Origin of the sequence: Enterococcus sp. AZ084, assembly GCF_051714905.1 — a bacterium.
Taxonomy (GTDB): Bacteria; Bacillota; Bacilli; order Lactobacillales; family Enterococcaceae; genus Enterococcus_B; species Enterococcus_B pernyi.
This window is the reverse complement of the sequence record NZ_JBIOSS010000001.1, coordinates 2,203,429-2,434,114: the sequence shown is the minus strand read 5'-3', so window position 1 is coordinate 2,434,114 and position 230,686 is coordinate 2,203,429. Positions and strand designations below refer to the sequence as shown.

192 protein-coding genes, 1 pseudogene, 1 riboswitch and 3 other annotated features (1 of these 197 cut by a window edge) are annotated in these 230,686 nt (G+C 38.8%); of the genes and pseudogenes, 155 read left to right on the top strand and 38 right to left on the bottom strand.

Translation table 11 applies throughout. The features are described 5' to 3' along the window. The 7 genes from IGI79_RS11015 to IGI79_RS10985 all read left to right on the top strand — a co-directional run. On the top strand, positions 1-539 hold the end of the coding sequence (locus tag IGI79_RS11015; protein ID WP_438845972.1) for a type I restriction-modification system subunit M. It extends 1,057 nt beyond the left edge of the window; only the last 539 of its 1,596 coding nucleotides appear in the window; the start codon falls outside the window, past its left edge; its stop codon occupies positions 537-539. Next, positions 529-1,692 (top strand): restriction endonuclease subunit S, encoded by a 1,164-nt coding sequence (locus tag IGI79_RS11010; RefSeq protein WP_438845971.1) that lies wholly within the window; start codon positions 529-531, stop codon positions 1,690-1,692. The genes IGI79_RS11015 and IGI79_RS11010 overlap by 11 nt, the downstream gene beginning before the upstream one ends. A gap of 13 nt (positions 1,693-1,705) precedes the next feature. Beyond that, positions 1,706-4,855: a type I restriction endonuclease subunit R gene (locus IGI79_RS11005; protein ID WP_438845970.1), complete on the top strand. Its 3,150-nt coding sequence runs from the start codon at positions 1,706-1,708 to the stop codon at positions 4,853-4,855. Positions 4,856-5,125: 270 nt separating this feature from the next. Continuing rightward, positions 5,126-6,850 carry a DUF262 domain-containing protein gene (locus IGI79_RS11000; RefSeq protein ID WP_438845969.1) on the top strand — a complete coding sequence of 575 codons (1,725 nt, stop codon included), beginning with the start codon at positions 5,126-5,128 and terminating at the stop codon, positions 6,848-6,850. A 249-nt stretch (positions 6,851-7,099) separates the two neighbouring features. Further along, positions 7,100-8,503, top strand: coding sequence for a UvrD-helicase domain-containing protein (locus IGI79_RS10995; RefSeq protein ID WP_438845968.1), 1,404 nt, complete (start codon positions 7,100-7,102; stop codon positions 8,501-8,503). Further along, positions 8,496-9,170: a DarT ssDNA thymidine ADP-ribosyltransferase family protein gene (locus IGI79_RS10990; RefSeq protein WP_438845967.1), complete on the top strand. Its 675-nt coding sequence runs from the start codon at positions 8,496-8,498 to the stop codon at positions 9,168-9,170. Before IGI79_RS10995 ends, IGI79_RS10990 begins: the two co-directional genes overlap by 8 nt. Positions 9,171-9,180: 10 nt before the next feature. Then, on the top strand, positions 9,181-10,752 hold the full coding sequence (locus IGI79_RS10985) for an ADP-ribosylglycohydrolase family protein (RefSeq protein ID WP_438845966.1): 1,572 nt from the start codon (positions 9,181-9,183) through the stop codon (positions 10,750-10,752). A gap of 89 nt (positions 10,753-10,841) precedes the next feature. Here IGI79_RS10985 and IGI79_RS10980 read toward each other — a convergent pair whose 3' ends face one another. Continuing rightward, complete coding sequence (locus IGI79_RS10980) at positions 10,842-11,834, bottom strand: LacI family DNA-binding transcriptional regulator (RefSeq protein WP_438845965.1); 993 nt, start codon at positions 11,832-11,834, stop codon at positions 10,842-10,844. A gap of 182 nt (positions 11,835-12,016) precedes the next feature. On the opposite strand from IGI79_RS10980, the gene IGI79_RS10975 reads away from it, so the two are divergent. The 9 genes from IGI79_RS10975 (at position 12,017) to IGI79_RS10935 (ending at position 31,139) form a co-directional block, all read left to right on the top strand. Next, positions 12,017-13,336, top strand: coding sequence for an ABC transporter substrate-binding protein (locus IGI79_RS10975; RefSeq protein WP_438845964.1), 1,320 nt, complete (start codon positions 12,017-12,019; stop codon positions 13,334-13,336). Then, positions 13,336-14,211 carry a carbohydrate ABC transporter permease gene (locus IGI79_RS10970; protein WP_065097084.1) on the top strand — a complete coding sequence of 292 codons (876 nt, stop codon included), beginning with the start codon at positions 13,336-13,338 and terminating at the stop codon, positions 14,209-14,211. The genes IGI79_RS10975 and IGI79_RS10970 overlap by 1 nt, the downstream gene beginning before the upstream one ends. Further along, positions 14,198-15,034, top strand: a complete 837-nt coding sequence (locus IGI79_RS10965) for a carbohydrate ABC transporter permease (RefSeq protein ID WP_438845963.1) — start codon at positions 14,198-14,200, stop codon at positions 15,032-15,034. Before IGI79_RS10970 ends, IGI79_RS10965 begins: the two co-directional genes overlap by 14 nt. A 9-nt stretch (positions 15,035-15,043) precedes the next feature. Continuing rightward, a complete protein-coding gene (locus tag IGI79_RS10960; RefSeq protein ID WP_438845962.1) occupies positions 15,044-16,552 on the top strand; it encodes an alpha-amylase family glycosyl hydrolase in 1,509 nt (502 codons plus the stop codon). Then, entirely contained in the window at positions 16,507-17,460 is a 954-nt protein-coding gene (locus tag IGI79_RS10955) for a DUF1861 family protein (protein ID WP_438845961.1), read from the top strand. The genes IGI79_RS10960 and IGI79_RS10955 overlap by 46 nt, the downstream gene beginning before the upstream one ends. A gap of 12 nt (positions 17,461-17,472) precedes the next feature. Continuing rightward, positions 17,473-18,540 carry a BtaManbiosPhlase gene (locus IGI79_RS10950; RefSeq protein ID WP_410300474.1) on the top strand — a complete coding sequence of 356 codons (1,068 nt, stop codon included), beginning with the start codon at positions 17,473-17,475 and terminating at the stop codon, positions 18,538-18,540. Continuing rightward, on the top strand, positions 18,537-20,255 hold the full coding sequence (locus IGI79_RS10945) for a phospho-sugar mutase (RefSeq protein WP_438845960.1): 1,719 nt from the start codon (positions 18,537-18,539) through the stop codon (positions 20,253-20,255). The genes IGI79_RS10950 and IGI79_RS10945 overlap by 4 nt, the downstream gene beginning before the upstream one ends. A gap of 876 nt (positions 20,256-21,131) precedes the next feature. Next, positions 21,132-29,174, top strand: a complete 8,043-nt coding sequence (locus IGI79_RS10940; protein WP_438845959.1) for an isopeptide-forming domain-containing fimbrial protein — start codon at positions 21,132-21,134, stop codon at positions 29,172-29,174. Positions 29,175-29,648: 474 nt separating this feature from the next. Beyond that, positions 29,649-31,139: a peptidoglycan DD-metalloendopeptidase family protein gene (locus tag IGI79_RS10935; RefSeq protein WP_065096403.1), complete on the top strand. Its 1,491-nt coding sequence runs from the start codon at positions 29,649-29,651 to the stop codon at positions 31,137-31,139. 182 nt (positions 31,140-31,321) lie between these two features. Here IGI79_RS10935 and IGI79_RS10930 read toward each other — a convergent pair whose 3' ends face one another. Beyond that, complete coding sequence (locus IGI79_RS10930; protein ID WP_438845958.1) at positions 31,322-32,515, bottom strand: ATP-binding protein; 1,194 nt, start codon at positions 32,513-32,515, stop codon at positions 31,322-31,324. A gap of 562 nt (positions 32,516-33,077) precedes the next feature. On the opposite strand from IGI79_RS10930, the gene IGI79_RS10925 reads away from it, so the two are divergent. The 6 genes from IGI79_RS10925 (at position 33,078) to IGI79_RS10900 (ending at position 38,685) form a co-directional block, all read left to right on the top strand. Then, a complete protein-coding gene (locus IGI79_RS10925; protein WP_438845957.1) occupies positions 33,078-33,962 on the top strand; it encodes a diacylglycerol/lipid kinase family protein in 885 nt (294 codons plus the stop codon). Between the two features lie 349 nt (positions 33,963-34,311). Beyond that, positions 34,312-35,340, top strand: a complete 1,029-nt coding sequence (locus IGI79_RS10920; protein ID WP_029593942.1) for a phosphate/phosphite/phosphonate ABC transporter substrate-binding protein — start codon at positions 34,312-34,314, stop codon at positions 35,338-35,340. A gap of 12 nt (positions 35,341-35,352) precedes the next feature. Further along, on the top strand, positions 35,353-36,105 hold the full coding sequence (gene phnC / locus IGI79_RS10915) for a phosphonate ABC transporter ATP-binding protein (RefSeq protein ID WP_438845956.1): 753 nt from the start codon (positions 35,353-35,355) through the stop codon (positions 36,103-36,105). Between the two features lie 11 nt (positions 36,106-36,116). Next, positions 36,117-36,914, top strand: coding sequence for an ABC transporter permease subunit (locus IGI79_RS10910; protein ID WP_065096399.1), 798 nt, complete (start codon positions 36,117-36,119; stop codon positions 36,912-36,914). A gap of 1 nt (position 36,915) precedes the next feature. Beyond that, positions 36,916-37,806 (top strand): PhnE/PtxC family ABC transporter permease, encoded by an 891-nt coding sequence (locus IGI79_RS10905; RefSeq protein ID WP_066025474.1) that lies wholly within the window; start codon positions 36,916-36,918, stop codon positions 37,804-37,806. Between the two features lie 42 nt (positions 37,807-37,848). Beyond that, entirely contained in the window at positions 37,849-38,685 is an 837-nt protein-coding gene (locus tag IGI79_RS10900) for a PHP domain-containing protein (RefSeq protein WP_195273270.1), read from the top strand. A gap of 303 nt (positions 38,686-38,988) precedes the next feature. Here IGI79_RS10900 and IGI79_RS10895 read toward each other — a convergent pair whose 3' ends face one another. Beyond that, positions 38,989-39,678, bottom strand: a complete 690-nt coding sequence (locus IGI79_RS10895; protein ID WP_019722477.1) for an N-acetylmannosamine-6-phosphate 2-epimerase — start codon at positions 39,676-39,678, stop codon at positions 38,989-38,991. A gap of 239 nt (positions 39,679-39,917) precedes the next feature. Here IGI79_RS10895 and IGI79_RS10890 point away from each other — a divergent pair, with 239 nt between their 5' ends. From IGI79_RS10890 to IGI79_RS10815, 16 genes are all read left to right on the top strand, one after another. Beyond that, positions 39,918-41,111 (top strand): MFS transporter, encoded by a 1,194-nt coding sequence (locus IGI79_RS10890; RefSeq protein WP_019722476.1) that lies wholly within the window; start codon positions 39,918-39,920, stop codon positions 41,109-41,111. Between the two features lie 301 nt (positions 41,112-41,412). Beyond that, positions 41,413-41,745, top strand: coding sequence for a nucleotide pyrophosphohydrolase (locus IGI79_RS10885; RefSeq protein WP_010734693.1), 333 nt, complete (start codon positions 41,413-41,415; stop codon positions 41,743-41,745). 28 nt (positions 41,746-41,773) lie between these two features. After that, complete coding sequence (locus IGI79_RS10880) at positions 41,774-42,487, top strand: class A sortase (protein ID WP_104775896.1); 714 nt, start codon at positions 41,774-41,776, stop codon at positions 42,485-42,487. A 357-nt stretch (positions 42,488-42,844) separates the two neighbouring features. Continuing rightward, positions 42,845-43,693: a BglG family transcription antiterminator LicT gene (gene licT, locus IGI79_RS10875; protein ID WP_438845955.1), complete on the top strand. Its 849-nt coding sequence runs from the start codon at positions 42,845-42,847 to the stop codon at positions 43,691-43,693. Between the two features lie 118 nt (positions 43,694-43,811). Further along, on the top strand, positions 43,812-45,683 hold the full coding sequence (locus tag IGI79_RS10870) for a beta-glucoside-specific PTS transporter subunit IIABC (RefSeq protein WP_062804803.1): 1,872 nt from the start codon (positions 43,812-43,814) through the stop codon (positions 45,681-45,683). Between the two features lie 16 nt (positions 45,684-45,699). Then, positions 45,700-47,145, top strand: a complete 1,446-nt coding sequence (locus IGI79_RS10865; protein ID WP_104775898.1) for a glycoside hydrolase family 1 protein — start codon at positions 45,700-45,702, stop codon at positions 47,143-47,145. A 289-nt stretch (positions 47,146-47,434) separates the two neighbouring features. Continuing rightward, positions 47,435-48,136, top strand: a complete 702-nt coding sequence (locus IGI79_RS10860) for a GntR family transcriptional regulator (protein WP_010734698.1) — start codon at positions 47,435-47,437, stop codon at positions 48,134-48,136. A 277-nt stretch (positions 48,137-48,413) separates the two neighbouring features. After that, positions 48,414-49,748, top strand: a complete 1,335-nt coding sequence (locus IGI79_RS10855; protein ID WP_438764679.1) for a PTS sugar transporter subunit IIC — start codon at positions 48,414-48,416, stop codon at positions 49,746-49,748. A gap of 24 nt (positions 49,749-49,772) precedes the next feature. Next, entirely contained in the window at positions 49,773-50,861 is a 1,089-nt protein-coding gene (locus tag IGI79_RS10850; protein WP_438845954.1) for a DUF871 domain-containing protein, read from the top strand. 9 nt (positions 50,862-50,870) lie between these two features. After that, positions 50,871-51,983, top strand: a complete 1,113-nt coding sequence (locus IGI79_RS10845; protein WP_438845953.1) for an amidohydrolase/deacetylase family metallohydrolase — start codon at positions 50,871-50,873, stop codon at positions 51,981-51,983. Next, positions 51,967-53,067 (top strand): DgaE family pyridoxal phosphate-dependent ammonia lyase, encoded by a 1,101-nt coding sequence (locus IGI79_RS10840; protein WP_438764673.1) that lies wholly within the window; start codon positions 51,967-51,969, stop codon positions 53,065-53,067. Before IGI79_RS10845 ends, IGI79_RS10840 begins: the two co-directional genes overlap by 17 nt. A gap of 5 nt (positions 53,068-53,072) precedes the next feature. Then, the gene (gene dagF, locus IGI79_RS10835; protein WP_034691486.1) at positions 53,073-53,822 is read left to right on the top strand and encodes a 2-dehydro-3-deoxy-phosphogluconate aldolase; all 750 of its coding nucleotides are present in this window, start codon (positions 53,073-53,075) and stop codon (positions 53,820-53,822) included. 2 nt (positions 53,823-53,824) lie between these two features. After that, entirely contained in the window at positions 53,825-54,832 is a 1,008-nt protein-coding gene (locus IGI79_RS10830) for a sugar kinase (protein WP_438845952.1), read from the top strand. A gap of 833 nt (positions 54,833-55,665) precedes the next feature. Then, entirely contained in the window at positions 55,666-56,241 is a 576-nt protein-coding gene (locus tag IGI79_RS10825; protein ID WP_438845951.1) for a TIGR00730 family Rossman fold protein, read from the top strand. Next, positions 56,241-56,681, top strand: coding sequence for a nucleoside 2-deoxyribosyltransferase (locus tag IGI79_RS10820; RefSeq protein ID WP_195475748.1), 441 nt, complete (start codon positions 56,241-56,243; stop codon positions 56,679-56,681). Before IGI79_RS10825 ends, IGI79_RS10820 begins: the two co-directional genes overlap by 1 nt. Positions 56,682-56,697: 16 nt before the next feature. Continuing rightward, positions 56,698-57,414: a deoxynucleoside kinase gene (locus tag IGI79_RS10815; RefSeq protein ID WP_195273262.1), complete on the top strand. Its 717-nt coding sequence runs from the start codon at positions 56,698-56,700 to the stop codon at positions 57,412-57,414. Positions 57,415-57,594: 180 nt separating this feature from the next. Here the strand turns inward: IGI79_RS10815 and IGI79_RS10810 are convergent, their stop codons facing one another. Both IGI79_RS10810 and IGI79_RS10805 read right to left on the bottom strand, forming a co-directional pair. Further along, positions 57,595-57,777, bottom strand: coding sequence for a hypothetical protein (locus IGI79_RS10810; protein ID WP_010734708.1), 183 nt, complete (start codon positions 57,775-57,777; stop codon positions 57,595-57,597). A 352-nt stretch (positions 57,778-58,129) separates the two neighbouring features. Next, on the bottom strand, positions 58,130-58,546 hold the full coding sequence (locus IGI79_RS10805) for a hypothetical protein (RefSeq protein ID WP_260697731.1): 417 nt from the start codon (positions 58,544-58,546) through the stop codon (positions 58,130-58,132). Between the two features lie 307 nt (positions 58,547-58,853). Between IGI79_RS10805 and IGI79_RS10800 the strand changes: the two genes are divergently transcribed. From IGI79_RS10800 to IGI79_RS10785, 4 genes are all read left to right on the top strand, one after another. After that, positions 58,854-60,248: a glycoside hydrolase family 1 protein gene (locus IGI79_RS10800; RefSeq protein ID WP_438845950.1), complete on the top strand. Its 1,395-nt coding sequence runs from the start codon at positions 58,854-58,856 to the stop codon at positions 60,246-60,248. A 192-nt stretch (positions 60,249-60,440) separates the two neighbouring features. After that, the gene (locus tag IGI79_RS10795) at positions 60,441-60,989 is read left to right on the top strand and encodes a hypothetical protein (RefSeq protein WP_260697729.1); all 549 of its coding nucleotides are present in this window, start codon (positions 60,441-60,443) and stop codon (positions 60,987-60,989) included. A 312-nt stretch (positions 60,990-61,301) separates the two neighbouring features. Further along, positions 61,302-63,380: an LTA synthase family protein gene (locus tag IGI79_RS10790; RefSeq protein ID WP_438845949.1), complete on the top strand. Its 2,079-nt coding sequence runs from the start codon at positions 61,302-61,304 to the stop codon at positions 63,378-63,380. Between the two features lie 601 nt (positions 63,381-63,981). Beyond that, the gene (locus IGI79_RS10785; protein ID WP_066025490.1) at positions 63,982-64,848 is read left to right on the top strand and encodes a helix-turn-helix domain-containing protein; all 867 of its coding nucleotides are present in this window, start codon (positions 63,982-63,984) and stop codon (positions 64,846-64,848) included. 180 nt (positions 64,849-65,028) lie between these two features. On the opposite strand, the gene ndk is transcribed toward IGI79_RS10785, so the two are convergent. Beyond that, positions 65,029-65,463 carry a nucleoside-diphosphate kinase gene (gene ndk / locus IGI79_RS10780; protein WP_438845948.1) on the bottom strand — a complete coding sequence of 145 codons (435 nt, stop codon included), beginning with the start codon at positions 65,461-65,463 and terminating at the stop codon, positions 65,029-65,031. A 143-nt stretch (positions 65,464-65,606) separates the two neighbouring features. Then, positions 65,607-65,779: riboswitch (M-box (ykoK) riboswitch) on the top strand. 343 nt (positions 65,780-66,122) lie between these two features. Here ndk and mgtA point away from each other — a divergent pair. From mgtA to nhaC, 15 genes are all read left to right on the top strand, one after another. Further along, on the top strand, positions 66,123-68,771 hold the full coding sequence (gene mgtA, locus IGI79_RS10775) for a magnesium-translocating P-type ATPase (protein ID WP_104776709.1): 2,649 nt from the start codon (positions 66,123-66,125) through the stop codon (positions 68,769-68,771). A gap of 1,384 nt (positions 68,772-70,155) precedes the next feature. Further along, positions 70,156-75,000, top strand: a complete 4,845-nt coding sequence (locus IGI79_RS10770; protein ID WP_438845947.1) for a hypothetical protein — start codon at positions 70,156-70,158, stop codon at positions 74,998-75,000. Positions 75,001-75,031: 31 nt separating this feature from the next. Next, the gene (locus IGI79_RS10765; protein WP_108145854.1) at positions 75,032-75,415 is read left to right on the top strand and encodes an LPXTG cell wall anchor domain-containing protein; all 384 of its coding nucleotides are present in this window, start codon (positions 75,032-75,034) and stop codon (positions 75,413-75,415) included. Beyond that, on the top strand, positions 75,412-76,137 hold the full coding sequence (locus IGI79_RS10760) for a WxL domain-containing protein (RefSeq protein WP_010734719.1): 726 nt from the start codon (positions 75,412-75,414) through the stop codon (positions 76,135-76,137). The genes IGI79_RS10765 and IGI79_RS10760 overlap by 4 nt, the downstream gene beginning before the upstream one ends. Before the next feature lie 38 nt (positions 76,138-76,175). Next, the gene (locus tag IGI79_RS10755) at positions 76,176-76,964 is read left to right on the top strand and encodes a WxL domain-containing protein (protein WP_438845946.1); all 789 of its coding nucleotides are present in this window, start codon (positions 76,176-76,178) and stop codon (positions 76,962-76,964) included. Between the two features lie 17 nt (positions 76,965-76,981). After that, a complete protein-coding gene (locus IGI79_RS10750) occupies positions 76,982-77,719 on the top strand; it encodes a WxL domain-containing protein (protein ID WP_438845945.1) in 738 nt (245 codons plus the stop codon). Positions 77,720-77,874: 155 nt separating this feature from the next. Then, a complete protein-coding gene (locus IGI79_RS10745) occupies positions 77,875-78,966 on the top strand; it encodes a DUF916 and DUF3324 domain-containing protein (RefSeq protein WP_066025492.1) in 1,092 nt (363 codons plus the stop codon). Between the two features lie 121 nt (positions 78,967-79,087). Then, positions 79,088-79,651, top strand: coding sequence for a hypothetical protein (locus IGI79_RS10740; protein ID WP_438845944.1), 564 nt, complete (start codon positions 79,088-79,090; stop codon positions 79,649-79,651). Continuing rightward, positions 79,629-81,101 carry a helix-turn-helix domain-containing protein gene (locus IGI79_RS10735; RefSeq protein ID WP_065096064.1) on the top strand — a complete coding sequence of 491 codons (1,473 nt, stop codon included), beginning with the start codon at positions 79,629-79,631 and terminating at the stop codon, positions 81,099-81,101. Before IGI79_RS10740 ends, IGI79_RS10735 begins: the two co-directional genes overlap by 23 nt. A gap of 114 nt (positions 81,102-81,215) precedes the next feature. Continuing rightward, positions 81,216-81,890 (top strand): HAD family hydrolase, encoded by a 675-nt coding sequence (locus tag IGI79_RS10730; RefSeq protein ID WP_438845943.1) that lies wholly within the window; start codon positions 81,216-81,218, stop codon positions 81,888-81,890. Positions 81,891-82,013: 123 nt separating this feature from the next. Then, positions 82,014-82,248: a binding site (T-box leader), on the top strand. A 37-nt stretch (positions 82,249-82,285) separates the two neighbouring features. Then, positions 82,286-82,525: a binding site (T-box leader), on the top strand. 63 nt (positions 82,526-82,588) lie between these two features. Continuing rightward, complete coding sequence (locus IGI79_RS10725; RefSeq protein WP_010734726.1) at positions 82,589-83,662, top strand: methionine ABC transporter ATP-binding protein; 1,074 nt, start codon at positions 82,589-82,591, stop codon at positions 83,660-83,662. Between the two features lies 1 nt (position 83,663). Further along, the gene (locus IGI79_RS10720; RefSeq protein WP_438845942.1) at positions 83,664-84,344 is read left to right on the top strand and encodes a methionine ABC transporter permease; all 681 of its coding nucleotides are present in this window, start codon (positions 83,664-83,666) and stop codon (positions 84,342-84,344) included. A gap of 15 nt (positions 84,345-84,359) precedes the next feature. Then, positions 84,360-85,199 carry a MetQ/NlpA family ABC transporter substrate-binding protein gene (locus IGI79_RS10715; protein WP_108145850.1) on the top strand — a complete coding sequence of 280 codons (840 nt, stop codon included), beginning with the start codon at positions 84,360-84,362 and terminating at the stop codon, positions 85,197-85,199. A gap of 23 nt (positions 85,200-85,222) precedes the next feature. Next, positions 85,223-86,428, top strand: a complete 1,206-nt coding sequence (locus tag IGI79_RS10710) for a M20 family metallopeptidase (RefSeq protein WP_108145849.1) — start codon at positions 85,223-85,225, stop codon at positions 86,426-86,428. 408 nt (positions 86,429-86,836) lie between these two features. Beyond that, positions 86,837-88,249 (top strand): Na+/H+ antiporter NhaC, encoded by a 1,413-nt coding sequence (gene nhaC, locus IGI79_RS10705; RefSeq protein ID WP_438845941.1) that lies wholly within the window; start codon positions 86,837-86,839, stop codon positions 88,247-88,249. 278 nt (positions 88,250-88,527) lie between these two features. Here nhaC and IGI79_RS10700 read toward each other — a convergent pair whose 3' ends face one another. Continuing rightward, positions 88,528-89,892, bottom strand: coding sequence for an amino acid permease (locus IGI79_RS10700; RefSeq protein WP_195273251.1), 1,365 nt, complete (start codon positions 89,890-89,892; stop codon positions 88,528-88,530). Between the two features lie 295 nt (positions 89,893-90,187). On the opposite strand from IGI79_RS10700, the gene IGI79_RS10695 reads away from it, so the two are divergent. From IGI79_RS10695 to IGI79_RS10620, 16 genes and pseudogenes are all read left to right on the top strand, one after another. Continuing rightward, positions 90,188-91,078, top strand: coding sequence for an oligosaccharide biosynthesis protein Alg14 (locus tag IGI79_RS10695; protein WP_066025499.1), 891 nt, complete (start codon positions 90,188-90,190; stop codon positions 91,076-91,078). Positions 91,079-91,137: 59 nt separating this feature from the next. Beyond that, positions 91,138-92,238 carry a glycerate kinase family protein gene (locus tag IGI79_RS10690; protein WP_438845940.1) on the top strand — a complete coding sequence of 367 codons (1,101 nt, stop codon included), beginning with the start codon at positions 91,138-91,140 and terminating at the stop codon, positions 92,236-92,238. A 251-nt stretch (positions 92,239-92,489) separates the two neighbouring features. After that, the gene (locus IGI79_RS10685) at positions 92,490-94,004 is read left to right on the top strand and encodes an Lsa family ABC-F type ribosomal protection protein (RefSeq protein WP_438845939.1); all 1,515 of its coding nucleotides are present in this window, start codon (positions 92,490-92,492) and stop codon (positions 94,002-94,004) included. 104 nt (positions 94,005-94,108) lie between these two features. Continuing rightward, entirely contained in the window at positions 94,109-94,636 is a 528-nt protein-coding gene (locus IGI79_RS10680; protein ID WP_438845938.1) for a histidine phosphatase family protein, read from the top strand. 155 nt (positions 94,637-94,791) lie between these two features. After that, on the top strand, positions 94,792-95,373 hold the full coding sequence (locus IGI79_RS10675; RefSeq protein ID WP_019723609.1) for a polymer-forming cytoskeletal protein: 582 nt from the start codon (positions 94,792-94,794) through the stop codon (positions 95,371-95,373). 223 nt (positions 95,374-95,596) lie between these two features. After that, positions 95,597-96,115 (top strand): hypothetical protein, encoded by a 519-nt coding sequence (locus tag IGI79_RS10670; RefSeq protein ID WP_438845937.1) that lies wholly within the window; start codon positions 95,597-95,599, stop codon positions 96,113-96,115. Then, positions 96,115-96,444, top strand: coding sequence for a hypothetical protein (locus IGI79_RS10665; RefSeq protein ID WP_229053915.1), 330 nt, complete (start codon positions 96,115-96,117; stop codon positions 96,442-96,444). The genes IGI79_RS10670 and IGI79_RS10665 overlap by 1 nt, the downstream gene beginning before the upstream one ends. Before the next feature lie 326 nt (positions 96,445-96,770). Continuing rightward, positions 96,771-97,289, top strand: coding sequence for a hypothetical protein (locus IGI79_RS10660; protein WP_019723606.1), 519 nt, complete (start codon positions 96,771-96,773; stop codon positions 97,287-97,289). Positions 97,290-97,291: 2 nt separating this feature from the next. Next, positions 97,292-97,765 (top strand): annotated as a pseudogene (locus IGI79_RS10655) (lipase family protein); the annotation flags it as partial. 167 nt (positions 97,766-97,932) lie between these two features. Continuing rightward, complete coding sequence (locus tag IGI79_RS10650; RefSeq protein ID WP_207463579.1) at positions 97,933-98,451, top strand: hypothetical protein; 519 nt, start codon at positions 97,933-97,935, stop codon at positions 98,449-98,451. Between the two features lie 4 nt (positions 98,452-98,455). After that, positions 98,456-99,814: a lipase family protein gene (locus IGI79_RS10645; RefSeq protein WP_438845936.1), complete on the top strand. Its 1,359-nt coding sequence runs from the start codon at positions 98,456-98,458 to the stop codon at positions 99,812-99,814. A gap of 16 nt (positions 99,815-99,830) precedes the next feature. After that, the gene (locus tag IGI79_RS10640) at positions 99,831-100,136 is read left to right on the top strand and encodes a hypothetical protein (RefSeq protein ID WP_104776695.1); all 306 of its coding nucleotides are present in this window, start codon (positions 99,831-99,833) and stop codon (positions 100,134-100,136) included. 19 nt (positions 100,137-100,155) lie between these two features. Further along, a complete protein-coding gene (locus tag IGI79_RS10635; protein WP_010734740.1) occupies positions 100,156-100,428 on the top strand; it encodes a hypothetical protein in 273 nt (90 codons plus the stop codon). A 269-nt stretch (positions 100,429-100,697) separates the two neighbouring features. Continuing rightward, on the top strand, positions 100,698-101,765 hold the full coding sequence (locus IGI79_RS10630) for a DUF871 domain-containing protein (protein ID WP_104776694.1): 1,068 nt from the start codon (positions 100,698-100,700) through the stop codon (positions 101,763-101,765). Beyond that, a complete protein-coding gene (gene murQ / locus IGI79_RS10625) occupies positions 101,762-102,655 on the top strand; it encodes an N-acetylmuramic acid 6-phosphate etherase (protein ID WP_104776693.1) in 894 nt (297 codons plus the stop codon). Before IGI79_RS10630 ends, murQ begins: the two co-directional genes overlap by 4 nt. A gap of 13 nt (positions 102,656-102,668) precedes the next feature. After that, complete coding sequence (locus IGI79_RS10620) at positions 102,669-104,642, top strand: glucose PTS transporter subunit IIA (RefSeq protein ID WP_023520117.1); 1,974 nt, start codon at positions 102,669-102,671, stop codon at positions 104,640-104,642. Between the two features lie 36 nt (positions 104,643-104,678). Here IGI79_RS10620 and nrdI read toward each other — a convergent pair whose 3' ends face one another. Further along, positions 104,679-105,128 (bottom strand): class Ib ribonucleoside-diphosphate reductase assembly flavoprotein NrdI, encoded by a 450-nt coding sequence (gene nrdI, locus IGI79_RS10615; RefSeq protein ID WP_104776692.1) that lies wholly within the window; start codon positions 105,126-105,128, stop codon positions 104,679-104,681. Positions 105,129-105,336: 208 nt separating this feature from the next. Here nrdI and IGI79_RS10610 point away from each other — a divergent pair, with 208 nt between their 5' ends. The 6 genes from IGI79_RS10610 to IGI79_RS10585 all read left to right on the top strand — a co-directional run bounded on the left by IGI79_RS10610 (position 105,337) and on the right by IGI79_RS10585 (position 112,275). Further along, on the top strand, positions 105,337-106,761 hold the full coding sequence (locus tag IGI79_RS10610; RefSeq protein ID WP_023520116.1) for a basic amino acid/polyamine antiporter: 1,425 nt from the start codon (positions 105,337-105,339) through the stop codon (positions 106,759-106,761). A 344-nt stretch (positions 106,762-107,105) separates the two neighbouring features. Next, positions 107,106-107,897, top strand: coding sequence for a TraX family protein (locus IGI79_RS10605; RefSeq protein WP_438845935.1), 792 nt, complete (start codon positions 107,106-107,108; stop codon positions 107,895-107,897). Between the two features lie 412 nt (positions 107,898-108,309). After that, positions 108,310-108,996 (top strand): DUF969 domain-containing protein, encoded by a 687-nt coding sequence (locus IGI79_RS10600; RefSeq protein WP_104776690.1) that lies wholly within the window; start codon positions 108,310-108,312, stop codon positions 108,994-108,996. A gap of 1 nt (position 108,997) precedes the next feature. Then, positions 108,998-109,951, top strand: a complete 954-nt coding sequence (locus IGI79_RS10595; protein WP_104776689.1) for a DUF979 domain-containing protein — start codon at positions 108,998-109,000, stop codon at positions 109,949-109,951. Between the two features lie 248 nt (positions 109,952-110,199). Next, entirely contained in the window at positions 110,200-110,844 is a 645-nt protein-coding gene (gene pcp, locus IGI79_RS10590; protein WP_065096414.1) for a pyroglutamyl-peptidase I, read from the top strand. A gap of 165 nt (positions 110,845-111,009) precedes the next feature. Then, positions 111,010-112,275 carry a hypothetical protein gene (locus tag IGI79_RS10585; RefSeq protein ID WP_104776688.1) on the top strand — a complete coding sequence of 422 codons (1,266 nt, stop codon included), beginning with the start codon at positions 111,010-111,012 and terminating at the stop codon, positions 112,273-112,275. Between the two features lie 148 nt (positions 112,276-112,423). On the opposite strand, the gene pnuC is transcribed toward IGI79_RS10585, so the two are convergent. Then, positions 112,424-113,170 (bottom strand): nicotinamide riboside transporter PnuC, encoded by a 747-nt coding sequence (pnuC, locus tag IGI79_RS10580; RefSeq protein ID WP_438845934.1) that lies wholly within the window; start codon positions 113,168-113,170, stop codon positions 112,424-112,426. Between the two features lie 277 nt (positions 113,171-113,447). Between pnuC and gloA2 the strand changes: the two genes are divergently transcribed. The 8 genes from gloA2 to IGI79_RS10540 all read left to right on the top strand — a co-directional run bounded on the left by gloA2 (position 113,448) and on the right by IGI79_RS10540 (position 121,466). After that, on the top strand, positions 113,448-113,828 hold the full coding sequence (gloA2, locus tag IGI79_RS10575) for an SMU1112c/YaeR family gloxylase I-like metalloprotein (protein WP_010734753.1): 381 nt from the start codon (positions 113,448-113,450) through the stop codon (positions 113,826-113,828). A gap of 91 nt (positions 113,829-113,919) precedes the next feature. Further along, entirely contained in the window at positions 113,920-114,429 is a 510-nt protein-coding gene (locus tag IGI79_RS10570; RefSeq protein WP_010734754.1) for a hypothetical protein, read from the top strand. An 80-nt stretch (positions 114,430-114,509) separates the two neighbouring features. Beyond that, on the top strand, positions 114,510-114,689 hold the full coding sequence (locus IGI79_RS10565) for a hypothetical protein (RefSeq protein WP_010734755.1): 180 nt from the start codon (positions 114,510-114,512) through the stop codon (positions 114,687-114,689). Positions 114,690-114,742: 53 nt separating this feature from the next. Further along, the gene (locus IGI79_RS10560) at positions 114,743-115,309 is read left to right on the top strand and encodes a GNAT family N-acetyltransferase (protein ID WP_023520112.1); all 567 of its coding nucleotides are present in this window, start codon (positions 114,743-114,745) and stop codon (positions 115,307-115,309) included. Positions 115,310-116,072: 763 nt separating this feature from the next. After that, a complete protein-coding gene (locus IGI79_RS10555; RefSeq protein WP_229048930.1) occupies positions 116,073-117,044 on the top strand; it encodes an ABC transporter permease in 972 nt (323 codons plus the stop codon). Then, positions 117,031-118,293: a hypothetical protein gene (locus IGI79_RS10550; protein ID WP_065096418.1), complete on the top strand. Its 1,263-nt coding sequence runs from the start codon at positions 117,031-117,033 to the stop codon at positions 118,291-118,293. Before IGI79_RS10555 ends, IGI79_RS10550 begins: the two co-directional genes overlap by 14 nt. Then, positions 118,286-118,951, top strand: a complete 666-nt coding sequence (locus IGI79_RS10545) for an ABC transporter ATP-binding protein (RefSeq protein WP_065096419.1) — start codon at positions 118,286-118,288, stop codon at positions 118,949-118,951. The genes IGI79_RS10550 and IGI79_RS10545 overlap by 8 nt, the downstream gene beginning before the upstream one ends. A 376-nt stretch (positions 118,952-119,327) precedes the next feature. Beyond that, positions 119,328-121,466 (top strand): hypothetical protein, encoded by a 2,139-nt coding sequence (locus tag IGI79_RS10540; RefSeq protein ID WP_438845933.1) that lies wholly within the window; start codon positions 119,328-119,330, stop codon positions 121,464-121,466. Positions 121,467-121,641: 175 nt separating this feature from the next. On the opposite strand, the gene IGI79_RS10535 is transcribed toward IGI79_RS10540, so the two are convergent. Both IGI79_RS10535 and IGI79_RS10530 read right to left on the bottom strand, forming a co-directional pair. Beyond that, the gene (locus IGI79_RS10535) at positions 121,642-122,157 is read right to left on the bottom strand and encodes an LURP-one-related/scramblase family protein (protein ID WP_010734759.1); all 516 of its coding nucleotides are present in this window, start codon (positions 122,155-122,157) and stop codon (positions 121,642-121,644) included. 26 nt (positions 122,158-122,183) lie between these two features. Next, positions 122,184-123,053 carry a Cof-type HAD-IIB family hydrolase gene (locus IGI79_RS10530; protein ID WP_023520110.1) on the bottom strand — a complete coding sequence of 290 codons (870 nt, stop codon included), beginning with the start codon at positions 123,051-123,053 and terminating at the stop codon, positions 122,184-122,186. A gap of 123 nt (positions 123,054-123,176) precedes the next feature. Here IGI79_RS10530 and IGI79_RS10525 point away from each other — a divergent pair, with 123 nt between their 5' ends. The 4 genes from IGI79_RS10525 to IGI79_RS10510 all read left to right on the top strand — a co-directional run bounded on the left by IGI79_RS10525 (position 123,177) and on the right by IGI79_RS10510 (position 126,100). Beyond that, entirely contained in the window at positions 123,177-123,857 is a 681-nt protein-coding gene (locus IGI79_RS10525; protein WP_065095567.1) for a uracil-DNA glycosylase, read from the top strand. Between the two features lie 155 nt (positions 123,858-124,012). Beyond that, a complete protein-coding gene (gene pta / locus IGI79_RS10520) occupies positions 124,013-124,993 on the top strand; it encodes a phosphate acetyltransferase (RefSeq protein WP_010734762.1) in 981 nt (326 codons plus the stop codon). Positions 124,994-125,106: 113 nt separating this feature from the next. Then, positions 125,107-125,580 (top strand): tRNA (adenosine(37)-N6)-threonylcarbamoyltransferase complex ATPase subunit type 1 TsaE, encoded by a 474-nt coding sequence (tsaE, locus tag IGI79_RS10515; RefSeq protein ID WP_195274295.1) that lies wholly within the window; start codon positions 125,107-125,109, stop codon positions 125,578-125,580. Next, positions 125,573-126,100 (top strand): GNAT family N-acetyltransferase, encoded by a 528-nt coding sequence (locus IGI79_RS10510; protein ID WP_195274296.1) that lies wholly within the window; start codon positions 125,573-125,575, stop codon positions 126,098-126,100. Before tsaE ends, IGI79_RS10510 begins: the two co-directional genes overlap by 8 nt. A 130-nt stretch (positions 126,101-126,230) precedes the next feature. Here the strand turns inward: IGI79_RS10510 and IGI79_RS10505 are convergent, their stop codons facing one another. Further along, on the bottom strand, positions 126,231-126,764 hold the full coding sequence (locus tag IGI79_RS10505; protein WP_010734765.1) for a 3'-5' exonuclease: 534 nt from the start codon (positions 126,762-126,764) through the stop codon (positions 126,231-126,233). Positions 126,765-126,917: 153 nt separating this feature from the next. Further along, positions 126,918-127,670: an exodeoxyribonuclease III gene (locus IGI79_RS10500; protein ID WP_438845932.1), complete on the bottom strand. Its 753-nt coding sequence runs from the start codon at positions 127,668-127,670 to the stop codon at positions 126,918-126,920. Between the two features lie 105 nt (positions 127,671-127,775). On the opposite strand from IGI79_RS10500, the gene IGI79_RS10495 reads away from it, so the two are divergent. The 4 genes from IGI79_RS10495 to IGI79_RS10480 all read left to right on the top strand — a co-directional run bounded on the left by IGI79_RS10495 (position 127,776) and on the right by IGI79_RS10480 (position 140,637). Further along, positions 127,776-128,696: a Gfo/Idh/MocA family protein gene (locus IGI79_RS10495; RefSeq protein WP_195274299.1), complete on the top strand. Its 921-nt coding sequence runs from the start codon at positions 127,776-127,778 to the stop codon at positions 128,694-128,696. Between the two features lie 70 nt (positions 128,697-128,766). Next, positions 128,767-129,672: a UDP-N-acetylmuramate dehydrogenase gene (murB, locus tag IGI79_RS10490; protein WP_195274301.1), complete on the top strand. Its 906-nt coding sequence runs from the start codon at positions 128,767-128,769 to the stop codon at positions 129,670-129,672. Between the two features lie 18 nt (positions 129,673-129,690). Then, the gene (locus IGI79_RS10485; RefSeq protein ID WP_195274303.1) at positions 129,691-130,266 is read left to right on the top strand and encodes a GNAT family N-acetyltransferase; all 576 of its coding nucleotides are present in this window, start codon (positions 129,691-129,693) and stop codon (positions 130,264-130,266) included. 831 nt (positions 130,267-131,097) lie between these two features. Continuing rightward, positions 131,098-140,637 carry a QWxxN domain gene (locus IGI79_RS10480; protein ID WP_438845931.1) on the top strand — a complete coding sequence of 3,180 codons (9,540 nt, stop codon included), beginning with the start codon at positions 131,098-131,100 and terminating at the stop codon, positions 140,635-140,637. Positions 140,638-140,824: 187 nt separating this feature from the next. Here the strand turns inward: IGI79_RS10480 and IGI79_RS10475 are convergent, their stop codons facing one another. Beyond that, a complete protein-coding gene (locus tag IGI79_RS10475; protein ID WP_335884511.1) occupies positions 140,825-141,667 on the bottom strand; it encodes a hypothetical protein in 843 nt (280 codons plus the stop codon). Positions 141,668-141,948: 281 nt separating this feature from the next. Between IGI79_RS10475 and IGI79_RS10470 the strand changes: the two genes are divergently transcribed. Then, complete coding sequence (locus tag IGI79_RS10470; RefSeq protein ID WP_335884510.1) at positions 141,949-143,460, top strand: flavocytochrome c; 1,512 nt, start codon at positions 141,949-141,951, stop codon at positions 143,458-143,460. A 53-nt stretch (positions 143,461-143,513) separates the two neighbouring features. Here IGI79_RS10470 and IGI79_RS10465 read toward each other — a convergent pair whose 3' ends face one another. From IGI79_RS10465 to IGI79_RS10440, 6 genes are all read right to left on the bottom strand, one after another. Next, complete coding sequence (locus IGI79_RS10465; RefSeq protein WP_335884509.1) at positions 143,514-144,500, bottom strand: NAD(P)H-quinone oxidoreductase; 987 nt, start codon at positions 144,498-144,500, stop codon at positions 143,514-143,516. Between the two features lie 2 nt (positions 144,501-144,502). Then, positions 144,503-145,153 (bottom strand): NAD(P)-binding oxidoreductase, encoded by a 651-nt coding sequence (locus IGI79_RS10460; protein WP_010734773.1) that lies wholly within the window; start codon positions 145,151-145,153, stop codon positions 144,503-144,505. 143 nt (positions 145,154-145,296) lie between these two features. Beyond that, entirely contained in the window at positions 145,297-145,911 is a 615-nt protein-coding gene (locus tag IGI79_RS10455) for an ECF transporter S component (protein WP_010734774.1), read from the bottom strand. Positions 145,912-145,927: 16 nt separating this feature from the next. Continuing rightward, on the bottom strand, positions 145,928-146,479 hold the full coding sequence (gene coaC / locus IGI79_RS10450) for a phosphopantothenoylcysteine decarboxylase (RefSeq protein WP_034690286.1): 552 nt from the start codon (positions 146,477-146,479) through the stop codon (positions 145,928-145,930). A gap of 13 nt (positions 146,480-146,492) precedes the next feature. Further along, the gene (coaB, locus tag IGI79_RS10445; protein WP_195274309.1) at positions 146,493-147,221 is read right to left on the bottom strand and encodes a phosphopantothenate--cysteine ligase; all 729 of its coding nucleotides are present in this window, start codon (positions 147,219-147,221) and stop codon (positions 146,493-146,495) included. Continuing rightward, on the bottom strand, positions 147,218-148,207 hold the full coding sequence (locus tag IGI79_RS10440; RefSeq protein WP_108146036.1) for an acrylyl-CoA reductase family protein: 990 nt from the start codon (positions 148,205-148,207) through the stop codon (positions 147,218-147,220). The genes coaB and IGI79_RS10440 overlap by 4 nt, the downstream gene beginning before the upstream one ends. 230 nt (positions 148,208-148,437) lie before the next feature. Between IGI79_RS10440 and IGI79_RS10435 the strand changes: the two genes are divergently transcribed. The 7 genes from IGI79_RS10435 (at position 148,438) to IGI79_RS10405 (ending at position 153,746) form a co-directional block, all read left to right on the top strand. Continuing rightward, positions 148,438-148,980 carry a helix-turn-helix domain-containing protein gene (locus tag IGI79_RS10435; RefSeq protein ID WP_065095581.1) on the top strand — a complete coding sequence of 181 codons (543 nt, stop codon included), beginning with the start codon at positions 148,438-148,440 and terminating at the stop codon, positions 148,978-148,980. Positions 148,981-148,997: 17 nt separating this feature from the next. Further along, positions 148,998-150,083 carry an ABC transporter ATP-binding protein gene (locus IGI79_RS10430; protein ID WP_065095582.1) on the top strand — a complete coding sequence of 362 codons (1,086 nt, stop codon included), beginning with the start codon at positions 148,998-149,000 and terminating at the stop codon, positions 150,081-150,083. Between the two features lie 11 nt (positions 150,084-150,094). Next, positions 150,095-150,901, top strand: coding sequence for an ABC transporter permease (locus tag IGI79_RS10425; protein ID WP_019723761.1), 807 nt, complete (start codon positions 150,095-150,097; stop codon positions 150,899-150,901). Continuing rightward, positions 150,898-151,728, top strand: a complete 831-nt coding sequence (locus IGI79_RS10420; RefSeq protein ID WP_195274311.1) for an ABC transporter permease — start codon at positions 150,898-150,900, stop codon at positions 151,726-151,728. The genes IGI79_RS10425 and IGI79_RS10420 overlap by 4 nt, the downstream gene beginning before the upstream one ends. Further along, positions 151,725-152,798 carry an ABC transporter substrate-binding protein gene (locus tag IGI79_RS10415; RefSeq protein ID WP_195274313.1) on the top strand — a complete coding sequence of 358 codons (1,074 nt, stop codon included), beginning with the start codon at positions 151,725-151,727 and terminating at the stop codon, positions 152,796-152,798. Before IGI79_RS10420 ends, IGI79_RS10415 begins: the two co-directional genes overlap by 4 nt. Positions 152,799-153,177: 379 nt before the next feature. After that, positions 153,178-153,471, top strand: a complete 294-nt coding sequence (locus IGI79_RS10410) for a type II toxin-antitoxin system RelE/ParE family toxin (protein WP_229054069.1) — start codon at positions 153,178-153,180, stop codon at positions 153,469-153,471. Next, on the top strand, positions 153,471-153,746 hold the full coding sequence (locus IGI79_RS10405; RefSeq protein WP_229048851.1) for a helix-turn-helix domain-containing protein: 276 nt from the start codon (positions 153,471-153,473) through the stop codon (positions 153,744-153,746). Before IGI79_RS10410 ends, IGI79_RS10405 begins: the two co-directional genes overlap by 1 nt. Positions 153,747-153,968: 222 nt before the next feature. Here IGI79_RS10405 and IGI79_RS10400 read toward each other — a convergent pair whose 3' ends face one another. Beyond that, positions 153,969-154,112 carry a putative holin-like toxin gene (locus tag IGI79_RS10400; RefSeq protein ID WP_019724701.1) on the bottom strand — a complete coding sequence of 48 codons (144 nt, stop codon included), beginning with the start codon at positions 154,110-154,112 and terminating at the stop codon, positions 153,969-153,971. 313 nt (positions 154,113-154,425) lie between these two features. Then, complete coding sequence (locus IGI79_RS10395; RefSeq protein WP_229048857.1) at positions 154,426-154,539, bottom strand: putative holin-like toxin; 114 nt, start codon at positions 154,537-154,539, stop codon at positions 154,426-154,428. Positions 154,540-155,320: 781 nt separating this feature from the next. Here IGI79_RS10395 and IGI79_RS10390 point away from each other — a divergent pair. From IGI79_RS10390 to rhaM, 8 genes are all read left to right on the top strand, one after another. Beyond that, positions 155,321-158,146, top strand: coding sequence for an LPXTG cell wall anchor domain-containing protein (locus tag IGI79_RS10390; RefSeq protein ID WP_195476047.1), 2,826 nt, complete (start codon positions 155,321-155,323; stop codon positions 158,144-158,146). 384 nt (positions 158,147-158,530) lie between these two features. Further along, positions 158,531-159,163 (top strand): response regulator transcription factor, encoded by a 633-nt coding sequence (locus IGI79_RS10385; protein ID WP_065096788.1) that lies wholly within the window; start codon positions 158,531-158,533, stop codon positions 159,161-159,163. Next, the gene (locus tag IGI79_RS10380) at positions 159,164-160,294 is read left to right on the top strand and encodes a sensor histidine kinase (RefSeq protein ID WP_195274318.1); all 1,131 of its coding nucleotides are present in this window, start codon (positions 159,164-159,166) and stop codon (positions 160,292-160,294) included. A 65-nt stretch (positions 160,295-160,359) separates the two neighbouring features. Beyond that, on the top strand, positions 160,360-161,295 hold the full coding sequence (locus tag IGI79_RS10375) for an ABC transporter ATP-binding protein (protein WP_108143591.1): 936 nt from the start codon (positions 160,360-160,362) through the stop codon (positions 161,293-161,295). A gap of 11 nt (positions 161,296-161,306) precedes the next feature. Next, positions 161,307-162,407, top strand: coding sequence for an ABC transporter permease (locus IGI79_RS10370; protein WP_195274320.1), 1,101 nt, complete (start codon positions 161,307-161,309; stop codon positions 162,405-162,407). Then, positions 162,407-163,537, top strand: a complete 1,131-nt coding sequence (locus tag IGI79_RS10365; protein ID WP_195274322.1) for an ABC transporter permease — start codon at positions 162,407-162,409, stop codon at positions 163,535-163,537. The genes IGI79_RS10370 and IGI79_RS10365 overlap by 1 nt, the downstream gene beginning before the upstream one ends. A gap of 264 nt (positions 163,538-163,801) precedes the next feature. Next, positions 163,802-164,872 (top strand): hypothetical protein, encoded by a 1,071-nt coding sequence (locus tag IGI79_RS10360; protein ID WP_195274324.1) that lies wholly within the window; start codon positions 163,802-163,804, stop codon positions 164,870-164,872. Between the two features lie 397 nt (positions 164,873-165,269). Beyond that, the gene (gene rhaM, locus IGI79_RS10355) at positions 165,270-165,593 is read left to right on the top strand and encodes an L-rhamnose mutarotase (protein WP_019723905.1); all 324 of its coding nucleotides are present in this window, start codon (positions 165,270-165,272) and stop codon (positions 165,591-165,593) included. Between the two features lie 73 nt (positions 165,594-165,666). Here the strand turns inward: rhaM and IGI79_RS10350 are convergent, their stop codons facing one another. After that, positions 165,667-167,607 carry an ABC-F family ATP-binding cassette domain-containing protein gene (locus IGI79_RS10350; RefSeq protein ID WP_195274326.1) on the bottom strand — a complete coding sequence of 647 codons (1,941 nt, stop codon included), beginning with the start codon at positions 167,605-167,607 and terminating at the stop codon, positions 165,667-165,669. Between the two features lie 215 nt (positions 167,608-167,822). Between IGI79_RS10350 and IGI79_RS10345 the strand changes: the two genes are divergently transcribed. Beyond that, on the top strand, positions 167,823-168,479 hold the full coding sequence (locus tag IGI79_RS10345) for a redox-sensing transcriptional repressor Rex (protein WP_010734798.1): 657 nt from the start codon (positions 167,823-167,825) through the stop codon (positions 168,477-168,479). A gap of 252 nt (positions 168,480-168,731) precedes the next feature. Beyond that, positions 168,732-170,975 (top strand): ATP-binding cassette domain-containing protein, encoded by a 2,244-nt coding sequence (locus IGI79_RS10340; RefSeq protein WP_195274328.1) that lies wholly within the window; start codon positions 168,732-168,734, stop codon positions 170,973-170,975. A 51-nt stretch (positions 170,976-171,026) separates the two neighbouring features. Here IGI79_RS10340 and IGI79_RS10335 read toward each other — a convergent pair whose 3' ends face one another. Then, complete coding sequence (locus IGI79_RS10335) at positions 171,027-171,377, bottom strand: thioredoxin family protein (protein ID WP_065096783.1); 351 nt, start codon at positions 171,375-171,377, stop codon at positions 171,027-171,029. Positions 171,378-171,655: 278 nt separating this feature from the next. Here IGI79_RS10335 and IGI79_RS10330 point away from each other — a divergent pair, with 278 nt between their 5' ends. Together IGI79_RS10330 and IGI79_RS10325 are read left to right on the top strand one after the other, a co-directional pair. Then, positions 171,656-172,579, top strand: coding sequence for a permease (locus IGI79_RS10330; protein ID WP_195274330.1), 924 nt, complete (start codon positions 171,656-171,658; stop codon positions 172,577-172,579). Between the two features lie 10 nt (positions 172,580-172,589). Beyond that, positions 172,590-173,429: a TIGR03943 family putative permease subunit gene (locus tag IGI79_RS10325; protein ID WP_065096781.1), complete on the top strand. Its 840-nt coding sequence runs from the start codon at positions 172,590-172,592 to the stop codon at positions 173,427-173,429. Between the two features lie 158 nt (positions 173,430-173,587). Here IGI79_RS10325 and IGI79_RS10320 read toward each other — a convergent pair whose 3' ends face one another. Together IGI79_RS10320 and IGI79_RS10315 are read right to left on the bottom strand one after the other, a co-directional pair. Next, the gene (locus tag IGI79_RS10320; RefSeq protein WP_010734803.1) at positions 173,588-174,061 is read right to left on the bottom strand and encodes a threonine/serine exporter family protein; all 474 of its coding nucleotides are present in this window, start codon (positions 174,059-174,061) and stop codon (positions 173,588-173,590) included. A gap of 15 nt (positions 174,062-174,076) precedes the next feature. Then, positions 174,077-174,829, bottom strand: a complete 753-nt coding sequence (locus IGI79_RS10315; RefSeq protein WP_023520080.1) for a threonine/serine exporter family protein — start codon at positions 174,827-174,829, stop codon at positions 174,077-174,079. Positions 174,830-175,053: 224 nt separating this feature from the next. Here IGI79_RS10315 and IGI79_RS10310 point away from each other — a divergent pair, with 224 nt between their 5' ends. The 8 genes from IGI79_RS10310 to tnpA all read left to right on the top strand — a co-directional run bounded on the left by IGI79_RS10310 (position 175,054) and on the right by tnpA (position 179,357). Further along, positions 175,054-175,443, top strand: coding sequence for a TetR/AcrR family transcriptional regulator (locus IGI79_RS10310; RefSeq protein ID WP_195274332.1), 390 nt, complete (start codon positions 175,054-175,056; stop codon positions 175,441-175,443). Between the two features lie 3 nt (positions 175,444-175,446). Next, positions 175,447-175,827, top strand: a complete 381-nt coding sequence (locus IGI79_RS10305) for a hypothetical protein (RefSeq protein WP_019723841.1) — start codon at positions 175,447-175,449, stop codon at positions 175,825-175,827. A 282-nt stretch (positions 175,828-176,109) separates the two neighbouring features. Continuing rightward, positions 176,110-176,829, top strand: coding sequence for a DNA/RNA non-specific endonuclease (locus IGI79_RS10300; RefSeq protein ID WP_195274334.1), 720 nt, complete (start codon positions 176,110-176,112; stop codon positions 176,827-176,829). A gap of 258 nt (positions 176,830-177,087) precedes the next feature. Continuing rightward, the gene (locus tag IGI79_RS10295) at positions 177,088-177,354 is read left to right on the top strand and encodes an IreB family regulatory phosphoprotein (RefSeq protein ID WP_002290885.1); all 267 of its coding nucleotides are present in this window, start codon (positions 177,088-177,090) and stop codon (positions 177,352-177,354) included. Continuing rightward, positions 177,351-177,782 carry a Holliday junction resolvase RuvX gene (ruvX, locus tag IGI79_RS10290; RefSeq protein ID WP_019723844.1) on the top strand — a complete coding sequence of 144 codons (432 nt, stop codon included), beginning with the start codon at positions 177,351-177,353 and terminating at the stop codon, positions 177,780-177,782. Before IGI79_RS10295 ends, ruvX begins: the two co-directional genes overlap by 4 nt. Before the next feature lie 21 nt (positions 177,783-177,803). Beyond that, a complete protein-coding gene (locus tag IGI79_RS10285; RefSeq protein ID WP_010734809.1) occupies positions 177,804-178,109 on the top strand; it encodes a DUF1292 domain-containing protein in 306 nt (101 codons plus the stop codon). 150 nt (positions 178,110-178,259) lie between these two features. Then, positions 178,260-178,694 (top strand): GNAT family N-acetyltransferase, encoded by a 435-nt coding sequence (locus tag IGI79_RS10280; RefSeq protein ID WP_195274336.1) that lies wholly within the window; start codon positions 178,260-178,262, stop codon positions 178,692-178,694. A gap of 207 nt (positions 178,695-178,901) precedes the next feature. After that, positions 178,902-179,357 carry an IS200/IS605 family transposase gene (gene tnpA / locus IGI79_RS10275; protein ID WP_100917284.1) on the top strand — a complete coding sequence of 152 codons (456 nt, stop codon included), beginning with the start codon at positions 178,902-178,904 and terminating at the stop codon, positions 179,355-179,357. Between the two features lie 162 nt (positions 179,358-179,519). Here tnpA and IGI79_RS10270 read toward each other — a convergent pair whose 3' ends face one another. The 3 genes from IGI79_RS10270 to IGI79_RS10260 all read right to left on the bottom strand — a co-directional run bounded on the left by IGI79_RS10270 (position 179,520) and on the right by IGI79_RS10260 (position 184,491). Further along, complete coding sequence (locus tag IGI79_RS10270; protein ID WP_104872777.1) at positions 179,520-180,842, bottom strand: 2-hydroxycarboxylate transporter family protein; 1,323 nt, start codon at positions 180,840-180,842, stop codon at positions 179,520-179,522. A gap of 272 nt (positions 180,843-181,114) precedes the next feature. Beyond that, positions 181,115-182,755, bottom strand: a complete 1,641-nt coding sequence (locus IGI79_RS10265; protein WP_438845930.1) for a malolactic enzyme — start codon at positions 182,753-182,755, stop codon at positions 181,115-181,117. Positions 182,756-183,096: 341 nt separating this feature from the next. Continuing rightward, the gene (locus IGI79_RS10260) at positions 183,097-184,491 is read right to left on the bottom strand and encodes a PLP-dependent aminotransferase family protein (protein ID WP_438845929.1); all 1,395 of its coding nucleotides are present in this window, start codon (positions 184,489-184,491) and stop codon (positions 183,097-183,099) included. Positions 184,492-184,583: 92 nt separating this feature from the next. Between IGI79_RS10260 and IGI79_RS10255 the strand changes: the two genes are divergently transcribed. Continuing rightward, the gene (locus tag IGI79_RS10255) at positions 184,584-185,543 is read left to right on the top strand and encodes an ornithine cyclodeaminase family protein (protein WP_438845928.1); all 960 of its coding nucleotides are present in this window, start codon (positions 184,584-184,586) and stop codon (positions 185,541-185,543) included. Positions 185,544-185,550: 7 nt separating this feature from the next. Then, the gene (locus tag IGI79_RS10250) at positions 185,551-186,333 is read left to right on the top strand and encodes a PhzF family phenazine biosynthesis protein (protein ID WP_438845927.1); all 783 of its coding nucleotides are present in this window, start codon (positions 185,551-185,553) and stop codon (positions 186,331-186,333) included. 312 nt (positions 186,334-186,645) lie between these two features. Here the strand turns inward: IGI79_RS10250 and IGI79_RS10245 are convergent, their stop codons facing one another. Together IGI79_RS10245 and IGI79_RS10240 are read right to left on the bottom strand one after the other, a co-directional pair. Continuing rightward, the gene (locus IGI79_RS10245) at positions 186,646-187,749 is read right to left on the bottom strand and encodes an alpha-hydroxy-acid oxidizing protein (protein WP_271553623.1); all 1,104 of its coding nucleotides are present in this window, start codon (positions 187,747-187,749) and stop codon (positions 186,646-186,648) included. Between the two features lie 241 nt (positions 187,750-187,990). After that, complete coding sequence (locus IGI79_RS10240; protein WP_438845926.1) at positions 187,991-188,758, bottom strand: DeoR/GlpR family DNA-binding transcription regulator; 768 nt, start codon at positions 188,756-188,758, stop codon at positions 187,991-187,993. A gap of 176 nt (positions 188,759-188,934) precedes the next feature. Here IGI79_RS10240 and ulaG point away from each other — a divergent pair, with 176 nt between their 5' ends. The 11 genes from ulaG to IGI79_RS10185 all read left to right on the top strand — a co-directional run bounded on the left by ulaG (position 188,935) and on the right by IGI79_RS10185 (position 202,384). Next, positions 188,935-189,996 carry an L-ascorbate 6-phosphate lactonase gene (ulaG, locus tag IGI79_RS10235; RefSeq protein WP_438845925.1) on the top strand — a complete coding sequence of 354 codons (1,062 nt, stop codon included), beginning with the start codon at positions 188,935-188,937 and terminating at the stop codon, positions 189,994-189,996. A gap of 168 nt (positions 189,997-190,164) precedes the next feature. Continuing rightward, on the top strand, positions 190,165-190,620 hold the full coding sequence (locus IGI79_RS10230; RefSeq protein WP_438846072.1) for a PTS sugar transporter subunit IIA: 456 nt from the start codon (positions 190,165-190,167) through the stop codon (positions 190,618-190,620). A gap of 183 nt (positions 190,621-190,803) precedes the next feature. Further along, positions 190,804-192,294 (top strand): PTS ascorbate transporter subunit IIC, encoded by a 1,491-nt coding sequence (locus IGI79_RS10225; RefSeq protein ID WP_438845924.1) that lies wholly within the window; start codon positions 190,804-190,806, stop codon positions 192,292-192,294. 15 nt (positions 192,295-192,309) lie between these two features. Beyond that, entirely contained in the window at positions 192,310-192,621 is a 312-nt protein-coding gene (locus IGI79_RS10220; protein ID WP_104871789.1) for a PTS sugar transporter subunit IIB, read from the top strand. Further along, a complete protein-coding gene (locus tag IGI79_RS10215; protein WP_438845923.1) occupies positions 192,622-193,263 on the top strand; it encodes a 3-keto-L-gulonate-6-phosphate decarboxylase UlaD in 642 nt (213 codons plus the stop codon). Position 193,264: 1 nt separating this feature from the next. Next, positions 193,265-194,116 carry an L-ribulose-5-phosphate 3-epimerase gene (locus tag IGI79_RS10210; protein ID WP_438845922.1) on the top strand — a complete coding sequence of 284 codons (852 nt, stop codon included), beginning with the start codon at positions 193,265-193,267 and terminating at the stop codon, positions 194,114-194,116. Positions 194,117-194,286: 170 nt separating this feature from the next. Then, complete coding sequence (locus IGI79_RS10205; RefSeq protein WP_271553633.1) at positions 194,287-195,357, top strand: ABC transporter permease; 1,071 nt, start codon at positions 194,287-194,289, stop codon at positions 195,355-195,357. A 15-nt stretch (positions 195,358-195,372) separates the two neighbouring features. After that, a complete protein-coding gene (locus IGI79_RS10200) occupies positions 195,373-196,041 on the top strand; it encodes an ABC transporter ATP-binding protein (RefSeq protein WP_438845921.1) in 669 nt (222 codons plus the stop codon). A 17-nt stretch (positions 196,042-196,058) separates the two neighbouring features. Further along, entirely contained in the window at positions 196,059-196,634 is a 576-nt protein-coding gene (locus IGI79_RS10195; RefSeq protein WP_104871784.1) for a TetR/AcrR family transcriptional regulator, read from the top strand. A gap of 532 nt (positions 196,635-197,166) precedes the next feature. Then, on the top strand, positions 197,167-199,755 hold the full coding sequence (locus IGI79_RS10190) for a glycosyl hydrolase family 18 protein (RefSeq protein WP_438845920.1): 2,589 nt from the start codon (positions 197,167-197,169) through the stop codon (positions 199,753-199,755). Between the two features lie 346 nt (positions 199,756-200,101). Next, positions 200,102-202,384 (top strand): glycosyl hydrolase family 18 protein, encoded by a 2,283-nt coding sequence (locus tag IGI79_RS10185; protein ID WP_438845919.1) that lies wholly within the window; start codon positions 200,102-200,104, stop codon positions 202,382-202,384. Positions 202,385-202,511: 127 nt separating this feature from the next. On the opposite strand, the gene IGI79_RS10180 is transcribed toward IGI79_RS10185, so the two are convergent. Both IGI79_RS10180 and rnhC read right to left on the bottom strand, forming a co-directional pair. Next, a complete protein-coding gene (locus IGI79_RS10180) occupies positions 202,512-203,414 on the bottom strand; it encodes an N-acetylmuramoyl-L-alanine amidase family protein (RefSeq protein ID WP_438845918.1) in 903 nt (300 codons plus the stop codon). A gap of 81 nt (positions 203,415-203,495) precedes the next feature. Continuing rightward, positions 203,496-204,410: a ribonuclease HIII gene (rnhC, locus tag IGI79_RS10175; RefSeq protein ID WP_438845917.1), complete on the bottom strand. Its 915-nt coding sequence runs from the start codon at positions 204,408-204,410 to the stop codon at positions 203,496-203,498. 205 nt (positions 204,411-204,615) lie between these two features. Here rnhC and zapA point away from each other — a divergent pair, with 205 nt between their 5' ends. From zapA to IGI79_RS10135, 8 genes are all read left to right on the top strand, one after another. Further along, positions 204,616-205,050, top strand: a complete 435-nt coding sequence (gene zapA / locus IGI79_RS10170; protein ID WP_104871779.1) for a cell division protein ZapA — start codon at positions 204,616-204,618, stop codon at positions 205,048-205,050. Positions 205,051-205,079: 29 nt separating this feature from the next. Beyond that, positions 205,080-205,628, top strand: a complete 549-nt coding sequence (locus IGI79_RS10165; RefSeq protein WP_104871778.1) for a CvpA family protein — start codon at positions 205,080-205,082, stop codon at positions 205,626-205,628. Between the two features lie 109 nt (positions 205,629-205,737). Next, positions 205,738-208,098: an endonuclease MutS2 gene (locus IGI79_RS10160; RefSeq protein WP_104871777.1), complete on the top strand. Its 2,361-nt coding sequence runs from the start codon at positions 205,738-205,740 to the stop codon at positions 208,096-208,098. Between the two features lie 85 nt (positions 208,099-208,183). Next, the gene (gene trxA / locus IGI79_RS10155) at positions 208,184-208,498 is read left to right on the top strand and encodes a thioredoxin (protein ID WP_010734835.1); all 315 of its coding nucleotides are present in this window, start codon (positions 208,184-208,186) and stop codon (positions 208,496-208,498) included. Between the two features lie 258 nt (positions 208,499-208,756). Further along, a complete protein-coding gene (gene uvrC, locus IGI79_RS10150; RefSeq protein ID WP_104871776.1) occupies positions 208,757-210,535 on the top strand; it encodes an excinuclease ABC subunit UvrC in 1,779 nt (592 codons plus the stop codon). A 143-nt stretch (positions 210,536-210,678) separates the two neighbouring features. Next, a complete protein-coding gene (locus tag IGI79_RS10145; protein ID WP_271553645.1) occupies positions 210,679-211,578 on the top strand; it encodes an ABC transporter ATP-binding protein in 900 nt (299 codons plus the stop codon). Further along, the gene (locus tag IGI79_RS10140; RefSeq protein ID WP_108143621.1) at positions 211,571-212,833 is read left to right on the top strand and encodes an ABC transporter permease; all 1,263 of its coding nucleotides are present in this window, start codon (positions 211,571-211,573) and stop codon (positions 212,831-212,833) included. Before IGI79_RS10145 ends, IGI79_RS10140 begins: the two co-directional genes overlap by 8 nt. 252 nt (positions 212,834-213,085) lie before the next feature. Next, positions 213,086-214,984 carry a fructose-1,6-bisphosphatase gene (locus IGI79_RS10135; protein WP_438845916.1) on the top strand — a complete coding sequence of 633 codons (1,899 nt, stop codon included), beginning with the start codon at positions 213,086-213,088 and terminating at the stop codon, positions 214,982-214,984. Between the two features lie 96 nt (positions 214,985-215,080). Here IGI79_RS10135 and IGI79_RS10130 read toward each other — a convergent pair whose 3' ends face one another. Next, positions 215,081-215,800 carry a gamma-glutamyl-gamma-aminobutyrate hydrolase family protein gene (locus IGI79_RS10130; protein ID WP_104871773.1) on the bottom strand — a complete coding sequence of 240 codons (720 nt, stop codon included), beginning with the start codon at positions 215,798-215,800 and terminating at the stop codon, positions 215,081-215,083. 218 nt (positions 215,801-216,018) lie between these two features. Continuing rightward, positions 216,019-216,066, top strand: a sequence feature (sodium ion sensor (DUF1646 type); this cis-regulatory element may regulate processes involved in with the transportation of sodium ions). A gap of 100 nt (positions 216,067-216,166) precedes the next feature. On the opposite strand from IGI79_RS10130, the gene IGI79_RS10125 reads away from it, so the two are divergent. The 10 genes from IGI79_RS10125 (at position 216,167) to IGI79_RS10080 (ending at position 226,414) form a co-directional block, all read left to right on the top strand. Then, on the top strand, positions 216,167-216,499 hold the full coding sequence (locus tag IGI79_RS10125; protein WP_438845915.1) for a hypothetical protein: 333 nt from the start codon (positions 216,167-216,169) through the stop codon (positions 216,497-216,499). After that, positions 216,486-218,480: a V-type ATP synthase subunit I gene (locus IGI79_RS10120; RefSeq protein ID WP_438845914.1), complete on the top strand. Its 1,995-nt coding sequence runs from the start codon at positions 216,486-216,488 to the stop codon at positions 218,478-218,480. Before IGI79_RS10125 ends, IGI79_RS10120 begins: the two co-directional genes overlap by 14 nt. 25 nt (positions 218,481-218,505) lie before the next feature. Further along, complete coding sequence (locus IGI79_RS10115; protein ID WP_010734843.1) at positions 218,506-218,976, top strand: V-type ATP synthase subunit K; 471 nt, start codon at positions 218,506-218,508, stop codon at positions 218,974-218,976. A 16-nt stretch (positions 218,977-218,992) separates the two neighbouring features. Then, on the top strand, positions 218,993-219,577 hold the full coding sequence (locus IGI79_RS10110) for a V-type ATP synthase subunit E (protein ID WP_438845913.1): 585 nt from the start codon (positions 218,993-218,995) through the stop codon (positions 219,575-219,577). A gap of 14 nt (positions 219,578-219,591) precedes the next feature. After that, positions 219,592-220,578: a V-type ATPase subunit gene (locus IGI79_RS10105; RefSeq protein WP_438845912.1), complete on the top strand. Its 987-nt coding sequence runs from the start codon at positions 219,592-219,594 to the stop codon at positions 220,576-220,578. Beyond that, complete coding sequence (locus tag IGI79_RS10100) at positions 220,568-220,879, top strand: V-type ATP synthase subunit F (RefSeq protein ID WP_019723168.1); 312 nt, start codon at positions 220,568-220,570, stop codon at positions 220,877-220,879. Before IGI79_RS10105 ends, IGI79_RS10100 begins: the two co-directional genes overlap by 11 nt. Positions 220,880-220,899: 20 nt before the next feature. Continuing rightward, entirely contained in the window at positions 220,900-222,681 is a 1,782-nt protein-coding gene (locus IGI79_RS10095) for a V-type ATP synthase subunit A (protein ID WP_019723167.1), read from the top strand. Beyond that, the gene (locus IGI79_RS10090; RefSeq protein ID WP_065095689.1) at positions 222,674-224,050 is read left to right on the top strand and encodes a V-type ATP synthase subunit B; all 1,377 of its coding nucleotides are present in this window, start codon (positions 222,674-222,676) and stop codon (positions 224,048-224,050) included. Before IGI79_RS10095 ends, IGI79_RS10090 begins: the two co-directional genes overlap by 8 nt. A 7-nt stretch (positions 224,051-224,057) precedes the next feature. Further along, on the top strand, positions 224,058-224,693 hold the full coding sequence (locus IGI79_RS10085; RefSeq protein ID WP_065095690.1) for a V-type ATP synthase subunit D: 636 nt from the start codon (positions 224,058-224,060) through the stop codon (positions 224,691-224,693). 374 nt (positions 224,694-225,067) lie between these two features. Continuing rightward, entirely contained in the window at positions 225,068-226,414 is a 1,347-nt protein-coding gene (locus IGI79_RS10080) for a TrkH family potassium uptake protein (protein WP_019723165.1), read from the top strand. Between the two features lie 83 nt (positions 226,415-226,497). Here IGI79_RS10080 and gloA read toward each other — a convergent pair whose 3' ends face one another. After that, entirely contained in the window at positions 226,498-226,872 is a 375-nt protein-coding gene (gene gloA, locus IGI79_RS10075; RefSeq protein ID WP_010734851.1) for a lactoylglutathione lyase, read from the bottom strand. Between the two features lie 133 nt (positions 226,873-227,005). On the opposite strand from gloA, the gene IGI79_RS10070 reads away from it, so the two are divergent. Beyond that, on the top strand, positions 227,006-227,449 hold the full coding sequence (locus tag IGI79_RS10070) for an NUDIX hydrolase (RefSeq protein WP_019723164.1): 444 nt from the start codon (positions 227,006-227,008) through the stop codon (positions 227,447-227,449). Between the two features lie 70 nt (positions 227,450-227,519). On the opposite strand, the gene yidA is transcribed toward IGI79_RS10070, so the two are convergent. The 3 genes from yidA to IGI79_RS10055 are packed head-to-tail and all read right to left on the bottom strand — an operon-like array spanning position 227,520 to position 230,531. Then, positions 227,520-228,329 (bottom strand): sugar-phosphatase, encoded by an 810-nt coding sequence (gene yidA, locus IGI79_RS10065; protein WP_010734853.1) that lies wholly within the window; start codon positions 228,327-228,329, stop codon positions 227,520-227,522. A 14-nt stretch (positions 228,330-228,343) separates the two neighbouring features. Then, complete coding sequence (locus tag IGI79_RS10060) at positions 228,344-229,714, bottom strand: HD domain-containing protein (protein WP_195274441.1); 1,371 nt, start codon at positions 229,712-229,714, stop codon at positions 228,344-228,346. After that, complete coding sequence (locus IGI79_RS10055) at positions 229,698-230,531, bottom strand: lipoate--protein ligase family protein (protein ID WP_195274442.1); 834 nt, start codon at positions 230,529-230,531, stop codon at positions 229,698-229,700. The genes IGI79_RS10060 and IGI79_RS10055 overlap by 17 nt, the downstream gene beginning before the upstream one ends. Between the last annotated feature and the right edge of the window lie 155 nt (positions 230,532-230,686).

Below are 230,686 nucleotides of genomic sequence, written 5' to 3'. Positions count from 1 at the left end.
TCTTACCACATGGAGTTTTATTCCGAGGAGCCGCAGAAGGGACTATTCGACAAAAATTATTGGAAGACGGCAGTATCTATGCCGTAATCGGTATGCCTGCGAACTTATTCTTTGGGACATCGATTCCAACGACGGTGATTGTATTGAAGAAGAATCGTCAAACTCGAGATGTATTATTCATTGACGCTAGTCGAGAATTTGTCAAAGGAAAAAATCAGAATAAATTATCGGAAGAAAACATTCAAAAAATCCTCGAAACCTACGCTGGAAGAAAAGATGTCGAGAAATACGCTCATTTGGCAACCTTTGATGAAATCAAAGAAAATGACTATAACTTAAATATCCCACGCTATGTAGATACTTTCGAAGAAGAAGAACCAATTGATATGGTTCATGTCGGAAATGACATCAAGAAGATACGACAAGAACAGCAAGTGCTAGAAAAAGAACTTTTAGAAGCTATCTCTTCCCTGCAAACAACACCTGAAAATGAAGCGTGGTTGCAAGGTGCGCTGGAGGTGTTCAAACATGAGCAATGATGCACGACCAGAAATCCGTTTTCCAGGATTTACGGATGATTGGGAACAGCGGAAGTTGGGGGATGAAACAAAAATTCTAGCTGGAGGAGACGTTGATAAAACTAAGCTGAAAGAAAATGGAAAATATCCAGTACTTGCCAATGCGCTTACGAATGATGGGATTGTTGGTTACTATGACGATGATTTTCGTATTAAAGCACCCGCAGTTACGGTAACTGGTCGGGGCGATGTTGGCTATGCCCAAGCTAGAAGGGTTAATTTTACGCCAGTTGTACGATTGCTTTCAGTAAAGTCAAAACATGATGTTGATTTTTTAGAGAATTCTATCAACAACCATAAGGTCCTTGTAGAATCAACAGGTATACCTCAATTGACAGCTCCGCAACTTGGAAACTATAAAATTTTCTTTCCAACAATTGAAGAAGAAACAAAAATCGGCTCATTGTTTAAAAAATTAGACACTGCTATCAACATTCATCAGCGCGAATTAGACCTACTAAAGCAAACGAAAAAAGGCTTTTTACAAAAAATGTTCCCTAAAAACGGAGCAAAAGTGCCAGAAATACGCTTTCCTGTGTTTAAGGAGGAATGGGAGGAATGTGAAGTCTTAAATCTATCGTCTGATATTTATGGTGGAGGTACTCCAAAAACAAATAGTTCTGAATATTGGAATGGAGAGATACCATGGATACAGAGTAGTGACTTATCTATGGATCGATTATTTAATGTAGCGCCAAAAAAATATATTACAGAAAACGCTGTTGAAAATTCTGCAACTAAAATTGTACCAGCTAATTCAATTGCTATAGTTACACGTGTTGGAGTTGGTAAATTAGCTTTTATGCCATATGAATTTACTACCAGTCAAGATTTTTTATCTTTAGCAAATTTAAAAATAGACTCCTATTTTGGAGTTTACTCATTTTATCAAATGCTCCAAAATGAATTAAATAAGACGCAAGGAACTTCTATAAAAGGAATTACAAAATCTGATTTACTGGGAAAAAGAGTGACTATTCCTATAGATTTTGAAGAACAACAAAAAATCGGCGCATTCTTCAAACAACTCGACGACACCATCACCCTTCACCAACGCGAATTAGATGTACTAAAAGAAACGAAAAAAGGATTCTTACAAAAGATGTTTGTCTAAGGAGGGAAGAAATATGAAAATTAGCCATCGAGAGGAAGCGGAAGTAGAAGAACAGTTGATCCGTGTCCTCGGGGAAGGGCATAATCAGTGGACGTATCGTCCTGAATTTAAATCAGAAGCGGATCTTTGGGGAAATCTTCGAGAAAAAATTATTTTTAATAATCGTTCAGAACTAGATGATGTTCCCTTGACTGATAAGGAATTTGAGACAATCAAAACGGAATTATTATTACGAACGCAAACACCTTTTGATGCTGCAAAATGGCTGAAGGGTGAGAATGGCATGGCGCGGATTACGATTGACCGAGAAGATCCGCATTTAGGTTCTGTTTCATTGATTCTCTATTCAAATCAAGATATTGGTGGAGGTATCTCTACTTATGAAGTGGTGCATCAGATTGCGAAACAAGGAAGTAGTGCCGATGCACGAGATCGGCGATTTGATGTCACATTACTGATCAATGGCTTACCGATTGTCCAAATCGAGTTGAAACAAGTAACTGCAAAAGATGGGTTTTATCAAGCGTTTAACCAAATCAAAAAGTATGCAGAAGAAGGAATGTTCAGAAACAATATCTTTTCGACTTTACAGTTGTTTGTTGTTTCAAACGAGCAAACAACTCGCTACTTTGCGAATGCATTACCAAAAGACTTGCATCGCAAGTTTTTATTTAGCTGGCGAACAAAAGATAATAAAAAAGTAGAGAATTTATATGAGTTTTGTAAGCAAGTACTAAATATTCCAGATGCTCATCGTTTGATTGCGGATTATACGATTGTCAGTGAAGATCAAGACAACAAAACACTGATGGTCCTCCATCCTTATCAAATCCATGCTATCCAGGCTTTGTTTGTTGCGGCGAACAAACATCAATCGGGTTATGTTTGGCACGCCACTGGTTCAGGAAAGACGTTAACTAGTTTTGTGTCTACTAAGCTACTGGCGCGAAAATCGGGCATTGATCGGACGATTATGTTAGTAGACCGAAAAGATTTAGATAATCAAACGACGACAGAGTTTACGAAATTTGCTTCGGAGTTTAATACGGGAATTTCTTCAGGTAATGCCAAAGCGAATAGTTTGATTGTCGGAACAGGAAGTGCAAAAGAATTAAGTGCAACTCTTTTAGCCGATGCTAATGCCAATGTCGTGATTATTACAACACGTCAAAAATTAGATGCCGCATTGAAATATGCGAAAAAACAGGAAGAAAAAAAAGGAACCAATCGCTTCCAAAAATTAATGGGCCAACACATTGTTTTTGTGGTAGATGAGTGTCATCGCGCATTAAGCGCTGAAAATATGGAAGAAATCAAAAAAATGTTCCCAAATTCCACTTGGTTTGGATTTACAGGTACACCGATTTTCCCTGAGAATCGTAAACAAGCAAAAGGCCAATTGGCACGTACAACCCATGACCAGTATGGAGAAGTGTTACACACCTATACCATCAAGAATGCCTTAGAAGATGGTTCGGTATTAGGATTTCAAGTAGAACATGAAAGTACCGTTGAAACGACATCGCTGGATAATAAAATTTATCATAATCTGAAACAAGTAGAAAAATATGCGGATTACTCAGCTGAAGAACTAAATCACATCATTGATCAAATGGACCCTGTGAAAAAAGAAAGCTATTTAGGGCCAGCTACTTTTGAAAACAATGAACATATTCAAAAAGTTATCCATAAGATATTCCGTCCAGATAATGCATATACTAAATTTGATTTTCGAAATGGTCGGCCGACGAAATCTGCAATTTTAACGACAAGCTCCATTGAGATGGCTAAAAAATATTATCGAGCAATTAAAGAAATGACTAAAGAACCTGACTGGTTAACAAAAGAATTTCCAAAACATCCAATCCGTGAAGGTCGAACAATGGAAGATACTGATTTCCCACGAATCGCTATTACCTACTCCTTAGAAGAGAACAATCAAGATTCTAGTATCCAACAAAAAGCAATGCAAGAAATCATCGAAGAATATAATCAGTATTACAATACTGCGTGGTCATTAGCAGATATTGAACGTTACAATGGAGATATCAATAACCGTTTAGCAAGAAAAAGAGCGGAATTCAAACAATTTGGGAAACAAATCGATTTAGTGATTGTAGTGGATCGTCTATTAACAGGTTTTGATGCCCCTACAATCCAAACCCTATTTGTAGATCGTAATCTGGAGTATGCTGGATTGATCCAAGCTTTTTCAAGAACGAACCGTACGTATCCCGAAAAAACCAAAGGATTGATTGTTACTTTCCGCAAGCCGGCGACAATGGAAAAGAATGTCGCTGATGCAACAAAACTATATTCAGAATCAAAAGAAGAATCTGGCTTGATTTACCCAAGTTATCAAGAATCAAAAAAAAGATTTAAACAAGCCTATAGTAAGATAAAAGATTTTTCTTCGATTGAATCGATGGATGAACATACCCCATTGGAAACTCGCGTGGAATATGTCAAAGTATTCCAAGAGTTGACTCGAGCATACGAAGCCCTTGTCACATACGACGATTATAATGATGACATGGAAAAATCGAATACCTTAAATGAGCAAATCAATATACTAGAAGAACAAGTTGGTGTGTACGAGACAATCAAGGGTTCTTTAGTTGAAGAAACTCCTTCTGGTGATAATAAAGATTTTTCGAAGATCGAATTTTACGGAGAAAATTCTGTGAAACTCTATGATATTGATTCTAAGTATATTGATCAATTATTAGGAACTTATTCAGCGAATAGTTCAGATGTACGTGATGAAATAGAAAAAGCGTTGAAAAAGCTGAATAAAACGGAGTGTGTAAAAGAAGTTTATCGACGAATATTGAATGCCTTCGATGAGGGGGAAATCGATAGCAACGAAGACATCTTTGTGATTAAACGGCAATTTTTCACCCAAGCGATAGATCAAATCATTTATCAATTTTCTAATGAATGGTTTGTATCAGTGCAGGAATTACATTCCTCAAATATGCAGTACCTCATAGGAGAGGACCCAATTCCGAATATGAAAGCAATCATCAACAGTAAAAATTTTGATAAGTATAAAGAACAACATCCAAACGCAAAACCTTTCAAGTATCCGCAGGAAATGAAACGCGCATGGCGTGAGGTGTTGGATGAACAGTTGATTCCGTTAGAGAATGAATTGAGGTAGAAGATTTAGTTTAGTTAATATTGGTTGTAATAAGCAATTAAATTAATTTCGTGATTTTAAAAATGAATTTCATTATTTAAAATATAACTATAATACATTTATATAGTTTATCGATTGACATGATTGTTATTTATATGTATCGCTATCTAGTATATTTTTGTCAATATATGAGAGGTTGTTTATCATATTGTTATGGTTTTTATATTTCAATATTATAACAAGTTTGTGTAAAATATAAATGATAATAATATTAATTAAGGAGATCGCTTAATGAAAATCACACCAGAAACAAAAACATTAGCTGCAATTTTTCAAATAGGCTCTAGTATATCCTACAATATACCTATTTATCAGCGAAATTATTCGTGGAGAGAAGAACAAATAGAAACGCTATTTAACGATATTAAGGAAGAAGATATTGGGTACTATGTAGGAAATTTGTTAATTACGGTAGAAAATGATGAAAAAAATATTATCGATGGTCAACAAAGGCTAACAACATTATCTTTAATCTTGTTAGCTATTTATGAAAAATTAATTGAGTTTACAAAAGATGACGATAGGAGTAATCAGGCCTATACGGATAGACTATATGAAGCAAAAAATGACATAAAACGGCAACTGTTATTAAAGGACTCGGGTTTGTGTCGGTTGACGTTACTTGATAGAGATAATGATATATGGATGGATTTAAGTCAATCTATTTTAAATAATAAAGAGCCGGGAAAATGGGGTAAATATTCTTTTTACAAACGTTATAATTATATAAAAGAGCGACTAATGAGTGATTTTAAAGATGGTGACGAAATTCTAAAATATTATGATAAGCTGATAAATATTGAACTATTACAAATTTCTGTAGCTGACCTTAGCGATGCATACCAAGTTTTTGCTAGTTTAAACTCTAAAGGATTACCATTAACTCCTCTTGATTTAATAAAAAACATTTTCTTGAGTAAGGATGGAAATGTTAATAAATGGAATGAACTAAGGAGTCTATTTACAGTTGATGATGAATTTGATGACTCTAAAATGACCCAATTTGTCTTAAATAACTATGATGCTTTTCATAATATGAAGACAACAGCTAGTATAACTAAAGGAAAGCTTGTAAAAAGTTATACCGATATATTTAAAAATCCTTCTTACATTGATGAATTAATTGATAATGCTAAAGTTTTTATTGAAATCACAAATTCTGACTATAAAAAATATGATTATTCTTTCTCAGGATTAAATCAGCTAGATACGACAACTGCTTATCCATTTTTGATGTATATTTTAAAAAATAAAGAGTTACATCAATTAGATCAGAATGATATCGATGAAATTATAAGATTATTAATTAATTTTTACGTACGCCGAAATGTAGCACTAGTTCCAAAGGCTTCAAATGTACGTCAACACTTATTTGAATTAAAAAATAAGATATATAATGAAAATTCAAAAGGAACGGATCTAGTTAAAATTGTACATCAGTATGTACAAGAACTAGCTCCTAGTGACTCACAAATTGAGAATGCTTTGTCTGAAGGAGTATATGACGTTAACAAAAAAACGACAAGATTTATTTTGATCAATCTCGAACGTGAGAAAACAACGTATTTTCATAAGGGTAATCCAGATAGTTTGGATAAATTTAACGAGAATTCCAATAAAAGAATTTGGGAAATTGAGCATATTCTCCCACAATCCTTAACAAATGAATGGAGAAAAATGATCTCGCCGGATGATATGGCTAAAGGAGATAGCCTAAAAGATGATGTTGTTCATTTATTAGGTAATTTAACACTTACTCCATATAATTCAGGTCTTGGAAATAGTACTTTTGAAGAGAAACTAAATTATGAAGATAAAGGCAATTTGGTTGGACTGAATCTAAACCTTCATCTTAATGATAGTATTGACAAACAAAGTAAAGAATGGACTAAGGAATCAATTTTAAAAAGAAATAGTATTTTAACACAAGAGTTTATTGAAAAATTTTGTATATAAATCGAATTGATGTTTAAAATATACAAATCCGAAAGCATATGATAATATTTCGACATATGCTTTCTTTTTATTTTAAAATAACAGTTATTTTAAAAATAGATTATAACTTTACGGTTTAACAATTCAGTGTATATAATGATAATATAAAATAATTGATAAAGGAGGTTCTGGGACAAATCAACAAATTTTTGTAAGCGCTTTTCTTCGTGGGGGAGATATCTGGATAAATAAAATAGTGGAGGTTATTTTATGGGATTACCAAAACCTGAAGGAAAACAAGTGGATGTACTATATCTTTCTGATGAAGATAATATTGTTGTTCTAGGTACGGCAGGAAGTGGGAAGACAACTATTGCTTTATTAAGGGCGGTAAATATGGTAAAAAATCACCCTGATGATAAAGTCCTTTTACTTACATATAATAGGACACTAATTAAATATATGGAGTTTATATTAGAAGATTTCCCAAAAAATTTATTGATTGAAAACTATCATAAGTTGGCACGAGGGTATCTGAATTCAAGAGGTAAAATGGAGATAAACGCCATCTTACAATCAAAAAATAAGCTTATTGCAGAGGCACTAGATAAAGTGAAAAATAAATATCCTGATGAGAATACGTTAGAACGACATCTGGATATTTTTATTGATGAAATTGAATGGATACAGAAAATGGGAATCATGGAGCAAGAGACGTATATTAAAATTGAACGAACTGGAAGACGGGATGCTCGGATTTTAAGGAAAAACAGAATCTATTTTTACGAAGTCTATCAACAATACGTAGATCTAAGGAATAAAAGAGGTTATTTATATGATTGGGATAGTATAGCCACAGCGGTGTTTGAAGAAGCTCAAAGAGATGATACGGAAAAGAGATATAAATATATACTTGTTGACGAAGGTCAAGACTTTTCGCCTATGATGTTAAAGTCTTTGAGTATGCTAGTATCGAAAGATGGTAGTATCAATTTCTTTGGTGATGAGAATCAACAAATTTATGGAAGTAGGATTTCATGGCGTTCTGCGGGACTAAATAATGTCAAGATTTGGAAATTGGAAAAAAACTATCGAAACAAATCAGGAGTCGGAAAGTTAGCGAAAGCAATTTCGGAATTACCCTTTTTTGAAATTGATGAGAATGATAAAATCGACTCCATTGTTCCAGAGGTGGTTGGCCCAAATCCTCTTGTAATAAAATGTAGAGACAAAAAAGAGGAAGTAGAATCTTTGATTGGTTTAGTAGACAACTCGGATGTATCAAGAACCAAAGCAGTGCTAGTTAAAACGAGAGAAGATGTCAATTTAATAGCGTCTATTTTTGCTGAAAAAGGAATTGAGTATACGATATTAAAAAAAGACATGGGTAAATGGAAGAATACTGACAACTTGCACATTGGAACTTATCATTCTGCTAAAGGATTAGAATTTGATTTAGTTTTCTTACCATTTATGAGTGATCGATATATGCCTACAGAAGAGGAAATAGCTAAATACGGTAGCAAGCAAGAAGCGCTAGTAAAATTTGTCAAGTTGATTTATGTAAGTGTGACACGGGCAAAATCTGGAGTAATAATCACGTATGTGGATAAATTAACTGAATTATTACCAGAGGATACAAGTTTATATGATTTGAGGAACGGTTATGAATGAGTATGAATCATATATTAGTGAGAGAAAAATTACTCGTTTGTGCCATTTCACTAAGTCCAAAAATTTGCCCAAGATATTGGATAGGGATGGTAAGATTCTTGCGAACAACTTTATCAAAGAAGATCTGGAAAAAAATGATCTAAATAGAGTTGATGGTAAAGAAGATTATATTTGTTGTTCAATTGAATATCCTAATGTCTATTATTTATATGAGTTAGAGCAGAGGAATAGACTTGATTTATTTAAAGAATTCTCTATTTTGTTGATTTCTCCTAGCATTATTAATGATCAAACCCTTTTTTGTCCATGCAATGCTGCTACAGATAGTGGGAAACTTATAAAGAGTGGTCTATCGAGTTTCAAGAGTCTGTATAAGTCTAGATCAGTAGGGAAGATGGAATTGAACAGAACAAAGAATATGTTGATCTGCTCACCTACTGATAATCAAGCGGAGGTGCTAATAAGACATTCGATCTCAAAGACAAATATTAAAGGAATTGTATTTAGAGACCAAGTACAAGCGAAGAAAGAATTGAATCGTCTTGAAATTGCTCAATGTGATCTATCCACAATTAAAATTTTTACCTGTGCAGATATGTATGACAAAAATTTGGCGAATAAATTAAGAGCCGGTGATATTCCTGAAGAAAGTCTTTATATGGAATAGGAGTGAGAGGATGAACTCAATAGAAGATAAATATCTGGGATCTTTATTAGGGGTTGCGATCGGTGATGCTATTGGATGGCCACAAGAAAGAAGTCAAACAAAAAATAAATTGGCTAGGAGTACAGATTTCCAAAAATGGGTAAGACGTTCGGGTTATGGTCACACCTATACAGAAGAAATCATACAAAAAGGAAGTTACAGTGATGATACCCAACTGACGCTAGCGACTGCGAGGGCGTTAAACTATCGTAATTTTCTATCTTATTTTGGAAGAAGCGAATTACCTTCGTGGTTGCTTTATGAACGTGGAGGAGGAGGAGCTACGAAGCGCGCTGCTCGTTCATGGTCGAATGGCAAACCACCGTGGAAGCAGAATAAGAGTGCCATCCAATCCTATTTTGAAGCGGGTGGAAATGGTGTAGTCATGAGGATCATTTCGCATGCTTATGAGAAAAATATAAGTAGTGAAGAAATGAATCAAAAAATATTTTTGAATGGAATATCTACCCATGGACATCCTAGAGCTATTTTGAGTGCGTTAGTGTATGGAAAAGCTGCGGAGTATTTGATTACCAACAACAAACAAATGAAATATGGGGAATTAGTTGACTATCTCATTAATAAAAAAGAAGAATGGTCTAAGTTTCCTGTACCTAATAATATCAATGAATGGTTGAATGCTTCATTTTCTATAGGTATAAATTATCAAAAACTGTGGGAACAGACGGGAGAAGAGTTATTTGATGGATTATCATTAATAAAAGAAGCGTTAGCAAATGGATTATTTGATCAAACATCTGAGACATTATCAAAATTAGATTGCAATAATCCGAAAGTTAAGGGTTCGGGAGTTGTTACTTGTTTGGCAGCAATCTATATCGTATCTAAATTCTCTGTAGATCCACAGAATGGATTGTTAGAAATCGCTTTTTTTGAAGGTAGTGATACGGATACAAATGCGGCAGCAACAGGTGGTTTATTAGGAGCAATCCATGGTACACGATGGATCAAATCAGAATGGTGGAGTGTTCAAGACGCTGAGTATATCACTCAGTTGGCTAAAACGATACCGGAAGCAACGATTCCCGAAAGAAGAGATATGTGGAATTTTTCTGAATCAAAAAATTTGATAAAAGAACTACATGGAAATGATAGAAAGAAAAAGTCTGTAAAGCTAGGGCCTTTTGACAGTCTAACAGTTGTAGATAAATACCCTCTCAGGTCGCAGAAAAATATAGAAGTCTTTGTATTAAGAAATGAAGAGAGTCAAACGTTTTACTGTAAGTTACAAAAACCTGTCTTTAAGAATGTGGAAAATCAATTAAGGAATAGTGAATCTACTGATTTGGAACTTTCACCAGAACAAATAATCGAACTACAAAAAACTTTACCTCAAAGAATTACTCTAGCAAAGTTTACCTCTTTACTAAGTGAAACTATACGTATGCTTCGAAATAAACCTTTAGATATTTTTGGAGAATTAGATATAGAGCAAGTAGAAAATGAAGTTAGAAAAAAATGCGTATATAAAAAAGAGATACATTCATTTGTAGAAAAAGTTTGCAGGTATTATCTTGAATAGACGATGAATTACTGTAACGGAATTTTCAGAAATATGAATACAAAAAACCGCTGAACAGCCCCCTTCACTCTAGCTGTCCAGCGGTTCCTTCATTTATCCACTATCCTCACCGACCCCCAAATATTCAACTCCGGTACGATCTGTTGATGGATGATTGGTTCGTCTGGATGATTGATGCGGTGTAACAAGGTTCGGATGGCGAGTTGGCCCATGAATTCCAAGTTGGTGGCAACGTTGGTCAATCGTGGGATCGCCATGCGTGTGAATTCTGTTTCGTCAAAACAAATGATACTGATGTCATCTGGTATTGTATAGCCAGCGGATTGGAGATAGCTGTTGAGCATAAAGGCTAATCCGGAATTGACACAAAACCAAGCATCGGGCATTTGCTCGATGCTTTTTAGGCGACTGAACAAAGCGCCTTGGGATTCTTCGATTTCGGTGATCTCGATTTCTGGTTCTTGCGAGATGCCGTGTTCTGCTAAGGCGCGATGATAGCCGCGTTGGCGTTCGAGGTAGCTTGGCGAAAAGGAGGTGTCGCCGATGAAGCCGATTCGTTTCATGCCGTTCGCAATGAGTAATGAAATGGCTTGGAAAGTGCCGTCGGTATTTTTGGACAAAATGGCATCCGCGAGTAATTCTGGATCGTGATGATCGATCAATGTTACGGGGATTCCTGTAGCAATCACTTGTTTTATGTAGTCATTGTTACTATGAGAAAGTACTAAAATACCGTCATATTCATTGATGTATTCTGGCAGGATCATTTGTTGTAGTGTTTCATCGGTTAAGGTATACGTGTCTAATTTGATATGTGCGCGTTGTGCGGCAGATTCTGCGCTTTTCACGATTTCGCCGAAGAAACTTGTTTGGGAAAAGGCAAATTCAGTTGCCATCAAAAGAAAGCTCATGGTGGTGTCTTCTGTGACGGTTTGGTAACGATAGCCTAATTCATCGGCTTTATTTTTTACTAATTGTTTGGTTTGTTGGCTGACGCCTGGTTTGTTTCGTAGTGCTTGCGAAACGGAATTTTTAGAGATTCCTAGTGCATCAGCGATGTCTTGCATCGAAGCTTTTTTCATAAGTTCACCTAATTTCTCGTAATGTTTATATTGATTATAACATAGTACATCTAAAATAATCACCTAAAAAGATTACAAATGTAACTTTGTAATGTTGATTACGTAATGTTGACAAACGTAATTACGGATGGTATGATTGTCGCAGTTATAAGAAACCGTTTACAAACCAAGGAGGAAGATTCATGAAGATGAAGAAAATATTTTTGGGACTTACGACTGTATTAGCAGGAACTGTTTTACTTGCGGGCTGTGGCAATCAATCAACGAGTGGGGATTCCGGCTCAGATGATGGAAAAACGAAAATCACTTTTTGGGCGGCACCTAATCCGACGCAATTGAGATATTGGCAAGAAATGGCGACAGAATTCGAAGCACAAAATGATGAGATCACAGTCGAAGTGACTCAAATGAAAGAAAGTCCATCTTCTGAAGCGACGATCCAAAGTGCGATTGCATCGAATACAGCACCGACGTTGTCTGAAAATGTGAACCGTAGTTTTGCGGCACAATTGGCGGCTAGTGAAGCGATTTTACCATTGAATCAACAAAATGGGTTTGATTCGATCGTGGAAGCAAGACACATGAATCAAACGATTGAAAGCTGGAAATTTTCTGACGATAGTCAATATGTATTACCAGTGTATTCAAACCCGATTTTATTTGGTTGGCGAATCGATTTATTAGAAGAACTTGGCTTTTCTGAGGTTCCAAAAACGTACTCTGAATTGTTAGAGGTTGTAGAAAAGGTTCAGGAAACAGATAAAGCTTTGTGGGCGAAAAGAGACTTGTCTGACCCAACAGCTTGGATGCGTTGGTTTGATTTCTTCCCGTTGTACAATGCGGCGAGTGAAGGTGGCAGTTTTGTAGAAGATGAGAAGTTTTCTGTGGATGAGGCTGCAATGACGGATGTATTTGATTTGATGAGTCAATTAGCAGATGCGAATGTTTTGCGAACAGGTGAAGCGACTGATCCGTTTGAAAATGGGGATAGTATCATGACTGATCTTGGTCCATGGACATTCCCGAATTGGGACGAAAAATATCCTGAGTTGACGTTTGGTGAAAACTACACAGTGACGACACCTGTTGTACCTGATGCTTTAGCAGATGTGGAAGAAGTTTCGACTTACGCAGATGCGAAAGGGATTGTGATGTACGCCCAAGCAACAGAAGAAGAACAGGCAGCAGCAATGGCGTTCTTGGAATTTGTTTATTCAGATGATGAGCATGACATGAAGTTATTAGAAATGACGTCATTGATCCCTGCGAGAGACGATGCGAAAGAAAATGAAATTTTTGCTGCATACTTTGAGGAGAATCCAGCGATGAAAGTATACGCAGAAAATGTACCATTTGCTGTACCGGCAATGGATAATGAAAAATTCAATGAGATTCAACAAGCGTTTGGTGAACAAGCGTGGGTGCCAGTGATTCGTGGAGAAAAGGATGCGAAAACTGCAACAGCAGATGCCAAATCAGCGGTTGAAGGGGCGCTTCAATAATGAACAAAAATACAAAGTTGGGCTGGTTATTTACCAGCCCATACCTGATTTTTACTGTCATCTTCTTTTTATTACCGCTTTTATGGTCGTTTTGGTTAGCGCTGACAAGTTGGAATATGATTTCACCAACGGTTGAATTTGTTGGTTTCAAAAATTTTATTGATGCGTTTCATAGTCCGGCGATTCGAGCAGCATTTGTGGTGACCTATAAATTTCTACTGGTCTTTGTTCCGATGGCTTTGATTTTATCGATGACGATTGCGTTGCTAGTGAATAGTTTGCCTAAGTTTAAAGGCTTGTATATGGTTGCCTTCTTTTTACCTTATCTTTCAAGTGGGGTCGTGACTTCGTTGATCGTGAAAGGTTTGCTTTCTTACAATGGTCCTTTCAATACGTTTTTACGTACGAGAATGGGCTGGGATATTGATTGGTTGGGTAATCCTCAGACGTCGATTTTTATCGTTTCACTGATGATTGCTTGGAAGATGTCCGGTTATTATGGGTTGATTTTGATTTCTGGTTTGGGAAATATCAATAAAGAGGTCTATGAGGCTGCGGCGATTGATGGAGCAAGTGCGTGGACGCGTTTTTGGAAGATCACATTCCCGATGCTTTATCCGGCGTTTTTCACGGTGACGGTGCTTGCTGTGGGGATTAGTTTTGGGATCTTTACGGAAGTGTATCAATTGACGGGTGGCGGGCCGAATTTTGCTACGAATACGTGGCAAATGGAGATCTATAATCAAGCGTTTGTCAATCTTCGCTCGGGGTATGCTTCAGCAGTCGCGTTAATGGCTTCTGTGGTGACGTTTGCTTCGATTGGTGTGATTCGTAAACTATTAGAAAAATGGGGGGAGAAAAATGGTTGGTCATAAACGGACAAAAGGCAAAAATACGATTCTTTATCTTGTAACGACCCTCGTAATGCTGATCATGACGTTTCCTTTTGTGTACTTAGTCATGCATTCTTTTGCAGTTTGGGATCAAGTGGATCGTCGCATTATCCCGACAAATTTTAGTTTACGTTCTTGGACGTGGCTTTTCGGAGGTTCACCGACTTCTGCGGATGTTCCGTGGTTGGGGGCTTTTGTCAATACGACGATCGTGGCGACGGTAGCCACTGTTTTAATGATGTTGTTTGCTTTGATGGTCGGTTATGCGTTGGCAAAGATCGAGTTTAAAGGGAAAAAATTAGTAAACAATTTTATTATTTTCCAAATGTTTTTCCCAGCAATCATTTTACTGATCCCTCAGTTTTTGATGGTGACGAGAGTGGGGTTACTGGATTCATATGCAGGAATGATCATTCCTACAGCGATCAGTTTATGGGCGATTTTTATGTATACGAACTTTTTCAAAGCGATTCCCAATACATTGATTGAAGCGGCGAAGCTAGATGGTGCCACGGAGATGCAAGTCTTGTTCAAAGTCGTTTTGCCGATGTCTAAATCGATTACGACGGTGATTTTCTTGTTCTTGTTTACGGATCGTTGGACGAATTTATTGTGGGATATGATCGTGTCGAAAAGTGATAGTACAGTGACGTTGAATGTCTTGATTTCACAAATGTTCGGCCCATATGGCACGTTTCCAGGACCGATGTATGCGGCGTCAGTATTGTTGACGTTACCATTGATCGTTTTGTTTTTGATTTTCTCCAAACGATTCCAAGATGGTATGCAATTTACATTGAAGTAAGAGGGCAAAATGATGTGGTGGAAAAATGCAGTTTTTTATGAAATCTATCTCGCTTCTTTTGCAGATAGTAATAGCGACGGGATTGGCGATATCGATGGCATTAGAGAAAAGTTGCCTTACCTCAAAGAATGTGGCATCGATGCCTTATGGCTCACGCCATTTTATCCTTCGCCAAGAGTCGATAATGGGTATGATGTTTCGGATTATTGTGCGGTTGATCCGCAATATGGGACTTTGGAAAACTTTCGATCGCTTTTGGAAGAGGCACATGCATTATCGATAAAAGTCATTATTGATGTAGTTTTGAATCACACGTCAACGGCACATCCGTGGTTTATTGAATCTAGTGCGAGCCAAGCGAGTGCAAAACGTGATTGGTATATTTGGCGAGATCAGTCGAATAATTGGGAAAGCTTTTTTGGTGGCAGTGCTTGGAAGCTGGATCACCGAACCAATCAGTATTATTATCACAGTTTTGCAGAAGAACAGGCAGATCTGAACTGGCAGAATCCTGAAGTGAAGCAGGCGATCTATGATGTCTTGTCTTTTTGGCTGGACATGGGTGTGGATGGGTTTCGTTTTGATGTGATCAATAATCTAACGGTGAGTGATACTTTTACAGATAATCCTAGGGATGAAGAGGGGAAACAGGTGCATCTTTATGATGTCAATCAGCCTGGAGTGATGCCAGTTCTTAAAGAAATGAATCAATGGCTCAAAACAGTTGATCCAAATATTTTTACAGTGGCTGAGATCAGTTCGGATCAGTTATCGGTGATTTCAAGTTATGTGGAAGAAGCAGGATTCGATACGGCGTTCAACTTTAATTTAGGAAGTATTGAAACGTTGGATCTAACGACATTGACCCACGAATTTCAAGAGATGAATGCACGTGAACATCTTCCAACCTTATTCTTTAATAGTCACGATATGAGTCGTTCGTGGAACCGGTTGGCACAAGAAGATCGTGGGACGTATGAATTGTTGTCTGTCTTTATGTTGATCAATCGTGGTGTGCCTTTCTTATTTCAAGGGGAAGAGCAAGGGGTAAGTGATTTTTATCCGACCCATCTTTCAGAGATTCGCGACATCCAAGCGAAGAATAAATACCATGAACAATGCCTCTTTGTGGAAACACGACAGGCACTTTCGGCCGCCAATGAAGTGAATCGCGACCGTTCCCGGGGGATGATTCCTTGGGGAGAAAGTCAACGACCTGGATGGATCGGGACGAGCCCGAAAAATCCAGAAGGGGAACTGATTTCTTCTGTCTATCAAGAATTGATTCGTTTGCGTGAAGCGGAGGGGCCTTTTCAAGAAGTCACGAATATTCAATTGGAAAAAGGATCTATACGCTATCAAGTAGAGCATTTATCTGTAGTGCTGAATTTTAGTGAGTCGTCTGTAGAACAGAATATCTCAGAAAACGTTCAAACGATTTATGGCAAAGGGATGCTTAGTGAGGATCGTAAATGGGTCAACGTGCCATCAAAAAGCTGTTGGATTGGAAAGGAATAGCAATGATCAAAATAAAAAATTTAATTGAAAACTATCGAAAAAATAAGCCTGAACAAATGAAAAAAGCGGAATTTTTGACATTTACAGGTGTGGGGACGAAGGATGTCTACAACATTACCGCTCCATTTGAGTTAGCAGGAGAAGTGGTGCTAGCTGGGCGTGTAGAAGCTAGAGAGAGCGAGGATTCAACTGTTCACTTGTTTAGAGAAACAGCTAAAAATACATGGGCAAAGATTTCTGATGGCATCGAATTGCCGCTACAAGACCCTTTTTATACGGTGATTGATGGGCAAGTGATTTTAGGTGGTGTGGAGGTTGTTTTCTTGCCAGAAGGTCAGGCGCAATGGCGGACCATTTTTTATCACTTAGAAGATACAGCAACTGCCCACCACTTATTTGAAGGACCATGGGGAATGAAAGACTTACGGTTGAAGCAATTGTCAACTGGTGAAATTTTAGTCATGACACGTCCACAAGGAGAAAAAGGCGGTCGTGGCAAGATTGGTGCTTGTCTGATCGATCAGTTGGCTGATCTATCGATCCAAAAAATCGAAGAAGCGCCATTGTTAGCAAATCAATTTTCTGAGGAAGAATGGGGCGGCGCCAATGAAATTTTTGAGATTGATGGAGTGATTTGGGTTTTAGGCCATATTGCGAATTTTGATGAGCAAGGTGATCGCCATTATTATGCGATGCGTTTTTCTTTTGATCGCAGAAACCATGCAATGAAGGATGTGCGCATCCTTGCGGAAAGAAAAGATTTTGCTAAAGGACCGACGAAACGCCCTGATCTTGTGGATGTGGTCTTTAGCGGAGGATTGGACCTATCTTCTGAGCATGGTGTTTTATATGCCGGGATCAGTGATGCAGGCGCGCAAAAATTAAAAATCGAAAATCCATTTAAGTAGAGGTAAATAAAGATGAAAATAGACCGTTTTAATGAAAATCCATTGATTACACCGGAAGATATCAAACCGTTACACGACGGATATGAAGTGATTGGTGCATTCAATGGGGGTGTTGCGTACTATCAAGGAGAAGTCTTACTATTATTGAGAATCGCAGAGCGACCGATCTCGGAAGATCCAAAGGTGATCAAAGCGCCAGTTTATGATCCAGCCACGCAAACGATGGAAATCTTATCTTTTGATCGTGAGGATGAAAGTTATGATTTTGAAGATCCACGAATGATCCGTAAAAAAGATCAGTTAGATCGTTTTGAATATTTAACTTCTTTGTCTTATATTCGGATTGCCCGGAGTAAAGATGGACATCATTTTACGATCGACGAAGATGCGTTCTTGTACCCGTTTAATGAATACCAAACGTACGGCATAGAAGATGCGCGTTGTACGCAAATTGGCGATACCTACTACGTCAATTTTAGTTCTGTCTCACCGATGGGGGTCTGTGATTCTTTAGTTTCAACGAAAGACTTCAAGTCTTATCAAGATCTTGGCAACATATTTGCGCCAGAAAATAAAGATGTGTTGATTTTTCCAGAACAAATCAATGGGAAGTACTACGCGTTGCATCGACCATCGCTAAAAAGTATCGGAAATTATGATATTTGGCTTGCTTCTTCGCCAGATTTAGTGAGTTGGGGAAATCACCATCATTTGTTAGGTGTTCGAGAAAATACATGGGATAGCGGTCGGATTGGTGGCGGGCTAGTGCCTATCAAAACGGATCAAGGTTGGTTGATCATCTATCATGGCGCGACCGCAGAACATCGCTATTGTATGGGTGCCGCACTTTTAGATTTAGAAGATCCAACCAAAGTGATCGCGCGCAGTCATCAGCCAATCATGGAGCCAGAAGCGGATTATGAAAAGAATGGTTTCTTTGGGGATGTTGTCTTTGGCTGTGGGGGATTACTTGATGGGGATCAGTTGACGATGTATTACGGTGTAGCGGATACATCAATGGCTGGCTGTACCCTTTCGATCAATGAAATTTTAGATCAAATGAAAGAAGAACGCCCATGAGCTGGCAACAAAAATATCAAGAATGGCTAAATGAAGGATCTTTAGAAGAAGCGATGAAAGAGCAATTAACAGCTCTTTCTGACTCGCAAGAAATCGAAGATCGCTTTTATCAGTATTTGTCCTTTGGCACAGGTGGGATGCGCGGGGAACTCGGAGTCGGTACGAATCGGTTGAACAGTTATACGATCAAACGAGTTGCTTTTGGTTTAGCTACTTATATTCGTGAAGAAAATGCAAGCCAACAAGGCGTAGTGATCGCATTTGATAACCGTCATGGCTCAAAGGAATTCGCTGAATGGACGGCGCGAGTATTAGCCAGTCAAGGGGTCAAGGTTTATTTATCTGATTGTTTACGTCCAACACCGCAATTATCGTTTCTTGTTCGCCATTATCAAGCGTATGCCGGAGTGATGATCACGGCTAGTCACAATCCAAAAGAATACAACGGATTTAAAGTTTATGGACCAGACGGTGGGCAGATTACTTTAGAAACAGCAGAGAGACTGACAGAACTTTTAGCGGATGGACCTAATGAGTTGGCGATTGAAGCAGACGCGTTGGCTATTTATAGAGAGGCTCAGCTGATTCATCTTTTTGGTGAAGAAGTCGACACTCTTTATTTAGAACAGTTGACGGCAGTCATTCAAAATAAAGAAAACATCCGACGATTTGGCTCGCAGCTTAACATGATCTACACGCCATTACATGGAGCTGGAAATATTCTTATGCAAAAAGCATTTGAGCAACTAGGATTTGCTAATTTCCACGTCATAAAAGAGCAAGCGTTGCCTGATCCAGATTTTTCAACAGTAGTTTCACCTAATCCAGAAGATAAAGAGGCGTTTGCGTTGGCACTCACTGAAGCAAAAAAACAGGATGCACAGTTGATATTAGCAACGGACCCAGATGCAGATCGTTTAGGTGTCGTGGTTTTGAAAAACGGAGAACCAGTATTTCTTACAGGGAATCAAATCGGCGCCCTATTGCTGGACTACTTGATTCGAAGCAAACAACAAACCCAACAAGCGCTGACAAATTACTTTATAGCGAAAACAATCGTCACATCGGAACTAGGTGCAAGAATTGCTCAAGCACATGGGATCGAAACAAGAAATACGTTGACTGGGTTCAAATTTATCGGGGAACAAATCCAACAAGCAGAAGAACAAAAAGGGAAAGAATTTTTGTTTGGGTACGAAGAAAGTTATGGCTATCTGATTGCCCCTTTTGTTAGAGATAAAGATGCGATCCAAGCGGCGGTATTATTAGCAGAAGCTACGTTAGATCGCCATTTATCAGGGCAGGATTTGATTGATCGCTTACATGAACTTTATGAAGAATACGGCTACTATGAAGAACATTTGGAAACGCAGATTTTTTCTGGGAAAGATGGAATCATCCAAATGAACCAACGACTGGATCGTCTGAGAGAACAATCATTTTCGCATTTAGGAGAGTTTGTCCTTTCCTGTACAGAAGATTACGCTACTTCACTAAGAACGACGCCAAATCAACAATCATCTACGATTGACCTACCCACTTCCAATGTCTTGAAGTATATATTCACAGATGGTTCATGGTTCTGTCTACGACCATCAGGTACAGAACCGAAGTTTAAGATTTATTATTCAGTGAAGGATAAATCTCAACCTTCTGCACAAGCGAAATTGCTTCGCTTGCAGAAGGGATTTCAGGAACTATTGGATCATTTATAAACAATACGAAAAGCCAAGCTAGACTTCTGAACGGAAGAGTTGCTTGGTTTTTTTGTAGAAAGAATTAAGTGACTTAAAATATTCAAACATAACGTTGTTAGTATAGAAACCTAACATATATAAAATTAATGGATAATTAGAGAAGGGAAAAGTTTTCTTATTGATTATAAAATGTTATCTAATGACTAGACATTTATTGCCTTTTCTTTTTTTGGTTTGTTATTATAAATCCGAAATGAATATGTATATATTTGTTTTTTTATCTTTTGTATTCAATGATATAAACAATTTTTTGAATAGTAATACAGATGGGTGCGGTTTGTGGATAATTATATTATTAATAACGTATATAATAACTTCAGCTAGACAGATGATTCGATTTGTCTAAAAGCAACGCGCATCTAATTCTTAGTTTTGATTGACATAACAATCTATCGTTTTATTCATAACGTTATGAGGTAGATGAATTGCAGATTCGGGTGGTTAAATAGGAAGGATTACAACATTCTACCTTTAAAATAGGCGTTTTTAATCATTTTATATTTTGAAATTTCTGACTTTTTCTTTCCTGACGTAAATCATTGCACACTTTCTTTTACTAAAAAAAATTGGTATCAACGGGAAATGATTCGCTTAATAGGCAGTTTGATTTGTAGTTTTTTTATACACATATATAGGAAGAAATTTCCTTTTTTAGACAATAAAATAGCATCTTAGTTATTGATTTTTTTCTTTTTTTCACTAAAATACTCGTATTATAGGCGTATATATAAGTCGTGTAATTTTATATATGAGAAAAAACTCATCTACCAACCCGTTTTCTTTGTGTTATTGAAACATCGATTATATAGTGGGGTGAAGGAGGTTATTTTAAAAATGAAAAAAGTGTATAGAGTTCCATTCAATTATTTAGCTGTTGTTATGTTGTTGGTAGCGAATCTGTTGCCTGTTACAAGTGTGTTTGCTGAAGGGGTGGCACCACCGAATGAGAATGTATTCGACTCTCAAAGTTTATCGATCAAAGCAGATGCTGAAGCGAATACGGAGAACCAACAATTTGTGGATGTGACGTATGAAGTGACGAACAAAAGTGAGGCACCCATCCATCAGTTGATCATCCATCAAAAAAATGAAAACGATACACCTGTTAAATTTGATGAGCAAACACTAAAAAATAATCAGAAGTTAGTCGAATCAACCGATCCAATCGTTTCGTTTGAAAAGATGGAAAAAGCAGAGGGAACCCAATTACGGATTGCTAGCCTTCAACCAAAAGAAACAAGAAAACTTTCCATCACCGGGGAACAAACGAATCGATCCGTGGATCAATTAGCAGTTGAAATCAAACAGTCAGAAAAACAATTAGGGGAGCTCAAGCTCAACTTTCCCAAAAAAGAACTTGCACCAACTAGCACTACCTCATCACCTGTACAAGAATCTACCGCACAACAAGAACCATCGATACCCAGTCAACCAATCAAAGAGCCAACCAAAGAAACAACGGCAGAAAGAGAATCGACTGTGCAAACAGAAGAAACACAAACAGAAGAATCACAGTCAACAAGTGAAGAAGCAGAGGACCTCAATCCTGGATTACCTCAGGCAGCTATGCCTCAAGGCCCTAGAATTGCGCCAACACCAGGACGAGGCTTCGATAAACCAATCTATAATAGCGTGCACAAAGGCGAGCTTTTTTCTACAGGAAATACTAATCTAAAAATACTTGATGAAAAAGAGTATCGGGCTAATATTTTTTTGAATACTAAAGCGCCTAGCAGTGGCTATGCGATCAATAACTTTGTTTTAGAATTTGCTGATGTAGATGGCGACCCGACAACTTATAATTCTAGTCGCGCATATATCGATCTAGATGGTGCGAAAGAGATTGCTTGGGCGGGGTTATTTTGGAGTTCTTCTCGTTATAAAGGCCCTGCATTTGGCACCAATCTTTCGGATGAAGAAATCAGTGCCCCAGTCAAATTTACTACGCCAAATGGCACATCACAAAGAGTTGCCCCCCAGTATTATCATCGAATTGACCAAGATAAAACTGATCCTGGACAATACTTTGGCTATAACAATACAGGCTTTTCGAATTATGCAGATGTCACATCGATTATTCAAGGCGATGGCAGTGGAACTGGTGGCTATACCTTAGCTGATATCCCTATGACAAAAGCCCTAAACCAGAAATCTCAATACTACAATTTCAGTGGTTGGAGTCTATTCGTCGTAACAAAAGATCAAGCAAAACATTCTCGAGCATTCAATGTATACTACGGTGCTAGAGGAAATAAAGCGAATACCAATAATGAGTTTGTCATGAAAGACTTTATTACAGCCAAACAAGGAAAACTAGACCCTATTGTCACCTGGTTCACTGTACAAGGGGATAAATTTTTTACTGGTGACAATGCGCAAATCAAAAACAGCGCAGGTGACTATATCAATATCATCAACACAATCAATCCAGTAGGAAATGTCATGAATGCCACAGTGTCGGATAATGATAAGCATATGGTTGACAAGTATCCCGGTCAATTCAATCCAGGACATCCGAACTTTTTAGATATCGATATCGATCGGCTTTCTCTACCCGAAGGACTGATCAAAAATGGCCAAAATCAAATCAGTTTCCGAACGACTAGTGTGGGGGATGACTTCTCCACGAATGCTGTCGGTTTCTCTGTGAATGCTGAGATTCCTGAGCTAGAGATCAATAAAGAAATCGTGAATCCTAAAGAGACGTACAAGATCGGAGAGACAGTCACCTATCGGGTGCATGTGAAAAATACAAAAGAAAATTCAGAAGCCGTGAATACGTTGTCTAAGGATGTTTTAGATAGCCGTTTGGATTATGTTCCTGGCTCTTTATCAGTCGTGAGTGGTCCCAATGCTGGGAAAAAAACTGATGCTTCTGGCGATGATCAAGCAGAATACACAGCAGCTAACCGGACGATGACGGTTCGTGTCGGTGAAGGTGCAAATGCTACAACAGGAGGCAGTTATAAAGGAACGACGGCTGAAACAGTGTATGAATTCCAAGCGAAAATCAATGGTACAGCCATAGCCGAGCAATTGATCCCCAATCGTGCAACTGTTCAAGGGACAGATGTAGCAACTAACACAGCACTTGAAAATCAATCGAATGTGGTTGAAGTAAAAGTAGAAAAAGAAGAGTTAGCAGGAAAGATTGAAAGCACGAAAACGGTCAATAACCAATCGCCTAAAATCGGTGAGGAAATCGACTATACGATCAACTTTAACAATACGGTAGAAAATGGTGTACTGAATCAAGTGACGATCACGGATAGCTTGCCTAAAGGCTTGACGTATGTCGAAAATAGTATCGCAAGTAGTGGCAATGATCCTAAACCAACGTCAATGACTGTAGTGAATGGAAAAGTAACTGCTGTATATCCAAAAATCACTGATACAGCCACACGATCCATTACTTTTAAAGTCCGTATCAATGAGGAAGCGATCCCAGGACAAGCAATCATCAATCAAGCAATCGTCGACGATGGTGTGAACCCACCCATTGAGCCCGAAGTTCCTGTGACGCCTGTTGAAACACCTGGAGAATTAGAAAGTACAAAAACAGTGAATCACCAATCACCAAAAATTGGTGAGGAAATTGAATATCGTATCACTTTCCGTAATAAAGTCACTAATGGTGTTTTAAGTAAAGTGACAGTAACAGATACCTTACCAAAAGGCTTGACCTATGTGGAAGGCAGTTTGAGTAGCGAAGGGGACGATCCACAACCGACAACTCTGACTGCTCAAGATGGCACGATCACGGCCGAATATGGCAAAATCAGTGATACGAAAACTCGTACGATCGTGTTTAAAGTGAAAGTCAATGAAGAAGCGAAGGTCGGCGAAACGATCATCAATAAAGCAACCATCGATGATGGGACGAATCCGCCAGATGAACCGGAAACGCCAGTGACACCGGAAGAAACACCAGGAGTATTGGAAAGCAATAAATCGGTGAATGATCAATCACCGAAACTAGGAGACGAGATCGAATATCGCATTACGTTTCGCAATAAGATCACAAATGGTGTCTTGAAACAAGTAACGATCAAAGATACCTTGCCAAAAGGTTTGACCTATGTGGAAGGTAGTTTGAGCAGCGAAGGGGATGATCCCCAACCGACCAATCTAAGTTACAAAGACGATACGATCACCGCTGAATATGGCAAGATCAGTGATACGAAAACTCGCACGATCGTGTTTAAAGTGAAAGTCAATGAAGAAGCGAAGGTCGGCGAAACGATTGTCAATAAAGCGACCATCGATGATGGGACGAATCCGCCAGATGAACCGGAAACACCAGTGACACCAGAAGAAACACCAGGAGTATTAGAAAGTACAAAAACAGTGAATCATCAATCACCAAGAATCGGTGATGAAATCGAATACCGGATCACGTTCCGTAACAAGATCCAAAATGGTGTCTTGAAAAAAGTAACGGTCACCGACAACTTGCCTAAGGGCTTGACGTATGTAGAAGATAGTTTAACTAGTGAAGGCGACGATCCCAAACCGACGAAGTTAGTGATGGAAAATGGGAAATTGACTGCCGAGTATGGGACGATTTCTGATACGAAATCCCGTACGATCATGTTCAAAGTAAAAGTGAATGAAGAAGCAAAAGTTGGTGAACAAATCATCAATAAAGCAACGATCGATGATGGCACGAACCCACCAGATGAACCGGAAATACCTGTCACACCTGAAGAGACACCAGGAGAGTTAGAAAGTACGAAAATGGTCAACAATCAATCACCAAAAATCGGGGATGAGATCGAGTACCGCATCATGTTCCGCAATAAGATCCAAAATGGTGTCTTGAAGCAAGTAACGGTGACCGACAACTTGCCTAAAGGGTTGACATATGTCGAAGGTAGCTTGAAAAGTGAAGGAAACGAGCCACAACCGACCAAATTAATAATGGAAAATGGAAAGTTGACTGCCGAGTATGGCGCAATCACTGATACCAGTACTCGTTCGATTGTCTTTAAAGTAACCGTCAACCAAGAAGCAAAAGCGGGTGAAACAATCGTCAATAAAGCAACAATCGACGATGGCACGAACCCACCTGACGAACCAGAAACGCCAGTCACACCAGTAGTGACACCTGGGCAATTAGAAGTAACGAAAACAGTTAACCATCAATCACCAAAAATCGGTGACGAAATCGAATACCGTATCAGCTTCCGTAATAAAGTCACTAATGGAATCATCGACAAAGTAACGATTACTGATACGTTGCCTAAAGGCTTGACGTATGTAGAAGGCAGTTTGACGAATGAAGGCGCTGATCCGCAACCAACTAGCTTAGGCATAGAAAATGGAAAAATAACTGCTGAATATAGTAAGATCACCGATACGTCTGTGCGTTCGCTTGTCTTTAGAGTCAAAGTCAATGAAGAAGCGAAAGTGGGCGAGCCAATCGTCAATAAAGCAACCATCGATGACCATATCAATCCGCCAGACGAACCAGAAACACCAGTGACACCAGTGGAGACACCGGGAGAGCTAGAAAGTACGAAATCGGTCAATCATCAATCACCAAAAATCGGTGAGGAAATCGAGTATCGTATCAACTTCCGCAATAAAGTCACTAATGGCGTATTAAATCAAGTGACAGTAACTGACAAGTTGCCTAAAGGTTTAACTTATGTGGATGGTAGTTTGACAAGCGAAGGGGACGATCCACAGCCAATAAATCTGACAGCAAAAGATGGAACGATCCTCGCAGAATATGGCAAGATCAATGATACAAAAGTCCGCTCGATCGTCTTTAAAGTGAAAGTCAATGAAGAAGCAAAAACAGGTGAAACGATCGTCAATAAAGCAACCATTGATGATGGCACGAATCCGCCAGATGAACCAGAAACACCAGTGACCCCAGTGGAAACTCCAGGTGTATTAGAAAGTACAAAAGTAGTGAATGATCAATCGCCGAAGCTGGGCGAAGAAATCGAATACCGTATCAGTTTCCGCAACAAAGTGACGAATGGTGTCTTGAACCAAGTGACAGTAACGGATAATTTGCCTAGAGGCTTGACCTATGTCGAAGGTAGCTTGATGAGTGAAGGGGATGACCCACAACCGACAAGCTTGACTATGGAAAATGGCAAAATGGTTGCTGAATACACAGGAATTGCCGATACGAAAGTCCGCTCGATTGTCTTTAAAGTCAAAGTCAACGAAGAAGCAAAAACAGGTGAAACGATCGTCAATAAAGCAACCATTGATGATGGCACGAATCCGCCAGATGAACCAGAAACACCAGTGACCCCAGTGGAAACTCCAGGTGTATTAGAAAGTACAAAAGTAGTGAATGATCAATCGCCGAAGCTGGGCGAAGAAATCGAATACCGTATCAGTTTCCGCAACAAAGTGACGAATGGTGTCTTGAACCAAGTGACAGTAACGGATAATTTGCCTAGAGGCTTGACCTATGTCGAAGGTAGCTTGATGAGTGAAGGGGATGACCCACAACCGACAAGCTTGACTATGGAAAATGGCAAAATGGTTGCTGAATACACAGGAATTGCCGATACGAAAGTCCGCTCGATTGTCTTTAAAGTCAAAGTCAACGAAGAAGCGAAAGTCGGCGAAACGATCGTCAATAAAGCAACCATCGATGATGGTACAAATCCGCCAGACGAACCAGAGATTCCAGTAACTCCAGAAGAAACACCGGGCGAACTGGAAACAACGAAAACAGTGAATAACCAATCACCGAAACTTGGGGAAGAAATCGAATACCGCATTACGTTCCGTAATAAAGTGACGAATGGTGTCTTGAACCAAGTGACAGTCACGGATAACTTGCCTAAGGGCTTGACCTATGTCGAAGGTAGTTTGACGAGTGAAGGGGATGACCCACAACCGACAAGTTTAGATTACAAAGACGGTACGATCACTGCCGAATATGGCAAGATCAGCGATACAAAAGTCCGTTCGATTGTCTTTAAAGTCAAAGTCAACGAAGAAGCAAAAGTTGGTGGAACGATCGTCAATAAAGCAATCATCGATGATGGCACGAATCCGCCAGACGAACCAGAGATTCCAGTAACTCCAGAAGAAACACGGGGCGAACTGGAAACAACGAAAACAGTGAATAACCAATCACCGAAACTTGGGGAAGAAATCGAATACCGCATTACGTTCCGTAATAAAGTGACGAATGGTGTCTTGAACCAAGTGACAGTAACGGATAACTTGCCTAAAGGCTTGACGTTCGTCGAAGGTAGTTTGACAAGTGAGGGTGAGCAGCCGGAACCAACAAGTCTAACTTACAAAGATGGTACGATCACCGCCGAATATGGCAAAATTAATGATACAAAAGTTCGTTCAATTATCTTTAAAGTCAAAGTCAACGAAGAAGCAACAGTCGGCGAACAAATCATCAACAAAGCGAACATCGATGACCATATCAATCCGCCAGACGAACCAGAAGTACCCGTGATTCCAGAAGAAAAACCAGGGAAATTAGAAAGTACCAAAACGGTCAATAAGCAAAAAACAAAAGTCGGTGAGGAACTCGAATACCGAATTACTTTCCGCAATCAAGTGACGAATGGTGTGTTGAACCAAGTGACAGTAACGGATAACTTGCCTAGAGGCTTAACCTATGTCGAAGGTAGTCTGACAAGCGAGGGAGACCAACCGGAACCAACAAGTCTAACCTACAAAGACGGTACGATCACTGCCGAATATGGCAAGATCAGCGATACAAAATTACGCTCGATTGTCTTTAAAGTCAAAGTCAACGAAGAAGTAAAAGTCGGCGAAACGATCGTCAATAAAGCGAACATTGATGACCATATCAATCCGCCAGACGAACCAGAAGTACCCGTGATCCCAGAAGAAACACCGGGAAAATTAGAAAGTACAAAAACGGTCAATAAGCAAAAAACAAAAGTCGGTGAGGAACTCGAATACCGAATTACTTTCCGCAATAAAGTGACGAATGGTGTCTTGAACCAAGTGACAGTGACGGATAACTTGCCTAAAGGCTTAACCTATGTCGAAGGTAGTCTGACAAGCGAGGGAGACCAACCGGAACCAACAAGTCTAACCTACAAAGACGGTACGATCACTGCCGAATATGGCAAGATCAGCGATACAAAAGCTCGCTCAATCATCTTTAAAGTGAAAGTGAACAAAGACGCCGTATCAGGAAAAGAAATCTTGAACATTGCTACAGTGGATGACCATGTGACACCGCCAGATGAACCAGAAGTACCAGTGGTTCCTGAAGACCCAGATCAACCCAAAGTTTCGGATGGTAAATTAGTAAGTGAGAAAACAGTCAATCAGAAAACTGTAAAAATTGGTGAAGAAATCGAATATCGTATCAGTTTCCACAATACGGTAGAAAACGGTGTGTTAAATCAAGTGACTGTCACCGACAAGTTACCGAAAGGTCTGACATATATTGAAGGTAGCTTGACAAGTGAAGGCGACGAACCACAGCCGACAAATTTAACTTACAAAGATGGTACGATCACTGCCGAATATGGCAAAATCAATGATACAAAAGTCCGCTCGATCATTTTTAAAGTGAAAGTGAATGAAGAAGCTGTATCAGGAAAAGAAATCTTGAATATTGCTACAGTGGATGACCATGTGACACCACCCGATAAACCGGAAGTACCAGTGGTTCCTGAAGACCCAGATCAACCGAATAAGCCAGACGTACCAGTTGTACCAGGAAAAGAAGTGCCTAACCGACCAGAGCCTAGAAAACCTGCTCCAAAGGAAAAGGAAAAGGAAGCAAGAAAGTCATTTCTTCCTAAAACAGGCGAAGAAATCTCTTATACGCTGATTGCTCTAGGTGGTATCCTCGTAGTAATCGTAATGGTCGTGGCAGTCAAGAAAAGAAAACAATGATTCGTCAGAACGTAAAAAACTGAATAACTGAACTGTCTTTAATTTGTAGCAACCTTAATTCAGATGATTGGTTACTCTATCTTTTTTCGATAGCAAATTTAGCAGAAACCGTCCTCCAAATAAGTGAATAGCAATATTTGGAGGGCTGTTTTTATAGATTATTTGATACTAGTCGGTTTAAAAAAATGGGGAAAAATTAATGTCAAGTTCAAATTTTGCACTTAATGATGAAAAAATATGGACTGCTTAATCCTTCTTATTCCTGTTAAAATGAATTATAATAAAGTAAAAGTCTGTCGTATTATCTCAGTGTTCGTTAGATATTTTCACTTAACGTTTGTTATTAGTAGTGGAACGAAGCATAAATATGAGATAAATAATTGTTATTACTTTATAAAAATTATTATTTTTTTAACAAAAAATTCATAACTAACATGTATCTTAAAAATAACTAAAGAAAAGGATGTAAGAAAATTGAAAAAAAAGTCTACGTATAAATTAGTTTCATTTGTATTTCTTTCACAAATGTTACTAACTACGCCTTTACAAGTATTAGCAGATGAACAAGTTTTTTCTGCGGACCAACCAGTAACAGCGGAAGCCCAAACAGAAACAACGACGGATTCGTCTGATACCACAGGTGAAGATAACACAACAGATACAACAACAGATGGTACAGAAGAATCAACGCCACCGTCTACTGGTGATTCAAGTGAACCAACCACACCTGATACTTCAGAACCGACAGAGCCAAGCACACCGGAGGAAACAAAACCAACGGAGCCGACAAAACCAACAGAACCGACGAAGCCGACAGAGCCAACACAGCCCAGTCAGCCACAAAAACCAACGCCACCATCAACTGGCGGTTCTACTGGAGAAACACAACCAACTACACCACAGCCGAGTCAGCCGACACAACCAGTGACACCACCAGCTGCACCTGTGGCACCAACGCCTGCTCCTGCAGCGCCAGTTGCTCAAGAGGTACGTCAACCTTCTGCAACTACACCGATCCAAGATCTTGTACCATCAAGTCAAGAAACGGATGAAGGATCGATCCATTTTGAAAAAGATGAATCAGTTGAGAGCTTCATTCGCAAAATCGGTGAATCTTCTCGAGAAATCGGGCAAGAACATGATTTATACGCATCAGTGATGATCGCCCAAGCGATTTTAGAATCAGCTAGTGGACAAAGCCAGTTGGCGCAAGCCCCTAACTACAATCTTTTTGGGATCAAAGGTACACACGAGGGCAATGGTGTGACTTTTGCCACACAAGAAGATGCTGGTGATGGTACATTGTATACGATCCAAGCCACATTCAGAAAATATGCCAACTATGAAGAAAGTCTTGAAGACTATGCTAAATTAATGACTGAAGGCTTGACTGGAAATAGTGAGTTCTATTCAGGTGCTTGGAAATCCAATGCAGAAACTTATAAAGAAGCAACAGAATTTTTAACAGGTCGTTACGCAACAGATACAAGATATAACGAAAAACTAAATGGTCTGATCGAAACTTATGATTTAGAACAATATGACAAAGAAGTTGCCGGACCTGAAGTGAATAAAGAAGGATATATCGTGCCATTAAGAAATTATACGATTTCTAGCCCATTTGGTCCTCGTGGTGGTGAATTCCACCGTGGATTAGATTTTGCGGCACCTCAAGGGGAGCCAATCTATGCTAGTAAAGCGGGTACTGTGATCAAAGCAGAATTCCATCCTTCATGGGGGAACTATGTAGCAATTGAACATGAAGATGGCACAACAGCGCTTTATGCTCATCAACAAGAATACGTCGTGAAAGTTGATGATGAAGTTGAACAAGGACAAATCATTGGGTTTGTCGGTTCTACTGGTAATAGTACAGGCAGCCATCTGCATTTTGAGATCAGTCGTGACAACAGCTTATCTCAAGCGCAATTGATTGATCCAGCAACCATTTTATTTGCAGAGTAAGCTTCCTATCAAGACAAAGAATAGCTGAATAAACATATTAAAATCTGTACCTAGAAGCATCCAATCGGTTGTTCTAGTGTACAGATTTTAATATGTTTTTCTTTTTAGTTTCAAATATACAGTTACAGGATAAGAGTAGGTGAGAATCGGATTGAACCAGTTATCACTTACTTGAAAAGCATTTATTTATCAAGTAACCAATCCACGATGTATTGAATGGGAATACCATCTACTTGATTGATCTCATAATATTTACCGGTAATCACTATCTTTTTATGATTATCTTTGATGTGAAGTAAATTGTCAGTTTCACGATTATTGTTGGGAAGCTCATAAGTCACTTGGATATAGAGTGTTTCATCTAGTTTTTTTGCAACAAAATCGATTTCCTGATTGTCCAGACGGCCAACATCTACTAAATAACCTCGTCTTAGCAACTCGACGTAAACAATATTTTCTAGACGATTAATATAATTACCGTCTTTTCTTCCTACCGCGTTTCTGCGAAGTCCAGAATCGATAATGAAATATTTTCCATTCGTTCTTAAATATTCTCGGCCTCTAATATCATACTGTTGCGCGCGATAAAAGAGATAACCATGTTCTAATAGATCTAAGTAGCGATTGATGGTATGCGTGCTTGTTGTGATTCCTTCACTTTTTAATGTGTTCGCAATTCTTGACGCATTGACGAGTTGTCCAACATTGTCTGATAAAAAACGAATCAGTGCTTTTAACACTGTTGCATCTTTTACACCGGCACGCAAGGCAACATCATTCAGGACGATCGTATCAAAGATCCCTGATAAAATCGTATCTTTGATTCTTTCATCTGCCAAGACTACACTGGGGAAACCTCCGTATTTTTCATATTCTTGATAAGCTTGATCAACAAACCGAGAGTCTTTTGCAATGTCCTTAACAGTTAAAAACTCATCGAAGGATAAGGGATATATAGGAATCTCGATGTAACGGCCACTAAGTAATGTAGCAAGTTCTCCAGATAACATATTCGCATTTGAACCAGTGATGATTAACTCGCAATTAAAGCTAGTTTTTATGCCATTAACGACCCGTTGCCATCCATCGACAAGCTGGATCTCATCGAATAAAAAATATACTTTTTCTTCATCTTGAGGAATCAATGGTGCTAACACGTCCCTAAATTTCTCTGCATCTGTGACTACTTGATAATTGAATGATTCAAAATTGATATAAATAATATGATTTGGTTCCACACCCTGTTCCAATAAATAGCGTTGGTAGAGCATAAGTAACACAGATTTACCAGACCGTCTAACGCCAGTAATGATTTTGATGAAATCAGTGTTCTGTAAATCGATCAATTGATTTAAATAATCAGGTCGTTGAAACAAAGTTATCCCTCCTCCAATATCCTATTGTTGGTGTAAGTATACCATTTTTGAAGTTAACTTCAAAAAAATCATTATTTTCAACAAATTTGAAGTTAACTTCAAAATAAAGTTTTTTTATCGTAAATTAGAAGTTAACTTTAAATTTATGTACATGATATGATGTATTTTTCATTGTTTTTCGTTATTATAGAGCAAGATTTATTTTGACAAACTTGAGAGAAGCGATTACACTGGTGAAAAGAAGCACACAACGATGTGTGCGTATGAATACGGCAATAACGCCTAAAAAAGTAGAGCTTTTTCTGCTTTTTTAGGCTTTTTTTATGGAGGAGAGGTAAATGAGGAGAATCATTTTAATAGAGAGAAAATAGTGGAGAATTCATGTGACATACTTAAAGTAGGAGATATTCCTATAATAGTAAATAATTCCATGCAGTTTTAAAAATTTTGTTACATTTCTGGAATAGTTTTTGTTCGTGCTATCCCCATAGCATCATTCCTTAGAATTTTCTGGTTTTATGTTATTGTAAGAGAAAGAACAAACAAGAAAGGAAGAAATCGGATGAAAAAAGCGTTGTTGATCGTTAACCCTAGTTCTGGAGGAGAAAAAGCAAAAGAATATGAAGAAATGGCAGAAAATAAATTGCGTACCCTTTTTGATGAAGTTCAAGTCTTGCACACTGAAAAAAGTGGCGATGCGACGAATTTTGCTCGTGAAGGGGCGCTGGAAAAAGTCGATAGTGTCTTTGCGATGGGCGGTGATGGTACGGTGAATGAAGCTATCAGCGGCTTGGCAGAACAAGCGCATCGTCCAAATTTTGGCTTCTTCCCTTTAGGAACGGTGAATGATCTAGCACGAGCATTGAATATGCCGATTGATCCAGAGGAAGCCATCCAACAATTCTCGATCGAACACACGAAACCTTTAGATATCGGCAAGATCAATGATCAATATTTTATGAACGTTGTTGCGATCGGAACGATTCCAGAAGCAATCAATGACGTTGATCCTGAAAAGAAAACCAAACTAGGAAAGATGGCTTATTTTATTTCTGGCTTCAAACAACTGACGAATACCCAGTCCTATACGTTCCGGGTGGAAGCCGACGGCGTAGAGGAAGAAATCGAAAGTAGTACACTGTTGATCGGTTTGACGAACTCGGTCGGTGGTTTTGAAACACTCTTACCAGAGGCAGAAATCAATGATGGCAAGCTTCATTTTGTATATTTAAAAGACCGCTCATTTTTTGATACCTTAAAAGCAGTGCCTGATTTGATCAAAGGGGTCGATGCGACAACGGAGAATCTTGCGTATCAGACCGCAGAAAAATTAGTGATTTCTTTAGTGGACGAAGAAGAACTGGCAACAAATATCGATGGAGATGAAGGAACAAAACTTCCAGTAACGATCCAAGTATTACCGTCTCATCTATCCGTTTATTGTTAGAATCAAATTAAGCAAAATCAACTAGACCAACTACTTGAAACAGCGAAGAGAAAGAATGAAAATAGAAAAGGGTGACTCGGTGAGGAAACAAATCTGTCGAGTCACCCTTTATTTTTTGCGTTTTTTTGTAAACATTGGATGAATTTGTTAAGAGGATTTTTTATGGTTTTCATTTATTTCAAAAAAAGACGCAGATGTACCAAGGTGTTGGTTGATCAAAGAAAAGAACCCTTGTTTTACAAATGATTTACAATCTTCATCTACTCCTATCGTGAAGTCCATTAGAAATTTACATTGAGTCCATAAAATGAAAGATGTACCAAATAAAAAACAAGGGAGCTTACCACACATGTTTTGGAATAAAAGACGATTGAAACTTATTAGTGCAATGTTTTTCATGACCGGCTTATTTTTATTAGCTGGGTGTAATTCCAATGCTCAAGCGGATGGCGAAAGTCAACATTCTTCTGAGCCAATCAAGATTGCTTTTTATCCCAATGAATCTGCAAGTGAATTTGAACAATCAAGAAATGAAATCCAATCGATCGTATCAGAAGCAACAGGTAGAGACGTCGAAATCGTCATAAGTACGGACTATAATATCGTGATCGAATCCATTGCCAACGGACAAGTAGATTTGGCGTATATGGGGCCTGATGGTTATATTGAAGCAAATAGAAAAAACGAAAATGTTCAAGCGATTTTAACAAATTCGGGTGCAAGTGGCACTCTGGAAGATGCCGTCTATTACAGTTTTATTGTCGTCAATGAAGAAGATACAGCAGAGTATCAAGAGGGTGATGGCTATACGTTGGCACCGATCGAAGGCAAAACGTTTTCCTTTGTCTCTAATTCTTCGACTTCTGGGTTTAGAGTACCAAGTCAAGCAATCGTTGATCAGTTTGGACTTGGTAGTTCGGATGAATTGATCATCGATGGCGATTTTTTCAACAAAGTACTTTTCGGGGGTTCCCATCAAGGCTCTGCCGTCAACTTGCTTAAGGGAGATGCGGATGCAGCAGCATTTATGAACATGGCTCAATATTTTGATGTCGTGGAGGGGGAAGAAAACAAAGCTGGTGTCGTTTACCAAGTAAAAGCCGATGCAGAGGCACCATTTGATACAGTCAGAGGCGAAAAAGTGCGTGTGATCCATTCGATTCCAGTGTTAAATGGACCATTTGTTGTCAACAGAGATAATCTGGATGAAGAAACAGTCGATAAAATCACTCAAGCCATGATGAGTGAAGAAGTGACGAATAATGAAGCGATCTTTTCACCAAAAGACTCAGAATCTGTGGGTCTATATCAGAAAGAAGCCGATGAACAATTTGTAGAAGTCACTGATAGTTTCTATGACCCACTTCGCTCGAAGTAGAAAGGACGAGCCATGCTATTACAAGTAGACTCGATTTCAAAAAACTATAGTAACGGGAAACAAGCGTTAAAGGACATTTCCTTTCAACTAGAAAAAGGAGAATTTGTTTCGATCATCGGACCATCTGGCGCAGGAAAATCCACGATTCTACGTTGTATCAATCAGTTGATTTCTGCCAATGAAGGGGCTGTCTTCTTTGAAGATGAGGACATGCAACGTCTAAAGAAGAAGTCTTTGCGCTTAAAAAGAAGAAGAATCGGTATGATTTTCCAGCATTATAATTTAGTCAGTCGCCTCACAGCTGTTGAGAATGTCCTTCACGGTAGACTTGGATACAAGTCTGCCGTGAAAGGCTCGATTGGTGTCTACAATGAAGAGGAAAAACAGGAAGCCTTCGATTTGTTAGAAAAAGTCGGATTATCAGAGTTTGCTTACACACGTTGTGATGAATTGAGTGGTGGACAAAAACAACGTGTCGGGATTGCTCGAGCGTTGATGCAACGTCCTGCGTTGATCTTATGTGACGAACCGATTGCATCCTTAGACCCCAAATCTTCGAAAGTCGTTATGGATTATTTACGGCAAGTGACGAAAGAATTAGATATTGCTTGTTTAGTGAATCTTCACCAAGTAGAGGTTGCGATCGATTATTCCGATCGGATCATTGGCGTAAACAGTGGCAATGTCGTGTTCTCTGGGAACCCAGATGAACTGACAACAAATCAAATCAATCAGATTTATCAGTCTGATGAATTGTTAGTATAGGGAGGGCTTGGATGGATAAAACACTGAATCAAGATCTCTTTCGTAAAAAGAAGCAGTTTTTATTTGTGACACTCTTTAGCTTTGTTGTCGTGTACGTTGCCTTTTCACAATTTGTTGGCTTTCAATTTGGTGCAGCTATTGCGGCGATTCCCCAGAGTTTTGTTTGGTTGTTCACCAATTTTATCCCAACGGAAAATTCGATCCAATCCTTGCCATTGATTTTATCTAAATTACTTGAGACGGTTTTGTTGTCGATCACAGCAACGATGACTGCCACAGTATTTTCATTGATCACGGCAATCATTGGTTCAGAGACAACTGGTCTGAACAAGGGAACAAAAACAGTGGCGCGGGTCTTTGCTAGTTTTTTTAGAAATATCCCGATCGTGGTTTGGGCAATGGTCCTACTGTTGAGTTTCAAACAAAATGAATTTACTGGCTATTTAGCCATCACTTTTACAACGTACGGTTACTTGACGCGCTCGTTTATGGAAACGATCGATGAAGTGGCAGGAAGTATCACAGAAGCGATGACGGCGACTGGTGCTTCTTACTTTGCGATCATTTTTCAAGGCGTCTTACCGATGGTCTTTGGTCAGCTGATCAGTTGGATCTTGTTCATGATCGAAAACAACATCCGTGATGCAACATTAGTCGGCATATTGACCGGAACGGGAATCGGTTTTCTGTTTGACCTCTATTATAAGAAATTTCGTTACGATATGGCAGGAATGGTCATCTTGACGATCGTCATCATCGTGATCGCACTGGAACTTTCGTCCAATAAAATTAGGAGGATGATTCATTGATATGGTCCAACGACAAAGTGAACTTGAATTAGCGGTGACAGAAACCGTCTTAGCCCAACCGACAAAAATCAGAAGAAATGCTAAAAAGAAAATCCGTATTCGCGTGTGGAAAACCTATCGGATCGTCCCTTGGGTCTTGTTTACGCTACTGACTAGTATATCGATCTACACCTTATTCACGATGGATTATGGCGAGGTTGTATTGCTGGATGCGACGCGACAATTTTTTACAGACTTGCAACGGATTTTTCTCCAGCCAAGACTCTCTGGACGTTTTTCTTTTGAGACATTGCTCCAAGCTTTAGGTATGACGGTAGGTTTGGCGGTGATCACCACATTGCTTGGAGGTGTGACAGCCTTCTTGATGGCGTTATTTACAGCAAGAAATATCAGCCATTCAGGCCTATCAAACGCGATCCGAACAGTGATGTCCTTCATCCGTGCGGTGCCAACGATCTTGTGGGTCATGATTTTCTCGATCTTGATTGGATTGGGTGCGAATGCGGCAATCATTGGCATGTCTTTTCACACGATTGCTTATCTTACAAAGGTCTTTTCTGAGAGTATTGAAGAAATCGACTCTGGTGTGATCGAAGCATTGCGTGCGTGTGGGGCAAGTTGGTGGCAGGTGGTGTTCCAAGCAATTTTACCTTCTTGTATGACCGCTTTGCTTTCTTGGTTGTTTATCCGTTTTGAGATCAACTTTACCAATGCGATTGCCGTAGGTGCCGCCGCAGGAGCGGGTGGTTTAGGGTTCCAACTTGCGATGACAAGTAGTTTTTATTTTGATTTTCATGAGATCGGCGTATTAGTGTATATGATTTTAGCAGTAGTTGCGATCTTAGAAGTCGTGGCGATCAGACTACGAAAAAAATATATCATTCACGCTTGATTGAGATGAAATTGACTGGAAAAAAGGAGAGGAGAACGTCGAGTGAAAGCAGATTTGCATGTCCATAGTTACTTTTCAGATGGTAGCAGTTCACCAGAAGAACTACTCAAATTAGCATTGAAGCATCACATGAATATCCTGTCCGTCGTAGATCAAGATACCTCGGCGGGATTAGCTCACATAAGACAGGTCTTCGCTCCTTCCCCAATCAATTTTATTGAAGGCATCGAAGTGACCGCTTATGATTTCAAACGCCGGCAACAGGTACATATCTTGGGGTATAATTTACTGAATTATCAGTATATCGAACAGTTATGTGAACCGTTGCGTGCGGCGCGAACAAGAAATACCTTACGTCAGTTGAGACGTATCCAAACTGAAGGATTTCGTATCAAAGAAGAGCAAGTAAGACAGTTTGCGAAACAGGCGACCGCTCTCTACAAACAACACATCATGTCTGCGTTGATCAAAGCAGGCTACGATACATCGATTGATGGACATCTTTACCGTAAATTATTCAAATATAATGATTTTGGTCAAGAAGAGGCAGAGATGATCGATGTCTACGAAGTGATCCAAGCAATCAAGCTCGGCGGTGGGATGTCTGTCGTTGCCCACCCGGGAAAGCTCGACAGTTTCGAGTTGATCCCTGAACTGGCTTCGTTTGGTATTGATGGTATCGAAAAATATCATCCAGAACATAGTTTGAAAGATCAGCGAAAAGTACAGGAATTAGTTGATCGTTTCAATATCCACTGTTTTGGAGGATCTGATTTTAAAGGAAAGAACGGACCAGATTATTTTGGTGAGTGTGCCATGGCTAATGTTCGTGAATTTCCTGACGAGTTATTACTCGATGCACATATGAAAGCCAACTAAATTTTTTCTTTTTTTATCCTATATTTTATTTAGCCCCCCGGCTGAAAAAACGGTCTTTCCATTTGTGCGATCATCCTTGCACGTGTTGAAAGACCGTTTTTTGTGTAGGTAAAAAGTATCTAGTACGCCATTATTGTCTAGAATGGAATAAACGGAGTTCAAGAAGGGGCACTTTAATAATAAGAGGGTACTTCTATTCCCGCCGTTTATTCGGTTATAGGTGGGGGAGGTGAACGAATGTCCCATTCCCTGATCAGTGTGAACCGTTACTTCAAGATAGTGGTTTTTTGTTTTCAAGTGTTGTCAATCTAACGCAGCAACAAATCGTTGCGTGATCTCTTGTGGGCGGGTAATGGCGCCGCCAACCACGATACCAGCTACACCTAACGCTTGGATTTCCTTGGCTTGCTGTGGTGTGTGGATCTTTCCTTCTGCAATCACGCACACATCTGCTTCAAGAAGTCGCTTGATCAACTGCACATCAGGCCCTTCTGTCTCTTCACTTTCTTCGGTATAACCGCTTAATGTCGTCCCAACAAAATCGATCCCGGCTTTATAAGCATTGATTCCTTCTTCAAATGTCGCAATATCTGCCATGAATAATTGATGAGGATATTTCGTTTTGATTTGTTCAATGAATGCGTTGATCGATAAGCCATCATGTCGTTTACGCAGGGTACAATCAAGTGCAATCACTTCTACGCCAGTGGCGACTAATTCATCCACTTCTTTCATCGTTGCAGTAATAAACGGTTTCTCAGGTGGATAATCTCGTTTGATGATACCAATCATCGGTAAATCAACTTTTTCTTTGATCTCTAAAATATCTCTGACTGAATTTGCCCGAATACCAACTGCGCCAGCTTTCTTTGCAGCTAGTGCAAAATAAGGCATTAAGCCACCTTCTTCTGAATAAAAAACTTCGCCAGGTAATGCTTGGCAAGAAACAATCAATCCATGACTGATTTGTTCTAAAAATTCTTGTTTGTCCATTTGTCAAAACTCCAATCTGAAACCAATAGTAAGCCATTTCTACCAAGAAATATAGCATCCGCTTTCATGAGTGTAAAGAGAAAGGGCTTTATTCACCGCATCTTCCATTGGAAAAATCATTCGTTTACAAAAGAAGTGTCAAACTTTTTTCGCATATACTGAAAAAGTTCTTGATTTTTTCTTGGATTTTGGATATGATTTTAACAATTTAGGGTTATTTAAAGAAAAGGGGAAGAAAAATGACGAAGTATCAACGAAAGGTATTATTATCAACATCGGCGGGTATTGCTTTAGAAAATATGGATATTATGTTTTTAGCTTTTTCATTATCTTCAATGATTGCAACTTTTAATATTAGTGGAACGCAAGCAGGATTGATTGCAACGATCACTAATTTAGGGATGCTCGTTGGAGGTATTTTTTTTGGATTGATGGCGGATAAATATGGGAGAGTCAAAGTATTTTCGCAAACCGTCATTTTGTTCTCGATTGCTTCTTTACTCATGTATTTTGCATCGAATATCTATCTTGTCTATCTGTTTCGTTTTATCGCAGGAATCGGTGCTGGCGGGGAATACGGTGCATGCATGTCTTTGATTTCTGAAAGCTTCTCAAAGAAACAAATTGGTCGTGCTTCTTCTGTCGCTGCAATCGGCGCACAAGTTGGTGCAGCTTTAGCCGCCATCTTAGCAGCAGTGATCATTCCTTTGTTTGGCTGGAAAATGCTTTATGTCATCGGTGTCTTGCCGGTCTTGATGGTTTTGTTTATTCGAAGAGGGCTAAAAGAACCAGAGGCATTTGAAGAAACAAAAGAAACTGGGAAAAAGACAAAGCTTAGTCATTTGTTCCAAACGAAACACATGGCATGGCAAACGACAGGTCTTAGTCTGATGGTTACTGTACAGATTGCTGGTTATTTCGGCTTGATGAATTGGTTGCCTTCAATCATGCAAGCACAATTAGGTCTATCAGTTTCGGGTTCCTCTTTATGGATGATCAGCACGATTTTGGGGATGTCATTAGGGATGATGACGTTTGGGATCATCATGGATAAAGTTGGTCCAACCCTCGCATTTGGCTTGTTTCTGATTTGTTCCTCTTTGTCTGTCTTTTTACTCGTACTTGCACACAGTCAATGGAGTTTAGTTGCAGCAGCAGTAGTCGTAGGTTACTTCATCAACGGAATGTATGGTGGTTATGGAGCGATCATCAGTAGTTTGTATCCAACAGAGATCCGTGCCACGGCGAATAACTTTATCATGAACCTAGGACGAGCAGTAGGCGGTTTTTCATCGATCGTGATTGGCTTTCTAATGGACCATTATAGTTTGACGGCTGTTATTCTATTTCTGAGTGGAATTTATTTAATCAGTTTACTCGTGTTGATGACTTTATCAGGAGTAAGAGATCTGAAAACAAGTTTACAACAATAGTAAATGGATCAAAGCGATATTCTAACATATGATTAAATCGAGGCTGTGACAGAAGCGTTTGTTCTAAGTAGGAGAAGACGAATGTCACAGCCCCAGTTTTACATAAAGCACCGACCAACCAATCCAAACGGCGAACTTGGCGTGGATAAGACGTAAATGATCCTTTTCCTTGATTTAAAACCGGCGATAAGATATTTCTTTTTTTTGAAAAATAGAACAGATTATTAAAATAAGTCTAAACTATTTTTTCGTTAAACATGGTATGATTAATGTAACTTGATTTAAAATTAGGAGAAGATCAATGGAAAAAAGCATGGAAAAAATCAATCAATTTAGAGATGATCGCAATTGGCGGCAATTTCATAATGAAAAAGATTTAGCAATTTCGATTTCTTTAGAAGCCTCAGAATTATTAGAGTTATTCCAATGGAAGCAACCAGAAGAAGTCACCACCACTCAGCTTGAACGAATCAAAGAAGAACTAGCAGATGTGTTGATATACTCTTATATGATGGCCGACAATCTAAATTTAGATATCGATACGATCATTGAAGAAAAATTAGAAAAAAACAATCAGAAATACCCAGTAGAAAAAAGTAAAAACAACAAAGAAAAATATACAGAATTATCATAGGAAGATAAGCGTGGAAGGTGGAAGATACATGAAAAAAAAAGGAAGAGTCAAAAAGTGGCTGGTCAATTTCCTATTGTTTCTACTATTATTAGTAGGATTAGCCTTGATTTTTAATGAACAGATCAAAGATTTTTTTGTTAAAAATACAGGAGATGCGTACGCTATTTCTAATGTGACTCGTGATGATATTGTCAAAAATAATCAAAAAGAGGCAAACTTTGACTTTGATTCAGTTGAATCAATGAGTTCAGAAGCGGTGTTAAGAGCCCAATTGAATCGACCAGATCTACCAGTCATTGGAAGTATCGCCGTCCCATCCGTCTCGATCAATTTGCCGATTTTTAGAGGGTTAGATAATGCAAACTTGTTATACGGTGCCGGAACATTAGACCCTGATCAACAAATGGGGAAAGGCAACTACGCCTTAGCAAGTCACCGTGCCAACAACCCAGAATTACTTTTTACCCCGTTAGAAAATCTAAACTTAGGGGATAAAATCTATATCGTCGATTTGGAAAACGTCTACACGTACAAAGCGACATTCAAAGAAAAAGTCGACCCTTCAGCAACAGAATTATTGAACATCGAAGAAGGAAAAGAATTGATTACTTTGATCACTTGTGGTGATATGGATGCCATTACACGCCTAGTCGTCCAAGGAGAACTCGAAAGTATCACACCAATGAAAGAAGCCACCCAAGAAATGAAAAACGCCTTTGACATGCCAACGAGAACGTTTTAGAAGAGGTTGTGAAAAAGCCGTCCTGATATGAGTAGTATGATAGAACAAAACTTTTCATATTCTGATCAGCAACATTACAATAGAGAAAAAAGGATAGAAATGACTCGTTCATTTTTATCCTTTTTTCGGTATTCTAATCGCATGTATATTGGATTCAGTGTTATAAGATGCTAAAAGTTATTCTCTTTTTCAAAAAATAAATACTATGAAAAGGGTTGCATAACAAACGTAATAGTGGTATAGTAAACATAGTTAATCGATGGATTGTTACTGTTCGGCAGGCAAAACCAGAATTCAGCTAGTACTTACGGGCGGATTCTAGGTTTTTTTTATTTTTTAGTTGGGAGGGCGATGTAGATGGTCATAGAAAAAGTCTTGAATAATAATGTCGTCATTTCAAAAAATGAATTAGGCGAAGAAATCATCTGCATGGGAAAAGGTCTTGCTTTTCAAAAAAAACCAGGCGATACGATCTCTGAAGAATCGATCCAAAAAGAATTTGTGCTAAAAGATTCTTTTACTACGCATCAGTTCCAACAATTGATGGCAGATGTCCCATTAGAAGAGGTCGAACTGGTCAAGCAGATCGTGGATCTCGCCGAAGAACAACTAAAAATACAATTATCGCCAAACATCTATTTGACACTGACCGATCATATCCATTATGCGATCAGTCGAGCAAAGGAAAACATCGAATTACCGAATCCTTTATTATTTGAAACAAAAAAGTTTTATCCTAAAGAATATCGAGCAGCCAAACAAGCCCTTCAACTTGTTGAAGAAAAGCTCGGTGTGACTTTACCAATGGATGAAGCAGGCTTCATAGCCTTTCATTTCGTCAATAGTGAACAAGGAAATGGCGACATGCAAGTAACCATGACGGCAACGAAAATGGTGCGAGATATCCTAAGTATCATCAGTAAATTTTTCGGCATCGCCTTTGACGAAGATTCCTTGAATTATCAACGGATCATCACACATTTACAATTTTTCACACAACGATACTTAAAAGATGAAGCTTCGGATGAGAAAGATGAATTTCTTTATGCGCTTGTCCAAGGAAAATATCCAAAAGCGTTTCGCTGTGTGGAACGGATCAATGAATACCTGATACAAACACAACAAAAAGAGATGGGGTCAGGAGAGCAAATCTACCTGACGATCCACATCCAACGTGTAGTAACTGAAAAACAAACCCAATCATAAGGATTGTTACTGGATCAAGCAGGCAAAACCTAGATTGAAAATATGGACACGTCTCATCACGTGACCGTTTTTTCAATCTAGGTTTTTTATTTTTATCAAAAAGAAAGAAGGAAAGAATATGGATAATCAAGCAGTAGGACGGAGAGTCTGGGAAGCCGTAGGTGGAGAAAAAAATGTCAATAGTTTAGTACATTGTGCGACAAGATTACGTTTCAAATTGAAAGATGAATCGATTGCCGACACTCAGAAATTAAAAAATGATCCAGATGTCATCCAAGTCGTTCAAAGTGGTGGGCAATATCAAGTCGTGATCGGAAGTAACGTGTCTGATGTCTATCAAGCAATTGTGGATGAACAAGGCTTGGGCGAAGGGGCAAGTTCAGAAAGTGAGGATACAAGTAAAAATCCTTTGAATCGCTTGATCGATATTATTTCAAGTATTTTCACCCCGTTCTTAGGTGCTATGGCAGCTGCTGGGATATTGAAAGGTTTCTTATCACTGGCGACAGTTCTCGGTTGGTTGGCAGCAGATAGTGGCACTTACCAAATCTTGTTTGCAGCAGCAGATGGAGTCTTTACTTTCCTACCAGTGATGTTGGCCTTTACAGCCGCAAAGAAATTCAAGACCAATCAATTTTTGTCCGTAGCAATCGCGATGGCATTAGTTTATCCAACAATCACGCAATTAGCAGGATCAGGTGTTGCAGTTGATTTCTTTGGTCTTCCAGTGATCTTGTCTCAATCAGGCTATACTTCTTCTGTTATTCCAATCATCTTAGCGGTTTGGGTACAAAGTAAGTTTGAGCCACTTGTGAAGAAAGTTATTCCACAATTTTTACAAATGATTTTTGTGCCAATGATCGTCTTGTTAGTCATGGTGCCTTTGACTTTCTTAGTATTAGGGCCAATTGGAACCGTTATCGGTAATGCCTTAGGTGGGTTGTTCAATTCAATTTATAGCTTTAGTCCATTAGTTGCTGGGGTCATCATGGGTAGCATGTGGCAAGTATTGGTAATGTTTGGGATGCACTGGGGCTTTGTGCCAATCATCTTCTTGAATATCGAACAATATGGCTTTGATGTTTTGATGCCAATGCTTTTACCAGCAATTTTGGCACAAGGTGGTGCGGCATTAGGTGTGGCTTTACGTACGAAAGATTCAAAATTACGCTCATTAGGGATCTCTTCAATGATCACTTCGTTCTTTGGAATCACTGAACCGACTGTTTACGGTGTGACTTTACCTTTGAAAAAACCATTTATCGTTGCCTGTATTTCCGGTGGGATCGGTGGAGGAATCATCGGGTTTGCTGGCGTAAAAGCATTCTCTAGTGGTTTGATCAGTTTACTGACCATCCCAACATTTATTAGTACCGATCCAGCGCTTGAATCAAGTGTAACTATGGCGATCATCGGTACAGCAGTTGCTTTTGTTCTTGGGTTTGTCGGTACTTACTTGATCGGTTTTGATGAAGAAGTGCAAGATGAAAAATTAGAAGCAACAGAAACCACAACAGGGGATACGATCAGCACAGCACGTCACAATTTGAAAAGTCCATTGACTGGAAAAGTCTTACCACTGACAGAAGTACCAGATAAAGTCTTCTCTTCTGGGGCAATGGGAAAAGGGATTGCGATTGATCCTGAGAAGGGGGAATTAGTTGCTCCGGCAGATGGCGAAATCACGACGATTTTCCCAACAGGTCATGCAGTTGGTTTGACAACCACAGATGGTGTAGAGATTTTGATGCATATCGGGATGGATACTGTCGAATTAAATGGTGAAGGATTTGCAACATTTGTCAAACAAGGAGACAAAGTAAAAGCAGGGGACTTGCTTGTCCGCTTTGATATTGAGAAAATAAAAGCAGCAGGCTATAGCGTGATCACCCCTGTGGTCGTAACGAATACCGATCACTTTGCAGATGTGTTAGAACTTGATCAACAAGAAATTATTGCTAATGAAGATTTTCTGGCAATTGTAAAATAAAAGGAGGAAAACAAACATGACAGCACGATTCAAAAAAGACTTTTTATGGGGTGGCGCAACAGCCGCCAATCAATTAGAAGGTGCTTTCGACCGCGATGGGAAAGGCTTATCTGTCGCCGATGCAATGCCTGGTGGTAAACAACGTTTTGCAATCATCGGGAGTGAAGAATTTGATTGGACGATCGATGAGGAGAAATACCTTTATCCCAATCATCGTGGAATCGAACATTACGATCACTTCAAAGAAGATATTGCTTTATTTGCAGAAATGGGCTTTAAAAGTTATCGTTTCTCCATTGCTTGGACACGAATTTTCCCTCAAGGAGATGAGCAAACACCGAATGAAGCTGGTTTAGCTTTCTATGATGAATTGATCGATACGTGCTTGAGCTATGATATCGAGCCAGTCATTACGATTTCTCATTATGAAATGCCATTACACTTAGCAAAAGAATATGGTGGGTGGAAAAACCGTCAGTTGATTGAGTTTTATGAACGTTTTGCTCGTACAGTGTTAGAACGTTACAGCAGCAAAGTGAAATATTGGATGACATTCAATGAAATCAATTCAGCTTTCCATTTCCCAGCATTGAGTCAAGGATTGGTCAAAAGCAATGGCGCAAGTGACTACCAAAATATTTTCCAAGCATGGCATAATCAGTTTGTCGCTAGCAGTAAAGCGGTGAAGATCGCACATGAGTTGCGTTCGGATATCCAAGTAGGCTGTATGATAATTTATGCAACGACCTATAGTATTGATGCAAATCCGATCAATCAAGTGGCTACATTGATCCAAAATCAAGAGTTCAACTTCTTCTGTACAGATGTGCAAGTTCGTGGCGAATATCCAGCCTATACAGCACGTACGTATAAGAAATATGGAGTTGACGCCGCAAAACTAGAACAAACAGAAGAAGATTTCCAATTATTAAAAGAGTATCCAGTGGATTATATCGGGTTTAGTTACTATATGTCATCAGCTATCGATGAAACCAATCCAGATGCCGATACATCGAATGGAAACCTACTAGGCGGCGTGAAGAATCCATTCCTTGAAGCAAGTGAGTGGGGCTGGCAAATCGACCCAGAAGGATTGCGCGTGGCGTTGAATGAATTATATAACCGCTATGAAAAACCACTGTTTATTGTTGAAAATGGCTTGGGTGCGATCGATAAAGTGGAAGAAGATGGCTCAATCAATGATGATTATCGTATCGATTACTTGCGTCGTCATATCGAAGCAATGGCTGAGGCAGTTGCTGATGGGGTCGATTTGATGGGCTACACACCATGGGGCTGTATCGATTTAGTTAGTGCATCTACAGGGGAAATGAGTAAACGCTATGGATTTATTTATGTCGACCTTGATGATGAAGGAAATGGGACGTTAGCACGTACCAAGAAAAAATCTTTTGACTGGTACAAGGCAGTCATTAAAACGAACGGTGAAGAATTAGGATAAATAACGACTGGGCCATTTTTATAGAAAGGCCTTTCACCACAAAAGTCCTTACAAATTTAATGATTGTTTGAAATTTCTGATAAAATTCTCCTTGTTTTTATAATCGGCAATTATGTTATTAAAACAAGGATATAACAAAGGTACGAAAAAAGTAGGGTAATAAGCTTAGACGTTTTGTTATGTCTAAGCTTATTATTTGTACATAGGTAGACCAATTATCAATATTTCTATTCTTTTTTTTGTTTATTTATGTTATTCTTTTACTAACATAAAGGTGAAAGGTGAAGCTATGAAAAGAACGCGTGTATTATATTTAGAAGTAGCAGACAAGATCAAAGAGGATATTTTTTCAGGAAAGTATCCGGTGGGGAGTATGTTACCAACTGAAAATGAGTTAGAAGAATTGTTCCAAGTGAGTAAAATCACTGTGCGAAAAGCCATCGAGTTATTAGCTACAGATGAATATGTCGAAAAGAAAAGTGGTCGGGGAACGACAGTATTAAGCAATCGTCCTTACAATCGTTTATCTAAAGCCGAAAGTTTTACTCAGATCTTAAAAGATTCCCAATATGAGGTTCGCAAAGAAACGATTGGTTTAGAAAAAATCAGTATCAAAAAAGATCATCCATTATATTCGATGTTTGGTTCAGCTGCGGTATGCTTCAAGCGTTTGTACTATTTAAATGACCAACCATATATCTATTTTGTTCACTATTTACCAAAAGACATGAATAAAATGAAACAAAAAGAATTTGATAAAGAATCTTTGTACCGATTGCTCACACAGAATAATCACATTATCGACTCTTTTTCAGATGACTTTTCTGCCACGTTTTTAACAGATGAAGAAAAAGCACTATTAAAGACGACTTCAGAAATCGGAATCAAGCGTGTACGTCGATCAACGACGGAAGATCGAGAAGTGGTCGAGTATTCAGAGGCAATTTATCATACGGATCTACATCCTTATCATATCAACTACGAAACATAGACAATCGCAATGAGGTCGGGGCAGAAGTGTGTAGCCTCGAGAAATAAGGCGTCATCCATGAAAATTGTTCTTCAAATTTTTGTGGATGGCGCCTTATTTCTCGAAGAGGTTACTTCTGTTCCCGCCGTTTGTCGGTTTCAGGAGGTGGGAGAGGCTGGTTGTCTCAGTCTCTTTTTGTCAGAATAATCATATATTATAATGAAAATGTTTACATTATATCATTAATATGTTATCTTTTATTTAAACATTATAATGTTTAGATAAGGGGGAGTAACAAATGGATAAATTTGTAGGGTTGATCGAACAAAAAATCATGCCTGTTGCGAATCGGATTGGTACACAGCGTCACATGACAGCGATTCGAAAAGGAATCATTGCGACAATGCCATTAACGATCGTTGGTTCATTTTTTACGATATTATTGAACATCCCGATTGCGTCGGTCGCAGCAGTCATTGAACCATATCGGGCAATTTTAGATATCCCATTTCGATATACAGTGGGGATCTTAGCTTTATATGCCACATTTGGGATTGCCTCTTCATTAGCAAAGAGCTATCGTTTAGATTCATTAACTGCTGGTATTTTAGCTTTGATGTCCTTTCTGATCGTAGCTGCGCCACCAACTCAAGTGTTGGAAGATCTTGAAGGGATAACCGCTGGACGCTATATCAATATTGCAAATCTTGGTTCAGGTTCTTTATTTGGGGCAATCGTAACAGCGATTTTGACTGTAGAGATCTATCGTTTCTTTATTGAAAAGAAAATCACGATAAAAATGCCAGATGGTGTACCACCAGAAGTGACGAATTCATTTGTTGCATTGATCCCAGGAGCAGTGATCTTGATTTTCTTTTGGGTCATCCGTCATTTGCTTGGCTTTGACTTGAATGGTTTCTTGAGTCAATTGTTGATGCCACTTAAAGGCGTGTTAGCAGGGAATAGTTTATTTGGTGGACTACTTACAGTTTTCTTGATTTGTTTCTTCTGGGTATTAGGGATTCATGGACCAGCTATCATGGGACCGGTGATTCGTCCGTTTTGGGATATCTCGATTGCTGAAAATATCGACGCATTCAATGCAGGAACCAATGCACATGATATGCCAAATATCTTTACAGAACAATTTTTACAATGGTTTGTCTGGATCGGTGGGGCAGGTACGACCCTTGCATTAGTCGTACTGTTCATGTTTTCCAAATCCAAGTATCTGAAAAGCTTAGGACGTCTATCGATCCTTCCCGGTTTATTCAATATCAATGAACCAATGATTTTTGGGGCACCGATCGTCATGAACCCAGTATTAGGCATCCCATTTATTGTCGCACCCTTAGTAACGACAACGATTTCTTATGTCCTTACGGTAAGTGGTTTAGTGCCAATGATGGTCGCACGGTTGCCTTTCGCGATACCAGCGCCATTTGCGGCTTGGATGAGTACCAATTGGAGTGTCGCTGCGGGTGTCTTAGTCGTGTTCAACTTCTTTATCACTTTGGCGATCTATTATCCATTCTTCAAAGTATTTGAGAAACAACAGCTGGCACAGGAAAAAGAAGCAGAACAAGCAGAACAAGCCTCTGTCCAGATCACCGATGGTATCACGAACGAGTAAATAGAAAAGAAAGCAGGCGTTAATATGAAACGTTCACTAGGAATCTCTCTTTATCCTGATCACAGCAATCCGCAAGAAGATCGTGCCTATCTCGAAATGGCACATAAATATGGATTTACTCGAATTTTTATGAGCATGTTAGAAGTGACTGAGGAAACAGAACAAGTCAAACAGAAATTTCAACAATTGATCGAATATGCTGCATCACTTGGGTTTGAAACGATTTTAGATGTCGCACCATCGATTTTCGAACAGTTGAATATTTCTTATGATGACATGAGTTTTTTTCATGAACTAGGTGCAGAGGGGATTCGTTTAGATTTAGGCTTTGATGGCAGAAAAGAAGCGCTACTGACTTACAATCCTTACCAGTTAGCAATTGAATTGAATATGAGTAATGATGTGGCTTATTTAGAAAATATTTTGAGCCATCAAGCGAATACCCCGTTTTTATACGGGTGTCATAATTTTTATCCTCAAGCAGGAACTGGACTTCCTTATGAATTTTTTGAAACATGCAGTCGCCGGTTTAAACGTCAAGGCATCCGTACTGCCGCTTTTATTACCTCTCAAACGGGAACAATCGGCCCTTGGGATGTAAACGATGGCTTACCAACATTGGAAATGCATCGCCAGTTAGGTGTCGTTCCAGCGGCTAAACATTTATTTGCGACTAATCTTATCGATGATGTCATTATCGGCAATGCGTATGCTTCAGAAGAAGAGTTGCAAGCGTTAGGTGCAGTTGATCGATACCAAACTGTTTTTGCTATTGAGTTTCTTCCTCAGACCCATGAAGTCGAACGAGGAATCGTTTTGAACGAACAACACGTTCGCAGAGGAGATATCACGTCGCAAGTGATCCGTTCAACAGAAGTGAGAAAAACGTATCAAGCAGATGCTAATCCTCCTCATGACAATGAAGAAACGTTTCAAGTGGGTGATGTCGTCATTGGAAATGATTCCTTTGGGAAATACAAGAATGAGTTACAGATCGTCTTAACGCCACATCACGATCCAAGAAAAAATAAAGTAGGTGCCATTGTGGCGGATGAACAACTGCTACTATCCTTCGTCCACCCTTGGTCAAAATTCAAATTTAAAGAAAAGTAGGCGTTTGTCATGTTTGATTTAATTATAAGAAATGGCAAGGAGTTAGGTAAAGACCCTGTTGATATCGGTGTGAAGAACGGCAAGATCGCCTTGATCAGTAAATACATCGAAGAAACGGCAAAACAAGAACTGACACTTTCAGACGAACAGTATCTCTCCGCAGGGTGGATCGATGATCATGTCCATTGTTTTGAAGAAATGACATTATATTACGACTATCCCGATGAAATCGGTGTGGATAAAGGGGTAACCACGGTCATTGATGCTGGAACGACAGGTGCGGAGAACATCCATACATTTTATGAACATGCAAAGCAAGCAAAGACAAATGTTTTTGCTTTATTGAATATTTCAAGATGGGGGATTGTGGAACAAGATGAGTTGGCAGATTTATCAAAAATCCAAACAGATCTGGTTCATCAAAAAATAACAGAATTGCCTGATTTTATTGTAGGGCTAAAAGCTCGGATGAGTAAAACAGTCGTGGGGAAAAATGGGATTACGCCTTTAAAGTTAGCAAAAGAAATCCAAAAGCAAAATGCTGGATTACCATTAATGGTCCATATCGGTTCTGCGCCTCCACGTTTAGATGAAATTTTAGCGCATATGGGAAAGAATGATGTGATGACCCATTGTTTCAATGGAAAGCCTAATGGCATCATTGATCCAGCGACCAATGAAATCAAATCCTTCGTCAAAAAAGCCATTGCTGATGGTGTGGTGTTCGACATCGGACATGGGACTGATAGTTTCAATTTTGATGTGGCAGAAACTGCGCTCCATGCGGGAATCAAAGCCGATTCGATCAGCACAGATATCTATATCAGAAATCGTAAAAATGGTCCGGTATATGATTTAGCAACGACGATGGAGAAACTCTACGTTGTCGGTTATTCTTGGCAAGAAATCCTTGAAAAAGTGACCAGCGCACCAGCGAGACAGTTCAACCTAGCGACAAAAGGCAACATCAAAGAAGGCTTTGATGCAGACTTTACGATTTATAAGTTTCACGATCAAGAAAAACAATTGACGGATTCGAATGGCAATACACGAACGACCACACAGCAAATTATCCCTGTAAGCGTTATTATTGGAGGTGTCAGTTATGACTGTGAATCATGAGAAATTTGGCTTGAATGAAGTGATCAATGCTTCTGGTCGAATGACGATCTTAGGCGTGTCCACTTTGAGCGAATCGGTGTTAGAAGCCCAGCGTTTTGGGGGCGAACATTTTTTTGAAATGGCTGAATTGATGAAGAAAACCGGTGCATACTTGGCAAAACAATTAGAAGTAGACGATGTTCAAATCGTTTCTTCCGCATCTGCTGGAATCGCTCAATCCGTTGCTGCGGTGATCGGTCAAGGATCGATGTATCATGTACATCACCCTTATGACGAAACGATCAAACGCAGAGAAATCATTTTACCCAAAGGCCACAATGTCGATTATGGTGTGCCAGTGGAACTAATGATCCAACAAGGAGGTGGGCATGTCATTGAGGCAGGGTATGCCAACCAATGTACACCTGACCACATCGAGGCGATGATCACCGAGCAAACAGCAGGTATTTTGTACATCAAAAGTCATCATACCGTACAGAAAAGTATGTTGGATGTGGCAGAAGCGGTAAAAGTGGCTAATCACTACGAACTGCCTTTGATCGTTGATGCAGCAGCCGAAGAAGACTTACTTAAATATACCGCATTAGGCGCTGATCTAGTGATCTATTCAGGTGCCAAAGCGATTGAAGGTCCAAGTGCAGGGATGGTGATTGGTAAAGATCCGTTTGTTTCTTGGGTTCGTCTGCAATCACAAGGCATTGGTCGATCGATGAAGATCGGCAAAGAAAATGTTTTAGGCTTTGTCCAAGCAGTCGATGATTATTTGATACATGGTAGTGAATCAGGTGAATCGATGAAAAAAAGAGTTCAGCCATTTGTCGAAGCACTGGAAAAGTTGCCAGGTATCAAGGCTAAAGTCGTCCAAGATCCAGCTGGGCGAGAAATCTATCGTGCCAGCATCCAAGTCGTTACAGGCTCTGCCAGAACGATCATCGAGCAGCTAAAAGCAAAAGCCCCAGTCATTTATACCAGAGAGTACCAAGCGAACAACGGGATCATTGAGTTTGATATTCGCTCAGTGACGCAAAAAGAGATGGAACAGATCATCCAACGTTTAAATGAAATCTTACAACCAAAGGAGTAATCATGATGTCATTGACCCCAAATTATCTTGAAGATAGAATCTGTTTGAATGTGCTAGCCAATTCTGTCGAAAATGCAAAAGAATGTTATGAAGCAGCCGAAGGGCATATCCTACTAGGTGTTTTATCTAAAAATTATCCGAGTGATGATGCAGCTATCACAGACATGAAAAAATACCAAGAAGCAACAAATAATGCCTTATCAATCGGCTTAGGTGCCGGCGATCCAAAGCAAAGCCAGATGGTGACTCGCTTGGCGAAAGTATTACAACCCCAACATGTCAACCAAGTTTTCACAGGTGTTGGCGCTTCTCGTGCGGTCTTAGGACAGTCAGACACGATCGTCAATGGTTTAGTTTCTCCAACTGGAAAAGAAGGATACGTCAATCTTGCCACTGGTCCTTTAAGTAGCCAAGGCCCTGCTGCAATGGTACCGATCGAAACAGCCATTCGTTTGTTACAGGATATGGGTGGAAGCTCGATCAAATATTTTCCGATGAAGGGATTGGCGCATAAGAAAGAATATGAAGCTGTTGCAGCAGCTTGTGCAGCGTTTGATTTTTATTTAGAGCCAACAGGTGGAATCGATTTGACGAATTTTGAAGAAATCGTTCAGATCGCATTAGATGCAGGAGTCAAAAAAATCATCCCCCACGTCTATAGTTCGATCATTGATCCAGAGACAGGTGACACTCGACCACAGGAAGTCCGTCAGTTGTTGGAAATGATGAAAAAATTAGTGAAAACAGGTGAGTGACCATGAAAATCGGTGCATTTGGTGAAGTGATGTTGAGGCTGACACCTCCAGAATTCCTGATGTTGGAACAGACGCACACTTTGCGTATGGCTTATACAGGAACAGGTGTGAATCTAGTCGGTAATCTAGCGCATTTCGGGGTGGAAAGTTACTTGTTGACGGCGTTACCAGACAATCGTTTGGGAGATGCAGCGTTAGCTAATTTGAAGAGTTTAGGTATCAATACCTCCTATGTCATTCAAAAAGAACAACATATCGGTACTTATTTTGCTGAGATGGGCTATGGGGTCAGACCAACAGAAATCACCTATCAAAATCGTAAAAACAGTTCTTTTGGCTTAGCTACAGTGGCTGATTATGCCATCGAGGACTTTATCGAAACAGTTGATTTAGTCCACATCTGTGGCATAAGTTTGAGTTTGAATGAGCATTCAGCGGAAGTGGCGCTTGCTGTAGCAAAAACAGCGCATAGGAAAGGAAAAAAAGTTTGTTTTGATTTTAATTTTCGTCCGAGTCTAAACCAAGAGCCAGATAAAAAAAGAGTGATGAAGGAACGTTATCAAGAAATACTGCCCTATTGCACAGTCATCTTTGGTTCTGTTCGTGATTTGTCTGAATTATTAGAGAGGCCGATCGACCTTTCCAGTCCTTCTGCCAAGATTCGTTCGTTCCAAAAATTTTTAAGTGATTACCAAATTGACTGGTTTGCTGGTACGACACGGCAATCAACCAGTGAAAAGAAACAACTAAGTGGTTATCTGATGACTTCGACAGAATGGATCGAAACAGAAGCGTATCCACTGGATAGTTTAGATCGTATCGGAGCAGGTGATGCCTTTGCTGCGGGGATTTTATTAGGCTATAGTGAGGATTGGTCATTGGATCGAACCGTTCAATTTGCATTAGGTAATTCACGCTTAGCCCACACGATCCAAGGGGATGTGCCACTGACGACCAGAAAGCAAGTGGACCAATTATTGACGCATCCAACGATTGATTTAAATCGATAAAATAAGTTATACAAAAAAATGGGCGAAAAATGGTACAGTTTTTCGTAGCTTTTCAGATTCGCTTGACTCTCTATCTGGGAATCAGTATCATAAATGGCAGATAGAAACAGTCAAATAAAAAAGGCCCCCCAATTTTTAGTGGCAGCTAAAAATTGAGGGCTTGAGTAGTCAACGCATTGACCAATCAAGTTTGCCATAGTCAATGGAAACCATCGACCGAGTTCATTGTATCGAATCTTAAAAGAGATTGCTAGCTTTTTTGTCGATTAAATGAATAAAATGTATGGGCTTTTATTTACTGTGCCAAAAAGAGGAGGGACAATCGTTCCCTCTTCTTTTTTTGTCCAACACGTATACCCAAGGACGATTGATCAGAAGTAAGATCGAAAGAATAAGTAATGATCCACAACATCGTTTATCGCTTTTTCCGAACCCTTATCAATGATCAAGGCAAGTCATGCGTACTGACCTCAGCCATGCTTTGACTGTTTTCTATCTTCTAACGGATCAGCCATTGAGAATTTGCTGATCGATACAAATAAAAATAACAAAAGAAATAAAATGGATTTCTTTCTTCAACAGAAGTCAAATGTTATTCGCAAGAAAGTCGAAAGAAAGAGAATATCACAAAGTTAGACCCTGTATTTTTGTATTTTTTAGTTATTTAAAAATTGATGTTGAAACATAATCTAATTAAATGCTATCCAAAGACTAAACACTATATATAGTGTTTTTTGTTTTGTATAACACTAAAATGCAACTAAATCTAGTCTTTTATTTTAAAAAAACAAGAGTAGAATAAAGGTAGATCGATTAGTAAGGATGTGTTTTTTTTGAAGTTGACTATTTTTTGTGGTTCACGTTTTGGGCAAGATCAGAAGTATATTCTGTTAGCTGAAACGATTGGAAAATATATGGCAGAAAAACAAATTGAATTGGTTTATGGTGGCTCAGATTCGGGTATCATGGGTGTTTTTAGTCGCACGATCTTACAAAATGGCGGACAAGTAACAGGAATCTATCCAGTCGGGCTGTTTTCTGAAGAATTACCAAAAACAGATGTGACCACGTTTATACCAACAGAAACGATCGATAAACGTAAGGAACTATTATTCGAAAAAGAGGAAGCAGTGCTGGTTTTTCCTGGAGGACTAGGTACACTTGAAGAATTTTCGCAGCTACTCTCCTGGATGGCGATCAGCTTGGTACCAGAAAAACCAATGGGTATCCTTGATGTTCATGGGTATTATTCAGGATTGAAAGAATTGATTAGGAATTTTGCAAGAGAAGGATTTATGGCTGAGAAATGGCTCAACCATCTTTATTTTTCAAATGATCCTTTTGAGCTGATCGATCAATTATGTGCAACAGAAAAACAAACGAAATCAATGATGCAGGAGATTAAATAATGAGTTATATTTATTTAGCAGGACCTTTTTTTTCAGATGAACAAATCGAGCGGATTGCTCAGGTTGAAACGGCATTGACTGCCAATCCAACGGTGGATAGTTTCTACTCGCCAAGACACCATCAACACAGTAATTATGAGATGTTTAGTAGCGGATGGGCGCAAGAAGTCTACGAGAGAGACATGAAAGAACTTGCCTCGGCAGACTTGGTCGTAGCAATCCTAGACTTTGAACATCAGACGATCGATCCTGGCACTGCCTATGAATTAGGCGTCGCCACGATGATGGACAAACCGATCATCATTTTTCAAGAAGAAACGGTACCTACTAATTTGATGATCACCCAAAGTTTACATTCATATGTAAAAACGTTCGAAGCGATCCAAGCATATGATTTTAAGATGTTACCCAAAAGTGCTTATAAAGGCGAATATTTATAGAATGAGAAGGGATTAGATGTCAGTGATATTGATTTCAGGAACAATTGGCGCAGGAAAGAGTAGTTTGACCGATATGCTTGCCAAAAAGATTGATTCAACACCATTTTATGAAAATGTAGAGGACAACGAGGTACTACCTTTGTTTTACTCTAATCCAGAGCAATATGCGTTTTTATTACAAATCTTCTTTTTGAATAAACGATTTTTAGCTATGAAAAATGCACTGAACCATGATGATAACGTATTGGACCGTTCGATTTATGAAGACAGTTTATTGTTTCATCTAAATGCTGATTTAGGTCGTGTGTCAGATATTGAAGTCCAACAATACGATAACCTCTTAGATACGATGCTTCATGAATTAGATGATGTTGCACCTAAAAAAAGACCCGATCTACTCGTGCATATCAAAGTCTCTCTTGATACGATGTTGGCACGAATCAAGAAACGTGGACGAGACTATGAACAATTGGATAGTGATGAAACGCTTTATCAGTATTACCGCTCATTAAATGAACGGTATGATCAATGGTACGAAGACTTTGATGTTTGTCCAAAAATCCAAATAGATGGTGATGCCTTTGATTTTGTTGAAAGACCTGAAGATGCACAAGTCGTGATAGAGCAGATCCAAGCAAAATTGGCTGAATTAGAAGAACAGCAGTCTGGAAGTTATTATACCGACAATCAACATGCTAAAGGGCAGCAATTAGATTCGTCAGGTACTATGTAAGGCGAGACAAAAGTAAAATCCGCTTTTATTTTCAACCTGTAAGTGAATAAACGATGGAGATAGAAGTTCTCTCTTAAAAAAATAAGGCAACAACTACAAAAAGTGGAAGAATGATTTTTGTAGTTGTCGCCTTATTTTTAGAGACTAAACATTTCTGTTCCGCGCTCTTTTTTTGTATTTTTAACTATTTGTTTCTTTGTTCGACTCTTCTCGGCTTGTAAAAAACTCAAAAGGTTGATTCGAACCCTCGATCATTTTATGGCAATGGTCACAAAAATTGGCTCTTCCTTGGTCGTTGATCTCTGTGTGTACATTTTGATTCGTCGTACAGGTACAGTAATCTTGAGTATTTGCTGTCTGCATATTCTTTCTCCTTAGTATATCAAGTGCTTCTTTACTATAGCAGAAACACAGGATAGAAACAAAATTAATTAAGAAAACTTAGAATTTTTAGCGATGAACATGTATCAGAAAATTGACGCATCATTGTGAGCTTTCATAGTGAAAAACGGCTAAAAGATGCACGATCTAATGAAAAGAAACATGAGTGGGAAAGCATATTCTAAAACTGAATAAACGTCGAAATAGCAGTAACCGCTTCGAAAAATAAGGCACCATCCACAAAAATTAGGAAAACAATTTTCGTAGATGGCGCCTTATTTTTCGAGATGAAACATTTCTGTCTCGACTGCTGCTTTTATGTTATGCACTCAAACTATAACGTATAGATATTACCTTCATCATCTTCTATACGAAAATTACCGATTTTTCTAAAATGAAAAGTCTGAGTCGAACCGTCTTTTTTACCAACGATCGTATACTCCTCATTTTCAGTTGTGATCTTGACATCGGTTAACACGATTTTCTCTGGAGACGTGCTTGCTGTATCAGTTTCAGACTCAGCATATGTTCGTGTCCATTCCATCGTGTCATCTTTAAATTTGATCTCTGCATTGGCAAGGTCCATGTTTTTTCGGACCTTCAGTGTATAGGTGCTATTTGTTATATCAGATGTATCCGCCTGAAAAGTGGTCGTATTCGTTGTTTCTTCCGTTGAGTGATTTGATTGATTACAGCCAGAAAAAGTAAGTAAGGCAAAAATCAATGTAAAGTAAATCAATGTTTTTTTCAAAATAATGCCCCCAGTAGATTGGATAAAGTGATTATACCATTGAATCCAGCAACATGAAATAAATGGCTACAAAAAGTAAGTTTTTGAAGCCATTGGTGTTTTAGATTGGCGCTATGGGAAGATTGCCGGGGAGTAAAGTCATCATTTTTTGAGTATCCTTAGCCCGATTTTATTATTTGTCCTAATTGGTCTAGTCTTTTTATGGAAAACGGTTTATAATAATGATTGTAAGCGGAGAAAACGTTTGCTATATTGTGGATGTGCGACATAAAAAAACATAAATGAAAAGAAACAACGAGGTGCAAAAATGACAACATATCAATTTCCAGAAAAATTTTGGTGGGGTTCTGCAGCAAGTGGACCACAAACAGAAGGTCGTATACCTGGCGATCATAAAGGAGACAATATTTTTGATTATTGGTTTTCCAAAGAGCCAGAAAAATTCTTTGATCAAGTCGGTCCGGAAAAAGCGTCGCAAGTCTATACAAAATATAAAGAAGATGTCCAGTTGATGAAACAAACCGGACATAATTCATTTCGAACATCTATTCAATGGAGTCGCTTGATTCCAGATGAAACAGGTGAAGTCAATCCCCAAGCAGTCGCATTTTATAATAGTTATTTTGATGAACTGATTGCACAAGGTATTGAGCCATTTGTTAACTTGTATCATTTCGATATGCCAATGTACCTTCAAGAAAAAGGTGGGTGGTTAGCTCGTGAAACTGTCGAAGCTTATGAAACGTATGCCAAAACTTGTTTTGAATTATTTGGAACGAAGGTAAAAAAATGGTTCACGCATAATGAACCAATCGTTCCTGTCGAAGCTGGTTATTTATATCGTTGGCATTACCCTGAAGAGTCGGATATGAAAAAAGCAGTTCAAGTTGGCTATCACGAGGCATTATCTTCTGCGTTAGCTATCAAAGCCTATCATGAAACAAAACAAGACGGTAAAATCGGGATCATCTTAAATTTAACACCTAGTTATCCAAGAAATGAGAACGATCCTGCCGATGTGAAAGCTGCGCAAATCGCCGATGCCTTTTTCAATCGCTCATTTTTAGATCCCGCTGTTAAAGGAGAATTTCCACAAGAATTGATCGAGATCGTAACTGAGCTAGATCTTCTTCCGGACATGCAGGAAGAAGATCTAGCAATTATCAAAAATAATACGGTGGATCTTTTAGGAATCAATTATTATCAGCCACGCCGTATCAAAGCTAAAGAAACAGCAATCGATACAACAAATGGCCCAATGCCCGAAGATTACTTTGATAACTATGAAATGCCGGGACGTAAAATGAATCCTTATCGCGGGTGGGAGATTTATGAAAAAGGTATTTACGATATCTTGATCAATGTTCGAGACAACTACGGCAACATCGACTGTTTTATCTCAGAAAACGGTATGGGTGTTGAAAATGAAGCCCGCTTTATTGAAGCTGACGGAATGATCCATGATGATTATCGCATCGAATTTGTCCAAGAACACTTAAAATATGTGCATCAAGCAATCGAAGAAGGTGCGAACTGCTTAGGCTATCACATGTGGACGTGTATGGATAACTGGTCATGGACGAATGCGTATAAAAATCGCTATGGCTTTATTTCAGTCGATCTAGCTGATGGCAAACGGACGATCAAAAAATCTGGCTACTGGTTCAAAGAAGTAGCTGATACAAATAGTTTTTCTGTTTGATTAGAAATTTGTTCTTTTTTGAAATTTTTTAATTTAAAAAATGATCCCGAGATTCACGATGATCTCGGGATTTTCACTTTCATACATCATCGATATGCGTTATTTTTTATCTTTTTCTTTAATTTCTTCGCTTAAAGTTTCATTTTTTGTATATAATAGATTAGGTAAATTTGAATGGGAGTGGAAGAAGGTATGCGAAAAAAAAGGCCTTTTCTTCTCTTTTGGTTAATTGGCTTTTTTATAATACTTATGTTATCCGCAGTATTTTCTGGTAAAATGACCGCTGATCTTGCGCACAAAGAACCAGAAACAACCATTGCAAATAAAGCTTCAGTAGATGAATTCAAAAAAGAATTTTCAACCTATTGGTGGGCGGACTACGAAGTTGTAGCGAACTATGAAAAGGGAGAATTAGAGATTTATCTGCCAAAAGACAAGGAAAAAAATCAATTCATCAATGTCAATGATGTATTAAGTGCCCTTTCAATCAGGCAAGTCCAACACGGAGACAAGCACTTGAGTGTGCTGCTTTTGACCGAAGATAAACAGAAAGTCGCACGGTTAAAAAATGGAAAGGTATCTTCTAGTTATTCTGAAAAAGTAGACCCAGACATGGTCAATCAACGCTTGACTGAATGGCGGAAGACGACAGAAGAAATCCAAGAAATAACTGAAACCACCACCTCTTCATCCGAAGAGACGTCCAATACGACTAATTCTAGTGTAGTAACTGGACCGTAACAGCAACAAGCGCATAAACAAGTGAAAAAAGTTCAAATTTTCTAACATAAAAATATTGAGATCTGCTAGTGGAAGAGTTGGGGCAAGAAATGTTCAGCTCTGATCAATAAGGCGGAATCTAGGCAAATTAAGACAATTTGCCTAGATTCCGCCTTATTTTCGAAGCAGTTACTTTCCGGAAAGCAGAAAAGCAACGATAGAACACCAGTTATTAATTTATAAAAAAGAGTAAAAAAACAGATTTTTTTAGCAAAAACTAAATGTTTAGGAGCAAAATAGACAGGAACAATAATTTAGAGAGAAGTGGTGACTTTGACACAACTAAAAAAAATTGGCCAACATCAAGTACTCATCGTTTTGATTGCTGGCTTTTTCTTTTGGATGAAAACGATTTTTGCCTACTATACTGATTTTTCTTTAGGCGTAGAAGGAAGCATCCAAACGTTTATTTTATGGATCAATCCAATAGCGACAACGCTATTGTTTTTTGGGATTTCTTTGTATTTTAAGAAAGTCAGAACAAGTTTGATCGTTTTATTTATCATCGATTTTTTAAACACGTTATTGCTATATTTGAATATTATTTTCTATCGTGAGTTCACAGATTTCATTACCGTTAAATCAGCACTAGGTTTCTCCAAGGTTTCCCAAGGATTGTCTGGTAGCTCTTTTTCTTTGATGAAGCCTCATGATATCCTTTATTGGATCGATATCGCCGTCTTTGCTTTTCTGCTGATTCGCGTATTTATAAAAAAAGTACCATTGAAAGCACTCCCTGTGCGTAAGCCAGTGGCGGTTGCGGTGACTTGTTTGTCTGCGTTGATCTTTTCTGGCAATCTGGCAATGAGTGAAGCGAATCGCCCTCAATTATTGCAACGGACATTCGATCGTTCTTATATTGTTAAATATCTTGGACTTGATGCCTATACGATCTATGATGGGATAAAAACAGGGATCACTAGCAGTGTCAGAGCGCATGCAAGCAGCAATGGCTTAGATGAAGTTCTCGATTACACCAAATCTCACTACGCTGCTCCTGATCCAGAGATGTTTGGACTTGCAAAAGGAAGAAATGTGATCGTATTGCATTTGGAAAGTTTTCAACAATTTTTGATCAATATGAAAGTAGATGGACAGGAGGTCACTCCTTTTTTAAATAGTCTCTTTACCGATCAGGGAACAATCAGTTTTGATAACTTTTTCCATGAAGTTGGACAAGGGAAAACCAGTGATGCGGAGAACATGTTGGAAACCGGGACGTTTGGGTTGCCTCAAGGTTCGTTGTTTACAGAATTAGGTTCAGATAATGTGTTCCAAGCTGCTCCAGCCATCTTGGATCAGACACAAGGCTATACCAGTGCGGTTTTTCATGGGAATGTCGGTAGTTTCTGGAATCGTGATCATGTATACAAAAATCTAGGGTATGATAATTTCTTTGATCGCTCATATTTCGCTGATTCAGATGAGATGCTTGGCTATGGTATTTTAGATAAAAATCTATTTCGAGAATCCGCAAACTATCTTGAACATTTGCAACAACCATTTTATGCGAAGTTTCTTTCTGTCACGAATCACACCCCTTATTATACAGATGACAAAAACTTTGATTTTCCTTCGTTAAATACAGGAAATAGTACCGTTGATAATTATGTGCGGACGGCCCATTATTTAGATCAGTCTCTCAAACAGTTCTTTACTTATTTGAAAGCTTCTGGGATTTATGACCATTCGATGTTCGTGATTTACGGGGATCATTTTGGTATCTCAAATACGGACAATAAAGACCTTGCTTCAGCACTAGGAAAAGATCCAGAAACATGGGGCGATTTTGATAATGCGCAGATGCAAAGAGTACCACTGATGTTCCATATTCCAGGTTATACAAAAGGAACAGTCAAACATGAGTATGGTGGTGAAATCGATGTTTTACCAACTTTACTCCATTTATTAGGAATCGAGGACAAAAATTATATCCATTTTGGTACAGATTTACTTTCACCTCAACATGACCAAGTCGTGGCATTCAGAAATGGGAATTTTGTCGCGCCGGATTACACCGTATTAGGTGGAAAAATCTATGATACGAAAACAGGGGCATTACTTGAAGAAAACCAAGCAGCGGAACAAAAAGTCGCACAAGAACAAAATCAGGTAAAAACAGCTTTGAGTCTTTCTGATAAACTCAATCAAGAAAATCTTTTGCGATTCTATGTGCCAAATGGATTTACGACGATCGATCCTGCAAAGTATGACTATAAGAATCAAGTGCAACGGAACCAACAAATTGAAAAAGAAAAAGGTGCAGCCTCAACAAGTGTCTATTCTAAAAATCATGATCAAACAACAACCAATCTATACCCTGCAGAGGATGGATCGGCGGACAAACCATAGACATGGCTAGATGTCGGTGAAGGAGCAAGCTATCTTAAGGCTTCTTTCACAACCTGGATCAACGGTGTTCAAGTAGCTGACCTTCAACACTAAACTGAAAAATCAAAAAATATGAGGAACTATTTTCTGCCTTTTCATCTTACTGTTCAGGTCAAAGCGCTTCTTTCACAACCTATGATAAACGGTGTTCGAAAGCCAGCTCCTTCAATATTAAGTCAAAACTTGAAAAAATATAGAAAGCTATTTCCTCAAGTTTCATCTTAATATTCGGAGCTGAACGGCTTTCTCACAACCTGGATCAACGGTGTTCAATCAGCAACACTTCAGTAATAAGTCAAAAAAACCTAAAATGAAAAAGCCATTTTTGCTTTTTCTGCCTTATTATTCAGTGCTGAACGCTTCTTTCACAACCTTACAAAACTTCCAAAAAGTTGTAATTTCACTTTTTAGAAGTTTTTTTATTGTTCTTCAAATATTTTTTTATTTATGCGTACTTAATTAGTGAATGCAATAAATATTTCGATAGTTATTTCTCTTTTTCGGTTGTTGTTCTGACGAAGAGGATCTTATTGGAAAATGCACACACTAAAGGAGGCATATTATGCACGATGGAGAATTGATCAAAAAATTACGGGTAAGTCGCAAGTTGACACAGTCACAATTGGCAGAAGGGATCTGTTCAAAAACTTCGCTTGTGGGGATCGAGAATCGTACGATCAAAAAAATTTCTTTTTTAACACTGATGGCATTTCTTGATCGGTTGAATATCACACTTACTGAATACGAATCGTTACGAAATCAAGTGGAAGAACCACGGAAAACGAGAAAAACACGTAATCTTTTGAATAAAGTTCAGGAGGATGATTTTGATCCCTACAAAGAAATCGCCGACAATCGCAAGCAATTTAAGCGAACGGCTGATCTTTACTATCTCGTACTGAATATACATATGTATTGGAAATCAAGTGTGAAGCCAGATATCCAATTGGAATTTTTGGGATATGAGATACGAATGATCGAAGATTACTTTATGAAACTGAAAGAATTTGGTCGATATGAACTAGACTTATTAGCAGAGTTCCCCTTTATTTTCAGCGATTCCTTTATCGAAAACAATTATTTGAAAATTAAAAAAAGAATGCGTAAAGCAATGAAGTCAGGTTATGATCAGTGTTTGTTTCTTTTTTTAAAGAATTTAACTGTCTATTATATCGACAAAAAAAGATATAAAAAAGCACGAAGTATCAATGAAGATATGTATCGTTGTTTAGGTTTGAAATCAAAGACAGCTGTCATTTACGAGAGTTTGATGTCCGATTATTATCGTCGATTGATCGCCACCGCATTAGGGGAACCAATCAAAAAAGAGGAGTTTGAGTCATTATTTGCAGTGATCGAGTATACCTTAGGCAAAGAAGAGCGAGATGAATTAGAAGAAAAACTATTGTCTATCCAAGCACAACGCTAGAGATTTGCTGAAAGCGGCTATTTAGTGGGCATTTGACTTAATACAAAAGGAAAACCAGTCCCTCTAGTATTGAGTCAATCCTCTCACTAAACGTGTGGAGCATGACCTCTAACAGAAGGACTGGCATATCAATAAGATGATCAAAAATTGATGCACTCAAAAAGTCAGTGAGCAAAAAATTTATTTTTTCGCATCTTCTACTTTCTTTGTATCGAATGGCGGAAAGAAACGTGTGATCTCAGTATTGGCTGCATCTCGTGAATCCGAAGCGTGAATGATATTTTCTGTACCAGGTAAGGCAAAATCGCCTCTGATCGTCCCAGGAACGGCATCCGCTGCTTTTGTTGCACCGACCATTTTGCGTACGAGATCGATCACATCTTCACCTGTTAATACCAGATAGACGACTGGACCAGAAGTCATATAGTCGATCAAGTCATCGAAAAAGCTTCGATTAGATAGATGTTGATAGTGTTCTTTTGCTAGTTTTTCAGTCATCGTCGCGAATTTCATTTCAGCGATTGCGAATCCTTTTTCTTCAAAACGCTGGATGATTCGGCCAATCAAATGACGTCTTACCCCATCAGGTTTGATAATAACAATTGTACGTTCCATATCCTTCACTCCGATCTGTTGTGATAGGTTCATTATACCTAGAGAAAGAAAACATGACAAACGAATCCCTTAGAGTTTCAACTTTTTTGAAAATGTGTTTGACATTCCAGCCAATAGTTGTTACATTAGGTGAGGAAAAACTGAATAAGATTTGTTAGGTGAGGCTCCTATACAAACATAGGCTACTGCCCAAAAATGTCGAGAGACGCCAATGGGTAGAACAGGAATTGTCGAGATAAGGCTTTTCATAAGGTAGCTAAAAGCTCTTTTGCTTTTTACGTTGTATAGTGCCAAAACTCAACGAGTAGATCATCCATGCTTTTTTTTGTGCACTTTTTTGACCTTTCGCTGAGTTTTGGCGAAAGGTTTTTTGTTTCTCACCAATCTGTTTTTTCAAATAAAAAGGTGTTAGAGGGTGATCAAGTTGGGAAGTTGAAGTATCCAGTAGTCGGCCAAGAAAGTAATTTAAGTAAACGAAAGGAGATGAGAACAAATGGATGAAAGTCCGGTGTACAAGGAGACAAAGCGTTGGTATGTTGAGACTATTATCTATCTGTTCTCAGCGCCTTTAGAACACTCTGTCTCCGTTGATTAGATAAACGATCAAGCGCACAACAGATATCAGTGTGTGCTTGATAAGATCAAAGGAGGAACACGAGATGGAAAAAAAGAAAGAAACAAAAAAAGTCTACGCTGGTTTTGCTAGTAAAAATAAGCAACAGTTATTTGACTTATTTCAAACAACACAAAAAGGCTTGTCTTCAGAACAAGTAGAAAATTTAAGAGAAACTTATGGAAATAATAGTATTTCATATGGAAAGAAAACGCCGTTTATTGTAGAAGTGATCAAGGCGTTTATCACCCCTTTCACATTAGTATTGATTGCTTTAGGAATTATTTCTTTTATCACCGAGTATCTATTAGCTGCTCCAGCAGATAAAGATTTGTTTGGTGTAATCATCATTTTTGCCATGGTGTTAGTCAGTGGCACGATGACCTTGATCCAATCCGTACGTTCGAACCAAGCTGCTGAAAAGTTGAAATCATTGGTGAAAGTAACAGCTGCCGTAAAACGAGATGGTGAATACAAAGAAATTCCTATGGAGGAAATTGTTTGTGGCGATCAAGTTCGTTTGTCAGCCGGAGATATGATCCCAGCAGACATGCGGTTGCTTTCTGCCAAAGATTTATTTATCTCACAAGCGGCATTAACGGGTGAAAGCTATCCCGTTGAGAAACATGCGACTGTGTGCTCTGGAAGAACACAAAGCGAAACGAGTTATGAAAATATTGCATTCATGGGAAGCAATGTGATCAGTGGTAGTGCAGAAGGTATCATCATCTCTGTTGGGAACGACACGATGTTTGGACATGTGGCACAAAACTTATCACAAAAACCGATAAAAACAAGCTTTGAATTAGGCATCCAAAAAACATCCATGTTGTTGATCAAATTCATGGCATTGATGGCACCAACTGTGATCGTGATCAATGGATTTACAAAAGGAGACTGGTTAGAAGCATTCTTGTTTGGTTTATCAGTCGCTGTTGGGTTAACACCAGAAATGCTACCGATGATCGTTACGACAAATCTGGTCAAAGGTGCCAGTGCTATGGCGAAAAAAGGAACAGTCATCAAAAATCTAAATGCCATTCAAAATTTTGGTGCGATCGATGTCCTTTGTACAGATAAAACAGGTACATTGACTCAAGATAAAATTATTTTAGAATACCACATGGATTGTGAAGGAAATGAAAATGACCGAGTACTGCGCCACGCCTACTTGAATAGTTACTACCAAACTGGATTAAAGAATCTTTTAGATGTTGCCATTATCGATGAAGCAGTTGAGACGTTAGATACAGAGAAGATTCGTTATCAAAAAGTAGATGAAATCCCCTTTGATTTTGAACGTAGAAGAATGAGTGTCGTGGTGGCTGACCCAGCTGGAAAAACGCAAATGATCACAAAGGGTGCGATCGAAGAAATGTTAAGTATCTCTTCATACATCGACCTTGGTGGTGAAGTCAAACCATTGACTGCTGAACAAAGAGCAACAGTTTTGGCGAAAGTGAAGGACTTGAATGAAGATGGGTTGCGTGTGATCGGTGTCGCGCAAAAAACGAATCCAAGTGTGGTTGGAGAATTTTCAGTGAAAGATGAGTCAGAAATGGTCTTGATTGGCTATCTAGCTTTCCTTGATCCACCAAAAGAAACAACCAAACAAGCCTTGAAAGCTTTGAAAGATCATGGTGTTGCTGTAAAAGTATTGACTGGTGACAACGAGTTGGTCACACGTTCTGTTTGTCGACAAGTAGGCTTACAAATCAATGAATTGATCACTGGCGAGAAAATCGCTGAGATGTCTGATAAGGAATTAGGAAAAGTTGCTGAGGCACATGATGTCTTTGTCAAATTGAATCCGCAACAAAAAGCACGATTAACCACTGCCTTACGTAACAATGGTCACACAGTAGGTTTTTTAGGCGATGGTATCAACGACGCACCAGCAATGAAAGTCGCAGATATCGGTATTTCAGTAGATACAGCAGTAGATATTGCAAAAGAATCAGCGGATGTTATCTTGTTAGAAAAAGATTTGATGATTTTAGAAAAAGGATTATTGTCAGGTAGAGAGACTTTCGGCAATATTATGAAATACATCAAAGCGACAGCTAGTTCAAACTTTGGCAACATGTTTTCTGTCTTAGTAGCTAGTACATTCCTTCCATTTTTACCTATGCTACCGTTACAAATTTTATTCTTAAATTTGATTTATGATGTATCTTGTATCTCTTTGCCATGGGATAGAATGGATAAAGAATATTTGCATGAACCAAAAAAATGGGAAGCATCAAGTATTGGCAAATTTATGGTGTACTTCGGACCAACGAGTTCCGTTTTTGACATCACGACCTATCTATTGATGTACTTTGTGATTTGTCCAGCAGTGGTTGGTGGAAGTTACCATACATTGACTGGCTCACAACAAGTTCTATTTATCGCATTGTTCCATGCTGGTTGGTTTGTTGAATCTTTATGGACGCAAACCTTAGTGTTACACGCGTTACGGACACCTAAAGTGCCTTTCTTGCAAAGTAATGCCACTTTTATTATGTTTTCAATTACAACATTAGGTATTCTAGTAGGTTCTGTTCTTCCTTTTACTAATTTTGGTGAAGGACTAGGATTGTTACCATTACCAGCTAACTATTGGATTTGGTTGATCGTGACTGTTATCGCTTATTTAGGATTAGTTACATTCATGAAAAAAATCTATATCAATAAATTTGGAGAACTATTGTAAAAGAAAATCTTTTCTGCACTTTCGTACGAGGAATTTGAGCATCCTTCAGGTAAGATTTCAATAAAAAAATAAACTTCATTTAAATGGTTCGCTTATTCTATAAAATTTTAGTGAATCGCTGCATCGTTCCATCAATAGTAAAACGCTGATAGATTAGGTATTTTAAATACCTAATCTATTTTTTTTCTGCGCTACTAAAAAAGTCAAGTACTCGCGTAAGTTATATTTAAATAATTTTTCAAAAAAGAATAAATTATATTTAAATATAACGGAAACAAGCGTTATACAATGTGTTCGAGCGATTGTTTAAAAGCAATCTATTATTACCCGTTGCCAGCTATTGTTATGTTGGATAAAGAAAATCTATGATTCAAGTAAGACTCAAAATGCTTGATTTTTAGAAAAACTAGATAACGATAAACCATTGATATAGCAGTTCGATCAAACATTGAATCAAATGGATCATTTGTCTCACTTCTTGACTCGCAACGGGATAAGGGGGCGAAGAATGGATCAATTGAAGCAATCCGACGGGGAAATACTCTTGGGAAATACGATCATAAGAGTATGCTGGGAATCGTGGCTTCAATAGAAGCGGGAATGATATATTGTCGTAGTTACTCTAAGTAGATTTAAGCGAATAACTAATGATAAGTGAGTGTAGTTGGGGTTACGGTCACGAATAGTTGAGCTATCGTTTATAAAAATAGCTGTTTGTTTAGATCGGTAGCTAATAATGTTGAGACAGGTAGATAAAATTTTTGTTACAGAGGTTTGAGTCGAAAATAGTGGAGTCTAAAATTGATCCTTTAAGGTCGGAACATAAGTGTTCAAACAAATAAGCCATCATCCATGAAAAATTGTATTTTACAAATTTTTATGAATGATGGCTTATTTATGAAAAATGGTGTTTGGGAATAGAATGTATTCATTTTTGAAGGGATTACGCATGGTCATTCGATGAGTATAAACAAAAAAAAGATTATAATGCAAAACTCGAAATAAAAAAACAACAAAACGCACTCAGAAAAATAGCCGTTTAAAAAAATGACTGGTTCTTTACTATATTATAATTCATGAAAATTTCATTCGTTTTTCATGGTAGAAAATTAAATAAGCAGAAAATGGGTGATAAAGCGAATTAGCGACACATGATTAACGTTGATATAACAGCTTTTTTTACTTTCAATTGAATTTTTAAAATCACTTGTTATTTTTAAAAGTCAAATAATATGCTCTGAAAAAAATTAATCGTTTTTCAGTAATAAAGAAATTTTTTTTAAAAATAACTGAATTTAACATTATACAATACAAAAAGAATCAAGCAAGCAATAATAATTATCAATAAGTTAATTTTGTTGTATGAAGCAGAAGGGAAGATAAGATGAAAAAAAATATTGTTATGTGTGTTGCCGCAATGCTTCTTTTTTCAGGAATAACTTCTCCATTGTCAACCGTCGTGCAGGCAGTGGATGCTGAAAATGACTCAGTCACTCTATCACCCACAACTCAAACAGAAGAGTCGATTGATCAAACCATGCAAAGTGAAGAGACAGTCACACAGACAACAGAATCAGTAAAAGAGGAGGTGAAACAGTCAGAGGCGCAGACACAAGAATCGACGACTGAAGAAAAACACTTTACTTTAACTTTTATGACAGATAGCACTCATTTATTCGAATCAGGAGCGGAAGTTAAAGAACTGACAGTGAAGGAAAACGAAAAATTAGCAAGTAATGATATCCCGAGTTTTGCGGATGATCAACCATTGAACGGTTGGGAAGTTGAAGGCAAACTCTATACGAATGAAGAAATCAGCCAATTAACAGTGACGAAGGATCTACAACTAAAAGCAGTATTTAAACAACAGGCATTCCGCTCTTTGAGAAGTACAGATGCTTCGATCAAAGATACGATTGCTACCGCGGATAAGACGAAAGTACTTGTTGTACCAAATCCTACAGATAGTACGCAAGCTTACCAGACATATGCTGCATCAGATACCGGAGTAAAAGCGGCATTAAATGATTTGTATCATGCGGGCAATATGCAAGATTACGTCATGTATATGGGATCAAACGTCACATTAACAGCTGCAACAGTCGCTAACAATATTCCAAGTACGGTCGATGCAACTAACGCTACGTTTGCCTCATTAAAAGATAAAGTAAATAAACTAGTGATCACTGGCCATTCAGATGATCCAATCACACAAGATTTAACGGTACCATCTGGTGCAAAAACACTTGCTTTTACTGCGAATGCTTACTTTGGTTCAACGATTACTTTACGAAATATTAGCTATACCGGCTCTTACTTCTATATGAATGGACACAGCTTGAATTTGAATGGGGGAGCAAACGGTAATGGTATTTCAATCTATGGTGGAACCAATTCAGGAGATGTCGTAGGGAATCCGGTAATCACTATCAATACGACAGGTTCTTATACATGGAATATCTTTGGTGGTAATCAAAATGGCGGTACGCTGAAAGGGAATACGAGTATCGTTATCAACAATACGAATAATGGGGGAATCAATACATTAGCAGGAGGAGCTAATATTGGTACCGTTGATGGAAACGTCTCTACGATTATCAATAATGCGGGTGGACGAATCACAAATTTGTACGGTGGTGGAAATGGAACCAGTGCGACCAATACAGCAAATGTTACGGGTACTGTATCTACAACTATCGGGATTACCAATAGTGCAACAGGGTTTCAATTAAGTACCTTTTATGGTGGTGTCATCTACGGGAATATTGGTGGAAAAGTAACCAATAACATCTCAGGTTATGGTCGTTGGTACGGCGCAGGGGAACGATTCATCGGTGGGTCCTCTCGAGGAAATATCGGAACCAATCGTTCAACTGACGGAATCGAAACAAATTTGGATAGTAGTTTATACAGTGCTGGACGGGCAGAATTTGAAGGCGGCAATCGTTATACCGGTACGGTCACTGGGAATATCACGAATACGGTCAAAGCAGGAACCCCATCTGCCGGTGGAATCAATGACTTCAATGGGGGCGCCGGCAATAACGTGGTTAAATTCAATAAAAGTGGGATTGGGGCATCAAATGAAACAACCTATGATGCGTATACACCACAACAAAGAGCGGATTTAGCCAAAGCTGCGGCAGAGTTCAAAGTCTTCGGTAACATCACCTCAAAATTAGTCAGTGGTTCATTCAATAATGGTGCAATTTGGACAACAGCAGCAGGTCGCGGTGGCTACATCGAAGGTAACACAACGATTGAAGTTGGAACGGCTAATGCGGATGGTTCAATCGGCGGAACTGGCTTTGCCTATTCCGGATCAATGCCAACCGATTTAGCCTATTCGACCACGAAGAAAAATCGGGGGGAAGCTTCTGGTTGGGACGTTGTAGGTGGAGGTGGTTATCCTGCTTCAAATGATACATGGGACATCTATATTAAAGGAGATACACAAACAATATTAAATAATACTGTAGCGCGATGGACTTATGGTGGTTCTTATTCAGGGGTTATTGAAGGAAATAGTTCAAACATATTAAATGGTGGAATCGCTGATACGTTAGAAGGTACAGGCTATGCAGGTACACGTGTGTATGGTAACGGACAAACCATCGTCAATGATGGTCAAGTAGACTGGTTCTTATCTGGTGGCGGATGGGATGACAAAAAAATTGTCGGAAACGTAGGAGTGACCGTTTATGAAGGCGTCATTAATGCTTCAATGGGTGCATCCTATGGTGCAAGTGGTGGACATACTGTCACTGGAAATTCAGATAATCGCATCTATGGTGGGAACTTCTCTGGTACTCCACGAACTGGTTCTAATGGCTTTTCTGGTGGTATCACAAACTATGGGTCACTACTTGGAAATGCTAGTTTACTCATCGATTTACGAAACTATGACGGTGAATTCAAGTTGCCGGGTAATACGTATATCACAGGTGGACGACCATATGGACAAAACACGAATTTGGGGACATCTGCAGACAATACGATTACGTTGAATATCTTTACCAAACCAGGTGTGGATTCATTAAATGGTGCGAGCATTTATGGGGATGGTGGTAGTAATGCTGCGTACACCAAAAATGGCTCGATCCAGATGAATATCCAAGCGGAGGGTTCTAGTATTGGTAATCTGTATGCTACACAGTATTCCAATATCAGCAGTGGGAAAATTTTGCGTAATGTTACTGCTAATGTTCAAGGAGCGGTCAGCATCAACGGTTTATCCGGTGGTGCAGCCAGTGATAACTTTACGAATACGATCGCTAGTGCTAGTACCAACAAAGTCGTGTTCAATTTTGGTGAAAATGTCGATGGTACAAACAACTATCAAACTGATCCAATCAATCTTACTGGACTAGGCATCGTCAATTTCACCGAATTAAATGTAACAAACGGATTGAAATTAATGGCAAATGGCGGAAATATCAAAAATGGTTTATCTGCGACTGCTGCCAATCATGCAACAACCTATCATTCATTTGGAAACATCCATCTGTCAAAAAATGCTGGGATCGGCGTTTCAACTTCTAGTAACTTAATTTCAGCAGCTAAGTTAACTATAGAGGATGAAGCCACTTTAGAAACGATTCCTGGAACAGGAAAAGTCAATATTTCAGATGTCGAGTTTCCTGATCCTGCAAAAGATGAATTAGTCTGGATCAAGTCAACTACTGGAGATTCAGCAACACAAGTAGATAGTACCGGTACATGGTTCGGTGCAAATAAAGCCTATCAAGTTTTGACAATCAATCCAACGATTGCCAATGCAACAAAGCTAACACCTTTGAATTTCAGAGGAACTGAAAAAGCAACTGGGAAAAGCTTCATCGGAGATAACGATGTCTCAAAATCCGGTAGTGGTTATGGTATCGCCATACCTGGTTCAGTTATCGATTATGAAGTAGAAAATCCTGGGATCGCTCAAGGCAAAGGAAGTATTTTTCATAACGTCAGTGAAGTGAAAGAAGGAAATGCGCCATTAGTCTTGAATGCATGGGGCACAGAAACTGCAGGTACAAAAGTTCAAAAAGGACGCTTGGTGATTCCATCAGGAAAAGGTATCACACCAAAATTAAGCTTTGAACCAGAAACACAAACAACTGGTTCATGGTTGTACCAAGCAGAAATCATCAGTTCAAAAAAAGGAGATACCTCAACAACGATTGCTGAACAAAAGGATTCTTCAACGATCGATTGGCAATCGCCAGATAGCGAATACAGTTATGAAGTCAAAGTGAAGTATTCGAATGCAGCTGAGCTTTCTGCTAAAAATGTGATCATTTCTGAAAAAGAAGCACAAGATTTAGTCGATAAACAATCGATTTTAACATTGATGGAGGCGAAGGGACGTCCATTCTTTACGGATTCGATCACCGCTGATGTGATGAACGAGATCAAGCAACCACTAGCAGCAGATGAAGTTTCCAGAAAACATGTCATTGATTACAAAGTCGGTACGACAGGGAATGAAAAGGAACAACAAGCAAACTTGATTGTTGTAAAAAATGAAGCAACGATTTCGACGGATCGCAGTTTTGCCGTCTATGCAAAAGATGTTCGGATGAGTTTATCTGATGCCAATGGATTGACGTCTCAACAAGAGTTGAATCAACGAACATTGGCACAAGTGATCTTAGCTGATGGCAGTGCGAATCAAGTACCAACGTTGACAGACGCAACGTTTTCAGCAATCAAGAATGCGACAGAAGCGGAAGTTTTAAAAAATGTTTCAACGACGTATAGCTATCAACTAAATGGAATAACAACTGAAAAAACAATCAATGTAGCAATTACAGGTACATTAGAGCTTAAAGAAGTACCAAATACGATGAATTTCGAGACACAAAAAGTTAAGACAACGACTCAAACGTATTGGCCATTGATCGAAGGTGATTTGATCGTGAAAGATACAAGAGGTTCTGAACGGGATAGCTGGCAATTGACAGTCACTGAAAAACAACCTTTGACTTCGGGGACAACCCAACTTTCTAATACACTTTCATTTACAGACGGTACAAAGAATACCGTACTCGGCCCCAATGCAGTGATCGTGGAAGAGAAGACACTGACGACAAATGGTGAATATCTTGTCAATCAAGAGTGGGGACAAACGAACAACAAAGGAATCAAGTTAACTGTTCCTCCGGAAAAACAAAAAGTCGGAAGTTATCAAGGAACATTATCATGGTCATTGGTTGCAGCCCCTGGTAACCCATAGAAAACACGACGATAGAGAATAGGTGGGAAAGATGAAGAAAAAAAGGTGGAAGATCCTTGTGTTGTTAGGACTTCTTTTTACTCAAACGCCAATTGGTCTAGCCGATGAAGAGCAATCGTTCAAAAGTGAGGGTGTTACAGGATTTTATGGCACCTATGAATATCCTGAAGCAGGAAGTAGCAGTTCCGAAGAAGGGGTGGGTGAGCAAACTTCCCCCAGCTCTACTCAAGAGGATCAAACGTCCTCTGAAAAAAATGGAGCAACTGTGGAACAGCAAGAGGCGATACAAGGGGATAGCAAACAGTTACCAAAAACTGGAGAATACAGAAGTAAACAATTTACGATTATTGGAAGTTTCCTTCTTTTGATCGTGTTGATAATTATTGTTATAAAAAGGAGAAGAAGAGAAAAATGAAAAAGACAACGTTGTTAACAGCTGGAATTATTTTATTTAGTACACTAGTAGGAACAAGCACAGTATTTGCTGCGGATGAAACTGCAAGCTATGAGACAAATGGAGTGATCGCATTTGAAGCAGATACCGATCCAACAAACCCGGTTGATCCAACTGATCCAACAAGTCCGGTAGAACCAGTAGATCCAACTGATCCAAATGGACCAAATCCAGGGACAAACGGACCATTATCAATTGATTTTGCTTCAAGCTTCCAATTTGGGAAACAAAAAATCACTACTGTCACAAAAGACTACTATGCACAGATCCAAACATTCAAAGATGGAACAGACGGACCAAACTACGTCCAAGTAACAGACAAACGTGGAACACAAGAAGGATGGAGCTTATCTGTCAAGCAAGACAGTCAATTCAAAACTGCTGCTGATGAAGAGTTATCTGGTGCAGTACTATCCTTAAGTAACGGTGCAAGTGCATCGATCATGGATGATCAATACAAACCAGATCTAGTAACACAAAACACATTGACTCCTGGAAGCGAATCAGTCTTGATGACTGCTGACGCGGGTAAAGGCATGGGAACTTGGATCTACAAATTTGGTACGGATGCCACACAAGGCGCAACTGCTGTAAAACTTAACGTACCAGGTAAAACGGTCAAATTAGCGAAAGAGTATAGCACCACATTGACATGGAGCCTTAAATCTACTCCAGCACCATAAAAGAAAAAGGCAGAAAATGAATCACTTTGGGGGATCGTATGAAAAAAACAGTAAGTGGTTTAATGATCATTAGTCTTTTGACAGGAGTTACGGTTACCGTCCAAGCAGTCGATCAAGCAAAGTATACAAGTAACGGTACGGTCAATTTTATACCTGATACGGAACCAACCGATCCAGTCAATCCAATCGACCCTGATCCAGACAAACCGGTTCATCCAACTAATCCAGATGTAACGGACCCAGAACCAGGAACAAAAGGCCCACTATCGATCGACTTTGCTTCAAGTTTTGATTTCGGCATGAATAAGATATCGAATAAAACAGAAACCTATTATGCCAAAGCACAGACTTATGTAAATGACGATGGCACATTTTCGGATCTAGTCACACCAGATTATGTCCAAGTGTCTGATCACCGAGGAAATAATGCTGGTTGGACATTGAAAGTATGTCAAAACGGTCAATTTAAGAACGATGACACATTAAACAACACGTTGACTGGCGCGGTAATCGAATTGCAAGATCCGGTAGTCAAATCAAATGCAGAGGGTGTGGCTGCACCGACTGCGACCACTGAAATCGCCTTAGATCCAAACGGTGCAGAATCGATTGTTCTAAGTGCAGGACAAGATGCAGGTTCTGGTACGTGGATCGAAGCGTGGGGGGATAAAGTGGAGACAATCACAATGAAAGACCAAAAAAATAAAGACGTATCCTCAATGGTTACAAAAAGTGTTTCATTGACCATCCCGGGTAAAACGCCGAAAGATGCAGTCACGTACTCAACAACATTAACTTGGAATCTATCTGATACACCAGGAAATTAAGAATGGAGAAAATAAAAATGAAAAAATCACAAATGATCTTATTATCAACAATGTTATTAGGCGGAGTATTCAGCACAGTTAGCGTAGCAGCAGCTGATGGTGGAGAGTATACTTCAAATGGTGTCATCAATTATGTGCCAAATACAGAGACGACTGATCCAGTTGATCCACTTGATCCAGAACAACCAGTGACGCCAGTTGATCCAACAAATCCTGATGGTAAGCCAAATCCAGGTACAAATGGACCATTGTCGATCGACTTTGCTTCAAGTCTAGTCTTCGGTGAACAAAAAATCACGTCTAAAACGCAAACATACTATGCTGCAGCACAAAAATATAAAGATGCAAGTGATGTTGAAAAAGAAGGACCAAACTTTGTTCAAGTATCTGACAACCGCGGAACTGAAACAGGTTGGACATTGAAAGTAAAACAAAATGCACAATTCAAAACAGCGGAAGACCAAGAATTGACAGGTGCAAAAATCACATTATCAAATGGTAATGTCGTGACTGGTTCACAATCAGCAAAACCAACAGGCGTTGCAACTTTCAGCATAGATCCAAGTGGTAGTGAATCATTAGTGATGAGTGCGAAAAATGGTGAAGGTGCTGGAACGTATTTGATGGATTGGGGAAATTCAGTGGATACTGCGAAAAATAGTATTGCACTAGAAGTACCAGGTTCAACGACAAAATACGCAAAAGCTTATCAAACAACGTTCACTTGGACGTTAACAGATGCGCCAGGAAACTAATCGAATACAATCTGGTCAAGGCAAAAGTGAAAGAACTTTTTGTCTTGACCTCAAAAAAATTGGTGCAACGCAGTGATATTAGTTACCTTTGAAGGGATAGAACGCTTCTGTCATAGCCTCGCCAACATCTAATTTATCAGGGAGTTAAAAATATTATGAAAAAAAGATTTATCCTTATTGTCAGCCTCATTGTTGCCATGCTAAGTATGGTTCCAGTCCAATCAACTTTTGCATCAGAATTTAATTTTGCGGTTACCCCAGTGATTCCTGAAAATCAAATCGATAAAGAAAAAACATATTTCGATCTATTGATGGAACCTGACAAACAACAAACAATCGAAGTCCAATTACGCAATGACACAGACAACGACATCACGATCGAAACCACGATCAACAGTGCAACAACTAATTTGAATGGTGTGGTGGAGTATGGTGAAAATAAAATTGAACCCGATAATAGTTTGGTTTACAATTTAAAAGATTATGCGAAAGCAGAGCCAGAAGTGACGTTACCAAAACATTCGGAAGTGACAGTGCCAATCACAGTCACGATGCCAGCAGAAAAATTTGATGGTGTCATGGCAGGCGGGATCACTTTTAAAGAAAAAACGGATGACACCCAGAGTTCTTCTTCAGAAGATAAAGGGTTAGCCATCAAAAATGAGTATTCTTATGTGGTTGCATTATTGATCCGTCAAAATATGACAGCGATCAAGCCTGATCTCAAAGCAACGAAAGTGGAACCCGCACAAGTCAATGCGAGAAATGTGATCAATGTACATTTGCAAAACCCTCACGCGGTTTACTTGAATCAATTGAATGTAGCAACAACGATCACGAAAAAAGGATCAGCTGAAGTGCTGTACGAAAGCCAAGCCGAAAGTATGCAAATGGCGCCAAATTCTCACTTTGCTTACCCCATTTCTTTAAATGGTGAAAAGTTGGAAGCAGGGAAGTATACGATGAAGATGACTGCTTACGGCGAAAAAGCTGAAGATGGAGAATACAAAGTCAAAACTTCTAATGGCTCTGAGGAAACCTATAAATATAAATGGGAATTTGAAAAAGACTTTGAAATCAAAGGCGAAGTTGCTAGGGAATTAAACGAAAAAGATGTGACGATCGAACAAGACAATACTTGGATCTATCTATTATTCGGTATCCTATTATTATTGATTCTTTTACTTCTATTTATTTTTTGGAAAAGAAAAAAACAAAAAGATGAAGACGAATCTGAAAATAAATAATATCAATCCCTGATAAAAAAACGTCTGACTGATCAAATAAATAAGATCAGTCAGACAATTTTTGCTTGGAAACGTATGGTTTCACTTACTTAAAATGTCTAATCAAAAAAGGGGGAGAAAAGTGAAAAGACAAAAAATCGCCATATTAGGAACACTTTTGTTCGCGGCAGTCTATTTTGAATCTTCCAACTATATATATGCAGAAACGATCATTTATGATCCGTTGAATCCAACAGAAGAAATCCAAATTCAACCAGTTACTCCCCAACGTCCTGTAACGGATGAGAAAGAAGCAGAGGTTGAACACACCGAACAATCACAAGATACTGCAATTATAAATAACGAAAAGCGGAAAGTTGAAGAACAACCACCAGCCGAATTACCGTATCAAGATTCTTCAATTCCTAAAAAAAAGCGACCAAACAAAACAAAATTATTAGATAACCAGAGCGATATTATTAGGCAGATTGCTAGTACATCACGTAAAATAACCTTAGATGATCAATTTTTTTCTGATGATCACTCTCATAACCAAGTGATGTTGCCACAGTCGAGTGGTTCTGGTTCTGCTAGTTCAGATAATAGTCAGATGGCAGCAATGAGCTACTTATTTTCAGGTACGATACTCTATGGAGAAAAACCAGAAGGTAGAGGAAATCAAAATGTTCAAACTATTTTTAGATAAGCCAGCGCAACGAAAGTTAGAGTTGCTACGTTATTTGGAAACAAAGCCACTTTTAATTGAAAATCATGAAAAAGTGCTGGAAGAATTGGATATCTCTTATTTTTTGCTGAATAAGTCAATGGAAGAATTGTCACATGATTTTGTGGACTATGGGCTAACGGATGAATTTCAACTGTTTTTCGAAGGAAATAACGTCCGACTGATTGAGAGTGGTCGAGGGAATTCGACAATTTTAGGTGAAATGTATGTCCGCCATTCCTTTGGTTTTTTGATGTTACAAGAAATATTTTTTGAAACGTTCGAATCTGTCAATGACTATGCGATCAAGAATTATATCAGTCATCCCCTTGTCTACCAAAAGCTGAAAGATATGCGTACGAGATTAGCAGACAAAGAACTTACAGTCACAAAAAAATTCTTATTAAGTGGGGAAGAAGGCTCTGTACGTGGATTGGTGACGTTTTATTTCACCAAATTATACGGACGGGCTTATTCGGTTTATCCAACAGAGATCACGAAACCAGTGGAAGAATTGATTCGGTTGCTTGAACCGAAATTCGCTGCTTCTTTTACAGGTTTTAGTGAAACAAAACTCCAACATTTTCTTTCAGTCAGCTTGATTCGAATAAAGCAAGGTTGGCGAATGTCCGAGAATAAAAAAAGTCAATTGACATTCAATAAAAAAATGTTAGAAACTAATGATTTCTTTCGAAGCATATTTTCTTGGCTTGAAAAAGAGGCAAAGATCGATACGGAAAAAGAGCTATATAGCGAAGCGCAACAGATTTTTGCTTATCTTGTTGTCGAAGGCGCAATCAATGAGCCGGAACTTATTGAGGGAGTGACACTAAAGGAAATACTTGCCTTGAATGACTTATTTCTTGAAGAACTTGGGCAAGCATTTATTCTCTCAGAGAATCAGCTAAAAGAAATCAGAAGACAGCTGACGGTCTTGCATTTGAAGATCAAATATTTCAAAGAAGAAAATATTGATGACAATAATAACCTGGATGTCACTTATTTTTATGAAATGTATCCAGAATATTTTTTGTTTTGCAGAGATTACATCAAAAAACAAAAAAAGAACAAGCAAATTTGGCTCGCAAAAGAATTTTTATTTTTTCATTATGTGTTAGTGATGATGGATACCTTACCGATCGATCAACAATTGAAACCTCTTCGTATTTGTATTGATTTTTCCTTTGGTCCGCAATTTAATGCGTTGATCAAAAATAATATCCAGAAAATCTCTGACTTGAATATCATCTACCAAACGAAGGCAGATGATGAAACAGATCTACTTTTGACAGATAAAGAAATCTGTTCTTTTGGAGACTTGTTCCAAATCATATGGTTAGTTCCTCCAAGGGCAGTCGATTGGGCTAATTTTACGAATCAATTATTAAAGATTCGTAGAAATAAAATAACTAAAATGAATCCGAATAATTGAGTACGGAGGGTGAATGTAATTACCACTCATAACAAAAATGCTTGAGATCCCATTGGTTTGAATGAAAAAACATGATACACTACAGATATTGTTTTTTTGAAAGGATCAGTGGATATGAAGGGTGCAATATTTGACTTAGATGGACTATTAGTTGATACAGAAAGAACTTATCGTGACGGTTGGCTATGGGGATTCAAGCAATTTGATATCGAAATACCTCAAGAAATCGTTGATACATGGGGTGGAAAAAATTGGAAACAAAGCTATGCTTTGTTGATCAAAATGGCGGGAACACCGGAAATGGTACAAAAGGTTCGCGAAAAACGAGAAGAATATTTTTATCAACAACTGCATAGTGGCGCTATCCAATTAAAACCTCATGCAAAAGAAGTATTGAAAGAATTGAATGATCAAAAACTCATTCTTGGTCTCGCAACGACGACGGTAACAAAACGAGCAACCAATATTTTGGATCAATTTTCTTTGAAGCCTTATTTTCATACATATACCTTTGGGGATGAAGTGTCTGAAAATAAACCTTCACCAATTCCTTATCTAACTGCGCTAGAGCGATCAGGGTTGACAGCGTCAGAAGCCTTTGCAGTGGAAGATTCTTTGGTTGGTGCGACCGCCGCATCACGAGCAGGAATGGGTGTTGTTTTGATTCCAGATTCAAGCTTTGATCGGGCTTATACCGAAAGAGAAAAAGCAGATTTATCGATCTTAGCAGAAGGTACCGATCTTTTGATCGTGTTGGAGATGTTAGAAAAACAAAAAGGAAAAAAATAAGCGGCTGGAAATCCAGTGCCACCAACGATTTTTTTATTGATCAATCGACTGAGTGCATATTTTTTTAAATTTCTTGCTTGACTTTTTGTTTTCACTTAGATAAAGTGTTCTCAACAACAAAATATGGATTCGTTGATAAGGAAAGTAAACTTGGAAACTTCAAAGAGAGGCTCTGGTTGGTGGAAAGAGTCAAGTAAGAAAAGTTGAAAAATGGCCTTGGAGAATAACTTGTCGATAAGTAGGCAAGTTCGGAAATGTCTGACCGTTAAAACGGACAACCAATCTCTCGTCAAGAGATGTTGGATCGAGGGAAGGAAACTTCCGAATAAAGGTGGTACCACGATACGTCGTCCTTTTATCAGTAGATTTATGCTGATAAAAGGATTTTTTTTATATTTTTTGCGTTGAAATAGTAAGTACAAATACAAAAACCTTTAACAGAGAGCTTCGGTAGCTGAGAAGAAGCAAGGCGGCATGTTTGGAAAATGGCTATTGAGCAATTCACCCCGAGCAAAATTGTGAGACGGTGACGGTCGCAACCGTTAGCTTGCTAGAGTATGATTGTACTCGAAGAGGAGTTACATGTAAGTGTAACTTGAACATGAGGTGGTAACACGCAAAAAGGCGTCCTCAAGAAAGTGATGAGTCATTTTCTTGAGGATGCCTTTTTTTATCGTCAAACCGAAGGAGGAGTAAAAATGATTGAATTACAAGCAATAAATGTTTCTTTCCAACAAAAAGAAAAGACGATCCAGGCAGTGAAACAGGTGGATCTTTCGATTGCTAAAGGGGATGTTTACGGGATCGTAGGTTATTCAGGTGCTGGGAAAAGTACGCTGGTTCGTGTCATGAACCTGTTACAAAAACCAACAAGTGGCAAAGTCATCATCAATGGAACAGAGCTAGGAAAACTATCCCCGAAAGAATTACGAAAAGAACGAAAATCGATCGGGATGATTTTTCAACATTTTCACCTAATGGAAAGTCGCACGATTTTTGACAACGTCGATTTCTCGTTGAAATATACGAAAAAATCGAAACAGGAGCGTCGTCAAAAAGTTAATGAGCTTCTAACATTAGTCGGGTTAGAAGAAAAAGCTACTGCGTATCCAAAACAACTTTCAGGAGGACAAAAGCAAAGAGTTGCTATCGCTCGTGCATTAGCCAGTGATCCGCAAGTATTACTTTGTGATGAGGCAACGAGTGCCTTAGATCCAAAAACGACCCATCAGATTTTAGCTTTATTGAAAAAACTGAACCAGCAATTAGGATTGACGATCGTTTTGATCACACATGAGATGCAAGTCGTTAAAGAAATCTGCAACAAAGTAGCTGTGATGGAAAACGGGGAAGTGATCGAACAGGGAAGTAGCGTTCAGATTTTCAGTGCACCAAAAGAAGTTTTGACGCAAGAGTTTATCCGAACAGCCACCCACGTTGACCAAGCATTAGAAACGATCCGCTCGCATCGTGCTTTCGCAGATCAGTTGACCAATAAATGGTTAGTGGAATTGAGTTATGTGGGCACACAAACGAATGAACCGTTGATCGCACAACTTTATAGCAAATACCAAGTCAGTGCGAATATTTTATACGGCAATGTAGAACTATTACAAGAAACCCCATTAGGACGATTGATCGTTACTTTATCAGGAGAGATCCATCAACGAGAAAAAGCCTTGGCTTATCTTATTGAATCCGGTGTACAAGCAACGATTTTACAAAAAAATGGCGCAAGTAAGGAAATGAAAGTGATTCAAGGAGGACGCTGATATGACCCATTTCTTAGAAAACTATTTACCCAATGTCTATTTGATACCCGATGAATTTATTGAAGCGACGAAACAAACGTTGTATATGTCTTTTTGGACCGCATTGATCGGAGGTGCGATCGGTCTTGGTTTTGGGATCGTATTGGTTGTGACACGGCCCCAAGGATTGCTTGAAAATCGCTTGCTTTATGAGGTGCTAGACAAAGTCATCAATGTTGTCCGCTCGATTCCCTTTATCATCTTACTTTCTTTACTGGCACTGACGACTCGCTTTTTAGTCGGTACTACGATCGGTGCGAAAGCTGCTTTAGTCCCTTTGATCTTTGGTGTTGTGCCATTTTTCGCTCGACAAGTGGAAAATGCGTTGTTAGAAGTAGATCCTGGAGTGATTGAAGCGGCCGAATCAATGGGAACCAGTCCATTAGGGATCGTTTTTAGAGTCTATTTGATCGAAGGCTTGCCAGGGATCATTCGTGTCTCTGCATTGACGATCATCAATGTCATTGGCTTGACTGCTATGGCAGGAGCAGTTGGGGCAGGAGGATTAGGAAACCTAGCTATTTCTCGTGGGTATAATCGTTTTCAAACAGACGTGACGATCGTCGCCACTTTGTTGATCTTGATCCTTGTGTTCTTAAGTCAATGGATCAGCAATTTATTGATCAAAAAAATATCACATTAAACTGGAGGAATCATCATGAAAAAACTCATTCGTTATACAGTACTTGCTTTTGTTGCACTTATTTGGTTGGCTGGCTGTAGCCAAGGCAATGCCGAAACAGACACAAACAAACAAACGACAGTAAAACTTGGGATCATTGGAGAGGACACTGACGTTTGGGATGATGTCAAAGCACGTTTAGCAAAAGAAGATATTGACTTAGAATACGTGAAATTTACCGACTATAATCAACCGAATGCTGCATTAGCGGATGGCTCGATCGACCTCAATGCTTTTCAACATCAATTCTTTTTAGACAATTACAATACGGAACACGGAACGGATCTAGTCTCGATCGGCAACACAGTGAATGCACCTTTAGGGATCTATTCCAATACGATTCAATCTATTGATGATATCAAGGATGGCGCAAAAGTAGCTATTCCTAACGACGTCACAAATGGCGGACGGGCGTTGCTATTGCTACAAACAGCTGGTTTGATCAAAGTTGATCCAGCGAAAGGCCAAACGCCGACTACTTCAGATATCACTGAAAATACAAAAAAACTAGACATTTCTGAACTGGATGCCTCACAAACAGCTCGTGCATTGAATGACGTGGATCTTTCAGTGATCAACAGTGGTGTGGCAGTTGATGCAGGATTGAACCCAACGAGTGATGCGATCTTTTTAGAACCTGTCGATGACAGCGCCAGACCATATGTCAACATCATTGTAGCAAGAAAAGAAGATGAAAATAACGAAATCTATCAAAAGATCGTTGACACCTATCAAACGGAAGAAACAGCAAAAGTGATCGAAGAAACATCAAAAGGATCAAGCGTACCTGCCTGGGAAACATTTGGTAAAAAATAAAAAGCAAACTGGAGGAAGCCAATATGACAACATCTACTTTAACAACACATTCTTTTAAGGAAGCAATCCAGCAACGATTAGCTGAATATCAAGCATTAGCACTAGATATCCATGACCATCCTGAGGTAAGTAATTATGAGTTTTATTCCTCAGATGCCTTGATCAAACAATTAGAAAAAGAAGGATTTTCTGTCACAAAAGATGTAGCCGGTCATCGAACAGGATTTGACGCTCGTTACGCTTCAGGAAAACCAGGACCAACGATTGCTTTTTTAGCAGAATTTGACGCTTTACCAGGGATCGGTCATGCTTGTGGACACAACTTGTTTGGTACGTATTCTGTCTTAGCTGCCAGTGTCTTGCGTGAACGAATTGCTGAGATTGGTGGAGAAATCCGCGTATATGGCACACCTGGAGAAGAAGGTGGCGAAAACGGATCAGCTAAAGGAAGTTTTGTACGGGAAGGTTTTTTTGAAGATGTGGATGCGGCACTTTGTGTCCATCCCGCATACCGCTACGGTAAAACGACAGAATCGTTAGCCAATGATCCAGTAGATATCAAGTTTCATGGCGTTGCTTCCCATGCGGCAGCCGCACCAGAAAAAGGAGTGAATGCCTTAGAAGCGTTGATTCAAGTGTTTAATGGGATCAATGCATTGCGCCTGCAATTGCCAAAAGACGTCAATATCCATGGCATCATCACGGATGGGGGAGTCGCTGCGAATGTGATTCCCGAATATGCAGCGGGTCGATTTTACTTGCGAGCAAAAAATCGTCAGACATTGAATGAGGTGTATCAAAAAGTCGAGAATATTGTGAAAGGTGCGGCTTTGAGTACGGGAACAAGTTATGAATTTGGATTGTTCCAAAATTCTGTCGATGATGTGATCGTGACACCTTCATTTGATGCGCTGTTCTTCAGCCATGCGAATGCAGCAGGTGTACCTGAGGAAGAAATCGAAACAAAAGAACAAACAAGTCTAGGTTCTTCTGACGTTGGTAACGTGAGTCATGTGATTCCGACGATCCAACCAACTGTCTCGATTGCGGATGAATATATCGCCGGTCATTCGGAAGAATTTAAAGCAGCTGCTCGTAGTGAAAAAGGACTAGCTTCGATTGCCATTGCTGCTGAACTATTGGCAAATACTGCATTAGATCTATTTGAAAAGCCAGAACTTCTAGATAAAATAAAGCAGGAGCATCAAGCAATACTTGCAAAAAAATAACGGAAAATGATGGATGGGTGAAAGGACTAGATCGTTATGAATCAAAACATTTGTTTTCAGAAAAAATACATTTAGATTGACAAATTGGACAGATGCAGGTAAACTTCATGAAAGTTCACTTTTCACCCAGTAGTAGTTTTGGTGTTTTGTTCAGAAAGTCGGTGGTTGCTGCGAACCGACCAAGCCAATTCTATGAATTACAGGAAAAGTTTTAACAATTAAATCATTCAAATCAAAGTGAAAAACAGATCTGTTTTTAATTAAGGTGGTACCGCGGAGAAATTCGTCCTTAGTTGAAAACAGATCTTTTTGTCTTTTTTTAGGGAGGAAACGCAGATGAATTGTGGCGGAGTCATTCGATATCGAAGCTTTTTTAAGACGTAACAAACTTAAAAAAGGAGAATGGATATGGAAAAAATAAAAAAACCTAGTTTTATAGAAGCAGTGAGTGTATTAATAATTATCGTTGCAACGATAGCAGCCGGAGTAGTTGGCTTTAAGATTTTACCGAATATCGCGATTTTGATTGCTATTGGTATGGTCATGGTCTACGCAGTAGTGAAGAAACAGCCAACCGATCGATTACATGAAGGAATCATCAATGGTCTCAAACCGGGAATCATCCCGATCTTTATCTTTATTTTAGTCGGCGCATTGATTGCGGTCTGGATCCAAGCTGGTATCATTCCAACGTTGATGGTCTATGGCTTTAACATCATTAGTGTCCCCTGGTTTGTGCCTTCAGTTTTCGTTGTGTGTGCCATTGTCGGCAGTGCAGTCGGTAGTGCCTTTACTGTCATGTCAACCATCGGTATCGCCTTTTTCGGTATCGGCACAACGTTGGGATTGAACCCCGCATTAGTTGTCGGTGCCATTGTTTCTGGGGCAGTTTTTGGAGATAAGATGTCGCCATTATCTGAATCGACAAATCTGGCAGCAGCCATTGTTGATGCGGATCTATTTAAACATATCAAACATATGATGTGGTCAACACTTCCGGCATTTATTGTTTCTTTGATTTTGTTTGCATTTTTAGGACATACAGATAAAGGTGCCAGCTTGACAGAAATCCAAAATGTAACAACTATTTTAGAAAACAACTTTACGATTTCGATCTGGTCTCTAATCCCTTTATTCTTGATGTTGGTTTGTGCTTGGAAAAAAGTTCCAGCGATCTTAACGATCCTATTGAATATTGCCGTAGCAGTTGGAATGATTTTTATCCAAGATCCAAGCACTTCCTTCTCAGGACTAGCGACAGTCCTCGAATCTGGTTTTCTATCTGAAACAGGAAACACGCAAATCGATGCGTTACTTAGCCGCGGTGGGATTGAAAGTATGATGCCTACAGTTTCCTTGATTATTCTGACGCTTTCATTAGGCGGTTTATTGATCGAATTTGAGTTGATCTCTACAGTTATGGAAGTGGTATCGAAGAAAATGACGACGACACCTAAACTGATTTTTACGACATTAATGACAAGTATTGGTGTCAATCTGTTTATCGGTGAACAGTTCTTATCTGTGATCTTACCAGGAAATGCGTTCAAAGAAACATACAAAAAAGCAGGACTTGATCCAACTGTTTTGAGTCGTACCTTAGAAGATGGAGGGACAGTCATCAATTACCTTATTCCTTGGGGGATTGCCGGTAGTTTTGTTGCCAGCACGTTTGGAATACCAACGATGACCTACTTACCATTTGTATTTTTCAGTTTGCTTTCTCCCGTCTTTTCGATGGTCAGTGCCATTACTGGTTTAGGTATTGCAAAAAATAAAGAAAAGCAGGAACAATTGAACGTTGTGAAGGAAACGATATAAATTCAAAAAAATAGTCACCCAATCAGCGGGGGGCTATTTTTTTAGATAATCAATGGATTGACTCATCAAGTGAACGTATCGATGAAGTGAAACAACATCTGTTCAAGTGTCGTTGCAAAAAAACGAGGGTGATCTTTTTGGACGAATGGTTCATTCAGGCTCAAAGTTCTCTAAAAAGACTAATAAAAACCAGCTAGAAAGCTCAAAGATCCATCAAGTGATCTCGTATTTTCTAGCTGGTTCATGGGGAAGTTTTAGTTATCTATCTTTATCACCAATCAAATCGAAGAAAAAGGCTCATTTTTTATCGCAAAGACATCTTTTTTCTTTTGATAGCTAAAGAAAATCACCGCATATAACAAAGCTGTCAAGACCGTTACACCAATTGAATTTGTCATGAGTATCCCAATCAAGATCAAGCTTAACGCGATCAAAGCAAATAAATTAAAACTTTTGGCTTGCCAAGTGCCTTTCTTCAATGCTAAACGAAAAGCGGCAGCGCTGATCATTAGCCAAATCACGAGTACCGTATAAGAAAGAGAACCGGCTAAGTAACCGAAAAGTTTGTCACCTACGAAATAGGAAAGGATGACCCCTAGATATAGCACGCTGGTACAAAATAATACAGCACGTTGTGGCACATAATGTTTGTTCAACTTTGCCAGTTTCTTGGCGGTGCCTTTTTTGTCTTTCAAACGGAAAAACAAGAGACGAGAAGAAGCATAAACGCCAGAATTGATCGATGAAAAGAGTGCCAAGACAATGACGAAGTTCACGATATCACTAGCAAAAGGGATATTCATCTGTTCAAACACCAAGACGAACGGGCTAACCGCAGAACCAGCTAAAGTATTCCAAGGGAAAAGAATCAGCAATAAGAAAAGCGGAATAATATAGAAGGAAACAATTCGGCCCATGACCCCTTTTATCGCTTTTGGTATGGCTTTTTTAGGCTCGTCCGCTTCACTGACAGTAATTGCAATCAATTCTGACCCGCCATATGAATAGATAACGACAAGTAATGAACTAACGACCCCTTTTAATCCATGGGGAGTAAAGCCACCGTGATCAGTCAATTGACTTAATGTAGGGAAAATTCCAGTTCCTAACATTTGTTGTCCGACGAGATATAACCCGAAAAGAATCATCAAGATAATGACACTGATCTTCGCAAAAGCCAACCAATATTCGGTTTCAGCAAACAAGCGGACAGAATAAAGATTGATCAGAGTCGTTAAAATAGCTAAAAGCAAGATGAAACACCATGCAGGTACATGCGGAAACCATAATTGTAAGAAGGAAGCTGCTGCTACAGCCTCAGCGATGATATTGATCATCCACATGGAATAATAGACCCAGTCGACGAAGTCCGCAGAATGATTACCTAAATAAGGGCGAATCAAGCCAGATAATCCATGTTGTGTATCCCCACCGTCTAAAACTAACTTACCCAGACCACTCATAACAATAAATAAAATACCACCACCGATCAAAAAAGCAAGCAAGACCGCAGGACCAGCGATCCCAATGGCTTCACCACTTCCTTTGAATAAACCAGCACCAATTGCACCACCCAAAGCAAGCATCGTGATGTGTCTGGAGCTTAGCTGTTTTTTTAATTTTGTTTGTTCTGTACGTTCCATCAAAAACCCTCTTTTCTAAAAACATGAATGAAAAAACAAATAGGTTATAAAATAATATTCTCTATAATAACAAATTGTCTGATAATTACAACTATTCTGAAAACTTTTTTGTAATTTTTAATGAAACAATCATAGAACTCTTATCTGTTTTGATAATTATTGTTATATTTCTATAAAAAACAACTTGAAACGAAAGCGTTTCATTCGCTTTTTCCTTTCATGCAGCGCTATTATAAGAGGAAACCCATAATTAATAGGTTTGTTTTGAGTAAGTAAAAATAAGGAGTTGATAACTATGAGCCAACACGAACGATTGCTTGTAGCGAAAAATAAGGCGTTATATTTTTTCCCATACGTACAAACAATGGACGTCATCTCAGCAAAAGATTTGATGGATGATTCCTTTATGTCATCGTTCCAACAGCAACTCGATCAATATAAACTAATTATTTTTTTAGATTATGGATTTGATGTGGCATTTGCTTCTCGTATTCGACCGTACACAAATGCGAAGATCATCCTCTTCTTTTGGAACCATTTTAAAGAAGAACACCTTCAATTATTGAAGAAAGCAGAAGCAGAACCAGCAATTGATGACATTTACCATTTTGATATTTTAGAAGCAAAAGAGTTAGGGATTAAACACAATAGTTCTTTTTATTCAAAAGAGATGGAATTACCAAAAGCTGAAGTCACGACTGATCTGTTCTTTGGAGCAACTGATAACGGCAGAAAACAACGAGCAGATGATTATCAAGCCGCATTTGAACAGTTAGGTATTTCAACAAACTTTTATATTTTACCAAGTCGTGGAAATGATCAAGAAGGGTATCTGACCTATACAGAATATTTGCAAAAGACGAATGGTTCGACCGGTATTTTGGAATTGTTGCGAGAAGGTCAAAGTGGTGTGACTTTACGAACATTTGAATCTATTTTCTTCCAAAAAAAATTAGTCACTGATAACAAAGCAATTTCCGGGTATCGTTTCTACAATCCACAAAATATTTTCTTGTTGGAAGAAAGGAATTTGGAGGAACTTCCTGCATTCTTAAATAGCCCTTATCAAACCGTCGATCGTGAGATCATCGAATTTTTTGATGTAGAAAATTGGTCACAGCGGTTTATCGATTATGATCCTAAAGTATTTTCTATCTATGAATATAGCGGTATTGAAGCACGTTAGATATGATATAGTTAAAGAAAAACACGTTGTTCAATCATCGCAGAAAAAGGAGTCTCAGAATGAAATTACTTGCAGCAATCGATTCGTTTAAAGGTAGCGCATCGTCTATTGAACTCAACCAAGCAGCATTGCAAGGCTGGGGGGAGGCGGAACAAACAGTCAATCAACCCATCGCAGATGGTGGCGAAGGAACTACTGAAGTGATTTACGCTACTTTAGGCTGGGAATGGCGAACACTTTTTTGTCCGGATTTGCTCTTTCGGAAAAAAGCATGTCGTTATTTACTGACACAAAAAAAGAACCGTCAGTTAGCCATCATTGAATCGACGGAAGTCATTGGATTGGACTTGTTGACCGAACCGACAGATCAAACGATCCGGTTAGCTTCAAGTTTTGGTTTAGGAGAGTTGATCAAAGATGCTTTGGATCAGCAAGTAGACGAAGTTATCGTAACATTAGGTGGTAGCGGTTGTTCTGATGGAGGCTTAGGTTTATTGCAGTCATTAGGGGCGAAACTAAATGGCGTTACAGAAGGGAATCCTTTGTTATCTATCGAGACAATCGACGTCTCTCAATTAGAGCGAATCGAGCAACGATTGACGATCGCAGCGGACGTTACGAGTCCTTACACTGGCAAACAGGGGGCGACTCAACTATTTGGGAAACAAAAAGGTGGTTCACCAGAAACTCTAGCATTTTTGGAAGCCCAAGCAGAAAAGGTCGTTGAACAAATCAAGGAAAGCACAGCAATTGATTTGAATAAACTCGCTGGCAGTGGCGCAGCTGGTGGAATCGGAGGCGCTCTAGCCATTGTCGGGGCTACGATGAAAGCAGGTTTTATGACTGTCTCTGAGTTAGTAGACTTAGAAGATAAAATCAAATCAGCCGATATCGTGATTACAGGAGAAGGACGGATCGATCAACAGACAATTCATGGGAAAGTGCCTTATGGTGTGGCTTCTTTGGCAAAAAAACACAACAAAAAAGTTGTAGCGTTCTGTGGGAGTCGGGAAAAAGATTTAGGTGAATTAACGACGATTCTTCCTAGTGTATTTAGTATCCAAACTGGCCCAACTTCTCTTGATAAGGCATTGGATCATCAAGAAACACTTGAGAACGTCAGACTGCTTTCACAGGCAATCAGTGGCTTGTTTCAATAATTTATTGGTTGACAGTCCTAAAACACCTATGGTAACCTAGTGGCAAATAAAGACAAAGTGAGGGATCCGCGCATTGAAAAAGTAAGTCAATTTGTTGAAGCTGCATTTTAACTATACCTTGTTCGTTCAAGGGGATAGTATGCAGATTTTCAGAATTGGCTACTTTCAATGAGTGGGTCTCTTTTTGTACTCATCTTCTTTGACCAGTTCTGAAAATAGGACTGGTCTTTTTTATAACGAGGTGAAGATAAATGTCTAAAATCGAAATCAAACAATTGACGTTTGGCTATGACAGCCAAGACAATCTGTTATTCGATCAAGCAAACTTAAATATTGATTCCACATGGAAATTAGGACTGATTGGTCGAAATGGTCGTGGCAAAACGACGTTATTAACTATTTTGCAAAACAAACTACCTTATCAAGGACAAGTGACCCATCAACAAGAATTTGTCTATTTTCCACAACAGGTCAGGGAAACGAATCGACTAACCTATGATGTGTTGTTAGAAGTTTCAGATTGTGAGTTATGGGAGATCGAGCGTGAGCTGATGTTGATGCAAGCAGATCCGGAAATTCTCTGGCGCCCATACGATTCCCTTTCCGGCGGAGAAAAAACAAAAGTATTGCTGGCTCTCTTATTTACCGATGAGCTGCATTTTCCACTGATTGACGAACCAACAAATCACTTAGATGTGATTGGGCGTCAGCAAGTAGCTGAATACCTGAATAAGAAAAAACAAGGGTTTATTGTTGTCAGTCATGATCGTCAGTTTATTGATGAAGTCGTTGACCATCTTTTGGTCATCGAAAAAAGTCAATTAGTGATCTATCAAGGAAATTATTCCGTCTACGAAGAACAAAAGCGTAGAAAAGATGAGTTTGAGTTAGCACAAAACCAAAAAATCAAAAAAGAAGTCGGACGTTTGAAAAAAACCGCAGCTGAAAAAGCGGAGTGGGCTAACTCTCGAGAAGGAGACAAAACAAAAAAACGTGTTGGCTTTATTGATACCGAAGCACGGCGTGTCAATCGTGGCGCAATTGGAGCGGATGCTGCTCGTACAATGAAACGTTCAAAAGCGATCGTCAATCGGATGGAAACTCAAATTAGTGAGAAAGAGAAATTATTGAAAGATCTAGAGTCGATCGATTCATTGAACATGTGCCCAAATCAGTCGCATCATAAACGCTTATTGACAGTAGAAAATCTACAATTAGGCTATGAAGAGATGTTATTCGATCCTATCAGCTTTAGCATCGAGCAACAACAGTGTGTGGCAATAACTGGACCAAATGGTAGTGGTAAATCATCGATCATCCAGTATTTACTTGGGGAATTTACTGGTCAATCCAAGGGGGATGTCACACGTCCGGCAACAATCAGCATCAGTTATGTTCGCCAAAACTATGAAGATAACACCGGAACATTAACAGATTTTGCGCAAAAGAATCAGCTAGACTTGGAACTCTTTTTAAATAATCTTCGTAAATTAGGAATGGAAAGAGACGTGTTTCATACCTCCATTGAAAACATGAGTATGGGGCAAAGAAAAAAAGTGGAATTAGCCAAATCATTTGCACAATCCGCAGATCTTTATATCTGGGATGAGCCATTGAATTATCTGGACGTGTTCAATCAAGAACAAATCGAACAGCTTTTAGTACAAGTCAAACCAGCGATGTTGATCGTCGACCATGACCAGCGATTCTTAGAAAAAGTCGCAACGAAAAGAATCGACTTGAGAAGAAGAGAAACACACATTTGAATCACTAAGGCTAATCGAACGTCGTCGATTCCAAGCAGATGATCCATTTGGACTGAAATTGTATGATAAAATTGAAAGAGCATAAAATAAAGGAGAGTTATCTAATGTTATATATTACTAGACATGGCGAAACGACTTGGAATGCTCAAGGCTTAGTTTGTGGCCATGCAGACATCGAATTAACAGAAAAAGGTAAAGAACAAGCAGAAAAACTCGCTGAAAAAGTTGCAAACTTGGAAATACCGATCACCAAGATCATCCATTCTCCTTTGCAACGCGCGCGTGATACGGCACAAGCGGTAGCAACAAAGGTCAACTTACCTATGACAATGGATGAACGCCTGATCGAGATGGACTTTGGGGATTACGATGGTCGTCCTAGCGAAGACGAGGGCTTTCAACAAGCACGCCAAAATTTTGCGGTCCGTTTTCCAAATGGGGAATCGGTTTTAGATGTGTATGCACGGATCACTCCTTTATTGAAAGAGTGCTTAGAAGATGAGGACAATGTCTACTTGCTTGTTTGCCATAATGCACTGATCCGAATCATCAATGCCTACTTTCATCCGATGCCAAATGACACATTCTTTGACTTTTTTGTTGAAAATACGGAATTAGTTACCTTTGACTAGCTGTTTTTATTCTTGGCGTAACAAGAATAACTAGAGGATGTTATCGTAAATTTTCTACTATATAAAATATTTTTTCTTTTCATGAAGATTATTTCACATAAGTACGCTTTCATGGTATAATTTCATAGGAATACAAAAAGAGAGGAAGAAATTTAATGTTATCAAAAAAATTATCTTTATTAGGTTTAACAGCAACAGCACTTTTGGCTTTAGGAGCTTGTGGTGCTGACAACAATGATTCATCTAATTCTAGTTCAGCTTCATCAACAACAGAAGTAAGTACAACAGAAAGTTCAGCAGATGTTGTATCAACAGCTTCAATCAGTGATGATCCAGCTGTTTTAGAAAAAGCAATGTCAGCTGACGGTAACTGGATCGTTGCAGCAACAGGTGATGTGACATTCTCAAATGATGTAACTATCGCAGGCGAATTCCATGACAAAGATGATGCAAGTGCAGACATCTACCGTAAAATTGCTTTGTACTCACAAGACGATGACCGTAACGTAACTGCTGAATACACAATCACTGTTCCAACATTGATCGTTGAATCAGAAAACACAAATATCGTTCACGGAACAATCAAAGGTGACGTACTTGTAAAAGCGAATGGCTTTGTATTAGACGGAGCAAAAGTAGAGGGTAACGTAACATTTGAAAAACAAGAATACCAAGATTCAGCAAAACTTGACGAAAACGACGCATCAGTAACAGGCGACGTAACAGTTAGCGAATAATCTTATAGTCATAAAGACATCTAAAGCAGAAATCCTTCTGTTTTAGATGTCTTTTTTCATTAAAAAACATCCGATATCAATCCTTAGTAATACGACCATAGGCATAGTGAGAAGTTTTACATAAAAACAATTGAGCGGGAAAAACGTATATAACTAAAAAGAGACTAACCTTATGATAGAAAATAATATGGAGTAAAAGACATTCATAGATAAAGGAGGAAATATGAAAAAACGGCTTTTGCTAGGTGTGTTACTGATCATTATCTTAGGAGGAATTGGAGGAAAAATGTATATGGATAAAAGAGAAGGAGATCGTCAAGAACTGTTGGAAATACAGAAAGATTTGGCGAATTATGTATATAATAATTATCGTCTCTATGTAAACAATCGGGAGAAAGAAGAAGAAATTTTCAGAAAGTATGACCGCGGACAAGGTGAAATGACAACGGAAGAATATTTGAAAGCATTGTTGGAGGTCAGAGAATATGAGGAGATAACTAAAATTGAATTTACTGGATATTCCATTGATCCAATGAATTTATTAATTATCTATTTCACAGTTAATGATGTCTATCAAGAAGAAGTATGGTTAGATACAAGGTCAGCAGAAACAGACAAGTTCATTTATACAATAACAAATAGTACAGGTGAGGGTCCCTATTATATCACTGAAAAAGAAGCAAAAACTCAACTTATACTCCCTGATGATCAAATTATATACTATAGGGGAGGGATAGACTAATGGACCAAAATAGAAAGATATCTAAATTTGTATATCGCATCGAAAACGGTCTAGTAAAAATCGGTAAACTAGTAAAAGGGACTCAATTTATCGTTATAGATACAATAGATACAAATAAAGACAAAATCGGCAATGAATCTAAGCCAAAGAAAAATAGTATGCAAGCAATGGTAGTTGCTAAAATAAAAGAGGAATATCTTGGTTATAATGAACAGCAATTAAGAAAAGTACCTGGTTTCCCCGACTCCGTCATCACCAAAAATCTTACGATTACCTATGCTGGCACGACTTCGGTCAAAGATTGGCATACAAACTTCGTTGAAATTTGAGGAAACAATAAACACTAAAATGGAGCATTTCTCTCCGCTTTGAACTATGCCCGTGAAATTGAAAAACATTACCCAAAGTCAGAGGGTTATACGATTTCATCGACAGGGTACTCAGTAGGTGGAGCTAAAGCAAACTTCTTGTCGCAATAATCAAAGGCAATGACAAAGTACTTACTGAAATAATTAATTTTTATCGTGGACATACATAACTATCAAAATCAGAGCGTTCAATAAAAAAGATTGTATCTAACATAAAAAATTCCAGAATAAGTAAGAAGCTTATTCTGATTATATATAAAACTAAAAGAAGTCTGAAAGGAGGATATATGAAGAAACGGTATTGGCTAGGTGTGTTAGTGATCATTATCTTAGGAGGAATCGGAGGAAAAATGTATATGGATAAGAGACAAGAAGATCGCCAAGAATTGCTGGAAATACAGAAAGATTTGGCGAACTATGTGTATAACAATTATCGGCTCTACAAGAAAGATCCAAAGAAACAAGAGGAAATTGTAGAGGAATACCAAAAAGATGGAGGAATAACAACCGAAGAATACTTAGAAAGAATGTTGAGTATCAGAGAGTATACAGATATTGAGAAAATAGAATTTACTGGATATACAGTAAGTCCAATGAATTTTTTAGAAGTACATTTTAATTTGAATAACTCTAACAAGCATATCGCAACTTTGGGAGTAAAATCCGCAGAAACAAATAAATGGCGCTATAATGTCGATATAGGTAGAAAAAAAACAGAAGACAAGTATTTTATAGAAGTAAGAGAGGTTCCTAATGAAATAGAAATACCTACTGAAATAATTGAATATTATTACGGAGGTGTATAATTATGGATCAAAATAGAGATTTTTCTAATGAGGTTTATAAAGTTGAGCATGGAGAAATTGAACTGAACACTAAAATTGGAGAAAAACAAGATTATTTAGTTATACATACCATAGATACCAATAAAGATACAATTGGTAATGAATCTAAACCAAAGAAAAACAGTACACAGGCAATGGTTGTTGCTGAACTTAAGGATCGTTATAAGACATTTGATAATGAAGATCTAAAGAAAGTCAAAGGCTTTCCCGACTCCGTCATCACCAAAAACCTTACGATTACCTATGCTGGCACGACTTCGGTCAAAGATTGGCATACAAACTTCGTTGAAATTTGAGGAAACAATAAACACTCAAATGGTGCATTTGCTTCTGCCTTGAACTATGCCCGTGAAATTGAAAAGCAGTATCCCAAATCAGATGGCTATACGATCTCAACGACAGGACACTCGTTAGGTGGAGCTAAAGTACACTTCTTGCCGCAGCAATCAAAGACAATGACAAAGTATCTACTGAAATAATTAATTTTTTATCGTGGCCATACATAACTATAAAAAGAGTTATATCTTATATAAAAAATTCCAGAGTAAGTAAAGAGCTTATTCTGATCATATATAAAACTAAAAGAAGTCTGAAAGGAGGATGTATGAAGAAACGATTTTGGTTAGGTGTATTAGTGGTAATTATTTTAGGAGGAATCGGAGGAAAAATGCATATGGATAAAAGGGAAGAAGATCTTCAAGAATTGCTGGAAATACAGAAAGATTTGGCGAATTATATGTATAACAATTATCGGCTCTACAAGAGAGATCCTAAGAAACAAGAGGAAATCGTAGAGGAATACCAAAAAGAAGGAGGAATAACAACCGAAGAATACTTAGAAAGAATGTTGAGTATCAGAGAGTATACAGATATTGAGAAAATAGAATTTACTGGATATACAGTAAGTCCAATGAATTTTTTAAAAGTGCATTTTTTGATAAATGATTCAAATAAGCAAATTGCTACATTAGGTGTCAAATCTGCTGAAACTGATAAATGGATTTATGATATCGATTCAGGTAAAAGTAAACCCGGTAATAAATACTATTTAGAAGAGCTAGAATATCCCAATCGTAATCAACTAAGCGAAATAAAGATTGTATTTTACAATGGAGGGATATAATTCAATGGATCAAAATAGAAGATTCTCAGATGAAGTATATCAAGTTGAAAATGGTAATCTAGTCGTAGGTGATAGGATAAAAAGAAATAAAAACTATATTGTTATAAATACCCTAGATACCAACAAAGATAAAATAGGTAATGAATCTAAACCAAAGAAAAACAGTACACAGGCAATGGTTGTAGCTGAACTTAAGGATCGGTATAAGACATTTGATACCGAAGAGCTAAAGAAAGTCAATGGCTTCCCCGACTCCGTCATCACCAAAAACCTGACGATTGCCTATGCTGGCACGACTTCGCTCAAAGATTGGCATACTAACCTTGAGGAAATTGGTCGAAGTAATAAACATCCAGATGGCGCATTTGTCTCCGCTTTGAACTATGCCCGTGAAATTGAAAAGCAGTATCCCAAATCAGATGGCTATACGATCTCAACGACTGGGCACTCGTTAGGTGGCGCTAAAGCACTTTTTGTCGCAGGGCTCAATGGTTATGACAGTGTGACGTACGGCGCGGCGGGACCAGGGCTTGCACAAGCATTGTTTGATAATCATCCCGGTACGCTAATCAATATCTACGACACTTCGGATGTCGTCACGAGTGGGCTTTTCACTGGTGGGAAAGGGATGCTTCCAATCAATAGTTTTGGAATCGATAATTCGGGCTGGGAAACATTTGGACATTCGCTGGATCAATTCAGAACAGATGAAGAGGGAAATTATATCGATAAGCATGGACAGATCATCGTATACGTCGATGGCAATGGGGGGATCTTGTTAGCCCCAACTTTGTGGCAACAAACACTTTTGGAAAACGAAGCAATGATCAAACTACTAGCAGTCAGTGGCGAGCATACGCTAGATGAAATCAAGCGTTTGAAAGAAGAAAATGAGTGGCTCAAGATTCAAATCAAAGAATTCTTGACCTTAAAAGAGTTGCAGCAGAAGCTGACTGCAAGTGGTGGCGGACTTTCTCGGTCAGAAAGAATTTATTTAGAAGATAGCCAAGCATTAGCTGTAGTACAGACCGTAGCAAGTAAATTTGATGAGGCGATGAGCAATGTTCGCGTGATTTACCAAAACGGAATCACAGAATTGGAAGACTTATGGAATGACTGGTTAGGAAGAATACGTAATTATACGCCACATTTGACCTATAACGAAGTGATTGAAACATTAGCCGAAGTGGATTGTACAAAGTGGGAGATCGTTGATGAACCGACACAGGAATTTAGAGATAAGATCCGCCAAATCGATCAGATGTCGGAAAAGTTTCAATCACTTGCTGATGAAATTACCCAAAAAATCAATGAGATGGTGGCACGTGATAAAGAATTAGCGAATCAATTGTTTGGCGTATAAAAGGAGGAGAGGAAAATTGAGTCAGGAAATACAGCTTTATGAAACATATCAAGCAACGAAACGAGGGTTATCAGAGCAAGAAGAAGCATTGATTGCAACAGAAAGAAAAGTCCATGAGCTAGCGGAAGCAACTTACAAAGATCTCCGATTGATTTTGCGCTCTTTTTCTGAACCACAAGAGGCTTTTGACTATGGACGTATCATGATTTATCGTTTAGAAGAGGATCTGTCGACGGAATTGCGCCATCAACGAAAGAAAATCCAGCTTGACCTAGAAGATAACGAGCAGGTCTATCGTAAGAAACTGGCACAATTGGATTAAAAAGATTGGAGGTTTTGAGATGTTTGAAATGATTGAAACGATTGATCAATGGTGGGAGAAATATCAGAAAGATATGGAGAAATGCTTAACTCGTTCACTTGGAATCGCGCTGAAAAGTGAGAAGGGATTGAAAATAAGAACGACAAATCAATCTGGGAAGAATGAGACAAATAGAGCAAAACGCACGATTTCTTCAGCAGGTACAGGATTGAAGGAGACCCTCAAAGGGCAATTTGGCAACAAAGTGTCGCTAGCTTTAGACGAACAAGAAAAAGCCTTAGACAAAGGTTAGTCAAAGAAACACAAAAAAACTATTCTTACATAAATTGATTAAAGGATTCTGTCAGAACTAATCAACTGAATAATCTATAAAAGCCGAAAATAGGTTAAACTATTTTCGGTTTTTTTGGATTAGTTGCTTAGATGAATTCATTGATTCGTTTTTTTTACACTATAAAGAAATGAAATTTAATATATTTTATATTTATGTTGAAAAATTATTTCATACGAAGTATAATCAATTTATAAATGAATGCGGATACATGGTAAGGGGGAGAGTACATGTTTGGTTTTTCTGTATTTATGAATCAAGAGTTGTCCGAAGAAACGAAAACGTATATCCGTGATATGGCGGAGAAGGGGTTTATTGGCATCTTCACATCCATGCATATTCCAGAGGATGATGCTTCAGCTTATAAAAGACGGTTGACGGAACTTGGGCAAGAAGCGAAATCACACGGATTAGAATTGATGGTCGATATCTCAGGTAAGGCATTAGAGTTGGCAGGATTTTCCTTAGAAAATCTTGAGCCACTAAAAAAGATTGGTGTAACAGGTCTGCGGATGGATTATCATCTAGAGAATGAGCAGATCGCGAAGTGGTCTCATCAATTGAAAATCAGTTTGAATGCAAGCACGATCACTGAACAAGATGTGCAAGAATTAAAAGAAGCAGGTGCTGATTTTACTCAGATGGAAGCTTGGCACAATTATTATCCCCGTCCGGAAACAGGGTTAGACAAATCGTGGTACCAAAGAAAAAATCAATGGTTAGCAGAACAAGGATTTACGATTCAAGGATTTGTACCAGGAGATGAAGTGTTGAGAGGGCCTTTATACAAAGGACTTCCAACATTGGAAGAACATCGTTACCAACATCCTTTGGCAGCAGCGCTAGACTTAGCTTCATGTGGAACGGATCTGATCTATATTGGTGACGGTGGGCTATCGCTGACCACACAGGAACAATTTTCGTATTATAAAGAAACAGGTGGTATCTTATTGCATGTGACATTGTTGGACCCAACATTTGGTCCAATCATTTTAGGTACACATACGAATCGACAAGATGAAGCTAAAGCTGTGGTACGTAGTGCAGATGCACGATTTAGAGAAATCCCTCCTATTCCTGCTCGACTAACAGATGAACGGAAAACAGGTACGGTCACGTTAGATAATGAAGCGTATCTTCGCTATATGGGTGAAATCCAACTAATGAAAGAAGATTTACCAGCAGATGAAAAAGTCAATTGTGTGGCACGAGTGATCTCGGCTGATTTGCCATTGATCCAACAAATCCATGCAGGAATGATTTATAAATTTAAATGTAAAGAAGGAATTGAGAAATGACGATCGATTTAGATAAATTAACAACGGAACGTAGAAATCAAAAGACATTTGGTTTGGATGAGATGAGTGTTTCTGAAGCCGCTCGCTTGATGAATCAAGAAGATCATGAAGTGGCGGCAGCTGTCGCAAAAGAACTACCAAGTATTGAACCAGTGATTGAAGCCGCGATTGTTTCTTTCAAAAAAAATGGACGCTTGATCTACATGGGCGCTGGCACAAGTGGACGATTGGGTGTACTGGATGCAGCCGAGTGTGTTCCTACATTTGGTGTAGAGCCTGAAATGGTCATTGGTTTGATTGCAGGTGGTGAAGCGGCTATGACTGTCGCAGTTGAAGGTGCAGAGGATTCACTTGAGTTAGGGAGAGAAGATTTGATCCAGTTGAACTTGACGGAAAATGATTTGGTCGTAGGTATCGCGGCTAGCGGTCGCACGCCTTATGTGATTGGTGGCTTAGACTATGCTCGTTCAATCGGCGCAAAGACGGCAACGATTTCTTGTAATAAAGAAGCTGAAATCAGTCAACATGCTGATTTTCCTATTGAGGTAGATGCCGGACCAGAATTTTTAACAGGTTCGACACGTTTAAAATCTGGAACTGCACAGAAATTGATTTTAAATATGATTTCTACAATCAGTATGATCGGTATCGGAAAAGTATTCAATAATCTAATGGTCGATGTCAAGCCAACAAATGACAAATTAGTCGAACGTTCAAAGCGAATCATCATGGAAGCAACAGAAGTGGATTATGAAACAGCAGAAAAATACTTTTATGAAGCGGAACAAAATGTTAAACTAGCGATCGTTATGTTATTGACGAATAGTGACAAAGAGACAGCAAAAAGAAAACTAGCTGAGGCAGACGGCTTTGTAAAACGAACGTTGTAAGGGGGAAAAGGAAATGGCAAAAAATGAATTGACTTTGACAGAGCTGGCAAAACAAATTTATGCTGGGGCTGGTGGCATGGGCAATGTAGACAGCGTTGTCCATTGCATGACACGGGTTCGGATGAAGGTCATTGATGAATCGTTGGTCGACGTAGCGAAATTGAAAGCGATACCGGGCGTGTTAGGGGTAGTTGAGGATGAACAGTTACAAGTCATCATCGGACCAGGGAAAGTAAACAAAGTCGCACAAGAAATGGTTGACCAAGCAGGAGTCAAACTAGGTGAAAAAATTCCTGGAAACCCTAATGTTACAACTGGTTTATCAGGGAAAGACAAGGTCAACGAACGTGCCCAAGAGATGAAGAACGTACAAAAATCAAAACAAAAACCGTCAAAAATCAAATCAATTTTAAAAGATATCTCGAATATATTTGTCCCAATGATTCCAGCTTTTGTTGGTACAGGGATCGTTGCAGGGATTGCCGCAGTATTGACAAACCTTGTGACAGCCGGAACCATCGATGGTGCATCATGGCAACAGTACATCGACATCATGAACATTCTTAAAAATGGGATGTTTAGTTATCTTGTCATCTATACTGGGATCAATGCCGCTCAAGTATTTGGCGCAACGCCAACACTTGGTGGAGTAATAGGTGCGGTTGTCATGTTGACAGGGATGAATCCAGAAGCTCCTTTGACGAACCTGTTTACTGGAACGCCACTTGCTGCCGGACAAGGTGGGATCATCGGAGTGATTTTTGCGGTCTGGTTGCTTTCGATCGTTGAAAAGAAATTACACAAAATCGTTCCTGATGCAGTAGACATCATTGTGACACCAACACTTTCATTGATTGTCATCGGGCTGATCGAGATTTTCTTGATTATGCCATTAGCTGGTTTTATCTCAGATGGTATGGTAGGAGGGATCAATTGGGTACTTAGTGTGGGTGGTGCTTTCTCAGGATTTGTATTAGGTACATTATTCTTACCGATGGTCATGTTTGGTTTGCATCAAATATTGACTCCGATCCATGTACAAATGATCGATGAAACAGGACGTACATTATTATTGCCTATTTTAGCAATGGCAGGAGCTGGACAAGTTGGTGCTGCGCTTGCTTTATGGGTACGTTGTAAGAAAGACAAAGAATTGACTGAAATGATCAAAGGTGCGTTACCTGTAGGGATTTTAGGGATTGGTGAACCATTGATCTATGGTGTTACATTGCCTTTAGGTCGTCCATTCATTACTGCTTGTATTGGAGGCGGTATCGGTGGTGCGGTGATTGGCTTGATCGGGAATATTGGTGCCATTGCTATTGGTCCTTCTGGCGCAGCGTTGATTCCTTTGATTTCAGATGGCAAATGGTTTGGCTACGTCCTTGGATTATTAGCTGCTTATGCGGGCGGATTCTTAGCTACTTTCTTTTTCGGGATTCCTAAAGAACAATTAGCGAAAGAAGAATTAGCAGAAGAAGCACCTGTTTATACAGCATCAAGTACTGACTCAACAAATCAAACACAAGCCGTTCAATTATGTGCAGTAGCAGATGGTACAGTGCAATCAATCGAACAAGCGAGTGATCCTGTATTTGCTCAAAAGATGATGGGAGAAGGGTATTTTGTTGAACCGACGAATGGTCATATCTATGCGCCAACTTCTGGGATCATCAGCTCTATTTTCCCAACGAAACATGCCATCGGATTAACAACAGCTGATGGGTTAGAGCTATTGATCCACATGGGAGTCAATACTGTGGAACTAGGTGGAACGCCATTTGATATAAAAGTGAGTGAAGGACAAGCTGTCACAAAAGATACGATGATAGCGGACGTGGATCTAGCTGCGATCAAAGAGGCAGGAAAAGAAACCGCTATGATGGTTCTCCTGACAAATATGGAACATGTCCTAACGTTTGTTTTAACACATACAGGTGAAGTAACAGCAAAAACACCTGTGATGGATGTGGAAAGTGTAAAATAATAAAAAGCGCAAAATCAAAGGATTTTGCGCTTTTTATTAAGCTCCATATCGTTGAACTAAGGCATGGTAGATTCTTTCAACATCTATTGGTGTACCACGTAATTCATAATCTTCTATCATAGGAAAGCCGAATTGTTCAGCATATTGTTTCGCTGTCAAACAATATTGATAGTTAAAATTTTTATTTCCGCTACCGACAACACCAAGACAAAGCGCATGATTTTCTTGATATTCCAAGTATTCTCGCATGGTTTCTGTCAAAATCTCTTGGTCACCACTGTCAATGCCATTGCCTCCTTCTAGATAGGTTGGCACAAACACAAAGAAAGGTTTAGTTTCTTTTTCAAAGTCGCTATTTTCATGGATCTCTTTCAGGTGGACTAAGGGAAGTGAAGCATCTTTTTCATGTTGTTCCACAGCAAATGCTGCTAATTTTTTGACGAATCCTCGGGTGTTACCAGAAATTGAGATATATAAGATATTCATGATATCGTCCTCCAATCATTCTTATCCAGTATAGCATTTTTTTGTTTTTTGGGTAGATAAGAAGAGGAAGAGAAGCGGTCGCTTTCCTTGTATAATTAGAAAAAAATAGTTACAATTAAATTTCAATTAGAATTTTTTAGAAAAAAATAAATGAAACGAAGTTTTGCTATACTTTGCATAAAAGCGGTTTATTTTGGAGGATGCGTACATGGACACAGAGCAACAGAAAAAAGGTATTGGATTGATCCCACTAGCGGCCTTAGTGATTGGGTCAGCGATTGGAGGTGGCGTTTTCGGTATTATGACCGACATCTCAGGATCGGCTGGTGGCCCAGCATTGTTCAGCTGGGTATTAGTTGGGACGTCCATGATGATGCTCTCTTTGTCAATCAATAATATCAATAAGAAACGTCCAGAATTAGAAGGTGGTATTTTTAGCTATGCCGAAGCTGGCTTTGGTCGATTTTCGGGATTCATCAGTGGGTGGGGCTATTGGCTGACCTGCTGGTTAGGAAACGTGGCATTTGCTACGCTATTGATGAGTGCGTTGGGCTATTTCTTTCCAGTATTCGATGGGGGTCAAAATGTCGCCTCGGTCATCGTCAGTACTATATTTTTGTGGGGATATGCTTGGCTCGTCAATCGAGGAGTCGAAAATGCCAGTTACGTCAATGCAATCGTGACAATTTGTAAATTAGTTCCGCTATTTTTATTTATCATTGTTGCTATCAGCACGTTCTCATTGCAACAATTCATCAATAATTTTTCAAGTGATATCATCTTGAATGCCAATGGACAGCCGATTCCTTTCTCAAGTCAAATCCTAAGTTGTATCATGGTGATGCTTTGGGTATTTGTTGGAATTGAAGGTGCATCTGTGGTGGGTTCACGAGCGAAGAAAAAATCAGATGTCGGAAAAGCCACGATCTTAGGAATTTTTGGATTGATCGTGATCTATGTTTTAGTTTCGATGTTGCCTTACGGTACGATGACGATGGAAGAACTCCAAACAATCCAAACGCAACCAGCAATGGGCTATGTGTTTGAGATGATGGTTGGTAAATGGGGAGCTGTCGTGATCAATGGTGGACTGATCATTTCCTTGGTCGGTGTATGGTTATCTTGGACGATTTTACCCATTGAAACGATGCGCAATATGGCGGATGACGGCTTATTGCCAGCGCGTTGGGGAAAAGTCAATAAAAAGGGCGCACCGACATATGCGATCGTATTAACGACTTTATGTACAAATGTCTTTTTGCTTTCGCTACTGTTTACAGATAGTGCCTATAACTTTGCTTATACCCTCGGAACAGCAGCGATCTTCTTTACGTGGTTATTCTTAGGATTGTATCAAATGAAGCTATCTTATCAAAGAAAAGAATGGGTCCAATTCTTGGTTGGCTCATTAGCAAGTGCTTTTCAAATTTGGGCAATGCTATTTGTTGCTTTCAATGAAGTGATGCTCGTTCTTGTATTATTTTTACCAGGTATCTTATTTTATCTCAAAGCAAGAAAAGAAAAACAGCAAGCTGTTCCACAGACAAAACTTGATTATTTATTGCTTTCGTTAGTCTCGATTTTTGGAGTAGTGGCATTGGCATTATTTGCAACTGGAGTATTGCATTTATAAAACGCACAAAAGTTGAAACCCATTCTTTTGTATCACTCAAAAAGCATCTAAGAGATCGACCCGATTCAGGTCATTTCTTAGGTGTTTTTTCATGCTGCCTATTCACTGATTGTTTAGTAAAAACGATACGTGACTTTCTCACAACGTTTTTCCGCGATTGTTCGTTTCATTTCAGTGAAGAGGAATGGTTACGTTGTCACATTTTGACACATTGAGGCAGATATTGTTTTAATGATGATCCAAACAAACAATTTTGTAAGAGAAAAAGTTGAGAGAAAGATGGTCGAAATAGGTAGTGATTGCCTATACTTATTCCTTGAGGCATAAAAAAATGGAGGGAATATATGAGAGTGAAAGGGTTGACGAGCTATCAATTGAAATGGATAGCAATTGTTTTTATGGTCGTTGATCATATCAACAGTTATTTCGGGATGCAATTAGGGTTACCAAGTTGGGTCTCGTGGTTGGGACGTTTTGTTGCGCCATTATTTGTATTTTTATTAGTTGAAGGTTTCAAGTATACGCATAGTAAATATCAGTATGCGAAACGATTAGGAATAGCTGCATTCGTAGTAGCGATTGGAAATATCATCTATCATTTATTAACAGGAAATTACATCAGTGAATATAATCATCAGCCAAACTATTATTTATTTTTAGGTCCACATAATATCTTTTTGACATTATTTTTGCTGTTTTGCTTGATGTGGCTTCTTTCTATAATAAAAGGAAAAACACTTTGGAGAAAAGGAATGCTCGTAGCAGTAGCACTTTTATTGGTCATGATCATGATTGCTTTTTCAGAAGGTGGTCTGTATTTAGTTCCAATGTTGTTGCTGATGTATTTCTTCCGCGAGAAAAAAGAACGAGGGAAATTGGTTCTAGGTATTTTTGTGTATACGCTGATCTTATTTTGTCTAGCAATTTTATCCTATACACAAATGCCTGATTATCAATCATTGTATCAATTTTTAACGTTTGATAATGAATTTATGATTGTCACCGTTATCCCATTTATCATTCTTTATAATGGAAAACTAGGTGGAACCGGACGCGCATTCGACAAATACTTTTTTTACTTGTTTTATCCGTTACATCTATGGATCATTTATTTGATTTTTTCTTTTATTCATTAAGAAACAAATGAGGCTAGGTCTGGACAGAAGTGTTCAGCCTCAAGAAATAAGGCACCATCCACAAAAATTGTTCTTCAAATTCTTGTGGATGGCGTCTTGTTTTTTCGAAGAGGTTACTTCTGTTCTTGTCGTTTATTCGGTTTTAGGGGAGAGAGGACTAATGTCTCAGAAACGTCTCATTTGTTTTTATGAGTAGTTTCAAACATTACAGTTTTGATCCCTTAGTTTGATGTAAAGAAATGTTATGTAGTTCAAGAAAATCGGCAGTATAAATAAGGCTTCAAGTCATTTGTTGTTATGGAATTGACAGAATTTTTAAAATATATTATTTTTTTTGTAAGAATTCTCTATATTTTCAATCAATTTTATTTTATAATGAGAAAATATCATGTAATTTTTAGGAGGAAAACAGATGGAAAATTATCTTAGCCTGTTAGGCGTACTGATTGTTATTCTTGGTTTTGCTTTCAAGTTAGATTCGATCTTGATCGTTATGGTTGCGTTAGTCGTGACCGCATTTACTGGTGGATTAGGACTTGAAGGTATGCTGGAAACTTTAGGTACAAGTTTTGTAAATAACCGAGGAATGGCAATTTTTATTATTATTATGTTAGCAACTGGTACGTTAGAACGCAATGGTCTGAAGGAGTCTGCTGCAACGTTGATCAAACGTTTCAAGAAGGTATCCGCTGGAATGATCATCGATATTTATGGTGTTTTCCGAATGATCTTTGCAGCTTTCAATGTCAGCTTTGGTGGGGTGGCCGGCTTTGTACGTCCAATCATCATGCCAATGGCGTTAGGTACCGTTGAATCAAAAGGATTAACCGTCAATCCCGAACATGAAGAGGAATTAAAAGGAATGTCTTCAGCGATGGAAAATATTTGTTGGTTCTTTGGTCAAGTACTATTTATCGGTGGGGCCGGTGCTTTGTTAGTACAATCCACATTAAAAGACTTAGGCTACGAGGTAACTCTTGGTCAGTTGGCACTGGTGCAAATACCAGTCGCAATCACTGCGCTGATCGTAGCGAGTGTCTATTTCTATTTAAAAGAAAAGAAATTAGCGAAGAAATACTATCCAGGAAAGGAGAAATAAGATGGGTTTTTTAGACTTTTTTACAAATTCTGAAGTATTACTAAGTGAAAAATTATTAGAAATCTTATATATCTTGATGGGGCTAGTTTTGATCTATACAGGTCTTCGTAATGCTTTTGATAAAAGTAACCCTCATCGATTTGGTTCTGCCTTTTTCTGGACAGTTTTGGGTGTCGTGATTGCTGCTGGTCGTTGGATATCGCCAATTGCCAATGGGGTATTGATTTTCGCGATGACGATCCCAGCTATCACGAAAAGGGTGAGCAAGGGTGCAAGTCGTTTGCCATCAAAAGAATATATGGAAAAGATGTCAGACAAGTTAGGCATGAAAATCTTTATTCCCGCATTGAGTATCGGGATCTTTGCCATTTTATTCGCACTATTCACTGATTTAGGTGCTTTAGTCGGTGTTGGTGTGGGGGTATTTGTAGCGATGTTGATCTTGATGTTCTTTTCAAGAGATAATCGCCCAACGACTTTCTTGGATGATGCTTCAGACATGTTAGGTACAGTCGGTCCTTTAAGTATGTTACCGATGCTCTTAGCTTCATTAGGTGCGGTCTTCACGAGTGCAGGTGTTGGTACCGTGATTTCCAGTGCAGTCGGTACGATCGTTCCAGAAGGAAATGTCAATATTGGTATCATCATCTATGCGCTAGGAATGGTTCTATTTACAGTGATCATGGGGAATGCTTTTGCGGCAATCACCGTCATGACAGTCGGAATCGGTGCGCCTTTTGTCTTTAGTCAAGGGGCTAATCCAGCATTGATCGGTATGGTCGCGTTGACATGCGGTTTCTGTGGAACGTTGTTGACACCGATGGCTGCTAACTTCAACGTAGTACCAGTGGCGATGTTAGAAATGAAAGATAAATACGGCGTGATCAAGAATCAATTATTTGTTGCTGTATTCATGCTGGTTTTCCAAATCGTCTATATGATTTTATTTAAATAGTATCTTGAGCGAAAAAGAATCAATGATTTCCATAAAATATGGAGAAGATTGATTCTTTTTCTGAACAGCTAACATTTCATTATTGACTATTTTTTGTTAAAATAGATAGACACTGAGTCCTTCGAATAGGAATGACTCACTGAAAGTACTAAATACACGAGTGAGAAACAATCAAATTTTAATGTTTAGATAAATCTTTGAAGGATGAATTGAACGCATCATTTTATAGAATAATGGAGGAATGAAAAATGAAAGTACTCGTAACTGGTTTTGATCCATTTGGTGGAGATAAAGTAAATCCTGCCTATGAAGCAGTCAAAAAAATGCCGTCTGAGATTGCCGGTGCAGAAATCATCAAATTAGAAGTTCCCACTGTTTTTGGTAAAAGTGGTCAAGTCGTAAAAGAAGCAATCCAAGAGCATCAACCTGAAATCGTGATTTGTGTTGGTCAAGCAGGTGGACGTTCAGCGATTTCTTTTGAACGTGTAGCAATCAATCTAGCTGAAGCACGTATTGCAGATAATGAAGGTAACCAGCCATTTGATACGCCGTTAGAAGCAGACGGCCCAGCTGCTTACTTTACTTCATTACCAATCAAAGCAATGACAAAAAATGTCCAAGAACATGGATTACCAGCCTATATTTCTTATACAGCTGGTACGTTTGTTTGCAACGACATCATGTATCGATTGTTACACTTGATCGAAACAGAGTTCCCAACAATTCGTGGAGGCTTTATCCATGTGCCATTCTCACCAGATCAAGTCATCGATCGCCCTGTAGGGACACCGGCAATGTCACTTGATGATATTGCGGCTTCATTGACTTATGCGGTAGAAGCAGCAGTCAACAACAAAGAAGATATTTCAGGTAACGCAGGAACAACTCACTGATAGATAGCTGAAGCGAAGCAAGTGCAAGACACTACTGTCACAACCTCAGCTTCACGTATGAAAAAAGCGAAAAGCCGAAAATAGCTCACATTATTTTCGGCTTTTTTGTTGCTCTTTGAACATATTTATTTTTACTCTCTTAATTTAGAAAGGCAGGTGAAAGGTATGAATGAAAGTTGGCAAGCAATTTTTGACGAATGGTTCCCGAAAGAAATCAAGCAACGCTACCCAATAAAAATCTCCAAACAATATACAAGTAGCCAACGATGGGAAATCTATGAACGATTGACGAAACAACAACGAATTGTCATGGATCAACATCGTCGATATTTGATCCACTCACAGTTTTTGGAAGAAAACTATTTAGCAGCAACGGATTGGATTTTTTCTGACTTTAAGATCAATCCATTTTATCGCACATCACGTAGGCAACAGAAACTTTATTGTGAATGTGGCCGTGAACTGAAAGTCCAATATATCGTTCGTTCCCCTAAAACGGGCAAGGAATTAAAACTAGGCATCAATCATTTTGCAGAACACTTGCACATTAGTCCAACAGTTGCAGCGTCGATCAATCAGGGAATGACTAAAGTGGATCTAGCGCTGGATGAGATCCTCTGGCTGAAACAACAAAATATTGCCTTTCCTGAACGACTCTGGCAAGAATATTGTCTAATGTTGTATCATAATCGCCGGCTGAAACAACCGATTTTACCAGATAAAAAGCTGACTAAACGACTCACTGAATTTCGTCATGCCCAGTTACCGATTTATCTGGCAGACTATCAAGCAATGGAAAAGTACATCCAACAAGTGAGCTATCAGGCAAAAGAAAAGCCGAAAAAAATCCTTGAAAAAAAATCATTATTTGAGGATTTTTCAGAAGATCTGACTAAAGAGGTTGAAGCGTTCTTGACTAATTATCAACTATTCCTTCGAAAAGATTGGTCATCTGTTTCAATGGCTGAGACAAGCCAACCATCTGTCGCTTTTTTTGCAGAGTTTATCGCTAATCTGCGAGAAGGATCGAAGAATGAAGCTGTAGACGTCGATCGATTAGCAAAAGAACAGCGTTTTATCCAACCGCAAATTTATTATTTTGTTTGGCAACAATATCAGCGTTATGGATTTACAACTGGTTTTTTCGATAGTATCCCTCGGGTGATGAGAAATGGTTTTCTAAAGATTTTACGCAAAGAACGCGAAGAAAAACAGCAAGCTACAACAAAAACTGTGACAGAAATTGAATGGCAAGAACTTGCAAAGAAAATCAAAAAGCAATCAGTCGCCTCTTTGATCCAAGAATATGAACAAGCAGACTATGTATTTACTTCAGAACAACAGCTTGCATTAAAAAAGTTCCAAGAATTGGAATCAGTGATACAAACGATGGATGAAGACATTAGAATGTTGCTCAAGGATTTGATTTAGTTGACTCGAACCGCTGACAGAATCTTGGTATGACGATACCTAGAAATAAGCGAGAAAAGTTCCATCCTATTTTGGCTGACTTTCTCGCTTTAGTAAGAGGTTTGAAAAACAAACCAATTTCTAGTACAAGTTTATTTAATGTTTTCCATCAAGAAACATGGTGCGAAAAATATTCTGCCTCCATGCGCTGCATGCGCGCTCTTTCTTTTTTGTTGTACCAAGGAGAGACAGTAAAGGCTAATAAGTCATTGATCAAGTAAACAGAGCTATTGATAAACATAGCTAAACTAGCAGACCCATGAGTATAGGAAACATACCATAAGACCATTTGTGCAAGACCAGAAGCAAGCCACCAATAATACTGATTGTTGTAGCGAAGGAAGCTAATGATGCCGGCAGAAAGACTGATCGAAAAAGCAATGGCATCGATCCAAGGACGAGGGTCGTCTGTATACGTACCAATCAAATAACCTGAAATCAAGTAAACGAACACAGTCCCGGTTAATGCAATCAACCAACTTTTTCCACTAAATTCTCGAATTTTAGAAGCCATATTATGATTCCATTCTTTACTTAATAAAACTGGGATATCCAATGTGACCATATAAGCAATTTGTTCGCCGATACTTAAATAGTTTTTGGCAGAAAAGCCAACGACGATAAAACAAATAGCAGAGAGAATTCCTAGAATACCGTTGACTGATTTGGCGGCATTGATTGATAAAATGCACAACACCCCTAGATTTGTCCCGATAAAGGTAATGATCGACAACCAAGTGATTGGCTGATTCACAAGAGTCATGACTTGGCAGCCTAAACTAAAATAGAATAGATAATAATTTTGTTGAGGCCAGCCTTTTAATTGATGGAACAAAAATCTGAAATAATTACGCATAAATAAAACTCCTTTAAACACAATATATAGTGTTCGATTATTTTTAGAGACACAAATTATTGTATTCCTTTTAAAATTTATTTCTAGTCTTTCATTTTAAAAAAATATATGTTATTATCCGATTTGATTGTTTTCTGAGAAACATTTACTTTCAAACGATGAAAAGTAGGAGGCCATTTGATATGGTCTCTCTTTTTTTGTGCGGCGGGAGAAAAATCTATGCTATGTCTAAAAGTATTGATAAGATAAAGGAAACAAAAAGATTGGAAGTGTTAGAATGAATTTAACAACCGTTCACCATGTTGCGATCATTGTGTCAGATTATCAAAAGTCACGTGCTTTTTATGTTGATTTGCTAGGTTTTGAAGTTATTCGTGAAAATTATCGAGAAGACCGTGGCGATTATAAGCTAGATTTAAAACTAGGAGATATGGAGCTTGAGATTTTCGGCATCAAAGACGCACCTAAAAGACCGAGCTATCCAGAAGCTTGTGGTTTGAGGCACTTAGCATTCAAAGTGGAACATATCGAAGAAACAGTCGCGGAACTACAAGGATTGGGGATTGAAACTGAACCAGTCCGTATCGATACCTTTACAGGCGAAAAAATGACTTTCTTTTTTGATCCGGACGGATTGCCGTTGGAGTTACACGAATAAAGGTAACAAATTTGTCACTTTTTCTTCCGTTCATTCGATTTTTTTCTTTCCTATTTCTTGTTATTCTAGAAAAAAACGGGGAGAGAGTGGAATGAAAAAAATAATCATTGCAGCATCGATTGCTATCATTGTTAGCTTAGCGGCTTCGTTAGGACTATTGGATGCAAACTTTTCTTTTGATGACATCAGTGACCAAGAATATCAAATCTCATTGCAAAAGGCAGTGTCTATTTTGCGAGATGAGTACCATGAAGAGAAAGTTAGTCGTATCCAGTTCAACCAATTAGACGAAGAACAAAGTAATAAAAAGATGTATGAATATATTTTTTATACTCCCAATCGAGTGATCACAGTGAATCCAATCTCAGGAAAGACGATGGTTGTTGATGAAAGCCGAAACGAACCAGGGCAATTCTTTCACTTGAAAACGATCCATCAAGTGAAACATCCACAGGCAGCAATGAAAGAAGCAGTCCATAAAGTCGGAAAACATCACGGGAAAGCAAAAAGTTGGGAAATCACGACAAAAAGTGGTCAATTGTATTATTCTGTAGCCGTCGATGGAACGAATCATTTAGAAGATGTATTGATCAGTGCTTGAAAGAGAAGTGGTTTCACTTCTCTTTTTTTATAGATAAGAGTAATCTAAAAGTGTAAAACAAAGAAGGGATTGAGGGAATCATGCAAAAAATGGTTTGTCCAAACTGTGGGAAAAAATTCACTTATGAAGAAGTAAATCATATCGTCGAACACGTAAAAAAAGAGATGCCGATTGTTTGCCCCTACTGTCGTTTTGAAGCAAAAACAATCGTTTCAAATGGTTATTTCGTGACACAAAAAATTGAAGATTATTTGAATTAGCTGTTTTGCTCTGAGATTTCATTATGGTAAAATGAAAAAAAGGAGTGTCAGAAATGATTCGTAATGCAAAAAAAGAAGATGCGGCAGCTATCGCTCCGCTTATTTTAGTTATATTGAAAGATATGGACTTACCGTTTCTTTTAAAGTACGGTGAAGAAAAAACATTAGAAGTCTTGGAAGAAGCCATTACAGACCCAGACTATCGTTACAGCTATACAAGAGGGATCGTTGATGAGCGAGAAGGCAAGGTAGCAGGAATCGTTTACGGTTATACAGATGAAGAAGAACCAATCATCGACCAGCCGTTAGAAAAAATCTTACAAAAGCATGGCATTTATGAGCAAGTAAAAATGTTTACGGATAGAGAAACATTCCCTGATGAATGGTATTTAGATTCTATCTGTGTTTCAGAAGAATTTAGAGGACAAGGCATCGGTTCCTCTTTGTTAGAAGCATTGCCACCAATCGTCAAAAAACAAAACCGCGATGTCATTGGACTAAGTTGCGATAAGCAAAACCCGCAAGCCAGAAAATTGTACGAGCGCCATGGGTTCAAAGTAATCGGGGAACGAACGATCAGTGGACATCTGTATGATCATATGCAAAAGAAAATCGTCTAGTGAGTTTTGTTTTGAGAAAAATGGATATTTAGAAAAGAAAAGCTGATACGAAATCCGTAAACAGCTTTTTTTTATTGGGTGGTGTTCTTTTATAGGATATCTCTCTTTGATTTGAAAAACTAGCATTAATACATAGTGTGAACGATTATGATCCTAAAACAACTTTTAGCGATTGATATGATTACTTATTTCGATTATGTGTTAACTTAATTCTTATAATCAATATCTTTTTACTAGAAGAATGTTATATGATGGAAAATTGATGTTAAACGTTATTTTTAATAGATGTTGTATCTTTAGATATATTTTCTTATCAAACAGAAGTTATAACAGCGACTAAAACAGTTTCCGAATTTTCAGGTAGTTAGATTGAAGGTGAAGGATAATTTGAAAATCAACTAGCTGATGATAATGTTTTAGGTATGCTTAGATCTTCTAATTTTTATCATAGAGATGGTAATCAAAAATACTACAATACGTCAGAAAACTGGCTGTGCGGAAATATAATAGTGCCATGTGTACTGTTATTCGTGACTCTAAATAAGGACGTTTGTATTTAAAGATGCTGTAGTAGATTCGGAAAGAAGGTATTCAAATTTATACTCTGATGAAGAAGCAACTGGTGTAAGAGATCTAGTAAGGGGAAGCTAATACTTATTTAAGAAGTATCGCATGATTTTAAATTACCCAATTTATTTAGTTGGGTAATTTATTTATGTTTAATATTTCTACATATCAAGTTTTTTGAGAAGAGGAAAATTTATTGAAAAAAATACTTTTTTTTATGATAAATCTAATATTTTTGATTGCTACTTTGACAAATGCTTTCTCTCTTTTTTATATTTATAATCAAAGTAATCTAGATTTTGTATCGAACAATTTTTCTTCCAAAGACACAGTACGCCTTATCGCAAATCATAATATAGATTCTGAAAATTGGGGAGAATTATTAGGAGATCAAAAGAATATTTTGGTTGTGAAAAATCTAGAAAGTAACTTTTATTTTAAAGCTATATACACAAATTATGATTGGTATCTTCCGCTTGTTGAAGGAAGAAACTTTGCACGTGACGATTTTTATGATGGGGAAAATAGAGCAATTATTGGTGAAGAATTAGCGAAAACACATACAGATACTATACGTATTGAAGAAAAAAACTACAAAATAATTGGTATATTAGATAGCCGTTATGCAAAAAATTCATCAAAAATGGCTTTGATAAACATAAACTCATTAGAAGAAAATCAAACCAATGGTGTCTACCAAGTAAATTCAAACAAAGCAACGATGGAAAAGTTAAAAAGTGAGTTGATTAATGATATAACAGCTATTACTTATTCCGATGATACAAAAGCATATAATGCACAAAATTTAGAAAACAATAACCAATTGTTAAGGTATTCATTTCAAGTACTATGTTTGTTAGCTATTGGCATGTGTATCTTGTTCTATCTAACCTTAACTCAATCGACAAGGTATTTAAAAAAAACGATAGGAATATCGAGAAATACGGTTCTTCTAGAAGAAGTGAAACACTTATTCTTTTTTTGGTTATTTGAGAGTATTCTTGTTCTTGGTGTAGTATATCTCCCCTTCAAACATTCCATTTTTGATTCGGTGACTGATTTTACTGTTAGTTATATTACCAGTCAAAGTTTTATACTTGGGTGTTCTGTTACTCTGTTTAGTTTTCTTTTTTTTAGAAATTGGAGGAACATTGATGAAAATAAGTAATCTAACAGTAGAGATTTTCGAATCTTTAAAAAGGAAAAAATATTTACTAATCTTTTATACACTGTTCTTGTTGTTTTCATTTTTGACACTTTCGGTTTCAGATGTCATGTTGCAAGAGAATAGTAATGAAGAACATAGGGTGTCAGTTGGTAATACAAAAACATATAAACTTGTAGACACGCTTATTGGGGAAAAAGAGGAAGTTTTTTTGAGGAATCTTCAAAGTGTCAGTTACCTCAATGCCATGTACAAAGAATTATCAGATAGCCAAAAAGGGGAATACCAGGTAGTAAATAGTCAAAGCATCAACTATTTACAAGAAAAGGATTTACCAACTGAGTTTATCGAACATTATGAGCAGATTGCAGGTTCTGTTAGTAGCTGGACTAAAGAAGAGATTCCTTTTAAATCATTACAAATGAACGATCATGCATTGGAACGCTTCAATCTTAGAATAGCAAGTGGACAATCCTTTTCTCCTAGTGATTATCAATATAATAGAGATAAAATTCCAGTTATCTTAGGGAATAGTTACTCAGACTATTACACCATAGGAGACAAAATACAGCTATCTTATCTTTTCAAACAGTTTGAAGCAGAAGTCATTGGTTTTGTTGAAAAAGGTGAAAGGGTCACTTTTAACGAATACGAAGACTATGTGCTAGATCATTATATTATTTTACCATTTATAGAAAATGCTCCTCAAAAAATCAGTGAAGAAGAATTTTCTTTTTTTCAAAAACACTTTCTAAATGGGGTCAATGGCTACTTTCAAGTTCCAGAATCTTTTTCACAAGAAAAAGTTTACAAGTTAGTAAATGAAATTTCTTCGACATATGAATTGGGAACAGTCGATTTAATAGGTGAATCAGGATTTCATTTATCAGCACTATTATTCATGATTACTAAAAACAATGAATTGCTAAAATTAGTTGTCTCTTTTTCAATGATTATTTTAGTATTAATGACAATTGTTTTTTGTTGTTTAGAAATGTATCGTGATAAAAAAATATATCAATTACATTTGCTGTTTGGGGCGACAAAAAAAGAAATCCGTAATTATATCATGGTAGAAAAAACATTGCTTTTATCCTTTGTTCTATGTGTGAGTCTGACGTTAACCAACTATTTAGGAGAAATTACACTTGTTCTCTTTATTCGTTTACTTTACTTGTCTTTAGTCTTAATTTTTCTATTCTTTTTAATATCAACTATCATTCTTAGGAAATGGAGAATTACAAATGATTAGTATACAGGATATTTCCCTTAAAATAAGAGATGGTCGGAATAAGAAAGAATTATTTCAACATCTGAATTTGAATATAAACGAGGGACAAAAAATAGCGATCATGGGTAAAAGTGGTAGCGGTAAAACGACTTTACTAAAATTGATTGCTGGACTCATCAAACCGGACACAGGAAATATATTCTTTGAAGATAAGAACCTGAGAGAAATGAGCGCTAACGAAATGAGTGCCAATCGATTAAATAATATTGGCTTTATTTTTCAGAATAATCCTATGATTGAGAGTAAAAATGTATTTGATAATATTGCTTTACCCTTAAAATATTTAGGAATCGAAAAGAAAATCATCAATCAAAAAGTCCGTGTTATTTCTAAAAGTCTAGCTGTTGATGATATATTACTAGAGAATCCGATTTATCTATCTGGAGGAGAAAAGCAAAGAGTTGGCATTGCTCGAGCGCTTATTACTGAACCTAAGCTTATCTTAGCAGATGAGCCTACAGGTTCTTTAGATACGGAAACCGAAGCTATGGTTTTGAATATTTTTCAAAAAATTGAATTAACTAGAACTAGTTTTATTATGGTAACACACGATGTTTCTGTAGCGAATATTTGCGATGAAATATATACATTACAAGACAAAAAACTTTTTATTGTCTGAAAAATGATAGATGTATTCTCAAAAATGATGAAAAAAATATTTAAAAGTTAAAAAAATATCCCTATTTTAATAGTAAATGATGAACGAGTGTAGCTTTGACAAGTCATGTCAAAGCTACACTCGTTTTTGCTATTTGTAAAAAAGAATATACATGACTATATTATACCCAAAAAATACTGGACTTAGCCTTTTATACTAAATAAAAAACAGATGAAAAGAGTGAGGAATCGAGAATATACAATAAATAATATCTGAATGAATTTTATGTTTTTAGGAAAATTTCAGAAAATTTGTTTATTTAATTATTTTTTAGGACTATAATAGCAAATGTTTTTATGTTATAAAATTTCATATATTTACGAAAAGAGATGAAAAGATGTTCAAAAATAAAGTTGTGAATCTTTCCCTAATGTCTGTTTTGCTTCTCCATTTATTTTTTCCAATCCAAGTAATTGCCGAAACATTTCTTCCACAAGATCCAGGAAGTGTTTATGATGATTTGACTGGTGATTATGGGGTATTAGGGATTGCTTCTCAGTTCCATGTGTTCGCAAAAGAAAAAACGACCATCAATGCGCATACAGAGGGTAATGTAGCAACTGGTGTCCTATCAGCAACGAATAACTTCGGGACATCGATCAGTACAGGGGATTTAAATAAAGAGATCAATTATGCACAATCCGTTGAGACAATCATTAGCTCAACAGAAACTGCGGCTTCTGTTAAACGATCGAATAAATTTATTGTGGGATCAAATAATGTGATCACGACGGAAAACGATAAAATAGTTGTCAATGGAACAAGATTGGATCATTTATCAGTGGATGAGTTCTATCAAGATCGAGAAGATGCTCAATATATTGATTTCAACAAAGAGTTTGAAAATTTAATGCTGAGATCAAATATGTTGATGTCATTAGATCCATTAAAAACATATACGCCAGATGATTTCCCTGATATGAATAATCGTGTGATTGACTGTACAGATCTGGTTGGGGATCAGCCCTATGTCATCAATGTTGCTGCTTCTGTTCTGGCAAAGAACACCCCTTTACAAATCAACACTTTACAAATCAACAATCCTGAGGGAAAAGTACTTATAATGAATGTTGTAGATGCACCAACTAGTTTTTCTGTACAATCCCAAATTCAGTATAACAACCGTTCCAATCATCAAACAGAAGATTTTTCTGATGCTAATATTTCTTGGAATTTTGGTAATTTAACAGAAAAATTAGAAATCAATGCGCCTTTCCAAGGAACGATTATTGCACCTTGTGCGGATATTACAGTCAATCAAAGTCAAGATGGAACGATCATAGGAAAAAATGTGATCTTGAATGCTACAACAAATCGTTGGGACCCAAATGAAATTTTTGCTGTACCAAATACGCATGATGACACGACAGATACAACAAGTAGCAGTACAGAACCAAGTACGAGTGAAAGTAGTACAGAGCCAAGTACGAGTGAAAGCAGTACAGAACCAAGTACGAGTGAAAGCAGTACAGAACCAAGTACGAGCGAAAGCAGTACAGAGCCAAGTACGAGCGAAAGCAGTACAGAACCAAGTACGAGTGAAAGCAGTACAGAGCCAAGTACGAGCGAAAGTAATACAGAGTCAAGTACGAGTGAAAGCAGTACAGAACCAAGTACGAGTGAAAGCAGTACAGAACCAAGTACGAGTGAAAGCAGTACAGAACCAAGCACAAGTGAAAGCAGTACAGAGCCAAGTACGAGTGAAAGTAGTACAGAACCAAGTACGAGTGAAAGCAGTACAGAACCAAGTACGAGTGAAAGCAGTACAGAGCCAAGTACGAGCGAAAGCAGTACAGAACCAAGTACGAGTGAAAGCAGTACAGAGCCAAGTACGAGCGAAAGTAATACAGAGTCAAGTACGAGTGAAAGCAGTACAGAACCAAGTACGAGTGAAAGCAGTACAGAACCAAGTACGAGTGAAAGCAGTACAGAACCAAGCACAAGTGAAAGCAGTACAGAGCCAAGTACGAGTGAAAGTAGTACAGAACCAAGTACGAGTGAAAGCAGTACAGAACCAAGTACGAGTGAAAGCAGTACAGAGCCAAGTACGAGCGAAAGCAGTACAGAACCAAGTACGAGTGAAAGCAGTACAGAGCCAAGTACGAGCGAAAGTAATACAGAGTCAAGTACGAGCGAAAGCAGTACAGAACCAAGTACCACAACCAATACCACAACAAGTAGTGCTAGTAGTGTTTCATCAACAAACGAGTTTGACGAGCCTGTTATCAGTGGAGAAGGAACAGTTGAAAGCGATGGATCAGGTACGATGCAAATGAACGATAGACGTGAAAATAAAGTAGCGCTAGCTGTTGAATCAAATACCAATAATGATGATCCTTCGACTAAGAATGTACAATCACAAAATCAACAGCTTTTCCCTCAAACAAATGGGGAAAGAAATAATTTGTGGATCATGGTAGGTGCAGTGCTTATCTATGTAGTGACACTTCTTTTCTATAGAAGAAAACAGGTGTAAAAGAAAAAACGAAGCTGTGACATCGATTGTCTGATCCCTTTAAACCTGAATAAACGGTGTTCCAGAAGTAACTCCTTTAAAAATAAGCCAGAAAAACTCCAAAAATTTGAAAGACAATTTTCGGAGTTTTCTGGCTTATTTCTCGGAGTTGGACACTTCTGTCACAACCTTGTTTTTAGTTGACATCAAAGCGATAAGAAAGAGGTGTTTCTTTGTCTTTGTTTTTTCGATAGAGCCAGTAATCAAGGACAGCAGCGATACAGATACAGATAGGCGCATTTTCTTCACAAGGGATATCAAGGACATAATAATCACCGGTAAAGAGGGTTGCTTTGTCCATTTCCATGATTGGTTCATTGAAATGCTGGATCTGATAACGATGGTTATAGATATCTCCTTGAACAGTCCAATGTAATCGCCGAATATAATAAAAATCTCCTGGCCAATTGAAAATCTTTTGCATCGTACCGACTTTTTCGAAATCTTTGTAAAGTTCAAAGCGTGTCCCAAATGTCAGACTGATTTGTTTGATATGAGCGACTAGATCTCCATTCATGGCATAAAGAGATAAAGCATCTCCTTTCGTTCCCCAGCGGCCGACCATCAAAAAAAGTGATTTGCCTTTTTCGTCTTTGACGATTGTCCGGGTCGCACGACTCAGCTGTTTTTCCTGAATGAAAAATTCTGACATGTTTGTTCCCCTCTTTCTTCAAACAACTATAGATTTTCGTTGATTGCGCGTAAGATGGCTTTGCCAACACCCGATTCAAGGTTCGTGTCTGTTAAGTATTTAGCGTAATCTTTGACTTCGATCTCTGCATTTCCCATAGCGAAACTAACGCCGGCGGTTTGCAACATGCTGACATCATTGAAATTATCACCGATCGTCATGACTTCATCTAAAGTAATCCCTCGTTCATGAGCGACATGAGCAACTGCGATTCCTTTTTGAGCATTTTTATGGTTGACTTCAAGATTATTTTGACCAGAAGAGGTCACTGCCAGTTCGCCTAAATTACTGATTTCTTTCCCTACAGGGCCTAAAATACGTGGACCTTCAGTATGGAAACAGATGATTTTTAGGACTTCAAGTTTATCATCAAGTAGTAATTCGCGAATGCTGTCAACATAAGTGATGTGTAAGAGTTCAAGATTAGCTGAAGCCATGGCGATCGCCATTTTGTATGTCAAATGGGGCATATGGGTCGCAATCGAAGAAGCAAAGCTTTCGATTCTTTTTGGTTGGCTTTCCGAATACAATCCTTGGTTTGTCGCTACCTCATAATAAATACCATTTGCATCTAAAATATCCATGACTGTCATAGCTTGGGGACTTGGAATTGGTACTGTAAAAAGCGACTTACCGGATCTGTCAAAAACTTGCGCGCCATTCAAAGTGATCATCGCACAATCGATTCCTGCTTCATCTAAGGCTGCTCGTGCTTCTTGTGCGTTACGTCCAGTAGCGACCATAAATTCAATACCCAGCTCATTTGCCATGCGGATTGCTTCAGTATTTTCTGTTGAGATACTCATATGTGCATCGAGTAAAGTGCCGTCCATATCAGAGGCAATTAATTTGATCATGTGATTACCGTTCCTTTCCTTTTCTCCCTCCTAGTTTAACATACTAATGCGAGATAAGATGGAAGATTTTGACTTGTTAACAAATAATTTGTGAGTTATTCTGGAAAATAGGAGGTGGGAAATTTGAAGAAAATCATCCACAATAGTTGGCAAGAAGTATTAGCTGATGAATTTGAAAAAGATTACTATCAGCAGTTGAGAATATTTTTAAAAAATGAGTACGCAACTCGAAAAATCCATCCGGATATGTATCATGTTTATGAAGCGTTAGAGCTGACTCCCTATGAAGAAGTCAAAGTCGTGATTCTAGGACAAGACCCTTATCATGGAGTAAATCAAGCGCATGGTCTTTCTTTTTCCGTACAACCTGGAGTAAAAACACCACCGTCTCTGGTCAACATCTACAAGGAATTGAAGAATGACTTAGGGATCGAACCAGTTTCTCATGGGAATTTAGTGACTTGGGCCAAACAAGGTGTGCTGCTGTTGAATACTGTACTAACTGTCAGAGAAGGGCAAGCTTATTCTCATCGCGGAAAAGGCTGGGAACAATTGACCGATGCGATCATTGAAAAGCTGAATGAACGAGACAAACCGATCGTATTTATTCTTTGGGGGAAACCTGCACAAGAAAAAATGAAAATGATCGATAAAAGTCGACACATTATAATAACAGCCCCACATCCAAGCCCATTATCGGCGCATCGTGGCTTTTTTGGTTCAAAACCATTCTCAAAAACGAATGATGCATTGCTTGCTCTGGGTGAAACACCGATTGATTGGCAACTGCCTAAAACAGTGTAATGATACAGCGCTTTCCTGTTATAGTGCAGTTTTTCCGGATTATGTGAAAAACTTAATTATTATCCATTATTTGACTGATACAGAAATTTAAAACTGTTCTTTTTTTTGATAATAGTGTATCATGGTAGTTAATAAAAATAACTGGGGGTCATCTTGTGGAATTGTTTGATAGTTTAAGATTTAAAATTGTACGTCGCGGCATCAAAATCGTGTTTCCAGAAGCAACGGATGCAAGAATTTTAGGAGCAGCAGCACGTTTAAAAGCAGAAGAATTAGTTGAACCGATTTTGATCGGCAGCAAAGAAGAAATTGAAGCAGCAGCAAATGCACGTGGTATCCAAACATCTAACTTCACGATCATCAATCCAAATGATTATGAAAAATGGGATGAAATGGTCGAAGCTTTTGTTGAACGCCGTAATGGAAAAGCAACAAAAGAACAAGCAGAAAAAATCTTAAAAGATGTCAATTACTTTGGAACAATGCTTACATATATGGGCATTGCTGATGGTATGGTTTCTGGAGCGATCCATTCAACCGGAGATACAGTACGTCCAGCACTACAAATCATCAAAACAAAACCAGGTGTAAGTCGTACAAGTGGTGCTATGATCATGGTTCGCGGTAGAGATCAAGAAAAATATGTCTTTTCTGACTGTGCGATCAACGTGAATCCAAACGCACAAGAATTAGCTGAAATTGCTGTGGAATCAGCAAAAACAGCTGAACTATTCGATATCGATCCAAAAATCGCATTGATGAGCTTTTCAACAAAAGGTTCTGCAGCAGCTCCTGAAGTAGATAAAGTGGTTGAAGCAACAAGAATCGCGAAAGAATTAGCGCCTCAATATACGATCGATGGCGAATTACAATTTGATGCTTCTTACGTTCCAGCAGTCGCACAATTAAAAGCCCCTGATTCTAAAGTGGCAGGTCAAGCAACAGTCTTTGTCTTCCCTGAATTACAATCAGGAAACATTGGCTACAAGATCGCTCAACGTTTTGGTAACTTTGAAGCAATCGGACCAATCTTACAAGGATTGAACAAACCAGTAAGTGACCTTTCTCGTGGTGCTAATGAAGAAGATGTCTACAAATTAGCAATCATTACAGGTGCACAAACATTATTAGATTAATCGAACAGTAGATCTAAAAGAAAAGGGCTAGGGAGCTGAGGATTCCTGACTCTTTTCTTTTTTTTTGTTGGATTACACGTTATACTGACAAAAAAGAATGAGGAGAAATGATGATGATTGAATTAACAAGTGTGGCGATGACAGACCAATTAGCAGAAATCATTGGAAAAGTCGCTCATCCGGGAGATAATCTAGTGTTGACTGGCGATCTAGGTGCTGGTAAAACGACTTTGACAAAAGGAATTGCAAAAGGATTAGGCATCGTTCAAATGATCAAGAGTCCGACCTATACGATCATTCGGGAATATACACAAGGAAAAATGCCTTTGTACCATTTGGATATCTATCGTGTCGCTGCTAGCGGTGCTGATTTAGGATTAGATGAATATTTTGAAGGTGATGGACTTTCAGTCATTGAGTGGGGAAATCTATTAGAAGATGCTTTACCTGAAGATTATTTGGAACTGATTATTGAGAAAAGTGATACAGAATTAGAAAAAAGGTATGTGAAATTCCAATCATACGGGCCGAATAGTCAAGAGTTTGAAAAACGTATCTATGAAGCATGGGCGGCTTCTCATGGCTAATGATGTTGAACTGACGTTAAAAGAAGCGGAGAAATCAGATGCTCAAGGATTGTTAATGATGCTACGCCAAGCGAGACAAGAAACGGATTATTTTGTTGTTGAGGAGCGTTCACTTGGTATGAGTAAAGAGGTACTTGCAACTGAATTGTCTCGAATAAAAGAAAGTGCAGAACACTTATTATTTTTAGCCTGTGTCAAAAAACAGGTGGTAGGTGTTGTTTCTGTTGCTCCCAAACCTGACTTGCCCCGACATGGCGAAATAGGGATCAGTATCTTGAAAGAATATTGGGGAATGGGGTTAGGTACGATTCTTTTAGAAGAGGCAATCATTTGGGCTACAGAAAATGCACGATTTAGTACGTTGGTTCTTGACGTACTGGCGGCCAATCAACGAGCCATCCATCTTTATCAAAAAATGGGATTTCAAGAGGAAACCCAAAGTGTTGACTCTTCGGGAAGACAAGGTCAATCATTAGCGATAATCAAGATGAAACGAACGATTGAGCATGAAATAAACTGATTTCAAAAACAAAGAACCTGAAAAGTAGTTGTCCACTTTTCAGGTTCTTTATTTATCATCATCGTTGATTCTTTCGTACGAGGGAATCAACCAATAGAAATGAAGAAGTAGCTTATTTTTGCTAGTTGAACTATTTCACTGTGACTAATTTTTTCAATGGGTCTGTCCCAAAATATTTTTCCTGATATAACAAGATTTCCGCACATGCTCGACTATCTTCTAACGCATCATGGTGATTTTTCAACGTGATATCCAAATTTTCACAAACTGTATTCAAGCGATGATTTGGCATTTCTGGAAACAAGCGGCGACTTGTTTTGACGGTACACAATGAGAGATAGTTCGGTTGAGGCAACTGATAATAATCTAAACAACCAGCCAATACTTTTGTATCAAATGCGGCGTTATGCGCAACGACTAATCGGTTTTTTTGGAAATACTTTTCGATTTTCTGCCAAACATCTGGAAATTTAGGTGCCTGTTGGACATCTTCGGGTCGGATACCATGGATCTGGATGTTCCGCCAGAAAAATGGCGTTTCCGGTTGGATCAAGGTATAAAATTCATCGACAATCTGACTGTTCTCCACTTTGACAAGGGCTAAGGAACACGCACTATGAGATTGGTGGTTCGCAGTTTCAAAGTCCATCGCGATAAAATTCATTTTCAAATAAGCCTCCTTTAAAAAATAAACCATAACATAGATTTGTATGAAAAGAAATAGCTTTTTCAGACTATGTATCAAGTAAATATGGTGCCAGTGAAGGATCAAAGGAAGAAAATCGGGACAACCGAATTTCTTCCGTTGCTATCCTAACTATTCGATAATTAATTCGACAGGGCAGTGATCACTACCTAGAATCGATGTATGGATTTTTGCATCAACCAAACGAGGTGTCAACTCTTCACTCGTCAAGAAATAATCGATACGCCAACCTGCATTGTTTTTTCGAGCATTGAAACGATAACTCCACCAAGAATAGACACCTTCTAACTCTGGGTAGAAGTAACGGAAAGTATCTACAAAACCATTATCAAGTAAATGAGACAATGCGTTTCGTTCTTCGATCGAGAAACCAGCACTTTTTTGATTCGTTTTCCAATTTTTCAAATCGATGTTCTCATGGGCAACATTTAGATCCCCGCAAACGATCACCGGTTTTTGTTTTTTCAACTCTTCTAAATAATCATAAAAAGCAGATTCCCATTCTAAACGGTAATCGAGACGTTTCAATTCATTTTGTGAATTTGGTGTATAGCAAGTGACTAAGTAAAATTCAGGATATTCTAACGTGATCAATCGGCCTTCTTGATCATGGACATCAATGCCCATTCCATAAGAAACGTTCAATGCAGGTTCTTTGGCGAAGATCGCTGTACCTGAATAGCCTTTTTTGACTGCATAATTCCAATATTGATGGTAACCTGGTAAATCCAAGTCGATTTGATCTTCTTGTAGCTTTGTTTCTTGAAGACAGAAGAAATCTGCATCAAATTCCTTAAATGTTTCTAGAAAATTTTTGTTGACGATGGCTCTAAGACCATTGACATTCCACGAAATCAGTTTCAAAAAAACACGCTCCTTTTTCTATCAAGTCTGTGCGATTATATTGTACCTCATTTTTATTAAAAATAGTGTAAGATAAGAGTAATAACAGATAGCAGGAGGGAAACGATGAAAATTGGCGTAGTAGGGGTTGGTAATATTGCCGAAAAAGCATATTTACCCACATATGCAGAGAAACAAGGAATGTTTGATTTTTATTTTGCGACACGTAATCAGGTAACGAAAGATCGTCTGAAGAAAACCTATGGATTTACTCATTTGTATGAGTCACTGGATGACTTAATTGAAGAGGAAATCGAAGCATGTATGATCCATGCGGCAACAAGCGTCCATTTTCAATTGGCGAAAAAATGTTTGGAACATAATATCCATGTTTATATCGACAAGCCTTTAAGTGTCGACCTGAAAGAAATCCAAGAGTTACAAGAATTGGCAGAACAACACCAAGTGATTTTAATGGTGGGCTTCAACCGGCGATTCGCCCCAATGGTCGAAGAATTAAAAGCGATTCCAGAAAAACGGTTGATCCAGTTACAAAAAAATCGCATTGCGGCAAAAGAAACAACTGCTTTTGTCATTTACGATCTGTTCTTGCATCTGGTGGACACGGCTGTTTATTTATTAGACGAACCAGTGATCAAAACAACTTCTCATATCCGAGAAAAGGAAGGATTTATGGAAGTAGCGATATTGCAACTTGAAACTGCGAACCAAATGGCAATTGTGACGATGGATCTTGGAAGTGGTGCGAATACTGAAACCTATCAAGTGACGAGCAAACAAGGAACCTATGAATTGAGTGATCTGACAGAATTAGTCATCCGTAAACCAGATACGGTGGAAATAAAGAAATTTGGTGATTGGGAAACCACCCTGAGCAAACGTGGTTTTGTGCCAATGGTTGAACGATTTTTTGAAGAAATCCAACAACCGACGCCAAATAATGAAAAGTTAAAACAAACCAACATTTATGAGAGCCATGCACTTTGTGAGGAGATGTTGAATAATCTTTATCGTCATCAGCTTTGAGCAAAACTGGCAAGATTGTTTTAAGCGTGATAGAATGATGGGGACGTTTGAAAAGAAAGGAAAGTCCTCAGTGAATAAAGAAGATATCGTTAAAAAAAATCCAGAGTTGAATCTGTTGCTTGATGAACCGTTAAGTCATTATACATTTACCAAAACCGGTGGACCGGTAGATGTTTTAGCTTTTCCCAAAACCAAATCAGAAGTCAAACAGTTAGTTGACTATTGTCGAGAAAACCAAGTGCCATGGTTGGTATTGGGAAATGCAAGTAACTTGATTGTCCAAGATGGTGGGATACGTGGCGTGGTCATCATGTTGACAGAGTTGAATCAGATCAGCGTTGAAGGCACGATGGTGATTGCAGAAGCAGGTGCGAAACTGATCGATACGACGTATGCAGCCTTAGCAGAATCTTTGACAGGATTCGAATTTGCCTGTGGGATTCCTGGAAGTATCGGCGGTGCAGTCTACATGAATGCAGGAGCTTACGGTGGGGAGATCAAAGACGTGTTTGCAGAAGTCGACTTATTATTAAGTGATGGGACGATCCAAACTCTGTCAAATGAAGAAATGGCCTTTTCTTATCGCCATAGTGAATTACAGAAGATGGAGGCCATCGTCTTAGAAGCTCGTTTCCAATTAACACCTGGTGATCATGAGATGATCAAAGGTCGGATGGACGAATTGACGGAATTGCGTGAGGCAAAACAACCATTGGAATACCCTTCATGCGGTAGTGTCTTCAAACGACCTGAAGGACACTTCACAGGACAACTGATCCAAGAAGCAGGCTTACAAGGCTTGAAATGGGGCGGCGCACAGATTTCAGAAAAACATGCCGGCTTTATCGTCAATATCGACCATGCAACAGCAACTGATTATACAGAGTTGATTGCCCATATCCAAGGGGTGATCAAAGAGAAGTTTGATGTCACATTAGAAACAGAAGTACGGATCATTGGTGAAAAAAGAAGCTAAAGGAAAGTAGGTGGCGTGATGTTAGATAAGCAATTGCCCCATGCAGAGATTTGGATGACACGCCCACTCAATGAAGAATTGCCTTCTTATCCCTTGAATCAGCAGTATCGCTTTGAAAAGTATCAACCAAGCGCAGAGCAGGATTGGGCAATCATTGAAACAGCAGTCGGTGAATTTGACTCTGTGGAGGAAGCACTGGCTTACTTTGACCAAGCTTTTGCCCCTTATCCAGAAGAGCTGGCAAAGCGTATGTATTTTGTGGTCAACGAACAAGGTGAACGCATTGCCACATGCACTGCTTGGTGGAAGCTTCGTGAGAAAGAATATCCGCTTTTTCATTGGTTAGCGGTAAAGCCAGAACATCAAGGAAAAGGGATCGCCAGAAGTTTGACGATCGAAGTGCTCCGTTGTTTTCAGCAAATAACGACACAAAGTCCAATCTATTTACACACACAGACATGGAGTCATCCAGCAATCAAACTTTATCAAAGTTTAGGTTTCACGTTCATCCCTGAGAAATTTGATGGTAGCGAAAATCCAGATTATGAAATGGTGATAGATATTTTATCATCGAAAATTAAAAAAGGCACCTAAAAAATAGGTGATGACAGAAGTATTCAGCTCCGAGAAATAAGCCGTGAAACCCGAAAATTGTTCTTCAAATTTTTGGGTTTCACGGCTTATTTTTGACGGAGTTGGCTTGCGAATACCGTATACACGATTTTAAGGATAGAAACAAAAAGGAATTTCATTTTTTTCCAAACGCTTCAAATTGCTTCAATGTTAGAGAATTATTAGGTTGATCGCTAAGTGGGAAATCCTTCACTAAGATATTAAAGTTATTAGTTCATATACCAATGTTATTTAAATATCAAGAAATAATGGGTCAACTTAGAAATAGGTTTGTGTGTATAATCATGTTAATAGAAAAGACAACAAATCCTCCAGATGATTTAGTAATAAGAGTCAATTAGATACCCGAGATAGTTGAATCACCCGTATTTATTTTTTTCTTCTAGAAAAAATGAAAGTTGAGTTGTCAAATCTATCTTGGAAATTTGAAAACAAACCGTTAAAAAACTCGTAATACTTAGATTTATCTGTCCTATTTGATAATTAGATACGTGTTTCATAGCGGGGAAATCGGTAATTAGTCAGGATGTGACATGAATAATAGAGAAAGATAAACCCATTGTTTTCGTTTGTTATGACCTAAAATAATCGGGGCTGTGGTATTAGTCATTTCAAAACACCTAAAGTTGATAAACATACTATTCCATAAGCAAAATTTATTGACAACAAGGAGCTGAAAATAGGGAATTATTATCTGTTTTTTGTCGCTTATTTCTAGGTGTTGAACACTTCTATCTCAACCACGTTTACATAGTTAGCTAGCTATATCATTTTAGCGAAGGAGTGATCAAAATGCCACAAGATGATTTTAGAAGAGAAAACGGTCTGTTCAACAACAAACGCAATGACGAAATGAATGAAAAGCACGCGCAACAAGTTTTAAATTTTATCGCATCAAATTCTGGACATACCTTAACAGAGCAAGGAATCCGACACCCAGTGGGATGGTTGTATACATGGATGACCTTGGGTGCGATCGTTCCACCAGTTGATCGTCTCAATCAAAGAAGTTCTCCTACTACAGCTTTCGAAGCAGACACCCGTATTGATCTGAGAAGTGAAGGTAATCAGACAAGGATCCATTCCTTTCATTCAAGTTCAACTGTCAATCCTAACCTAATCCACCACCGAAGCCAAGTCCCCTTGATAGAGAATATCTCCTCCAGTTTCCTAGCTGATCCACAGATAGAACCGACCATCAATCCTACAAATAATTCTTCTACTCAAATCCGCCCTTTTTATCCGCACCAAAATTTAGAACTAAAACCCGATATTGCGGAAGTGGCTCATGAATTTAGCCTTTCTATTCACAAAATCGCGCATGATATTGAAGAACTAATGAATTGTACGCTCACGAAAAGAGCCACGCAAATGAAAAAATGGATTTTCTGGGGAGAAGATATTGAACAAACACAGTTAAGAACGGTTTGTAAAGTAGCCGTCGCAAAAGCAAAGAAAGAGAATGGAGAAAGACCAAGGCAAAGAAGTCAATACCAACATTTTTCTTTTCACCGCATGCCAAATAACTCCACTCCAGAGACTAATCAATTTAAAGCAAATGAAAAGCTTGAAAAGTTAAGAGAGATCTTTCAAGCTGCCGTTGAAAATAAGCAGAGTCAACATGGGAAGACAACTGACAAAAAAAGTCAATCAACAGATAAAATGAGTAATGAAACAGACTATTTTTTGGCTGGATTAACCGAGACGTTTTCTCAGTTTTTCCGTGAATACGAACATACGAATTATACGAAAGAACAGGTAGGAGCAAATGGTGGATCGGTGATGGCTCATTTTATTGACTTGTTGTTGCGTACTTTTTCTGTGGACTATGGGAAACATGGTCCAGATGAGCCTCAAACACGAAAGAATATGAACCTTTCAATGAAAACTCATCCCAATAATAATGTCCTTTCACATAAGACTTCCATAAAGAAAGTAAGTCAGAAAAAACAAGGAGAGAGCTATCAGGAAAAAGCATCAAACCTAAAATCAGAAACACAATCTGTATTGAAATCAGAAGAAAGGCGTGTTTTGGCACAGATATATCAGTTGGCAAGTGACTTTTTAGGAAGGGCAGATAGATTTGTCCAGAAAACGGTAGGACTTCAATTTTTAGCAGCCGAAGCTAAACCCATTCCTACTGATCGACAAATGCAAAGCGATCATCCTGTTTCCAACGATCCAGAGATGAAGTCTTATCAAGTATTGTCTAGGGAGACATTAATGAAATTAAATTACATCATTATGGCTTATCTTGATAATTCACCCTCACCAGAATCTACAGCTACCCAACTTGAACCGTTCTGGTATGATTATGAGGTCTATGAAAAGCGAGGCGAAATAGAAAAAGTTAATCAAGCGCTGACGCAATTCTTATGTGAGCAAAGTATCCCTTGTGAAGGGCTGTCTACACTTCAACTATTTAATGCATTAAAGAATTGGATAAGTAAAGCGGGAGAAAAAAATAAATTAGCTAGAAAACTACAAGTTGCACAATTGATTTTGAAGACTCTGGGATTACCCAGTCGAGGGTTATCCGATAAAAGAGGCGAAGAGATTATTATTCAATGGAGAAATAATAATATTTTTAAAGATTACACGTTTGCATTGAAACCAAAATTAACTGTAAAAGAAGAAGACAATCATGAAGCAACGAACCCTCCAATAAAAACAACTACTTCTTTACCACCAGTAGTGCTTGATCCACAATTACAATCAACTGAAGAAATACCTCTAGAGACACGAATAAAATTACAAATGGTTTTTACGAAATATATGTATGGTCAAATGCTTGATGGGATGTTGAAGGGGCAGATACCAGAAAATTTACCACCTTTGTGGTATGATCGTGCGCTTTTTGAAAGGCGTGATGCAATTGACAAAGTGAATGATTCAGTGAATGTTTTTATCTGTCAAAAAAAACGACGGTGCTCAACTATGTCCGGGCAAGAATTGCTTCTTGAAGTACAACATTGGGAAAGAGTAGATGATGTGGAAACGGAGAGAAGTAAAAGAAAACAAGTTGCAGAGATTATTCTGCGTGTTTCAGGATTACCTCCTCGCAAATTGACCGATGAGACTGTAGCTAGCATTTTGATGCAATGGCGAAATAATAATCTTTTTAAAAATTATCAATTTAAATCTTTAGAAAAAGCACATACGGAAATACCAATATTCAATACTAGTCAATCCATGTTAACTACACCTACGAGAATATCAAAAAAAGGAGATGGCGCAATTCTCCCTCAGTTGACAGTACCAACAACACAACCAGTCGTAATAAACGATGCTAAGCGCCAAAAGAAAAAGGGAACATCTACGACAAAAGAAAATTCGGAATTTGATGAAAAAGCTTTTGGAGAACGATTAAATAAAGTGAATAGTATAATTGTTGCATTTTTTGAGGGGAAACCTTCTCCTGTACCAACTTCTGAGAAATTAGCACCTATGTGGTATGAACAGGAGATATTCAATAAGATCAATCTAACGCAAAATGTCAATGATGCAATCAAAAAATTTCTATGTGAACAAAAAGTCCCCTGTGAGAATTTATCTCCCCTGCAGTTAATTCTTGCCACACAAGAGTTTCTAAGAAGAGACGGAAAAGAGGTTGAATTAAGTAGAAACAAACAGGTTGCTGAAATCATCCTTAATTCTTCGGGACTAACAGGTCAAACGATAGCGGATACTCGTGCGACCGCTATCATATTGCAATGGCGAAACAATAATATTTTTAGAGACTACACTTTTTTTCCAGCCAACGGACATGAGGAAGTAGAAATCTTAAACAATGATCTAATTGGAATCATCACTTCTGTTCGGCCGAATACCTATGGCTCACTTCCTGTGGATATCGTGACAACGGTGAACAACATGCATGTCGCTTATATGAAGAAATTGCCTTTACCCATTTCGATAGAGGAACCGCTTATTCCCTTATGGTACGACTATGAACTGTTTCAAGATCGGGAAAAAACAAAGAACGCCAATCAATTCGTGCAGAAATTTCTCTATAGTCAACAGTTTTTTAATGATGATCGATCGCCACAGGGAATCGTTCTGGCCGCACATGAATGGATAAATGATGGGCAGGTAGATTCAAAGATTTTAGAAAGGCAAAAACAACTTGTTTCGAACATTCTTGAGGGACACGGAATGGTGCGACAAAACCTAACTGCTGTCGAGGAAACAAACATTTATTTCCAATGGAAAACCAACAATATGTTAAATAATTACCAATTTATTGAGCTTAAGCTGCCAGTAGAGAAGGGAAAAGTGACAGAAACCAGTGAGATGAAAGTGATACCGTCCACTATGGAAGATTCTGATTTAGCATTAGTGCATACAATCGTTGTCGATATTGTCAAGAATGTCACTCCTGTGACCCATTATTCCGAGCCGTTACCAATTCTCTATTTTCATTTTGGCCTTTTTTTAAGACGAGATGAAACAAACATGGTGAATCAAAAATTGAAGGAATTTTTTTCTAAAGCAGGAATCGAGATCAAAGACACCACGAGCAATGAGTTAGAAAAAGCACAATTTCAATGGATTGAAAAAGGGGGAACAAGTGAAAGCAATAATACCTCTGAAAGAGAACAGTTTTTGGCCTATTTTATCGCAAAAGCATATGGTCTAACGGACATTCGATTTGGGGAATTTTGGTCCTCTATAAAAACACAGGAGATTTTTAATCAATGGAAGAGTAATACATTACTGGAAGGCTATACTTTCAAAGAAATGAGTCCTGAGACGATTCATTATCAATTAGGGAAAATAGAACATCCGAACGTCGTACGATTAAATTTACAAAATAAAGAAAGTAAGCAAATCTTTAGTGATTTCATCAATGATCGCTCGCCAACTATTTCTAAAACGCAACCAATCAGTAAATTCTATCATCATCAGTTGATTTTCGATCAACGAGGAAAAACGCCTGAGGTGAATGAAGTTGTTAAAAAATTTTTGCAGGATCGTGGGATTTCTTTCAAACATCCTACTACAAGTGAATTAGTTCGACAATTACAAGTGTGGCTTCTTGAAGGACCCACGTACGAAGCGATTATCGAAAGAGAAATACAAATTGCAAGGATCATACAAGCGGAATATGGGAGCAGTGAAGAAGAGGTAACAGCAACAGACGCTCGCTATATTATACTTCAATGGGAGAATAATAATGCACAAATCGACTATACCTATAAAGAGAACAAGGAATGGGATGCGATCGATATCAGTGAGATTGAAGCAACTGTTGTGCAACAAGAAAAGATTGACGCGTTTACTCGTGAAAATAATGCAGTTCTAATAACAGATATTGCTATCGAAGACCAAGGGGAGAGCATACTGGAACTGACAGAGCAACAAAAAGAGACCATACAGAAAAAAATCGTTTCTTTTTTAGCTGCGAGAGATATCGAGGTGGACATCACTAAGCCGAATGAGCTAATTTTAAAAACAGCAGAATGGGCAACGATAAAAGTGAACGATGAAGTGAAAATCAATAGCACTAAAGTGAACATGTTGGCAAATCTTATTCTTGGAAAAAATGCAGGTGCAGAGATTGCAGATGAAAAGGCAGAAGTGACCTTTAAAAACTGGTTATATGATATGGCTAGTGGCCTCTCTGTAACGCCTGCTGAACCACCAAAAGAGGAGAAAACCTCCACAATAACAGTAACACCCGCAACAACAACATCCAAAATAGCAACGAGTACGCAATCCTCCAACATTAATGAGAACCAAAGGCCAAAGTATGTAGCACCTAATTGGCGTGATCCTAATTTGAAGGTCCAAGTAGCACAGTTTTTCCGTCAAGAAGGGGTATTAAAAGGGGATGCAACCCAAGCCAACATCCTCTTTGCAATGGGAACCTGGTTTACACAAGACGGAACAGGGATGGTTCTCAGTTATGACAAACTACAAAAATTTTCTAAAGTGATTTTAAACCAATTAAAACTTTACGGCGGTGGACAAGGAGAAAAAATTTCGGATAGAGCTGCGCGATCGACCATTATGAATTGGGTGTTTGAAAATGTACTAGATAGCTCGGTTGAGGTATATATGCTCAAGAAAATCCTCGATTCACCCGATCCATCCCAATTTACTATGGGCAGTCTCAGAAAGTTATTTGAAATTGACGAATTGAATGCAGAGACTAAGATTTTGGAAATCCCTGAAGAGGAACTCACAGTTGTTAAAAAATTATGGGTACTTTTTCTCAAAGAAGTGTTGCCTAATTATTTACTGGATGTAAGTATGTTACCAGATGAGACCCCTATCTCTAATTATAATTCCTTGATGCAGCTTACAGGAACGAGGTTATTAGAAGATGCAGGAATTCGCACATCGTTCACGCAAGAAGAAATTCAAAAATTTGGTAGTCTATATTGGGAAAAAATCAGTAAAACTGGTGTGAAAAGGGTGGACGAATTGCGTTATATTGTCACGCCCGCTATGTTAGCGGTTGCCCAGTTAAATCCAGATCTATTACTCAAAGCCTTGGAAGAAGGAAATTATCAAGAAGTTGCTGTGAACACTTTCTTGAATTATTGGAAAAATAGTTATTTTATTCTTACAGAAAGTTTGGAATCACTTTATGAAGCTTATGGCGCATATCAAAAAGAAGCAATCAATTGGCGTCGAAAACAGGTTTTAGCCAAAGAAGTAGCACAGTTATGCGCGCAATATGACAAAGATCGAGCAAAACTATATACTTCTTATGCGATAGAACAAGACTATCTCTCTGGAGCACTGACTGCATGCCGTAACTATACGCCCCCGAATCTAGAAGAGTGGTATACGCGATTGACGAAAGCCGTGTCAGATGCCTATTATCCATTCGATCAAAAACTGATAGATTTTGCTCTGTTAAAGTTTAACGAAAAAGAGCAAGAGTTTATGTTCTCGCCTGAAACACAGATTTATGAGGCAACTGCCAAATTAAAACATGTCATGGAGGTTTCAACGATTCCCAGTGGATATCGTCTTCCACCTGACTTGATCATTGAACTTGAATTAGAGAACACCGACCTGTTTGTGGCAGTGAACGGAAAGGAAGAACGTTGCTATGGCTTGAAGAAATTAGATAAATCTGGAGGTTATGTCTTCTATCGAGTAGATGACAAACCTATGTTATACCTCATAAACGGGTTGTTTAACCAGAAAGAGCATTTGCGTGGAGGCTACAAAGAGATAGAAAACGGCGTTCAGATTGGAAAACGTGAATTTTTGTTTTATAAATCTATCAATCGTGATAAACGACTATCTCAGGGAAAAGAAACACAGTCTTTCATTGAGGGATTAGCTAGTAAACATCGGGACAATCTATACCAAAATTTGTATCAATCAGGAAATGATCGTGCCATCAGTGATCAGGTATTGGAGGTGCTTCAGTCCATTATCCCGTTTTACGATTGTGTGATAGGGATCAGCAATCAAGATGCTTCAGTGGCAGTTCCTGCTTGCGTGCTTGATGCCCTTCTGTTGATTCCTTTCTTAGGACAAGTCACTTCTCTTAACATGAAATTTGCTTTAGGGATGGCAAAAGCAATTGCGACCGGAGGGATCAGACAGGCGATTCGTGTAGGTGGGCAGTTTATTCCAAACTTTTCTGAATCTAAGTTGCTGCTAGCTCATCTAATACGGTACATTGATCCAGGAGTTGAACCAATAATTGATGGAGGAAAATTTATTCTCAAAGAGTTAGTGGCACTAAAAAATGAAATTTGGGTTGCAAGTGACGTAAAAAAAATGCTAGAAAAAGCATCAAATTTGAATATACAACCTCCCGTGTTTCCTAAAGACGTGAGCATCGCTCGTTTGCCAGAGGATGGTTTAGAAGTTCCTGTAAAACACATGAAAGATGATATATATAGGATTGTGACGGATCTAACAACGGGTGATGTATACGGAAATGCGTTTAATTTGAGAGGTAATCAATTGGAAGTGATTGCTGATCCTGTGTCATTTACGCAGGAACAAAAAGCACTGATTACCCGTTTGTCGAAAGACATTAATCCAGACCATGTTTTTTTAGAAGAACCAAATTTAAATCCTAGTGCGTATGGTAGTGGCACAGTATTGACGATCCCAGGTCGTGGACAAGAAACTAAGTATTTCATTGATATGAATGGGCAGACCGTTCCTGTAAGGGTTCGATCAGTTGAAAATCACAAAGTACGGTATGATGTGATTGATGGAGAGAATATTTATCCTGTGAACTGTAAGGGGAAAAAATGGTATTTTGAGGAAACGACTTCTCCTTCCATTCCGAAAGAATTGGCAGAGGATGTGATGAAAAAAATCGATGAATTTGATTCGATCAAGGATCCAAGTTTTATTTCTGCTCCAGATGAAAAAGGTCTGAGATGGAATCGGTGGGGGAAATCTTACATCAAAATTAATGATCATTACATTCCCTTGATATCAATACCTCAAGGAGAGAATAGGTATTACTTATTGAAAAAAGATGTCAACCAGTGGAAGACAGTTTTGTCTTATACGCCGGATACAGGAACATTTCGGCTAGAAACAATTGAAGAGAAGGTAATCTCGGACAATCGATTAAAAAGTAGAAGTTGGAAAGTCACCTTTCCAAAATTTGGCAATCAGAAACTGCCACCGTTTAAAAAAATGCCAAAGTCACCAGGGAAAGGTCAATACTGGAACGAATTGAGAAATACGATACCTGCGGAAACAAAGTATAAGAAGCCAGATACAAAAAAGAAAATCGATCGTATCAATGATAATATTCTAAATCCCATCTCTACTTTTATTCCTGAGCCGAAACCAGTTGTTTACAACAATCAAAAATGGAATAGAGACTTTATTCTGAAAACGATTATTGAAGAATTGCCAAAGGAACCGGCCATTGGCGTTCGAATATATTCCGGTCTTGACGCGAGTAAGAGTCCTGAGTTTCTTCAGCAATTTTTGATTGACTTGCGTAAAGACATTGATAAATCGATCGATTATTATGACAAAGCAATCGAAGTGTTTGCGGAAGCATTGACAAAAGATAGAATCGCAGAGTCGAAAATAGGAACTTATCTGGTCAAATTTTTTCAGCTGGAGAGCGTACCCAATCAAGAGCCAATCTTATTGGAAAGTTTGAATAGATTGATCTCTGTCGTACAAAAAGGAAGACAATTTCTCCAACAAACAGCGGATTGGGATTATGAAAATATTTTGGTCGTCTCCACTGATTTAGTTCGCCAAGGGGACTCACAAGAATTTCGTACATTATATAAGGAATATATAGAAACGAAGGCTGAGGTGTTTTCTTATGACCCAGAATGTCGAATGGTCATTTTCGCAGATGCTTTTCACTTAGATCCGAGTCTTGCGAAAGGGAAAGAAATAGGGGTAAACAAAGTGAGAGCATTACTTCATGAGACTAGTCATCTTAGTTCAGGAACAGTAGATCTCATGGCATATGCAACAACGAAGCTAGGTGTGGTAAAAACTGGGAAAATGATGGTGGATGAATATGTGAAAAATTTTGAGAGTATTTTGAACTCAGAAGGTTTCACAAGTCTTGTGGAAGAAATCGCTGAATTTCAAAACAAACCTGGATTAACAAAAGAGACAGTGTGGAATGAGCTAAAAAAAAATAATGTATTACGTGTGAATGTCCAAATATCGGATGCCGATATGATTGCAATGATCCTAAGAGACGCGGCGGAGGGAAGAGACTTCGATGGTGTAGTTCGTGTTGCTAGAGGCCTCGATGATGTGACACTAGGTAACGGTTTGTTATCAACGTTTTTAGCACTGGAATATGTACAAGATCATGGCTACTTTGACAAATATATCCAATTGAATCAGACGATGATCCAAGAACACACCACCACCATTCCTAGTCAAACGAATGTAACAGCTAAAGTAAGCGATCATCAATTAACAAACCTTAGAAAGAAAAGAGAGATAGATCAACCAGACTTCTTTACGAGAGGTCAATCAAAGAGAGCTCTCTCAAGTATTGAATCTACTATAGAAGAGCCTAATCGTGTAAAGCGATCGGTTTCAAATGATTCAAATGAGCGGACAGGTATGGAATCAGCCCCGCCATCAATGAAGCGAAGTTTCCTAAATCTTGTTGTCAGTAGTACAGAAAAAAGTACCATGGTCAATTCAGAGAGGAGCAATCAACAGGAAGTGAAACATCAGACTGTTCCAAATGAACGAACAGGCATAGAATCAGTCTCCTCGTCGATGAAGCGAAGTTTCCTAAATCTTGCTGTCACTAGTACAGAAAAAAGTGGCAGGGTCAATTCAGAGAGGAGCAGCCGACAGGAAAAGAAACATCAGCCAAAATTAGTTTTACAACTTTAACAAGCAATTTGTGTAGTAGGAAAAAATGGATAGAAGTGTTTGTTCTCGAGAAATAAGGTGGAATCCACAAAAATTCAATGAGTAATTTTTGTGGATTTCACCTTATTTCTGACTATTATCACTTATGGTTCAGCCGTTTATTTGGGCTTGAGGTCAAAAACAAAAATCAATTTTACTTTTTCTCCAGCTACTCTTTTTTGTTTCCAGCAGTATCCATCCGTGTGGTCACACCTTTTTTTCTAGGGATGAAGTTCCGGATGAACGTAAATTTCCGATAATCGTTTCGTGTATAAAGATAGCCGAAAACGCTGAAGACAAGGGCTCCGATAAAATTGACGAATAAATCTTTCATCGTATCTAAGATCCCGATGTCCAAGTAACCATCTGTCATGACATACTCTTTGGTTTTGCCATGCTCATCTTTATATGTCACGGTTGTTTGTTGGATATCTTTGATTTTATATACGGTGTTGCCATCCTCACTTAATTTGACACTGTTGATCTGATCAACATAGTTATCTTTTTGCATGTCCATCTGCAAGACTTGATCCGCAGAGAATTCGATAAATTCCCAAAAAACCCCCACGGTCATGGAAAAACAGAAAGAGACTAGAGCGACTAGTAATGGCGTCAGATTCATTGTTTTCGTGTTTTTGTTCAAAAGATAGACAAGAGAAAAACCGACACCACCTGCTAGGAAGCCGCTTAGTGCGTGTAACGCTGTGTCCCATAGTGAAAAGTAGCCATAAAAGTCACTTAATTCACCCAAGACAGTGGCACTGAAAATAAAGGATAAGATGATGATTTCCAGTGTGTTAGGGATTTGAATCTTTAGTAATTTTTCTAGTAAATAGGGGATTTCAAACAATAATAAAGTTAATAATAAGAGCATGATATTCCCCATGTTCCGGTCGATCAATTGGTCGACGAGCATGACCACCACAATGATACGTAAAATGATGTAAATCGCATGAGTGACCTTCCCAGCAGACTTACTCCCTTTTGAAAAAAAATGTTTGATAAATTTCATAAATGAACTCCTTCGTGTTTCATATCGATTATACTTGTCTAATGAAAAAAGCCCAAATCTTCTGTTTGGATCAAAAAAATAAATTTTTTTTGCGTGACTATTTATTCAAGAAACTCGACTGTTTTTCGATAGTTACTAACGAAAACTTGAAAAATTTGGAATATTAATGGTTATTTATAAAAGAAGGAGATACCAGTAGTACGGAAAATGTAAATTGTTGGTTGAATTTGTGAATGCTATCACTTATGATGGGATAAGTGTTAAATTTTAGGAGGACAACTATGAAGAAAACAATTAAAGGGTTACTGACAGTTACAGCAATTTTTGCCTTAGGTGCCTGTACGCCTGATGAAAAAGAATCTGCATCCAGTAGCTCTTCCACAAAAGAATCAACAGAAGTATCATCCGGAGCGTCTGCTCAAACTTACACAAATCCAGCTGATATGAAAGAAGAATATGATTTGATCATCGTCGGCGGAGGAGGTGCTGGTATGGCAGCTGCAATCGAAGCAAAAGATGCAGGCTTGAATCCAGTCATTTTTGAAAAAATGCCAGTTGCTGGTGGAAATACATTAAAGTCTTCAAGTGGAATGAACGCATCTGAAACAAAATTCCAAGAAGAAGAAGGCATCACTGATTCGAACGACGCCTTTTATGAAGAAACATTAGCAGGTGCGAACGGCACAAATGATAAAGAAATGTTACGCTATTTTGTCGATCATTCGGCTGCTGCAATCGAGTGGTTAGATGAAAATGGCATTAAATTAGATAACTTGACGATCACTGGTGGAATGAGCGAAAGACGAACACATCGCCCTTCTGATGGTTCTGCTATTGGTGGCTATTTAGTCGATGGGTTATTACGAAATGTCCACGAACGCCAAATCCCGATTTTTGTAAATACTGAAGTGACAGATATCCAAAAAACGGGAGATACAGTCAACCAAGTAACAGTCCAAGTCCAAGGGGAAGAACCAAAAGAAATCACTGGTAAGGCTGTAGTTGTTACAACTGGTGGATTCGGTGCGAGTGAGGAATACATCCAAACTTACCGTCCAGATCTGGAAGGATATGTAACGACGAATCAAGTGGGATCAACAGGCGATGGTATCAAGATGATTGAAAAATTAGGCGGTCAAACGGTCGATATGGATAAGATCCAGATCCATCCAACGGTTCAACAAGACGAAGGATTCTTGATCGGGGAAGTGGTACGTGGTGAAGGAGCGATCTTAGTCGATCAAGATGGCGAGCGTTTCGTCAACGAAATGAATACACGGGACAAAGTATCAGCTGCAATTACTGCATTGCCAGAAAAATCTGCTTATTTGATTTTTGACCAAGGGGTACGAGATCGCGCAACAGCCATTGAGTTTTATGATGAAAAAGGTTATGTAACTGCAGGTGAGACGATTGAAGAATTGGCAGAGAAAATCAACTTACCAGCAGAAACATTAGCACAAACAGTAACAACTTGGAACGAAGAAGTTGCCAATCAAGACGATACAGCATTTGGTCGTACGACAGCCATGGAGCATGATCTGTCTAAACCAAACTACTATGCGATCAAAATCGCACCTGGTATCCACTATACGATGGGTGGAATCAAAATCAATACGAACACAGAAGTTGTGGACAAAGACGGACAACCGATCACTGGACTTTACGCAGCAGGTGAAGTCACTGGTGGCTTACACGGTGAAAACCGCATCGGCGGAAACTCTGTAGCGGAAATCATTATTTTTGGACGTCAAGCAGGACAACAAGCATCAAAATTTGTCTCTGCACAATAATAGAAATGATATAAAAAGAGAACCTAAGGCGCACATGCCTTGGGTTCTCTTTTTTAAGATTCACTGACTGTCAAAATGATTTTTCCAACGTTTTTGTTAGCTTCCATATATTCATGGGCTTCTTTTACTTCTGATAATGGAAAGGTTCGATCAATGATTGGACGGATCGCTCCGGTTTCAAAATAAGGATCGATGTTTTTCATAAACTCTTGAGTCAGTTTTGCTTTGTATTCATCACTTCTTGGTGTCAATAGCGTACCAATCAATTGGATTCTTTTTTGTAGCAAAACGCTTAAATCAAGAGACTCGACTGTTGTGCCTCCTAGTGTGCCAATCAAGACCCAGCGGCCATCCACAGCAATCGATGACAGATTTTTTTCCCAATAGGAAGCACCGATGAAATCTAAGATGACATCAACGCCATGCCCATCAGTCATCTTTTTTACTTCCTCCGCGAAATCTTGCGTTTTATAGTTGATTACTTCATCTGCGCCTAATTCTTGGCAAAAGGCTAACTTTTCAGCTGAACCTGCGGTAACGATGATGCGTGCTTGCGAATATTGTTTGGCTAATTGGATCGCTGCAGTACCAACACCACTTGCACCAGCATGGATCAAGACAGTCTCATTTTTTTGGAGTTTTCCTAACCAATACAAGGTTTGATAGGCAGTCAAGAAAACTTCAGCGATACCAGCGGCTGATACGTAGTCAAGGGAATCGGGCAAGAGGATTGCTCGATCTGCTGGGATAACGGCATATTCTGCATAGCCACCTAAATTCACTAGACCATAGACTCTCGTTCCAGTTGAAAACTCAGAACGGTCACTTGCGTTTTCAATGACTTCACCAGCAACCTCTACACCTAAGATCGGGTAAGGCGCTTGAAGTGCAGTATTTTCGCGACGCATGATATCCGTACGATTGACCGCAGCGGTGTGGACTTTTAACAATAACTCCCCAGCTTTTGGAATAGGTCTAGGGACATCCACTTCAGTCAAAACATCTGCTGAACCGGGATGTTTCATAGAGATTCCACGCATGATCAAGCCTCCTCAACAAGTTGTTTGATGGCATCCGATACTGTAGCTGATCCTTCAGATAGAACAACAGTTGTTTTTGAAATGTTTGGTTGATCCACTAACGCTGCTAAAACTTCTGCTACCGTTTTTCTTGTAATCGATTGAGCTGGTTTTTCGTCTGGTTTGGTCAATTGGATCGAAGTGACCTCCTCGTCGTTCGTCAAAGCTACAGGTTGTAGTATGACATAATCTAATGATGTCTGATTTTTCAACCATTCGTCTGCATAATATTTAGTAATATAATAATCAGTCATTGACTCAGGCCATTTTTCACGGTTATCCGCAAAAGCTGCACTGATCATCAAATAACGAGAGATATTTGCTTGCTCTGCTGCAATCATTGTTTTGATTGCGCCGTCTAAATCAACTTGTAAAAGATTTTTTCCTTGAGAACCAGCAGCAAAGATGACGAGTTCACTCTCTTGAAAGGCTTCCGCCATTTTTTCTGAAGACCAAGTTAAATCAAAGGGAACATAGGCGATATTTTCTTCATCATAAATCGCTTGGTTGGCAACATCTCGTACACCCGCGTAAACTTGATGTTCGGTTGTTCCGAGTTTTTGGATCAAATGACGCCCAATTTGTCCGTTTGCTCCTACTACAAAAATATTCATTTTCTTCATCCTTTCGCTACATATCTGTATCAATCATGGTAACACCAAAAGATAAAAAATTCAGGACTAAACACTTATCGACAAAAAAACCAAAAAAGAGCTAACATACCGCATCACTCTTTTTTGGTTTTTTAATCCGATCATTAACGAATCATTCGTAGTAAAACGGTAGATACCGCAGCTGTGACTAAACCAGCGACGATTGCTTCTGGTACGCCACTAGTAAAGATGACCGCTAAAACTGCTGAATAGACTGCATTGATATTTGTCCCAAGAACCTGTGCATAATCTTGTTGGAATAGAAAATAGATCAAGTTCATCACTAAGATCGTATTGGTCAGAGAACCAGCGATCCCTGCGAGAAACAGTGAGAGCGGACTAACTTTGTTTTTTGTCAATCGTTGTATTCCTTTATAAACGAAATAAGGAACAACACCGATCAGGATTCTAGGTATCAAGGCAATGATCAAGGCTTTCCAGCTTCCTTGATCTGTGCCGATCACCGGAATAAACGGTGAGAAAACAAAAGACAACGGTGTTGGTATGAACGTACTGCGAATCAGACTGATCAAACCAAATGTGCCACCGAGAAAGGCACCTAGCCGAGGACCTAAAATAATTGAAGCGACGATGACAGGGATATGCATCGTTGTTGCGTTGATCGGCCCAATCGGAATAAATCCGAGAGGCGTGACAGCGAGTAAGATCATAATTGCTAAAAACATAGCAGTTAAAGTAAAGTTTTTGGTATTTTTCATCATAACTCCTTAAATACTAGACCGACCTCTGATTCAGCAGAAGTGTGACTTGGTCGATAATGATTTGGTTATCCGCTAAAGCACCTTTTCCGTAATCGCCACAAGCTAAGAGGGATTCTCTAGGTTCAATCTCTTGATAACCGATTTCTTTTAGCGTCGTTAAATTTCTTTGATTGATCGGATGTTGGTACATATTAGTATTCATCGCCGGTGCAATCAATTTTGGTGTTTCCGGTAAAAGTGCCATGGCAACAGTCGATAAGAGATCATCCGCTAGACCATTCGCTAACTTGCCGATAATATTTGCAGTGGCTGGTGCAATCAAAAACAAGTCTGCTTGTTTGGCTAGCTCGATATGGTTGATCACTGAAGGATCGTTTTCTTGCATAACGTCTGTATGGACAGCACGTTTTGAAAGGGATTGCAATGTTAAAGGTGTAATAAATTTGGTACTACTTTTTGTCATGATGACATCGACTTGATAACCGAGTTTGACTAGTTGATTTGTGATATCTGCACTTTTATAAGCAGAGATACTGCCAGATACGCCTAATAGGATTTTTTTCATCGTGAATTCCTCCTTATTTTAAAATCGCAGTGACGATACATTTTGCAATCTCTTGCTTGGTATCGGCTTCTACGACTTCTCCATTTTTAGATAATAAATAGCCATGGTGGTGTGTTTCACTGACTTGAGTCAAGTCGTTGGCCAAAATATAATCGGTTTGATTGGTGATCAAACTTTTTTTAGCTATGTCCAATAAGTGTTCTTTTGAGACATCGACTAATAATTTAAAACCAACGATGACAGCATTTGGTTGCCATTGGCGTAACGAACGAATAATCTTTGGTGTTTTCTTCAAGGTCAAAAAGAGATAGTCCGTATCAGATGAAATCTTGGCTTCTTTACTAGCGGTTTGTTCTGTTTCTGCCAGCCATGACGGCAGTGAATCAGGAGTCAATGCCTCTTTACTCAAGCGCTCAGCAAACTGTTGTTCAGAAAGACTGAAAGCCGGTGTAAAATCACTGACCGCCATGCTATGGATAATAGCATGATAGGTATTATCTTGCATCAATCGTTCTAACGTATCCAGTAAGTCTTGTGTAGAATCAATGAGATGGATCGTCAAAAGTTTAGAAGCAGTAGGTTTTAGAGCAGATCGTGTTGTCACATAGTCGATCGTCACAGTCTCGTGAACAAGAAAGGCTTCTGCGATGGCTTGACCTAAACGTCCAGTCGAATGATTCGTGATCGAGCGGACTTGGTCGATTCGTTCGCTTGTGCCACCGGCTGTGATCAATACCTTCATATTGTTTCACCTACAGTGACAAGTGTTCTTCCTTGGTGTGTCCCATCAAGGATTTTTGTGGTTGTTTCTTCCAATTGATCTAAGGTGATCTCGTTGACGACTAAATGATCAGTTACAGATAGGTCTGCTAGTTGTTGCCAGATATTCAAGCGTTTCTCATGTGGGACATTGACTGAATCAATCCCGATCAACTGGATATTACGTAAAATAAAAGGTAACACTGTTGTTGTCAATTTGATGCCACCCGCATTGCCGCAGAGAGCAGCTGCGCCATCATAAGCAATCAAAGGCAATAATCGTGTGAGCTGTTCGCCCCCAACAGTATCGATCACATAATCGACTTGTTGTTTATCTAACGGTTTATTTTTTTCTGGTAGAAAGGCTTCTGGATGAACAACTTGAGTCGCTCCTAGTTTCTGTAGCCAAGTCTTTGCTTCTTCTTTACGAGAAAATGCGGTGATTTGCTGAAAGCCCATTTTATGCAACATGGCAATTGCCACACTACCAACTCCGCCAGAGGCACCAGTGACGATCACTTTGTCCTCTGCTTTCATTCCTTGGGTAAGTAAAGCATTCACGCAAAGTGCAGCAGTCAAACCAGCGGTGCCTAGAACCATTGCTTGACGTAGAGTCATCGTTTCTGGAAGAGGGACAAGCCAATCTCCAGATACTTTTTGGTAATCGCTATAGCCACCAGGTTGGCTAACACCTAGTCCATAGCCGGTTGCTAGAACTTGATCTCCTGGTTGAAATCGTTTGTCCAAGCTTTTCATGACGACACCAGAAAAATCAATTCCGGGAGTCATTGGATAGTGACGGATCACTTGTCCATGTTCACTACAAGCTAACGCATCTTTATAATTGACATCTGAGTATGCGATTTTTACCCAAACTTCATTATTAGTCAGCTCAGGAAATTCTTTGTCAACGATGCTTGTATGAAAAGTAGGCTCGTTGTTTACTTGAAACTGTTTGAATGTGTTCATTAGATAGAAGGTACTCCTTTCAAAATTTTCCTTAATCATACCATAAAGCGTTTCATTTTCTAGTAGTTTGCTGATTAATTTCTTCTAAAAAAAGTTTGAGACAGCCGAAAAAGTACAAAGAAAATTCAAGCAAAAGGGTTGTTTTTTCAGCGGAAATTTGTATACTAATACAGGTGGTAGTAAACTTGGAGTTTACTATTAGGAAACTTTACGTAGGGGGACAGAGATAAATGGAAATTGGTGAGAAGTTACGAAATCTGCGTATCCAAAAAAATTTGACACAAGAAGAATTAGGGGAGCGGACAGATTTATCAAAGGGCTATATCTCACAGCTTGAGCGGGATCTAAGTTCGCCATCGATGGAAACATTTTTCTCTATTCTTGAAGTCTTAGGAGTTACCCCAGAAGCATTTTTTCATCAAGAAACACCCAACCTTCAAATCGTTTATACGAAAGAAGATCGTACCGTTTATTACGATGAAGAGAATGGGTACGAACTGGAATGGTTAGTGACAGATTCCAACGAAAAAGAAATGGAACCAGTTTTATTGACATTTGATACAGCTGGTGAATATAAAACCTTTGAACCTTCACTTTCAGAGACATTTATTTTTGTTCTGGAAGGGGAGATTGCGCTAAGCTTGGGTGAACGAGAGTATGTAGCAAAAAAAGGTCAATCGATGTACTATCAGGCAACGACACAGCATCAGTTACGCAATCATCAAAATAAACAAACTAAGGTATTGATCGTCGCAACCGAATCATACTTGTAATATAGGGGGCAGAAAAAGTGGGAAAACCAATCATATCATTCGATCAAGTCGTAAAAAGCTATGATGATGAAACAATTTTAAAGAATGTCAGTTTTGAGATCGAGCAAGGGAAATTTTATACATTGTTAGGGCCTTCTGGTTGTGGGAAAACAACGATTTTACGAATCATTGCTGGATTTACAGAAGCAACGGAAGGAGATATCTATTTTGAAGGAAAGCGACTAAACGATCTGCCGGCGAATAAACGCCAAGTCAACACGGTTTTCCAAGATTACGCCTTATTTCCTCATATGAATGTATTTGATAATGTGGCATTTGGATTGAAAATCAAAAAAATGCCTAAATCAGAAATCGAAAAAAAGGTCAAAGACGCATTACGTATGGTGCAATTACCTGGATATGAAACGCGGGAGATCAGCGAGATGTCAGGGGGACAACGCCAACGGGTAGCCATTGCGCGAGCCATCGTCAATGAGCCGAAAGTCTTGTTGTTGGATGAACCGTTATCAGCCTTGGATCTAAAGTTACGGACAGATATGCAATATGAGTTGCGTGAACTACAACAACGTTTAGGGATCACCTTTATTTTTGTGACGCATGATCAAGAAGAAGCGTTAGCAATGAGTGATGAGATTTTTGTGATGAACAAAGGGAAAATCGTCCAAAGCGGCACCCCTGTAGATATTTATGATGAACCGATCAACCATTTCGTGGCAGATTTTGTTGGTGAAAGTAATATCGTCAATGGCGTGATGATCGAAGATAACTTAGTTGAGTTTGTTGGTAAACAATTTGAGTGTGTCGATGGTGGGATGCGCGTCAACGAACCAGTTGAAGTCGTGCTTCGTCCAGAAGATCTAACCATCACTACACCAGATAAAGGGAAATTAGTCGTGACAGTTGATACTCAACTATTCCGTGGCGTCCACTATGAAATCATTTGCTATGATGAGCAACAAAATGAATGGATGGTCCACTCAACGAAAAAAGCTCGCGAAGGTAGTCAAGTTGGCTTATCTTTTGAACCAGAAGACATCCATGTCATGCGTTTCAATGAGTCAGAAGAAGACTTCGACGCACGTTTGGAAAGCTACGAAGAATAGGGGGAGAGAATATGAGAACAATGCGTAGGATCTATTCCATCCCTTATGTTTTGTGGCTTGGATTATTTGTGATCGCGCCTGTTTTGATGATCATCTATCAATCTTTTTTCGATATGAGTGGTCAGTTTACATTAAGTAATTATGCTGCGTACTTTACTTCAGGGACTTATATCGCCATGACGATCAATTCGGTATGGTATGCGTTCTTGATTACATTATTCACCTTGTTGATCAGCTATCCGACTGCTTACTTTTTAACGAAATTGAAACATAAGCAATTATGGTTGATGTTGATCATTTTACCGACATGGGTCAATTTGTTGTTGAAGGCGTATGCCTTTATCGGGATTTTCAGTATTCATGGAAGTGTCAACCACTTTTTCGAGTTTGTCGGCATTGGCCCGCAACAGATTTTATTTACTGATTTTAGCTTCTTATTCGTAGCGACATATATCGAGATTCCTTTCATGATCATGCCGATTTTTAACGCATTGGAAGAAATGAATCCTTCATTATTGAGTGCCAGTAAAGATCTAGGAGCAAGTAACTTTGAAACGTTTCGCCGGGTGATCTTCCCCTTGTCATTGAATGGTGTAAAAAGTGGGGTACAGGCAGTTTTTATTCCTTCACTATCCCTTTTCATGTTGACACGTTTGATTGGTGGAAATCGAGTGATCACGCTAGGTACAGCAATCGAGCAGCATTTCTTAGTGACACAAAATTGGGGTATGGGTTCAACGATCGGCGTGATTTTGATCATCGCTATGTTCGTTGTGATGTTACTAACTGGTGAGAAGAAAAAAGGAGGTCGCTCATGAGAAAAAAATTCAAATGGTCGTATCTCTATTTAGCGGTTGTTTTTCTATTATTGTATTTACCGATTTTTTATTTGATTTTTTATTCCTTCAATGAAGGCGGAACGATGAACAGCTTTACCGGCTTTACTTGGGAGAATTATCAAGCGGTATTTGAGGATACACGACTCATCATCATCGTATTGAATACATTTATGCTGGCGTTCTTATCGGCTTTGATTGCAACGATCATCGGGACATTTGGCGCGATGGGGATCTATTACACGAAAAAACGTCAAGCACGAACGGCGCTATTGAGCATGAACAATATTTTACTTGTTTCTCCCGATGTGATCATCGGTGCGAGTTTTTTGATTTTCTTTACGCTAATCGGCTTTGGGTTAGGCTTTCAAAGTGTCTTGCTTTCCCATATCGCTTTTAGTATCCCTATCGTTGTTTTAATGGTCTTACCAAAATTGCAAGAAATGAATGATTCGATGGTGGATGCTGCGAGAGATTTAGGGGCGAATAATTTCCAAGTCGTAAAAAATATCATTTTACCGTTTTTATCTCCAGGAATCATTGCCGGTTATTTCATGGCGTTCACATACTCTTTGGATGATTTTGCGGTCACTTTCTTTGTAACAGGAAACGGCTTTACTACTTTATCTGTTGAGATCTATTCAAGAGCGCGGCAAGGAATCAGCTTAGAAATCAATGCGTTGAGCGCACTTGTCTTCCTGTTCTCGATGGTGTTAGTGATCGGTTACTACTTTATCAGTAAAGAAAACCGACCAAAACGATTGAAAAAAAATCGCCGCAACCGTGAGGAGGTGGCTCGTTTACGATGAAAAAATTACAATCTTTGCTGATCGGTATTATCTTGATCATTGGTGTATTGCTTGTCAGTGTTAGACAATTAGAAAAAGCGAGCGGAATGAGTGGAGCGAAAATCGTGACCATTTATAACTGGGGAGACTACATCGATCCTAGTTTGATCACGAAGTTTGAACAAGAATCCGGTTATAAAGTCAATTACGAAACATTTGACTCGAATGAAGCCATGTTTACCAAGATTCAACAGGGCGGAACCAATTATGATATTGCTATTCCTAGTGAATACATGATCCAAAAAATGATTGAAGAAAAACTTGTCATGCCTTTAGATCATAGTAAGATCAAAGGCCTGAACAATATCGATGATCGCTTCTTGGATTTGGATTTCGATCCTGATAATAAATATTCGATTCCTTATTTCTGGGGAACTCTGGGTATCGTGTATAACGATAAAGTATTCGACGAAGAAGAAATCAAGCATTGGGATGACCTTTGGAAACCAGAATTGAAAGACAGCTTGATGTTGATTGATGGAGCAAGAGAAGTGATGGGCTTATCTTTGAATAGTTTAGGGTATTCTTTGAATAGCAAAGACATGACCGAACTGAACGAAGCAGCTCAAAAATTGAATAAAATGACGCCAAATATCAAAGCAATCGTTGCAGATGAGATCAAAATGTATATGATCAACGAAGAGGCATCAGCTGCTGTGACTTTCTCAGGTGAAGCAGCAGATATGATGTATGAAAATGAACATTTACATTATGTGATCCCAACAGAAGGCTCAAATCTTTGGTTTGATAACATCGTCATGCCAAAAACAGCTAAAAACCAAGAAGGCGCCTATGATTTCATCAACTTCATGCTCGATCCGGAAAACGCCGCTCAAAATGCAGAATATATCGGCTACTCCACACCAAATAAAGCTGCCAAAGCATTGTTACCAAAGGAAATCTCCGAAGATGAACAATTTTATCCATCTGATGAAACGATTTCGCATCTTGAAGTTTATGAAAATCTCGGTTCAGAATACTTAGGAATCTATAACGATTTATTCTTAGAGTTTAAGATGTATCGGAAATAATGTTAAAACTCAATAAAACTGGGGAAAACTCAAGGAACAAAAGCCTTTGTTTACGTACTTTTGAAAGCTCAGTTTTCCAAATTTCTACCAAAAGCGCCTTTTTAGGCGCTTTTTTGCGTTTTGCTTTAAGGATAGCAATATAGATTAATATAATAGTCTTTAATTAGCGTAATTGATTGTGTAAAGGATAAATCAACCATGAAAAGAAGGGAAAAATAAACATGAAATTTTGATTTGCCTAATGAAAAAAGTTTTTAACAAATAGTAGAAAAATATAGCTAATTCGCTATATAATGGTATGATTAGGAGGAAATAAGTTGAATCATCCTAAATTTAAGTGGGACGATGAATTTGAAAGATTCCTTGATTCCTTGATTCATTGAGTGACAAGGAGGCTGCAAAAATTTTATCAATCATTGATAAAATTGAAAAAACAGATTTACATACAGCTATGCGGCAAGAGTGGGTAAAAAAACTGGAGAGCAATTTATATGAAGTGCGAGCAAGTATAAGTAGTAATGCTTTAAGAGGGATACATTTTCAAAGAAAAGGGAATGAATATTTTATTACTCATGGGTTTCGAAAGAAAGCAAATAAGCTTTCCAGACGAGAGTTAGAAAAAGGTAGAAAGTTGCGAGACAATTTTTTAAGTAAGAACGAGAGGTGGATATGATGAGTCAAGTACAAAATTATATAAAAAAAAGAGCGGAAAAAAGTGAAGAATTTGTGCATCTAATGGAAATTGAAGAAGCTAAATTAGATGTTGCGTTAAAACTAGCAGAATTAAGGAAAAGTGCTGGATTAACACAAAAACAATTAGCGCAAAAAATTGGGAAACCTCAATCAACCATTTCACGAGTTGAAACAGGTGAAATGAATCCTAGTATTGAGTTAGTGATCGAACTAGCACAAGGATTGGATAAAAAGCTTGTCATAAATTTTGAGTAATCGTTTTTTAAGTCGGAATCTATTGGTCCAGCCAATTAGTTGTCTCCATAAATCCTTCTTATATATCAATCAGAATTGAAGAAGAAGCCGAAGCTGTGCTATAATAAAAACGAAAAAAGGAACTGCGTCAACAGTTCCCTTTTGACAGCACCGCTAAAAGCTAGTGGCAAGTGTAATAGTTAACTCAAAGAGAAGTAAACCATCGGCTCGCTAAAGTGACGGTTACTTCTCTTTGTCATTTTTCAGCATTGTAACAACCAAACCAACTAAAGCAACGGTAAACATACCGAAAGCTATAATTGTTTGCATTATTTCATATGCGGACAAAAGGCTTCTCCTTTCTTCGATTTCAGTACTTATCTCCATAAGAACCACCACCTTTTTCGAAGTCGCCACCGTCATTCAACTTTACTGTCTAAAAAAGTATAGCATATCGCCCTAGATAGAGTCCTTGAACTTTAGATAAACACGGATGTTTTTTTGGAAAATTTGTATGTTCACTTAAAATACACTTAATCAGAAATCAGAAATCAGAATTGAAGAAGAAGCTTGAACTGTGCTATAATAAAAACGAAAAAAGGAACTGCGTCAACAGCTCCCTTTTGACAGCACCGCTAAAAGCTAGTGACAAGAATTAGATATTTTTTGTAGAAATAGCCGACCCTCGCTAAAGTGACGGCTATTTCTTTTTGTCATTTTTTAGCATCGTAACAACTAAGCCAACTAAAGCAAGGGTAAACATACCGAAAGCTATCATTGTTTGGATTGTTTCATATCCAGACAAAAAGGTCAGTTACTTAGAATTAGAAAAATGACACTATCAATTTAAGCGATTACGTCCTTTTCAATGGGCTCATATTTTGAATATCTAAAAATAGTTAGTTGTTTATCTGTATCTGCGTAAATCAATTGCTAAGAAAAAGAAAGCAATCAGAAAATACATCCGTGTATTTTCTGGTGGTTTTTCTTTTTTTCTTATTTTTGTCAGTTAAAAGATCCGAAAATACTATCAAAATAAAATAACAAAATAAAATTGTTTGTTTTATGATTGATCGAATCATCATTCATGGTGGTTATCGGACACCTTCGCTTTTGATTGCCTGAGTTAACAATGATTAACCTTATCATTTTATGAGGAGTAAAATTTACAATGTGCAAGTTGGCGGTTGTTTTTTCTATTTTTAGGAAACATTATAATTATCATTCTATGAAACGAAGTAAGAGATCGACAAATTAGTAATTAAACTGGAAGCCGTTAAGAAGATGTTGAAAGTTCTCTCGATTCAGAGAGGGACATACTTTTATTTTAGTGGAAAATAAAAAAGATTTTTTTTACATAACAATGTTTTAATATCTTGTGTTTCCTTATTGGTAAAAAAGTAATAACAAGAAGTTTCATGAAGTAAACATGAACTTTCATATCATAAATAAAAAAACATTTAGTTATAATATAATTAGAGTTCTCTAATTATAGGTGCTTCTTAGATAGTAAAAAAGTTCATTTATCAAATTTTTTATGAGATAATTTGTACATAAATTAAAATATGGTTAGAGAATGAAGGGCGGACATATTTATGATTAAACTGAACAAGAAAAAACTTATTGCAAATATACTTTTAAGTTCAATGGTGTTAACGCAAACAGTACCGACTTTTGCAAACGTTTTAGAAGATATTGATCCAGTAAGACATACAGTGATTGAAGAAGAGCCAATAGACGAAGAAAAAGAAAGCTTTGATGATGAAATCATAAATGAAAAAGTGTCTTCCGAGGAAGTCGTGGTTCTGGAGGATGATCGTCATGTGGTGGTAACTGAAGAAGACGACCATGTAACACTCGAGACAACCGATCAACTGGTTGAAGCGCAACAGACAGTGATGGAAGAAATGGAAGAGCAAAACGAAACAATCGTTGAATCGTACTTTTCTGGAGCAGGTGATGGTTCTCTCACCTCGCCCTTCCAAATCACCACTGAAGCTGAATTGAATGAAATGCGAAATGATCTCGCGGCGCATTACCAATTGATGAATGATATTACACTCACTTCAGATTGGATACCTGTTGGATATGGGACAACTTTAGCAACAAAATTTACTGGAAGTTTTACAGCTGAACCTGGAACAGTGATCCGTAATATGATAGTGAATGCTGGGGTACAACTTGGGGATCTGCATAATCGTGGATTCTTCGGTGTGACAGATGGTGCAAAGATTTCTGGGATCACATTAGAAAATCCTCGGGTTGTGGGAGGGCTCTACGGAAATAACGTTGGGGGATTGATTGGTCAAATCAATGACCTATCTAAAGGACCAACGACCGTCACTGATTCTACTGTTATTGGTGGAAGTATTGAAGCAAGTGGGAATAACATTGGTGGACTAGTTGGTTATATGGCGAATACTGTCGCAGGTACTACGATTGCGCGCTCATCTTCTTCAGCAACGATAACAGTTAATGCCAATCCTTACATGTATCCTCAAGCTGTTGGGGGGCTGATCGGAGTAAATGGAAATACAGTTGTAGATAGTTATGCCACAGGAAATGTCACAGCGAATACCACCAATACTGGAGGACTAATTGGTCTGAATAGCTGGGGTAAAGTCAGTCGCTCGTATGCTACTGGGAATATTGACAGCCCGGAAAGTGAAAACGTGGGAGGGTTGATTGGTGGACACGACTTCTACAGTACAGTAGTCGATTCCTATGCGACAGGCGATGTCATTGGGAGAACGAACGTCGGAGGATTTATCGGGGCCATTCATCCTTATGCGATTGAAGTAGCACGCAACTATAGTACAGGACATGTAACTGGCATTGAAGCTGTTGGCGGTTTTGTCGGTAATGCCGGCTCTCTAACAATCAAAAACAGTTATGGGATGGGGGATGTCACTGGAGAATCCGATGTCGATCATTTCGGTTTAGGTGGAACGAATATCAATAATTACTACTATAATAACTCTGAAGCTTTATACGGCGGGGTTCCAGTTGGCGGTCAAGTGATCGAAGATGTCATTGAACCTTTAGATGTCATTGAATTGCGCACGCAAGCGACTTATGAATCAAATGGTTGGGATTTCGGTAGTACTTGGGTGTGGGATACTGCGACAAATTATCCGAAGCTAGGACTAGGTAACGAGATGGATACTTTACCGATCAATGCGTTAGGAGAAACGCTTCAAGTGCCATATGGTGGAGCAGAAACAAAGATTCCACTTACTGATGTCTTTTCTTTATTCGGACGTGGTGGAAACCCAGATGATTATCTTTTTGAGACAAATGCGGATGGGGTAAGCATTTCAGCCGATGGTATGGATTTGATTTTGGAAATTTCTAGTGTTGGGATTTATGAAGTGACTGCTACACCAATCAGTCGTATCACTACATTAGAACCTGGACAGAATTGGAATAAAGCGATGATTGAAGTGACTCCGGCTGAGATCATTCTAGAAAAAGGGACAGTTTTTGCTCGTTCATTCAATGGAACGACTGAAATTGATCATTTCGATATGCCGACGTTAACTGGGTTGGCACCTGGAGATGAGGTGATTTGGCAAGAATCAAGTTTCCAATATACGAATAGTGCTGCTGGAACGAATACGATCGAAGGAGCGAACTGGACCATTGATTGGGGCACGGTTAACCTTTCCAACTATGAGGTTACCGGCTTACCGACTATTGGAAATCATGAGTATCTGGTCACAGATATCTTTGATGTCGAAGCAATCACCAAAGCAGCCGGTGCATTTCTGAGAATAGATGAGGAATTAGCAAAACAAAATAATACCCATGAAGTGATCACGATTGCGGGTACTGCGCTTCTCCATCATGACGATACCCCAGATACACCAGGCGAACACTGGTACCATGACCATGCGGAAGAATTGCTGCAAGATGTGACCTACCTGATTTACGACACAGATCCACAAGCCAATCCGCTTGCGCGAGTCGTTGCATACGCAGATGGTGTACCAGCAGTAGATGGCGTATTTTTGGGATTGAGTGCAAACACAACGTATTGGATCACTGCGATTTCAGACGAGAGTACCAACTTTTTACAAGGGGAAGAGTCTGAACCCATTATGCTTACTACAGCGCAGTCGGGAGGTAATGGCGGAGATACCGGTGGAAACACGGGGGGCACTGGGAATACTGGAAATGGTGGGAATAACATCAGCGCTCCTTCTGGCAACAATCAGTTAGGAAACAATCAAACCGGCACGACTCCAATTGGTGGAAGTGGTAGTGGCAGTGTGGCGACAAATGTTGCATCAACAAGAAATAATGGCAGAGACAGCAATCTACCTAAAACTGGCGAAGTAGCTAGTGCATTCGCATTACTTGGTTTTGGAGCGATAGGCACAGCTTTAGCTAGCTGGCTGAAACGTAAAAAAAATAATTAAGCGATGACATAAAGATTGAGCTAATTGTGTATAGCGTCAAGAAATATTTCTATGAACCTAGAATTTATTTTTCGGATTTTTAGGTTTTGGACTATTTCTGAGAACTAACATGATTGTCTCAATCTTTTTTCCGTTGATTAAAAATGGATAGGGAAGATCAGTGAGTAGTCATCCTACAGACAAACGCCGACTACGGACTCAAACTTCTATTTGCTGATTCTTTCGAGTATACTATAAAGAAAGATCAAGTATGAGAGTCAAAAGAAACGAACTCATCAAAAAGATAACAAATGCGCAGGCTACTTTCGTAAGTAGCAGCCAACACTTTTTGATTTGTTTGCTTGTTACTCCTATTTGCTTAAAATAAAAAAATGGAGAATCACTATGACAAATATTTTATTAGTAGATGATAGTGCACTGATCACAAGCGGCTTAAAAATTATTTTAGAAAGTACAATAGATTTTCAAGTAGTGGGTATTTGTCATGATGGGCGCACAGCCATTGATTTTTGCGAAAAAAATCAAGTAGATATCGTATTGATGGATGTCCGAATGCCAGGGATGGATGGCGTCACCGCTACGAAACAGATTACGGAAGAATACCAGATACCTGTCATCATTTTAACTACGTTTGATGAAGATCGTTACATAGAAGAAGGGATACGTAATGGTGCGAGTGGTTATCTGCTGAAAACGACTCCTCCTGAAGCGGTGATTCAAGCAATCAAAAGTGTGTTACAAGGACAAACGATTCTTTCGAAAGAAGTCCTTGTGAAGGCAACGCAACAATCAGATAACAAGAATCAGCAAGAAGCAGATCTCTCCTTATTGACGGAGCGAGAGCAAGAAATTGCCTACTTAGTCGCAAAAGGAATGACGAATAAAGTGATTGCACAAACACTATTTTTAAGTGAAGGAACTGTCCATAACAATCTTTCAATGATTTTAAAAAAACTGAACTTGGATCATCGTACTCAATTAGCGATCTATGTTCTCACGGGTGAGGTCATGACGTAGATGCAAGCAATCAAATTATCGATCAACTTACTATCGATCATTGGTTTGATCGGACTGGTGGTCTATCAAACATCTTCCATCATTTTGATGGTTATCATTAGTTTAAGCATGTTGTGGTTGACCTTTTTTTTCTTAGGAGAAAGTTTTCAAAAATATCGACCGTGGTTTGTTACTTTGCAATTGATTATTGTTCTATTGAGTTTGATTTTTGTCGAACAAGCAATTTTTCTATTGCCACTTTCCTTGATGCAAGGTTATTTTTGCTTGCAAAAGTCATGGATACTTTTATTTGTAGCCTTAGTCAGTTATAGTGTTGGCAGCTTTTTTCTCTCTTCCTCACTTTATTTTCTCTTTGTACTATGGGTCAGTGGGATGATCAGTATCGTTTGGGCTGCGGAAAAAATGATGAAACAGCAAGAAGAATTAACTGCTTCTTCCGATTATTTACGGATAGAACGAAACAAGTTATCAAAACTCTTTTCACAAAGCACTTTGAATGCTGAAGCGATGCAAAAAGAAGCAACATTAGTAGAAAGACAACGTATCATCCATGAAATCCATGACCATCTTGGACACGACTTAACGAGTAGTTTGATCCAAATTGAAGCGGCGAAGGTCATCAATCGAGAACAACCGGAACAAGCGCATCAATTATTGAGCCAATCTGCTGATCGTTTAAGAAAGTCGATCAACGAAGTCCGAAATGTGTTACATGACGAGCAACCAAAGAATGAAACCTTGAATATCAATAAAGTAAAGGCAGAACTCCAACGTTTCTCCGAGGCTCACCAGATTATTGTGGATTTCCAATATAGCGGTTCTTTAGATAAAATCAGTCGCTTTCATTGGCAGGTATTGGCGGCGAATTTGAAAGAATTCTTGACGAATACGCTGAAATATAGTGAAGCTTCTACGGTGACGGTGCGCCTACATGTGTATCAAAAATTTTTACGATTTGAATCGAAGAACAATGGAAAAAGGGCATTGGACTATCGTAAAGGTCTTGGGATCGTAGGAATGGAAGAGCGAACGGCAATGTTGAATGGTAAATTGTTGATCGATGGAACGAATGGATTTCACGTCACCACGATTTTACCTTTTGATGAAGAACATGAGATTTCTAATTCGTAAGTCATGAGAAACTGTACTATTGCAGCTTCTCTTTTTTTTATAAAATAAAGGAAAGGAGTGATTAAATGAATATACTGAGCGTGCAAAAATTGACTAAAAAATTTGGGCAGAAAATTGCTGTGGACGGTGTGTCATTTGAAGTACCTGAAGGAACGATTTTAGGGTTGTTAGGACCAAATGGCGCAGGAAAGTCAACCGTTATCAATATGATTACTGGTTTATTGAATAAGACATCTGGAACGGTTCAGTTGTTTTCAGAAGAGATGACCGAGGGAAAAAGAGAGCTTAGGCGAAATTTAGGGGTAGTTCCGCAAGAGTTAGCGATTTATTATGATTTGTCTGCTGAAGAAAATGTCCGCTTTTTTTGCGGGCTTTATGGAATCAGGGGAGAAGAACTAAAAAAGAATGTGGAAGATGCATTGAAAACGGTTGATTTGTACGAACGAAGAAAAGAGCGCCCGAGTGCGTTTTCTGGTGGGATGCAACGACGATTGAATATTGCAATGGCGATTGCCCATCGGCCTGCTTTACTGATCATGGATGAACCTACGGTAGGGATCGATCCACAATCTAGAAATTATATTTTAGATGCAATTGAAAATATGAAAGAAAATGGTACAACGATCATCTATACGAGTCACTATATGGAAGAAGTCGCACGTTTGGCAGATGAAATCGTCATTATTGATAAAGGACAAGTGATTGCTATCGGTAGTGAGGAAGAATTAGTGAATCTCGTCACGGATAAAATCAATCTCCAAATCACTGTAGAGAATCCAGAGGCATTGGATATAGAAGAAATCAATACTATCAATGGAGTCATCAATGTTTCACTCGACAAACAACAAGTACAGATCGTGACGGTGCTTGAAAGCAAATTATTGAATCAAATATTAATGATACTGATCAAGCAAGAAGTTAGAGTAGTCGATGTACTGCAACAAGCTCCAGATTTAGAAACCGTTTTTCTTAGTTTGACTGGACGTAATCTACGTGATTAGGAGGAGTGAGTATGAATGAAAAAATAATTATCCGTACCCTGATACAAAACTTTCGTGAGAAATCCAATTACATTTATTATCTTGCTTTTCCGATCACGTTGATGTTTATTCTAGGGGCAGTCCTCCAAGGTGTATTCAATAATGATATAACCTCTGATATGGAGCCATTGACGGTGCAATATCAAGTAGAAGATCAAGAAGTTCGTGAGATATTCCAGCAAGTGACTTCTTTTACTGAAGGTGCTATTCATTTTGAAGAAGTGGCAAACGAAAAAGAAGGATTAGCGAATATAAGACAACAAGAAGCGGACGCTTACTTGCACTTTTCAGATCATGTCGAGGTGCAGAGTCGGGAATTGTCCAATGTAGAAAAAACAATCCTACAAAGCTATCTAGTAGAAATCGTACAGGAAATCAAACGACAAAGTTTCATTATGGAACAGCACTTGCCACCAACTACTGGCCTAGTTTCAGCAGAGCAGTTTACAGATGCGATCGTCGTCGATCAAGAAAATCAACGAGAAACCGCATCTTCCTACCAATACTATGCGATTGCCATGACCAGTCTATTTGTTTTATATTTTTCTGAAATTGGTCTGAGTATGTTTCGAGAGGCACGACAACATGGAACCGTGCAAAGAGAATTAATCACACCACTTGGCCGTAAAACAATCATTTTTTCGACATTTTTCGGTCACTTCTTCTTTGGGATGCTTGTGGTGTTGATCTTGATGCTCATCTCTCAATTTTTATTTGATGTTCCTTGGTATTTAAGGTTTGGCTTTTCTTATCTCAACTTAATCGCACTTATGGGCAGTTTTCTCGCACTCGGTTTATTTTTAGAAACCATTGGCGATCGTGATGAAAAAAGAATTGGTTCTGGCATTACCCAGATATTTATTCAACTCACTGGATTTTTAGGTGGTGCCTATTTTCCAACGAATGAAACAATGATGGGGTTCTCACCATTAGGTTGGGTCTTAGCATCTGTCAGAGAAAGTTTGTGGACCGACAATCCCTTGCAATGGTTAGGTATCTATGGGAATTTTGGGTTATTGTTTGTTTTACTCATGTCGTCAGTCGTCATTTTAGATAAAAGGGAGGTATTCTAATGAGAGATATCGTTTGGATCGTTAGAGAACGGTTGGTTCTTTGGAAAAATCGACCATTGCAAATCTTGTTTCTTTTAGGAATTCCTTTCTTGAGTGTCGTCCTTTATCTTTTTGCTTATGGAGATCAAGAAACGAATCTACTGACGGTAGGGGTAGTCGATCAAGATCGCTCATCCTATAGTGAATTGCTTATTGAAAGTTTGGCAAAACGAGTCAGCGTTCAGGAAATTGGTTCAGTAGAAGAAATCGATCAAGTTCTTTCACGGCAAAATGCGGTGGCAGTTATCACGATCCCTAAAGGCTACCAAGAAAATGTTTCTGAAAATACGAAAATTTCTCTCCGGACATTCCAAAAAGGAGAGTTGTTGGAGAATGTCGACCGGTTGATCCAACGTGCGTTAGCAGAAGTTTCTAGTATCCATTTGTTAGCAGAAGCTGGAGGGGAGAACGAACCGCTTGAACGCTTGAAAGAATCGACAGAAATCGAGATCAATCAAGTAGATCAAAGCACAACGACCGAACGAATGTCGGTGCAAATCGTTGGCTTTTTGTTGATGATGTTTCTTTTCCAAGCAGGTAATTTTGGAACAACGACGATTCAACAAGAACGACGAAATAAAATTTATACACGTTTGATGACGACTTCGGTAGCTAAAAGCACATATTTTATCGGGACAACGATCTTTGCGACATTGGCTATGCTGATCCAAGTGATTTTAGCTGTTGTCGTCATGACAAGTCTATTCAACATCGACCCTGGGTTAAGTGCTTTTGACTTGATGGGCCTACTAAGTCTATTTAGTTTACTAGCGGTAGGTTGGTCGATCGCGATTGGTGTGCTTGCCCCAAGTACAAGTGTGGCAGCAGCTCTACAAAGTATTTTGATCACCGTCACAAGTTTACTATCGGGTGCTTTGATCCCCCATGAGGTGATGCCAGAATTGATGCAGAACGTGTCGATGATTACTCCGCAATATTGGGTCTTGACGATTATCAAAAACCTTCAATCCGGACAAACATGGGGAGCTAACAGCAGGGAAGTGCTCATCTTGGTCATTTATATTCTATTCTTTCTAAGTTTGGCGATATATGGATATACGAGAAGAACGAGGCAAGAAGTATATAGCTGAGCAAAAAAGCGTGAAGCAATTCATGATGGATACACCAAATTAAAAGAAAAAAAGAGACCGGTACAGAAGTATTTAACCTCGAAAAATAAGGCGTCATCCACGGAATTTGTGTTTCAAATTTTTGTGGATGGCGCCTTGTTTTTGAAGAGGTTAAGTTCAATAAAAACGTCAAGTCTTTTTTTTGCATGTATAAGAAAAGAAAGGCGAACGAATCGATTTACAAACTGTATACTCATTTTATCAACAGAAACAAGGAGGAATATTATGGGAATCAGCCAACGTATCAGGAATATCTTTAGTCAAAATCAGGAATCAACCTTGACGATTGAAAATCAACAAACTTCTTTTAATGAATTTGACAAAACGGTCAAAGAAGAAGTAGAGAAAATTCTAAAACACCAGATACCTGACGGGGATTGGTCAAGTAAGGAAGCTGCCATCATTCGCCTCCAACAAGCAGAAAAAATTGCAATCAACTGCAAAGACAGTGGACAAAATGAGTTGACTAATCAAATAACTAAGTATTACGATAAAAAATTCTATGTATCGGATTATATACATTTATGGTTAAGTATCGATAAAGAAAAACTTGAGCAATTTAAACAACAGAAAAATCGAACAATCGATGCAAACGTCGATGCTAGTGTACTTACGAAATTAGTTCAGTCATTAGAAGAAACCGTTGATATACGAAAGGGAATCCTCCAGTTCTGCTTAAAGAACCCAAAGTACAATCGACTGCTGAAGGATGAGGTAAGAGAAGAAGTGAGCCACCGAGCGAAACCTAGCTTTTTTATGCTTGATCCGATGATTCAAGAATATTTGAAAGACATGGACAAGCAAGAAGCCGCTATTCCATCAACGAATGTTCAAGAAGATTCATTGACTAACCTGTCATCAGAGAGCGTATTAGAAAAAAATGATCATCTGAAACAAGAACAGGATGCTAGACGAGTGGGTGTATTGGAAACGGTGATGGTTCAAAATAGAAAAATGACCATCCTAGAAAAAAACAAAGAGCCCCAAGAATTAGGAACAGCGTCATCAAAAAATGATCAGAGTCAAAAAAAACAGTTATCATCAGTGCTAGATGCGAGCAAGAATAGCGCCAGACAAAAAAATAAGAAGGCTATTATCATCGCGAATAGGAAAGTAACCATTTATCAAAAGAAACAAAAATCAATGAATCATAGAAGAAGATTCGTCTTTATTCGGAACCAACTAAGAAAACTTAATTTCAGAAACCGAAAAAAAATAAGTTTCTTAAAGCAACAAGCAAAGGCAAGCAAGAAAGTAAGAAGTAGACGAACCGATTACTTTAACTACCTTAGATAAGGGGAAAACAAGGTGTAAAGTTTATCCTATGAAATGATTATTTTATTAGTAAGTAACTAAAGTACTTGGCATTTTACTTTTTCTTAATGAATTATCCTAACAAAAGACAAATATTATAGTGAAAATTCTTCAAACTTTTCTTCTATTCTATATACATACCAACCAACAACCCTATACTTTTTCATTTTTACTCCTCAAGTAAAAATAAACTCCTAGACCGCGGCCACCCACCGCGGTCGCTTTTTTGTTCTATGATGAATTCCTGTGAATCTGCCACCGTTATCCTTATTTTTTGCTATTGTAAACGCTTGCTTTAAATTGGAAAATAAAGAAGTAAGAACCAACAGATAATTGCTAGGGTCGAGCAGATCGAACAATCAGTGAAAGGGGAATAAAAATGATCAAAAAAGCAGTAAAAATGAAGTTGTACCCAGGATACGAAGCAGAGTACCTCAAAAGACACAATGAATTGTGGCCGGAGATGCGTGACATGTTGGCTGAACATGGTGCGCGCTCTTATTCGATTTTTCTTGATCCAGAAACAAATACTCTCTTTGGGTATCTAGAGATTGAAGATGAAGAAAAATGGCGCCATGTACCAGAAACAGCAATCAATCAAAAGTGGTGGGTGTTCATGGAAGATCTGATGGAAACAAATCCAGACCATTCTCCAGTAACTGTCGAATTGAAACATGTTTTCGATTTATATCAACAAGTCTAAAGTAAAACCGCTGAAAGCAGGATATAAAGCCAGCTTTCAGCGGTTTTACTTAAAAAGGATGACAGGAGCGAGTCTATTGATTATTTTCGATTTCTTCTAACTCAAGACTCAAGTTTTCCCATTCAGACAACTTTTCTTCTTGTAGTTGATGTGCTTCATCAAGCGCTTGATTTAATTCATTCAATTTGACATGATCATCTAATACAGCAGGAGAAACCATCTGTTGTTCGAGTTCATCCACTGTTTCTTCTAGTTGAGCCATATCTTCTTCGATTTGCGTGATTTTACGTTGCAAGCTCCGCATGATCTTTTGTTGCTCTTTGCTTTGGAAGTAAGTGGATTTGTTTGTTGAAGGCGTGCTGACCTCAGGTTGTTCAGCTGCTAACAGTTCCGCAATTTCTTCTTCCTCTTTTTTCTTTTCTAAATAATAATCATAGTCCCCCAAGTAGACTTTGCTTCCGCTTTCTGAGAGTTCAATGACTTTAGTGGCGATACGATTGATGAAGTAGCGGTCATGAGAGACAAAGAGTAGTGTCCCTTCATAGTCGATCAATGCGTTTTCCAACACTTCTTTATTGTCGATATCTAAGTGGTTGGTTGGCTCATCTAAAATCAAAAAGTTCTCTTGATTCATTGCTAGCTTAGCTAACGCGACACGTGCTTTTTCCCCACCACTTAAAAGAGGAATCGTTTTTTCAACATCTTCACCAGAAAACAAAAAAGCGCCTAAAATCGAACGGATATCTTTTTCTGGAACGGTTGGATGTTCATCCCACAATTCAGCTAGAATCGTTTTATTAGTGTGCAGTTCCGCTTGTCCTTGGTCGTAATAACCAATGCTGACATTCGTACCAAGTGTTTCTTTTCCACGGATGAAAGGCAGCTGTTGGATGATCGATTTTAGTAAAGTGGATTTGCCGATGCCATTTGGGCCCACTAATGCGATTGCTTCTTGACGACGGATATCCAAGTTGATTGGTTCAGATAAGATGGTGCCGTCATAGCCAATAGCGGCATCTTCTACTTGCAACACAACGTTTCCCGAAGGTTTCGCCACGTTGAAGAGAAAATGCGCTTGTTTCTCATCTCCTTGTGGACGGTCTAACCGTTCCATTTTTTCTAATGCCTTTCGACGACTTTGGGCACGTTTTGTCGTTGACGCACGGACAAGATTTCTGGCAACAAAATCTTCGAGTTTATTGATTTCTGTCTGTTGTTTTTCATAGGCTTTCCAATCAGAAGCTAATTGTTCAGCTTTCATATCTAAATATTTGGAATAATTTCCTTTATAGTGACGCATCTTTTTCCGACTCAGTTCATAAACCTCAGTCGCCACTTTATCCAAGAAATAACGGTCATGGGAGACAATCAGAAGGGCACCAGTATAACTTTGCAAATAGTTTTCCAACCAAGCGAGTGTTTCGATGTCCAAGTGGTTCGTTGGCTCATCCAGGATCAAGATATCTGGATGTTGTAAAAGCATCCTCGCTAAAGCTAATCTTGTTTTTTGACCACCAGATAACGTATCGATTCTTTGCTCGTAAAACGACGGATCAAATTTGAATCCATGCAATACAGAGCGAATTTCATTTTCATAACTATAGCCGTTCTTATTAGAAAAATCATGCTGCAATTTATCATATTCTTTCAAGAAGGATTGATAAGCCGGCGTGTCAGGGGTGCCTTCACTGATAAAAACTTCAAGGTCACGCATCCGCTGTTCCATCAAGCGCACTTCTTCAAATGCTTTTAGCATCTCATTCCAGACGGTTTCAGTGGAATCTAATCCTGTATCTTGGGCCAAATAACCAAGGGTAGCTGTTTTATTTTTTGCGATATTACCTACATCTGGAGCTTCGATGCCAGCAATGATTTTTAATAATGTCGATTTACCGGCGCCGTTACGTCCGACTAAAGCGATACGTGCGCCCGTTTGGATCTCTAAGTGGATATTTTCAAATAAAATCTCAGCGCCAAAATGGCGAGCGATTTGATTGGCTTGTAATAGTATCATCGAATCCTCTTTTCTACTTTGTGAATTATCCTAGAATTTCATGGACTTTTTCTATTGTAGTCTACCACAAATTCATAGTTACTGCGAGGTTCTGAGAAGCTAGGAAAATGAGAATAAGAATAAAAATTCACAATATACAAGCAACGAAATTGATTTTTTTGTGTAAGTACTGATATGATGTATAAATCGAGAAGAAATACAGTGGAGGTAATGAAGTGAAAGACCATGTAATTCCAAAGGCAACCGCAAAACGCCTGCCTTTATATTATCGTTATTTAAGAATCTTGAATAACGCCGGTAAGAAAAAAGTTTCATCAACTGAACTAAGTGAAGCAGTCCAAGTAGATAGTGCGACGATCCGTCGTGATTTTTCCTATTTCGGCGAACTAGGAAAACGTGGTTACGGTTATGATGTAGAGGACTTGATGCATTTCTTTGCAAAAACCTTGAATGATGACCAATTGACGAACGTTGCATTGATCGGGGTCGGTAATCTAGGAAGTGCCTTGTTGAAATATAAGTTTCACCAAAGTAATAGTATCCGTGTCAGCTGCGCTTTTGACGTAAATCCAGAAATCGTGGGTCGGATCGTTGATGGTATCCCCGTTTATCCAATGGATGACATGATCGAACAAATCAAGATCCAACAAATCGAAGTGGCAATCTTAACGATACCTGCCGAAAAAGCACAAGAAGTCGTGAATCGTTTGACAGAAGCTGGTGTCAAAGGGATATTGAACTTTACATCTGCTCGACTAAATGCACCATCCGAAGTATTGATCCAAAATGTCGATTTGACGAACGAGCTACAAACGTTGATTTACTTCTTGCATTCCGATGCGTCCTTGCATGAGCATGACGACAACGAATAAGCAGAAATAAAGAAAAGTTAAACGATCAATGACAAACTATTTTTCTATTCACTAGAAAAAATAGTTTGTTTTTTTATGATCTTTTTTAGGAATAGATAAAAATAAGTAATATTTTCCTTCATTGGCGTCTATTCAATTAGGAGGCTGATAGGTGAACAACTGAAAGCTTCGAAATTTATTATAGTGATACATTGTTTCTGTGTTATAATAATACTTCAATAAAAAAATCGAGGGAATACGGGAGGATCAGCAATGCAGGAATATATCAGGATACATAATGCCAGACAGAACAATCTAAAAGGGTTTGATTTACAAATCCCAAAAAGAAAGATCACGATTTTTACAGGTGTCTCCGGTTCGGGAAAATCTTCCATCGTTTTTGATACGATTGCCCAAGAAGCGGGAAGACAACTCAATGAAAATTTCTCTAAATTTGTGCAGAATTTCTTACCTAAGTATAGTCAGCCAGAAGCAGATGCCATCGACAATTTATCTATGGCTGTCGTTGTAGATCAAAGCCGTTTAGGTGGGAATTCACGTTCAACACTAGGAACGATCACAGATATCAACCCACTGATCCGCTTGCTTTTCTCTCGTATTGGCATTCCCCATTTAGGCCCCGCTTGGAATTTCTCATTCAATGATCCTCACGGCATGTGCCCAGCGTGTGAAGGGATTGGTCGGATCGTTGGATTAAATCTAGACAAAGCGTTAGATTTAGAAAAATCGTTGAATGAAGGAGCGATTTTACTTCCAGGCTACAAAGTCGGATCTTGGTTATTGAAGTCTTTCACGAACACAGGTTTTTTTGACAATGATAAGCCATTAAAGGATTATTCAACAGAAGAAATGGAAAAGTTCTTGTATGCTTCAGGAGAAAAAATCGATTCGTTGTATATGGAAGGGATGAGTTCGACCTATGAGGGATTAGTGGCACGTTTCAATCGTTCCAATATCAAAGGGGGCAATGAGAGCTCTGCCGCGACCCAGAAAAAAATCGCAGCGTTCATGGATGAACAAAGATGTCCAGAATGTCAGGGAAAACGATTCAATCAAAAGGTTTTGGGCTGCAAGATCAACGGATATTCAATCGCAGATTTCTTAGGGATGCAACTGGATGAACTATTAGAAATCTTACCGAGGATCACAGATGAAATGATCCAACCAGTGTTGAAAAATCTCCAATCACGACTACAAGATCTGATCAATATTGGGTTAGATTACGTTTCTTTAGATCGCGAGACAGCGACTTTATCTGGAGGAGAAAGCCAACGAGTGAAAATGGTCAAGCACTTATCTTCTAGTTTGAATGACGTCATTTATATCTTCGATGAGCCTAGTATTGGGTTGCATCCACGAGATGTTCATCGGTTAAATGAACTATTGATCAAATTGCGTGATAAAGGAAACACGGTCATTGTTGTAGAACATGATCCAGATGTCATCAAAGTAGCAGATCATATTATTGATGTTGGACCAAAAGCTGGAAAAAATGGTGGATACATCACTTATGAAGGTAGTTACGAAGGGTTACTAGTTTCAGATACATTAACTGGAAAAGCCTTTGGACAAATGACAGATTTCAAACAGGAACCAAGAAAAACAGACAAGTTTATTGAAACCTCAAAATCGACGTTGCATAACCTTAAAAATACTTCTCTCAGAGTACCATTAGGTGTTTTTACAGTGGTGACCGGAGTAGCTGGCTCAGGAAAAAGTAGTTTAGTTAACGGCGTATTTGCCAAAGAGTATCCGGAAGCAATCAATATCGATCAGTCTGCTGTTGCAGGGAATATTCGTTCCAACCCAGCGACTTATTCAGGGATCATGAACGATATCCGCAAGGTCTTCTCGTTGGAAAATAATGTTTCTGCCGGACTGTTCTCTTATAATTCAGAAGGGGCATGTGAAACGTGTAAAGGACATGGTCATATCAAAATGGAATTATCTTTTATGGATTCTGTAGAGGTCCTTTGCCAAGCCTGTGGTGGTAAACGATTCAAAGAAGAAGTTTACCAATACAAATTAAAAGAGAAATCGATCGATGAAGTATTAGCGATGAGTGTGACTGAAGCGGTGGCATTTTTTGAAGAAAAATCGATTCAACGAAAACTGAAACAAATTTTAGAAGTAGGGCTAGGATATATGACGTTGGGACAACCGTTAAATACATTGTCAGGAGGAGAATGTCAACGGTTGAAACTGGCGAAAGAATTAAGTAAAAAAGGCAATATCTACATTATGGACGAACCAACAACCGGTTTACACATGGCAGATATCAAGAGTATCTTAGAAATCATCGAGCGGTTGGTCAATAAAGGCAATACGGTCATCGTCATTGAACATAACCTGGAAATCATGAAGGCGGCAGATTGGTTGATCGATGTGGGGATCGATGGCGGGATTCGTGGTGGCGAGATCCTTTACGAAGGAATACCAGAAAAAATCAGTACTTGTGAACAGTCGATCACCGCTCATTATTTAACGGGTGTTTAACTAAAAAGAAGTACCAGTCATTTGTTTGCAGAAATGACTGGTACTTCTTTTTTATTGATCGAATAAAGTATCGTAGCTGACTTGATTGCTTGATTCATTTAATTGATCTAAACGTTTTGTCAGTTGTTCAAATTGAATAAAGCGGGCTTGTCGCTCGACTTCTTTTCCAAAATGGAAGAGCAAGATCACTGGTGCAGTAAATGCTTGGAATGTGCCAGCTACTTCCGGCATCTCGAAGGCATCTAAATGATACGCTGGGAAAGTATAATGAGTCAATAATTGTTCCAATTTTGGCACTACTGCATGACAAACACTACAATTGGGTGTAGAAATCGCAAGCACGACAGTCGGTTCTTCTTGGATAGTTTTTAAGACTTCAGTTAAATCATGGGTTTCTTTCATGGTGATAACTCCTTAAGGTTGCTTTTAGCACATCGCTAATTCGATGGTGAAAAAGTATTCAGTCGTATACAAATAGAAAATAGGCAAATGACTCTCTTCTTTTTACCTGAATCTTCATCTTAGCTGTGCTAAAAGTAAATCCTTATGACGGAGATGTCAATAAAAAAGCTTTTTTTGATTTCTTAAACTTATGAAAAAAATTTAAGCTTTCTTGTATTTTATTGAAGAAAAGCGTATATTGATGGGCGAATGAAGTTCAAATGACAAGGAGAAATTATATGTTTTCGTTTATTCCAAATTCGGTATTGCAGATGGGAACGATTTTTTTATCGATCGTTATCGAAGCCTTGCCGTTTGTTTTATTGGGATGTATCATCTCAGGTGCTTTACAAGTATTTTTGACCCCCGAACGTGTCAAACGGTGGTTACCTAAAAATCGCTTTTTATCGATTATTGTTGGGTCTATTTTAGGTTTTTTCTTTCCTTCATGTGAATGTGGGATCGTCCCAATCGTTCATCAGTTTGTAAAAAAAGGGGTTCCTGTTCACACAGCATTTGCGTTTATGCTCACTGCGCCAATCATTAATCCAGTCGTGATCTTTTCAACTTTTATTGCATTTGGCAATACTTGGAAAATGGCGGGACTGCGTATGTTAGGAAGTTTTATTGTCGCACTGATCGTAGGTGTCTGGTTGGCCTATATCCAAAAAGGCACAATCTTGAAGTCTTCAATTGATTCAGCGATGGTTGAGCCTAACTCCCATACACATGAGCATGAGGAAGTGGAAGCAATCGCACCACAGAAATGGGGACATCGAATCCTCCATGTCTTGACTCACTCGATTGATGAGTTCTTCGATACGGGCCGTTATTTGATCATTGGTGGTTTGATTGCTGCAGGGATGCAAACCTATTTACCTACGAGAGTGATGTTGACGTTAGGTTCGACAAAGCTATTAGCCATTTTGATCATGCTAGTATTGGCATTCACGATGTCTCTTTGTTCCGAGGCGGATGCGTTTATTGGTTCCTCTTTGTTAAGTCTTTTTGGAACAGCGCCAGTTGTTGCTTTCTTAGTTTTTGGACCAATGGTGGATATCAAAAACCTATTGATGATGAAACGTTACTTCAACACACGCTTCATCGTTTCGTTGATCGGGCTGATTGCCTTAAGTGTTATCGGCTTTACACTATTTATTTAGGAGGAGAATCATGCTGCGATTTTTGATTTTATCTGGTTATTTTGAAATGATGATGTATCTTCAAGTTTCAGGGCGTTTAGATCAATACATCAATGTCCATTATCGTTATTTGGCAGTATTATCCATGATTTTATCTGCCTTACTAGCCTTAGTTCAGTTGTATCTTTGGGTAAAAGCAGATGGGAAAAAAGGAGTCCATGAGTCCCATGATTCTCACGATCACGGATTATCAAAACCGTATCAGCGTTGGATTGCTTATCTCTTATTAGCCTTGCCGATCGTTGTAGGAACACTGTTTCCGACAGTTAGTTTAAACACAACGATCGTGGAAGCGAAAGGGTTCAACTTTCCACTAAGCAAAGAATCTGTCGGTGATCCACAAGTGCAAACGCAATATTTGAAACCAGATACGAGTATTTATTTCAATAAATCCGACTATCAAGATCAAATGAATGAGTTAAAAGATAAATACGAAGATGAACAAACGATTGCGATCACAGACGATAATTATTTAGAGATCATGGAATTGATCTACAACTACCCAAGCGAATTCATTGGTAAGAAAGTCTCTTATGAAGGCTTTATCTACCAGTCGAAAAATGACAAGGCTACTGATACCTTTCTCTTTCGATTTGGGATCATCCACTGTGTTGCTGATTCCGGGGTCTTTGGATTGTTGACGCATCTGCCAGAAGGAATGACTGTGAAAAATGATGACTGGTACAAAGTCGAAGGAACGATCCAAACCGATTTTTATCAACCTTTCAAGCGAGAGATTCCTTCAGTCGTAGTGACGAAAGTAGAAAAAATCACTGCTCCTGAAAATCAATATGTATATCGTGCATTTTAAATGAACGAAATAAAGTTGTAGTCATGTACAACACAAATAAAAAAGTAATAAGAGATGAAACTCGTAAGAATTTCATCTCTTATCACTTTTTTTATTAAAGCTTGCAAGAATCCCACAGTATGATTGCTCTGTACAAAAAAGATTAAAGCGAGAAACGCTCATTTTTTCTTTCTTCTCTTCAATACAATCGCTTCACGTTTCAGTTTAAAACTACGGATATTGTGGTTGAATACTTCTGATATCACTAGACCTAAGGCAATCGCTCCAGCAATCATGATCGCTTGAACCGTGAAAAATGCCGCATCTTGATAAGCGCCTGTCACTAAACTGCGAACAGCTTGATAGGCTAAGCCTCCAGGAACCAGTGGTACCATACCGGGGATATTGAAAATCGTGACGGGCATTTTTAGTTGTTTAGAAAAAAGATCACTAGCAAAAGCAACGCCTAATGAACCTAGTAATGAACCTAAAGCTGCACCGCCACCCATAGCTAGACACAACCAATAGATCATCCAACCTACGGCACCAGCTAAACCACACCAAACTAAGGCTTTCCTTGGCACATTAGTGATGATTGCAAAGGCAGCGGTCGCTAAAAAGCTAAAAGAAAATTGAATCAATACATGCCACATGGCTAAAGTCCTTTCTTAGTAGAAGATTTGAAAGATAAAGGCGATTGCAAAACCAATCATCGCCGCAGTCATCATCGCTTCTGCTCCACGAGAAACACCAGAAACGTAGTGCCCCGCTAATAGATCACGAATCGCGTTGGTGATTTGAACACCAGGAACCAACGGCATGACACAACCAATGATGATCAAATCCTGATTGAGACCGATTCCTAAACGCACACTTAAAATAGCGGCAATGCCGATAATCAAAGAGGAAAGGAATTCAGCTAAAAACTTGATTCTAAAAAAACGCAAACTGCAAAGATAAACAATGTAGCCCACTCCCCCAATCGACAATGTGATCGGTAAATCTTTCAATTCGCCACCAAATAAAATCATGATCGTCCCGCTAATGATAGCAGCGCTGATGATTTGTAGCCATACTGGGAACATCCGTCGATCTTTCTCGACTTCTTGTAATGCGCTATATAGTTCTTCCAAAGTCAATTCATTGGCAACATATTTTCTTGAAAGGTTATTGACCTTGACTACTCTTTCTAAATTGATCGTTCGATTGGTGATTTGTTCCATGCGGATCGTCGAAGTCCGATCAAATCCGATAAATAGTCCTGTTTGGGTCACGTAGCTAACTAAACGATAATTTCCAGAAGCAGAAGCGATCCGACTCATCGTATCTTCTACACGGTACATCTCTGCATTACTTTCCGTCATTATTTTTCCCGCCAATAAACAGGTATTAAGCAATAAATCTAAATCTCTTTCTGGCATGGCATTTTCTCCAATAGTTGTTTTCTTGTATTTATTTTACTACAAACAAATTGGAAAACGTATAAAAAGAAAACTTGAATCTCAAAAATCAGCAGTGAAAGGGAAAATAAGAGCCAAGTGAGAGCAATGCTGAAGAGAGCCAAGTGTTAAGTCAACAGTTAGGATAAATCAAGCTTTTTGGTTAATTGTTGACCAATCGTTCAATAATGTGACATAATTAAGTTATGGGAAGAACGAGAGAATTTAATGAAGAGAAAGTTTTACTAGAATCGGCAAAAATATTTGCCAAAAATGGGTATGCAGGGACGTCGATCAGTCAATTGGTAAAGGCGACTGGCTTGCTTCGAGGAAGTTTATACTCTGCTTATTATAGTAAAGCTTGTTTATTTACGACTTGCTTTAACTATATAGCTGAAGATGGAGTGACTGATAATGGGTTATTGATTGATTTATTGATCATCGCATTATTAGAACGTACGGCAGATGACAACGAAGTAAAGAAAGTCGCACAGAAGGTAATCACCGCTTTGGAAGAGAAAAACGAAGGTTCGATTGAAACGATCATTGCTGATCGAATCATGCGTCGAGCGAATCTTACGGACAGGAGGAAGTAGAAAATGGCTAAAGTTGAAATCCAAAATGATCGATTGATCATCAGTATGGAGGGCGTACGAAAACTGTGGGCATTGAAAAATGAAATATCCACACCATTATCCAATGTATTAGGCGCAACTGTGGATGCCGATGTCTGGGAAGATACACCGAAATTTGGCGAAAAAAGAATGGGCGTTGATGCCTATGGATATTATTTTGCCGGAACATTCGTCCAAGATTCAAACAAGGTATTTTATGACCTCAAAAGAAAAGAAAACGCAGTCGTTATCACACTAAAAGATGAAGAATTCAATCGTCTCATCATTGGAGTAGAAGACCCAGAAGCAACAGTCGCGATGATTGAACAGGCAATGAACAAAGCAAGTTTTGTAAAAGAAATTTGAAATAGGAATAGATGTTGAGCGCCTAATTGTCCTATCAAAAAACGTATTCACTTGGTGATAGAATAGATAAGAAGATCAATCGAATCGAGTGATGAAGTTTTAGTAACAACCTAGATTTCCTTTCACGTGGAAATTTAGGTTGTTTATTTTAGGAAATAGACTAAACATGCGTATATAATTTTTGAAGAAGGAATTGTTGAAAGAATTTAAACACTTCTTTATTAAAAAAAGGGGAACGTATGTTAAGATTTATGAAGTTCGACTGAATAAAGGAGTAGATACATGAACAAAAAAACAACCAAAACAATCATAGGAGTCGCAGTTGCTCTTTTAGCTGGTGCACTAGGGATTTCAACGACGCAAAAAGACTCTGATCTCATTCAACAGCTAACAGGTTTATTCGATTCAAAACCTCAAGTCTCACAAGTGGCGAATGTTCCTGAATATGACGGCACGCACCAAGAAATCGACATCAATCAAAATAAGCCGACCTTTACAAAAGAAGAACTGAGCTTAGAAAAAGGAACGTGGGAAAGTTATTCTGATATCGATCGACTGAATCGTGTAGGTCAAGCCAATGCCATGTTAGGAAAAGAGATGTTCCCTAAAGAAAAACGTGAGTCTCTTTATATCGATCCTACAGGTTGGAAACAAAAAAAATTGAGTGACGGACAATGGCTTTACAATCGAAGCCACTTGATAGGTTTTCAGCTAACTGGTCAAAACAATAACATCAAAAATTTGATGACAGGGACTCGTTCGTTGAATACCCCTCATATGCTGGCACATGAAAATGATATTGCCGCATACATCAAAGAAACCAATCATCACGTTCGCTATCGGGTAACACCACATTTTGAAGGAGAAGAACTAGTAGCACGAGGTGTTCAGTTAGAAGCCCAAAGCATTGAAGATAACCAAATCTCGTTCAATGTGTTTATCTATAATGTGCAAGACGGTTATACGATCAACTATCAAACGGGGCAAGCTAAGAAAACATGATCCATAGGCGTTCGTTATTTGAATATTTTGTGAATTTTTTGAAAAAACAGAGAAAAGACTTATTTTTGATTAAATATCACGTATACTGTAAGAAAGTGTACTCATAAATGTTGGAATCGATACAATCAAATAAGAAATCATTATTATTTTTATATTTCCAGCGAAGTTGGAATATTTATTTGTAGTTTTACCACATTTCGAGTAAAATAAAGGGTGTAGAGGGTAATTTGACTACCCTGCGGAAAGAGGTGTAGAATCATGGGTTTTACAGATGAAACCGTACGTTTTGGTTTTGATGATAGTCGTAAAAAAGAAGTCAGCGAAACATTAGCGATCGTTTATCGGGCTTTGGAAGAAAAAGGCTACAATCCAATCAACCAGATTGTGGGCTACTTGCTTTCTGGAGACCCGGCCTACATTCCTCGTTATCGTGATGCAAGGAATCTGATCCGTCGTCATGAACGCGATGAAATCATGGAAGTGATCGTCAAAGACTATCTCTCAAATCATGGAGTGAATCTATGAGAGTGATGGGCTTGGATGTCGGCTCAAAGACTGTAGGTGTCGCTGTTAGTGATCCTTTTGGCTGGACTGCACAAGGCGTAGAGATCATTCGTATCGATGAAGATAAAGAAGAATTTGGATTTGAACGATTGGCAGAACTGGTCAAACAGTACGAAGTAGATCGTTTTGTTGTAGGCTTGCCGAAAAACATGAATAATTCAATCGGTCCGAGAGCAGAAAGCTCAATGGCTTACGGAGAAAAGATCAAAGAAATGTTTTCTCTACCAGTCGACTATCAAGATGAACGACTGACTACCGTCCAAGCAGAACGCATGTTGGTCGAACAGGCAAATACGTCAAGAGCAAAAAGAAAAAAAGTCATCGATAAGCTTGCTGCGGTGATGATTTTACAAAATTATTTAGATGGTTCGGGAAAACAACTATTTTAAAAAATGAAAAGAGGGGTTCTAATGGCAGAACACAATCATACACATGATCATGAAGGACATGAACATATCACATTGGTCGATGATCAAGGAAATGAAACATTATACGAAATCTTGTTAACAGTCGATGGACAAGAAGAATTTGGTCGTAACTACGTATTGCTTTATCCAGCCGGCGTACCGGAAGATGAAGATGTAGAATTACAAGCCTATGCCTACGTTGAAAACGAAGACGGAACAGAAGGCGAATTAGAACAAATCGAAACAGATGCTGAATGGGATATGATCGAAGAGGTCTTCAATACATTCATGGCTGAAGAAGAAGAATAGTATTAAAATAGTGGAGAAACCTTGAAATGACAAGGTTTCTCTTTTTTTATCATTCTTTTGATCAAGGAATTGACCATGGTTTATTTCGATAGAAAAATCCATACTATCTTTAGCATAGTACTTAACCTTAGAGAAGAAAGGAAGAACAAAATGATCAGAACTGCTCGTGTGGAGGATGCAGAAACCATAAACAAGCTAAATAAGGAAGAATTAGGGTATGAGATGCCACTTTCGGAAACAACGAAGCAATTAAAATGTATCTTGGCACAGCCAGAGATCTATGTCATTGATGTTTATGAGGAAGAAGGGACGAGGAAAGTATTAGGATATGTCCATGCCCAAAAGTATGCAACATTGTTAAGTCCAACGTTGTTCAATATTTTAGCATTAGCAGTTTCTTCAAAAGCGCAACATCAAGGAATTGGCAGACGATTGATGGAGAGTGTTGAGAAGCAAGGAAAAGAACGTGGCTACTTTGGTGTTCGACTAAACTCTGGCGAACATCGCAACGAGGCACATCGTTTTTATGAACGTATCGGCTATCATTCAACAAAATGGCAAAAACTATTTCTAAAGGAATCATGAATATCATCGTACAAAAAAACTTCTCGAATAAGAATCGAGAAGTTTTTTTACATTGTTGTCTTTAGACCAAGTTGAGCTCGCAAAGCGAGTGAAACAGAAAACCACCTGCTATGCGGGTGGGGAATAAAAGGTTCTACCAAAAAGCCCTTCCTATCGTTAAAATATGATTGTTCAGGTCATATTGATAACGAAAGGAAGGGAAAAGAAATGGCTAATAAAGCAAATAGTTTAGCCCATACAAAGTGGTTGTGCAAATACCACATTGTATTCACACCAAAGTATAGAAGAAAAATCATCTATAATCAATATCGAGCAAGTATTCAAGAAATTATCAAACGACTATGCAAGTACAAGGGAGTAGAAATCTTGGAGGGACATATGATGCCAGATCACGTCCATCTGTTATTGAGTATCCCGCCAAAAATAAGTGTGTCAAGTTTTATGGGTTATCTTAAAGGAAAGAGTGCATTGATGATTTTTGATAAGCATGCAAATTTAAAATATAAATTTGGCAATCGACATTTTTGGGCAGAAGGATATTATGTAAGCACTGTGGGATTGAATGAAGCGACCATAAGGAAATACATTCAAGAACAGGAGAAACATGATATAGCGCTAGATAAATTGAGCGTTCGAGAATATGAAGACCCTTTTAAGGGTTAAAGAGTAGAACAAACACCTTTTTAAAGGTAGGCAAAAGTGACAAAGGCAATATGGCTTGAACATGAAATGAGAAAGCCAGCGTCTTTAGGCGCTGGCCGGTGTTAAGGGCTTATAGCCCTAGAGCAAACCACCCTTTTGAAGGGTGGTTATGATTCATTCGAATTAAGAGAATAGTTGCATCAAAAATCCTGAAATGATCAAGACGATCGCTCCGCCTAAACGATTGCCCATTTGAGCAAAAGCAATCAATTCCATACGGTTTGCTGCGGATAAGACGGCAACATTTCCTGTACCACCCATAGAGTTGTTACATAGTCCTGCTGTGATCGTTGATTCGATCGGATAAAGTCCGAATAGACGACCGACAAAAGCAGATACAAGAGAGATGACGATGACACTGGTCAAGCAAAGTACGACGAATTGCCATGTTAAAGCAGAGGCTAAAACATTCAAGTTCAATAAGGCAATCCCGATACCTGCTAAAACAGCTGCTGTTAAGTTTTTAACAATCAAGTTATTGAACATGATCGCTGCATCTTCATAATATTCAGGAAGAATATTGGTGATTTTACAAATGACTACGATAATGATCATAAAAGCATACGCATGAACTTTCGGTACAAAGTAATTACCGATTTGGCCAAGAATAAAGAAGGTGATCGAAACCATCAAACCAACACCTAATTGAGGGATAGAAGGTTTCACATTGCGTGGTTTGCCGTCGCCTAGATCGCCTTTTTCCATCAGTTTCCCATTACCATTCAATTTTGGCATGGATTGTCCAGCACGAGCCACTAAAGCAGCACCGATAATGGCAAGGACATTTGTCATTGCGGTTGCAGGGATCAAACGTGAAATAATAGCAGAAGCGTCTGTTCCTAAGACGTTTGCGTAAATAGTTGATAGTGGAACAGCACCAGCACCTACACCACCAGCCATAGCAGGTAAAGAGATGTATAATACGGAATTAGCGAAGCCATTACCAATCAACATTCCCACTAGTCCAACCGCAAAAAATGAGACAACCATAGAAATAAGTGCAACAGGGATAAAACGAACGGAAGCTTTCATCAATAATTTACGGTTCATTCCTAGAATACTTCCGGTAATCAAAGCAGCGATATAAAAGTCTAAAAAGCCCATGTTGTTGACAAAGTTTTCAGTTGATTTCACGACATAATCAGGTAAAATGCCAAAGGTTGCGATAGCTGCGGAAGCGAAGATCGCAAAAACAGAGCCACCACCTAAATAACTTTTGACGATTGGGATTTTTGTACCGATAAAATGGAAAAGATTCCCAAAAATGACGAGGATAGCGATTGGGCCAATCATATTTGTTGGTAATTTTCCTAATGCCATTGCAACGATGAGGACGAGAACCATGATCAAATAAATAGGTAAGCTAACACCGCTGATTTTTGTTTCCCAAAACCCCTCTTTTTTTGCCTTTTCGACTGTAGAAGTCGTTTGTTCTTGATGTAACATTCTTACAGATCCTTTCTTTGATTAACGTAAGAGGAGTTGCGAATTAACTGGAAAACAGTCCATTCTGTTCCTCAATCAACTCCAATTTTTAACGGCAGAAAACACCCCTTGGATCGATTCATTGAAAAATAGTTGTTTTTCCTATTTCTCCAAGCCTGAAGGATCCAAGGAACTGATGTTTGTCATGCGTTTTTTTTTAGTTCAAATTTCTATCTGTTCAAAGGTGATCGAGTACCAAATAGTGTGAAAGAGTAATTAGCGTGGTGAGCTAGTTACGCTTCTAGATCTTGATATTCGGGTACCCATTTGGCTGCTTCGACAGCTGCTTTGATGTCAGTGATTTCTTCACGGTTCAATTGTTGATCGACGACTGATTGAGCCACTGTTTCAGCAATCGTTTGTGAGAATTCAGTGATTCTTGCAACTGGTGGTAAAATAGCTGCCCCTGGTTTTGTAACATCAACGATCCCACCTAATGCACGACTTGCTTGTGAGATGATCTCAGCATTCACACGAGTAGCTGTTGAAGCAATCAAACCAAGTCCTAATCCTGGATACATCAATGCATTATTTGCTTGTCCGATTTGATAAGTCACGCCATTGTACTCCACATCATCCGCAGGGATACCTGTTCCGACTAATGCTTTTCCATCTGTCCATTCAATCAAATCTTTTGCTTTTGCTTCTGCCAGTTTTGTTGGATTAGACAAAGGCATGATGATTGGTCGTGGTGTATGACTTGCCATGTCTTTAACGATTTCTTCTGTGAATGCCCCTGGTTGAGTAGATGTACCGATCATGATCGTTGGGTGGATCGCTTTGACAACTGCTTCTAAATTAGTCAATTCTTCACTATTAGCAAATTCTGAACGTTTACGTGCAAAAGGAATTTGTCCAGGAGTCAAGCCTTCAGTATCTTCAAATAATAAACCTTGTTTATCCACTTGATAGAAGTGTTTGCGTGCTTCTTCTTCTGGCACACCTTGACGAATCATTTCATCTAATAAGATATTAGCGATACCGACTCCAGCTGTTCCAGCTCCAAATGTTAGGATTGTTTGATCCTTTAAGGCTTCACCAGAAATATTCAATCCGCCAAGTACACCAGCTAGTACGACGATCCCTGTTCCTTGGATGTCATCATTGAATGTCGTGATTTTGTCTTCATATTTTTCTAAGATCGTTGCGGCATTGCCACGACCAAAGTCTTCCCAGTGTAACAATAATTCAGGAAACAGCTCTGTAGCAGATGAAACAAATTGGTCGATGAATTCATAGTAAGAATCACCTTCGACACGCGCATGTTTGTTTCCTAGATATAACGGATTATTCAATAACTCTTCATTGTTGGTACCAGCATCGATCGATACAGGTAATACTTGCGCTGGATTGATACCAGCAGCTGCGGTATAAACCATTAATTTTCCGATTGCGATGTCAACACCATTGACGCCCCAGTCACCCATACCAAGGATTCCTTCTGCATCTGTAACAACGATCAAACGAATATCACGACCAGCTGCGGTATTTTTCAAGCTTTCTTTGATCAATTCTGGTTCATCGATCGAAAGAAATGCAGCATCTTGTGGTTTTAAGAAAATTTCATTGTATTGTTCGATTGCATCTGCGACCACTGGATCATATACTACCGGCATAAATTCTACTAAATGTTGCCCCATCAATTTATAGAAAAGTGTACGGTTTGTATTGAATAAGTTCATTAAGAAAATACGTTTTTCCAAATCAGTTTGTTTGCTTAGGTATTGGCCATATGCTTGCACAGATTGTTGTTCTAATGTTTGGACTGTGCTAGGAAGCATTCCGGCAATCCCGTATTTTTGACGTTCTTCTTTTGTAAAAGCAGTTCCTTTATTTAAAAATGGATTATTTAATAAGTTTAACCCTGTTAGCATGAGTGATTCCTCCTAAGTTTTAATACATACGAAGTATAGGATTCACTCGCGACTATAGTCAAAAGAGGTAGTTATGATAAATTTTTTTTATATGACAAAAGAAAAAAAGAGGAGAGTGGGACATTGGTTCTCTCCTACCACCTAAAACGAATAAACGGCGGGAACAGAAGTAACCTCTTCGGAAATAAGGCGCCATCCACAAAAATTTGAAGAACAATTTTCGTGGATGGCGCCTTATTTCTCGAGGCTGAACACTTCTGTCCCGACCTCTTCTTCGCTGTGGTTTCGATCAGTTAAAAACAAAAAGAACCAGTTGGATCGTTTTGATTTTATGGGGTAAATCATCGTTGAAAGTGAACGATTTCTTTTTTGACGATCTCAAGCCCTCTTGTTAAAACTTCCAAAGGATTAGAGGATAAAGCAATTCGAATAAAAGGATCATGTTGCGGTTGTGTTGTAAAACGATGCGAATGATAGATACGAATCCCTTTATTTAAAAAAGCTTGTTCGATTGTTTCTGGAGACAGGTCATTTCGAACAGCGATATGTCGATAAAAAGGAAGTGGATTGGTCGGTCGTGGCAAGTTGAAAAGTGTATCGAATCGTTCATTTGCTTGTTTTGTATATTTGGTTTTTGTTTCTAGTATATTCTGTGCGGTTTTAGAACATAAGATTTGCGTGACGATCTCAGTATCTAAACTCGAGGTTTTGACATTAATATTGAAAATTGCCTGTTGGATCTTTTGTTTGTACTTTTCGGGAAATACTAGAAAAGCAACACGCATGCCTGCACAGATAAACTTGGTCATTCCAGCAAGATAGATCGTTTGTTCAGGAAGTAACTGTTGGAATGAAGGGAGTGGCGTCTTTTGATTATAGGTAGTTAAAAAAGAATGGATGTCGTCTTCGATCACGATCAATTGTTCCTTTGCAATGACTTCTTTTAGCTGTTGCCTCCGTTCTGCAGATAGTTGAAAACCAATGGGATTGTTGCAAGAAGGCATCAGAAAAATACCGTGGATTTCTTTTTTTCGACATTCTTGTTCAAGCAATTCAGGAAGCATACCCTCCGCATCAAAATCAATCGGTACGATTTCCATATGATAAAGGTGAGCAAGTTCAATGAAATTTGAATAAGTATAGCGATCAACTGCCAAACGATCTCCTGGAGAAAACAGAGCAGCCAAAGTGACTGCCAAGCCATTTTGAACTCCTGAAACAATAGCGATCTGGTCATTTGAAGTATAGACACCTTGTGTTTCCAACCAATTTTTGGCAATCGTCAATTGATAGTTTGTCCCTAAAGGTTCACGGTAACTAAGAAGTCCGCTTGTCGCATGATTTTGGGCGACGGCTTGAATAAAAGGCGCAATCATTTCGTTGCATTCATCAAATGAACTGACTAACCCAAAATCAATGATATGATCAGGTACTTGATCAGAGGAAATAGTGATGGAGGTAAACGCATTTGGCGAAACAAACGTACCACTCCCGATACTTGTATAGAGCAACCCTTTTTCTAGGCCCAACTTATAAGCTTGACCAACCGTTGTGAAATTGATGTCTAAGAAATCAGCTAATTCTCTTTGGGAAGGCAACCTTGTATTTTTTTGTAATTTATTGGATAAAATATCAGCTTCTAGTTGCTTGATAAGGGATTGATAGATTGGGCGATGTAACTTTTTTCTATCTGGACGCCAAGTCAATGGATAGTTCTCATAAGAGTTGATTGACATACTCGTTCCTTCTTTCAAAATTGTATTCCATACAATTATATCATTGAATGTATTGTTTCCGAACGCTAGGATAGAAAAAAAGGAGGGGAAATATGCAAATCATCGATAGTCATGAAGTAATCACTCATTTTAGTTTTGCAGAAGCAATCAAAGTAATGGAACAGTGTTTTAAAGATTTTCAAGTCGGAAAGATTTCTCAAGAGAAGCGAATGGTCCAACAATTGCCAGATGGAGAAGACCAAAATATCTTTGCGATGATGCCTGCTTATCTAGGAAGTGATCGTTACTTTGGTTCTAAGATCATTACGGCATTTCCAAACAATCACAAACAAAAGCTACCTTCACATTTAGGTGAAATCATACTTTTCGATTCAAAAAATGGGCAACCTGTCGCGATGATCGATGCGAGTGCAGTCACTTGGATACGAACAGCAGCAGTTTCAGCATTAGCCACGAACTACTTAGCAAAGTCATCGGCAGATACACTCACATTGATTGGATCAGGGCAACAAGCGGCTTCGCATCTAGCTGCAATTACCTGTGTCCGAAAGATTCATCGGGTGTTTGTCTATGACTTAGATGAAGCACGAAGAAAACAATTTATCCTAGAACAGCAAAATAAATATCCTGAACTGTGCTTTATTGATTGTTCCACGTTGACTGAAGCGAACATAGAAGCAGATATTATCTGTACTTTAACACCTAGTAGACATGCTTTTTTATCAAAAAACGATGTTCAACCTGGTACACACATCAATGCGATCGGCACATTTACACCAGATACCCGTGAATTAACGAGTGATTTGATAGCATCTGGACAATTGTATGTGGATGATTATCAAGCGGTCAAAACGGAAAGTGGCGACTATTTGATTCCGCTGACAGAAGGGAAGATTGACCAGAAAAGCATTATCGGTTCTCTAGGTGAATTAGTCACCGGGCAGAAGACAGGGAGAACAGACGAACAAGCGATCACGATCTTCGATGCTGTTGGCTTAGCAGTGGAAGATTTATGTTGCGCCGAATATATTTATCAAAAAGTAAAGGAGTAGTTTATAAATGAATTTACCCTATTATGTAGTTGACGCCTTCACCAATGAAGTGTTCAAAGGAAATCCTGCGGCGGTCTTTGTATTAGACGAATGGCTACCTGATGATGTCATGCAAAAAATCGCCATCGAAAACAATCTATCGGAAACCGCCTTTACCGTTAGAAAAGAGAAGGGCTATGAGTTACGTTGGTTCACTCCAGAGCGTGAAATCGATTTATGTGGTCATGCGACTTTAGCCACTGCATTTGTATTGTTCCATTTCTATGGCATCAGTGAATCCACGATTTCATTTTCAACGCAAAGTGGTAATCTATATGTCACACAAAAAGAGCAAAAATATGCGATGGATTTTCCAAGTATCTTACCGGAACCGGTCGCTATATTACCAGAATACGAGCAAGTGCTTGGTGCCAACATAAAAGAAGCTTATCTGGCAAGGGACTTGTTTTTTGTTTTAGAAGATGAAGAGATAGTGGCAAATCTGACGCCTGACTATACGGCAATGACGCAATTAAAAGAAGGTGTCGGGGTAATCGTTACAGCTAAAGGAAAGAACGAAGATTTTGTTTCCAGAACCTTTTTTCCAAAACTAACGATCAATGAAGATCCAGTGTGTGGTTCGGCACATGCGAATTTGATTCCTTATTGGGCGCAAACGCTAGGAAAGAATGACCTAGTTGCTCAACAACTTTCTCCTAGAGGTGGGTTCTTGACTTGTCAGTGGTTAGGAGATCGCGTGATGATCAGTGGAGAGACAACTTTGTTTGCAAAAGGTGAAGCGTATATTTAGGATAACTCATATAACACTATATATAGCTGATATATGTATGTAGTTTCTATAAAAGTAGAGGGTATGATAACAGTATTCAATACCGCTAAATCAGCCAGAAGTAACCTCTTCGAAAAACAAGGCGCCATCCACAAAAATTTGAAAAACAATTTTCGTGGATGGCACCTTATTTCTCGAGGCTAAATACTTCTGTCTCGACCTCCTTCTGGCTTATTTTGAAGGCGGTCTTTTTGCTGACGGTGTATTCAGTTTCAAGCGTGTGAGATGGCTAAGGTAATAGCTCTCTCGTTCTTATTCTAAAGATTCCTTAGTTTAATAGAAACGATTTTCCCGTAATGTCACATTTTTGATATCTTCGACGGTTTGCGTTCCAGCTAGTTGCATCACCATTTCTAGTTCTTTTTTGAAGAAGTCGAATACTTGGTGGATGCCGGTACTTCCACCAAGAGCTAAACCGTAGATGGCAGGGCGACCGATTGCGACTAGATCGGCACCAGAAGCAATTGCTTTAAAGACATGCTGACCACGACGAACGCCGCTGTCGAAGACGATAGGCACACGTTTATCTACGGCTTCTGCTACATATTTCAAGGAATCAAATGCTGCTGGACCACCATCTAACTGACGACCGCCGTGATTAGATACCCAGATGCCATTTGCGCCCGCATCTAATGAACGATAGACATCGTCTTCTGATTGCACACCTTTTACATAAACGGGTAAGTCAGAATGAGCGGCAATAAATTCCACATCTTTTGGACTTAATTTTTGTTTTGAGGACTTATAAACTGCGTCCATCGTTTGTCCGACTCCTGATTGATAGGCTTGAACGATCGGCATTGGCAAAGGAAAGGTGAAGCCATTGCGAAGGTCGGTTTCTCGATTACCACCAACAGTTGCATCAGCTGTCAAAACGATTGCTTTTGCGCCATTACGTTTGGCCATCTCTAGAATATCTAAATTGATGCCGTTGTCTTTACTCATGTAAAACTGGAACCATTGTGGTGCGTCTGGACCACCGGCTTCGCGGATTTCTTCTAATGTACATGAAGCGTAAGAACTCGCTGTATAGATCGTATGAAAATCAGCGACTCCTTTAGCTGAAGCTTTTTCTGCATTTGTATGCGCTAAACCATGAGCTGCAATAGGCGCCATGATGATTGGGGCAGACAATGTTTCTTGGTCAAAGTAAGTCGTTGTATCTGGAATTTCTACATCTTTTAAAACATGAGGAATAATCAATTGATGATTGAATGATTGCACGTTTTCTTGATACGTAAAGAGATCTCCGGCACCACTACTGATATAACCGTATCCGCCAGTAGGAATCACTTGAGCTGCTGCCATTTCTAAATCTTCTGTATTGATAAAACTGATTTGCCCTTCTTGTGAGCCAGCTTGATAAATCATTTCCATAAAACAATCCTTCTTTCTTAGTATCGATCAATAAATAATATCGTTTTTTTGTCAGCGTTTACATTTTTATACTACGCCTTGTTTTTAAAACAGGCAAATAATCTGTTTTATTTTATTTAACTGAACGAAGAAACACTGCTATGAGAGAGGGGAAGTATGCTCAGGATGCTTGAATCCAAAAAGTGGATATATTGATATCTGTTTTTTATCTGTTAGCAACTTTGGTAAAATTTTTCTTTTTTTACAAACTCACTCGAATAACAGTGACACCTAGTTGTTCGATTTTTTTTGCAAGTTTAGGTGAACAATGCTGATCGGTGATCAAATAGTCAAAGGCAGAGACATCAGCGATCTTAAATTGTGAAGTCCGGCCAATCTTGCGATGATCTGCAACAAGGATACGACATTTACTACTCTTTTTGATCATCCATTCGTTGATTTTAGATTCATTTAAAATTTTTGTCGTCACACCATTATCCAAATCTACTCCGCTACATCCGATGATACAAACATCTGCATTCATATCTGCTAATGTCCGAGCGGCAATGTCTCCAACCAAAATTTCTTTAGGTACACGTAATTCGCCACCAGTGAGGATATAAGTATAGTTTCCTGGTCTGACGCAAGAAACGACCTTTAAATTATTCGTTACGACGGTGACGTGATCCGATTCTAAATAATCAAGTGTAGCCAAGGCAGTGGAACTTGAATTGATAAATACTGTGTCATAATCTCCAATATATTGACTAGCAAAACGAGCGATTTGATGCTTGATCCACGTTGGTCCAGATAGATCAAAATTTGTCTGATTGTCATAGTTGAAGAGGCAATAGCCGTGTTCACGAATAATCTCATTTTTTTCTTCTAATAATGTCAGATCACGACGAATCGTACTAAGGGAGACATGAAGCTTTTCAGACAGTTCGATCGTGGTCATTTGATTGCGCCCTTGTAATAGATCAAGTATTTTATTACGTCTTTTTTCAATCGCCGACAGAGAATTTTTCATTGTTATCCTTCCTTTTCTATTAATTTTTTTCTCTATATGACTGATTATAGCTATACGAGCATAAAAAAAATGTAAACAATCACATAAAGTAATAACAGTCATATAAAGCTATTCCAATCGTTATGATAGCGCTCTATTATTTATGTATACCTAAAGTAAAAAGGGGGCAATGGCGCATGAATGTATCAGAAGTAACAAAAGAAGATTGGTTGCGTTCGACTTTTCCAGAATGGGGAACCTATCTGAACGAAGAAATCGAAATGGAACAAGTAAAAGAAAAAAGCGTATCTATATGGTGGTTAGGGTGTACAGGGATTTGGCTGAAGACTCATGAAGGCACAAATATCCTCTGTGACTTATGGTGTGGGACAGGTAAACGGACCCACGGGAACGGACAGATGAAAAAAGGGCATCAGATGATGCGTATGAGCGGTACAGAAAAGATGCAACCGAATTTACGTACACAACCTTTTGTGATCGACCCATTTGCGATCAAAAATGTGGATGCATTAGTGGTAACACATATCCATTCCGATCATCTGGATATCCACACTGCCGCAGCTGTTCATCAAAATTGTCCAGAGGCTTTATTTATTGGCCCCAAAGCAGTAGTAGAAACATGGCTATCTTGGGGGATACCTAAAGAAAAGACTCAGGTGGTCAAACCGGGTGATATCGCTTTGATCAATGAACTAGAGATCGTTGCGTTGGAAGCCTTTGATCGTACGGCATTGATCACGCATGATGATCCTAATGTGCAATTAAAAGATCAGTTGCCTCAAGAAATGGATACGATCGCTGTCAATTATCTTTTCAAAACATCGGGAGGGACGATCTACCACGCAGGGGATTCCCATTATTCCAACCTCTTTGCCAAACATGGCAATGAACATCAAATCGATGTTTGTCTAGGTGCATATGGTGAAAATCCGCGTGGTATCACTGATAAGATGACCGCTAGTGATTTGTTGAGAATGGCAGAATCGCTAAGAGCTCAAGTAGTGATCCCAGTCCATTATGATATTTGGTCAAATTTCATGGCTGATCCTAGCGAGATCACTCAATTATGGCGTATGAAAAAAGACCGTTTGGCTTATCAGTTTTCTCCTTATATTTGGCAAGTAGGTGGTAAATATACGTATCCAGATAACAGACAAGACTTAGCCTTCAATTTTGATCGTGGCTTCCATGATGTCTTCACCCAAGAAAATGATACGCCATTTCCATCATTTTTATAGGAGAACAAGAGATAGATGACAAAAAATCAGCTGAACCGAGATTTTTTGTAAGTGAAAGTAAAAGCGAGGAGGAAGAACGTATCAAAGCAAGTGAACGTAAGATAAAGTCGTCTCTTGATAAGAATACGCCGTTGTCGAACGAATGATTGCTTGATGCTGTTTGTAAATATGTTGAGATATTTTTATGAGAATGGCTTAGTCAATTATGTAGAAACTACGATCGCTGATTGGCGAATGGCAATTGAGGAGAGTAGTCGCCATTTATTAGAAAAAAGAATCATCGATCATGTATACGTAGAAGAAATGATTCGCAGTATCGAAGAACATGGCGCATATATCCTGATTGCTCCCCACGTTGCTATGCCTCATGCCATGCAAGGTGGCTCAAATGTTTTTGGAACAGCGATTTCCTTTACTAAAATGAAAGTTCCCGTTCTTTTTGAAGAAGGGGGACAGTCTGCCAGTCTTTTCTTCACCTTAGCAGCCAAAGAGCCGGACCAACACTTGAAAAACATTCAATCATTATCAGAATTACTGATGCAAGATGGTTTGATCGAAGCGCTACTTGCGACAGAAACGATCGAAGATTATCAAGTAATCATGGAGAAATACGAGCCAACATAGGAAGATATAGCCTGTTACTTGATAAGTTTGGTTGATGAGGAACATTAGACGGAAAGCAAATGGACATAAAAGATAAATTTTCAACTAAAAAATACGATGTAAGGGAGGGAGACCGTCTACACGAAAACCATAACATCTAGCATCGTTTGATGATTTATTCTGGTTTTTTGGTAACGGAAAAATATGGGAGAGATCTTGATGGAGATATGGACGTATTTTGCGACAAATATTTTAACTCAACCAGCCTACTTGATCGGTTCGATCGTTTTATTAGGGTATGTACTCCTTGGTCGACCATTATATGAATGTCTAGCTGGTTTTTTGAAAGCAACTGTAGGTTATTTGATTTTAGCTGTAGGTTCAGGCGGATTAGTGAACAATTTCCGGCCGATCTTAGTCGGTTTAAAGGATCGTTTTGATCTTGAGGCGATGGTGACTGATCCCTACTTTGGTCAAAATGCTGTAGATGCAGGGTTGATGGAGACGTTTGGGCGAACATTCAGTGATGTGATGATTTTATTATTGATTGCATTCGTGTTGAATATCCTGTTAGTTCGTTTCCAAAAATATACGAAACTCCGAGCTGTTTTTACGACAGGTAATGTCCAGATCCAGCAAGCAGCTACAGCTTTTTGGATTTTACTTTTCTGTTTTCCTGAGTTAGGAAGAGTAGAAGTATTAGTGTTTATGGGGATTATTTTAGGGTGTTACTGGGCAGTTGCTTCTAATTTGACTGTTGGTGTGACACAAGAACTGACGGAAGGTGCTGGTTTTGCGATTGCTCACCAACAGATGTTTGGGGTATACCTATTTTCCACCTTAGCGAAGTGGTGGCAAAAAAACAGTCGTAAAAAAAGTGGGAATAGAAAAGCTGATAAGAAGCTTGAAGATATGGAACTTCCAGGTTTCTTATCCATCTTCAACGAGAATATGGTGGCAACTTCTTTATTGATGTTGTTCTTCTTTGGCATCATATTGTTGGTACTAGGACAAGAGTATTTGATCGAGTCGGAGTTTATGGCACCAGGACAAAGTTTCGTTTTCTACATACTGACAACTTCCTTGAACTTTGCAGTGTATTTAGCCATTTTACAACTTGGTGTCCGGACCTTTGTGGATGAGTTGACACAATCTTTCCAAGGAATCTCAAATACTATTTTACCAGGGGCTGTGCCGGGGATCGACGTGGCTGCAACTTTCGGTTTCGGTTCACCAAATGCTGTAACGATCGGATTTTTATTTGGTGCATTAGGACAATTCTTGATGATCATCTTATTGATCGTCTTCCGATCACCAACGATCGTGATTGCTGGATTCATCCCGCTATTTTTTGATAATGCGGTCATCGCTGTTTTCTCTAATAATCGTGGCGGGTTCAAAGCGGCATGCTTGTTCCCGTTCTTATCAGGGCTGATCCAAGTCGGTGGTTCTGCACTCTTTGCAACGTGGATCGGATTGTCTCGTTACGGAGGATACATCGGTATGTTTGATTGGGCGAGTGCTTGGCCAGCTTTTACAGTAATGATGAAATTTTTAGGATATGCAGGTGTCGTATTAGTCGTCATAGGTCTATTACTCATTCCCCAATTGCAATATCGAAAAAATCCAGAAGGGTATTTCTTGATCGTTGAGGATTATCAAAAATATAAAGAGAAATTTGGAGAAAATAATTAATTGGAGGGAAAGCAAATGAGAATTTTAGTTTCGTGTGCGAATGGTTCTGGTACAAGTTTAATGATGATGCGTAGTGTGGAAAAGGCAATGAGAGAATTGAATATTACAGTAAGCAAAATCCATCATTGTCCGATATCTGAAGGTAAAAGTTCTGCTAGTCAGTATGATGTCGTGTTTACACCACTTAATTTTATGCCAATGTTCATGAAAGCAATCGAGCGAGGTGTGACGGTCGTTGGAATCAAAAATGTGATGTCACCTACTGAGATCTGTGAGAAATTCAAAGAAACAACATTGTACAAAGAATTGAAATCAAAGGAGAATTAGATGAAACGACCAAAACTACAAATTGCTTTGGATCATAACACGTTAGCATATGCATTAGCAGATGTGAAGAAAATTGGAGAAATCGTCGATGTGATCGAAGTAGGTACCATCCTTTGTCTCCAAGAAGGAAATAAGGCAATCGAATGTATGAGACAAATGTTTCCAGAAAAAACGCTCGTTGCGGATACAAAATGTGCCGACGCAGGCGAAACTGTAGCTGAGAACGTAGCGAAGGCTGGTGCTGATTTCATGACCGTGATCTGCTGTGCATCTCTTGCCACCATGCGAGCCGCACAAAAGAAAGTCAAAGCACTCCAAGTAGAGTTATATGGAGAGTGGACAATGGAACAAGCAAAACAATGGCGAGAAATTGGGATTTCTCAGGTCGTCTATCATCAAAGCAGAGATGCCTTGTTAGCTGGGGAAGTTTGGGGAGAAAAGGATCTGAAGCTCGTCCAACAATTGATCGATTTAGGTTTTCAAGTATCAGTAACTGGTGGGCTGTCAATTTCAACGTTAGCCTTGTTCCAAGGGATGCCGATCTTTCATTTTATTGTCGGTCGAGGATTGACGGCTTGTGCAGATCCTATCACGCAAGCACAAGCATTCCAAAACGAGATCAAGCGACTGTGGGGAGAATGAGATGGCGAGAATGGGACTTTACGAAAAGGCGTTGCCTAGCGGATGGTCGTGGCAAGAGCGGTTAGATGCAGTAAAAGAATTGGGGTTTGATTTTCTGGAAATATCGATTGACGAAAGCGAGGAACGATTGGCTCGTTTAGAATGGACAAATGAGCAAATCGCTGAGTTAAAGTTAGCAATCGAGTCTTCAGGTATTTCTATCCACTCCCTTTGTCTGAGTGGGCATCGGCGTTTCCCATTCGGTTCAGCGGATATCAAAAAACAGGAAAAAGCCTTATGTATGATGAAAAAGGCGATACAACTTGCGTATCGGTTAGGTATTAGGATCATACAAGTAGCGGGATATGATGTTTACTACGAAGAAAAATCAATAGAGACAAGAGAAGCGTTTATCAGAGGGATGCGTGCCAGTATCAAAGAGGCGGCACAATATGGGATAATTTTGTCGATTGAAGTCATGGATGACCCATTTATGAATTCGATTCGTAAGTTCATGGAGATAAAAAAACAAATTCCTTCTCCTTATTTACAAGTGTATCCTGACTTAGGAAATCTATCTGCTTGGCCAGAAAATAATGTAGCTATTGAAATTGAACAAGGCATCGAATACATTACTTCGATCCATCTGAAAGACACGCAACCAGTAACCGCAAATAGTAAAGGTAAGTTCAGAGACGTTCCTTTTGGACAAGGTTGTGTTGATTTTTTTGGTGTATTCAAAACATTGAAACGGGTAAATTACGAAGGACCTTTCTTGATTGAAATGTGGAGTGGTCAGGATAGTGATTATGAAAGTCAGATTTTAAAAGCGAAAGAATATCTATTACCAATGTTAAAAGAATCGGGATTTTAACCTCACTTTTTTGGTGAAACTTGGAAATAAACGATTGATATATTCCTTATTGAATATGATCAACTCAATTATTTATTCTTTTATTGATTATCCTGAGCAGATTATTCCTCTAAAAATTTATCAAGTGATAATATATATTTATCAGTTGATAAATTTTTAGGGGGAATTTTATGTTTTTAGCATTAAATGAAATCATTCATTCAAAATTACGCTACGCCTTAGTGACTGGCGTCATGTTTCTAATTGCGTACCTTGTCTTTTTTTTGACAGGATTAGCCTACGGGTTGGCACAAGACAATCGAACTGCTGTAGATAAATGGGAGGCAGATACCATTGTCTTATCCAAGGATGCCAATACAAACTTAGGGATGTCGATGATCACGAAAAAGATGGCAGAAGAAGTGAAGGGAGATCAAGTGGCTTACTTAGCTCAGACACCTGGAGTAGTCACGAGTCCAGATCGTCCCGATGCGGATAAAGTCAATGTAAGTTTTTTTGGGATTGACCAAAACCAATTCATCATGCCGAATATCGTGGAAGGAGAAGAATTCCAGTCAAACGATGAAGCAGTCGGTGATATCAGTTTAAAAGAAGAATATGGTCTGGACGTTGGAGATACGATCAAATTATCAGGAAGCGACAAGACATTTAAATTGACTGGATTTACTGAGAATGCCAAATTCAATGTCTCTCCTGTCGTCTATACAACGATCAATGCGTATCAAGAGATACGATTTGAGAAACAAGATGCAACTGATAATGCTCGTATTAATGCAGTGGTCGTGCGAGGAGATGTGGATAGCTTACCGGATGATCTAGAGAAAATCAGTATTTCGACATTTATCAATGAATTACCAGGATACAATGCACAAGTGTTGACGTTTGGTTTCATGATTGGCTTTTTGATCGTGATTGCAGCAATCGTAATCGGTATTTTCATTTATGTATTGACCATGCAAAAAATCAATATTTTTGGTGTACTGAAAGCGCAAGGCGTTACTGGTGGATTTATTGCACGTTCAGTAGTTGCCCAAACGTTCTTACTTTCATTTTTCGGTGTTGCTCTTGGATTGTTTGGAACGTTCGTCACTTCACTGGTTCTACCAGATGCTGTGCCATTCCAAAGTAACTGGTTGTTTTTCGGTGTGATTAGTGTGATGATGTTGATTGTCGCTATTTTAGGGGCACTCTTCTCTGTTAGAACGATCGTAAAAATCGATCCATTAAAAGCAATCGGATAGAAAGGAGAATGGGTAATGAAAGCAATTGAATTTATAGATGTTGAAAAAAGTTTTAAAGATGGTGATCAAACCATCCAAGCATTGAAAAAAACAAATGTCTGTGTCGATAAAGGGGAGTTTGTCGCAATCATTGGACCATCTGGTTCTGGAAAGAGTACTTTCTTAACGATTGCGGGCGGTTTACAGACACCAAATAAAGGGACCGTGAGAATCAATGGAGAAGATTTCAGTGAACAGCCGGAGAAAAAGCGAGTAAAATTACGCTTCAAGGAAATCGGATTTATTCTTCAAGCTTCCAATCTAGTTCCGTTTTTGACTGTCAAAAAACAATTAGTGTTGGTTGATAAGATCAAGCATGAAAATCGACAAGAGGAGGCGAAGGAATTATTCCAACAACTTGGTGTGGATAAACTCCTTAATAAGTATCCAGAAGATCTTTCGGGTGGTGAGCGACAAAGAGTGGCAATTGCTCGAGCACTATATAACGATCCTTCGATTATTTTGGCAGATGAGCCAACAGCTAGTTTGGATTCAGAAAAAGCAGTGGAAGTCGTAGACATTTTAGCGAAAGAATCCAAAGAGAAAAATAAAGCAATCATTATGGTCACTCATGATACCCGACTTATTGACAGATGTGATAAAGTATTTATGATAGAAGATGGTGTCTTTCAAGAAAAAAAATAAGTCAGAGGGTGTAAAAGTTGGTCCATCGATACAATAAGGATACACAAGAGAAAATTTTAAAAGAAGCAAATCGTTTATTTATGTCAAAAGGTTATCAAGGAACTTCAACACGTGAAATTGCTAAAAATGCTGGAATCACACAACCAAATCTTTATCATTACTTTAGTGATAAAGAAAAATTATATTGTGCTGTTTTAGAAGAGCATTTGAGTACTGTAGGCACAGACTTAAGAGCTATTCTGGAAGAGAACAAACTTGATTTTAAACAATCTTTGACTAAAATGACGAAGTATTTGATCGATACCCATCTTTTAGACCTATTTATGATGCACCATGATTTAAAATCAAACCTTTCGGCAGAGACACGAAATCATCTTTTTACCTTGTGGAAAAAAAGTTATCGTGAACCATTTGAAGTGATTTTTTCGAAAAATCAATCTTTGATGCGCGAACATGTCACGACAGAAATTGCGGCAAAGCACTTTTTTCTTTTGTTAGCACCATATATCACCGAATCTTCGAACTCACTTGAAAATCCATTTAGTGTGGAACGACTGATCGATTTATACCTTCATGGTGTGGTAGCTGATTAAATGCGGTTGTGACAGAAGTATCCAGATCTGAGAAAAAAGCCGAGAAACCCAAAAATTGTTTTTCAAATTTTGGGTTTCTCGGCTTTTTATGAAGGAGTCACTTCTGGAACATCGTTTATTTGATTTTTAAGATTAGAAACAAAAATGAATTTAATTTCTTGTTCTTTACACTTTTTTGTTATTATATTTTCTCTGATTGTTATTTTTTAATTAAAATAATGAGGGATATTTAATTTTTCTGGCAATTGAGAAAAAGAGGTGAAAAGCAAGTGATATAAAGATTTTTAATAATAACGATTATAAATTAGATAAATAACCGAGGTATTTTAATTTGTTTTTTAAATAATTTTAAGAAAACGGTTGAAAAAGCTATTTTCAGGTGATAATATTCTGTTAGCAACAAAAGTTTCACTGAGTTTATCTCACTATTTTAAATAAATAGAGGGGGAATGAATAACATATTTTGGTGTTTATTTTGTTACATAATTGTTTTTTGAAAAGTGAATAGTGTAAAAAGGGGAGAATTAAAAAAATGAAAAATGTTAAAAAAATTGGGTTGGCAGCAATGTTATTTTCTTCTGTTGTTTCAACGACGCTTCCGACAATTGGGGAATTGTCTATCGTCAATGCTGAAGAAATCCAACAAAAAGAACAGCAAGCAAGTTATAGAAACGTAATGTACTATGGTGACTGGTCGATTTGGGGAGGCGAAGGTAACTTTTATCCAAAAGATATCCCAGCAGATCAATTGACTCACTTGAATTTTGCCTTTTTAGATTTTGATAGTAATGGCGAACTAGTCTTTACTGATGCAGACGCAGCGACAGGCGCACCTGTAGGATTACCGGGCGTACAATGGAACTCTGCTAGTTCTGGTATCTTAAATGCGATTCAAGATTTACGTGGAAAAAATCCAAACATGAAAATTGGTGTTTCATTAGGTGGTTGGTCTAAATCAGGAGATTTCTCTGAAGTAGCAGCAAATCCTACGAAACGTAAGAACCTTGTAGATAATGTAGCAAAATTTATTAAATATACAAATATGGACTTTGTCGATGTTGACTGGGAATTCCCGGCAGACGTACGTCAACCAGATCTAGTGGATAACGTAAATGACGAAGGAACACCAAATGCAAAACCTGAAGATAAAGAAAATTACATAAAATTATTAGATGAAATTCGCGAAACAATTGATAAACAAGGCGAAGAATTAGGCAAAACATATGAACTGTCTGTTGCATTACCAGCAGCTCAAGGCAAATTAGATTCAGGTATTGACGTGAAACGATTATTTGATGTTGTCGATTTCGCAAACATCATGACCTATGACTTAAATGGCGCATGGTCAGATACAAGTGGTCACCATTCTGCACTTTACGGGAATCCTGCTGATCCTAATTATGATGAAGGCTTCTCAGTAGATCAAACAGTAGAATACCTACGTGGAAAAGGTGCAGCTTCAGAAAAAATCGTTATTGGAGCAGCATTCTATACTCGTGGATGGAACGAAGTGGCAAAAGGGGATAATGCAGAAGCACCGGGATTATTCCAAAAAGCAGAATTATCAAGTCAAGATGCCGATCAAACACCAAGTTACGGAGCGAAAAACAAAAACCCATTAAAAGTAGGTGACGGTGGACGAGCTAGTGGTGTATGGCCATACCGTGATATCGAAACGTTACTTGGTGATACATCTGGATTGAAAGAGTATTGGGATGATGTTGCGAAAGCACCATTTATGTACAGCGAAACAACTGGTGAATTCTTTACTTACGAAAATGAAAAATCAGTGACTTATAAAGCTGAATATGTAAAAGAAAACCAACTGGGTGGAATCATTTCATGGCAACAATCACAAGATAAAGAAACAACTGGTACAAAACGTGATAAGTTGACCAATGCAATCAAAGAAGGATTGTTAGGTAGTGAGAAACTTCCAGAATTTGAGATCATGAGCACACCACTGAATGTGGATGTTGAGATCTCAACTTATACACAATATGGCGTTAGTGGCTACGACGTAAAAATTACAAACAATGAAAAAATGGAAGAAACTTCTTCTGTATTGAAATTAGTTGAATTTTCACAAGAAACAATCAAATTACCTAAACTAGTGATTCCAATGGCGACAAATGAAAAGCTTGGCGCTGGTGATTACAAAGCAGGTACTGTAACAAATGTTGATGGCGCTGCAATCGTTGATTTGTCTTCTGTATATGATGGCAAAGAAATCGCACCAGGTGCATCTTATGAGTTCAGATTGAGTTCAAATGCTGCTGAAGCAGATGTCGCTGTTGACAATATCGATTCCATCACATTAAGCCAAAGAATTGGTGACGAAGGTATCGAAATCAATAAACAAGTGATCTTTGGTGAAGGTTCAACGACTGAACCAGGAACTCCGGATACAGAAGCACCTTCAGTACCAACAGGACTTACAGCTTCAACAATCGGTGAAACAAATGTTTCTCTATCATGGACAAAATCAACTGACGACAAAGGGGTCGCAGGTTACTACGTTTTCCGTGATGGCAAACAAGTTGGTCAATCAGCAACAACTTCATTTACTGACGCTGGATTAACTGCAGAAACAGAATATTCATATACAGTAAAAGCATTTGACCGTGCTGGAAATGTTTCAGAAGAAAGTAAAGCATTAGTTGTTAAAACGTTAGAAAAAGCACCAGTAGATACAGAAGCACCTTCAATTCCATTAGACTTGAAAGCTTCAACGATCGGTGAGAAAAATGTCTCATTGTCTTGGACTCGTTCTACTGACAATGTTGCAGTAGCAGGTTACTATGTTTTCCGTGATGGCAAACAAGTAGGCCAATCAGCAACAACTTCATTTGCTGATGCTGGGTTAACACCAAATACAGAATACTCATATACAGTAAAAGCATTTGATGCAGCAGGAAATGTTTCAGAAGAAAGCAAAGCATTAGTTGTCACAACTTTAGAAGAGACAACTCCTCCAGCTGAAGGTGAGTGGGATGCTAACAAAGTCTATGATTTAGGTGATGTAGTAACTCATAAAGGAAATACTTACCGTGCGAAATGGTGGACACAAGGTGATGAGCCAGGAACTGAACAATGGGGTCCATGGGAACTAATTGGTTAATTTAGATACAAAAAGAACAGGGCAGTTTGCCTTGTTCTTTTTTTTATAATGTTATTCTGTCGTTGTTATTTATCTTGTTTACTCAAATTTACCGAAAAAAACATGTTAGTTAAAAAATAAACAAAATCATATGGCTTAAAAATAACTTGAAACGCGAAAGATGTAATCGGTTGCAATTAGTTGCATTAAAAATAAATAAATGTTAAATTCATATTTGTAAGATGTTTCTAATTAAAATTTAGTTAATTTCTAATTTTCGAGGAGTGATAAAATAACTTTTAACCTGTGATTTTGGCGCGCTTGTTTTTCCGTAAAAAAACTGAGAAAAAAAGGAGATGAGATTGATATGAAAAGAATTAAGAGTATTAGTTTAGTTGCTTTGTTATTTTCTTCGATTGTTGCCATGACTTTACCAGCATTTAATGAGTCGCCAGAGGTTCATGCTGAAGAGGTGCGAGAAACTCAGGTAGCGCCTTATCGCAATGTCATGTACTATGGCGATTGGTCGATTTGGGGTGGAGAAGGGAATTTCTATCCTAAAGATATTCCAGCTGATCAAATCACTCATTTGAATTTTGCCTTTTTAGATTTTGATAGTAATGGCGATTTAGAATTTACAGATACGGATGCTGCTGTAGGTGCGCCTGTAGGACAAACAGGAGTCCAATGGAATTCTGCAAGTTCGGGTATCTTGAATGCGATCCAAGATCTGCGTGGGAAAAATCCTAATATGAAAATTGGTGTCTCTTTGGGTGGCTGGTCGAAATCAGGTGATTTTTCTGAAGTAGCGGCTGATCCAGTCAAAAGACAGAACCTAGTAGAGAACGTCACACGATTTATCAGATATACGAATATGGATTTTGTTGATGTCGATTGGGAGTACCCTGCAGATGTTCGACAACCTGACTTGGTAGACAATGTCAACGATGAAGGAACGCCGAATGCTGTACCTGAAGATAAAGAAAATTACATCATTTTACTAAATGAGATTCGCGAATCGATCGATGAACAAGGTGAAGAACTAGGTAAAACTTATGAATTATCAGTTGCACTACCTGCATCCCAAGGAAGATTATCTTCAGGGATAGATATTGACGGTCTATTTGAAGTTGTTGATTTTGCAAATATCATGACCTATGATATGAACGGTGGTTGGGGTGACCGCAGTGGACATCATACAGCGCTCTATGGGAATCCTGCTGATCCTAATTATGACCAAGGACTTTCGGTGGATCAGACGGTCCAGTTTTTACGAGATGAAGGTGCGCCAGCTGAAAAAATCGTGATTGGGGCAGCATTTTATACTCGTGGTTGGCATGAAGTGGCAGAAGGCAATGATCCGTTACTACCTGGATTGTTCCAAACGGCTGAACAGAGTAATCGAAATGCTGACCTATCGGCAACATACGGTGCGAAAAATAAAAGTCCGTTAGTTGTAGGGGATGGTGGTAGAGCCGGTGGTGTCTGGCCATATCGAAATATTCCAGATTTGATCAGTGCAACGAGTGGATTGACTGAATACTGGGATGATGTAGCGAAAGCACCTTACATGTATAGTACAGAAACTGGTGAGTTTTTCAGTTTTGATAACGTACGCTCGATCGGTTATAAAACACAATATGTACAGGAAGAACAACTAGGCGGTGTGATTTCTTGGATGCAATCACAAGACAAAGAAACGACAAGTACAAAACGTGATGAACTGACGAACGCGATCAAAGAAGGCTTATTTGGAAACACACCATTACCACAGCACGAAATCGTTAGTACACCATTAGACATTTCTGTGGATATCACCCCATATACAGAGAATAATGTAAGCGGGTACGAAATCACTTTGACAAATAATGAAACATTGACAGAAACGTCTACTGTACTAAGCGCTGTGGAAGCTGCTCAGAAAACAGTCAAATTGCCTAAACTTATGCTGGAGTTGAATAGTAATGAAACATTAACTTCTGGTAACTTCAAGGCAGGGGCTGTGACTACCACTAACGGCACGGTAACTGTTGATCTAGCCACCGTTTATGATGGCAGAGAACTTGCTCCAGGAGCTTCTTATGATTTCCGATTACAATCTGATACGTCACAGGTTTCGGTTGATCATATTGATGCGATCACTTTAAGTCAACGAATTGGGACTGACGGTATTGAGATCAATCGCCAAGTGATCTTTGGTGCAGAAGCGCCAGACCCTTCAGATGTTGTGGCACCGTCAATTCCAACAAATGTGGCAGCGACAACGATCAATGCTACAGAAGTGACGTTGAGCTGGACGGCTTCAACCGATAATCAGCGAGTAGCAGGTTACTTTGTTTACCGTGATGGTCAATTGGTCGGACAACCAAGAACGCCATCGTTTACAGATACGGGATTAACACCTGATACACAGTATACGTATACTATAAAAGCATTTGATGCCTCAAACAATGTTTCGGCAGCTAGTCAACCAGTGATCGTTCAAACCTTGGAAGACAGTGTACCTGGATATGCCGCATGGGATGCATCAACAGTCTATCTTTTGGGTGATAGAGTCACTCATTTAGGAAATACGTATCAGGCAAAATGGTGGACACAGGGCGATGAACCTGGCACTCAACAATGGGGACCATGGGAATTGATCAATTAGATCGTTTAAATATTAGCAGATTCAGGAGTAACCATTCACTGACAACTGGTTGCTGATGGAATCGAAATACCTCGTTGGGCTTGATGAAACATCAATGCCTAGCGAGGTTCTTACGTTTGGAAAAAAATCATTGATTGAAATAAGTGCGTAGCGCTTGTGTGATCGATTGTGCCAGTTGTTGTTGATAGTTAACAGTAGTCAGTGTTGCTAGATCTTCCTCATTGTTCATATAGCCCATTTCGATCAAGAGGGATGGCTGAAGGTTTTCTCTTAACACCTGATAGTTCCCTGTAGCAGTTCCACGAGAAGTAATGGGCAGATCCGCCAGTTCATCAGAAACAGTTTCCGCTAGACGTTGCTCACTATTGTAATAATAATAAGTGGTGGTACCAGTTGCTTCATTGGCCGATTCAGTCGAATCAGCATGTAAGCTGATAAAAAGGTCCGCTGCTTTTTCTTCACTAAATGCACAAATGTCATCTAATGAAATGTAGTCATCTGTTTCATGAGTCAAATAAACCGTTGCGCCAGCGGCTTCTAAACTCGTTTGTAATTGTTTTGCGGCAGCGAGTGTCACTGTCTTTTCTTCTGTATTTCCATCCGTGCTAAGTGCGCCTGTATCGTCACCTCCGTGTCCGGGATCTAGTACGATCACGGCTTCTGATAGGTCACTCGGTGTTTCTTGTGTCGAGCGAGTCACTGATGAGCCGTCCGTAAGCGATATATAACCTGTTTCACCATCATTCGTGGTAATTTTGTAGGCGTTGGCTGTAGTTGAAAGAAGCGTAGCCAGTTCACCAGCATTGACGGAAATAAGCGGTTCACTTAATGATTCGTCTGCATACAATGTGGCATCTTCTTTTCCGATTTTTATGAGAGCCTCTGAAGAAGAATCAGTTGTTTGTATGATGCTAGAGACACTGTTACTTGTCTGTTGTCTCGCATCTGTGTCTTGATTGCTAAGACCAAATTTGAAAAGGGCAATGATCCCGATCATACATATAAAAATAATTACTCGCATTTTTTTCATCGTTTTCACCTCTTGAACATGAGGATAAACAACAAAACTTAAATCGAACTTAAAGAAAATGAAACGAGCTAAAACTGAAAGCTAGTTGACTAACTTTTTGGCTTTTTCCGTGTTCGCAAAATGCAATTTTGCATAGTTTGCTAACAAGGCTTCGCCACCTTTTTTTAAAATCGTTGCAGCGACTTGGTCGGATTTGGTACCTGCACCAGAAGGAAGCGTGAGACCAAGTTCAGCAGATGCTTTGTCCAACTCTTCTAAAAAGCTTGCGCGACTAATGATCGAAGCCGCAGCAACAGCTAGATGATATTGTTCACCTTTGGTAACAAAGTAGAGTTTTTCGGTGATTTGATTTTTTTCTAAACGCGCGTATTTTTTAAAGTTGGCTTCCGGTGTGAACTGGTCGATCAAAATAGCATCCGGCTTGACGGGTGCTATTTTTTGTAACAATAAGTGGATAGCTTGATTGTGTAAAGCGACCTTCATTCTCACTGCATTATACGTAGGTTGGATCTCATTGTATTTTTTTGGTGGCAAAACCAACAATTGATAAGGGATCGTTTCCTTCAATACTTTGGCTAATTGGATAATTTGTGAGTCCTTTAATTCTTTTGAATCCTTGACGCCTAACGAGCGTAATTCCTTCAATTGTGTTTGATCGACATAGGCAGCACAGACAGTCAGTGGCCCAAAGTAACTGCCGTTGCCGACTTCGTCACTCCCTAAAACAGATAGTGTTTGTAGATCTTTGGGTAAGGAAGAAGTACTAACTTGTGTTGTTTTTTTAGGTGTCAGTGGGTCTCCCCATTTCGCAGCTTCTTGTTCGGCGCCATTACCTTGAAACATCACTTTTCCAGAAGTATACGCGGTGATCGTCGTGCCATTTTTTTTAGCGGAAAAATGCGTATATGGAATCGGCTTTTGTACTAAAAATGGGCGATATGCCTCTTTCATCATGTTCATTTGATTTGTTGTTACTTTTAAGATAATGTTACTCATGTTTTCCTCCTGTTGCGATCAAGTCGAACGAAAAGTTACATTTGACTAGATCCAGCTGATTTGAAATCAATGCACACATAGCATTTTTGCAAAGTTTATCATATAATAGTAAAGTATTTATAATGAAGTTTTTCGTGTACGGTTAATTGCTTAACTATATGGTACACTAGTTAATATTTTTGGCAATAGGAGGAGACAGATTCATATGGCACATGAAAAAACACGCTATAAAGCGGTGATTGCGGATCAAACGTATACTATTATCGGGCAAGAATCAAAACAGCATATGGATATGGTCACAAAATTAATCAATGAACAACTAGCTGAACTGAAAGAATTGTCCCCTCAATTAGACAATGAACAAGCAGCTATTTTATTAGCAGTCAATGCATTTTCAGATCAATTGAAAAGACAGGAAAAAAATTTGAATTTAATAAAAGAAGTCACAGAACTAAAACAAAAAATGGTGAGATTCACAGAAATGGAAAATCGCATCAAACGAATCGAAGCAATTGAAAACGAAGCGCGAGCAGTATTAAAAGAAAGTGGAAGCGACCATGAGATCAAAAATCATGTGGAAGCACAACAGATCCTAAATGAAAAAAGAAAAGGTCAAATCAAACAAAGATCTTCGAATTGATATTATTATAGAAGAGAAAGGAAGAATGTATGCTTAGTCTTTTGATTTTATTTATTTTGCTGATTGCATTTTTTTCTGGGGCAAGTCGCGGCTTTGCGCTACAGGGAATTTATCTGATTGGCTATTTTGTCTCATTTCTAGCAGCACAAACCTATTACAAAACATTAGCCAGTCATCTGCAATTATATATTCCTTATCCAGCGGTAACAGCCAATTCTAACCTAGTTTTTTTTGATCAAGCTTTTTCATTCAAATTAGATGAGGCGTTTTATGCCGGAGTGGCTTTCCTGATCATTTTATTTATTGGTTGGCTAGTCACACGATTCATTGGGGTATTCGCGCATGGGTTGACGTTTATTCCTGTACTAAAGCAATTAGACTGGGTGGCTGGAGGAATTTTATCCGTGATCATCACCTATATTTCGTTGTTTTTAGTTTTACGTTTATTGACGTTTATTCCGGTGGGATTTATCCAGAACCAGTTTAATGGCAATAATCTTGCAACATTTATGGTTGAACGAACACCTATTTTAGCAAATAAAATATATGATCTATGGGTAACACAAGTAATTAACTAAGTAAGAGATTATTTCTTGTCAATGACAGAGGCTATGAAGATGTTGGTTAGTCTTGAGGACTATTTAGCCATCTATCGGCCTCTTTTTTAGCGAAAGTAAGGTGAAAAAAATGAATAAACGAATTCTTGAAACATTAGAGTTTGAAAAAGTAAAACAACAAGTACGACAGTTTGTGATCACAGCACAAGGGCAAGAAGAATTAGCCCAGCTTGTGCCAGTGAATGAAGCAGAGACGATCAGATATTGGTTAGAAGAAACGGAAGATGGACTAAAGGTCCAACGACTGCGTGGCGGCATCCCGATCCCCAAATTAGAGAATATCCGTCCACATATGAAACGGATCGAAATCGGTGCGGATCTTAATGGGGTAGAGTTAGCACAAGTTTCTCGTGTCTTATCTACTACTAGTGAGTTGCGACGTTTTATTGATGATTTAGCAGATAGCGAGATCGAGTTTGCGCGTCTTTACTTTTGGACAGATCAATTAGTCGCTATCCCATCCTTGAGTCGTCGTTTGAAAGAAGCAATCGACGATGACGGACGAGTAACGGATGATGCCTCTCCAGAGTTGAAGACGATCCGCCATAATATCCGTAGAAGTGAACAAGCAGTCAGAGAACAATTAGATGGGATCGTTCGTGGGAAAAATGCCAAATACCTAAGCGATGCCATTATTACGATGCGAAACGACCGCTATGTCATTCCAGTAAAACAAGAATATCGTGGTGTGTTTGGCGGAGTCGTCCATGATCAAAGTTCTTCGGGACAAACACTATTCGTTGAACCAAAACAAGTCGTTGAGTTGAACAATCGTTTGCGTCAGTATCAAATTGCCGAACGCAATGAGATCCAACGGATTCTAAGCGAGTTGTCGGCGGAGTTAGTTCCTCATCGTCAAGAAATCATCCACAATGCGTATGTCATTGGAAAAATGGACTTGATGAATGCGAAAGCACGCTTTGGGAAAGAACTAAAGGCAATCGTACCGACGATCAGTACAGAAAACATCGTTGATTTGAAGCAAGCCAGACACCCATTGATCGATCAAGAAAAAGTCGTGCCAAATGATATTTCGATTGGGGAAAACTATCAAGCAATCGTCATTACTGGACCAAATACTGGTGGGAAAACCATCACGTTGAAAACACTAGGTTTATTGCAATTGATGGGGCAAGCAGGTTTACCGATCCCAGCGGATGAAGAAAGTCAGATCGGGATCTTTGAAGATATTTTTGCTGATATCGGAGATGAACAATCGATTGAGCAGAGTTTATCGACCTTCTCCTCGCATATGACGAATACTGTGGATATCCTTTCTAAAGTCAATGAAAAAAGCTTAGTTTTGTTTGATGAACTTGGTGCGGGCACGGACCCACAAGAAGGAGCAGCGCTAGCAATTGCTATTTTAGATGATCTAGGAAAGAAATCTGCCTATGTGATGGCAACAACACATTATCCTGAATTGAAAGTCTACGGCTACAATCGCTCGAATACTATCAATGCAAGCATGGAGTTCAACGTTGACACCCTTAGCCCGACTTACCGCTTGTTGATCGGCGTGCCGGGTAGAAGTAATGCCTTTGAGATTTCTAGCCGTTTAGGATTAGACAGCCAAGTCATTGATGAAGCCAAACAATTGATGAACGATGAAAGTCAAGACTTGAATGAAATGATCACTGATTTAGAGAATCGTCGGAAAATGGCAGAAACAGAATATTTAGAGATGCGTCATTACGTCGATGAAGCGCAACGTCTGTACAATGATTTGAAAGAAGCTTACAGCTACTTCTTTGAAGAGCGCGAACAAGAAATGGCGAAAGCCAAACAAAAAGCCAATGCGCTCGTTTCTGAAGCAGAAGAAAAGGCAGAAAAAATCATCGCAGATATTCGTAACTTACAAAAACAAGTGGGGCAAGGCACGGTCAAAGAGCATCAATTGATCGATGCGAAATCACAGTTAGCCAACTTGCATCAAGAAGAACAACTGAAGAAAAACAAAGTCTTGAAAAAAGCGAAAGAACAGAAAACATTGAAACCGGGCGACGAAGTCCTCGTCACGACTTACGGCCAACGGGGAACGTTGTTACGTAAAAATGGCAACCAATGGCAAGTGGAGATCGGTATCTTGAAGATGAACGTTTCAGAAAGTGAATTGACACCGATTGCTCCGCAAAAAGAACCACAACAACGAGTGATCCATACGGTGCGCTCAGATGCGCATTCGACGGTCTCCAATCAACTTGATCTTCGAGGCAAACGTTATGAAGAAGCGCTAAATGAAGTCGATTTATATTTAGATGCCGCAATCTTGGCTGGCTACCCTCAAGTGACGATCGTACATGGAAAAGGCACAGGCGCACTAAGAACAGGGATCACCGATTATTTGAAAAATCATCGTAGTGTCAAGAGCTTCGATTTTGCTCCAGGGAATCAAGGGGGCAACGGGGCGACAATTGTTAAATTTAAATAAAGCTTACTAAAGGTAAGCAAATAGCTCGAATCTAGACTACATTAGTGCTATACTTAGAGTAGACTAATAAATGGAGGTCTTTGATATGGCTCAAGTAATTACAGATGCAACATTTAACGAAGAAACAGATAAAGGATTAGTTTTGATCGACTTTTGGGCAACTTGGTGTGGACCTTGTCGAATGCAAGCGCCAATTCTAGACCAATTAGAAGAAGAATACGACGAAGACGAATTTAGAATCGTGAAGATGGATGTTGATGAAAATCCTGAAACACCACAACAATTCGGGATCATGAGTATTCCAACATTACTTTTGAAAAAAGACGGCGAAGTAGTAGAAAAAGCAATCGGTGTTCAATCAAAAGATCAATTACGTCAAATGATTGCCCAACACTTATAAGATTAAGTAACTAACACATCAGACTGAGACAACAATCATTGAGATTGCTGTCTCGGTTTTTTTGCGACTGAAAAATGAACGGAGCATAGAAGAGCAAACTAGGCTCAAAAGATTAGAATCAATTTCTGGATAAGCGATTCGGATACAAAAAAATGGAAGAGTCAGCACTGTAGATTCTTTGTTATTTCTCTTTGCATGATACTTCTATCTCAACCTCTGTTATAATAGCGATATCGGAAATGTAAAGGAGCAGTCACCATGAATGAACGAATAAAAAATAAACTTGCATTACTTCCTGATCAGCCTGGCTGCTATTTGATGAAAGACAAAAACGGCACGATCATTTATGTAGGAAAAGCCAAAGTCTTGAAGAACCGCGTGCGTTCCTACTTTACTGGAAGTCATAACACAAAAACGGAACGATTAGTCAGTGAGATCGAAGACTTTGAATACATTGTGACAGAATCAAACATTGAAGCGTTGCTTCTGGAAATCAATCTCATCAAAAAGAATGATCCAAAATACAATATCATGTTGAAGGATGATAAAACCTATCCTTTTTTAAAAATCACGAATGAAAAATATCCTCGTTTAGTGATCACTCGTAAAGTATTAAAAGACAAAGCCTTTTACTTTGGTCCTTATCCGGATGTTGGGGCTGCGAACGAAACAAAAAAGATTTTAGATCGTCTATTCCCTTTACGGAAATGTAAACCAAGTCAGACAAAAGAACCTTGTCTTTACTACCATTTAGGTCAATGTTTATGTCCCTATTATTTTGATGTAGATCCAGCGGAATATACAAGCATCGTGAATGAAGTCAAACGCTTTTTGAATGGTGGTCATGAGTCGATCGAAGCTGAGATCCAAGAGAAAATGGCCAAGGCCGCAGAAAATATGGAATTTGAAAAAGCAGCAGAGTATCGTGATCAAATCAGAGCCATCGAAACGATCATGACAAGACAAAAAATGACAAACACTGATTTGATCGATCGAGATGTGTTTGGCTATGCTATCGACAAAGGATGGATGTGTGTCCAAGTATTCTTTGTACGTCAAGGAAAACTGATTGAACGAGATGTATCGATCATTCCTTTTTATAATGAAGCAGAAGAGGATTTCTTAACCTATATCGGACAATTTTATCAGGAAAATGAGCATTTCATTCCAAAAGAAGTGGTGATCCCTGATACGATCGATCAACCGAGTGTTGAGGCGTTGTTATCAACAAAAGTCATCCAGCCCAAACGTGGTGAGAAGAAAAAATTAGTCGAACTAGCCAATAAAAATGCAAGGGTGGCATTGAATGAACGGTTTGATTTGATCGTGAGGAAACAAGAACGAACGATCGGAGCGATCGAGCGCCTAGGTAATGCCATGAATATCCCAGCACCTGTCCGGATCGAGTCTTTTGATAACTCTAATATCATGGGGACTGATCCAGTAGCAGCGATGGTGGTATTCATCGATGGAAAGCCAGCTAAAAAAGAATACCGTAAATATAAAATCAAAACGGTCGTTGGACCGGATGACTACGCTTCGATGCGAGAAGTCATCTACCGGCGTTATGCGCGTGTGATACGAGAAGAGCTGCCTTTACCTGATCTGATTTTGATCGATGGGGGGAAAGGGCAAGTCGATGTAGCGAAGGATGTATTGGAGAATCAATTGGGAATCGATATCCCTGTCGCAGGGATGGCTAAGAATGACAAACATAAAACCAATGAGTTGTTATTTGGGAATGAATTAAAAGTGGTTCCGCTCGAACGAAATTCGCCTGAGTTCTTTTTATTGCAACGTATCCAAGACGAAGTCCATCGCTTTGCAATCACATTTCATCGCCAATTACGTAGTAAAAATAGTTTTGCGTCGCGCTTAGATGAAATTGAAGGATTAGGACCAAAACGAAAAAAAATGTTGTTGAAAGAGTTCAAATCGTTAAAGAACATCACTGCTGCGTCAATTGAGGAGTTGCAAGAAATTGGTCTACCAAAAAATGTCGCACAAAATGTTTTCGATAAACTGCATAAAAATTGAACTGGGGGCGCTTTACAAAACATGTAAAGTGTCCTATCATTTTCATATGTACAATAAAAAACAATAACATAAGTCTTTTTATAGGAGTTATTTTTATATCGTACAGTAAAGGATAGAGGAATTTAGGATGAAGGAGTGAGAAAATGCTAGAAGTAAAGGATTTGGTTAAGACATTTGGCAGTTATACAGCTGTTGATCATGTTTCTTTTCAAATACCTGATGGGAAAATCATGGGATTGATTGGGCAAAACGGTGCAGGAAAAACAACGACTTTTCGTTTGATTTTAGATTTTTTGACGCAAGATCAAGGAGAAGTACTATGGAACGGCCATCATTTGAGTGAAAAAGATTATGATATCATTGGGTATTTACCTGAAGAACGAGGGCTTTATCCCAAGGTATCGATCCAAGAACAGTTGATCTATTTTGCCGCATTACGTGGAAAAACGAAAAAAGAAATTGAACCTAAGATCGATTTTTGGATGGAAAAATTTCAAGTAAAAGGAAAAAAAACAGATAAAGTTAAGTCTTTATCAAAAGGAAATCAACAAAAGGTACAACTGATTGCAACACTGATCCACGAACCTAAGTTGATTATTTTAGATGAGCCTTTTAGTGGTTTGGACCCAGTGAATGCTGAGCTACTTAAAGACGGGATCATCGAATTGAAGAAAAATGGCTCTTGTGTCATTTTTTCTAGTCACAATATGGATAACGTTGAAAAGATTTGTGACCACTTGATCATGCTTCGAAATGGTGAGATGGTACTAGATGGGAAAGTCCACGAGATTCGAGAAGCATTTGGCAGAACAAAGCTATTTTTGGAGTCTGGATTATCACAACAAGAAATAGAAGAAATTGATGGGGTCCAAAAAGTGATTCTTCGTGAAGATCAATCGTTGGAAATCACGTTGGATCATCCAGATGTAGGGAAAGAGATCTTTACCCGCGCGACGCAATTTGGCTATATTCCAATGTTCAATCAACAACCGCCTACTTTAGAAGAAATCTTCAAGATGAAAGCAGGTGAGCTAAATGAGTAAATTTTGGATCATCACGAAAGATGTCTATTTGAAAAATGTCAAATCGATTTCTTTTATTATCATGATACTAGTGCCGTTTGTTTTGATGGGTGTGATTTACTTAGCAGGTAATTTTGCTCAGCAAAACAGTGAAACAGATAAAATCGGTGTCATTGCTGAAGATCAACAAATCACTGATTATTTGAGTCAATCTGATATGGGGGACTTTCATTTTGAAGCTATCTCATCAGAAGATGAAGCCAAAAGTGAGCTATCTGATGAAAAAATCGATGCTTACATGGTAGTCACTACAGATAATGGAGAAGTGACTGGGGAATTATTTAGTGAAAATTCTTTAGGACAAGCGACCCAACTATTGATCCAACAGCAGTTGACTGGCTTACAGTCGATGATGCGGGCAAGTAGTTTAGGGATTTCTCCAGAAGAAGTAGCTGCATTAAGTCAACCCGCTGCATTTTCAAGACAAAAAGTCAGTTTTGATGCCAATGGTGAAATGACGATAGGAGAAGATAACTCAGCTGTTCAATATGCAGTCAGTTATGTTGCAACGATTATTCTATTCATCATCATCTTGACGTATGCACAGATCATCGCTCAAGAGATTGCTTCAGAAAAAGGCACAAGAATCATGGAAGTGATCTTATCTAGTACCACTGCACAAAAACATTTTTATGGAAAATTAACAGGAGTACTGCTAGTGGCAGTCACTCAGATGGCTTTATACGGCATCATCTTTGCTGTAGGATTCAATCAGTTCAAAGATATGGAAATCGTTAAAAGTGTATTGGATGGGATTTCTTTAGATAGTATTTTCGGTCCATTCTTATGGTACTCTTTACTATTCATGTTCTTTGGTATCTTGATCTACGCCGTGTTAGCTGCCTTATGTGGCTCACTGGTCAACAAAGCCGAAGATACAGCAAAAGCGATCTTACCAGTGACGTACCTTTCTTTAGGTGGTTATATGTTAGGATTGATCCTTGGTGCATCTGATCCGAATAATATCGTGATCCGCATCACTTCATATATACCGTTCCTATCTTCGTATATCATGCCGATCCGTTTGGCAAATGAAACGGTTGAAATCAGTGGCGTATTGATTTCTTTGGTCGTCCTAGTGATCATCACATTCGCATTGATGTTCATGTCCGCAAATATGTACAAATCGAACGTCCTTGTTTACAGTGAAGGTGGTATTTGGACGTCATTGAAACAATCGATTTCAATCATGAGAAATGAACGTAAAAAGAAATAAATGTTGAAGTTGTAACAGTAATGTTCAACTCTGAGAAATAAGCCGAGACACCCGAAAATTGTTCTTCAAATTTTGGGCGTTTCGGCTTTTTTTGTAAGAGTGGCTTTTGGGCGGATGCCTTAAGCGCTCTTGTTTGATTTGAAAAATCCACGATTGTATATGTACCTATTTATATTTTGGTTAAGTAATTTTGTTGTAAATATCCATTATTTATCCTATAATTTTAGGTATACCAATTTTGGAGGCGTTTGGATGGATCAATATTTAGAATTATTGTCAGAAAAATTCCCAACAAAAGAAGAAGTCATTACTGAAATCATCAATTTAGAAGCAATTTTACAATTACCAAAAGGAACCGAATTATTTTTAAGTGACATTCATGGAGAATTTCCAGCATTTGATCATATATTGAGAAATGGTTCAGGAAATCTAGGAGAAAAAATTAAAGATTTGTTTCAAGAGTGTTTAAGTGAAGAAGAGATGAAACGTTTAACGATTTTTGTTGCATATCCGGAATACGCATTAGCGACTGACTGGTATAAAAAACAAGACAAAACAACGTTGATCCATCAATTGATCGAGTTACTACGATTCACTTCTGTTAAGTACACGAGGTCAAAAGTAAGAAAAGGCTTGCCTAAAGAGTATAGTTATATCATTGAGGAATTATTGTACGTCGATGATCGTGTGCAAGGAAAAAAATCTTATGTGAGTAAAATCATCGATCAGTTGATTGAGATGAATGAAGAAGGGCGCTTTTTAAAAAAGTTAGCGCATACGATCCAACGAATGGTGATCGATCATGTCCACGTAGTCGGAGATATCTTTGATCGGGGGACGCAAGCCGCCAAAGTGATGGACCGCTTGATGGAGATCCATTCAATCGATATCCAATGGGGCAATCATGATATTTTATGGCTTGGTGCTTATTGTGGCTCGGAAACTTGTTTGTTGACCTTACTGCGTATCGCTGCGCGGTATAATTATTTATTCGAGTTAGAAAAAGAGTACGCGTTGAATCTTCGTTCCCTTTGTTCATTTGCTACAGAAACTTATCAGACAAACCCTTTGTTTACGCCGAAGAATAGTCAAGACGCGACGGAACGCGAAAGAGAAGAAATGGAAAAGATCCATCAAGCGCTCGCAATCATGCAATTCAAACTAGAATCCCAATTACTGAAACGACGACCGGAATTTGAGATGGCAGATCAGGATATCTTAGCAAATATCGACTATGAAAAAAATGAGTTATTTTTAGATGGTCAAAAGTATACGATCCATCACCCATGTTTCCAGACGATTTATACGCAGGAACCGGATCGTTTAACGGAAGACGAGCGGCGAGTGATCGATATGTTGTTGTATTCTTTTCAACATTCACTCCGTATGCAAAAACATATGGATTTTCTTTTAGAAAAAGGGGGGATGTATCTCGTCACGAACCAGAGTGTCTTGTTCCATGGTTGTATGCCAGTAGATGAACATGGTGATTTTCTGAGTTTTAAACTTGGGAGTGAGACATATCAAGGGAAGCGATTGATGACATTCTTTGAAGAACAGATTCGTGAAAGTGCCAAATCACTGAAGAAAAAAGAAGACTTAGCGACTGATTTGATTTGGTACGCATGGAGTGGCCCTTATTCGCCATTGTTTGGTAAAAGTAAGATGGCTACGTTTGAGCGTTATCATTTAGCGGAAAAAGAAACGCATGTGGAAGTCAGCAATGCTTACTACCGATTAAGAGATAAAGAATGGTTGAGTCAAAAAGTAAGGCGTGAGTTCGGTGTCCCTGTTTATGGTTCAGTGATCATCAATGGTCATACACCAGTCAAAGTGAAAAAAGGGGAGTCACCGATCAAAGCGGACGGAACGGTTTTCGTGATTGACGGTGGTTTATCAAAGGCGTATCAACGAACAACAGGCATTGCAGGTTATTCGTTGCTATGTAATTCTTATGGCTTTCAAATCGTGACCCACTATCCATTTTTAGGCATCGAGGAACAATTTGAAACAGCCAATGGTTTGGCAGAAGTCAAAAAGGTCATTGATCAACAGTTGCCGCGAAAACTAAATCGAGATACGACAAAAGGAAGCGAATTGCAGCGACAAATCCAGGAATTAAACAAGTTACTTGAGTATCGTAGAAGTTAACTGCTGATCAAGGTTCGTTGCATGAAATAAATAAAAGCCCGATTTGCTGAAACAGTATGTTTCGGCAAGTCAGGCTTTTCATTTTATTTGTAACGATCATAACGATTGAACAAAATAATCAAATAATTTTTGGTCGAGCGGATTCTTCTGATGGATGAGTTCAGGATGCCATTGTACGCCAAGTATTCGTTGGTCGGATTCTTTACTTTCAACAGCTTCCACCAATCCATCGGGAGAGTAAGCTGTCGCTTTTAGCGACGGAGCAAGATCCCTGATTGCTTGGTGATGATAAGAATTCACAAAATACGAAGTAGGTAATAACTCATGGAGCAAACTATCTGGTTCGACTGTGATTTCATGCGTAGCAAATTGCGGTGGGGTTGGTTGTTGTTCATGTTTGACCGACCAATTTGGATATAAAGTGAGGTCTTGATAAAGGTTACCACCTAACGCTACATTCAATAATTGCATCCCACGACACACAGCTAAGATCGGTTTATTTTGTTTCAATGCTTCATTGATCAACGCTTGTTCAAACAAATCTCGATCGAGGTTTGTTTCTGTCAATTTAGGGTGAGGCGCTTCGTTATAGAGTGAAGGGCTGACATCCTGACCACCAGCAAGGAGTAGCTTATCGACTAACTGAATGTAGTCACGAGCGCTTTCTGTGGAAGAAATAGGTAAGAGCAAAGGTAAGCCCCCTGCTTGCTGTACCGCATTAACAAAGCCTTGCGGGGTATAAGTGACTCGATTTCCTTGAAATGTTTCTGTGACCCGCAGTAATTGATTGGCTACGATACCAATTTTTTGATGCATACGATTTCCTCCATTCATTAACTACTTCTATTTTAACAATAGTTAAAAAAAAATTAAAATATTTGTTTTGGAAAACGTACGTAATTATATAATAGGTAGAATATTTATCTAAACTTGCTCATTTACTGTCAGTTATGAGCTTTCTGAGAGGAAAAACATATCAGATAGTTGAAATTTCACCTGAATTTGTTATACTTGTAAGTAAGAAATATATAAATGGTTGGGCGCAAGCTTCAAGGATCTAGTTCTTCAAGGGGTGAGAAGAACATTTTTTTGGAAGTGCCTAGATTATCTGAAGTTATTTTTAGAGGGACATACTTTCAATGAAAAAAGAAAGGATGTCCCTCTTTTTTTTAGAGAAAGGATGTGGGAAATGTGTTAGAAGCGTTAGAAAAAATCCAACAAGCTGAAAAAGCAAATGAACAAACCATGCAAAAACTTCATCAGGAATTGAGAGAGTACAAACAAATCAAAGAAGCAGAGTTGAATCAATTTCGTATAGACCAGCGGAAACTTTTAGAACAGTTGCTTGAAGAAAAAAAACAAGCAGAACAACATCAAGCTACTGCTGAAAAAAATAAATTGAACGAAGATGCTAAACGATTGCAATCCACCGTACAAGAACAATATGAAAAGCAACGGAAGCAAGCGGTTGACGCAATCATTGAAAGGGTGAAAGAAACTTATGGCCGTCACTAAGATGGAGAAAGTCACTCTTATTTCCGATAAGCGCCATGAGGATGTCCTGTTAAAAACGATCCAAGGCATCCAAAATGTGGAGATCCGAGATCTTTTTCAAGAAACGACAAATAATCAATGGGTCGATACTTACTTTCCTAAAGCAGCGATTTTTGAAAAAGAACCGATCGTCAATGCGCTCTCTAGTCGGATCATGCAAACAAGAGAAGCAGTTCAATTCATTGATCACCACGGGGACAAGCAACAAAAGAAGCAACACCTCAAACGAAGAGAACTGACTTTGCAGGAACTAGAAGCAAATTATTCGGAAGAAGAATTTACGAAGCGATTAACTGAAATATTAGGCTTAAAGAAACAATGGGAAACACTGGCAGAACAACGAGAACAATTGACAGAGCAAGAAGACTGGTTGACGCATTGGTCAAATCTAGATTTTATTCCACAAAGCTTTAGCAGCCAACAAACAACAGTTGTGATGGGAACGATCAGTGTTGCTAATGCGACAGAATTTAGAGAAACATTAGCAAAAGTACCAGAAGTCTATGTGGAAGAAATCAGTGAAACGGATCATTTCGCTTATTTGACTTATGTGGTGCTCAAAACTTCAGCCTCCGCTGTCGATGAAATCGCTACTCGTTATGGTTTTGTAAAAGAAGCATATCCTTATGATGTCACGCCAAAAGAACAGCTACAGAAAATCAAACAAGAGTTGCAAGCCTGTTATGAAGCGCAAAAAAAATTAGCGATCAAAATCGGTCATTGTAGTAGTTACATCCAAGAATTAGAATGGGCAGAAGAAATCCTATTAGCAATGGTAGAACGAGAAGCAGTGAAGGATCGCTTTGTCTGGGCACCTTACCTGATCGTTGTCCAAGGTTGGGTCGGTGAGGAAGAAAAGCAAGAATTGATCCAGCAGGTAGAAAATGTGTTGTCTGCTGATGAAGTCTTTCTCAGCTTCGAAGAACCAACAGAAGAAGAGATCAATGAAGAAGTACCGACGAAATTGAAGAATCATCCAATTGTTGCGCCATTTGAGATGCTGACGGAAATGTATAGTTTACCTAAGTATCATGAAATCGATCCGACACCATGGATGACGCCATTTTATCTTGTCTTTTTCGGGATGATGGTGGCTGATATTGGTTATGGCTTACTCATGCTTATAGGCGCAATCATTGCACAAAAATTGTTGGTATTGCCTCGAGGGATGCAACGATTTGCTAAGTTTTTCGAGATCTTAGCCATTCCGTCGATCATCTGGGGATTTATTTACAGTTCATTTTTCGGACAAGCGTTACCGACCGAAGTGTTAGGTATCCACTTGCCATTCCCATTGTTGTCTACAACAGATGATGTCAATACGATCTTAGTCTTATCGGTCGTCTTTGGACTTATCCAGATTTTAGTCGGTTTGTTTCTCGCAGCAAAAGAGCATATCAAGCGTAAAGATTACGTGGATGCGATCAATGATGGATTTGCCTGGCAAGGGATTTTAGTAGGAGTCGTCCTTTTATTGCTTGGTAGTATGATTCTTAAAAACCCGATCTTTGTATACCTAGGTGCAGGATTAGCGATTTTATCAGCGCTATGTATTTTGATCATTCCGATTTTTCAATCTTCTTCCAAAGTCAAAGGTGCCGCAAAAGGGGCGTATAATTTGTATGGATTGACTGGTTATATCGGTGATCTAGTGAGTTATACACGTTTGATGGCATTGGGTATATCTGGTGGGAGTATCGGCGCTGCCTTCAATATGTTGGTTGCTTTCATGCCGCCAGCCGCACGTTTTAGTGTCGGGATCTTATTGATCATTGCTTTACATGCGTTGAATATGTTCTTGACCTTGCTTAGTGCCTACGTGCATGGAGCGAGATTGCAATATGTCGAATTTTTCGGCAAATTTTATACCGGAGGCGGACGGGCCTTCGATCCGCTGAAAACAGCGGAAAAATATGTCAATATCAATCATAAGAAAAAGTAGAAAAAAATTGGAGGAATTTTAAAAAATGATGGATTACTTAATTGCTCAAAATGGTGGAATGGTATTTGCGGTATTAGCAATGGCAACAGCAACGATCTTTTCAGGGATCGGATCAGCGAAAGGTGTGGGGATGACCGGTGAAGCCGCAGCAGCATTGACGACGAGTCAACCGGAAAAATTCGGACAAGCGTTGATTTTACAATTGCTTCCTGGAACACAGGGACTTTATGGATTCGTAATCGCCTTCTTGATCTTTATCAATTTAAATGCAGATATGTCAGTTGTCCAAGGATTGAATTTTTTAGGCGCTTCATTACCGATTGCCTTTACTGGATTGTTTTCTGGGATTGCTCAGGGGAAAGTATCTGCTGCAGGTATCCAGATCTTAGCGAAAAAACCAGAACATGCAACTAAAGGAATTATCTTTGCCGCAATGGTTGAAACATACGCAATCTTAGGCTTCGTTATTTCTTTCTTATTAGTATTGAATGCTTAAACAAGGAGGAAAAACAATGAACGCCATTGATAATATCATTCGTCAAATGAATGAAACAGCTGAAGCAGAACGAGCGGCGTTTGAAAAAGCAGAACGTGAAAAAATCGATCAGCAGTTCAAAATCGAGCGTGCGCGTTTAGAAACAGATTATGAAAAGCAAAAATCTAAAGAGCTTGAAGAAATTGAAAAGAGTTACCGACAATTAAGAAATCGCCAACAGGTGGAAGTGCGTCAAGCAACACTCAATGAAAAACAAGAATTTTTACATCGGTTGTTTGCTGAAGCACGCCAAGAATTAGAAAGTTGGCCGGCAGAAGATCAACTTTCATTGATGTTCAATATGGTGCAGACATTATCCTTATCTGGTGAGGTTACTTTATTAGCCGGAGAAAAATCTGCTGCTATTTTAACCAATGAAGTAGTGACAAAGTGGAATCAACAGTTGCCTTTTACCTTGCATCTAAGCGAACGAAGGATTGCCAAAGAAGCAGGATTTTTGATTGATGACCAAGGCGTACAATACAACTTTGTCTATAGTGATCTAGTACAAGAAGTGCAAGAACAAATGCGCTTTGAAATTGCGAAACAACTATTCGAGTAAGGAGGGATCGGTGAATGGATTATCATGAATTAAATCCCTTGATTCGTGGAAGAGAGTTAGAACTTTTATCAAAAGAAGACTTTGATCGCATGATCCAGACGAAATCATTGGACGCATTAGGCGAAATGTTAAAAACAACGATTTACCATCCTTATATCTACGAAGGTTTTGAACGGGACTTTGAGGAAAATCTGTTGGCTGAATCGGGCAAACTATTTACTTGGTTGAAAGAATCAGCACCAGAACCCGAAGTCGTTTGGGTCTATACGATGCGTTATACGTTCCATAATTTAAAAGTATTGACAAAAGCTGAGATGACGGGCAAAAATCTCGATCATCTATATCGTAACGATGGGTTTTATTCTTGTGAAACGTTAAAGCAAGCGATCCATACACAAGCCTCTACAGAGTTGCCATCGCAGTTGATGGATAGTATTCGTGAAGTCCATGAATATTGTGAAGAATCCTCTGTGTTACAAGGAATCGATGTCATCTATGATCGCTATTTCTTGACAGAGCAACGCCGTCTTGGAGAGAAACTTGGTTATCCGGAATTACTGGAAGAAATCATTGCGTTTATTGATTTGACCAATATCACGACGATGGCACGCGGCATCTTGCAACAACGATCGAGTGGATTTATGACCGCAGTACTATCAGGTTCTGGCAGTATCCCTAAAGAAACGTTTTTGACTTTTGTTAAAAGTGAGCTGGATACCTATTTGAACTTTCTGCAAACAACGGATTATCGTCAATTGATCGAACCTGCAATCCATGAAGGAGAACTGGATTTTGTTCGATTAGAACAAATCAAAGACGATTACTTATCTTCGCTGTATGAAGCCGCACAAACGCAGGCTTTTGGCCCGTTGCCCTTACTTGCTTTCTTGAATGCAAAAGAAATCGAGAGCAAAAATCTTCGGTTATTAGTGATCGGTAAGAAAAATCAGCTTGACAATGAAACGATCAGAGAAAGGGTGAGACAAGTCTATGACGCATAAAATCGGTGTCGTTGGCGACAAAGATTCTGTTTTACCATTTAAATTATTTGGGTTTGATGTGCACTATGCGACAGAGCCACAAGAAGTGAGGCGCGCAATCGAACAAATGGCAAAAAGCGCCTATGGAGTGATCTATGTCACAGAACAATCTGCGGCAATGACGCCTGAGACGATTGAACGCTACAAAGAATCGATGACACCAGCAATTGTCCTAATCCCTAGCCATCAAGGAACGATGGGGATCGGCGTAGCAGAGATCCAAAAGAGTGTGGAAAAAGCAGTTGGACAAAATATCTTATAGAATGTAAAGGAGATAGTGCATTGCAAATTGGAAAAATCATAAAAGTCTCCGGCCCTCTCGTGATGGCAAAAAATATGTCAGATGCAAGTATCCAAGATATGTGCTTAGTGGGAGAGCTAGGAGTCATCGGCGAAATCATTGAGATGCGCGGAGATGTCGCATCGATACAAGTATACGAAGAAACTTCAGGGATCGGCCCTGGTGAACCCGTTCGTTCAACAGGTGAAGCGTTGTCTGTTGAGTTGGCGCCTGGGATCATTTCACAAATGTTTGATGGGATCCAACGGCCATTGGATACGTTCATGGCGATCACGCAAAGCAACTTTTTAAGTCGTGGTGTCCAATTACCAGCGTTAGACCATGAAAAAAAATGGTGGTTTGAAGCAACTGCTGAAGTCGGGCAAGAAGTCAGTACCGGAGATGTTCTAGGTGTGGTGGATGAAACAAAGATCATCCAACACAAAATCATGGTACCTCATGGCGTCAAAGGAAAAATCAAAAAAATCGAAGCGGGATCATTTACGATCGATGAAGTGGTTTGTGTCATTGAAACAGAAGACGGTTTGCGAGAATTGACGATGTTGCAAAAATGGCCTGTTAGACGTAGTCGTCCGATCAAAGCAAAATTGAATCCGGACGCGCCAATGATCACGGGGCAACGTGTTATCGATACCTTTTTCCCAGTGACAAAAGGCGGAGCTGCCGCTGTACCTGGCCCTTTTGGTGCTGGTAAAACAGTTGTTCAGCACCAAATTGCTAAATGGGCAGATGTCGATATGGTCGTTTATGTTGGTTGTGGTGAACGTGGTAATGAGATGACGGACGTACTGAATGAGTTTCCAGAATTGATCGATCCTAATACAGGTGAATCATTGATGGAACGTACCGTATTGATTGCCAATACATCAAATATGCCAGTAGCTGCACGGGAAGCATCGATCTATACAGGGATCACTATTGCGGAATATTTCCGTGATATGGGATATGACGTGGCAATCATGGCAGATTCGACCTCTCGTTGGGCAGAGGCATTGCGAGAAATGAGTGGACGTTTAGAAGAAATGCCTGGCGATGAAGGCTATCCTGCATATTTAGGTTCTCGTTTAGCAGAATACTATGAACGCTCTGGACGTGTCATTGCTTTAGGTAGTGAAGAACGTGAAGGAAGCATTACAGCGATCAGTGCGGTCTCACCATCTGGTGGAGATGTTTCTGAACCAGTGACGCAAAATACGTTGCGCGTCGTGAAAGTATTCTGGGGATTAGATTCCAGTCTGGCGCAGAAGCGTCATTTTCCATCCATCAATTGGATTCAAAGCTATTCTCTTTATTCGTCAGAAGTGGGACGTTATATGGATCAGATCCTACAAGCGAATTGGGCAGAGATGGTGGCAGAAGGAATGCGTATCTTGCAACAAGAAGAGCAATTGAATGAAATCGTGCGTCTTGTTGGTGTCGACTCACTTTCAGATAATGATCGCTTGACGCTTGAAGTAGCAAAATCCATTCGTGAAGATTACTTACAACAAAATGCGTTTGATGACGTGGATACATTTACTTCTAGAGAAAAGCAATTCAAGATGTTGAAATTGATCCTATCTTTTGGTGAAGAAGCACGTCAGGCGATTTCATTAGGTGCTTATCTCAGTGAGATCATGAAAGGAACTGTGGGATTGAGAGAACGAATCGGTCGTAGTAAATTCGTGCCAGAAACAGAATTAGAGAAATTAGATGAAATCCAAGCGAATATCAAACCAACGATCCAAGCAATTGTTTCAGAAGGAGGAATGACCGATGATTAAAGAATATCGAACAATTGGAGAAGTGGTCGGACCTTTGATGGCGGTCGAGAAAGTCGCTGGGGTGAAATATGAAGAGTTGATTGAAGTTCGTATGCAAAATGGCGAGATTCGTCGTGGACAAGTGCTTGAAGTACAAGAAGACAAAGCGATGGTCCAAATTTTTGAAGGAACTAGTGGGATCAATCTTAGAGATTCAACGGTCCGCTTTTTAGGGCATCCATTAGAGTTTGGGGTTTCTGAAGACATGATCGGTCGTGTATTTGACGGGTTAGGTCGTCCAAAAGACAATGGGCCAGAAATCCTGCCAGAAAAATACTTGGACATCAATGGAGAAGTCATCAACCCGGTGGCTCGTGATTATCCTGATGAGTTTATCCAAACAGGTATCTCAGCAATCGATCACCTGAACACTTTGGTCAGAGGACAAAAATTGCCGGTATTTTCCGGCTCTGGTTTGCCACACAAAGAATTAGCTGCTCAAATTGCGAGACAAGCGACGGTATTAGACTCTTCTGATGATTTTGCAGTTGTTTTTGCTGCCATTGGAATCACCTTTGAAGAAGCAGAATTCTTTATGGAAGACTTCCGCCAGACGGGAGCAATCGATCGTTCGGTGATGTTCATGAACTTAGCAAATGACCCAGCCATTGAACGGATCGCAACGCCTCGCATGGCATTGACTGCGGCTGAATATCTCGCCTATGAAAAAGGGATGCACGTGTTAGTCATCATGACAGATATGACCAACTACGCCGAAGCATTACGCGAAATCTCTGCTGCCCGTCGTGAAGTGCCTGGTCGTCGTGGCTATCCAGGGTATCTTTATACGAACTTAGCAACTTTATATGAACGAGCTGGTCGAATCCGTGGGTTGAAGGGTTCTGTGACACAGATCCCGATCTTGACTATGCCAGAAGACGATAAGACCCATCCTATCCCTGATTTGACCGGCTATATCACAGAAGGACAAATCATTTTGACGAGGGAATTGTACAAGAGCGGCATCCAACCACCGATCGATGTCTTGCCTTCACTTTCACGTTTGAAAGATAAAGGGACAGGTGAAGGGAAAACTAGAAAAGATCATGCAGCAACGATGAACCAATTGTTTGCGGCGTATGCTCAAGGCAAACAAGCCAAAGAATTAGCTGTTGTCTTAGGGGAGTCGGCGTTGTCAGATGTGGATAAAATCTATGCTAAGTTTGCGGAACGTTTTGAAAAAGAATATGTCAATCAAGGATTTTATACCAACCGCTCGATCACTGAAACGCTGGATCTAGGATGGGAACTTTTAGCCATGCTTCCACGAACGGAATTAAAACGGATCAAAGACGATCTGCTTGACCAGTACCTGCCAGAAGGGGAGTGAGTGTCTGATGGTTCGATTAAATGTTAATCCGACACGAATGGAATTGACACGACTCAAAAAACAATTGACGACTGCAACAAGAGGACACAAACTGTTGAAGGATAAACAGGATGAATTGATGCGTCAATTCATTTTGCTTATCCGTAAGAACAATGAGTTGCGCCAAATAGTGGAAAAAGAAATGACAGCGGCTATGAGTGATTTTGTCCTTGCGAAAGCTTCATTGCCGGAAGCCTTCATTGATGAATTGTTTGTTCTACCAGCTGAAAATGTCGAGTTAGCTGTTATCGAAAAAAACATCATGAGCGTTAAAGTACCAATCATGAATTTTGAATATGACGAACAGCTAGGCGAAGCACCAGTGGATTATGGCTATTTGAATTCCAATGCAGAATTAGACCGTTCGATCGATCGTTTTACCTCATTTCTTCCTAAGCTCCTTGAGTTGACAGAGATCGAGAAAACCTGTCAACTGATGGCGGGTGAGATCGAAAAAACACGTCGTAGAGTGAATGCGTTAGAGTACATGACGATCCCACAACTAGAAGAAACGATCTACTATATCAAGATGAAGTTAGAAGAAAATGAACGTGCGGAAGTTACTCGCTTGATCAAAGTGAAAAATATGGGAAACAATGATTAGCTAGGTTGTCCAAGTGAATTAGTAAAGTTATTCGTTCATCCGAGCTACAGTTCTAAGCTCCGAAGAATAAGCCGTAAATGTCGAAAAATATTTTTAACTATTTTCGGACGTCTATGGCTTATTATCAGGAGTTTTTTCTTTTTTTAGATACCATTTGAGCGTTCCTATTGTTTGTTCGAAAGCAGGTGTATCAAACGAACAGGTATAAGGGAGAAAAAAGACTCAAATTCTTTGCTGGAAGAAGAAAAACAGGGTAAGATAAGGGATGAAAAGAGAGCGAGCGTTTGGCGGACTTACTTTTACATCCGTGAGAGCAATAGCTACTTCATTTGTTCGTTGCGAAGGTAGCTAACGGTCTTAGAGGAGTGATTCGAATGAAACAGAGGATAACAAAACAACTGTCACCAGTTCAATTGATTGCTGTTGGCTTTTTTCTTTTGATCTTAGTTGGTGGCAGTTTACTTACTTTGCCTTTCTTTAGTAAAAGTGGCGAACCGACGAATTATATTGATGCATTATTTACTGCAACTTCAGCCGTCTGTGTCACTGGCTTGACTACATTGAACACTGCGGCGCATTGGAATGAAGCCGGTCAGTTTCTGATCATGGTTTTGATCGAGATCGGTGGTTTAGGTTTTATGATGATCCCCATTATTTTCTTTGCAGTAGCGAAGAAAAAAGTCAGCTTTAGTATGCGGATCTTACTAAAAGAAGCATTGAATCTTGAAATCATGTCAGGTGTTATGAGTTTGATGCTCTATATCTTGAAATTCGCAATGGTCATCCAAGGGCTGGGAGCACTTGCCTTGAGTTTTACATTTGTGCCGACTTACGGATGGACAAAAGGGATTTGGTACAGCATCTTCCATGCTGTATCAAGTTTTTGTAATGCTGGGTTTGATTTGTTAGGGGATAGCTTAGCAAATGATCAGCCAAACATCTATCTCTTAATGGTGGTCTCTGCGCTGATCATTGCTGGTGGTTTAGGTTTCATTGTTTGGCGGGATCTACTTAGTTATCATAAAGTAAAGAAAATCACTCTCCACTCAAAAATTGCATTGATTGTCACTGGTGGCTTATTGGTGGGCGGTTTTATCGTCTTTTTCTTTACCGAACAAAATGCGATCCATCTAGTTGAAGGAACTTATCTTGAACGTTTAGCAAATACGTTCTTCATGAGTGTCACACCAAGAACAGCTGGTTACTACTCCATCGACTATTTACAAATGAGTCATGCCGGCTTGATGTTGACAATGATCTTGATGTATATCGGTGGAACATCCGGTTCAACAGCTGGTGGGTTAAAGACCACTACTTTGGGCATCCTATTGATTCAAATGCATGCGACATTTAATGGGAAAACCAGAGCTGAAGCTTTCGGACGAACTATTCGCCCAGCAGCAGTACTTCGCGCACTGACATTGTTTTTCGTTACATTGTCTTTATGTATGTTGGCGATCATGGTCTTGTCTGTGACTGAGACGATCCCAGAAACTTCAGGCATCGAATATATTGCTTTTGAAGTGTTCTCAGCTTTTGGAACAGTTGGGTTGACAATGGGGTTGACGCCAGATTTGACAGAAGTCGGGAAACTGATCATCATGTCATTGATGTATATCGGACGTGTAGGGATTTTAACCGTCTTTTTCTCTATTCTTGTAAAAGGAAATCAAGTAGGGACGAAGTACAAATATCCAGAAGAGAGCGTATTGATCGGTTAGCAGTAAGTGGGTTTAAAAACAGAAAAAACAGGGGAAGTATACACGGTGGTGTGTACTTCCTCTGTTTTTTAGTGTTGCGCTAGTTATTTTGTACGAATGACTTCGATTTTGTAACCATCAGGATCAACAACGAAGTAATAAGACGGAGCTGTTCCTGGCAGTCCTTTCAAGTCAGTCACGTTGAAGCCTGCTGCTTGATGTTTTTCATGAAGTGCTTCTAAGTCTTCAACTGAAATAGCGATATGACCGTAGCCGTTTCCTAAATCATAGCCTTCATGATCATAGTTGTAAGTCAACTCTAATTCGTAATCATCTCCTGGTAAAGTCAAGTAAACCAGCGTGAACTTGTTTTCTGGAAAATCGCGACGACGACTTTCTTCAAAGCCGAATGCTGTTTGATAGAATTTTAAAGAAGCGTCAAGATCTTTAACGCGGACGCAAGTGTGAGCCATTTTCATAAGTATATCTTCCTTTCTTTTTTACCTTTTCTACATTATCATATCAAAAATTTCAAGTACGCTATGGGTTTGTGCTTGTTTATGAGAAAACTCTCATGTAGAATAGAAAGAAAAAGATGAAGGGACAATACCTATGGAAAACCCAATGTTTGGCGAAAAAGACGAGTCTGCAAATTACCAAGACCGTTACGCAGCGTATATCATTGTCGAAACACATGGGAAAATCGCAATGATCGAAGCGCCAAATGGTGCATTTTTTTTGCCAGGCGGTGAAAAAGAGGGACAGGAAACAAATGAAGAAGCGATTTCTCGTGAATTACTGGAGGAAATGGGGATCAGCGCAGAGATTGCTTGTTATCTAGGGGAAGCAGCGGAATATTTTTACTCAAACCATCGAAAAACTTACTTCCACAATCCTGGCTATTTTTATGTAGCAAAGAGTTGGCAAAAGGTAGGGGAACCAACCGAAAAAGACCAATCGATCTGGTGGGTCACTCCTGAAACTGCCTTAGAAAAATTAAAACGAGGAAGTCATCGTTGGGCAGTGGAAAAATGGTTAGCGATGAAGCAAAATTGAACAAAAAAACAGCTCATAAGAAAGAGCCGATACTTCGGTCTTTAAAATGAGCTGTTTTTATTCATTACTTTTATAAGACATATTTTTTGATTGCTTCGGCCACACCGTGTTCATCGTTGGTTGCAGTGACCACATTAGCCGCTTCTTTTATCAACGGAACGGCATTTCCCATCGCCACGCCTAATCCAGCGTATTCGATCATCGACAAATCATTTTCGTTGTCACCGATTGCCATGATTTCCTCTTGTTTGATTCCTAGATGTTGGGCTAAGTTAGCAACAGCAGCGCCTTTACTAGCTTCTTTGTTCAAGATTTCAAAGTAGAAAGGTGAACTCTTGACAGTCGTATATTTTTCGCGGAAAGTTTGTGGTAAACGAGCGATGGCAGCATCTAGGATCGCTGGTTCATCGATCATCATCATCTTCACGATACTCATATCAGGTGTCATTTCATCAGCTGTCCGATATTTCAATGGCATGTTGACTAAAAAAGCTTCATGGACAGTATAGGGACTGATATCACGATTCGTTGTATAGATCGTTTGATCATCGATCGAATGCAAATGACTCCCCACACGTCTGGCCATGACTTCGATCTCCAAGAAATCTTCATAAGTCAAGCCATGACGAGCAATGATCTTGCCGGATTTTGTTTGCTGGACTAACGCACCGTTATAAGTGATCACATAATCGTTGTCTTGGTATAATCCCAATTCATTCAATTGGTTTTTGACACCTGGAAGCGGACGACCTGTACATAGTACGATTGCCACATTTTTTTCCACAGCGCTTGCAATTGCTTCTTTTACTTCTTGTGTGATTTCTCTTTTTTCGTTTAAAAGGGTGCCATCGATATCGATAGCGACTAATTTGATAGACATAACATTCTCCTTAGTTAGTTTATTTCTTCAATCAATGCGCCATTATGGATATGACGCGCAAATTCTTGGTAGGTTTCATCAAAAAGATCATAGTGATTACGCAAGGTAGGATCGACCATTTCTTTCGGAAAGAAGAAGCGTTCATCTCCTTGTTCTTGCCCTGCGAGTGCAGCAACTAATTGACTGACCTCTGATAATTCTACCAAAGTTCCGTCATTTCGCAAGATTTCAATTTGTGTGCGATGTCTGCCTTCTTCTGGACGGTAAAAATCATAAGGCAGGTCATAGCTTGAATTGATGGCTGTATAATAGTTTGGATTGTAGCCCACTTTTTCGACCAAAGAGGTCAATTCAGCAATCAGTGGCGACTGACGATCCCCGGAAAACATCGCTGATTTCAATGGTTTACGATTTAAGAAGCGTTTGGCTAAGTCACTAAGGATTGGATCAGATGAATCCGTCCATTGACTGAAACACGTATTCAAGACGCCATCATCCAGCTTTAAGTACTCATCTAAACTAAATGTGCCATCTAAAAATGGCAACAGTAACTGTGAATGACGTGCAAAACTATCATCATCTTGGTGATAAAGTTCATGGGCACGATGCAGCAGATGCTCCAAGACGACTTCCATTCCCCGAGAAACTGGATGAAAGTATACTTGAACATACATCTGATAGCGACTGACGATATAATCCTCTACTGCGTGCATCCCATTCATGGAAAAGGCGATTCCACCTTGATAGGGGCGAATCACACGCAAAATCCTTGTCAGATCGAACGTTCCATATTCTGTACCTGTAAAGTAGGCATCACGTAAAAGGTAATCCATACGATCGGCATCGATTTGGCTAGAGATCATTTGGACGACTTGTGGATTTGGATACGTTTTTTGGATCACACTAGCCACTTTCTCAGGAAAACCTTCTTCGACACGATTCAAAATCTGATAGACTTCCGTTTCTGGCGAAGTAATGATCTCTACAGTGATTGCTTCATGATTGGTCTGGAAAATATGTTCAAAGGTATGTGAATAAGGCCCATGGCCAATATCATGGAGTAAGGCGGCACATAAAGTCACGAGACGTTCCCGATCATCCCAACCAGAAGGGCCGATTTTTTCAATGGAGAAATTTCTTGAAAAAATGTCACAGATGCGTCGGGAGATTTCGTATACACCAAGTGAATGGGTGAAACGGCTATGTTCTGCGCCATGGAAAGTAAATGACGAAGTGCCGAGTTGCTTGATCCGTCGCAATCGCTGGACTTCTTTCGAATTGATCAAGTCTAAAATCACTTGATGTTGCACGTGGATGTAGTTATGCACAGGATCTCTAAAAACTTTTTCCATTGGTAACAGTCTGTATTTATAAGGTGTTGTCATAAGCCAGCTCCTTTAGTGCATTTCGTTGGGTCATACGCTCAATTTGTGCGTGCCATTCATCTGGTGAAACATTGGCTTCACGCCAAGTGTCAGAGCCCATCGAAATACTTGTTGGATAGAATGTAGTGAAAGCGTCGATAAGTAAATCTTTTACTTGAGCAACGGTCAACGGTGTGTCGAATAACTGTTCTAGTGTTGCCATGCTTGTGGGTGCCACCGCAGGATAGCCGTTTGTACCGAATTGTTCTTTCAATGCTTGTTGATAAAACTGTCGCATCAGTCCGCCACGTTTTTCTTGATCCCCATTCACGCTAAGGTACATCATGACTGAAATCCCGTTTTTAATGCGACGTTGGGCAATCCCGGCAAATTTTTTACCATCGATACTAAGGTCATACGTACCTGGACAGTAGGACTCTTTGATTTCATAGGCTTCTATTTTGTCGGCGTAAACAGGAAAAGCTTGGCGAGTCAGAGCGAGCATCTTTTCGTAGCCTTCATCGATCGAGATCCTATTCTCATCCTCTTGCGGGAAAATCAATGAGATATTCAAGATTCCTTGATCGGAAATGATGCCAAGTCCACCGGCATTACGGATCACTGGGGTAAATCCCGCATGTTGGATAACCTTTATCCCATCAGCTAAAAAGGGTGTCCGAGTATCTTTCATACCAAGAATAACTGTCTGTTGATATTGCCAAAAATGTAGAAAAGTTTGTTGCTTTTTTTTCGAATTCTCTGTTAAAATATCCGTTAAAGCAAACGGAGAAAAATCATTTGTTTGGTAGACTTCTTGATCCAAAATGATGGACGTCATGTACTCAACTCCTATTTAAATCTGCTTGAGCAGCGATTGTTACAACCTCAACTCATTCTAATATACAGGAGTATCACTCCTTCTTTCTTCATTATACTCCAAAATAAGAAAGAAGAGATGAAAAAAGTTATCTGTTCTCTATACCTGTCGGTTGA

What these genes read in the sequence shown, in the direction of transcription:
- IGI79_RS10380 (WP_195274318.1), top strand. Translation starts at nt 159,164, where the DNA reads ATGCAAGCAATCAAATTATCGATCAACTTACTATCGATCATTGGTTTG.
- IGI79_RS10215 (WP_438845923.1), top strand. Translation starts at nt 192,622, where the DNA reads ATGAAACGACCAAAACTACAAATTGCTTTGGATCATAACACGTTAGCA.
- IGI79_RS10245 (WP_271553623.1), bottom strand. Translation starts at nt 187,749, where the DNA reads ATGGAAATGATTTATCAAGCTGGCTCACAAGAAGGGCAAATCAGTTTT.
- IGI79_RS10305 (WP_019723841.1), top strand. Translation starts at nt 175,447, where the DNA reads ATGGCTAAAGTTGAAATCCAAAATGATCGATTGATCATCAGTATGGAG.
- IGI79_RS10190 (WP_438845920.1), top strand. Translation starts at nt 197,167, where the DNA reads ATGAAAAATGTTAAAAAAATTGGGTTGGCAGCAATGTTATTTTCTTCT.
- IGI79_RS10970 (WP_065097084.1), top strand. Translation starts at nt 13,336, where the DNA reads ATGAACAAAAATACAAAGTTGGGCTGGTTATTTACCAGCCCATACCTG.
- IGI79_RS10990 (WP_438845967.1), top strand. Translation starts at nt 8,496, where the DNA reads ATGAATGAGTATGAATCATATATTAGTGAGAGAAAAATTACTCGTTTG.
- IGI79_RS10540 (WP_438845933.1), top strand. Translation starts at nt 119,328, where the DNA reads ATGTTCAAAAATAAAGTTGTGAATCTTTCCCTAATGTCTGTTTTGCTT.
- nrdI (WP_104776692.1), bottom strand. Translation starts at nt 105,128, where the DNA reads ATGAATATCTTATATATCTCAATTTCTGGTAACACCCGAGGATTCGTC.
- IGI79_RS10730 (WP_438845943.1), top strand. Translation starts at nt 81,216, where the DNA reads ATGAAGGGTGCAATATTTGACTTAGATGGACTATTAGTTGATACAGAA.
- gloA2 (WP_010734753.1), top strand. Translation starts at nt 113,448, where the DNA reads ATGAATTTAACAACCGTTCACCATGTTGCGATCATTGTGTCAGATTAT.
- IGI79_RS10475 (WP_335884511.1), bottom strand. Translation starts at nt 141,667, where the DNA reads ATGAAATTTATCAAACATTTTTTTTCAAAAGGGAGTAAGTCTGCTGGG.
- trxA (WP_010734835.1), top strand. Translation starts at nt 208,184, where the DNA reads ATGGCTCAAGTAATTACAGATGCAACATTTAACGAAGAAACAGATAAA.
- IGI79_RS10745 (WP_066025492.1), top strand. Translation starts at nt 77,875, where the DNA reads ATGAAAAAAAGATTTATCCTTATTGTCAGCCTCATTGTTGCCATGCTA.
- IGI79_RS10965 (WP_438845963.1), top strand. Translation starts at nt 14,198, where the DNA reads ATGGTTGGTCATAAACGGACAAAAGGCAAAAATACGATTCTTTATCTT.
- IGI79_RS10415 (WP_195274313.1), top strand. Translation starts at nt 151,725, where the DNA reads ATGAAAAAATTACAATCTTTGCTGATCGGTATTATCTTGATCATTGGT.
- IGI79_RS11010 (WP_438845971.1), top strand. Translation starts at nt 529, where the DNA reads ATGAGCAATGATGCACGACCAGAAATCCGTTTTCCAGGATTTACGGAT.
- pcp (WP_065096414.1), top strand. Translation starts at nt 110,200, where the DNA reads ATGAAAGTACTCGTAACTGGTTTTGATCCATTTGGTGGAGATAAAGTA.
- IGI79_RS10955 (WP_438845961.1), top strand. Translation starts at nt 16,507, where the DNA reads ATGGGTCAACGTGCCATCAAAAAGCTGTTGGATTGGAAAGGAATAGCA.
- IGI79_RS10535 (WP_010734759.1), bottom strand. Translation starts at nt 122,157, where the DNA reads ATGTCAGAATTTTTCATTCAGGAAAAACAGCTGAGTCGTGCGACCCGG.
- IGI79_RS10285 (WP_010734809.1), top strand. Translation starts at nt 177,804, where the DNA reads ATGGCAGAACACAATCATACACATGATCATGAAGGACATGAACATATC.
- IGI79_RS10595 (WP_104776689.1), top strand. Translation starts at nt 108,998, where the DNA reads ATGGGTTTTTTAGACTTTTTTACAAATTCTGAAGTATTACTAAGTGAA.
- IGI79_RS10840 (WP_438764673.1), top strand. Translation starts at nt 51,967, where the DNA reads ATGACTGTGAATCATGAGAAATTTGGCTTGAATGAAGTGATCAATGCT.
- IGI79_RS10080 (WP_019723165.1), top strand. Translation starts at nt 225,068, where the DNA reads ATGAAACAGAGGATAACAAAACAACTGTCACCAGTTCAATTGATTGCT.
- IGI79_RS10360 (WP_195274324.1), top strand. Translation starts at nt 163,802, where the DNA reads ATGGGAATCAGCCAACGTATCAGGAATATCTTTAGTCAAAATCAGGAA.
- IGI79_RS10725 (WP_010734726.1), top strand. Translation starts at nt 82,589, where the DNA reads ATGATTGAATTACAAGCAATAAATGTTTCTTTCCAACAAAAAGAAAAG.
- IGI79_RS10205 (WP_271553633.1), top strand. Translation starts at nt 194,287, where the DNA reads ATGTTTTTAGCATTAAATGAAATCATTCATTCAAAATTACGCTACGCC.
- IGI79_RS10895 (WP_019722477.1), bottom strand. Translation starts at nt 39,678, where the DNA reads ATGGACAAACAAGAATTTTTAGAACAAATCAGTCATGGATTGATTGTT.
- IGI79_RS10365 (WP_195274322.1), top strand. Translation starts at nt 162,407, where the DNA reads ATGAGAGATATCGTTTGGATCGTTAGAGAACGGTTGGTTCTTTGGAAA.
- IGI79_RS10340 (WP_195274328.1), top strand. Translation starts at nt 168,732, where the DNA reads ATGCAGGAATATATCAGGATACATAATGCCAGACAGAACAATCTAAAA.
- IGI79_RS10635 (WP_010734740.1), top strand. Translation starts at nt 100,156, where the DNA reads ATGTTTGAAATGATTGAAACGATTGATCAATGGTGGGAGAAATATCAG.
- IGI79_RS10695 (WP_066025499.1), top strand. Translation starts at nt 90,188, where the DNA reads ATGAGCCAACACGAACGATTGCTTGTAGCGAAAAATAAGGCGTTATAT.
- IGI79_RS10570 (WP_010734754.1), top strand. Translation starts at nt 113,920, where the DNA reads ATGAAAAAAATAATCATTGCAGCATCGATTGCTATCATTGTTAGCTTA.
- IGI79_RS10460 (WP_010734773.1), bottom strand. Translation starts at nt 145,153, where the DNA reads ATGAATATTTTTGTAGTAGGAGCAAACGGACAAATTGGGCGTCATTTG.
- IGI79_RS10420 (WP_195274311.1), top strand. Translation starts at nt 150,898, where the DNA reads ATGAGAAAAAAATTCAAATGGTCGTATCTCTATTTAGCGGTTGTTTTT.
- IGI79_RS10060 (WP_195274441.1), bottom strand. Translation starts at nt 229,714, where the DNA reads ATGACAACACCTTATAAATACAGACTGTTACCAATGGAAAAAGTTTTT.
- zapA (WP_104871779.1), top strand. Translation starts at nt 204,616, where the DNA reads ATGGCACATGAAAAAACACGCTATAAAGCGGTGATTGCGGATCAAACG.
- IGI79_RS10200 (WP_438845921.1), top strand. Translation starts at nt 195,373, where the DNA reads ATGAAAGCAATTGAATTTATAGATGTTGAAAAAAGTTTTAAAGATGGT.
- IGI79_RS10735 (WP_065096064.1), top strand. Translation starts at nt 79,629, where the DNA reads ATGTTCAAACTATTTTTAGATAAGCCAGCGCAACGAAAGTTAGAGTTG.
- uvrC (WP_104871776.1), top strand. Translation starts at nt 208,757, where the DNA reads ATGAATGAACGAATAAAAAATAAACTTGCATTACTTCCTGATCAGCCT.
- IGI79_RS10720 (WP_438845942.1), top strand. Translation starts at nt 83,664, where the DNA reads ATGACCCATTTCTTAGAAAACTATTTACCCAATGTCTATTTGATACCC.
- IGI79_RS10785 (WP_066025490.1), top strand. Translation starts at nt 63,982, where the DNA reads ATGCACGATGGAGAATTGATCAAAAAATTACGGGTAAGTCGCAAGTTG.
- pnuC (WP_438845934.1), bottom strand. Translation starts at nt 113,170, where the DNA reads ATGCGTAATTATTTCAGATTTTTGTTCCATCAATTAAAAGGCTGGCCT.
- IGI79_RS10905 (WP_066025474.1), top strand. Translation starts at nt 36,916, where the DNA reads ATGGTCCAACGACAAAGTGAACTTGAATTAGCGGTGACAGAAACCGTC.
- IGI79_RS10940 (WP_438845959.1), top strand. Translation starts at nt 21,132, where the DNA reads ATGAAAAAAGTGTATAGAGTTCCATTCAATTATTTAGCTGTTGTTATG.
- IGI79_RS10560 (WP_023520112.1), top strand. Translation starts at nt 114,743, where the DNA reads ATGATTCGTAATGCAAAAAAAGAAGATGCGGCAGCTATCGCTCCGCTT.
- IGI79_RS10715 (WP_108145850.1), top strand. Translation starts at nt 84,360, where the DNA reads ATGAAAAAACTCATTCGTTATACAGTACTTGCTTTTGTTGCACTTATT.
- IGI79_RS10250 (WP_438845927.1), top strand. Translation starts at nt 185,551, where the DNA reads ATGAATTTACCCTATTATGTAGTTGACGCCTTCACCAATGAAGTGTTC.
- rhaM (WP_019723905.1), top strand. Translation starts at nt 165,270, where the DNA reads ATGATCAAAAAAGCAGTAAAAATGAAGTTGTACCCAGGATACGAAGCA.
- IGI79_RS10440 (WP_108146036.1), bottom strand. Translation starts at nt 148,207, where the DNA reads ATGAACACATTCAAACAGTTTCAAGTAAACAACGAGCCTACTTTTCAT.
- IGI79_RS10455 (WP_010734774.1), bottom strand. Translation starts at nt 145,911, where the DNA reads ATGAAAAATACCAAAAACTTTACTTTAACTGCTATGTTTTTAGCAATT.
- mgtA (WP_104776709.1), top strand. Translation starts at nt 66,123, where the DNA reads ATGGAAAAAAAGAAAGAAACAAAAAAAGTCTACGCTGGTTTTGCTAGT.
- IGI79_RS10480 (WP_438845931.1), top strand. Translation starts at nt 131,098, where the DNA reads ATGCCACAAGATGATTTTAGAAGAGAAAACGGTCTGTTCAACAACAAA.
- IGI79_RS10925 (WP_438845957.1), top strand. Translation starts at nt 33,078, where the DNA reads ATGAAAAAAGCGTTGTTGATCGTTAACCCTAGTTCTGGAGGAGAAAAA.
- IGI79_RS10650 (WP_207463579.1), top strand. Translation starts at nt 97,933, where the DNA reads ATGAAGAAACGATTTTGGTTAGGTGTATTAGTGGTAATTATTTTAGGA.
- IGI79_RS10690 (WP_438845940.1), top strand. Translation starts at nt 91,138, where the DNA reads ATGAAATTACTTGCAGCAATCGATTCGTTTAAAGGTAGCGCATCGTCT.
- IGI79_RS10255 (WP_438845928.1), top strand. Translation starts at nt 184,584, where the DNA reads ATGCAAATCATCGATAGTCATGAAGTAATCACTCATTTTAGTTTTGCA.
- IGI79_RS10710 (WP_108145849.1), top strand. Translation starts at nt 85,223, where the DNA reads ATGACAACATCTACTTTAACAACACATTCTTTTAAGGAAGCAATCCAG.
- IGI79_RS10975 (WP_438845964.1), top strand. Translation starts at nt 12,017, where the DNA reads ATGAAGATGAAGAAAATATTTTTGGGACTTACGACTGTATTAGCAGGA.
- IGI79_RS10920 (WP_029593942.1), top strand. Translation starts at nt 34,312, where the DNA reads ATGTTTTGGAATAAAAGACGATTGAAACTTATTAGTGCAATGTTTTTC.
- IGI79_RS10135 (WP_438845916.1), top strand. Translation starts at nt 213,086, where the DNA reads ATGGATCAATATTTAGAATTATTGTCAGAAAAATTCCCAACAAAAGAA.
- IGI79_RS10845 (WP_438845953.1), top strand. Translation starts at nt 50,871, where the DNA reads ATGTTTGATTTAATTATAAGAAATGGCAAGGAGTTAGGTAAAGACCCT.
- IGI79_RS10795 (WP_260697729.1), top strand. Translation starts at nt 60,441, where the DNA reads ATGCGAAAAAAAAGGCCTTTTCTTCTCTTTTGGTTAATTGGCTTTTTT.
- IGI79_RS10960 (WP_438845962.1), top strand. Translation starts at nt 15,044, where the DNA reads ATGATGTGGTGGAAAAATGCAGTTTTTTATGAAATCTATCTCGCTTCT.
- gloA (WP_010734851.1), bottom strand. Translation starts at nt 226,872, where the DNA reads ATGAAAATGGCTCACACTTGCGTCCGCGTTAAAGATCTTGACGCTTCT.
- tnpA (WP_100917284.1), top strand. Translation starts at nt 178,902, where the DNA reads ATGGCTAATAAAGCAAATAGTTTAGCCCATACAAAGTGGTTGTGCAAA.
- IGI79_RS10085 (WP_065095690.1), top strand. Translation starts at nt 224,058, where the DNA reads ATGGTTCGATTAAATGTTAATCCGACACGAATGGAATTGACACGACTC.
- IGI79_RS10280 (WP_195274336.1), top strand. Translation starts at nt 178,260, where the DNA reads ATGATCAGAACTGCTCGTGTGGAGGATGCAGAAACCATAAACAAGCTA.
- IGI79_RS10610 (WP_023520116.1), top strand. Translation starts at nt 105,337, where the DNA reads ATGGACACAGAGCAACAGAAAAAAGGTATTGGATTGATCCCACTAGCG.
- rnhC (WP_438845917.1), bottom strand. Translation starts at nt 204,410, where the DNA reads ATGAGTAACATTATCTTAAAAGTAACAACAAATCAAATGAACATGATG.
- IGI79_RS10890 (WP_019722476.1), top strand. Translation starts at nt 39,918, where the DNA reads ATGACGAAGTATCAACGAAAGGTATTATTATCAACATCGGCGGGTATT.
- IGI79_RS10470 (WP_335884510.1), top strand. Translation starts at nt 141,949, where the DNA reads ATGAAGAAAACAATTAAAGGGTTACTGACAGTTACAGCAATTTTTGCC.
- IGI79_RS10070 (WP_019723164.1), top strand. Translation starts at nt 227,006, where the DNA reads ATGGAAAACCCAATGTTTGGCGAAAAAGACGAGTCTGCAAATTACCAA.
- IGI79_RS10765 (WP_108145854.1), top strand. Translation starts at nt 75,032, where the DNA reads ATGAAGAAAAAAAGGTGGAAGATCCTTGTGTTGTTAGGACTTCTTTTT.
- IGI79_RS10850 (WP_438845954.1), top strand. Translation starts at nt 49,773, where the DNA reads ATGAAACGTTCACTAGGAATCTCTCTTTATCCTGATCACAGCAATCCG.
- IGI79_RS10870 (WP_062804803.1), top strand. Translation starts at nt 43,812, where the DNA reads ATGGATAATCAAGCAGTAGGACGGAGAGTCTGGGAAGCCGTAGGTGGA.
- IGI79_RS10545 (WP_065096419.1), top strand. Translation starts at nt 118,286, where the DNA reads ATGATTAGTATACAGGATATTTCCCTTAAAATAAGAGATGGTCGGAAT.
- IGI79_RS10755 (WP_438845946.1), top strand. Translation starts at nt 76,176, where the DNA reads ATGAAAAAAACAGTAAGTGGTTTAATGATCATTAGTCTTTTGACAGGA.
- IGI79_RS10160 (WP_104871777.1), top strand. Translation starts at nt 205,738, where the DNA reads ATGAATAAACGAATTCTTGAAACATTAGAGTTTGAAAAAGTAAAACAA.
- IGI79_RS10565 (WP_010734755.1), top strand. Translation starts at nt 114,510, where the DNA reads ATGCAAAAAATGGTTTGTCCAAACTGTGGGAAAAAATTCACTTATGAA.
- IGI79_RS10505 (WP_010734765.1), bottom strand. Translation starts at nt 126,764, where the DNA reads ATGAATTTTATCGCGATGGACTTTGAAACTGCGAACCACCAATCTCAT.
- IGI79_RS10880 (WP_104775896.1), top strand. Translation starts at nt 41,774, where the DNA reads ATGAAAAAAAAAGGAAGAGTCAAAAAGTGGCTGGTCAATTTCCTATTG.
- IGI79_RS11005 (WP_438845970.1), top strand. Translation starts at nt 1,706, where the DNA reads ATGAAAATTAGCCATCGAGAGGAAGCGGAAGTAGAAGAACAGTTGATC.
- IGI79_RS10370 (WP_195274320.1), top strand. Translation starts at nt 161,307, where the DNA reads ATGAATGAAAAAATAATTATCCGTACCCTGATACAAAACTTTCGTGAG.
- IGI79_RS10320 (WP_010734803.1), bottom strand. Translation starts at nt 174,061, where the DNA reads ATGTGGCATGTATTGATTCAATTTTCTTTTAGCTTTTTAGCGACCGCT.
- phnC (WP_438845956.1), top strand. Translation starts at nt 35,353, where the DNA reads ATGCTATTACAAGTAGACTCGATTTCAAAAAACTATAGTAACGGGAAA.
- ndk (WP_438845948.1), bottom strand. Translation starts at nt 65,463, where the DNA reads ATGGAACGTACAATTGTTATTATCAAACCTGATGGGGTAAGACGTCAT.
- IGI79_RS10225 (WP_438845924.1), top strand. Translation starts at nt 190,804, where the DNA reads ATGGGAGAGATCTTGATGGAGATATGGACGTATTTTGCGACAAATATT.
- IGI79_RS10390 (WP_195476047.1), top strand. Translation starts at nt 155,321, where the DNA reads ATGATTAAACTGAACAAGAAAAAACTTATTGCAAATATACTTTTAAGT.
- IGI79_RS10680 (WP_438845938.1), top strand. Translation starts at nt 94,109, where the DNA reads ATGTTATATATTACTAGACATGGCGAAACGACTTGGAATGCTCAAGGC.
- IGI79_RS10980 (WP_438845965.1), bottom strand. Translation starts at nt 11,834, where the DNA reads ATGAAAAAAGCTTCGATGCAAGACATCGCTGATGCACTAGGAATCTCT.
- IGI79_RS10210 (WP_438845922.1), top strand. Translation starts at nt 193,265, where the DNA reads ATGGCGAGAATGGGACTTTACGAAAAGGCGTTGCCTAGCGGATGGTCG.
- IGI79_RS10260 (WP_438845929.1), bottom strand. Translation starts at nt 184,491, where the DNA reads ATGTCAATCAACTCTTATGAGAACTATCCATTGACTTGGCGTCCAGAT.
- IGI79_RS10465 (WP_335884509.1), bottom strand. Translation starts at nt 144,500, where the DNA reads ATGCGTGGAATCTCTATGAAACATCCCGGTTCAGCAGATGTTTTGACT.
- IGI79_RS10300 (WP_195274334.1), top strand. Translation starts at nt 176,110, where the DNA reads ATGAACAAAAAAACAACCAAAACAATCATAGGAGTCGCAGTTGCTCTT.
- ulaG (WP_438845925.1), top strand. Translation starts at nt 188,935, where the DNA reads ATGAATGTATCAGAAGTAACAAAAGAAGATTGGTTGCGTTCGACTTTT.
- IGI79_RS10800 (WP_438845950.1), top strand. Translation starts at nt 58,854, where the DNA reads ATGACAACATATCAATTTCCAGAAAAATTTTGGTGGGGTTCTGCAGCA.
- IGI79_RS10375 (WP_108143591.1), top strand. Translation starts at nt 160,360, where the DNA reads ATGAATATACTGAGCGTGCAAAAATTGACTAAAAAATTTGGGCAGAAA.
- nhaC (WP_438845941.1), top strand. Translation starts at nt 86,837, where the DNA reads ATGGAAAAAATAAAAAAACCTAGTTTTATAGAAGCAGTGAGTGTATTA.
- IGI79_RS10815 (WP_195273262.1), top strand. Translation starts at nt 56,698, where the DNA reads ATGTCAGTGATATTGATTTCAGGAACAATTGGCGCAGGAAAGAGTAGT.
- IGI79_RS10330 (WP_195274330.1), top strand. Translation starts at nt 171,656, where the DNA reads ATGTTTTCGTTTATTCCAAATTCGGTATTGCAGATGGGAACGATTTTT.
- IGI79_RS10620 (WP_023520117.1), top strand. Translation starts at nt 102,669, where the DNA reads ATGGCAAAAAATGAATTGACTTTGACAGAGCTGGCAAAACAAATTTAT.
- IGI79_RS10110 (WP_438845913.1), top strand. Translation starts at nt 218,993, where the DNA reads ATGAACGCCATTGATAATATCATTCGTCAAATGAATGAAACAGCTGAA.
- IGI79_RS10090 (WP_065095689.1), top strand. Translation starts at nt 222,674, where the DNA reads ATGATTAAAGAATATCGAACAATTGGAGAAGTGGTCGGACCTTTGATG.
- IGI79_RS10265 (WP_438845930.1), bottom strand. Translation starts at nt 182,755, where the DNA reads ATGCTAACAGGGTTAAACTTATTAAATAATCCATTTTTAAATAAAGGA.
- IGI79_RS10100 (WP_019723168.1), top strand. Translation starts at nt 220,568, where the DNA reads ATGACGCATAAAATCGGTGTCGTTGGCGACAAAGATTCTGTTTTACCA.
- IGI79_RS10605 (WP_438845935.1), top strand. Translation starts at nt 107,106, where the DNA reads ATGAGAGTGAAAGGGTTGACGAGCTATCAATTGAAATGGATAGCAATT.
- IGI79_RS10055 (WP_195274442.1), bottom strand. Translation starts at nt 230,531, where the DNA reads ATGACGTCCATCATTTTGGATCAAGAAGTCTACCAAACAAATGATTTT.
- IGI79_RS10630 (WP_104776694.1), top strand. Translation starts at nt 100,698, where the DNA reads ATGTTTGGTTTTTCTGTATTTATGAATCAAGAGTTGTCCGAAGAAACG.
- licT (WP_438845955.1), top strand. Translation starts at nt 42,845, where the DNA reads ATGGTCATAGAAAAAGTCTTGAATAATAATGTCGTCATTTCAAAAAAT.
- IGI79_RS10185 (WP_438845919.1), top strand. Translation starts at nt 200,102, where the DNA reads ATGAAAAGAATTAAGAGTATTAGTTTAGTTGCTTTGTTATTTTCTTCG.
- IGI79_RS10700 (WP_195273251.1), bottom strand. Translation starts at nt 89,892, where the DNA reads ATGGAACGTACAGAACAAACAAAATTAAAAAAACAGCTAAGCTCCAGA.
- IGI79_RS10105 (WP_438845912.1), top strand. Translation starts at nt 219,592, where the DNA reads ATGGATTATCATGAATTAAATCCCTTGATTCGTGGAAGAGAGTTAGAA.
- IGI79_RS10950 (WP_410300474.1), top strand. Translation starts at nt 17,473, where the DNA reads ATGAAAATAGACCGTTTTAATGAAAATCCATTGATTACACCGGAAGAT.
- IGI79_RS10760 (WP_010734719.1), top strand. Translation starts at nt 75,412, where the DNA reads ATGAAAAAGACAACGTTGTTAACAGCTGGAATTATTTTATTTAGTACA.
- IGI79_RS10530 (WP_023520110.1), bottom strand. Translation starts at nt 123,053, where the DNA reads ATGATCAAATTAATTGCCTCTGATATGGACGGCACTTTACTCGATGCA.
- coaB (WP_195274309.1), bottom strand. Translation starts at nt 147,221, where the DNA reads ATGAAGGTATTGATCACAGCCGGTGGCACAAGCGAACGAATCGACCAA.
- IGI79_RS10270 (WP_104872777.1), bottom strand. Translation starts at nt 180,842, where the DNA reads ATGTTACATCAAGAACAAACGACTTCTACAGTCGAAAAGGCAAAAAAA.
- IGI79_RS10385 (WP_065096788.1), top strand. Translation starts at nt 158,531, where the DNA reads ATGACAAATATTTTATTAGTAGATGATAGTGCACTGATCACAAGCGGC.
- IGI79_RS10140 (WP_108143621.1), top strand. Translation starts at nt 211,571, where the DNA reads ATGAGTAAATTTTGGATCATCACGAAAGATGTCTATTTGAAAAATGTC.
- IGI79_RS10855 (WP_438764679.1), top strand. Translation starts at nt 48,414, where the DNA reads ATGGATAAATTTGTAGGGTTGATCGAACAAAAAATCATGCCTGTTGCG.
- IGI79_RS10295 (WP_002290885.1), top strand. Translation starts at nt 177,088, where the DNA reads ATGGGTTTTACAGATGAAACCGTACGTTTTGGTTTTGATGATAGTCGT.
- IGI79_RS11000 (WP_438845969.1), top strand. Translation starts at nt 5,126, where the DNA reads ATGAAAATCACACCAGAAACAAAAACATTAGCTGCAATTTTTCAAATA.
- IGI79_RS10240 (WP_438845926.1), bottom strand. Translation starts at nt 188,758, where the DNA reads ATGAAAAATTCTCTGTCGGCGATTGAAAAAAGACGTAATAAAATACTT.
- IGI79_RS10830 (WP_438845952.1), top strand. Translation starts at nt 53,825, where the DNA reads ATGAAAATCGGTGCATTTGGTGAAGTGATGTTGAGGCTGACACCTCCA.
- IGI79_RS10550 (WP_065096418.1), top strand. Translation starts at nt 117,031, where the DNA reads ATGAAAATAAGTAATCTAACAGTAGAGATTTTCGAATCTTTAAAAAGG.
- IGI79_RS10820 (WP_195475748.1), top strand. Translation starts at nt 56,241, where the DNA reads ATGAGTTATATTTATTTAGCAGGACCTTTTTTTTCAGATGAACAAATC.
- murQ (WP_104776693.1), top strand. Translation starts at nt 101,762, where the DNA reads ATGACGATCGATTTAGATAAATTAACAACGGAACGTAGAAATCAAAAG.
- IGI79_RS10675 (WP_019723609.1), top strand. Translation starts at nt 94,792, where the DNA reads ATGTTATCAAAAAAATTATCTTTATTAGGTTTAACAGCAACAGCACTT.
- IGI79_RS10865 (WP_104775898.1), top strand. Translation starts at nt 45,700, where the DNA reads ATGACAGCACGATTCAAAAAAGACTTTTTATGGGGTGGCGCAACAGCC.
- IGI79_RS10860 (WP_010734698.1), top strand. Translation starts at nt 47,435, where the DNA reads ATGAAAAGAACGCGTGTATTATATTTAGAAGTAGCAGACAAGATCAAA.
- IGI79_RS10400 (WP_019724701.1), bottom strand. Translation starts at nt 154,112, where the DNA reads ATGGAGATAAGTACTGAAATCGAAGAAAGGAGAAGCCTTTTGTCCGCA.
- IGI79_RS10665 (WP_229053915.1), top strand. Translation starts at nt 96,115, where the DNA reads ATGGACCAAAATAGAAAGATATCTAAATTTGTATATCGCATCGAAAAC.
- IGI79_RS10685 (WP_438845939.1), top strand. Translation starts at nt 92,490, where the DNA reads ATGTCTAAAATCGAAATCAAACAATTGACGTTTGGCTATGACAGCCAA.
- IGI79_RS10145 (WP_271553645.1), top strand. Translation starts at nt 210,679, where the DNA reads ATGCTAGAAGTAAAGGATTTGGTTAAGACATTTGGCAGTTATACAGCT.
- IGI79_RS10810 (WP_010734708.1), bottom strand. Translation starts at nt 57,777, where the DNA reads ATGCAGACAGCAAATACTCAAGATTACTGTACCTGTACGACGAATCAA.
- IGI79_RS10335 (WP_065096783.1), bottom strand. Translation starts at nt 171,377, where the DNA reads ATGAAAGAAACCCATGATTTAACTGAAGTCTTAAAAACTATCCAAGAA.
- IGI79_RS10750 (WP_438845945.1), top strand. Translation starts at nt 76,982, where the DNA reads ATGAAAAAATCACAAATGATCTTATTATCAACAATGTTATTAGGCGGA.
- IGI79_RS10670 (WP_438845937.1), top strand. Translation starts at nt 95,597, where the DNA reads ATGAAAAAACGGCTTTTGCTAGGTGTGTTACTGATCATTATCTTAGGA.
- IGI79_RS10130 (WP_104871773.1), bottom strand. Translation starts at nt 215,800, where the DNA reads ATGCATCAAAAAATTGGTATCGTAGCCAATCAATTACTGCGGGTCACA.
- coaC (WP_034690286.1), bottom strand. Translation starts at nt 146,479, where the DNA reads ATGAAAAAAATCCTATTAGGCGTATCTGGCAGTATCTCTGCTTATAAA.
- dagF (WP_034691486.1), top strand. Translation starts at nt 53,073, where the DNA reads ATGTCATTGACCCCAAATTATCTTGAAGATAGAATCTGTTTGAATGTG.
- IGI79_RS10995 (WP_438845968.1), top strand. Translation starts at nt 7,100, where the DNA reads ATGGGATTACCAAAACCTGAAGGAAAACAAGTGGATGTACTATATCTT.
- IGI79_RS10405 (WP_229048851.1), top strand. Translation starts at nt 153,471, where the DNA reads ATGAGTCAAGTACAAAATTATATAAAAAAAAGAGCGGAAAAAAGTGAA.
- IGI79_RS10885 (WP_010734693.1), top strand. Translation starts at nt 41,413, where the DNA reads ATGGAAAAAAGCATGGAAAAAATCAATCAATTTAGAGATGATCGCAAT.
- IGI79_RS10165 (WP_104871778.1), top strand. Translation starts at nt 205,080, where the DNA reads ATGCTTAGTCTTTTGATTTTATTTATTTTGCTGATTGCATTTTTTTCT.
- IGI79_RS10945 (WP_438845960.1), top strand. Translation starts at nt 18,537, where the DNA reads ATGAGCTGGCAACAAAAATATCAAGAATGGCTAAATGAAGGATCTTTA.
- IGI79_RS10910 (WP_065096399.1), top strand. Translation starts at nt 36,117, where the DNA reads ATGGATAAAACACTGAATCAAGATCTCTTTCGTAAAAAGAAGCAGTTT.
- IGI79_RS10510 (WP_195274296.1), top strand. Translation starts at nt 125,573, where the DNA reads ATGGCTAATGATGTTGAACTGACGTTAAAAGAAGCGGAGAAATCAGAT.
- IGI79_RS10435 (WP_065095581.1), top strand. Translation starts at nt 148,438, where the DNA reads ATGGAAATTGGTGAGAAGTTACGAAATCTGCGTATCCAAAAAAATTTG.
- IGI79_RS10325 (WP_065096781.1), top strand. Translation starts at nt 172,590, where the DNA reads ATGCTGCGATTTTTGATTTTATCTGGTTATTTTGAAATGATGATGTAT.
- IGI79_RS10985 (WP_438845966.1), top strand. Translation starts at nt 9,181, where the DNA reads ATGAACTCAATAGAAGATAAATATCTGGGATCTTTATTAGGGGTTGCG.
- IGI79_RS10350 (WP_195274326.1), bottom strand. Translation starts at nt 167,607, where the DNA reads ATGATACTATTACAAGCCAATCAAATCGCTCGCCATTTTGGCGCTGAG.
- IGI79_RS10425 (WP_019723761.1), top strand. Translation starts at nt 150,095, where the DNA reads ATGAGAACAATGCGTAGGATCTATTCCATCCCTTATGTTTTGTGGCTT.
- ruvX (WP_019723844.1), top strand. Translation starts at nt 177,351, where the DNA reads ATGAGAGTGATGGGCTTGGATGTCGGCTCAAAGACTGTAGGTGTCGCT.
- IGI79_RS10770 (WP_438845947.1), top strand. Translation starts at nt 70,156, where the DNA reads ATGAAAAAAAATATTGTTATGTGTGTTGCCGCAATGCTTCTTTTTTCA.
- yidA (WP_010734853.1), bottom strand. Translation starts at nt 228,329, where the DNA reads ATGTCTATCAAATTAGTCGCTATCGATATCGATGGCACCCTTTTAAAC.
- IGI79_RS10495 (WP_195274299.1), top strand. Translation starts at nt 127,776, where the DNA reads ATGAAAATTGGCGTAGTAGGGGTTGGTAATATTGCCGAAAAAGCATAT.
- IGI79_RS10660 (WP_019723606.1), top strand. Translation starts at nt 96,771, where the DNA reads ATGAAGAAACGGTATTGGCTAGGTGTGTTAGTGATCATTATCTTAGGA.
- IGI79_RS10485 (WP_195274303.1), top strand. Translation starts at nt 129,691, where the DNA reads ATGTTAGATAAGCAATTGCCCCATGCAGAGATTTGGATGACACGCCCA.
- IGI79_RS10315 (WP_023520080.1), bottom strand. Translation starts at nt 174,829, where the DNA reads ATGCCAGAAAGAGATTTAGATTTATTGCTTAATACCTGTTTATTGGCG.
- IGI79_RS10600 (WP_104776690.1), top strand. Translation starts at nt 108,310, where the DNA reads ATGGAAAATTATCTTAGCCTGTTAGGCGTACTGATTGTTATTCTTGGT.
- IGI79_RS10120 (WP_438845914.1), top strand. Translation starts at nt 216,486, where the DNA reads ATGGCCGTCACTAAGATGGAGAAAGTCACTCTTATTTCCGATAAGCGC.
- IGI79_RS10180 (WP_438845918.1), bottom strand. Translation starts at nt 203,414, where the DNA reads ATGAAAAAAATGCGAGTAATTATTTTTATATGTATGATCGGGATCATT.
- IGI79_RS10115 (WP_010734843.1), top strand. Translation starts at nt 218,506, where the DNA reads ATGATGGATTACTTAATTGCTCAAAATGGTGGAATGGTATTTGCGGTA.
- IGI79_RS10310 (WP_195274332.1), top strand. Translation starts at nt 175,054, where the DNA reads ATGGGAAGAACGAGAGAATTTAATGAAGAGAAAGTTTTACTAGAATCG.
- IGI79_RS10585 (WP_104776688.1), top strand. Translation starts at nt 111,010, where the DNA reads ATGAATGAAAGTTGGCAAGCAATTTTTGACGAATGGTTCCCGAAAGAA.
- tsaE (WP_195274295.1), top strand. Translation starts at nt 125,107, where the DNA reads ATGATTGAATTAACAAGTGTGGCGATGACAGACCAATTAGCAGAAATC.
- IGI79_RS10220 (WP_104871789.1), top strand. Translation starts at nt 192,310, where the DNA reads ATGAGAATTTTAGTTTCGTGTGCGAATGGTTCTGGTACAAGTTTAATG.
- IGI79_RS10645 (WP_438845936.1), top strand. Translation starts at nt 98,456, where the DNA reads ATGGATCAAAATAGAAGATTCTCAGATGAAGTATATCAAGTTGAAAAT.
- IGI79_RS10230 (WP_438846072.1), top strand. Translation starts at nt 190,165, where the DNA reads ATGTTGAGATATTTTTATGAGAATGGCTTAGTCAATTATGTAGAAACT.